This window comes from Modicisalibacter xianhensis, from assembly GCF_900113605.1.
Classification (GTDB): Bacteria; Pseudomonadota; Gammaproteobacteria; order Pseudomonadales; family Halomonadaceae; genus Modicisalibacter; species Modicisalibacter xianhensis.
In genome coordinates, this window is record NZ_FOPY01000008.1 from 1 (window position 1) to 199,712 (window position 199,712).

The 199,712-nt window shown below is 58.7% G+C and carries 197 protein-coding genes and 1 tRNA gene; 108 read left to right on the plus strand and 90 right to left on the minus strand.

Features of this window, described 5'->3' with window-relative positions; all coding sequences use genetic code 11:
* Nucleotides 1-372, plus strand: a 372-nt coding sequence (locus tag BM194_RS10660; protein WP_143097584.1) for an RNA-guided endonuclease TnpB family protein, incomplete at its 5' end; no start/stop codon positions are given.
* Nucleotides 373-615: 243 nt separating this feature from the next.
* Nucleotides 616-1,758 (plus strand): endonuclease/exonuclease/phosphatase family protein, encoded by a 1,143-nt coding sequence (locus BM194_RS10665; protein WP_092846556.1) that lies wholly within the window; start codon nt 616-618, stop codon nt 1,756-1,758.
* 159 nt (nt 1,759-1,917) lie between these two features.
* Here BM194_RS10665 and fabF read toward each other — a convergent pair whose 3' ends face one another.
* A complete protein-coding gene (fabF, locus tag BM194_RS10670) occupies nt 1,918-3,183 on the minus strand; it encodes a beta-ketoacyl-ACP synthase II (protein ID WP_092846558.1) in 1,266 nt (421 codons plus the stop codon).
* 90 nt (nt 3,184-3,273) lie between these two features.
* Here fabF and BM194_RS10675 point away from each other — a divergent pair, with 90 nt between their 5' ends.
* From BM194_RS10675 to BM194_RS10690, 4 genes are all read left to right on the plus strand, one after another.
* Nucleotides 3,274-3,924, plus strand: a complete 651-nt coding sequence (locus BM194_RS10675) for a TetR/AcrR family transcriptional regulator (RefSeq protein ID WP_092846560.1) — start codon at nt 3,274-3,276, stop codon at nt 3,922-3,924.
* 299 nt (nt 3,925-4,223) lie between these two features.
* Nucleotides 4,224-6,422: a catalase/peroxidase HPI gene (katG, locus tag BM194_RS10680; protein ID WP_092846562.1), complete on the plus strand. Its 2,199-nt coding sequence runs from the start codon at nt 4,224-4,226 to the stop codon at nt 6,420-6,422.
* Between the two features lie 264 nt (nt 6,423-6,686).
* Nucleotides 6,687-6,929, plus strand: coding sequence for a type II toxin-antitoxin system Phd/YefM family antitoxin (locus BM194_RS10685; RefSeq protein WP_092846564.1), 243 nt, complete (start codon nt 6,687-6,689; stop codon nt 6,927-6,929).
* Entirely contained in the window at nt 6,926-7,189 is a 264-nt protein-coding gene (locus BM194_RS10690) for a Txe/YoeB family addiction module toxin (RefSeq protein ID WP_092846566.1), read from the plus strand. The genes BM194_RS10685 and BM194_RS10690 overlap by 4 nt, the downstream gene beginning before the upstream one ends.
* 163 nt (nt 7,190-7,352) lie before the next feature.
* On the opposite strand, the gene BM194_RS10695 is transcribed toward BM194_RS10690, so the two are convergent.
* The 5 genes from BM194_RS10695 to BM194_RS10715 all read right to left on the minus strand — a co-directional run bounded on the left by BM194_RS10695 (nt 7,353) and on the right by BM194_RS10715 (nt 14,343).
* Nucleotides 7,353-8,252, minus strand: a complete 900-nt coding sequence (locus tag BM194_RS10695) for a hydroxymethylglutaryl-CoA lyase (protein ID WP_092846568.1) — start codon at nt 8,250-8,252, stop codon at nt 7,353-7,355.
* A gap of 182 nt (nt 8,253-8,434) precedes the next feature.
* On the minus strand, nt 8,435-10,492 hold the full coding sequence (locus BM194_RS10700; protein WP_092846570.1) for an acetyl/propionyl/methylcrotonyl-CoA carboxylase subunit alpha: 2,058 nt from the start codon (nt 10,490-10,492) through the stop codon (nt 8,435-8,437).
* A complete protein-coding gene (locus tag BM194_RS10705) occupies nt 10,489-11,322 on the minus strand; it encodes an enoyl-CoA hydratase-related protein (protein WP_092846572.1) in 834 nt (277 codons plus the stop codon). The genes BM194_RS10700 and BM194_RS10705 overlap by 4 nt, the downstream gene beginning before the upstream one ends.
* Nucleotides 11,323-11,553: 231 nt before the next feature.
* Nucleotides 11,554-13,161 carry a carboxyl transferase domain-containing protein gene (locus BM194_RS10710; protein ID WP_092846574.1) on the minus strand — a complete coding sequence of 536 codons (1,608 nt, stop codon included), beginning with the start codon at nt 13,159-13,161 and terminating at the stop codon, nt 11,554-11,556.
* A 12-nt stretch (nt 13,162-13,173) separates the two neighbouring features.
* Nucleotides 13,174-14,343: an isovaleryl-CoA dehydrogenase gene (locus tag BM194_RS10715; RefSeq protein WP_092846576.1), complete on the minus strand. Its 1,170-nt coding sequence runs from the start codon at nt 14,341-14,343 to the stop codon at nt 13,174-13,176.
* A gap of 304 nt (nt 14,344-14,647) precedes the next feature.
* Here BM194_RS10715 and BM194_RS10720 point away from each other — a divergent pair, with 304 nt between their 5' ends.
* Nucleotides 14,648-15,280 (plus strand): DUF1326 domain-containing protein, encoded by a 633-nt coding sequence (locus BM194_RS10720; RefSeq protein WP_092846578.1) that lies wholly within the window; start codon nt 14,648-14,650, stop codon nt 15,278-15,280.
* Nucleotides 15,281-15,297: 17 nt separating this feature from the next.
* Nucleotides 15,298-16,071, plus strand: coding sequence for a DUF2182 domain-containing protein (locus BM194_RS10725; protein WP_092846580.1), 774 nt, complete (start codon nt 15,298-15,300; stop codon nt 16,069-16,071).
* A gap of 57 nt (nt 16,072-16,128) precedes the next feature.
* Here BM194_RS10725 and BM194_RS10730 read toward each other — a convergent pair whose 3' ends face one another.
* Both BM194_RS10730 and BM194_RS10735 read right to left on the minus strand, forming a co-directional pair.
* Nucleotides 16,129-17,478, minus strand: coding sequence for a uracil-xanthine permease family protein (locus tag BM194_RS10730; protein ID WP_092846581.1), 1,350 nt, complete (start codon nt 17,476-17,478; stop codon nt 16,129-16,131).
* Between the two features lie 74 nt (nt 17,479-17,552).
* Nucleotides 17,553-18,908 carry an 8-oxoguanine deaminase gene (locus BM194_RS10735; RefSeq protein WP_092846583.1) on the minus strand — a complete coding sequence of 452 codons (1,356 nt, stop codon included), beginning with the start codon at nt 18,906-18,908 and terminating at the stop codon, nt 17,553-17,555.
* A 250-nt stretch (nt 18,909-19,158) separates the two neighbouring features.
* Between BM194_RS10735 and BM194_RS10740 the strand changes: the two genes are divergently transcribed.
* The 13 genes from BM194_RS10740 (at nt 19,159) to BM194_RS10800 (ending at nt 29,965) form a co-directional block, all read left to right on the plus strand.
* Nucleotides 19,159-19,350, plus strand: a complete 192-nt coding sequence (locus BM194_RS10740) for a hypothetical protein (RefSeq protein WP_092846585.1) — start codon at nt 19,159-19,161, stop codon at nt 19,348-19,350.
* Between the two features lie 123 nt (nt 19,351-19,473).
* Nucleotides 19,474-20,250 (plus strand): AraC family transcriptional regulator, encoded by a 777-nt coding sequence (locus tag BM194_RS10745; RefSeq protein WP_092847001.1) that lies wholly within the window; start codon nt 19,474-19,476, stop codon nt 20,248-20,250.
* A gap of 160 nt (nt 20,251-20,410) precedes the next feature.
* The gene (locus BM194_RS10750) at nt 20,411-21,490 is read left to right on the plus strand and encodes a TRAP transporter substrate-binding protein (protein ID WP_092846587.1); all 1,080 of its coding nucleotides are present in this window, start codon (nt 20,411-20,413) and stop codon (nt 21,488-21,490) included.
* Between the two features lie 63 nt (nt 21,491-21,553).
* Nucleotides 21,554-22,096 carry a TRAP transporter small permease gene (locus BM194_RS10755; RefSeq protein ID WP_092846589.1) on the plus strand — a complete coding sequence of 181 codons (543 nt, stop codon included), beginning with the start codon at nt 21,554-21,556 and terminating at the stop codon, nt 22,094-22,096.
* Nucleotides 22,093-23,370 (plus strand): TRAP transporter large permease, encoded by a 1,278-nt coding sequence (locus BM194_RS10760; RefSeq protein ID WP_092846591.1) that lies wholly within the window; start codon nt 22,093-22,095, stop codon nt 23,368-23,370. Before BM194_RS10755 ends, BM194_RS10760 begins: the two co-directional genes overlap by 4 nt.
* A gap of 7 nt (nt 23,371-23,377) precedes the next feature.
* Nucleotides 23,378-24,412: a histone deacetylase family protein gene (locus BM194_RS10765; protein WP_092846593.1), complete on the plus strand. Its 1,035-nt coding sequence runs from the start codon at nt 23,378-23,380 to the stop codon at nt 24,410-24,412.
* Between the two features lie 35 nt (nt 24,413-24,447).
* Nucleotides 24,448-24,807 (plus strand): RidA family protein, encoded by a 360-nt coding sequence (locus BM194_RS10770; protein WP_092846595.1) that lies wholly within the window; start codon nt 24,448-24,450, stop codon nt 24,805-24,807.
* Between the two features lies 1 nt (nt 24,808).
* Nucleotides 24,809-25,798: a bifunctional Delta(1)-pyrroline-2-carboxylate/Delta(1)-piperideine-2-carboxylate reductase gene (gene lhpI / locus BM194_RS10775; RefSeq protein WP_092846597.1), complete on the plus strand. Its 990-nt coding sequence runs from the start codon at nt 24,809-24,811 to the stop codon at nt 25,796-25,798.
* The gene (locus tag BM194_RS10780) at nt 25,795-26,967 is read left to right on the plus strand and encodes a class II histone deacetylase (protein ID WP_092846599.1); all 1,173 of its coding nucleotides are present in this window, start codon (nt 25,795-25,797) and stop codon (nt 26,965-26,967) included. The genes lhpI and BM194_RS10780 overlap by 4 nt, the downstream gene beginning before the upstream one ends.
* A gap of 15 nt (nt 26,968-26,982) precedes the next feature.
* Complete coding sequence (locus tag BM194_RS10785; protein WP_092846600.1) at nt 26,983-28,287, plus strand: D-amino acid dehydrogenase; 1,305 nt, start codon at nt 26,983-26,985, stop codon at nt 28,285-28,287.
* A 29-nt stretch (nt 28,288-28,316) separates the two neighbouring features.
* Nucleotides 28,317-29,255, plus strand: a complete 939-nt coding sequence (locus tag BM194_RS10790) for a branched-chain amino acid transaminase (protein WP_092846602.1) — start codon at nt 28,317-28,319, stop codon at nt 29,253-29,255.
* A gap of 87 nt (nt 29,256-29,342) precedes the next feature.
* Nucleotides 29,343-29,603 carry an AbrB/MazE/SpoVT family DNA-binding domain-containing protein gene (locus BM194_RS10795; protein WP_092846604.1) on the plus strand — a complete coding sequence of 87 codons (261 nt, stop codon included), beginning with the start codon at nt 29,343-29,345 and terminating at the stop codon, nt 29,601-29,603.
* Nucleotides 29,603-29,965 (plus strand): type II toxin-antitoxin system PemK/MazF family toxin, encoded by a 363-nt coding sequence (locus BM194_RS10800; RefSeq protein ID WP_092846606.1) that lies wholly within the window; start codon nt 29,603-29,605, stop codon nt 29,963-29,965. Before BM194_RS10795 ends, BM194_RS10800 begins: the two co-directional genes overlap by 1 nt.
* A 329-nt stretch (nt 29,966-30,294) precedes the next feature.
* On the opposite strand, the gene bioA is transcribed toward BM194_RS10800, so the two are convergent.
* The gene (gene bioA, locus BM194_RS10805) at nt 30,295-31,581 is read right to left on the minus strand and encodes an adenosylmethionine--8-amino-7-oxononanoate transaminase (protein ID WP_092846608.1); all 1,287 of its coding nucleotides are present in this window, start codon (nt 31,579-31,581) and stop codon (nt 30,295-30,297) included.
* A gap of 186 nt (nt 31,582-31,767) precedes the next feature.
* Here bioA and BM194_RS10810 point away from each other — a divergent pair, with 186 nt between their 5' ends.
* The 15 genes from BM194_RS10810 to BM194_RS10880 all read left to right on the plus strand — a co-directional run bounded on the left by BM194_RS10810 (nt 31,768) and on the right by BM194_RS10880 (nt 47,200).
* The gene (locus BM194_RS10810) at nt 31,768-32,169 is read left to right on the plus strand and encodes a histone-like nucleoid-structuring protein, MvaT/MvaU family (RefSeq protein WP_092846610.1); all 402 of its coding nucleotides are present in this window, start codon (nt 31,768-31,770) and stop codon (nt 32,167-32,169) included.
* Between the two features lie 391 nt (nt 32,170-32,560).
* Nucleotides 32,561-32,830: a hypothetical protein gene (locus tag BM194_RS10815; protein WP_092846612.1), complete on the plus strand. Its 270-nt coding sequence runs from the start codon at nt 32,561-32,563 to the stop codon at nt 32,828-32,830.
* 181 nt (nt 32,831-33,011) lie between these two features.
* Nucleotides 33,012-33,758 (plus strand): Wzz/FepE/Etk N-terminal domain-containing protein, encoded by a 747-nt coding sequence (locus tag BM194_RS10820; RefSeq protein WP_143097585.1) that lies wholly within the window; start codon nt 33,012-33,014, stop codon nt 33,756-33,758.
* 281 nt (nt 33,759-34,039) lie between these two features.
* Nucleotides 34,040-34,810, plus strand: coding sequence for a Wzz/FepE/Etk N-terminal domain-containing protein (locus tag BM194_RS10825; protein WP_092846616.1), 771 nt, complete (start codon nt 34,040-34,042; stop codon nt 34,808-34,810).
* 20 nt (nt 34,811-34,830) lie between these two features.
* On the plus strand, nt 34,831-36,156 hold the full coding sequence (locus BM194_RS10830; RefSeq protein WP_092846618.1) for a UDP-glucose dehydrogenase family protein: 1,326 nt from the start codon (nt 34,831-34,833) through the stop codon (nt 36,154-36,156).
* A 64-nt stretch (nt 36,157-36,220) separates the two neighbouring features.
* Nucleotides 36,221-37,348, plus strand: coding sequence for a non-hydrolyzing UDP-N-acetylglucosamine 2-epimerase (gene wecB, locus BM194_RS10835; RefSeq protein WP_280522548.1), 1,128 nt, complete (start codon nt 36,221-36,223; stop codon nt 37,346-37,348).
* A 10-nt stretch (nt 37,349-37,358) separates the two neighbouring features.
* Nucleotides 37,359-38,099, plus strand: a complete 741-nt coding sequence (locus BM194_RS10840) for a lipid II flippase family protein (RefSeq protein ID WP_092846622.1) — start codon at nt 37,359-37,361, stop codon at nt 38,097-38,099.
* Between the two features lie 21 nt (nt 38,100-38,120).
* A complete protein-coding gene (locus tag BM194_RS20450; RefSeq protein WP_143097586.1) occupies nt 38,121-39,209 on the plus strand; it encodes a glycosyltransferase family protein in 1,089 nt (362 codons plus the stop codon).
* Nucleotides 39,210-39,301: 92 nt separating this feature from the next.
* Nucleotides 39,302-40,186, plus strand: coding sequence for an EpsG family protein (locus BM194_RS10850; RefSeq protein ID WP_177223391.1), 885 nt, complete (start codon nt 39,302-39,304; stop codon nt 40,184-40,186).
* Between the two features lie 30 nt (nt 40,187-40,216).
* Nucleotides 40,217-40,996, plus strand: coding sequence for a glycosyltransferase family 2 protein (locus tag BM194_RS10855; protein ID WP_092846628.1), 780 nt, complete (start codon nt 40,217-40,219; stop codon nt 40,994-40,996).
* A gap of 33 nt (nt 40,997-41,029) precedes the next feature.
* On the plus strand, nt 41,030-42,307 hold the full coding sequence (locus tag BM194_RS10860) for a sugar transferase (RefSeq protein ID WP_244890937.1): 1,278 nt from the start codon (nt 41,030-41,032) through the stop codon (nt 42,305-42,307).
* 10 nt (nt 42,308-42,317) lie between these two features.
* Nucleotides 42,318-43,337: a UDP-glucose 4-epimerase GalE gene (gene galE / locus BM194_RS10865; protein ID WP_092846632.1), complete on the plus strand. Its 1,020-nt coding sequence runs from the start codon at nt 42,318-42,320 to the stop codon at nt 43,335-43,337.
* A gap of 227 nt (nt 43,338-43,564) precedes the next feature.
* Complete coding sequence (locus BM194_RS10870; protein WP_092846634.1) at nt 43,565-44,785, plus strand: O-antigen ligase family protein; 1,221 nt, start codon at nt 43,565-43,567, stop codon at nt 44,783-44,785.
* On the plus strand, nt 44,745-45,932 hold the full coding sequence (locus BM194_RS10875; protein ID WP_244890949.1) for a glycosyltransferase: 1,188 nt from the start codon (nt 44,745-44,747) through the stop codon (nt 45,930-45,932). The genes BM194_RS10870 and BM194_RS10875 overlap by 41 nt, the downstream gene beginning before the upstream one ends.
* Before the next feature lie 404 nt (nt 45,933-46,336).
* A complete protein-coding gene (locus BM194_RS10880) occupies nt 46,337-47,200 on the plus strand; it encodes a glycosyltransferase family 4 protein (RefSeq protein ID WP_177223392.1) in 864 nt (287 codons plus the stop codon).
* Nucleotides 47,201-47,203: 3 nt separating this feature from the next.
* Here BM194_RS10880 and BM194_RS10885 read toward each other — a convergent pair whose 3' ends face one another.
* Together BM194_RS10885 and BM194_RS10890 are read right to left on the minus strand one after the other, a co-directional pair.
* Nucleotides 47,204-47,794: a YrbL family protein gene (locus tag BM194_RS10885; RefSeq protein WP_177223393.1), complete on the minus strand. Its 591-nt coding sequence runs from the start codon at nt 47,792-47,794 to the stop codon at nt 47,204-47,206.
* A 35-nt stretch (nt 47,795-47,829) separates the two neighbouring features.
* Nucleotides 47,830-48,969, minus strand: coding sequence for a glycosyltransferase family 4 protein (locus BM194_RS10890; protein WP_092846640.1), 1,140 nt, complete (start codon nt 48,967-48,969; stop codon nt 47,830-47,832).
* Nucleotides 48,970-49,259: 290 nt separating this feature from the next.
* On the opposite strand from BM194_RS10890, the gene BM194_RS10895 reads away from it, so the two are divergent.
* Nucleotides 49,260-50,054 (plus strand): hypothetical protein, encoded by a 795-nt coding sequence (locus tag BM194_RS10895; protein ID WP_092846642.1) that lies wholly within the window; start codon nt 49,260-49,262, stop codon nt 50,052-50,054.
* A gap of 13 nt (nt 50,055-50,067) precedes the next feature.
* Here BM194_RS10895 and hepT read toward each other — a convergent pair whose 3' ends face one another.
* From hepT to BM194_RS10915, 4 genes are all read right to left on the minus strand, one after another.
* Nucleotides 50,068-50,478 carry a type VII toxin-antitoxin system HepT family RNase toxin gene (hepT, locus tag BM194_RS10900; protein WP_092846644.1) on the minus strand — a complete coding sequence of 137 codons (411 nt, stop codon included), beginning with the start codon at nt 50,476-50,478 and terminating at the stop codon, nt 50,068-50,070.
* Nucleotides 50,468-50,878 carry a type VII toxin-antitoxin system MntA family adenylyltransferase antitoxin gene (gene mntA / locus BM194_RS10905; RefSeq protein ID WP_092846646.1) on the minus strand — a complete coding sequence of 137 codons (411 nt, stop codon included), beginning with the start codon at nt 50,876-50,878 and terminating at the stop codon, nt 50,468-50,470. Before mntA ends, hepT begins: the two co-directional genes overlap by 11 nt.
* Nucleotides 50,879-51,062: 184 nt before the next feature.
* Complete coding sequence (locus BM194_RS10910; RefSeq protein ID WP_092846648.1) at nt 51,063-52,046, minus strand: Bug family tripartite tricarboxylate transporter substrate binding protein; 984 nt, start codon at nt 52,044-52,046, stop codon at nt 51,063-51,065.
* A gap of 134 nt (nt 52,047-52,180) precedes the next feature.
* Complete coding sequence (locus BM194_RS10915; RefSeq protein WP_092846650.1) at nt 52,181-53,077, minus strand: LysR family transcriptional regulator; 897 nt, start codon at nt 53,075-53,077, stop codon at nt 52,181-52,183.
* A 144-nt stretch (nt 53,078-53,221) separates the two neighbouring features.
* On the opposite strand from BM194_RS10915, the gene BM194_RS10920 reads away from it, so the two are divergent.
* Both BM194_RS10920 and BM194_RS10925 read left to right on the plus strand, forming a co-directional pair.
* Complete coding sequence (locus BM194_RS10920) at nt 53,222-54,427, plus strand: CaiB/BaiF CoA transferase family protein (protein WP_092846652.1); 1,206 nt, start codon at nt 53,222-53,224, stop codon at nt 54,425-54,427.
* A gap of 30 nt (nt 54,428-54,457) precedes the next feature.
* A complete protein-coding gene (locus tag BM194_RS10925) occupies nt 54,458-55,375 on the plus strand; it encodes a hydroxymethylglutaryl-CoA lyase (RefSeq protein ID WP_092846654.1) in 918 nt (305 codons plus the stop codon).
* Between the two features lie 162 nt (nt 55,376-55,537).
* Here the strand turns inward: BM194_RS10925 and BM194_RS10930 are convergent, their stop codons facing one another.
* From BM194_RS10930 to BM194_RS10940, 3 genes are all read right to left on the minus strand, one after another.
* Nucleotides 55,538-57,502 (minus strand): tripartite tricarboxylate transporter permease, encoded by a 1,965-nt coding sequence (locus BM194_RS10930; RefSeq protein WP_092846656.1) that lies wholly within the window; start codon nt 57,500-57,502, stop codon nt 55,538-55,540.
* A 69-nt stretch (nt 57,503-57,571) separates the two neighbouring features.
* The gene (locus BM194_RS10935; protein WP_244890938.1) at nt 57,572-58,702 is read right to left on the minus strand and encodes a type 2 periplasmic-binding domain-containing protein; all 1,131 of its coding nucleotides are present in this window, start codon (nt 58,700-58,702) and stop codon (nt 57,572-57,574) included.
* Nucleotides 58,703-58,757: 55 nt separating this feature from the next.
* Nucleotides 58,758-59,891 (minus strand): 4-oxalomesaconate tautomerase, encoded by a 1,134-nt coding sequence (locus tag BM194_RS10940; protein ID WP_092846658.1) that lies wholly within the window; start codon nt 59,889-59,891, stop codon nt 58,758-58,760.
* Nucleotides 59,892-60,039: 148 nt separating this feature from the next.
* On the opposite strand from BM194_RS10940, the gene BM194_RS10945 reads away from it, so the two are divergent.
* From BM194_RS10945 to BM194_RS10955, 3 genes are all read left to right on the plus strand, one after another.
* Complete coding sequence (locus BM194_RS10945) at nt 60,040-60,957, plus strand: LysR family transcriptional regulator (protein WP_218155388.1); 918 nt, start codon at nt 60,040-60,042, stop codon at nt 60,955-60,957.
* 137 nt (nt 60,958-61,094) lie between these two features.
* Nucleotides 61,095-61,391, plus strand: a complete 297-nt coding sequence (locus BM194_RS10950) for a hypothetical protein (protein WP_092846660.1) — start codon at nt 61,095-61,097, stop codon at nt 61,389-61,391.
* On the plus strand, nt 61,388-61,594 hold the full coding sequence (locus BM194_RS10955) for a hypothetical protein (protein WP_092846662.1): 207 nt from the start codon (nt 61,388-61,390) through the stop codon (nt 61,592-61,594). Before BM194_RS10950 ends, BM194_RS10955 begins: the two co-directional genes overlap by 4 nt.
* Before the next feature lie 91 nt (nt 61,595-61,685).
* Here BM194_RS10955 and BM194_RS10960 read toward each other — a convergent pair whose 3' ends face one another.
* Together BM194_RS10960 and BM194_RS10965 are read right to left on the minus strand one after the other, a co-directional pair.
* Nucleotides 61,686-62,942, minus strand: coding sequence for a type II toxin-antitoxin system HipA family toxin (locus tag BM194_RS10960; protein WP_092846664.1), 1,257 nt, complete (start codon nt 62,940-62,942; stop codon nt 61,686-61,688).
* A complete protein-coding gene (locus tag BM194_RS10965; RefSeq protein WP_340148081.1) occupies nt 62,939-63,313 on the minus strand; it encodes a helix-turn-helix domain-containing protein in 375 nt (124 codons plus the stop codon). Before BM194_RS10965 ends, BM194_RS10960 begins: the two co-directional genes overlap by 4 nt.
* 107 nt (nt 63,314-63,420) lie before the next feature.
* Between BM194_RS10965 and BM194_RS10970 the strand changes: the two genes are divergently transcribed.
* Both BM194_RS10970 and BM194_RS10975 read left to right on the plus strand, forming a co-directional pair.
* Nucleotides 63,421-64,542, plus strand: coding sequence for a PQQ-dependent sugar dehydrogenase (locus BM194_RS10970; RefSeq protein ID WP_244890939.1), 1,122 nt, complete (start codon nt 63,421-63,423; stop codon nt 64,540-64,542).
* Between the two features lie 77 nt (nt 64,543-64,619).
* Nucleotides 64,620-66,596, plus strand: a complete 1,977-nt coding sequence (locus BM194_RS10975) for a polymer-forming cytoskeletal protein (RefSeq protein ID WP_092846668.1) — start codon at nt 64,620-64,622, stop codon at nt 66,594-66,596.
* On the opposite strand, the gene BM194_RS10980 is transcribed toward BM194_RS10975, so the two are convergent.
* Together BM194_RS10980 and BM194_RS10990 are read right to left on the minus strand one after the other, a co-directional pair.
* On the minus strand, nt 66,566-67,258 hold the full coding sequence (locus BM194_RS10980) for a L,D-transpeptidase family protein (protein ID WP_092846670.1): 693 nt from the start codon (nt 67,256-67,258) through the stop codon (nt 66,566-66,568). The two genes, BM194_RS10975 and BM194_RS10980, sit on opposite strands and share 31 nt — an antisense overlap.
* Nucleotides 67,259-67,486: 228 nt before the next feature.
* Nucleotides 67,487-69,001 (minus strand): NAD(P)H-dependent oxidoreductase, encoded by a 1,515-nt coding sequence (locus tag BM194_RS10990; protein ID WP_092846674.1) that lies wholly within the window; start codon nt 68,999-69,001, stop codon nt 67,487-67,489.
* A gap of 235 nt (nt 69,002-69,236) precedes the next feature.
* Here BM194_RS10990 and BM194_RS10995 point away from each other — a divergent pair, with 235 nt between their 5' ends.
* On the plus strand, nt 69,237-69,506 hold the full coding sequence (locus BM194_RS10995; protein WP_244890940.1) for a helix-turn-helix domain-containing protein: 270 nt from the start codon (nt 69,237-69,239) through the stop codon (nt 69,504-69,506).
* Complete coding sequence (locus tag BM194_RS11000) at nt 69,503-70,774, plus strand: type II toxin-antitoxin system HipA family toxin (protein ID WP_092846676.1); 1,272 nt, start codon at nt 69,503-69,505, stop codon at nt 70,772-70,774. The genes BM194_RS10995 and BM194_RS11000 overlap by 4 nt, the downstream gene beginning before the upstream one ends.
* Before the next feature lie 10 nt (nt 70,775-70,784).
* Here the strand turns inward: BM194_RS11000 and BM194_RS11005 are convergent, their stop codons facing one another.
* Complete coding sequence (locus BM194_RS11005) at nt 70,785-71,315, minus strand: chromate transporter (RefSeq protein WP_092846678.1); 531 nt, start codon at nt 71,313-71,315, stop codon at nt 70,785-70,787.
* A 1-nt stretch (nt 71,316) separates the two neighbouring features.
* Entirely contained in the window at nt 71,317-71,880 is a 564-nt protein-coding gene (locus BM194_RS11010; RefSeq protein ID WP_092846680.1) for a chromate transporter, read from the minus strand.
* A 179-nt stretch (nt 71,881-72,059) separates the two neighbouring features.
* On the opposite strand from BM194_RS11010, the gene BM194_RS20645 reads away from it, so the two are divergent.
* The 4 genes from BM194_RS20645 (at nt 72,060) to BM194_RS11025 (ending at nt 75,004) form a co-directional block, all read left to right on the plus strand.
* The gene (locus tag BM194_RS20645) at nt 72,060-72,230 is read left to right on the plus strand and encodes a hypothetical protein (protein WP_166670965.1); all 171 of its coding nucleotides are present in this window, start codon (nt 72,060-72,062) and stop codon (nt 72,228-72,230) included.
* 9 nt (nt 72,231-72,239) lie between these two features.
* A complete protein-coding gene (locus tag BM194_RS11015; RefSeq protein ID WP_092846682.1) occupies nt 72,240-73,748 on the plus strand; it encodes a sodium:solute symporter family protein in 1,509 nt (502 codons plus the stop codon).
* 136 nt (nt 73,749-73,884) lie between these two features.
* A complete protein-coding gene (locus tag BM194_RS11020) occupies nt 73,885-74,265 on the plus strand; it encodes a nucleoside-diphosphate sugar epimerase/dehydratase (protein WP_092846684.1) in 381 nt (126 codons plus the stop codon).
* Nucleotides 74,266-74,401: 136 nt separating this feature from the next.
* On the plus strand, nt 74,402-75,004 hold the full coding sequence (locus BM194_RS11025; protein WP_092846686.1) for a Yip1 family protein: 603 nt from the start codon (nt 74,402-74,404) through the stop codon (nt 75,002-75,004).
* A gap of 97 nt (nt 75,005-75,101) precedes the next feature.
* On the opposite strand, the gene BM194_RS11030 is transcribed toward BM194_RS11025, so the two are convergent.
* From BM194_RS11030 to glsB, 3 genes are all read right to left on the minus strand, one after another.
* Nucleotides 75,102-75,674, minus strand: a complete 573-nt coding sequence (locus BM194_RS11030) for a hypothetical protein (RefSeq protein WP_244890941.1) — start codon at nt 75,672-75,674, stop codon at nt 75,102-75,104.
* 26 nt (nt 75,675-75,700) lie between these two features.
* The gene (locus BM194_RS11035; protein ID WP_092846688.1) at nt 75,701-76,870 is read right to left on the minus strand and encodes a zinc-dependent alcohol dehydrogenase; all 1,170 of its coding nucleotides are present in this window, start codon (nt 76,868-76,870) and stop codon (nt 75,701-75,703) included.
* Between the two features lie 120 nt (nt 76,871-76,990).
* Nucleotides 76,991-77,944, minus strand: a complete 954-nt coding sequence (glsB, locus tag BM194_RS11040; protein ID WP_092846690.1) for a glutaminase B — start codon at nt 77,942-77,944, stop codon at nt 76,991-76,993.
* Between the two features lie 119 nt (nt 77,945-78,063).
* On the opposite strand from glsB, the gene BM194_RS11045 reads away from it, so the two are divergent.
* Both BM194_RS11045 and BM194_RS11050 read left to right on the plus strand, forming a co-directional pair.
* Nucleotides 78,064-79,242, plus strand: a complete 1,179-nt coding sequence (locus BM194_RS11045) for an acyl-CoA dehydrogenase (protein WP_092846692.1) — start codon at nt 78,064-78,066, stop codon at nt 79,240-79,242.
* A gap of 233 nt (nt 79,243-79,475) precedes the next feature.
* On the plus strand, nt 79,476-80,090 hold the full coding sequence (locus BM194_RS11050) for a hypothetical protein (protein ID WP_092846694.1): 615 nt from the start codon (nt 79,476-79,478) through the stop codon (nt 80,088-80,090).
* A gap of 186 nt (nt 80,091-80,276) precedes the next feature.
* Here BM194_RS11050 and BM194_RS11055 read toward each other — a convergent pair whose 3' ends face one another.
* The 4 genes from BM194_RS11055 to BM194_RS11070 all read right to left on the minus strand — a co-directional run bounded on the left by BM194_RS11055 (nt 80,277) and on the right by BM194_RS11070 (nt 82,863).
* On the minus strand, nt 80,277-81,296 hold the full coding sequence (locus BM194_RS11055; protein ID WP_092846696.1) for a DUF3618 domain-containing protein: 1,020 nt from the start codon (nt 81,294-81,296) through the stop codon (nt 80,277-80,279).
* Nucleotides 81,296-81,730 (minus strand): phage holin family protein, encoded by a 435-nt coding sequence (locus BM194_RS11060; protein ID WP_092846698.1) that lies wholly within the window; start codon nt 81,728-81,730, stop codon nt 81,296-81,298. The genes BM194_RS11055 and BM194_RS11060 overlap by 1 nt, the downstream gene beginning before the upstream one ends.
* A 96-nt stretch (nt 81,731-81,826) precedes the next feature.
* A complete protein-coding gene (locus tag BM194_RS11065) occupies nt 81,827-82,360 on the minus strand; it encodes a hypothetical protein (RefSeq protein ID WP_092846700.1) in 534 nt (177 codons plus the stop codon).
* A 254-nt stretch (nt 82,361-82,614) separates the two neighbouring features.
* Nucleotides 82,615-82,863 carry a hypothetical protein gene (locus BM194_RS11070; protein WP_092846702.1) on the minus strand — a complete coding sequence of 83 codons (249 nt, stop codon included), beginning with the start codon at nt 82,861-82,863 and terminating at the stop codon, nt 82,615-82,617.
* 156 nt (nt 82,864-83,019) lie between these two features.
* Here BM194_RS11070 and BM194_RS11075 point away from each other — a divergent pair, with 156 nt between their 5' ends.
* The 7 genes from BM194_RS11075 (at nt 83,020) to BM194_RS11105 (ending at nt 90,063) form a co-directional block, all read left to right on the plus strand.
* Nucleotides 83,020-83,526 carry a CinA family protein gene (locus tag BM194_RS11075; protein ID WP_092846704.1) on the plus strand — a complete coding sequence of 169 codons (507 nt, stop codon included), beginning with the start codon at nt 83,020-83,022 and terminating at the stop codon, nt 83,524-83,526.
* A 48-nt stretch (nt 83,527-83,574) separates the two neighbouring features.
* Nucleotides 83,575-84,411: an ammonia-dependent NAD(+) synthetase gene (gene nadE, locus BM194_RS11080; RefSeq protein WP_092846706.1), complete on the plus strand. Its 837-nt coding sequence runs from the start codon at nt 83,575-83,577 to the stop codon at nt 84,409-84,411.
* Between the two features lie 75 nt (nt 84,412-84,486).
* Nucleotides 84,487-85,725, plus strand: a complete 1,239-nt coding sequence (locus BM194_RS11085; protein WP_092846708.1) for a cation:proton antiporter domain-containing protein — start codon at nt 84,487-84,489, stop codon at nt 85,723-85,725.
* A 204-nt stretch (nt 85,726-85,929) separates the two neighbouring features.
* Complete coding sequence (locus BM194_RS11090) at nt 85,930-86,988, plus strand: hypothetical protein (protein ID WP_092846710.1); 1,059 nt, start codon at nt 85,930-85,932, stop codon at nt 86,986-86,988.
* 201 nt (nt 86,989-87,189) lie between these two features.
* Complete coding sequence (locus BM194_RS11095) at nt 87,190-87,591, plus strand: hypothetical protein (RefSeq protein WP_092846712.1); 402 nt, start codon at nt 87,190-87,192, stop codon at nt 87,589-87,591.
* A gap of 161 nt (nt 87,592-87,752) precedes the next feature.
* Nucleotides 87,753-88,826 (plus strand): ATP-binding protein, encoded by a 1,074-nt coding sequence (locus BM194_RS11100; protein WP_340148082.1) that lies wholly within the window; start codon nt 87,753-87,755, stop codon nt 88,824-88,826.
* A 55-nt stretch (nt 88,827-88,881) separates the two neighbouring features.
* Entirely contained in the window at nt 88,882-90,063 is a 1,182-nt protein-coding gene (locus BM194_RS11105; RefSeq protein WP_092846714.1) for an AGE family epimerase/isomerase, read from the plus strand.
* 49 nt (nt 90,064-90,112) lie between these two features.
* Here BM194_RS11105 and BM194_RS20915 read toward each other — a convergent pair whose 3' ends face one another.
* Nucleotides 90,113-91,174, minus strand: a complete 1,062-nt coding sequence (locus tag BM194_RS20915) for an RNA-guided endonuclease InsQ/TnpB family protein (protein ID WP_092846716.1) — start codon at nt 91,172-91,174, stop codon at nt 90,113-90,115.
* Between the two features lie 21 nt (nt 91,175-91,195).
* Between BM194_RS20915 and tnpA the strand changes: the two genes are divergently transcribed.
* Nucleotides 91,196-91,612 carry an IS200/IS605 family transposase gene (gene tnpA / locus BM194_RS11115; RefSeq protein WP_092846718.1) on the plus strand — a complete coding sequence of 139 codons (417 nt, stop codon included), beginning with the start codon at nt 91,196-91,198 and terminating at the stop codon, nt 91,610-91,612.
* A 211-nt stretch (nt 91,613-91,823) separates the two neighbouring features.
* Nucleotides 91,824-92,114 carry a TOBE domain-containing protein gene (locus BM194_RS11120; protein ID WP_244890942.1) on the plus strand — a complete coding sequence of 97 codons (291 nt, stop codon included), beginning with the start codon at nt 91,824-91,826 and terminating at the stop codon, nt 92,112-92,114.
* On the opposite strand, the gene BM194_RS11125 is transcribed toward BM194_RS11120, so the two are convergent.
* Nucleotides 92,111-93,865 carry a SulP family inorganic anion transporter gene (locus tag BM194_RS11125; protein WP_092846722.1) on the minus strand — a complete coding sequence of 585 codons (1,755 nt, stop codon included), beginning with the start codon at nt 93,863-93,865 and terminating at the stop codon, nt 92,111-92,113. The two genes, BM194_RS11120 and BM194_RS11125, sit on opposite strands and share 4 nt — an antisense overlap.
* Nucleotides 93,866-94,039: 174 nt before the next feature.
* Here BM194_RS11125 and BM194_RS11130 point away from each other — a divergent pair, with 174 nt between their 5' ends.
* Nucleotides 94,040-95,623, plus strand: coding sequence for a methyl-accepting chemotaxis protein (locus BM194_RS11130; protein ID WP_092846724.1), 1,584 nt, complete (start codon nt 94,040-94,042; stop codon nt 95,621-95,623).
* A 222-nt stretch (nt 95,624-95,845) separates the two neighbouring features.
* Nucleotides 95,846-96,874 (plus strand): hypothetical protein, encoded by a 1,029-nt coding sequence (locus BM194_RS11135; protein ID WP_092846726.1) that lies wholly within the window; start codon nt 95,846-95,848, stop codon nt 96,872-96,874.
* A gap of 11 nt (nt 96,875-96,885) precedes the next feature.
* On the opposite strand, the gene rarD is transcribed toward BM194_RS11135, so the two are convergent.
* Nucleotides 96,886-97,806, minus strand: coding sequence for an EamA family transporter RarD (gene rarD, locus BM194_RS11140; RefSeq protein WP_092846728.1), 921 nt, complete (start codon nt 97,804-97,806; stop codon nt 96,886-96,888).
* 130 nt (nt 97,807-97,936) lie between these two features.
* Here rarD and BM194_RS11145 point away from each other — a divergent pair, with 130 nt between their 5' ends.
* The 3 genes from BM194_RS11145 to BM194_RS11155 are packed head-to-tail and all read left to right on the plus strand — an operon-like array spanning nt 97,937 to nt 100,136.
* Entirely contained in the window at nt 97,937-98,740 is an 804-nt protein-coding gene (locus BM194_RS11145) for an amidohydrolase (protein ID WP_092846730.1), read from the plus strand.
* Nucleotides 98,740-99,441, plus strand: a complete 702-nt coding sequence (locus tag BM194_RS11150) for a pseudouridine synthase (protein ID WP_092846732.1) — start codon at nt 98,740-98,742, stop codon at nt 99,439-99,441. The genes BM194_RS11145 and BM194_RS11150 overlap by 1 nt, the downstream gene beginning before the upstream one ends.
* Before the next feature lie 44 nt (nt 99,442-99,485).
* On the plus strand, nt 99,486-100,136 hold the full coding sequence (locus BM194_RS11155) for a hypothetical protein (protein WP_092846734.1): 651 nt from the start codon (nt 99,486-99,488) through the stop codon (nt 100,134-100,136).
* Here the strand turns inward: BM194_RS11155 and BM194_RS11160 are convergent.
* From BM194_RS11160 to gloB, 6 genes are read right to left on the minus strand one after another with little or no spacing between them, the layout of a single operon-like run.
* The gene (locus tag BM194_RS11160; protein WP_092846736.1) at nt 100,133-101,719 is read right to left on the minus strand and encodes an ABC transporter ATP-binding protein; all 1,587 of its coding nucleotides are present in this window, start codon (nt 101,717-101,719) and stop codon (nt 100,133-100,135) included. The two genes, BM194_RS11155 and BM194_RS11160, sit on opposite strands and share 4 nt — an antisense overlap.
* Nucleotides 101,709-102,815, minus strand: a complete 1,107-nt coding sequence (locus tag BM194_RS11165; RefSeq protein ID WP_092846738.1) for an ABC transporter permease — start codon at nt 102,813-102,815, stop codon at nt 101,709-101,711. The genes BM194_RS11160 and BM194_RS11165 overlap by 11 nt, the downstream gene beginning before the upstream one ends.
* Before the next feature lie 2 nt (nt 102,816-102,817).
* Nucleotides 102,818-103,891, minus strand: coding sequence for a microcin C ABC transporter permease YejB (locus BM194_RS11170; protein WP_092846740.1), 1,074 nt, complete (start codon nt 103,889-103,891; stop codon nt 102,818-102,820).
* A gap of 15 nt (nt 103,892-103,906) precedes the next feature.
* Nucleotides 103,907-105,739 (minus strand): extracellular solute-binding protein, encoded by a 1,833-nt coding sequence (locus BM194_RS11175; protein ID WP_092846742.1) that lies wholly within the window; start codon nt 105,737-105,739, stop codon nt 103,907-103,909.
* 39 nt (nt 105,740-105,778) lie between these two features.
* Entirely contained in the window at nt 105,779-107,083 is a 1,305-nt protein-coding gene (locus BM194_RS11180; RefSeq protein WP_092846744.1) for a LysM peptidoglycan-binding domain-containing protein, read from the minus strand.
* A gap of 39 nt (nt 107,084-107,122) precedes the next feature.
* Entirely contained in the window at nt 107,123-107,890 is a 768-nt protein-coding gene (gene gloB, locus BM194_RS11185; protein ID WP_092846746.1) for a hydroxyacylglutathione hydrolase, read from the minus strand.
* 276 nt (nt 107,891-108,166) lie between these two features.
* Between gloB and BM194_RS11190 the strand changes: the two genes are divergently transcribed.
* The 4 genes from BM194_RS11190 to nudC are packed head-to-tail and all read left to right on the plus strand — an operon-like array spanning nt 108,167 to nt 110,806.
* The gene (locus BM194_RS11190; RefSeq protein WP_092847014.1) at nt 108,167-108,784 is read left to right on the plus strand and encodes a methyltransferase domain-containing protein; all 618 of its coding nucleotides are present in this window, start codon (nt 108,167-108,169) and stop codon (nt 108,782-108,784) included.
* Nucleotides 108,777-109,238 carry a ribonuclease HI gene (gene rnhA, locus BM194_RS11195; RefSeq protein WP_092846748.1) on the plus strand — a complete coding sequence of 154 codons (462 nt, stop codon included), beginning with the start codon at nt 108,777-108,779 and terminating at the stop codon, nt 109,236-109,238. The genes BM194_RS11190 and rnhA overlap by 8 nt, the downstream gene beginning before the upstream one ends.
* 24 nt (nt 109,239-109,262) lie before the next feature.
* Nucleotides 109,263-110,030 carry a DNA polymerase III subunit epsilon gene (gene dnaQ / locus BM194_RS11200; RefSeq protein ID WP_092846750.1) on the plus strand — a complete coding sequence of 256 codons (768 nt, stop codon included), beginning with the start codon at nt 109,263-109,265 and terminating at the stop codon, nt 110,028-110,030.
* Nucleotides 110,030-110,806 carry an NAD(+) diphosphatase gene (nudC, locus tag BM194_RS11205; protein ID WP_092846752.1) on the plus strand — a complete coding sequence of 259 codons (777 nt, stop codon included), beginning with the start codon at nt 110,030-110,032 and terminating at the stop codon, nt 110,804-110,806. Before dnaQ ends, nudC begins: the two co-directional genes overlap by 1 nt.
* A 4-nt stretch (nt 110,807-110,810) precedes the next feature.
* On the opposite strand, the gene BM194_RS11210 is transcribed toward nudC, so the two are convergent.
* A complete protein-coding gene (locus BM194_RS11210) occupies nt 110,811-111,128 on the minus strand; it encodes an SCP2 sterol-binding domain-containing protein (protein WP_092846754.1) in 318 nt (105 codons plus the stop codon).
* A gap of 118 nt (nt 111,129-111,246) precedes the next feature.
* Here BM194_RS11210 and sohB point away from each other — a divergent pair, with 118 nt between their 5' ends.
* Nucleotides 111,247-112,278: a protease SohB gene (gene sohB / locus BM194_RS11215; protein WP_092846756.1), complete on the plus strand. Its 1,032-nt coding sequence runs from the start codon at nt 111,247-111,249 to the stop codon at nt 112,276-112,278.
* Between the two features lie 43 nt (nt 112,279-112,321).
* On the opposite strand, the gene BM194_RS11220 is transcribed toward sohB, so the two are convergent.
* Complete coding sequence (locus BM194_RS11220; RefSeq protein WP_092846758.1) at nt 112,322-112,639, minus strand: ArsR/SmtB family transcription factor; 318 nt, start codon at nt 112,637-112,639, stop codon at nt 112,322-112,324.
* 438 nt (nt 112,640-113,077) lie between these two features.
* Between BM194_RS11220 and BM194_RS11225 the strand changes: the two genes are divergently transcribed.
* The 3 genes from BM194_RS11225 (at nt 113,078) to BM194_RS11235 (ending at nt 116,611) form a co-directional block, all read left to right on the plus strand.
* A complete protein-coding gene (locus BM194_RS11225; RefSeq protein ID WP_092846760.1) occupies nt 113,078-114,988 on the plus strand; it encodes a propionyl-CoA synthetase in 1,911 nt (636 codons plus the stop codon).
* Between the two features lie 156 nt (nt 114,989-115,144).
* A complete protein-coding gene (locus BM194_RS11230) occupies nt 115,145-115,810 on the plus strand; it encodes a 7-cyano-7-deazaguanine/7-aminomethyl-7-deazaguanine transporter (protein ID WP_092846762.1) in 666 nt (221 codons plus the stop codon).
* 12 nt (nt 115,811-115,822) lie between these two features.
* Entirely contained in the window at nt 115,823-116,611 is a 789-nt protein-coding gene (locus BM194_RS11235) for an alpha/beta fold hydrolase (protein WP_092846764.1), read from the plus strand.
* Between the two features lie 8 nt (nt 116,612-116,619).
* Here BM194_RS11235 and BM194_RS11240 read toward each other — a convergent pair whose 3' ends face one another.
* Together BM194_RS11240 and BM194_RS11245 are read right to left on the minus strand one after the other, a co-directional pair.
* Nucleotides 116,620-118,005, minus strand: coding sequence for a 3'-5' exonuclease family protein (locus tag BM194_RS11240; RefSeq protein ID WP_092846766.1), 1,386 nt, complete (start codon nt 118,003-118,005; stop codon nt 116,620-116,622).
* 57 nt (nt 118,006-118,062) lie between these two features.
* A complete protein-coding gene (locus BM194_RS11245; RefSeq protein WP_092846768.1) occupies nt 118,063-119,184 on the minus strand; it encodes an ABC transporter substrate-binding protein in 1,122 nt (373 codons plus the stop codon).
* A gap of 192 nt (nt 119,185-119,376) precedes the next feature.
* On the opposite strand from BM194_RS11245, the gene BM194_RS11250 reads away from it, so the two are divergent.
* Nucleotides 119,377-121,086 carry a potassium/proton antiporter gene (locus BM194_RS11250; RefSeq protein ID WP_092846770.1) on the plus strand — a complete coding sequence of 570 codons (1,710 nt, stop codon included), beginning with the start codon at nt 119,377-119,379 and terminating at the stop codon, nt 121,084-121,086.
* A gap of 61 nt (nt 121,087-121,147) precedes the next feature.
* Here BM194_RS11250 and BM194_RS11255 read toward each other — a convergent pair whose 3' ends face one another.
* Nucleotides 121,148-121,657, minus strand: coding sequence for a ferritin-like domain-containing protein (locus BM194_RS11255; protein ID WP_092846772.1), 510 nt, complete (start codon nt 121,655-121,657; stop codon nt 121,148-121,150).
* A 230-nt stretch (nt 121,658-121,887) separates the two neighbouring features.
* Here BM194_RS11255 and BM194_RS11260 point away from each other — a divergent pair, with 230 nt between their 5' ends.
* Both BM194_RS11260 and BM194_RS11265 read left to right on the plus strand, forming a co-directional pair.
* Nucleotides 121,888-122,466 carry a hypothetical protein gene (locus BM194_RS11260; RefSeq protein ID WP_092846774.1) on the plus strand — a complete coding sequence of 193 codons (579 nt, stop codon included), beginning with the start codon at nt 121,888-121,890 and terminating at the stop codon, nt 122,464-122,466.
* 27 nt (nt 122,467-122,493) lie between these two features.
* The gene (locus BM194_RS11265; protein WP_092846776.1) at nt 122,494-122,745 is read left to right on the plus strand and encodes a hypothetical protein; all 252 of its coding nucleotides are present in this window, start codon (nt 122,494-122,496) and stop codon (nt 122,743-122,745) included.
* A gap of 52 nt (nt 122,746-122,797) precedes the next feature.
* On the opposite strand, the gene BM194_RS11270 is transcribed toward BM194_RS11265, so the two are convergent.
* Both BM194_RS11270 and BM194_RS21015 read right to left on the minus strand, forming a co-directional pair.
* Entirely contained in the window at nt 122,798-123,058 is a 261-nt protein-coding gene (locus BM194_RS11270) for a hypothetical protein (protein WP_143097587.1), read from the minus strand.
* Between the two features lie 563 nt (nt 123,059-123,621).
* Nucleotides 123,622-123,744: a hypothetical protein gene (locus BM194_RS21015; RefSeq protein WP_280522547.1), complete on the minus strand. Its 123-nt coding sequence runs from the start codon at nt 123,742-123,744 to the stop codon at nt 123,622-123,624.
* A gap of 285 nt (nt 123,745-124,029) precedes the next feature.
* Here BM194_RS21015 and BM194_RS11280 point away from each other — a divergent pair, with 285 nt between their 5' ends.
* Nucleotides 124,030-126,201, plus strand: coding sequence for a hypothetical protein (locus tag BM194_RS11280; protein WP_143097588.1), 2,172 nt, complete (start codon nt 124,030-124,032; stop codon nt 126,199-126,201).
* Between the two features lie 20 nt (nt 126,202-126,221).
* Here BM194_RS11280 and BM194_RS11285 read toward each other — a convergent pair whose 3' ends face one another.
* The 3 genes from BM194_RS11285 to BM194_RS11290 form a co-directional block, all read right to left on the minus strand.
* Nucleotides 126,222-126,515, minus strand: a complete 294-nt coding sequence (locus BM194_RS11285) for a hypothetical protein (protein WP_092846783.1) — start codon at nt 126,513-126,515, stop codon at nt 126,222-126,224.
* A gap of 643 nt (nt 126,516-127,158) precedes the next feature.
* Complete coding sequence (locus tag BM194_RS20455; RefSeq protein ID WP_143097589.1) at nt 127,159-127,362, minus strand: hypothetical protein; 204 nt, start codon at nt 127,360-127,362, stop codon at nt 127,159-127,161.
* Between the two features lie 271 nt (nt 127,363-127,633).
* Nucleotides 127,634-127,723 (minus strand) — tRNA-Ser (locus BM194_RS11290).
* Between the two features lie 169 nt (nt 127,724-127,892).
* Between BM194_RS11290 and BM194_RS11295 the strand changes: the two genes are divergently transcribed.
* From BM194_RS11295 to BM194_RS11325, 7 genes are all read left to right on the plus strand, one after another.
* Complete coding sequence (locus tag BM194_RS11295; protein WP_092846785.1) at nt 127,893-128,195, plus strand: hypothetical protein; 303 nt, start codon at nt 127,893-127,895, stop codon at nt 128,193-128,195.
* Between the two features lie 150 nt (nt 128,196-128,345).
* Complete coding sequence (locus BM194_RS11300) at nt 128,346-129,011, plus strand: Bax inhibitor-1/YccA family protein (protein ID WP_092846787.1); 666 nt, start codon at nt 128,346-128,348, stop codon at nt 129,009-129,011.
* Nucleotides 129,012-129,096: 85 nt separating this feature from the next.
* Nucleotides 129,097-129,489, plus strand: a complete 393-nt coding sequence (gene tusD, locus BM194_RS11305) for a sulfurtransferase complex subunit TusD (protein WP_092846789.1) — start codon at nt 129,097-129,099, stop codon at nt 129,487-129,489.
* Nucleotides 129,490-129,503: 14 nt separating this feature from the next.
* Complete coding sequence (gene tusC, locus BM194_RS11310; protein ID WP_092846791.1) at nt 129,504-129,875, plus strand: sulfurtransferase complex subunit TusC; 372 nt, start codon at nt 129,504-129,506, stop codon at nt 129,873-129,875.
* 19 nt (nt 129,876-129,894) lie between these two features.
* Entirely contained in the window at nt 129,895-130,185 is a 291-nt protein-coding gene (gene tusB, locus BM194_RS11315; protein ID WP_092846793.1) for a sulfurtransferase complex subunit TusB, read from the plus strand.
* Nucleotides 130,185-130,538: a TusE/DsrC/DsvC family sulfur relay protein gene (locus BM194_RS11320; RefSeq protein WP_092846795.1), complete on the plus strand. Its 354-nt coding sequence runs from the start codon at nt 130,185-130,187 to the stop codon at nt 130,536-130,538. Before tusB ends, BM194_RS11320 begins: the two co-directional genes overlap by 1 nt.
* 6 nt (nt 130,539-130,544) lie before the next feature.
* The gene (locus BM194_RS11325) at nt 130,545-131,093 is read left to right on the plus strand and encodes an acyl carrier protein phosphodiesterase (RefSeq protein ID WP_092846797.1); all 549 of its coding nucleotides are present in this window, start codon (nt 130,545-130,547) and stop codon (nt 131,091-131,093) included.
* Between the two features lies 1 nt (nt 131,094).
* On the opposite strand, the gene BM194_RS11330 is transcribed toward BM194_RS11325, so the two are convergent.
* The 5 genes from BM194_RS11330 to BM194_RS11350 all read right to left on the minus strand — a co-directional run bounded on the left by BM194_RS11330 (nt 131,095) and on the right by BM194_RS11350 (nt 134,878).
* Entirely contained in the window at nt 131,095-132,321 is a 1,227-nt protein-coding gene (locus BM194_RS11330) for a molybdopterin molybdotransferase MoeA (RefSeq protein ID WP_092846799.1), read from the minus strand.
* Nucleotides 132,314-132,844: a molybdenum cofactor biosynthesis protein B gene (moaB, locus tag BM194_RS11335; RefSeq protein ID WP_092846801.1), complete on the minus strand. Its 531-nt coding sequence runs from the start codon at nt 132,842-132,844 to the stop codon at nt 132,314-132,316. The genes BM194_RS11330 and moaB overlap by 8 nt, the downstream gene beginning before the upstream one ends.
* Nucleotides 132,841-133,155: a DUF1244 domain-containing protein gene (locus BM194_RS11340; protein ID WP_092846803.1), complete on the minus strand. Its 315-nt coding sequence runs from the start codon at nt 133,153-133,155 to the stop codon at nt 132,841-132,843. Before BM194_RS11340 ends, moaB begins: the two co-directional genes overlap by 4 nt.
* Before the next feature lie 43 nt (nt 133,156-133,198).
* Nucleotides 133,199-133,831, minus strand: a complete 633-nt coding sequence (locus BM194_RS11345; protein ID WP_092846805.1) for a helix-turn-helix domain-containing protein — start codon at nt 133,829-133,831, stop codon at nt 133,199-133,201.
* Nucleotides 133,832-133,924: 93 nt separating this feature from the next.
* Nucleotides 133,925-134,878 (minus strand): histone deacetylase family protein, encoded by a 954-nt coding sequence (locus tag BM194_RS11350; protein WP_092846807.1) that lies wholly within the window; start codon nt 134,876-134,878, stop codon nt 133,925-133,927.
* A 106-nt stretch (nt 134,879-134,984) separates the two neighbouring features.
* On the opposite strand from BM194_RS11350, the gene BM194_RS11355 reads away from it, so the two are divergent.
* The 4 genes from BM194_RS11355 to BM194_RS11370 all read left to right on the plus strand — a co-directional run bounded on the left by BM194_RS11355 (nt 134,985) and on the right by BM194_RS11370 (nt 141,077).
* Entirely contained in the window at nt 134,985-137,732 is a 2,748-nt protein-coding gene (locus BM194_RS11355) for a bifunctional acetate--CoA ligase family protein/GNAT family N-acetyltransferase (protein WP_092846809.1), read from the plus strand.
* A gap of 321 nt (nt 137,733-138,053) precedes the next feature.
* Nucleotides 138,054-139,259, plus strand: coding sequence for a quaternary amine ABC transporter ATP-binding protein (locus BM194_RS11360; protein WP_092846811.1), 1,206 nt, complete (start codon nt 138,054-138,056; stop codon nt 139,257-139,259).
* Complete coding sequence (locus tag BM194_RS11365; RefSeq protein WP_092846813.1) at nt 139,259-140,101, plus strand: ABC transporter permease; 843 nt, start codon at nt 139,259-139,261, stop codon at nt 140,099-140,101. Before BM194_RS11360 ends, BM194_RS11365 begins: the two co-directional genes overlap by 1 nt.
* Before the next feature lie 100 nt (nt 140,102-140,201).
* Nucleotides 140,202-141,077, plus strand: coding sequence for a glycine betaine ABC transporter substrate-binding protein (locus BM194_RS11370; RefSeq protein WP_092846815.1), 876 nt, complete (start codon nt 140,202-140,204; stop codon nt 141,075-141,077).
* A 60-nt stretch (nt 141,078-141,137) separates the two neighbouring features.
* Here BM194_RS11370 and pdxH read toward each other — a convergent pair whose 3' ends face one another.
* From pdxH to BM194_RS11405, 7 genes are all read right to left on the minus strand, one after another.
* Entirely contained in the window at nt 141,138-141,782 is a 645-nt protein-coding gene (gene pdxH, locus BM194_RS11375; protein WP_092846817.1) for a pyridoxamine 5'-phosphate oxidase, read from the minus strand.
* A gap of 72 nt (nt 141,783-141,854) precedes the next feature.
* Nucleotides 141,855-142,208 (minus strand): branched-chain amino acid transporter permease, encoded by a 354-nt coding sequence (locus BM194_RS11380; RefSeq protein ID WP_092846819.1) that lies wholly within the window; start codon nt 142,206-142,208, stop codon nt 141,855-141,857.
* On the minus strand, nt 142,205-142,945 hold the full coding sequence (locus tag BM194_RS11385; RefSeq protein ID WP_244890943.1) for an AzlC family ABC transporter permease: 741 nt from the start codon (nt 142,943-142,945) through the stop codon (nt 142,205-142,207). Before BM194_RS11385 ends, BM194_RS11380 begins: the two co-directional genes overlap by 4 nt.
* A gap of 59 nt (nt 142,946-143,004) precedes the next feature.
* Nucleotides 143,005-144,234: a hypothetical protein gene (locus BM194_RS11390; protein WP_092846821.1), complete on the minus strand. Its 1,230-nt coding sequence runs from the start codon at nt 144,232-144,234 to the stop codon at nt 143,005-143,007.
* A gap of 26 nt (nt 144,235-144,260) precedes the next feature.
* Nucleotides 144,261-144,656: a DUF2069 domain-containing protein gene (locus tag BM194_RS11395; RefSeq protein WP_092846823.1), complete on the minus strand. Its 396-nt coding sequence runs from the start codon at nt 144,654-144,656 to the stop codon at nt 144,261-144,263.
* Entirely contained in the window at nt 144,656-145,276 is a 621-nt protein-coding gene (wrbA, locus tag BM194_RS11400; RefSeq protein ID WP_092846825.1) for an NAD(P)H:quinone oxidoreductase, read from the minus strand. Before wrbA ends, BM194_RS11395 begins: the two co-directional genes overlap by 1 nt.
* 20 nt (nt 145,277-145,296) lie before the next feature.
* Nucleotides 145,297-145,650, minus strand: coding sequence for an arsenate reductase family protein (locus BM194_RS11405; RefSeq protein ID WP_092846827.1), 354 nt, complete (start codon nt 145,648-145,650; stop codon nt 145,297-145,299).
* 203 nt (nt 145,651-145,853) lie between these two features.
* On the opposite strand from BM194_RS11405, the gene smrA reads away from it, so the two are divergent.
* Nucleotides 145,854-146,450, plus strand: a complete 597-nt coding sequence (gene smrA, locus BM194_RS11410; RefSeq protein WP_092846829.1) for a DNA endonuclease SmrA — start codon at nt 145,854-145,856, stop codon at nt 146,448-146,450.
* Between the two features lie 83 nt (nt 146,451-146,533).
* Here smrA and BM194_RS11415 read toward each other — a convergent pair whose 3' ends face one another.
* The 4 genes from BM194_RS11415 to metH all read right to left on the minus strand — a co-directional run bounded on the left by BM194_RS11415 (nt 146,534) and on the right by metH (nt 154,134).
* Entirely contained in the window at nt 146,534-147,040 is a 507-nt protein-coding gene (locus BM194_RS11415; RefSeq protein WP_092846831.1) for a DUF934 domain-containing protein, read from the minus strand.
* The gene (locus tag BM194_RS11420) at nt 147,033-148,685 is read right to left on the minus strand and encodes a nitrite/sulfite reductase (RefSeq protein WP_092846833.1); all 1,653 of its coding nucleotides are present in this window, start codon (nt 148,683-148,685) and stop codon (nt 147,033-147,035) included. The genes BM194_RS11415 and BM194_RS11420 overlap by 8 nt, the downstream gene beginning before the upstream one ends.
* 291 nt (nt 148,686-148,976) lie before the next feature.
* On the minus strand, nt 148,977-150,302 hold the full coding sequence (locus tag BM194_RS11425) for an MATE family efflux transporter (RefSeq protein ID WP_092846835.1): 1,326 nt from the start codon (nt 150,300-150,302) through the stop codon (nt 148,977-148,979).
* A 103-nt stretch (nt 150,303-150,405) separates the two neighbouring features.
* Nucleotides 150,406-154,134, minus strand: a complete 3,729-nt coding sequence (metH, locus tag BM194_RS11430) for a methionine synthase (RefSeq protein ID WP_092846837.1) — start codon at nt 154,132-154,134, stop codon at nt 150,406-150,408.
* Between the two features lie 225 nt (nt 154,135-154,359).
* On the opposite strand from metH, the gene nfuA reads away from it, so the two are divergent.
* Nucleotides 154,360-154,947 carry a Fe-S biogenesis protein NfuA gene (gene nfuA, locus BM194_RS11435; protein ID WP_092846839.1) on the plus strand — a complete coding sequence of 196 codons (588 nt, stop codon included), beginning with the start codon at nt 154,360-154,362 and terminating at the stop codon, nt 154,945-154,947.
* An 81-nt stretch (nt 154,948-155,028) separates the two neighbouring features.
* Here nfuA and BM194_RS11440 read toward each other — a convergent pair whose 3' ends face one another.
* The gene (locus BM194_RS11440) at nt 155,029-155,994 is read right to left on the minus strand and encodes a DNA-binding protein (RefSeq protein ID WP_177223395.1); all 966 of its coding nucleotides are present in this window, start codon (nt 155,992-155,994) and stop codon (nt 155,029-155,031) included.
* Between the two features lie 329 nt (nt 155,995-156,323).
* Between BM194_RS11440 and BM194_RS11445 the strand changes: the two genes are divergently transcribed.
* Both BM194_RS11445 and BM194_RS11450 read left to right on the plus strand, forming a co-directional pair.
* On the plus strand, nt 156,324-157,430 hold the full coding sequence (locus tag BM194_RS11445) for a tyrosine-type recombinase/integrase (RefSeq protein WP_244890944.1): 1,107 nt from the start codon (nt 156,324-156,326) through the stop codon (nt 157,428-157,430).
* An 82-nt stretch (nt 157,431-157,512) separates the two neighbouring features.
* A complete protein-coding gene (locus BM194_RS11450) occupies nt 157,513-157,929 on the plus strand; it encodes a SufE family protein (protein ID WP_092846845.1) in 417 nt (138 codons plus the stop codon).
* Between the two features lie 12 nt (nt 157,930-157,941).
* Here BM194_RS11450 and yidD read toward each other — a convergent pair whose 3' ends face one another.
* From yidD to gorA, 12 genes are all read right to left on the minus strand, one after another.
* Nucleotides 157,942-158,214, minus strand: a complete 273-nt coding sequence (gene yidD, locus BM194_RS11455) for a membrane protein insertion efficiency factor YidD (protein WP_092846847.1) — start codon at nt 158,212-158,214, stop codon at nt 157,942-157,944.
* Between the two features lie 3 nt (nt 158,215-158,217).
* Nucleotides 158,218-158,661, minus strand: a complete 444-nt coding sequence (hisI, locus tag BM194_RS11460) for a phosphoribosyl-AMP cyclohydrolase (RefSeq protein ID WP_177223396.1) — start codon at nt 158,659-158,661, stop codon at nt 158,218-158,220.
* Nucleotides 158,654-159,130: a transcriptional repressor gene (locus tag BM194_RS11465; protein WP_092846849.1), complete on the minus strand. Its 477-nt coding sequence runs from the start codon at nt 159,128-159,130 to the stop codon at nt 158,654-158,656. The genes hisI and BM194_RS11465 overlap by 8 nt, the downstream gene beginning before the upstream one ends.
* A gap of 78 nt (nt 159,131-159,208) precedes the next feature.
* Complete coding sequence (locus BM194_RS11470; RefSeq protein ID WP_092846851.1) at nt 159,209-160,171, minus strand: alpha-L-glutamate ligase-like protein; 963 nt, start codon at nt 160,169-160,171, stop codon at nt 159,209-159,211.
* 4 nt (nt 160,172-160,175) lie between these two features.
* Nucleotides 160,176-161,684: an inactive transglutaminase family protein gene (locus tag BM194_RS11475; RefSeq protein WP_092846853.1), complete on the minus strand. Its 1,509-nt coding sequence runs from the start codon at nt 161,682-161,684 to the stop codon at nt 160,176-160,178.
* Nucleotides 161,685-161,698: 14 nt separating this feature from the next.
* Nucleotides 161,699-162,556, minus strand: a complete 858-nt coding sequence (locus tag BM194_RS11480; protein WP_092846855.1) for an ATP-dependent zinc protease family protein — start codon at nt 162,554-162,556, stop codon at nt 161,699-161,701.
* A gap of 105 nt (nt 162,557-162,661) precedes the next feature.
* Nucleotides 162,662-165,724: an efflux RND transporter permease subunit gene (locus BM194_RS11485; RefSeq protein WP_092846857.1), complete on the minus strand. Its 3,063-nt coding sequence runs from the start codon at nt 165,722-165,724 to the stop codon at nt 162,662-162,664.
* Entirely contained in the window at nt 165,724-166,881 is a 1,158-nt protein-coding gene (locus BM194_RS11490; RefSeq protein ID WP_092846859.1) for an efflux RND transporter periplasmic adaptor subunit, read from the minus strand. Before BM194_RS11490 ends, BM194_RS11485 begins: the two co-directional genes overlap by 1 nt.
* A 453-nt stretch (nt 166,882-167,334) precedes the next feature.
* Nucleotides 167,335-167,724, minus strand: a complete 390-nt coding sequence (locus BM194_RS11495; protein ID WP_092846861.1) for an ectoine synthase — start codon at nt 167,722-167,724, stop codon at nt 167,335-167,337.
* 88 nt (nt 167,725-167,812) lie between these two features.
* A complete protein-coding gene (gene ectB / locus BM194_RS11500) occupies nt 167,813-169,078 on the minus strand; it encodes a diaminobutyrate--2-oxoglutarate transaminase (RefSeq protein ID WP_092846863.1) in 1,266 nt (421 codons plus the stop codon).
* Nucleotides 169,079-169,153: 75 nt separating this feature from the next.
* A complete protein-coding gene (gene ectA / locus BM194_RS11505; RefSeq protein ID WP_092846865.1) occupies nt 169,154-169,732 on the minus strand; it encodes a diaminobutyrate acetyltransferase in 579 nt (192 codons plus the stop codon).
* Between the two features lie 213 nt (nt 169,733-169,945).
* Nucleotides 169,946-171,307, minus strand: a complete 1,362-nt coding sequence (gorA, locus tag BM194_RS11510) for a glutathione-disulfide reductase (protein ID WP_092846867.1) — start codon at nt 171,305-171,307, stop codon at nt 169,946-169,948.
* A 136-nt stretch (nt 171,308-171,443) separates the two neighbouring features.
* Here gorA and can point away from each other — a divergent pair, with 136 nt between their 5' ends.
* The 9 genes from can (at nt 171,444) to BM194_RS11555 (ending at nt 181,477) form a co-directional block, all read left to right on the plus strand.
* Nucleotides 171,444-172,097 carry a carbonate dehydratase gene (can, locus tag BM194_RS11515; protein ID WP_092847020.1) on the plus strand — a complete coding sequence of 218 codons (654 nt, stop codon included), beginning with the start codon at nt 171,444-171,446 and terminating at the stop codon, nt 172,095-172,097.
* Between the two features lie 213 nt (nt 172,098-172,310).
* A complete protein-coding gene (locus tag BM194_RS11520; RefSeq protein ID WP_092846869.1) occupies nt 172,311-173,885 on the plus strand; it encodes an ABC transporter substrate-binding protein in 1,575 nt (524 codons plus the stop codon).
* 117 nt (nt 173,886-174,002) lie between these two features.
* A complete protein-coding gene (locus BM194_RS11525) occupies nt 174,003-175,052 on the plus strand; it encodes an ABC transporter permease (protein WP_092846871.1) in 1,050 nt (349 codons plus the stop codon).
* A complete protein-coding gene (locus BM194_RS11530) occupies nt 175,049-175,990 on the plus strand; it encodes an ABC transporter permease (RefSeq protein WP_092846873.1) in 942 nt (313 codons plus the stop codon). The genes BM194_RS11525 and BM194_RS11530 overlap by 4 nt, the downstream gene beginning before the upstream one ends.
* A 4-nt stretch (nt 175,991-175,994) precedes the next feature.
* Nucleotides 175,995-177,032, plus strand: a complete 1,038-nt coding sequence (locus tag BM194_RS11535) for an ABC transporter ATP-binding protein (RefSeq protein ID WP_092846875.1) — start codon at nt 175,995-175,997, stop codon at nt 177,030-177,032.
* Nucleotides 177,029-178,093: an ABC transporter ATP-binding protein gene (locus tag BM194_RS11540; protein ID WP_092846877.1), complete on the plus strand. Its 1,065-nt coding sequence runs from the start codon at nt 177,029-177,031 to the stop codon at nt 178,091-178,093. Before BM194_RS11535 ends, BM194_RS11540 begins: the two co-directional genes overlap by 4 nt.
* Before the next feature lie 68 nt (nt 178,094-178,161).
* On the plus strand, nt 178,162-179,073 hold the full coding sequence (locus tag BM194_RS11545) for a LysR family transcriptional regulator (RefSeq protein WP_092846879.1): 912 nt from the start codon (nt 178,162-178,164) through the stop codon (nt 179,071-179,073).
* Nucleotides 179,070-180,383 carry a Xaa-Pro dipeptidase gene (pepQ, locus tag BM194_RS11550; RefSeq protein ID WP_092846881.1) on the plus strand — a complete coding sequence of 438 codons (1,314 nt, stop codon included), beginning with the start codon at nt 179,070-179,072 and terminating at the stop codon, nt 180,381-180,383. Before BM194_RS11545 ends, pepQ begins: the two co-directional genes overlap by 4 nt.
* A gap of 71 nt (nt 180,384-180,454) precedes the next feature.
* Nucleotides 180,455-181,477: a hydrolase gene (locus tag BM194_RS11555; protein WP_092846883.1), complete on the plus strand. Its 1,023-nt coding sequence runs from the start codon at nt 180,455-180,457 to the stop codon at nt 181,475-181,477.
* Here the strand turns inward: BM194_RS11555 and msrA are convergent.
* Nucleotides 181,455-182,105, minus strand: coding sequence for a peptide-methionine (S)-S-oxide reductase MsrA (gene msrA / locus BM194_RS11560; RefSeq protein ID WP_092846885.1), 651 nt, complete (start codon nt 182,103-182,105; stop codon nt 181,455-181,457). The two genes, BM194_RS11555 and msrA, sit on opposite strands and share 23 nt — an antisense overlap.
* Before the next feature lie 113 nt (nt 182,106-182,218).
* Here msrA and BM194_RS20790 point away from each other — a divergent pair, with 113 nt between their 5' ends.
* Both BM194_RS20790 and BM194_RS21135 read left to right on the plus strand, forming a co-directional pair.
* A complete protein-coding gene (locus BM194_RS20790; protein WP_218155390.1) occupies nt 182,219-182,422 on the plus strand; it encodes a YchJ family metal-binding protein in 204 nt (67 codons plus the stop codon).
* A gap of 18 nt (nt 182,423-182,440) precedes the next feature.
* Nucleotides 182,441-182,596, plus strand: coding sequence for an SEC-C metal-binding domain-containing protein (locus BM194_RS21135; protein WP_218155393.1), 156 nt, complete (start codon nt 182,441-182,443; stop codon nt 182,594-182,596).
* Here BM194_RS21135 and tamB read toward each other — a convergent pair.
* The 3 genes from tamB to BM194_RS11580 form a co-directional block, all read right to left on the minus strand.
* Nucleotides 182,565-186,656, minus strand: a complete 4,092-nt coding sequence (gene tamB / locus BM194_RS11570; protein WP_244890945.1) for an autotransporter assembly complex protein TamB — start codon at nt 186,654-186,656, stop codon at nt 182,565-182,567. The two genes, BM194_RS21135 and tamB, sit on opposite strands and share 32 nt — an antisense overlap.
* Nucleotides 186,653-188,506, minus strand: coding sequence for an autotransporter assembly complex protein TamA (gene tamA, locus BM194_RS11575; protein WP_340148083.1), 1,854 nt, complete (start codon nt 188,504-188,506; stop codon nt 186,653-186,655). The genes tamB and tamA overlap by 4 nt, the downstream gene beginning before the upstream one ends.
* A gap of 119 nt (nt 188,507-188,625) precedes the next feature.
* Nucleotides 188,626-189,420, minus strand: coding sequence for a hypothetical protein (locus BM194_RS11580; protein ID WP_143097590.1), 795 nt, complete (start codon nt 189,418-189,420; stop codon nt 188,626-188,628).
* A 307-nt stretch (nt 189,421-189,727) separates the two neighbouring features.
* Here BM194_RS11580 and BM194_RS11585 point away from each other — a divergent pair, with 307 nt between their 5' ends.
* The gene (locus tag BM194_RS11585) at nt 189,728-190,306 is read left to right on the plus strand and encodes a superoxide dismutase (protein ID WP_092846891.1); all 579 of its coding nucleotides are present in this window, start codon (nt 189,728-189,730) and stop codon (nt 190,304-190,306) included.
* A gap of 100 nt (nt 190,307-190,406) precedes the next feature.
* Here BM194_RS11585 and BM194_RS11590 read toward each other — a convergent pair whose 3' ends face one another.
* Nucleotides 190,407-191,708, minus strand: a complete 1,302-nt coding sequence (locus BM194_RS11590; protein WP_092846893.1) for a nucleotide sugar dehydrogenase — start codon at nt 191,706-191,708, stop codon at nt 190,407-190,409.
* A gap of 3 nt (nt 191,709-191,711) precedes the next feature.
* The gene (gene galU, locus BM194_RS11595) at nt 191,712-192,602 is read right to left on the minus strand and encodes a UTP--glucose-1-phosphate uridylyltransferase GalU (protein WP_092846895.1); all 891 of its coding nucleotides are present in this window, start codon (nt 192,600-192,602) and stop codon (nt 191,712-191,714) included.
* Between the two features lie 383 nt (nt 192,603-192,985).
* On the opposite strand from galU, the gene BM194_RS11600 reads away from it, so the two are divergent.
* From BM194_RS11600 to BM194_RS11610, 3 genes are read left to right on the plus strand one after another with little or no spacing between them, the layout of a single operon-like run.
* Nucleotides 192,986-194,338: a TRZ/ATZ family hydrolase gene (locus BM194_RS11600; protein ID WP_092846897.1), complete on the plus strand. Its 1,353-nt coding sequence runs from the start codon at nt 192,986-192,988 to the stop codon at nt 194,336-194,338.
* Nucleotides 194,335-195,075, plus strand: coding sequence for a bifunctional 2-polyprenyl-6-hydroxyphenol methylase/3-demethylubiquinol 3-O-methyltransferase UbiG (gene ubiG, locus BM194_RS11605; RefSeq protein WP_092846899.1), 741 nt, complete (start codon nt 194,335-194,337; stop codon nt 195,073-195,075). Before BM194_RS11600 ends, ubiG begins: the two co-directional genes overlap by 4 nt.
* Entirely contained in the window at nt 195,072-195,752 is a 681-nt protein-coding gene (locus tag BM194_RS11610; protein ID WP_244890946.1) for an HAD-IA family hydrolase, read from the plus strand. Before ubiG ends, BM194_RS11610 begins: the two co-directional genes overlap by 4 nt.
* A 49-nt stretch (nt 195,753-195,801) precedes the next feature.
* On the opposite strand, the gene BM194_RS11615 is transcribed toward BM194_RS11610, so the two are convergent.
* The 5 genes from BM194_RS11615 to tolA all read right to left on the minus strand — a co-directional run.
* A complete protein-coding gene (locus BM194_RS11615; RefSeq protein WP_092846901.1) occupies nt 195,802-196,563 on the minus strand; it encodes a YciK family oxidoreductase in 762 nt (253 codons plus the stop codon).
* A 60-nt stretch (nt 196,564-196,623) separates the two neighbouring features.
* The gene (ybgF, locus tag BM194_RS11620) at nt 196,624-197,379 is read right to left on the minus strand and encodes a tol-pal system protein YbgF (protein ID WP_092846903.1); all 756 of its coding nucleotides are present in this window, start codon (nt 197,377-197,379) and stop codon (nt 196,624-196,626) included.
* A gap of 15 nt (nt 197,380-197,394) precedes the next feature.
* A complete protein-coding gene (pal, locus tag BM194_RS11625) occupies nt 197,395-197,937 on the minus strand; it encodes a peptidoglycan-associated lipoprotein Pal (RefSeq protein WP_092846905.1) in 543 nt (180 codons plus the stop codon).
* Nucleotides 197,938-197,972: 35 nt separating this feature from the next.
* Nucleotides 197,973-199,265: a Tol-Pal system beta propeller repeat protein TolB gene (gene tolB / locus BM194_RS11630; protein ID WP_092846907.1), complete on the minus strand. Its 1,293-nt coding sequence runs from the start codon at nt 199,263-199,265 to the stop codon at nt 197,973-197,975.
* The coding region (gene tolA, locus BM194_RS20920; protein ID WP_244890947.1) for a cell envelope integrity protein TolA at nt 199,262-199,712 on the minus strand (451 nt) is incomplete at its 5' end. The genes tolA and tolB, both read right to left, overlap by 4 nt.

Genomic DNA, 199,712 nt, shown 5'->3' on the forward strand with positions numbered 1-199,712 from the left:
AACCAAGTCGTCGCTGCGGAAAGTCTGCAAGTGAAGAACCTGCTCAAGAACCGCTCACTGGCGAAAGCCATCAGCAACGTGGGTTGGCATCAGATCACGACGATGCTGGCGTACAAGGCGCAGTGGTACGGGCGTTCTTTTGTCCAGATCGACAAGTTCTACCCTTCGAGCAAGCGTTGCCACGCCTGTGGTCACCTTGCCGACGCCATGCCGCTATCAGTCCGTCAATGGGACTGCCCCGCCTGCGGCACCCGTCACGACCGCGACGTGAACGCGGCGAAGAACATTCTCAAGGCAGGCAAGGCGATTCTCGCCGGCGCTGACAAGCTGCGAGAGCACGAGAACACTACCGCGGGGCACGCGGGAGGTTAAGCCTGTGGAGTCTGTGTCAGTCTCTGCGGGTAATCCCAAGGAGCAACGGACAGTGAAGCAGGAACCTGGACGGCGACAACCAGGAATCCTCGTCTTTCAAGGCGAGGAGGATGTCAAGAAGATTATCTACGTCAGACTCGAAGAAAGCGACAATGACAGGCCTGAGCTTAACGGCCTTGGACAAAGCCGGCCACGCGACCGGGACGTACCAAATTACCGCTGCCGCACGGAAAAAGAGATGTCATGGCTTCAAAGTTCCTTCTGTGGACCATTCGTGTACTGACGTTCTGCATAGCCCTGGTGAGCGTGCTGCCAGAGATCCCCAGCGGTCAGTGGTGGGTCAGGTTGTGGGAGTTCCCACGGCTTCAGCTGGCTTGGGCGCTGCTCCTGCCCTTGGTGCTGCTTGCCGTGCACGCCTGGTGGAAACGCCCACGGAAAGAGCATGCAGTGTGGTTGGGCATAATCCTCGCGGCGGGGATATGGCAGCTATCACATATCCTGCCGTTCACTCCGGTCTGGCAGCCCGAAGTCCCCGACGCTGAAATTCACCCCAACAAGGCCGGGGTGACATTCAAGGTCATGACCGCGAATGTTACCTACACCAACGACCGCTACAGCGAGGTTTTGGAGTTGGTGCAGCATGAGGATCCAGACCTTGTGCTGATGCTCGAAATCAACAGCGAGTGGAACGAGGGGCTGGCACCATTGAATGAACGCTATGCTCATCGGATTGGAGAGGTCCGTGGCGAGGGGCTGGGGATGGTGCTCTGGTCGAAATTCCCGCTACTGAAAAAAGAGATCAAATACCTGGTCTCCGAGCGCCGTCCCTCGATCTTTACGACCCTGGATATACCAGGAATCGGGCCGGTCCGTTATGTCGGTATCCATCCTGTCCCGCCAGGGCTGCGTGACCGGATTGACCGTAACGATCAAACCTCCGAACGTCGCGACAGCCGAGTCCGAGACGCGGAGTTGATGCTAGTCGCCCGTGAGGTTGAAAAGGACGCAGACAACCGCTGGATCGTCACCGGGGACTTCAATGACGTGGCGTGGTCGGATACGACGCAACTGTTCTCTGAACTGACTGACCTGAAGGACCCACGCCGTGGCCGACGGTTGCTGACTACCTATCATGCACAGCGCCCCCTATGGAGATATCCCATCGACCACCTGTTTGTCTCCGATGGCTTCCATTTGGCCGACTTCGGCCGGCAACGGGTGTTCGGCTCCGATCACTTCGCCATTACCGCGACCCTGGCCGTCGCGAATAAGGACATGGCAAAGCCGCGAGCCTCTGATGAGGAAGAAGAGAGGGCGCAGGAAATGGTCGAAGAAGGATTCGAAGACGCTGCTGAGCACGAGGTTAGCTCGTCACCGCGAGATTGAAGCGGTTAGACGGCGAAGGCTGCATTGCTTTATATACAGGTTTATCAAGTGCTCGAAGACGAGCGCGTGATTAAAGTTCTCCGACTATGGAGCCAGGAATAATAGCCGACACGCCTACAGGTCTGTCGAGTCGTGCCGACTATCGACGGAAAGCCAGCGCTACACCTTGCTGACGATCAGCGCGGCATTGACCCCGCCAAAGCCAAAACCGTTGCACAGCACATGCTGTGTCGAGTGTTCGCGTGCCGACTCCGAGACGAAGTCCAGGTCCTGAATATCCTCATCGACGTTTTCCAGATTCAGGGTCGGTGGCAGCCGGTCGTGCATGGTCGCCAGGGCGGAGAAGATGCTCTCCACGCCGCCGGCGGCACCGAGCATATGGCCGGTGGCCGACTTGGTTGCGGAAATCGGAATGCCGGCGAGGGCGTCGCCAAAGGCATTGCGCAGGGCGGCGATCTCGGCCCGGTCGCCGACTGGCGTCGAGGTGGCGTGGGCATTGATATGATCGATTGCCTCGGGAGAGAGCCCTGCCATCTTCAGCGCTGCGCGGATGGCCGCCGCGGCTCCTGAGCCGTCTTCCGGGCCGGCGGTGATGTGATAGGCATCGGCGCTGGTGCCATAGCCACTTAGCACCGCCAGGGGCGTTGCCCCGCGTGCCTCGGCATGGGCCAGGGTTTCGATCACCAGCAGCCCTGCGCCTTCGCCCATGACGAAGCCGTTGCGAGCCTGATCGAAAGGGCGCGATGCCTTGGTGGGGTCGTCCTGTTCGGTGGAGAGCGCCTTCATGGCGTGAAAGCCGGCCAGCGACAGCGGGTCGATACAGGCCTCGGCGCCACCCACCAGCGCCACATCGGCTTCGCCACTACGTATCAGGCGCATGCCATCGCCGATAGCCTGAACACCCGCCGCACAGGCGGTTACCGGGCAGCCCAGCGGCCCGCGAAAGCCATAGCGAATCGACACATTGCCTGCCGCCAGGTTGGCCAGGAAAGCCGGCACGGTGAACGGCGAGAGCCTGCGGTGGCCGCGCGTCGACAGGGTGTTCTGCGCCTGGGTGATGGTAGGAAAGCCGCCGATGCCGGAACCGACAATGGTCGCGGTGGCCAGACGTTCCGCATCGCTGGTCGGAAACCAGTCGGCCTGGGTCAGCGCCTCTTCGGCGGCGGCCATGGTGTAGAGACTGAACAGTTCCAGCTTGCGCCGCTCCTTGGCATCGAGCACACGGTCCGGGTCGAGGCCGGCCTCGGGGTCGTCGGCGATGTCGGGCACTGACCCCGCGACCTTGATCGGCAGGTCACCGGTATCGAAACGAGTGATCGGGGAAATGCCCGAGCGGCCGGCAAGAAGGCGCTCCCAGCTCGCCTTGACGCAACAACCGAGGGGACTGATCATGCCCATGCCAGTGATGACGAGCGGTGATTGCATGGTGGTTTCCTGAACGACTTGGGATCGTGCCACGCTAGCACCCGGCTTTATATGATCAAGGTAATATTCAGCGTGGGAGTGTGAATCGCCATGCCCTACTCGACGAACCACAAGGCCAGATCGCGGGAGCGCATTCTCAAGTCCGCTATCGAGCTGTTCAGTCGTAAAGGCTTCGAGAAAGTCTCCATTGGCCAGATCATGAAGCTGGCCAAGATGACCCATGGTGCCTTCTACGCGCACTTCGCCTCGAAGGAAGCGCTCTACCATGCCTCGGTACAGGAAACCCTGGAGAGCAGCCGTGCAGCCAGGCTGGTGAAAGGGCCCTTGTCGGTAAAACACCTGACGGAGCTGGTATCCAATTGCTGGAACCTTCAGGAGCTGGAACGCAAGCACAAGCCGGGACCGGAGACGGTGTTGTTCAACGAGATTGGCAACGAGAATGCCGAGATCCGTACGCTGTTCGAAGCCTCTTATCTTCGCATGAAGAAGATGCTGGAAACCCGCCTCATCGCCCTGAGCCGCCTCAAGAAGCTACCCTTCGAGCCCGACCGCGACGTCATCGCCGATAAATCCCGTGTCATTCTCGCCTCGCTGGTCGGCGCCGTCGCCATCGCCAAGAGCCTGCCCGGTGAACTGGAGCGACAGCACATCCTCAATGCCGCTCAGCGCAATATTCTGCGGATGCTTGGCGTCAATGAAAGCGAACTGGAAAGCATGCTGGGCGACGTGGGCCAGGCCTAGGGCGCAGGGCAACCTCTTCGATTACTGAGCTCAGGGGAAACGGCATCCCCGTGGTCTCCATCAGCGTCTAAATCAGACACTTTTGAGCAAGCTGTTCGCAGCCTAGGTGGTTGCTCTATAGGCTTTTCCTATCACGCCTAAAGCTTCTCTCTTCTTGACGGAGTTGTGCCTGAAACCTTCACTGTTATTTGAGGGTGTACAGGAATTTCCAAGCCGCCAGCATGGGCCTGAGGGTAGTCCGTCACTTCCTTCTTCGGATATTCCTGCGGGCCACAATCTAGTCGAGGAGAATAACTACGATGTCCGATCTGAAGACGAAACGCCCGGAGTGGGCTGCACGCACGACGCCGCGCCTGCAGGGCAACGAGCATTGGTGGCCCGATCAACTTACCCTTCACATTCTGCATCAGAAGCACCCCGACGCGAGCCCGTTCGGCCCCGAGTTCCGCTACGGCGAGGCCTTCTCGAAGCTCGACGTCGATGAACTCACCGCTGATGTCGACGCGCTGATGACCGACTCGCAGGATTGGTGGCCCGCTGATTGGGGCCACTACGGGCCGTTCTTCATACGCATGTCTTGGCACGCGGCGGGCACTTACCGTGCGCTCGACGGCCGTGGTGGCGGCGGCACCGGTGCGCAGCGCTTCGCACCGCTCAATAGCTGGCCCGACAACGGCAACCTGGACAAGGCGCGCCGGCTGCTTTGGCCGATCAAGAAGAAGTACGGCGAGAAGATCTCCTGGGCCGACCTGCTGGTGTTTGCCGGCAACCGCGCCCTCGAAACGATGGGCTTCCGTACCTTCGGCTTCGGGTTCGGTCGCGCCGATATCTGGGCGCCCGAGGACGACATCTACTGGGGCCCCGAGACCGAATGGCTCGCTACCAAGGACGAGCGTTACACTGGTAGCTGGGAAGGCGGTAACCGCGTCCTCGACAACCCGCTTGCCGCAGTCCAGATGGGCCTGATCTACGTCAACCCCGAAGGCCCCAACGGCATTCCGGACGCGATGAAGTCCGCCCAGGACGTACGGGAAACCTTCGCCCGCATGGGCATGAACGACCGTGAGACCGCGGCGCTGACCATTGGCGGCCATACCTTCGGCAAGATGCACGGCAACGGCCCGGCGGAATCCGTCGGCGAGGCCCCCGAAGGCGCGAAGATTCACCAGCAGGGGATCGGCTGGGCCAACACGCACGAGACCGGTCTGGGTGAATACACGGTGACCTCGGGCCTCGAAGGCGCCTGGACGCCGACACCGACCCAGTGGGACAACTCTTACCTAAATACCATCTTTGCCCACCAGTGGGAGGTCAAGAAGTCCCCGGCTGGCGCCAACCAGTGGGAGCCGGTCGAGGTCAAAGAGGGTTATTGGGTGCCCGACGCCCATGTCAAGGGCAAGAAGAACCCGCCGGTGATGAACACTGCCGACATGGCAATGATCACCGATCCGGCCTACCTGGAGATCTGCAAGGAGTTCCACCAGAACCCGGATAAGCTTGCCGATGAGTTCGCCCGTGCCTGGTACAAGCTGCTGCATCGCGACATGGGGCCGCGTGCCCGCTATCTCGGCCCGCAGGTACCCGACGAGGTGCTGGTCTGGCAGGACCCGGTGCCCGAGCAGCAGGGGCCGCTCGTCAATGAGCAGCAAATCGCCACGCTCAAGCAGCAGATCGCCGACTCCGGCCTTAGCGTCAAGCAACTGGTAGGCACTGCCTGGGCTTCGGCCTGCACCTACCGCCAGACCGACCACCGTGGCGGCGCCAACGGCGCACGCATCCGTCTCGAGCCGCAGGCCAACTGGGACGTCAACGTGCGCTCCGGGGTACCTGAGGTGCTCGACCGGCTCGAGCAACTGCGCAGCGACTCCGGCATCAATATCTCGCTGGCCGACATGATCGTGCTGGCCGGCAGCGTCGGGGTCGAAATGGCGGCCAAGGCGGGCGGGCACGACATCACCGTGCCGTTCACCCCGGGCCGCACCGATGCTACCCAGGAAATGACCGAGGTAGATACGCACGCCTACCTGGAGCCGAGGCACGATGCGTTCCGCAACTACATGCAGCCTCAGGCGACCGCTATCCCGGCCGAGCACTTGATGGTCGACCGTGCCTTCATGCTCAACCTCAGCGTACCGCAGATGGCTGCGCTGCTCGGCGGCATGCGCGTCATGGGCATCACCGTCGGTGACAGCGAAGAGGGCATCTTCACCGACCGGCCCGGGCAACTGACTAACGACTTCTTCGCCAATCTCATCGACATGGGCACCGTCTGGGAGCCGGCCGACGAGAGCGAAGAACGCTTCGTCGGCAAGGACCGGGCAACAGGCCAGCAGAAGTGGACCGCCACCCGCGTTGATCTCATCTACGGCTCCAACTCGCAGCTACGTGCTATCGCCGAGGAGTACGCCGCCGACGGTGGCGAGGAGCGAATGCTCGACCGCTTCGTCAAGGGATGGGTCAAGGTCATGGAAAACGACCGTTTCGACCTGCATCGCTGAGGGTTAGACCCGTAGCGCGAGAAGCCTCTCGCTGATGGAACGAACCCCGAAGGCTGGATTCAGCCTTCGGGGTTTTTCATTTTGCAGATCTCAAGAAAGAGGAATTGCTCAGTACCGCCTAATGCTAATGTTTGCGTTGTTCTTAACGTTACGGCTGGTTACCAAAGTCGCCGCTGTACTTCGGAGATATACAAAACGTTCGTCTTGGCGTACGTACCAATGGGCGTACACTTGATTGAAGTTTGAACACGCAAGAGGCTCGTCATGAGGGGAGTCACAGCAACTGAGGCGCGCAGTAACCTTTGTCGGTTGATTGACGAGACCGCCGAGTCCCATCAACTCATCGTCATCATGGGTAAGCGGAACAAAGCTGTTTTGGTATCCGAGGAAGACTGGTCGGCTATTCAGGAGACACTTTACCTGCTCTCCGTACCGGGGATGCGCGAATCTATTCGTGAAGGGATGGACACCTCCGTGGATGAGTGTAATGAGGAGCTGGATTGGTGACATGGAAGTTGGTTTACACCAAGCAAGCCCAGAAAGATGCAAAAAAGCTGGCCTTCAGCGGCCTCAAACCCAAAGCCCAGGAATTGTTGGCGTTGATTTCAGAAGACCCTTACCGCAAGCCGCCTCCGTTTGAGAAGCTTATTGGTGATCTTGCGGGGACCTATTCACGCCGCATCAATATTCAGCGTCGTCTGGTCTACCAAGTGCTCGAAGAGGAGCGGGTGGTGAAAGTCCTCAGGCTTTGGAGCCGCTACGAATAATGCCTGACCAGCCTCTATTGCCGGACAATTTTTCCGCCGTCATGCGGTGCCTGAATTGCCGCAAAGATTTGTGTTAAATCTCTTTCAGCAAAGAGTCATGACCGTGACGCTCAAAGCCCTCGAGCTAGTTCTTGACCCGGGGCTTTTCGTTTCCGCTACGTACTTATTTAGTCGCCAGCGCCACACCCACCTTTGAGCGGTTCGGTCGCCCAATCGCTTGGGTGATCCAGGTGCCGGTTCCCGCCAGCTTGTCCAGATCGATCCCCGTCTCGATTTCCAGCCCATCCAGCAGATACACCACGTCTTCACTGGCCACGTTGCCGGAGGCGCCCTTGGCGTAGGGGCAGCCGCCGAGACCGGCGACGGAGCTGTCCACCACGCTGATGCCTTCTTCCAGCACGGCGTAGAGATTGGCCAGCGCCTGGCCGTAGGTATCGTGGAAATGGGCAGCGAGTTTGTCCATGGGAATGTCTCGGCTCACAGCCTCGATCATGCGCTTGGCCTTGAGCGGGGTGCCGGTGCCGATGGTGTCGCCGAGCGACACCTCATAGCAGCCCATCTGATACAGCGCCTTCGAGACCTCGGCGACCTTGGCCGGGTCAATCTCGCCTTCGTAAGGACAGCCGAGCACGCAGGAGACGTAGCCGCGCACGCGCACGTTGGCCTGCTTGGCGCGTTCCAGTACCGGTTCGAAGCGTTGCAGTGATTCTGCGATCGAGCAGTTGATGTTCTTCTGCGAGAAGGCCTCAGAGGCGGCGCCGAACACGGCGACTTCCTCGACGCCGCATTCCAATGCGGCTTCCAGCCCCTTGAGGTTGGGGGTGAGGGCGGAGTAGACCACGCCGGGGCGACGGGTGAGGCTGGTCATCACTTCGCGGTGATCGGCCATCTGCGGCACCCACTTGGGCGAGACGAAGCTGGCGGCTTCGATATGCCGGATGCCTGACGCGCCGAGGCGGTCGATCAGTTCCAGCTTGGTGGCGGTGCTGATCGGCTCGGGTTCGTTCTGCAGGCCGTCGCGGGGGCCGACCTCGACCAGGCGGACTTGCTTAGGAAATGCCATCCCATTTACTCCGGTTGTCTCCGCTCAACTGATCCTGTCAACGCGGCTTGTCCGTCGACAGGGCTATGCGGAGGCGCTGTAAATCCTTCCTTGGACGCTACATTTGCCATCCCTGGCAAATGACCTCCGCTTCGCCCTGTCCCCGGCGCCGCTAACCTTGGCGCTCTCAGTTTCGCTTCAGCTTATTCAGAAGGAGCGAACTCCACCAACACATCCCCCTGTCCCACCGTATCGCCGGCCTGGAAGTGGAAGCTCTCCACATGGCCGTCGGCGGGGGCGTTGAGGGTGTGCTCCATTTTCATCGCTTCCATGACCATCAGCGGCGTGCCTTTCTCGACGGTCTGGCCGGGCTCGACGAGCAGCGCCACCACGGTGCCGTGCATGGGCGCGGTCAGGGTGGCATCGACTTCATGGTGGCCATGATCGACGGCGTCGAGTCGGCGCCAGAACAGGCGGGTCTCGCCCTGGGCGTCGCCCAGGATGAGGGTGTCGCCGTGGGTGGTACGCTCGGTGCGGGCCAGCAGGCGTCGGCGATGCCCGTCCAGGGTGATCGCCACGGCGTCGCCGTCCAGGCGTTGCAGGCAACCGCTCAGGGTGTCGTCGCCAATGTGCAGATGCCAGTCATTATTGGTCATCGGTTGCTCGGCCCGTACGGTGACGATAGCGACGCTGTCGGCGTCGTCGCTGGCATGGGCCGGGTGAGTGAGGGCGATGCGGATGGCTGCCGGGGCGTTGAGCCGCCAGCCGTCGCGGCGTGCCCAGGGGGAGTCGGCGTTGGCTTCGTCCTGCAGCCGGTCGATGGCGACCAGGGCCGCTGCCGCGTAGGCCTGGGCATCGAGCCGTGGAGCGGCGAACAGGCTGTCGTGGTGATGCTCGATGAAACGGGTGTCGAGTTCGGCCTGCTTGAACGCGGGGTGGCTGGCCAGGCGCTGCAGGAAGGCGCGGTTGGTAATCACGCCGGCCACGTCGAGCGCGCTCAGCGCCCGGTTGAGGGTGGCCAGGGCCTGGTCGCGGTCGTCGCCATGCACGATCAGTTTGGCGAGCATTGGGTCGTAGTGCATCGAGACGGCGTCACCAGCCTCGACGCCACTGTCGAGCCGCACGCGCTCGGCGTCCAGTCCCGCGCCGGCCAGGTCGAGCCCGAAGCGCTCGAGGGTGCCGGTGGCGGGCAGGAAGTCCTGTTCGGGGTCCTCGGCGTAGAGGCGAGCTTCGAAAGCGTGGCCGCTGATCGTCAGGTCATCCTGCGCCTTGGGCAGCGGCAGGCCGGCGGCCACGCGCAGTTGCCATTCGACCAGGTCCTCGCCGGTGATCATTTCGGTGACCGGGTGCTCGACCTGCAGGCGGGTGTTCATTTCCATGAAATAGAAGCGACCATCGGCATCCAGCAGGAACTCGACGGTACCCGCACCTACGTAGCCGATCTCCTTGGCGGCACGCACCGCGGCCTCGCCCATCTCGCGGCGCAGGGCGTCACTCATGCCCGGGGCGGGGGCTTCTTCGAGGACCTTCTGGTGGCGGCGCTGCACCGAGCAGTCGCGCTCGAACAGGTAGACGCCGTTGCCCTGGCTGTCACAGAACACCTGGACCTCGACGTGGCGGGGCTGGGTCAGGTACTTCTCGATCAGCATGCGGTCGTCGCCGAACGCCGCCTTCGACTCGCGGCGGCAGCCATCGAGGGCGGCCTGGAAGTCCTCGCTGCGCTCGACCACGCGCATGCCCTTGCCGCCGCCGCCGGCGCTAGCCTTGAGCAGTGCCGGGTAGCCGATGCGGTCGGCCTCGGCCTTCAGGTGCTCATCGGCCTGCTCATCGCCATGGTAGCCGGGCACCAGTGGCACGCCGGCGGACTCCATGCGCGCCTTGGCGGCGGACTTGTCGCCCATGGCGGCAATTGCGCTGGCCGGTGGGCCGACGAAGACGATGCCGGCCTCTTCGCAGGCGGCGACGAAGGCGGCATTCTCGGAGAGGAAGCCGTAGCCGGGGTGGATGGCGTCGGTGTTGGTGCGCCGGGCCGCTTCGATCACGGCGTCGATGGCTAGGTAACTCTCGCGTGCCGGGGCCGGGCCCAGGCGAACGGCCTCGTCGGCCTCACGCACGTGGCGGGCGTCGGCATCGGCGTCGGAATAGACCGCCACGCTCTTGAGGCCCAGGCGGCGGGCGGTGCGGATCACGCGGCAGGCGATCTCGCCGCGGTTGGCGACGAGGACCGTCGCAAGCGGCTTGGGGGCGTTGGCGAGGCTCATGCACCCGGCTCCTTGTCGTTGTCTTGTTGGGGCTTCCAGGCGGGCGGGCGCTTGTCGAAGAACGCGCCCAGGCCTTCCTGGCCCTCTGCACTGACGCGCAGCTTGCTGATGACCTGGCAGCAGCGTTCTCGGGTCGCGTCGCTGTCGGGGGCGCGGGCCACCTCGGCGAGCAGGGCCTTGGTGGCGCGGCTGGCCTGGGGCGAGGCGTCGAGCAGGGTGTTCACGTATACCGCGACGCGCTCGTCGATTTCCTGCTTGCCGGTGACTTCGTGGACCAGCCCCAGCGTCTGGGCGGTGGTCACGTCCATGACCTCGGCAGTCAGCGCGTAGCGGCGCATCTGGCGGCTGCCGATGGCACGCTGTACGTAGGGGCTGATGACCGCCGGTGACAGGCCGATCCTGACCTCGGAGAGGCAGAAGCGCGCCGCCTCGGAGGCGATGACCAGGTCGCAGCACGCCGCGAGCCCGACGGCACCGCCGTAGGCTGCGCCCTGCACGCGACACACGGTCGGGCAGGGCAGGGTGTCGAGGCAATGCATCAGGCGCGACAGCTCGCGGGAGTCATCGAGGTTGGCATCGACGCTGTACTCGACCATGCGCTTCATCCAGTTCAGGTCGGCCCCGGCGGAGAAGTGTTTGCCTTCCGAGCCCAGCACCACCACACGCACCTCGCCTTGCTCGGCCAATTCGTGCAGGCGTTCGAGATGGCGGTTGAGCTCGGCAATCAGGGCATCGTCGAAGGCGTTGTGCACGTCGGGGCGCGCCAGGGTCAGCCAGGCGACGCCGCGCTCGTCGATGTTCAGCTTGGAATAACTTGATGTATCAGCCATGTTTGTCTCTCTTCCGGCTAGTCCCACTCACAGCGCGCGGCTTACCCGGGAACATGAACCGCGAAGACGCTGTAAATCCTCCCTTGGACGCTCCATTTTTCATCTGACCGCCATGGATGGCGGAAATGCCGGAATAGAAAGGATCATTTTCCGGCCCTGAAAAATGAGCTTCGCTTGTTCCTGTTCCCGGTGCCGCTCACGTAGGCCTTGCTTTCGGGCCTTATGGGCCGGTCACATCCGGAATACGCCGAAGCGCGTCTCTTCCACGTCTGCATTCATTGCCGCTTCCAGCGCCAGCCCCAGCACGTCACGGGTCTGCAGCGGGTCGATCACGCCGTCGTCCCACAACCGGGCGCTGGCATAGTACGGGTGGCCCTGACGCTCGTACTGCTCGCGGATCGGGGCCTTGAAGGCGGCTTCGTCGTCGGCGCTCCACTCGCTGCCGTCGCGTTCGTACTGGTCGCGCTTGACCTGGGCCAGCACGTTGGAGGCCTGGTCGCCGCCCATCACCGAGATTCGCGCGTTGGGCCACATGAACAGCAGATTGGGGTCGTAGGCGCGACCGCACATGCCGTAGTTGCCGGCACCGAAGCTGCCACCGATCAGTACCGTGAACTTGGGCACCTTGGCGCAGGCCACCGCGGTGACCAGCTTGGCGCCGTGCTTGGCAATACCCTCCTGTTCGTACTTCGAGCCGACCATGAAGCCAGTGATGTTCTGCAAAAACACCAGCGGAATCTTGCGCTGGGCGCACAGCTCGATGAAATGCGCGCCCTTGACCGCGGACTCCGAAAACAACACGCCGTTGTTGGCGACGATGCCCACCGGGTGGCCGTGCAGGTGCGCGAAGCCGGTGACCAGCGTGTCGCCGTAGTAGCGCTTGAACTCATCGAAGTCTGAGTCGTCGACCAGCCGGGCGATGATCTCGCGCACGTCATAGGGCTTCTTGAGGTCGGTGCCGACGATGCCGTAGATCTCGCGCGGGTCGAGGCGCGGCGGCTTGGATTCCTTCATCGCTGGCTGGCCGCGCTTCTGCCAGTTGAGGCGCGACACGGCGCGACGCGCCAGTTGTAGGGCATGGGCGTCGTTGTCGGCATAGTGGTCGGCCACGCCGCTGACCTTGGCATGCACGTCGGCGCCGCCCAGGTCCTCGGCGCTGATCGTCTCGCCGGTGGCGGCCTTCACCAACGGCGGGCCACCCAAGAAGATGGTGCCCTGGTTGCGCACGATGATCGATTCGTCGGCCATGGCCGGCACGTAGGCGCCGCCGGCGGTGCACGAGCCCATCACCACGGCGATCTGCGGGATGCCTTCGGCGGAGAGGGTGGCCTGGTTGTAGAAGATACGCCCGAAGTGGTCGCGGTCGGGGAACACCTCGTCCTGGTGGGGCAGGTGGGCGCCGCCCGAGTCGACCAGGTAGATGCACGGCAGGCGATGCTTGCGGGCAATCTCCTGGGCGCGTAGGTGCTTCTTCACCGTGAGCGGAAAGTAGGTGCCGCCCTTGACCGTGGCGTCGTTAGCGACGATCACGCACTCGACGCCGCTCACCCGACCGATACCTGCCACCACGCCGGCGGCGGGCACCTCGGTGCCGTAGACCTCATGGGCGGCCAGCGCGCCGATCTCGAGAAAAGGTGCACCCTCGTCGAGCAGGTGGTCGATGCGGTCGCGCACGAACAGCTTGCCGCGCGATTCGTGGCGTTCGCGGGCCTTGTCGCCGCCGCCCCGGGCAATGCTCGCGGTCAGCGTGTGCAGCCGCTCGACCTCGGCGCGCATCGCCGCCTCGTTGGCCTGGAAGGCCTCGGTGCGCGGATTGATCTGGGTCGTCAGAATAGCCATGTGTCGTCGCCCTTATGCTGATTCCGAAAACAGCTCGCGCCCTATTAGCATGCGGCGAATCTCGCTGGTGCCGGCCCCGATCTCGTACAGCTTGGCGTCGCGCAGCAGGCGACCGGTGGGGTACTCGTTGATGTAGCCATTGCCGCCGAGCAACTGGATGGCGTCGAGCGCGATCTGGGTGGCCTTCTCGGCACAGTAGAGGATCACGCCGGCGGCGTCCTTGCGCGAGGTCCGGCCGCGGTCGCAGGCGCCGGCCACGGCATACAGGTACGCGCGGCAGGCGTTCAGCGTGGTGTACATGTCGGCGACTTTGCCCTGCACCAGCTGGAACTCGCCGATGGCCTGGTTGAACTGCTTGCGTTCGTGAATGTAGGGCACAACCACGTCCATGGCCGCCTGCATGATGCCGATGGGGCCGGCGGCGAGTACGGTGCGCTCGAAATCCAGCCCGCTCATCAGCACCTTGGCGCCGCGATTCTCCTCGCCGAGGATGTTCTCGGCCGGCACTTCGCAATCCTCGAACACCAGCTCGCAGGTGTTGGAGCCGCGCATGCCCAGCTTGTCGAGTTTCTGCGCGGTGGAGAAACCGGCAAAGTTCTTCTCGATGATGAACGCCGTGATGCCCTTGGAGCCCGCCTCGGGGTCGGTCTTGGCGTAGACCACCAGCACGTGGGCGTCCGGGCCGTTGGTGATCCACATCTTGTTGCCGTTGAGCACGTACTTGTCGCCGCGCTTCTCGGCACGCAGCTTCATCGACACCACGTCGGAGCCAGCGCCGGGCTCGGACATCGCCAAGGCGCCGACGTGCTCGCCGCTGATCAGCTTGGGCAGGTACTTGGCTTTCTGCTCGGCATTGCCGTTGAGCTTGATCTGATTGACGCACAGGTTGGAGTGCGCGCCATACGACAGGCCCACCGAGGCGCTGGCCCGCGAGATTTCCTCCATGGCGATGCAGTGAGCGAGATAGCCCATGCCGCTGCCGCCGTCCTCCTCGGGCACGGTGATGCCAAGCAGGCCCATGTCGCCGAGCTTCTGCCACAGGTCGTTGGGAAAGACGTTGTCGTGATCGATCTGTGCAGCGCGTGGGGCAATCTCGTCGCGGGCAAAGGCGTTGACGTGATCGCGAAGCATGTTCAGCTCGTCGGGAAGGCCGAAGTCGAGGGGCGCGTAGGGGGCGTGCATGTTGAAGCTCCTGAGTCTTGTTGATTCGCAAGCCATGGCTGCTGGTGCGGATACGCGGCCTGCGATCCGTCATGTCAGGAGCATAGGAGGGGTTTACGTTAACGTAAAGTAGAGCTTTGGTCGCACGACCAGTCGACCTGTTGCTTGACGAAGGTCAGGTTTGGGAAAGCGGGGTCGATCATCGACCAAGTGTCGAAACTACACTGACGTTGATGGGTGCAAGGCCCATCAATCTACACAACAACATGCTCCGACTTCGCCGGGCCCTGGACGACTCGACTTTCCGTCGGGGGAGGTTTCGATCATGGCACAGGTAGATTGGCGTCTCGAAGGGGAGTGGCTCAAGAACTGCAACTGCGCGTTCGGTTGCCCGTGCGATTTCAATGCCCCGCCGACCCACGGTGAATGCTGGGGGCTCGTGGGCATGCACATCACCAAGGGGCATTACGAAAGCACCCGCCTGGATGACCTGTTCTTCGCCGTCGTGGTGCAGTTCCCTGGGCCTTTGCACGAAGGCAACGGCCAGGCACAGCCGATCATTGATGAACGCGCCAGTCCCGAGCAGCGTGAGGCGTTGTTCGAGATCATGTCGGGAAAGCACTCTGCAGAGGGAACGCTATTCCATATCTTCAGCATTATCGTAAGCACCATGCACGACCCGATATTCGCACCGGTGTCGTTCGAGTTCGATGAGGAGGCTCGGACCGCCCGCCTGTCGATTCCTGAAGTACTCGAGACAGAGGTAGTGCCGATCCGCAATCCGGTGACCGACAAGCCTCACCGTATCCAGGTCGTCATGCCGGAAGGGTTCGAGCACATCAAGGGCGAGGTTGCCAGCGCCACTATCAAGAGCAACGGGGCAATTGCGTTCTCCACCCAGGGGTCACATAGCACGCTGGCGCATGTCGTGCAGACGCCCGAAGGGGTTGAGGCCTAGCCCAGGCGAGATCGGCCATGGCGATATCGGTAGTCGAAAGGGCGCTGCGGCACGATCGTGTCCTCATGGCATCCGCGCTGTTGATCGTCGTCGTCCTGTGCTGGGCCTATCTGCTGTCTGGCGCCGGGGTGATGACGGGGATGGCGGACAGGATGGGCATGGCGCCAGTCGCGTGGACGCCGGCTCACGCACTGATGATATTCGTGATGTGGGCGATCATGATGGTGGCGATGATGCTGCCTGGCGCGGCACCGATGCTCCTGCTTTTCTCGAGCGTAGCTCGAGCGCGGCAGTCCCCGGTGCGGCACATGCTACTGTCGGGGACGTTTGCGCTGGGTTACGTCGCGGTCTGGTCGGCGTTCAGCGTGGCCGCTGTTGGTCTGCAATTCATTCTGGAGCGCGCCGCGCTACTGTCGCCGATGATGCAAACCACGAGCACCTTGATGGCGGGGGTGGTACTGGTCGCGGCGGGCGTTTACCAATGGACGCCGCTCAAGCAGGCCTGCCTCAGGCACTGTCGTTCACCGCTGGAATTCGTGCTCACGCAGTGGCGCGAGGGGCCGCGTGGCGCGTTAATGATGGGCTTGCATCACGGTGGGTACTGTCTCGGCTGTTGCTGGGTGCTCATGCTGTTGCTGTTCGTCGGCGGCGTCATGAACCTGGCCTGGATCGCCGGGCTCGCGCTGCTGGTGCTGGCAGAGAAGCTGCTGCCTGCCGGGACTTGGGTGGGTCGGGCAACCGGGGCTGTACTGGTACTGTGGGGCGGCGGCGTGCTGTTCACGCTCCTTTGAGAAACCAACGAACTGGCCCCGATGCAGTCACCGGGGCCAGCCAGACGAGAGAGTGGATCAGACGTCGTTACGCATCGACTTTTCGCTGTGCGGCAGGATCAGGTTGAGCACGATGGCCACCAGCGCGCCCGGGATCAGGCCGGACTCAATGATTGCCTTGACGTTATCGGAATAGCCGGCGTACAGCCCTTCCTGGGCCGGCAGGCCGAGCGCGGTGGCCAGTGCCAGGGCCAGGATCAGCATATTGCGCTTGTTGAAGTCGATGCCGCTGAGCATCTTGATGCCGGCGCTGGCGATCATGCCGAACATGATCAGCACCGCGCCGCCGAGCACCGCATTGGGAATGCCCGAGATCAGCCCGCCCAGTTTGGGGAACAGGCCGGCAATCACCAAAAAGGCACCGCCGATGGCGACCACGAAGCGGCTGACGACACCGGTCAGTGCCACGATGCCCACGTTCTGGCTGAAGCTGATCTGCGGAAAGGCGTTGAAGATCGCCGCGAAGACACTGGCCAGGCCGTCGGCCATCACGCCGCCGGAGAGTTCCTTCTCGGTGGGTTCGCGGTTGGCACCGCCGACCGTGGTGCCGACGATGTCACCGATCGACTCGGCGCAGGTGACCACGGCGAGCAGCACCACCGGCAGGATGGCGCTCAGGTGAAATTCCACACCGATGGCGAAGGGCACCGGCAACGAGAACCAGTCCGCCTTGCCCACACTGGAGAAGTCCACGTAGCCGAACACCACGGCGACGATGAATCCCACCACCAGACCGACCAGTGGCGCGGTTTCCGACCAGATGCCGCGTCCGAACTGGTGCAGGCCGATGGTGATCGCCATGACCAGACCGGCCAGCAGCAGATGGTGCAGGGCGCCGAAATCCGGAGCGCCAAAGCCGCCGCCGACATACGCAAAGCCCACCGGCATGAGCAGCGCGCCGATCATGATCACGAACGCGCCGGTCACCACCGGCGGGAACAGGAAGCGCACATAGGGCAGGAACAGTCCCACCAGGGCCATTGCCACACCCCCGCACAATGCCGCCCCCAGCGCGGCCGGCACACCCATGCCCACGGCGATGGGAATCAGCACCGGCACGAAGCCGAAGCTGGTGCCCATGACGATCGGCAGGCGGGCGCCGATCGGGCCGAGGCCCAGCGATTGCACCAGCGTGGCGACCCCGGCGACGAACATCGCCGCCTGGATCATCATCGTCGTCTGGGCCTCCGACAGGCCTGCCGCGCCAGCGATGATGATCGGCACGGTAACGTTGCTGACGAACATCGCCAGGACATGCTGGATCCCCAGCGGAATGGCGCGCCCCACGGGCGGCATGGCATTGACGTCATGGGTACTGCGGACCCTCGGGGGATCGGCCTGCAGCTGCTCGGAGGCGGGAGTGGACATCGTGACTCTCCATTGTTGTTTTCAAGGCGTTGTTGAAGTGGGTCGCAATGCAACATTCAGGCCGCATCGCGAAACTACAGGGCGGCGCGCAATCGGCGTGCCGCCTCGTCATGCTTGGCCATCAATGCCTCGAGATCGATATCGCAGGGCAGGGCGTCGATCACTCGCCAGCGCCCGGCGACCATCACCCGGTCGGCACGATGCGCCCCGCACAGCAGCAGGGCAGCCAGGGGGTTTTCCGCGCCAGAAAAGCGCAATTCGTCCAGCCGGAACAGCGCCAGGTCGGCCTGCTGGCCGGGCTCCAGGCCGCCGATGTCGTCACGCCCCAGGCAACGCGCGGAACCTCGCGTGGCCCAGCGAATCACGGCTTCGTGAGTCAGCTCGCCCGGCGAGTAGCGCAGACGGCCGAGTAGCATGGCCTGGCGCATCTCCTCGGCCAGGTTGGAATGGTCGTTGGAGGCCGAGCCATCCACCGCCAGCCCGACCGGGGCGCCGGCCGCCTCGAGTTCCAGCGTGCGGCACATGCCCGAGCCCAGCACCATGTTCGATGACGGGCAATGCGCGATGCCGGTGCCCGCGCGGCCCAGGCGCTGCACCTCGTCGTCATTGAAATGGATGCCATGGGCCAGCCAGGTGCGGTTCGACAGCCAGCCGCAATCTTCCAGGTAATCCAGCGGGCGCATGCCGAACAGGCGCTGGCAGTAGCCGGTCTCGTCCTCGGTTTCCGCCAGGTGGGTATGCAGGCGCACATCATGAGAGTCGGCCAGACTGGCACTTTCCTGCATCAACTCGCGGCTGACCGAGAACGGCGAGCAGGGCGCCAGGGCCAGGGTGACCATCGCCCCCTCGCCACGCTCGTGGTAGCGCTCGATCAGGCGCTGGCTGTCGTCGATGATCGTTTGCTCGTCCTGCACCACCGACTGGGGCGGCAGCCCGCCGTCGTCGCGTCCGACACTCATCGAGCCCCGGGTCAGCGCGGCGCGCACGCCCAGGCGCCGGGCCGTCTCGACCTGCTGGTCGATGGCGTTGAGCAGCGCGCCCGAGAACACATAGTGATGGTCGGCCACCGTGGTGCAGCCGGACATCAGCAATTCGACCATGGCCAGTTCGCTGGCCAGCGCCAGTTGCGACTCGTCCAGGTTGGCCCATACGTCATAGAGCGTGGTCAGCCAGGGGAAGAGTTCCTTGTTGAGCGCAGGGGAGTAGGCGCGGGTCAGCGTCTGGTAGAAGTGATGATGCGTATTGACCAACCCCGGCAGCAGCACGTGCCGCGACGCATCGAACGTCGCATCCACTGGCTGGCTGGGCTGCCCTCCGGCGGGAACGGCCTCGACGATGCGTGATCCGGCCACCACTACGCCGCCAGCGGCGCGTTCGTCGGCGCAGGCCAGCGGGTGGCGGATCCATAGGGTCTGTGCAGTCTCGGTCATGGGGCCTCCTCGGCATGGTAACGGTGACACCTCCTTCATGCTTTCAATGCCGAAGGGTTACCCGCTTGACTGCGGTTCAGGTGCCTTGCTGGATGCCGGAGGTGTATTGTTTTGTGTACTGAAGTTGTATACCAAAATTGTCCATCATGGTATCGATTGTCAATAGATACCCGGCATTTGCCGATGCAACTTACGTAGGGGGCACTTTTTCTTTAAGCTTCATGACTGCCACGAAAAAGAAGGAGGAGCCATGCGCCCGCTTTTACTGATTGCCGCAGTACTTTCCCTGGGTATTGTCGTGAGTGGTTGCAGCTATACCCCAGCGCGTATCGATCCTGAACCGATCATCGAGGTAGGTGACGGGCATCATGACCATCGCGACTATGACCATGACAGGGGCGGTTTCTGTCCGCCGGGCCAGGCCAAGAAAGGACGTTGCTGAACGGTGTCGTTGAGCTGACCCGGGGCGGCCGGGCTGGCCGCCCCGCATGAGGCTTTCGCTCTGCGGTTTCTCGGCGTATGGTTGAGAGAACGCATCTCAACGGCCATCGATAACAACAAGATCATGTCCTTCTTCAATTTGCGTGCCTGCAACCTGATGCAGCAATACATTGCCCACGAGCACCCTTACCACCAGTTGATCCTGGCGACCTCGGGCGTTACCGAGCTGCAGATCGAAGGGCGGGGCGAACGCATCACGCGCGAGCGGGGCTGCCTGATCCCCTCGACCTACCACCACGAATACATTGGCGATGGCGCCAATCGCACCTTGGTGCTGGATATTCCGCTCGTCAACCTGGCGATGACGTCGTGTGCCGATGAGGTGGGTCGGCTCTTCGAGCGGCCACGCTTCTTCGAGGTACCTACCTCGCTCTACCAGTTGGCCAGTGGCCTGCTTCCGCAGGTGGAGCAGCACTCGGCGCTGCACACCGAGATCGCCACGCTGATCCTGCGGGCCATCTACCTCAACCTGCACGACGAGGCGCTCACCCTGGCGCCACCGCAACCGCGCGAGCATGCCCGGCTCGATCTCGAGCGCCTGGATGGCTATATCGATGCCCACCTGGCAACGGTGATCGTGGTCGAGGATCTTGCCGCCCAGTGCGCCTTGAGTCCGGGGCATTTCCATGCCTGCTTTCGCGAACTGACCGGCATGACACCGCTGGCCTACGTGCAGCAGCGCCGGCTGGCCCGTGCGCGTGAGCTGGTCGAGTCCAGCGCCCAGCCCATGGGGCACATCGCCTCGCTGGTCGGCTTTCGCGACCAGGGCAGTTTTTCCCGGGCGTATCGGCGCGCCTTCGGTGTCACGCCCTCCCTGCACCGCCGTGGCCTTCATCTCTGACAGGCTCTGACAACGCGTCGGGTGCATCTGGCATGGCGCATCGTCATTGCCGAGCCTGGGGCAAAAACGCCTGAGCTTGGGGCAAGCGCCTTTCCAGCGGTCGGCTTAGGCTCAAGGGCATGCTGCTTTGATCCGTACAACGATAAGGAAGGAAAGGCACATGCATCCGAAGACGCTCCTCACGGTCACTGCCGTCGCGGCGGTGCTTCCGTTGTCCTTTGGCGCCGCGCAAGCCGAGGCCCAGGAATACGAGATGGCCATCGCCACGCTGATTCCCGAAAACCTCACCAACAACAGCATCTATCCGGCCCTGGTCCACTTCAAGGACCTGGTCGAGTCGCGTACCGATGGCGATGTCGCGGTCACTATCTTCGGCGGTGGCCAGTTGGGCTCCGAGGTGGAAACCGGCTCGCAGGTCCAATCCGGCGGACGCGCCTTGCAGTCGACGATCCTCACCTCTGGTGCCATGTCCTCGTTCTACCAGGACTATCAAGCCGTCACGGCGCCATTCTTGTTCGACAACTGGCGCCAGGCCTGGGCGTTCTTCGATGGCGAGTGGTTCGCGAACTTCATGAAGGGCACCATCGATGCCGCCAACATGCGCTACCTGGGTACCTTCGATGACGGTGGCGGTTTCGTGGCCTTCACCAACAACGAGCACCTGATCGAGACCGTCGACGATCTCGAGGGGCTGAACATCCGCACCGAGGAGAACCCGGCCCACGTCGCCACCATGCGCGCGCTCGGCGCTTCCGCCACGCCGCTGCCCTGGGGCGAGCTGATCACGGCACTGGAGACGGGCCTGGCCGACGGCCAGTTCAACGCGCCGGTGATCAATACCACCTACGGCCTGGACGAGGTCACCGACTACACCACGCTGACCGGGCACGTCTACAACAGCGCCAGCTGGGTGGTCAGCGAGGACTGGTACCAGTCGCTGCCCGAGGAGTACCAGCGTGTGATCACCGAGTCCGCGCGCGAGGCCATTGCGCTGAGTCACGGCGCTTCCGGGGCACTGGCGACGGCCAGTTGGCAGAAGTCCTGCGAGCTGTTCGAGAAGTGCTACATCATGCCCGCCGACGAGCGCGCCAAGATGGCCGAGATTGCCCGCCCGGCCTGGAAGGAGTGGATCGTCAACGAGTTCGGCATGGACGAGCAACTGGTCAACGACCTGCTCGCCGAAGTGCAGACGCTGCGTGAAACACTCCCTGAGCAGGCCTACCAGCGCTACGGCCAGTAAGGCTAGCCGCCGCTGTGCCGACCGGCGCGGCGGCGTTTCCCGGACATTTTCCAGGACCGAGCCATGTCGCTATTGAGTGCCGCCCGTCAAGTGAGCGATGGCGTCAATCGGGTCGCCATCGTGCTGTGTGTCGGCTGCGTGCTGGCCATGCTGGCCATCTCGTTCACCGGCTTCCTGTATACCCTGTTCACCGGCGATGCGCTGAGCTGGACCTACTCGCTGGCGCGCCTGTTCCTGCCCTGGATCGGGCTGATATCGACTACCATCGCGTTGCGCTCCGGCGAACACGTGGCCATGACGCTGCTGGTGCGCCTGCTGCCGGCGCCGCTGGTCAAGCTGGCCGCCATCGCCACGCTGCTGGTCATGGCGGGCTTTGCGCTGCTGCTGATCTGGTATGGCTGGGGCTTCTTCCTGAATGCCTCGCAGGTCTACATGGTCTCCGACAACATCCAGATTTCCCGGCACTGGACGGCCATCACCGTGCCGTTGACCGGGGCGATCTTCCTGCTGCATCTCGTGCATGGCTATGACCTGCTCGAGCACTTTGACAACGAGAACGCCCTGATCGACGAGGCGCTCGGCGAGCCCCGGGAGAGCCACTCATGACGCCTGCCATCGTTGCCTTTGTCGTCGTCCTGCTGATTGGCGCGCCGGTCGCCGTGGTCATGGCGGTCTCCGGGGTTGCCGGCAGTTATGCCCTGGGCGGCGAGCGTCTGGTCGGCATCATTGCCGACCGCATGTTCTCCGGCGTCTCGGGCTACATGCTGATTGCCGTACCATACTTCATCTTCACCGCCGAGCTGATGAACCAGGGCGGCCTGACCCAAAAGCTGATCACCTTCAACAACGCCTTGCTGGGGCGCGTGCGCGGTGCGCTGAGTCATGTCAACGTGACCGTATCGCTGTTCTTCGCCGGCCTGACCGGCGCGGCGATCACCGATACCGTGGCCATCGGCAAGATCATGATTCCTGAGATGAAGAAGCAGGGCTACGACGCCGAGTATGCCGCCGCCGTGACCGCCTGCTCATCGATCATCGGGCCGATCATTCCGCCCAGCGTTGTGATGGTCGTCTACGCCACGCTGCTGCGCGATATCTCGGTCATCGACCTGTTCGCCGGCGGCATCCTGCCGGGGCTGCTGATGGCGTTGACGCTGCTGATGACCAGCGTGGTGTTGGCCTGGCTGCGCGGCTATCCCAAGCAGGGTGCGACACCGATCAAGGTAGCGCTGATGGCGTTCTTCTCGGCGCTGCCTGCGCTGCTGGTGCCGTTGATCATTCTCGGCGGCATTCTCTCCGGCATGACCACCATCACCGAGGCCTCCGGTTTCGCGGCGGTGTATGCCATTGCCATCGGCTTTGTCTTCTACCGCAACCTGACACTGCGCAAGGTATGGGACGCCCTGGTGACCACGGTGCGCTTTTCCGGGGTAGTGTTCTTCCTGCTCGCCACCTCGGCGGTGCTCGGCTGGTTCGTCACCCGTTCGGGCATCGCCCGCGACGCGGCGGAACTGATCACCACCATCAGCGATGTGCCGTTCATCCAGATCATGCTGGTGTGCTTGCTGCTGATCGTCATCGGCACGGTCATGGACGTGCTGCCGGCATTGGTGGTCATCGGCCCGGTGGTCGTGCCGGCCATGGTCAGCCTGGGGTTCGATCCGCTGCACTTCGCCATCGTCATGATCGTCACCCTGAACATCGCCAACGTGACGCCACCGGTGGGCATGACGCTGATGACCGCGGCACGTATCGCCCAGGTGCCGTACGAGCGGGCCATCGTTGCCTCGCTGCCGTTCTACGCGGCCTTCATTGCGGTGATCGTGCTGCTGGCGCTGTTCCCGGCGCTGTCGACCTGGATTCCCGGCCTGCTGGATTGAGGTGCCCATGCAATGCTTCTATTCCCCGGCGCAGGATCGCCATGCGCCAGCCACGTTTCTGCTTCGCGGTGCGCCGGCACCCTCGCCGGAACGGCCGGAGCGCGCCGAGCGCCTGGCCGAGGCCCTAGGCGGCCTGGGGCTGCGGCTTTCATCACCCGCGTCCATCGATAGCCCTGGGCTGCGCCAGCGCCTGGAGACGATCCATACTCCGCGCTACCTGCAGTTCCTCGAGACCATCCACGCCCGCTGGCGCGCCATGCCCGGCGCTGCCGAGCTGGTGGCGCCTAACGTGCATCCCGCCGGCGGGGGGCATCATTACCCCGAGCACCCCATCGGGCAGGCCGGCTGGCACCTGCACGACATGGCCTGCCCGATCGGGGCGGACAGTTTCGCCGGCATCTTGGCCAGTGCCGCCAGCGCCGAGGCCGCGGCGGATGCGGTGAAGGGCGGCGAACGTGCGGCCTATGCGCTGTGCCGGCCGCCGGGCCACCATGCCGGCCCCGAGCGGGCGGGCGGCTTCTGCTTCCTCAACAATGCCGCGCTGGCTGCCTGCATCCTTCGCGAACGCTACGCGCGCGTGGCCATCGTCGATGTCGACCTGCACCACGGCAACGGCACGCAGGACATCTTCTATGCGCGTGGCGACGTGTGGACCGGTTCGCTGCATGCCGACCCCAGCGAGTTCTACCCGTTCTTCTGGGGCGGTGCCGACGAGCGTGGCAGTGGCGACGGTGAAGGCGCCAACCTAAATATACCGTTATCTATCGATAGCAATGGCAGAGGTTTTATCGAGGCCCTCGACCGGCTTCTAGAAGGCATGGCCGCATTCCGGCCCGAGGCGCTGATCGTCGCGCTGGGGCTGGATGCGCACAAGGACGATCCGCTGGCTGGACTGGCGCTGGACACCGAAGACTTCACGCCGATCGGCGCACGACTGAACGCGCTCGACCTGCCCACCGTGCTGGTGCAGGAGGGCGGTTACCCAACGCCAAGCCTGGGCAACAACCTGGCGGCGTTCCTGCGAGGCTTCGGTACCACTTGACCCCGCAAGACACATCATCAAAAGGAGACCACGCCATGGGCGTTATTCACTACACCGACGCCGGCAAGCGCATGAGCCAAGTGACCGTGCACAACGGCACCGTCTACCTGGCAGGCCAGGTGCCCCACGATCCGAGTGCCGACATGCAGGGCCAGACCCAACAGGTGCTCGAGACCATCGAGCGACTGTTGGATAACGCCGGCTCCGGCAAGGACCGCCTGTTGTCGGCGACGATCTGGGTCACCGACATGGCCGAATTCGACGCCATGAACGCCGCCTGGGATGCCTGGGTCGCGCCCGGCCGGCCGCCGGTACGTGCCTGTGTCGAGGCACGCCTGGCCAGGCCCGAGTGGAAGGTCGAGATCATGGTGGTGGCCGCGCTGGCGGAGGGCTGACATGCGCATCGTTTCCGCGGAGGAAGTCGCCGCGTCGCTGCCCTGGCTGGCGCTCGTCGACCGGCTCGGGGACACGTTCCTCGAAGGTGTCGAGGCACCGCCGCGCCATCACCATGCCATGCATCGCGACGATGGCGAGGCCACCATGCTGCTGATGCCCGCCTGGGAGCCGGCGGGCTATATCGGCATGAAGATGGTCAACGTCTTCCCGCAGAATGCCGAACAGGGCCTGCCGGCGATCTCGGGGCTCTACGTACTCTGCGAAGGCCGTCATGGCCGGCCACTAGCCTGCATCGAAGGCAGCGAGCTGACCCGACGGCGCACCGCGGCGGCTTCGGCGCTGGCGTCGCGCGCCCTGGCCAGGGAGGACGCCGAATCGCTGCTGATGGTGGGTACCGGCAAGCTTGCCCCGATGCTGATCGAGGCGCATGCCGCCGTTCGCCCGTTACGCCGCGTCCGGATCTGGGGGCGCAACCCGGACAAGGCCGCCAGGCTGGCCCGCGAGTATGCGGATCGCTTCGACTGCGCGGCGGTCGATGACTTGCAGGCGGCGGTGGGCGAGGCAGATATCGTCAGTTGCGCGACGCTTTCCCGTGAGCCGCTGATCCATGGCGACTGGCTGCGGCCCGGCACGCACCTGGACCTGGTCGGGGCGTTCCGGCCCGACATGCGCGAGAGCGACGCCGAGTGCCTGGCCCGCGGCGAGGTGTTCGTTGATACCTATGCCGGAGCGCGTGGCGAGGCGGGCGACATCCATCAGGCTGTTGACGAAGGCCGGTTCCGCTTCGAGGCGATTCGTGCCGAACTGGCTGAACTGCTGCGTGGCGAGCAGCCGGGACGCGACGCCGCCGAAGCTATCACGGTGTTCAAGTCGGTAGGCGCCTCGCTGGAGGACCTCGCCGCCGCCGTCGAGGTCTGGGAGCGGCTTCAGGACAAGAGCCAGGGCAAGGACCCAGGGAAGGATCAAGGCAAGGACGAGGAGACGGCATGACCTCACGCAGTTGCGGCTTCTACTGGCATGAGCGCTGCTTCTGGCACGATCCCGGCGCGATCGGCGTATTCTCGGCGCCCGGCGAGTACCTGCAGCCGCAGCCGGCCTCGGAGAGCCCGGAGAGCAAGCGGCGCCTGAAGAACCTGCTGGAAGTCTCGGGGCTCATCGATGAGCTGACGGTCAGCAAGCCACCGGCGGCGACCCGCGACGACCTGGCGTGCTTTCATACCCCGCGCTATCTCGACGAGCTCGAGGTGGGAAGCCAGCGCGGCTGGGGCGATGCCGGTGAGGGCGCGCCCTACACGGCGGGGAGCCTGGCGGCAGCGCGCCAGTCGGCGGGGCTGGCGATTGCCGCCATCGACGACGTGGCCCATGGGCGCCACCGCACGGCCTACGCGCTGTGCCGCCCCCCGGGGCACCATGCCGAGGCCGATCGCGGGCGCGGCTTCTGCCTGCTGGGTAACATTCCCATCGCACTCAGGCGCCTTCAGAAACACCGCAGCGAATCGACACCACGACGCATCGCCGTGATCGACTGGGATGTTCACCACGGCAACGGTACCCAGTCGGCCTTCTACGACGATCCCGAGGTCTTCAGCGTGTCGATCCACCAGGCGGGCAACTACCCGCTGGATACCGGCGAGTTCGAGGAACAAGGGCAGGGCGATGCCCTTGGCACCACGCTCAACCTGCCGCTGCCACCCGGTTGCGGCATCGGTGCCTATCGCCATGCCCTGCAGCGCCTGGTGTTGCCGGCCGTGACCGCCTTCCAGCCCGAGATGATCGTCATCGCCTGTGGTTACGATGCCTGCGGCAAGGACCCGCTGGGCAAGATGCTGCTCAATAGCGCTGCCTTCGCCGAGATGACCGCCCAGTTCCAGGCACTAGCGGACCAGTTCTGCCAGGGGCGCCTTGTCATGATCCACGAAGGTGGCTATTCGGAGGGCTATGTGCCGCTGTGCGGCCATGCCGTGATCGCGACCCTGGCTGGCAGCCGTACTAACGTTCACGACCCGCAAAATGCCGAGATCGCGGCGTGGAAGTATCAATCCCTGCAGCCGCATCAGCGTGAGCTGATCGAGTCGTGGCGACAGGGCTGGGCACGTTACGGCAGCTTGAGCGAGGCCGATGCCCAGGTGGCATCATGTTGTGATATACACACGCGTTGACGACAAGGATAGCGTATGCGGATAGCCGTGATCGGGGCAGGCGTGGTGGGCGTGACCACGGCATACGCCCTGGCTCGCCGGGGCCATGACGTCGTCGTCATCGAGCGCCACGCTGCCCCGGCGGAAGAAACCAGCCGGGGCAATGCCGGCCAGCGCTCCTATGGCTACGTATATCCCTGGGCCTCTCCGGCTATGCTCAAGAAGGCGCTGCCCTGGCTGGTCAAGGCCGACGGCCCGCTGAAAATGTCGCTGCCACCGTCGCCCTGTACCCTGCAGTTCCTGCTGGCGACATGGCGCCTGGCCAAGACGCCGGGCCTGTTCGATAAGAACAAGCGGGCCATGCTCAGGCTGGGCGCCTATAGCCGGCAGTGCTTTCTCGAACTGCAGGACACGTTGTCGCTGGCATTCGATGGCGGGCACGGCGGGCTGATCGACCTGGCCAGCGACGCTGCTACCGCGGAAGGGCTCAAGGCCAGCACCGGGCTGCTCGACGAGCTGGGCATCGATGCCCAGTGGCTCACGCCCGCCCAGGTCTACGATTACGAGCCCGGGCTCACGGGCGAGGCCCCGCTGTTCGGCGCGTTGCGCATGGCCCAGGACGGCACTGGGGATTGCCAGGAGTTCACCCGGTCGCTGGCCGAGCAGTGCCGCGCCATGGGCGTCGAGTTCCGCTGGCACACCGAGGTCGATTCGGCCACCACGCAACAGGGCCGCGTGACCGGCCTGACGTTGCGGCCCGCCACCCCTGCCGTGGCTCAGATCAAGGGCGCACCGGCAGGGCAGGCCGAGACGCTCGAGGCCGATGCCGTCGTGCTGTGCGCGGGCTGTGACTCACGTACGCTGGGCAAGCGTTTGGGCCTGCGCCTGCCGATCTACCCGGTCAAGGGCTACTCGCTGACCGCGCCCATCCTGGACGATGCCAAGGCACCATGCTCCACGGTGATCGACGACCGCTACAAGGTCGTGGCGACACGCCTGGGCGACCGCCTGCGTGCGACTGGATTCGTCGAGCTGGCCGAGTTGAATAGAAATATACCGTTATCTCGTTTGGCAACCATTCGCAAGGCCATTATTTCTCGTTTCCCTGGCGTGGCCAACCTCGACCGGGCCGAAACGTGGACCGGTTTTCGGCCCATGCTGCCTGACGGGCCGCCGGCCATCGGCAGGGGGCGCCAGGAAAACCTGTTCATCAACACCGGTCACGGCACCTTCGGTTGGACGCTCTCCGCCGCCAGCGCCGAGCTGACCGGGCAGTTGATCGACGGTGAAACGCCTGCACTCGATCTGGAAGCGTTCCATCCCCTGCGATTCGAGCGATGACTACACACCCACAACAAGAAGGGCAGACCATGGAATCGATCAGCGACCGCGACGGCTGGTTCTGGCTGAACGGGGAGTTCATTCCCTGGCGCGAGGCCAAGACGCACCTGCTCACGCATACCCTGCATTATGGCATGGGCTGCTTCGAGGGCGTGCGGGCGTATGATGGGCCGAACGGTGCGCATCTGTTCCGGGTCGAGGCCCATACGCGGCGCCTGCTAGACAGCGCACACTCGCTCGACATGGGGCTGGAGACCACCGCGCCTGTGCTGATCGAGGCCCAGTGCGAGGCATTGCGGCGCAATGGGCTGACCAATGCCTATCTCAAGCCGACCGTGTACTTCGGGGCTGAAGGGATGGGCCTGCGCGCCCAGGGACTGAGTACGAACGTGATGATTCCCGCCTGGTACCTGGATCATTACATCTCCGCGGACGCCGCCGAGCAAGGCCTGCGCGTGCTGACCTCGTCGTGGAGCCGGCATCACGTCAACATCAGCCTGTGCCGTGCCAAGACCAACGGCCACTACGTCAACTCGATGCTAGCGCTGAATACGGCCGTGAAGGCGGGCTTCGATGAAACCCTCATGCTCGATCCCGAAGGCTATGTCGCCGAGGGCTCGGCGGAAAACATCTTCCTGGTGCGCGACGGCGTGCTGCATACACCCGAGGTGACTTCGTGCCTGCAGGGTATCACCCGCGATACGGTCATCGTGCTGGCACGCGAACGGCTGGGCATGACGGTGCATGAGCGTCGCATTACCCGCGACGAAGTCTACACCGCCGACGAAGCCTTCTTTACCGGGACCGCAGCAGAAATCCTGCCGATCCGCGAACTGGACGGGCGCCAGATCGGCCGGGGCGGGGAGCGCCCCGTGACACGCGAGATCCAGCGGCTCTACCGCAGCCTGGTGCGTGGCGAGCGCGACAACGGCCTGGCGGCCTATAGGGACTGGCTGCATCCTGTATGATAGGCCATCTTTGATTGTCGAACTTGTCACAACCAAGTTGGAGAGTCATAATGTGTATCTACATCTGTAGATACATGGGTGGTGGGGATGAAAACCGAAATCAAGAAATGGGGCAATAGTGCTGCGCTACGGTTGCCCCGGCATCTGCTGACGCAAGCTCATATTGATGTGTCGAGCGCCGTCGAGGTCACGGTGGAGAACGGTAAGATCATCGTTCAGGCATCTGTCGATAAGCGAGGCAAGGCACGTTTTCCCTATTCGGAAGACCAATTGTTGCAAGGGCTGGATGCAAGCACAGCTCATGCCGATGAGATTGCGTCAGTATCGCAGCGCGAGCTGGGTGAGTGATGGCCCGATACGTACCCCAGCGCAATCATATTGTCTGGCTTGATTTTGAACCTACCAAAGGGAAGGAAATCGGAAAGTATCGCCCAGCCTTGATCCTGTCTTCCCAGCGCTACAATCAGCAGACAGGCTTGGTCATTTGCTGCCCGATCAGTACCAGCATCCGAGGTGGCCTGACTGAAGTGCCGGTTCATGGGCTGGATAAGGCCTCGGTCGTGGCTGCCAGCTTGATTCAGACCCTCTCGTGGAAAGAGCGAAAGGCATCGTACGTGTGTGAAGCAGGTGAGGGCGTAATGGAAGAGGTTCTGGCCCGGATCATTCCGCTGATTGGTGTCGATCAGGTCATTGACCGCTTTCTTGATTGACGTCTTGTCTCGACAAGTATACTTGCCACATTGAAGCACTCCCTACGCATAAAGAAATGCCATGGAGGGGCTCCATGGCAAAATCTCTTCGTCATCCCTGGTCAGCGTCCTGCTGCTCGGCCGTGGCCTGTCATCCCTGGGCACCTCCTGTGCCTGCCTTTCCCCTCTTTCTTTCCCTCTTCGTGTCCCTACACGCTGAACGACATTATCCCTTGTCTCGAGGGGGTGTACGGTAGCCCGTCAGCGCTATCCGGCAGATTCAGAGTGACGTTTCCTCATGACAACGACATTAACGTTGGGTGAAGAAATGTCGCCTGACGCTTGGCCGCTCACTGGTCGGGGTCGAGAAACCAGGCTTTCATCACCGAGGTGATCTGGCGCATCTCATCGGGCGTGGTGACATAGGCCGGCATGGTATACAGCCAGCGACCGAACGGGCGTAGCCACACACCGTGCTGCCTGGCAAAGGCCTGAACCCCTTCGAGGCATTCCGCTGCCTTGGCCTCGATGACGGCCGTCGCGCCCAGCACGCGCACGTCATCCACGTCAGAATGCTGGCGCAGGGCCGTATCTTCGAGCAGTTCATGGCGCAGGACGTCGTTCAGCGTGGCGATCTTGCCCAGGTAATCTTCCTCTTCGAAGATCGCCAGGCTCTCCAGCGCCAACCGGCAGGCCAGCGGGTTGCCCATGAACGTGGGGCCGTGCATGAAGGCATGGCCCGGGTCGTCGCTGAGAAAGGCCTCATAGACGCGACTCGTCGCCAACGTGGCAGCGTGACCCAGATACCCGCCAGTCAGTCCCTTGGAGAGCACCATGATGTCCGGTGTCACGTCGGCATGTTCCGCCGCGAAGCACTTGCCGGTGCGCCCGAAGCCGGTCGCGACCTCATCGAAAACCAGCAGTACGCCGAATTCGTCACACAGCTTTCGTGCGGTGCGCACGTAGTGCGGCGAGGTCATGTTGAGCCCGCCGGCGGCCTGCAGCAGCGGCTCCATGAGCAGGGCGGCGATTTCATGATGGTGGCGCTCGAGTGCCTGGCGTAGCGCGGCAATATCCGCCTCGACTGCCTCGCGTGGGGCATCGAACGGGGCCGTCGGGGCCGGGGCGAAATGATGACGGGGCAGGAATCCGGCAAATAGCGAATGCATGCCTTCCTCAGGGTCGCAAACCGCCATGCACCCCGTGGTATCGCCATGATAAGCGCGCATTAGCGACAGCATCCTGTGCTTCTCGGGATGGCCACGTTGTACCTGGTACTGCACGGCCATCTTCATGGCCACTTCCATGCCCACCGAGCCACTGTCCGAAAAGAACACATGGTTGAGCCCCTCGGGCGTGATGCGCACCAGGGCATCGGCCAGTTGCTGGGCCGGGTCGTGGGTCAGTCCGCCGAGCATGACATGGCACAGGGTATCCGCCTGGGCCTTGAGCGCATTGACCAGGCGAGGGTGGCCGTAACCGTGGATCATGCACCACCAGGAACAGGTGGCATCCAGCAGGGCCTCATCGTCTTCGAGGTGCAGCCAGGCGCCCCGGCCACCGACGACTCGCGGTGCCTTCGGCTGGGTCTGCATCTGGGCATACGGGTGCCATAGCGTCGGGTAGGGGTGGGGCATGCTTCATACTCTTTGTTAACCATTAACTTTAGATTAGGTTAACACGTCTTGCCGGGCGGAGGAGAGAGACCGCTATATATGCCAAGGGCACACATCCAAATCACACGTAGGCAGAGATGGCTTGGCAGGCGAAATGACAACAACAATAATGAGGCGCAGCGACCCCTCATCAAAGGCAACGACCGCATGTCCCTGCTAAGCGAATATCTGCTCAAGGAGCAGCAGCTCAAGGAACTCGACGACGAGCTGAGGGCCATGGAGCGCGACACGCAACTCCAGGCCGACCTGGCTTTCAAGACCCGCCTCGACACCCTCATGGCGGATTTCGACAAGCACACGGCCGACGTGGTGGCGCTGCTTGAGTCCCTGCCTGAGCCGATACCCACGCCGACAGTTCCGACCGCCTCACCAGACACGCCTGCAGCCCCCAGCGATGGCCGCCGCAAGCGCAAGACGCGAGTGTATGAAAACCCGCATACCGGCGAACGGATCGAGACCCGTAGCGCCAACCACAAGACGCTCAAGGCCTGGAAGGCAGAACATGGGGCCGAGACCGTCGAAGCATGGGTCTTGCCGGCCGAGAGTTGATCGCTGTGTCGTTAGCGTTGAAAGCAGTCAGGCGAAATGTAATGAAGTGTTACGCAACGTAAGATAAGATAACCCTGATATCTGATTCCAGACTGAATCCGGTATTTCCCTGTTTTTGCAGCCCGACCTATGGTCGGGCTTTTTTTGTGCCTTTCTGCCAAACATTTGCCAAATCGCTGGCATCAGGCTTGACGAATGTGCAGGGGTTGAGTTTCCATCCGTTAACTGCATAAATGCACAGCTACCTTCAGGCTCGTCAGCCCGAACACGCCACCCGACGGCGCGCGTCTGAGAAGAATCGTGGGTTCCCGCAACAGGAACCAACACCCGGCCACACCGAATGGTCAATTTCACACTCGTTTCGTTGAATAACCCGTGGTTACCTTGATACATGAAATCTTCCAGATCCCAGTCTCGTCAGATGGACGAGAGAGAAAAGTTACGCAAGTTTCGTGAACTCGATGATGCCTTCGCCCAGGCCCTGAGAGAACTCGACAAGAGCAGCCCCAAGCCTGAACCTGAGGCCGAAGAAGTTCCGAGCCAGGAAGACCCCCAGGAATTCGAACGCCGCCTGCGCGCGCTGATGGCCGACTTCCAGCAGACCGATACCAGCGTCGATACCTTGCTGCGTACCATGCTCAAGCTCGGCAAGATCGCCTGAACGCCAGCGTCGCTTGCGCTAAGCCTTCAATTTTGCAGAAATTTCTTCGCTAGCGTTAAGTTTCATGAGCTAGTGCCGATAGGTCCCTTGCATTACAATCCCGTGTCAGCACGGCATGGCACCGTGCGTTTGACTGAATACTAGAAAGACGTCGCGATGATGACGTCCTCTGCAGGGACCGATGATGAATAGCTATTCCCCTTCATCCAGCGATGAGATTTCGCTGGTAGATCTCGTCGTGCTTCTGGTCAGGCGCTGGAAGCTGATGCTCGCCGTTTTTGCGATGACCCTCCTGGCCGCCATTGCAGTGGCGCTCATGTGGCCGACCACCTATACCTACACTTCGCTGTATGCCATTGCCGAGACGCAAGACGACGAAGGGAAGGCCAAGCCCCTGGAAGCAGCGAACGCATTACTTGCCCGGCTGCGCCTCCAGATACAGCCCAGTGAGGTGCGCCAGCTATTGGCGGATAAGCGATGGCACCAGTTGCCTTTCGACCTGTCATTCAGCCAGCCGCAGGGAACCGGGCTGATTGCCCTGACGACACAGGCCCAGGAAAGCCAGCAAGAGGCGGTAGAGCAATTGCATCGCGAGCTGCTGGACGCCTTGGCACACACCCAGCAGACACTCGTTGAACGTACCGAGCGGTCGTTGACGTACCGGCTCGAGGCGCTGCGCTCAGCCATCCAGCAGGTCGGGGTCGTCGACGGCAATTTGACAGCAGCCGTGAGCCGGCTCGAGGCGCAACTGACAGCATTGCAGGCAGGTGAGGTATCGCAGCTCGCGGTACGCAGCCTGGAGCCCCAGGGGGTTTCCGCCTGGCTTGTCGTCGTGGCAGGCGTTCTTGCAGGGTTGGTATTGGCTATCGTTGCTGCGTTTGGCAGCCATTTTTCCGGTGCCGTTAGACAACGGCTTACGCACGGTTAACCTGTCGCTTACATGCGACGCAGCACACACAAAATTCATACGCCCGAAACCTAGAGGAGGGCAGAGGCCTCCTCTAAAATACCCGCTTGGCAAAATAACAGCGTGTAACAGAGCGAAAACACTGCACCAACGGCTCGGGAAAGTAAGCAAAGGGACGATCCGTTTATCCCGACCAAGGGCATCACGCTCGCGATATTTCAGGGCCTTGGGAAGCTGCCCGGAACAATCTCCGGGCGGTAGCGTGCCCAAGCATTATTTGCGTTCAAGGATAGCGCCTCTCTATGACCCCTCAAGACAACTCCACCTATCGTCAGTACGACGACGAAATCTCCCTGGTCGATCTCGCTACCATCCTGGTCCGCCGTTGGAAGGCGATGGCAATCATTTTTGTCATCATCGTCGGTCTGGCGCTTGCCTATGCGATACTTGCCCCGCGCTCCTACAGTTACTCCTCCATCTATAACGTCGCTGAAAAGGCGCCTGGAGCACCGCTCGAATCGCCGGAGTCGCTAGTGGCCAAGGCCAAAAACCTCTATCTCGGCCCGGTAACACGAGAACTCCTGGCGAAGACAGGACTCGTCAACCTGCCTTTCGACGTACGTATCGAGAACCCGGAAGAAACGCTGCTGGTGACGTTATCCTCGCAAGCCAGCGAAGCCGACCAGGAGATTGTCGCCCAACTCCACGAAGGGGTGCTGGCTCGTCTGCAGCAGGGGCAGCAAAGCATGGTGGAGCGTCAAACCGAAGCGTTAAAACGTCAGCTCGAGAGTGCCAGGCAGTCACTGGAAACGATACGTGGCTCGGAAAGCCTGGGGGCGGCTGAAGTCACGGCGAGCATCATGGGGCGAATCGCCAATCTCGAAGCCGAGCTTGAAGAGTTAACGGGCGGAGACGTTGGGCAAACAGCGGTACAGAGTCTGGAGCCCGCAGGGACGAGTCGCATCATAATTGTTGCCCTAGCTATTGTACTGGGTGCCATTCTGGCCATTACCGGTGCCTTCCTGTTGCAGTTCAGCTCTCTCGTTCGGTCGAGCTTGAAAGAAAACGGTTAATCAAAAACGAGGAGCACGCTATGAACGTGACGGTATTCGGGACTGGTTATGTCGGCCTGGTACAAGGAGCAGTGCTAGCGAACGCAGGCCACAACGTTGTCTGTGTCGATGTCGATAGCCACAAGATCGAGCGCCTGAAGGAGGGGTTCATCCCGATCTATGAGCCGGGGCTGGAGTCACTGGTCAAGGAAAACTACAGCGAAGGCCGGCTCGACTTCACGACCGATTCTTCCCAGGCCGTGACACATGGCGATATCCAGTTCATTGCCGTCGGTACCCCGCCTGACGAAGATGGCTCTGCCGATCTCAAGTACGTGCTGGCCGTGGCCGAGACCATTGCACAGCATATGGACCGCCATCAGATCATCATCGACAAATCCACCGTGCCGGTCGGCACCGCCGACAAGGTCAAGGCCAGGATTGCCGACACGCTGGCAGCCCGCGGAAGGTCCGATCTCACCTTTGATGTGGTGTCCAACCCGGAATTCCTCAAGGAAGGTTCCGCCGTTGCGGATAGCCAGAAACCTGATCGCATCGTCATCGGCACGGATAGCGAGCATGCCGAGGAAGTGATGCGTGAACTCTACGCACCATTCAACCGTATCCATGAAAAGATCATCGTCATGGATGTGCGTAGTGCAGAGCTGACCAAGTATGCCGCCAACTGCATGCTGGCCACCAAGATCAGCTTCATGAACGAGATGGCCAACCTGGCCGAGCGCTTGGGCGCCGATATCGAAATGGTCCGACAGGGCATCGGCTCCGATCCCCGCATCGGTTATCACTTCATCTATCCTGGCGTCGGGTATGGTGGCTCCTGCTTTCCCAAAGACGTTCAGGCCCTGATTCGCACCGCAGACGGTATCGACTTCGATGCCAAGGTGCTCAAGGCCGTGGAAGCACGAAACTATGAGCAGAAGACGACGCTGTTCCAGAAGATCCAGAGCCACTACGGTGACGAGCTGAAAGGCAAAACCTTCGCCCTCTGGGGTCTGGCCTTCAAGCCTAACACAGATGACATGCGCGAAGCCCCAAGCCGCGTGCTGATGGAAGCGTTGTGGCAGGCCGGCGCCAAGGTTCAAGCTTATGACCCCGAAGCCATGGAAGAAACCCAGCGCATCTATGGCAGCCGGGACGATTTGTCGTTGTGCGGCACCAAGGAGGCCGCGCTCAAAGGGGCTGATGCCTTGATCATCGTGACCGAGTGGAAATCCTTCCGAGCGCCGGACTTTGAGCTGATCAAGCAGCAGCTAAGCCTACCGATCATTTTCGACGGGCGTAACTTGTATGAGCCCAAGCGGATGAGTAAGAAAGGAATTACCTATTACTCGGTTGGCCGGCTATGAAACCATGAGAGTCTTGTTGTATTTCAACAAGATTGGATTTAGTAAATAAATAGTAGAGATTATGATTAAAACTTTGTGTGTATTCGGAACAAGGCCGGAAGCGATAAAAATGGCACCGTTAGCCTTGTCCTTGGCTGCTGACGGGCGTTTCGATGCCAAAGTATGCGTCACTGGACAGCATAGGGAAATGCTCGATCAGGTGCTGAATTTGTTCGAGCTAGTACCGGATTATGATTTAAATATCATGAAGCCTGGACAGGATCTGTCAGACGTCACGACTGCCATTCTTCAGGGCATGAAGCACGTACTCAAGGAAGTCAAGCCAGACATCGTACTTGTCCATGGTGATACGGCGACCACATTTGCCACAACACTAGCGGCTTATTACGAGCGTATACCTGTAGGCCATGTGGAAGCAGGGCTGAGAACGGGCAATATCTATTCACCCTGGCCTGAAGAGGCGAACCGAAAGCTGACTGGCACACTGGCCGAGTTGCACTTCGCTCCGACAGAGCGATCACGGCAGAACCTGCTGGAAGAGGGGACGGCGCCAACCAAGGTGCATGTGACAGGTAATACGGTGATTGACGCGCTTTTGGATGTCGTACGTAAGTTGAAAGATAGCGGTACCTTCCAAGCGCGCTTTTCGTCACAGTTCGATTTTCTGGATGCTGAGCGCAAGCTGATTCTCGTTACCGGACATCGCCGGGAAAGTTTCGGAGGAGGGTTTGAGAGAATCTGTCAGGCGCTTAGGGAGACTGCAATAGCACATCCAGAAACGCAAATCGTCTATCCGGTTCATCTCAATCCCAACGTAAGAGAGCCCGTACAGCGGCTATTGTCGGATATCGACAACGTTCATTTGATAGAACCCCTCGATTATCTTCCCTTCGTTTACTTGATGAATCGAGCCGAGATCATTCTTACCGACTCCGGTGGCATACAGGAAGAAGCGCCTTCGCTCGGGAAGCCTGTGCTAGTAATGCGTGAAACCACCGAACGACCGGAAGCAGTTATAGCAGGTACAGTCAAGCTTGTAGGTACAAGCCAAGAAAAAATAATTACTGAAATTGAGCAATTGCTAACGGACAAGAAAGCATATCAAGAAATGAGCTATGCACATAATCCATATGGTGATGGTAAAGCTTGTTCTCGAATAAAAGAACATATTTACAATATGTTTAATATATAGGTATTTGTGCATGGTCTTTTTTTTATTGCTCGCCGTTGTGATAATTTTTTCGTTCATACATTTAATTGAAGTAGCATCTTTTTTTGCAAGAGTGGCGGGAGTGAAAAAAGGAAATACTGCTTTTGGCTATGCGCTTCAGAATTCAGTCTTTATGTTTACTCGTGTCTTTACAATGTTGTTGCTGCCTTTGTTAGGTTATTTAGTGGACTTAAAGATTAGCGAAGATTTTTATCTGGGTATGGTCGCGCTATCGTTACTTTCTGCTAGTTTTTTTGGTTATGTTGTTATAACTCACAAGGAAAGAGTGATAGCAGCTTTTCAAAAAATTATAACTGCTTACGAAGAAAATGGAAAATTGTTTTTTAAGATGATTTCTTTCCCTGTGCATTTTATGAGAACGTCAGGAGTTATAAAGAATAAGCCATCACTATATACTTTAAAAAATTATGTTAGAAACAGTTTTTTTTGGGGGGGGGCAATAATATTCGGCATTTATTCTATATCAGTGTTAATGTCTTTCTATTTTGGTTTGGTTTTTTATGAGTACAGAACAACAATATCACAGCTTTCTGGGATTAGTAATGCGTTAGCCACAGTTATTTTAACATTTTACATCGAACCAAGAATGTCAGGGATTATTGATAATAATAAAGAGAGCGCTGTTGATAGTATAGAGTGCTTAATGTATGGAAGAGTAATAGGCACATTTGTGTGTTTTGTGTTCTTTTGTTTGTATATTGTTTACAATTGAAGACTTATAGTTGAGGCTTGCGTGAAAATATTGGTGATGTGTCAAGACTACCCTAGCGATAAAAACAAGTACGCGATGTCCTATGTGCATACAAGGAATATTAATTATCAGTTTTATGGACACGAAGTTTACGTGTTAAGTTTTAGCGCTGAAAGAAGCTATAGCTATCAAGGAGTAAAAGTTTTTTCTGAAAAAGATTTACCTAAAAAGGAATTTTCAGAAGCAGAAGTGGTTTTATCTCATGCCCCTAATTTAAAAAATCATGTTAGGCTTCTATTGCAAATTAAAAATCAGCAGGTTGTTTTTTTCATACATGGGCATGAGGTCTTGAAAAAATATAAGGATTATCCTCAAGAGTATCCTTGGAAAAGATCCAACAAGCTTAAGGAATTTTTGCATAGGGCATATGATGAAATAAAAATTAGCTCATTAAAATATTTATTCAAAATAATAGGGTTGAGAAATGATGTAAAATTTGTTTTTGTAAGCAAGTGGATGAAGCAGCAATTTGCTAAAAATGTTGACTTTAAATTTGAAAATAAGTATATCTCCACTATTATCCCCAATGCTTCACATAACTCTTTTTTGACAAAATCCCATAGAAAAATTGAAAATTGTTTAGGCGATTTTATTACGATAAGGCCATTGGATGACTCTAAATACGGTGTTGATTTAGTAGTTAATTTTGCATTGGCTAATCCGTGCTATCAAATCCACTTGTATGGTAAAGGAAATTATTTCAAACATAACGAAAAGCCAAGAAATATTGTTTGGCATGATTGTTTTATAGAGCAATCAGAAATACCAGGCTTGCTGGATAAATATAAAGCAGCATTAATGCCTACACGATATGACTCGCAAGGAGTTATGATGTGCGAGATGGCCTGTTATGGAATACCATTAGTTACCACTGACATGGAAATAACGAAAGAGATGCTGTTGGGTTTCGATAATGTCTATCTTTTAAAAGAAAGTGATTTCAGTAAAAAATTTAATATCAAAGTTGAGGAAATGATAGAAGAAAAAAGATCAACAGCCAAACTTAGGTTCGATGCAAAGACACTTATTGGTCAAGAGATTCAATTTTTTACAGACGGTCAAGTAAATTAAAGATGACCTTAGAGCTATTGTCATATTTGTATTTATGCGCATTATGCTTTGTTCTCATAAAAATAAAAGACAAGGTGAGGTCGGTTACATATGTGTTCATTTCGCTTTTATTTTACTCAATAATTGTTAGAATCTCTGGCTTTGATGTTGATATGAAGGTTTATACAGACGTCTTAAAAAAAGACGATCTGGATGGTTTTTATTACCTGAAAGAGCCAGTATACTGGTATTTTTCACATTACTTATATAAGGTAATAAATTCTGAAACTTGGACGTTTGTTATTATTGATAGCATGGTGTTTTTTTTAACAATTAAAAGCGTAAAAAATCTAAAACTGCCTGTTTATACAGCTCTCGCATTGCTATTGTTTTTTCCTTACTTGCTGGGCCTGCAAAACGTATATAGACAGCTTTTAGCAACTGTTTTATTAGTTTATTTTTATAGCATTTGTTATAAAAATAGTAGCAATGGCCATAAGCTTTTTGTATTTATAATTGCTGGCTTGACGCATAATGTCGCGTTATTATTTTTCCCTATTTATTTTCTTTTCAAAAGTAAAGTGTCGCTAATATTTTTTGTTTTATCTGGCGCACTAATATTAATCTTGCTTCCCTATGTTGTTTCTTATAAATCAGTATCAGAGACTGGTCTCGAATTAAAATGGTTTTATGTTTCAATTATTGGGATAGTTTGTATCATATCAGCGTTTTTTTACTTTACTTATGACCTCTTAAAGATAAATATTTTCTTATGCAACCTTTATTTGTTTGTTATTTCGTTATATGCATCGTTTATTTTGGGAGGTGCGCAGTCTGAGAGGCTTAGTATGATTTGTTTGGTTCTATTATTGTGTAATTTATTCGTTCAAATAGAAAGTAGATTTAAAGAAAAGAAAACAATTGCATTTATTACCTGCGTTGCATTGTTTTTACCTTCTTTTTTATTTTCTAGCACTTTTTACTTTTTAACCACCTGAAGTTTTCCAAAGTTGGAATAGAATTGTCACATGGCTAAAGTTTCAATAATTATGCCTCTGTATAAATCAGGAAATTACTGTTTTGAGGCTATAGAAAGCGTGTTGAACCAAAGCTATCAGGATTGGGAGTTAATTTTAGTTGATGATGCTTCGGGAGATTCAACTTTACATATAATTAAAGAAAAGTATAACGATAAACGCATTTTGACATATGAGCTTGAAAAAAACAGTGGACCAGCGGTGGCTCGAAATCACGCTCTTTCAAAAGCCCATGGGCGTTATATAGCTTTTTTGGATTCGGATGATTTATGGAGGCCTAAAAAGTTAGAAAAGCAGTTAAAGTTTATGATATCAAACGATATCGAGTTTAGCTACACTGCTTATGAGAAAATTAACTATAAGGGGGAGCACATGGGTTTCGTTGGCGTTCCTGATTCAGTCAACTATAATGTTTTGTTAAAAACATGTGTAATAGGTTGCCTAACCGCAATTTATGACTCTGCCAAACTGGGTAAAGTCAACATGCCCGAAATAAGTAAAAGACAAGATTTTGCACTTTGGCTGAAATTGTTAAAGAAGACTAAGTTTGCCTATGGAATTCCAGAGCCGCTAGCAATATATAGAGTTCATTCCGATGGAATATCTTTCAATAAAAGAAAGGCTGCCATATATACGTGGAAAGTATATAGAGAGGTGGAAGGTTTTAGCGTATTAAAAAGCACATATTATTTTTTCCATTATGCGATACGTGGCTTAATCAGGGCGAAGTGGCCAACTTTAGCAAGAAAGCTTGGTGTCATGCATAAGTGAAATTCTTTAATACTAGTAGATACAGGTGGGGCTGTGGATATAAGTTATGAGCGCCGTCATTCGAGATGGTATGAAAAAATTCTTTTAGGTATGTCTTTTCAATTGCTAATAGGGCTTCCAGTAATAATCTGCGCTCCCGCTATTAATCGCTGGGGATGGGATTTCTGGATGTATTTACCTGATGTGCGGGTAAATACTTTGGCTGCTATAGGTGGGGCTTTTTTAATAATAGTTTTTTCATTAAGAAGGCTTCTAAAATTTCCTGGTGTTAAAGTTGTAGCTTATATCGCTCCTACGGTAACAATATGCTTCTTAATTTCTATGGCTATACTTTTTTTTGCTAGAGAAAGGTACTCTAGGCAAGTTTTGTTTACTGGATATTTGCTCAGTATGCTCTGGTTTTTTTCTGGTTATTTTATTGGCTTACGTTACCGTAGATTAAAGCTTGCAGTTATCCCTGTTGGTCAAGCACTAAATTTGTTGCCGACTTCTAATATAGAGTTGCGCTATCTTAAACAACCTACATTAAATAGAGTTCGAGTGGATGGTATAGTTGCTGACTTACATGATGAAGGTCTAACTGCAGAATGGGAAAAGTTTTTAGCAAAGTGCACGCTTTCTCATATTCCCGTCTATCATATTAAGCAAATTAAAGAATCAATTACTGGAAGAGTTGAAATCGAACACCTTTCTGAAAATGCGTTTGGAACTCTATTGCCATCACCTATGTATAGTTTTTTTAAAAGGGTTGCAGATATCGCACTTGTGTTGATTATTCTTCCGCTAACCCTTCCTGTAATGTTAATAACAGCTATAATTATCAAATTAGATAGCCCCGGTCCTGTCTTCTTTACACAGGATAGAGTTGGTCAAGGTAATCGTAGTTTCAAAATATACAAGTTTAGGAGTATGGCCAAAGATTCAGAAAGTAATGGTGCTCGCTTAGCTCAGTCGAACGATATGCGAATTACTCGAATAGGTAGGTTTATCAGGAAAACTAGATTAGATGAGTTTCCTCAGTTTTATAATGTTCTTAGAGGAGATATGAGCCTTATTGGACCTAGGCCTGAGCAGAGAGCTTTTGTAGATTTGTTTGAAGAGCAAATACCATTTTACATATATAGGCATGTAGTTAAACCTGGAATTACTGGTTGGGCACAAGTAGTTCATGGTTATGCGAGTGATGCTGATGATACACGGATAAAAATTCAGCACGACTTTTATTACATAAAAAATTTTTCATTCTGGCTTGATGTGCTTATTGTTTTTAAAACTATAAAGACTTTGCTTACTGGTTTTGGTGCTAAATAAGGTGTCTGTGATGAATGTGCTTGTTACTGGTGGGTGCGGATATATTGGGTCTCATATGACTCTTTCTCTTATTGAAAACGATTACGAGGTGGTTGTTTTAGATAATTTTTCAAATTCCTCACTTGAGTCGCTAAAGCGTGTTGAAGTATTAACTGGCAAAAAAGTGAATTTTATTGAAGGGGACGTATGCGACAAGGTTTTGTTAAAACATATTTTTTCGCAGTATAATATAGACCATGTTTTACACTTTGCTGGTCTCAAGTCAGTAGGTGAAAGTGTCAATAAACCACTTCAATATTACGAAAATAATGTTTTAGGTGCCCTGTCCTTGTGTCATGTCATGGATCAAGTAGGGGTACGAAATCTTATTTTCAGTTCTTCAGCTACCGTCTACGGTGATGCTAAGATAATGCCTATCCATGAAGGAATACCTACGGGTAGCCCTACTAATCCTTATGGTCGGTCGAAACTTATGATAGAAGAAATTCTTAATGATCTAGTTAAAGCCGACCTTGGCTGGTCAGTAGGTATACTGAGGTATTTTAATCCAGTCGGGGCTCACCCAAGTGGAGTGATCGGAGAGGATCCAAATGATATTCCCAATAACCTCGTTCCCTTTATTTCACAAGTTGCTATTGGTTTGAGAAAAGAGTTATCTATATTTGGCAATAATTACGACACTTTCGATGGCACAGGCGTTCGTGATTATATCCATGTTATGGATTTAGTTGATGGGCACTTGAAAGCCATGAAAAAGATTTCTAATAAAACAGGTTTGGAAATATGGAACCTAGGAACAGGAAACGGCTACTCTGTATTGGAAATAGTTAAAGCATTCGAAAATGCTTCGGGAAAAAAAGTCCCCTTTAAGTTTGTGTCTCGTCGTGAAGGTGATGTGGCCTCTTGCTGGGCAGACGCTACAAAGGCTGAAAGAGAGTTAAACTGGAAAGCGAAGTGCTCTTTGGTTGAGATGATGGAAGATACATGGCGTTGGCAAAGCAATAACCCAAATGGTTACAAGACAAGTTGATTCCGGTATTAATGCTAAGAGTATTAGCCTGTAAATAACTGCTTTGTTACAGTGTATAGTGTTACCAAAAGGCCTTAAGGTTGAGTATAAATTATTCATTGCAGTCACCCTATACACCTTTTAGTTGTTGTCCAAGGATTATTTGGTGCTTAGGGAGTATAGGGTTATTTTTTTACGCTTTATTCTTAGTCCTATTCCCCGTCATAGGCGGGCCAGCAGAAACCTTCATGGCAGTGCTTGGCTTGTTTTCTTTGCTCCTCTGGGGAGGGAAGCTTCGAAAAGGCGCAGCGTTGTGGCTCTTACTAACCGTTATTTTTTTACAAGTGCTTTCTTGGTGGCTTGGCTATTTGCATCATCCGCAATGGGTCGAAGAAAACCCTAAAATTGACCGCCTCGCGAAGCTTTTTATATTCATAAGTGTTGCTTGGTGGCTTGGAGGAAGTACTGTTCGTACTTTCTTTATTTGGGGAGTTGCGTTGCTTGGCTTTTTTACTGCGCTATTTTTTCACGGGGACGGATATATTGAATGGTTTAAAGGTGTAAGTGGGTATCGGGTGGATTTCGGTATTCGTAATGCTCAGCATACTTCCATGTATTTCGGTGCAGGACTCTTGGGGTTGCTAGCCTTTGCAAGACGCAGCTTGTTTGGAGGCAGGTGGTTAATATTTCGCCGTTTGGTTTGGGCAATTTTTTCAACAGTTTTCATTACCGGTGTAATAATTACACAAACCCGTGGAGTATGGCTGGCATTGATTTTCGTGCTGCCAATAATGGCTGGCCTTTTCTTTTGGTGGTATTTGCATACATTTCCTCAAAAAAACTCTCGACGGGTACTCTTTGCTGGATTTATAGCTATTTTTGCAGTGGCAACTGTTATCGGTAACATTGGCTATGACACCCTCGCAAAGCGTCTTGAAACGGAGAAGCCAGCGATAGAAAGTATTCTAACTGGAGATTTTTCTAAGATTCCTTACAGCAGTGTTGGGGTTCGTATTCATACATGGCGCGCCGCTGCGGAGTGGATCGCTGAACGTCCGATCGTTGGTTGGGGGGCTGATGGCCGTAGCCTGGCCATTGACGAGACGGAATGGATGCCACAACGGATCAAGGACCAGTACGGCCATCTTCATAATTACTTTCTTGAACTATGGGTCGCCTACGGCTTGCTAGGTGTTGCAGTTTTCGCTGCCTTGGCTTTCTGGGTAGGACGTGGCACGTGGCTGGCCTGGCGTAGTGGGGTAATGCCGAACGACATGGCTTTGTTCGGTGTCTCGTTCTTTATCTACTGGGTCATCGTCAATCAATTCGAGTCGTACAATTCCTTTTGGACGGGCGTGTTCGTGCACAATCTTGTCGTGGGTGGGTTGGTTACCCATTACTGGCGTTGGCAATTGACCCGTGCACGAGATGACGATAGCCAGCCGCAACCTACCAGTCAGCCGGAATAAGGGACTTATTGTGCACACCCTGGTGATCGTACGCAGCCTGAAGATGGGCGGCATGGAGCGGGTGGCTTGTAACCTCGCTGACGCCTTTGCCGAAGCCGGCCATGATAGCCATATGTTGGTGTATCGCAAACGCGACCAAGGGCTGGCGCCGGAGCATCCCGACGTCAGGGTGCATGTCTTTCCGCTGCGCTGGTGGATCCGTGCCACCATCGTTGGCTTCTTTCTGGAACTGTTGGCACGTTTGGTCATGAATCCCTTGATCCCTCGTTCGTATTTTGTATGGACAGGATGGCTAGGCGGTCAACTGCTGCGCCTGTGGCTGTGGCGGTTCGAGAAGCGCCATGGGCGGCTGGATAGAATTGTATTCCGAGGGGTGGGTACCTTCGAGTTGGTCTGGAGCTATCGCGATGTACGGGCCCGCTTTGTTTTGGAGAACAACCTGCCAATCAAGAAGGATGCCTGGCGTTATCGGCTGTGTGCCAAGTGCCTGTATCCCGGTAAGCACTTAGTGGCTGTGTCGCAGGGCGTGGCGGAGACAGTTCGCCAGGCCCAGGCCAAGTGGTCGTTTCAACCGGCGTCGTTGCAGGTGATCGTCAATCCTTGCCCGGTGGGGCGCATTCGCGAGTTGATGCTCGAGGAAACACCCGATTTGCCTGACGAACCTTATATCGTCAACGTGGCGCGCCTGGTGCCACAGAAAGACCATGAACTGTTATTGCGTGCCTATGCCCAGGCACAGCCCGAGCTACCCTTGGTCATTGTCGGCGATGGCCCTTTACGGCAATCGTTGGAGGATTTGGCAACGAACCTGGGGATTGCCGATAGGGTGCATTTTGCCGGTCATCGAAACAACCCTTACCCTTGGATGCATCATGCCCGGTTGTTTGTGCTGAGTTCCCGGGTCGAGGGGATGGGCATCGTGCTCACGGAGGCGTTGGCCTGCGGCACGCCGGTCATATCCGTCGATTGCCCTGGGGGAATTCGTGAAGTGCTGAAGGGGGAGCTGGAATCTGCCATCGCCCCCCATGACATCCCCGGTCTAGCTGACAAACTGAAAACCGCTCTCAACGGGCCTAAGCCTGCTATAAGTGATAAGTGGCTGCATGATTTTTTACCGGGTCGCGTTGTAGATCGCTTCCTTGAGTAACGAGGTCATGTGATTCCTATCTGTGCGGGCGCTGAAGCACTATGGCTAGGATGGCTGTCGACAAACAGGACCTTTCGAATCCGCGCATTGGGCATCTGGTGAGCCTAAAGAACCTTGGCGGGATAGAGCGTTACTTCACGCGATACTATGCCCGTTTCGCTGCCGAATATGACCAGCACATATTGAAGCAGACCGATGGCATTCATCCATTACTCTCGCCTTATTACAAACAGCATGCGGCTGGGCGTATCCACAGCATCAAAGGGCCTGGAATCATCAAGATACCCCGTGCCTTCCCAGGCCTTCGCTTTCGCTATCAAAAGGCGCTGCTCGTACGGCTGAGGATAGAAGCGATTCTGGTCTGGGGAAAGATTGTCAATCACCCGCTGAGCTTTCCGGACAACATGCCAGTCGTTCATTTCGAGCGGGGCAGTGCCTGGCTGGTGAATGATCAGCCCGCCTTGCATACCTATCTGAAGCGTCTCGACGGAGCGCTATGCAATTCCCATGCGGCGCTGCGTATGCTGCATTTGAAGTGGGAGTTGAGCACCGACTTGCCTTCACGTGTTCTTTATAACTCCATTGAGTTACCGGCCAACCATGCGGTACATCCCGAGGGGCGTTTTCGTCTGGGCTTTGCAGGCCGTCTGGTGCCGTTGAAGGCACCCATGGTAGCGCTGGAAGTGTTTGCCGAGTTGAAAACCCAACATCCCCACGCGGAGTTCTGGATAGCCGGGGAAGGGGCGTTGGAGGATACGCTGCGCAAGCAGGCCAAGCAGTGGGGGTTAGAAGACAGCGTGCGCTTCTGTGGGTTGGTCGATGACATGGCGTCGTTCTATTCGTCGTTGGATGCTTTTATTTGCCCCTCCTGGCGTGAGCCATTCGGCAATGTGGCGCAAGAGGCCTTGGCTTACGGCGTGCCTACTCTGGTCGGCGCTGTCGACGGGCTGGCGGAACAGGTGCGGGATGGCGACAACGGTGCCGTGCTATCGCCCAGGCGTGAACGTCGCGAGCTGGGCAAATACGGCCAGGCATGTCTGCAGGGGCCTGACGAAGTCTATTCCCCGGAGCAGGATGCCATCGTCCAGGCGGGCATTCTCGAGCCGGAAGAGGCGGCGCGGGTATTGGGAGAATGGGCCGAAAACCCTGCCCTTCGCCGCGAGATGGGCGCCAAGGCGCGAACGAGGATTCGCGATGAGTTCAATATCGATCAGTACGGCCAGCAACTGGTCGGCTTCATGAGCGAAGTTATTGCCAGACGACGGTGACGTTTAGTTTCCAACCGCCGGTTCCCGCCACTTAGCCATGCGTCTCATGAAGTGCGCCCATTGGCGCTCGACCTTGCTGCGCCCCAGCATGGGCACGATAGCTGCCAGCTTGATGAAGTCATGATCGCCCAGCCCATCGATGAGATATAGGCGTGGGCTGTCGGCGCGAGTCATGTCACAGGCGATGTTGCTGTCCCGCAGGTCGCTGGTGAAGATCCGATTATCCAGCAAGTAGCGGTGAAATCGTTCCAGTGCCGGAGCGATGTCCGCATAGTGTATCTCCCGCCGCGCCAATAGGTGCTTCAGCGTGTCGAGCGGCTTGCCGTCTCGATCCTGCATCAGGTCGAATACCAAACCTTCCCCCCGGTCCGTCATTACCCAGCCGTGCATGCGCGGTAGATATGTCCAGGCAATGTCGCGCTTCTCCAGTTTCCGGTAATACGCATGATCCCTGGCATTCTGGCTGCGGCGGCTCTTGTTTCGATGAGTGATCTTGATGCACAGCCCATCGTCGTTCGGGTGCCTGAAGCAGGCGCGCTCTGAGCCTTGGCCAATCAGCAGGCTGTCGTCGAGGTCGAGTAGGTCGTGTAGCACTGGTTTTCTTCTTGTCACGTGGCAATTCGTTCCGGCTAGTCAGTCGTCAGGCTTCTGAATGATACTTTGAGCTTTTCGTATTGGCGCTCATGGGAATAGTTCTTGGCCAACTCGGCCAACTGTTGACCAAGTGTTTCTCGTTCAGGCGATTCAAGGAGCTGAGCAATACGTTCCGCCCAGCTCTGCATGTCCATGTCGAGCACCAGCTCAGGGTGCAAGTCTCGTATCAGCTCCGAGGCGCCAACCCAGTCCGACACGACGCTGGGTGTGGCGCAGGCCATGGCTTCCAGCGCGACACGGCCGAACTCCTCGATGTGCGCGGGCAGCACGAAGACATCCAGCGCGCCATACAGGCGTTCGACGTTAGGCTCGGTACCGCGCCAGATGATCAGGCTATCGATGCCCAAGGCCTCCGCCTGTTTCCGGTAGGGCGTGGTGTCGTCCTTGCCGACCACCAGAAAGCGGCATCGCTGCGGAAGCAGGTGGTTGAGGTGGGCCGCGATCTCGAGAAAGCCATCGAGGTTACGCTTCTTGAAGTTGCCGGAGGTGATCAAGCCGACCAGAAAGGTCTCATCGTCGGCTCCGAATTCTCTACGTGTGGTTTGCCGGTCGCGCCTTGCCATATCGGGGTTGAACTGTTGCGGATCATAGCCCGGGTAGCTGACCTCGATCTTGTCGGCGCTGATGGCGTAGCGCTGCATGAAGTCGTCCGCCATCATCTGCGAGTTCACCGCCACGCGTTTGAAGCCACCCTGCATCAGGACATGATCGTGAATCGCGGCGACTTCATGATCCTTGGGCAACGCTTTGCCGTGGATTCGCTGGCTGGCCAGATGAACACAGTTATGCATGTAGACGACATCATTGCTGACGGTGTCGCCATGGCTGACGAGCAGATCGGGGCGATGGCGCTTGCACCAGGCCTGGACGCGACGATTGAACCAGAAACGCCGGAACTTCCCCTTGAACGGCCAGCGCGGCAACTTGACGAAGGTGGCGCCGGCCCGTTGCGCCAACTCAGCCTTGCCACGCTCGGCCAGGATGACGACACGGTAGCCAAGCTCTTGAAGGGCAGCGGCCTGTTCGAAGGCATTGCGGCTGGCACCGGTGTTCTTCTCGACCTGGCGAATGGCGATGGCTGCCAAGGGGGCTTGTCGCGAAGTGGGCGAAGTCATGGCGTTTTCGTTGCGACCTGGATCAAAGTTGACAGGGGTGCATAGGCTACGCTGAGAAATACCTTGCGGCAACTTGACACTAGGCATCCGCGGAAAGCTGCTATAGGGTGCAGCGCTGCGCTTATCCTGGCTCGTGGCGTCAGCGTAACCGCGTTATACTAATTAACAGACTAATAAATTTGCAGAGGAACATCGTCAGGCCTGCTATGTCGGCACCGAAAAAAATGCCACGGACCCCGTCCGGCGAAGCCTTGTCAACGGACTTGTACGATCCCAGGCTGCGTTGGTCCATGTGGCGCGCACGCTGGACCTCTACGACTCGCGAAGCGTTCGAACGTCGTGTCATTCGCCCGCTGGAGGATCGTCTGTTCCAACGTTGGCTGACCAACGGCTTTCTGGCCGACCAGGTCGAAGAGATGGGGCTGCCTTACCGTAGTGTCGATGACTATCTTGGCGAAAGCTTGGATTTGCGTATCGATCCTCGCCAATTGATCTGCTCTCTGTCGATGAAGAAGTCCTTCCCGAAATCGAACCAGCGCAACAAGGCGAAGAATCTCTTCATCTGGAAAGGTGACTGGGATCTCGTTCGCTACGATTTTCATAAAGGGCAGCGCTATACGTTCATCAACGATATCTGGCTGAACCGCCATGCGCTGGAGCAAAGCCAGGCCTATCGCGAGCTAGTATCGCTGATTGAAAAGGGCAAGCCGTTCACGTCGCATCAGAAAGGATTGTTGCTTAACACGCCGGACAAGGTGCTTGCTTATCTGGAAACCTATGTCGGCTACATGAACGAGATGGCGCGTACCGGTTTCGATAACAGCCTAGGTAAGGATCGGCTGGGCGTGGCAATCGATCGCCACGGCGGTATCGTGAAGATCAATCGTGGGCTGCATCGCCTGGCCATGGCGCAGGTGCTAGGCCTTGAGGAGATCGTCGTCCGCGTGCGAGCCGTGCACGCCGACTGGTGGCGTGATGTCATGCAGGGCGAAACCGGCGAGAAGGCGTTGCAGAACATGGCCGAGGCACTACGGGAATCTAAACCGGCGGGTCTGGAGCCGGGGAAGACGGCAGACAGAGCGTAAAGATCAAGTAGATTCAGGCCAGCTTTACCACTCGCTTGGCGTAGTCAAGCAGATCATCCGTATGCTTTTGGATGATGGCGATCACGATTGGCAAATGTACCGCTTGATAGTCATGCACTGCGATATTCCTGAAGCCAGTCATCTGCTTCATGACGGTGGCGAGTCGCGTGTCGAGAAGTTGAGCCTTGGCAAGAATGTCGAATACGTCTCGGGCGCTCTGGGGTAAGCCCAACTGTTTCAATCGAATTAGGCGGTTTCCGGCATCGATAGCCGCCTCGCAGGCACGCTGAAGGTTGAGGATGGCGGCATCTTGGCGTGTCTGATCGTTTTCGAACGTTTCGGGGTGCTTGTCATACTCTTCCCGTGCGCGGAATACGCAGCGCTCTATCGTAGCGGCCTTGTTCAGCAGGACATCATCTGCCATGGACGTGCCCACGCTGTTTGATATCCGCGATCAACTCCCGCCGCTGAATGGCAAGATCCCAGTACTGGCTCATGGTAGCCAGTTCGAACTCATCGGCCTCGAGATCCCGGCTCCATAGCCGTTGGCCTTCCGATACGATCTGATGCTGCATGACGGTCGAGGCACTGCGCAAATCGACTAGGTCGACGTCACGATTCAGTAGGTCTGCCAATTGCCCTGTCAGTTCCCAGCGAAGAGTGCCGGCGAGCGGGGAGGGAAGCAGCGCCGCCAAGTCGACATCACTTATTGCATTGGCGTTGCCTTTGGCCTGGCTGCCAAAAAGGTAGACGGCTTGAAGGTCTGGCAAGGCATCTTTCAGATAATCAAGGCAGCGTTTCAGCTCGGGTCGTGCCGTTTTCATGAAGCGCTCCGCTGAATGACAGAATCTGCACTTTACGATTTGCCCTCAATCCTGGCAAACGTCGATTCCTAACCCGCTCGACTTGCCGGTCCTGGATTGGGGGCGAAACGTTCTCCCGCGATCCGAAAAACAATCCCGGCATTGAGCCGGGATTGAGCGTGACCGACAGAACCGGGGATCTGACTCAACCGGCGCCCATGCGCTGCGAGAGGTCCTCGATGTCCTTGACCTGATCGAGGACGAACTGCTCGAACTCCTGGCCTTTCATGGTGAAGGGCATCAGGCCATTGCTTTCCATGGCCTGCTTCCACTCGTCGCTCTGGGACAGTTCCTGGATGGTGGATATCCAGAACTGCTTGGCCTCATCCGACACGTTGGGCGGAATGTAGAAGCCGCGCCAGTTGGGCGCCAGCACATCGATGCCTTGCTCCTTCGCGGTGGGAATGTCCGCCAGGTCGCCTTCCAGGCGCTCATCGGAGAGCAGGGCCAGGATGCGCAGATCCCCCGACTCCCTGAAGCCCTTGGCTTCGGAAATGTCGCCACTGAACACGTCGACGTGCCCACCGACTACCTGGGTCAGTGCCTCACCACCCCCTTCATAAGCCAGATAGCGGATCTGGCTCAGGTCTTCCACGCCTGCCTTGTCGGCAAACATCAATACTTTCAGATGATCCCAGCTCCGCTTGGCGTCGCCGCCGGCAAAGATGACCGAGCGCGGGTCGTCGTTAAGTGTCTTGGTCAGATCGTCCAGCGTCTTGAATTCGGAGTCCTTGGGCACGGCGATCACGCCGTAGTCGGCGCCCAGCGCGGCGACCCAGTTGACCTGATCGGCGGTCATACCCTGGAACAGGCCTTGGGCCAGGCCAGCCGAGGTCACGGTGGAGGCGGCGACCAGCAGCTGTTCGTCGGCGGGGCGCTTGCTGATGACGTGGGCGTAGGCGACCCCGCCCGTCGCGCCAGGCATATTGATGGTCTGCACGGCCTGGGGAACCATGTCGAGCTCCTGCAGGATCCTGCCTACGCTGCGGCAGGTGAAGTCCCAGCCGCCCCCGGGGTCGGAGGGAGCGATGCAGTCGACCTTGCCGTCAAGTTCGAAACTCATCGCACTGGATGCGAACGTCAGCGCGACACCGGCTGCGGCGAGCAGGGCTGTGCATTTGCGTTTCATGGACGACTCCTTGTTTGTTGTATGTGTCGTAATACAGCGGCGTGTCTGCCTTGCACCGTATCCCAAGGCTTACGGGGCTAGAAGTAGCATTTCAGAAAGTGAGGGTTCGTCGGGCGCGAAGGATGCGGAGCAGGTTAATCGCCGGCTCTTCCCGTCAGGTGATCCACCAGATGGCGCGCTGTTACTGGAAGCGCATCGTACTGGCGCATGCCGATGACGGTTTCCCGCGTGGCCCAGGTATCGCTGAGCGGGATGCTGCAGAGCTGCAGGTCGCCCAGTTCGCGGTAGATGGTCTGCTCGGGGAGGACGCCTATGCCCATGCCATGGTGGATCATGCGGCATATGGCATCGAAGCTGCGTACCTGGATGCGCATGTGCAAGGTCCTGCCGGCCCGGCTGGCGTGTTCGTGCAGCAGGTCCTGTAGCGAGGAATCCTGTTGCAGCCCGATGAAGTCTTCATCGGCCGCCTCTTCCAGATAAATAGATTTGCGGCCGGCGAAGGCATGATTTATCGGCGTGACCAGAACCAGGCGGTCGCTGCGGTAGGGCAGAACCTGCAAGCCCTCGTAGGGAACATGGCCGGCGAAGATGCCGATGTCCGTCAAGCCTTCGCGCAGTGCGCTGATGGCTTCCGAGCTGACGCGCTCCTGCAGGTCGAGCTTGATCTGCGGGTAGCGCTGCGAAAAGGTGCTGAGGTCCTCGGGCAGGAAGGCGATGATCGCCGAGGTGTTCGAGTGGATCCGCACGTGCCCCTTGATGCCGGTGCCGTACTCGCTCAGGTCGGCTTGCAGGCGTTCGATGTTTTCCAGGATCTTGCGCGCGTGATGCAGGAAGGCATGGCCTGCGGGGGTCAGCTCGACGCCGCGCGGGCGACGGTAAAGCAGGACGGTGTCCAGTTGCGCTTCCAGGTCGCTGATGCGCTTGCTGGCCGCCGCCAGGGCCAGATGCTCGCGTTCCGCCGCGGCGGTGAGACGGCCTTCGTCGGCCACCGACACGAACAGCTTCAGCGTGACGAAATCGAACCGCCCCATACGGCATTCCCCTCGATACGGTATCGTTGAAACGCCATCTTACTCAAGCCTTCGCCGGAGGCGAAAGCTAACTTGTTCAATGCCTAATTGTTCCTGCCAGGAGCGCGACGCATCCTGAGCCTCATCTAGCTAAGGAGTGAGCCGATGAACCCCACCGATTCCCGACGCCTGCCGCTGGAAGGTCTCAAGGTACTCGAGCTTGGCCAGCTAATCGCCGGCCCCTTCGCCACCAAGATGCTGGGGGAATTCGGCGCCGACGTGATCAAGATTGAACCGCCCGGCACCGGCGATCCCCTTCGCAAGTGGCGAATGGTCGAGGAGGGCACGTCGCTGTGGTGGCACGTGCAGACGCGCAACAAGCGCTCCGTGTCTCTGGATCTGCGTTCCACCGAAGGGCAAGAAATCGTGCGTCGGTTGGTCAAGGAGGCCGACGTGCTGGTCGAGAATTTCCGCCCCGGCACGCTGGAAGGCTGGGGGCTGGGCTGGGACGTGCTATCCGAGCTGAACCCAAGCCTGATCATGGTGCGCATTTCCGGCTATGGGCAAAGCGGCCCCTATCGCGACAAACCCGGCTTCGGGGTGATCGGCGAGGCCATGGGCGGCCTGCGCTACCTGACCGGCCATGCGAGGCAGCCCTCGGTGCGCGTGGGGGTCAGCATCGGCGACTCGCTGTCGGCGTTGTACGCGGTGATCGGTACGCTGCTGGCCTTGCAGGAGCGCCTGCGAAGCGGCCGCGGACAGGTTATCGATGTAGCGCTGTACGAGTCGGTGTTCGCGATGATGGAGAGCCTGATCCCCGAATATGATGCCAGCGGCAAGATTCGTGAGCCCAGCGGCAGCTCGCTGCCCGGCATCACGCCGTCCAACGCCTATCTGTGCCGGGATGACGATTACGTGCTGATTGCCGGTAACGGCGACAGCATCTTCAAGCGCCTGATGGGAGTGATTGGTCGCCAGGACCTGGCGACGGACGAGCGCTTTGCGCACAACGACGGGCGCAGCCGGCATGCCGAGCTGATCGATGGGGCCATTGCCGAGTGGACCCGCAAGCGCTCGCGCCAAGAGATCCTCGAACGACTCGACGAGGCCCGGGTGCCGGCGGGCTATCCCTACACGGCGGCGGATATCGTCAATGACCCGCACTATCTGGCGCGGGAGATGATCCAGACCATTACCACGCCGGCCGGGCGTTCGCTCAAGGTTCCCGGCGTACTGCCGAAGCTCAGCGCCACCCCCGGGCGGCTCGGCCAGGGCGGCCCCGACCTGGGGCAACATACCGAACAGGTGCTCGATGAGCTGGGCATCGACGAGGAAACGCGCCAGAAACTGCGCCAGGGCGGGATCATTTGAGCGAGAATACCTTTATCAAGAGTACCGAGCATGTCACGTATCTACATCAATGAAGTGGCGCCGCGCGATGGCCTGCAGATCGAAGCGGCGTTCGTGCCCACACCGGACAAGATCGCTCTGATCGACAAACTCTCGGCGACCGGCCTGGCCAGGATCGAAGCCACGTCGTTCACCTCGCCCAAGGCGATTCCCAACCTGCGCGATGCCGCCGAGGTCATGCAAGGCATTCGCCGCCAGCCGGGGGTGATCTACACGGCGCTGGTGCCCAATCTCAAGGGTTGTCAGCGCGCGCTGGAATGCGGCGTGGAGGAAATCAACCTGGTGATGTCGGCCAGCGAGTCGCACAGCTTGGCGAACCTGCGCATGACGCCCGAGCAATCCCTGGCGCAGTTCGCGGAGATCGTGGCTCATGCCCGGGGCAGCGGGGTGTTCAACAATGCGTCGCTTTCGACCACGTTCGGTTGTCCGTTCGAGGGCCATGTGGATGAGGGTCGGGTCATGACGTTGATCGAGCGGCTGCTCGAGACAGGCGTGCAGGGCATCACGCTGTGCGATACCACCGGGGTGGCCAATCCGGCCCAGGTCAAGCGGCTCTGTCAGGGCGTGGTGGCACGCTGGCCCGATGTGCCTTTTACGCTGCACTTCCACGATACGCGTGGGATGGGGCTGGCCAATGCGCTGGCCGCCTGGGAAGCGGGCATCGTGCACTTCGATGCCTCGTTGGGTGGGCTGGGTGGCTGTCCTTACGCACCGGGCGCCACGGGCAACGTGTGTAGCGAGGATCTCGTACACATGTTCGAGCAAATGGGCGTGCACACCGGCGTCGATCTGGATGCCCTGATGGCGGTATCGGCAACGCTGCCCGACCTGGTGGGGCACGACACGCCCGGGCATGTGGTCAAGGCGGGCAAAGCCGACCGGCGGTATGCAATGCCGGAACGCGGTTAGAGGCTAGGCAGAGCGAGAATGCCACGAAGTCTGCCGTGATGCTGACGCTAAAGGCACACCTCCGCTGGGAGCTGTGCCTAAAAGGCCTGTTATGGATTGGTATTGCATCAGGTCGGGAAGACCTGCCGGCGCAACTAACATTGGCCGGCAGGTCATCAGGGCTCAGCTGAAAAACCAGGGGTCCAGGAGGCCGCTGGGATAGGTCAGCGTCAGGAAGTGCGCCATGCCGACAAGGAAGGCAACCACGCCAATAGCCATACCCGCTGCTGTCCACAGCTTCAATCGGGCGATGCCCAGCAGGAATACCAGACAGAACAGGGCAGCCGTACTGATGAAACCCAGGCCGAGGATGACCGCGATCAGCGCGCAGAAGCCTGTCAGCCAGACCAGCTCTTCCCGGCAGGCCTGGTGTTGCCACTGTGGCCGGCGCAGCGCATAGCGTGCCGCCTCGGCGAGACAGCCCAATGCCATGATGGCAATGGCCAGCATGGGAAACACACTGCCCAGCATCGAGAGGCCGGCGACATCGCTCCAGGCGAAGGCCGCCAGACCCAGCAATCCAGCCAGTAGCAGAACGTCTACCGCACCGATCATGGGGGATTGCTCGGCTGCCTTCGCCGTCTCGGGACTGGCGGTGACGCCGCTTGTCTTCGATTGGCGGCGCTTCACCCATAGCGCCTTGAATGCAGGAATGAACAGTACCGCCAGGATCAGTGCGCCGATAATCAGCACGCCGGGACGGGCAAACGCCGCGCTGCCCTGGAACTGGACTGCTTGATAAAAGTAGGTCTCGGCGCCTGGCGCTAGAACGAAGCCAATCAGGAAGGCCGGACGAGACCAGTTGGCCTTCTTGAACAGCACGCCTATGGCTCCGACCACGGCCAGGGCGACCAGATCGCCCGTGGCCCGGGTCGCCTGATAGGCGGCAAACAGGATGAGGACGGTGATCAGCGGTGCGAGGATGGTGAAGCGCACTCGGGTGAGGCTGGCTACGGGGCCGGCAAGGCCCAGGCAGAGCCCGGCACCGACGATGTTGGCCAGGGCGAGCGACCAGATGATGGTATAGGTCAGGTCGAGGTGGGTCTCGATCATGCTGATGCCCGGCTGTAGGCCGAGCAGAAGCAGGCCGCCGAGGAAAACCGCTGCACTGCCCGAACCAGGCACGCCGAACAGGAGCGTAGGTACCATCGCGCCGCAGGCGCAGGCGTTATTGGCCGACTCCGGTGCAATCACGCCGCGGATGTCACCCTGGCCGAACTCGCCCTTGTCCTTGGCGCTCTGCACGGCGTGGCCGTAAGTCATCCAATCGACGACGGAACCGGCCAGCCCGGGAATAGTGCCGATCAGGCTACCGAACCCCGCACAACGCGCTACCAGACCGCGTTCCCGGCGTACATCCCGAAAGCCCTGGCGCCATCCTTGACCAAGCCGGCAGGGTTCGTTGGCGATGGTCCCTCGTTGCACCAGGAGTTCGATGATTTCGGGCAGGGCGAAGATACCCAGCCCCACTACGACCAGGGGCAGGCCATCGTAGAGGTAGTCGAGGCCGAAGTTTAGGCGAAACTCGCCGGTAGCCGGCGCCATGCCCATGCCGCCGACCAGCAGGCCCAGCCCGCAGGCGGCCAGTCCCTTGAACAGGTCGCGTCCCGAGAGGACGGCGACCATCGATAGCCCCAGCAGGGTCAGCATGAACAGCTCTGATGAAGAGAACGCCAGGACCAGTGGCTGGGCTATGAGAATGAAGCCAGTGAGTACCGCGGCGCCGATCAGGCCGCCAGCCATGGATGACAGGAAGGCGCTGGAGAGGGCCCGGGCCGCCTGGCCGCGCTTGGCCAGTGAGAAACCGTCGATTACCGTCGCTTGCGAGGCACTGGAGCCCGGGATGCCAAGCAGCACTGAGGCAAAGGTGTCGCCGGTAGGAATCACGGCCACTAGGCCCATCAGCATGCCCAATGCCACCGAGGGGTCCATGCCATAAAGGAAGGGCAGCAGTAGTGACATGCCGGCGATTCCACCGAGGCCGGGAATGATGCCGACCACCAGGCCGACGATGACCCCAAGCATCATGTAGAGGAGATGGGAGAGGGTGAAGACCTGCCCCAGACTGGAGAGAAGGATGTCGAACATGGCGTGGTTCTTCGCGTTGTCGTGTCGGAATCGAGCCGGCTCCGTCGCTAGGCGACGGAGCCGAAGAGATCAGCGCGTGGCCAGGTGGACGTCGAACTTGTCCGCCAGCCAGGTGATTAGCCACTGGCGCGTCTCGTCCTTGATGGACATGGCATCTTCGAGGTGAGCCGAGACCGTATCACCGATGATGGGTGTATAGGGGCCGAGCTGAGCTGCCGATTCCTCCTTGAACTTGTCGGTCTTGATGAAGTCGCGGGCCGCCTGTCGGTAGGCCTCGGTAAGTGCCTCCGGGGTATCGACCGGCACCATCACCAGTTTCTGCAGGGCGTAGCCCGAGGCAAAGAACTTGCGATAGGCCTCGTAGGCATTGCCAGACGGTGCCTCGCCCTTGGTCTGCTTGTAGACCTCGTTGAAGGTCGGCAGGTCCGGGAAAGTCGGGTCGCGGACGATCTGGCCTTCGTCGTTGAGCACGCCCAGGCTGAACAGTGGGATCGCCTTGCCGTCGTCGACCAGCGGTTGGACATTGCTCAGGTAGGCCGAGGTGGTTTGGAAGTCAATGTTCGCCTCGCCACGCTCGAAGGCCAGTCGACCCTCACCGCGGCTACGCATCCCGAACACCGGGTCGACATCGACGTCCAGCATATCGAGAGCGATCAGCACTGGCAGTTCGACCCCGGTAGGCGATTGGGCGGCCAGCTTGACCGGCTGCTTCAAGAGGGCTTGCAGGGCGCTGTCGGCATCCTGACCCATCTCGGGCGAGGCGTAGACAACGCCACCGGTCGGCGTGGCGAGTATCGGTTTCCAGTCGGCATAGTCGTAGCGTACACGGGGGTCGCCGAGCATGGCCGGATACTGGGTCGATGCCGATGTGCCCAGCCACTGGCTGCCATCGGACTTGGCGCGTACCGCGAACAGGTTGGCACCATTGATCGAGCCGCCACCAGGTACGTTGTCGATCATGATGGTCGGCTCGCCAGCGAGAGACTCGCTGAACCAGGGCGCGAAGAAGCGTGCCCAGACGTCGGTCCCTCCACCTACGCCAAAGGGAATGGTCCACTTGATGGTGTCGGGCACGTCGGTATCCGCGGCATTGGCCGTGGCGGGGAGCATCAGTGTGCTCAGTCCGGCACACAGCAAGCCGAGCCTGGCAGCGTGCTTCAGGCGGGTGTTGAGTGTCTGTTGGGAGGTTAAAGGGCGCATGGCGTGACTCCTTGTTGTTGTGTGGCTCTGGTTGTTTTACTGGGGTTAATGCGATTTAGCAGGCCTTCGCCTCAGTGGCACTGGCCGATAGGTTGCCGGTTACTGTGCCGGGGTAATACAGCGTGCCGGCCATGATCTTGCGTGCCGTACGCACTAGCGAGACGCGGGCGACGTCATGCGGGTTCTGTCCACGATGCTCGATGTCGAGATCGATATAGCCTGAAGGATGCTCGAGGCGAGCATGGTCCAGTGAGTCACCGTCAATCAGTCGTCCGCTAGTGACAGCAATACGGTTGGCAATCGTGCCCGGGACGCTGACCGCCGTCGCCAGGGCGATGGCGCCGGTAACGGCGAGTGCCTTGTGGCAGCGATGCGGCACGAAGTAACGGGCGCGTAGCGTCGCATCGGCCTCGCTTGCTGCCGAAAGTAGAATCGGCTTGGGCAGGACGCCTTGGCTGACGTCACCCAGCCCCATACGTTGTCCGGCTTCGCGACGAATGGCTTCGAGCCGAGCGAGCAGGAGGGCATTAGCATCAAGTTCAGCGGGCGTTTCGTTTCCCGTCAGGTCGAATGCCCTGGCATCAATCAGCACGGTGGGTGTCGCGGCATCGAGGCAAGTCACTTCGACACCGTCGATGACTTCCTGCGCCTGGCCGGTAGGCAGCAAGGCGCCGGTCTTGGTGCCCACAACGTCGAGGAAGCTCAATTGGATGCCTGCTGCAGTACCCGGAACGCCACTGATCCGGGTATCCCCTTCATAGAGTATCTGTCGTGCAGGGGTGGGGACGTGACACTCGATGAGTCGCTGCGTATTGAGGTTGCGAACCCGCACCACGGTCATGCCGTCAAGCGCCTCGACCAACCCGGTTTCTATTGCGTAGGGGCCAACGGCAGAAAGCATATTGCCACAGTTGGGATTGAAGTCGACGCGACGACCAGGACCATCGACCTGAGCGAACAGGTAATCGACGTCGGCTTCTGGATGCTGGGAGCGTTCGACGATAGCCACCTTGCTGGTCAACGGATCGCTGCCACCGATGCCGTCGATCTGCAGAGCATGTCCGGCACCCATCAGGTTGAGCAGGGTCTCCGTCCGTGCCTCTGGCGATTCAGGCAGGTCGTTCATGCGCAGGAAGGGGCCTTTGGAGGTGCCACCGCGCATGATGATGCAAGGAATGCTATTGATCATTGCCGTTTCACTCTTTGCCAAAACTCATGAACTGAGCATGTCACCCCCTATTTGATGCCTCAAATGCAAATAAGATCTCTATAAGATGTGGAAAACGCATTAATGTGATATGTTGTTTAATGATCAACTACCAATGCAAGAATCGCCTATGATGCATCGCATTGAATTTCTCGATTTGCAGGCTTTTGTCCAAGTTGCTGAATTGGGCAACTTTCATGAAGCGGCGCAGCGTCTTCATTTGTCGCAACCCGCGCTGTCGAGACGCATCCAAAAGCTCGAGGAGGCGCTTGAGGTGTCGCTTCTCGAGCGCACTACCCGGCGTACCTGGCTGACCACGATCGGAACCGACTTCTTGCCACGGGCCCGTAGGATGCTCGAGGATTACGAATCGTCGATCCTCGGCATCCGTGAGCTGGCAACACACCAGAAGGGAACATTGACCATCGCCTGCCTACCCACGGCGGCATTCTATTTCCTGCCCAGCGTCATTCGGCGTTTCAACGAGGCTTGGCCAGGCATTCGCATTCGCATTCTCGATGTCAGTGCCAACGAAGGGTTGGAGCGGGTAATCAATGGCGAAGCTGACTTCGGTATCAACATGATTAGCCCGCAGCTGCCTGAAGTGTCTTTCACGCCACTGCTGCGCGACCCTTTCGTGCTGGCACTGCGCTCCGACCACCCCTTGGCTGCCAAGGAGACGATCACCTGGGCCGACTTGGAAGCGGTGCGCATGATTACCGTCAGCCGTGATAGCGGCAATCGCACGCTACTGGACAATGTGCTGTCGGCAGAGGGTATCAGCCTCAATGGCTTCTACGAGGTCCAGCACCTTTCCACCTCCCTTGGGCTGGTGGAGTCCGGTCTGGGTGTCGCCATCTTGCCGAGAATGACCATGCCGGGTGCGGACCATGACACGCTTTGTTCTCGGCCACTGCCCGAGCCACGGATACAGCGCACCATCGGACTCATCCAGCGTAATGACCATGCGTTGTCGAGTACCGCCGAGTTGTTCATTGAAACGCTGTTGGCGCTGTGGGGAGAGAAAGCCCGGAAAAAACCTTCCTAGAACCCCCCTGGTTCCCTGCCTTGGCTCGCGATATGGGCCAAGGGGCTGGGTGCGTCCATGATTCAAGATGCCTAGGCTTTCGGTTTCAGCCAGAGCCATCTAAGGTGCAGGGAGTCGATCCGCAAGGAGCACCGATCGTGAAGTACACGTTCAATTACCAGATCATTCGTCGTGGTGAGGAGCGCCCGGTAAAGGGCGATACGGTCCAGTTGCGTGAAGATGAGAAGACCGGCCAGCACCTGATACCCAATGTTGGCGATTATGTTCAGGTACAAAAGCATTTCGGCGACAAGACGCCATTGATGGGCCGCGTCAAGACGCGCCTGTTCAATTATTCCAATGCCATCTACCCGGACAGGAACACCTGCCATATCAATATCGTCCTCGAGGAGCCGGAAGAGGACGTAAGGGAGCGGTTGAGCAGTAACGAATGAGCCCGGGGCGCCGCACGCCGTCTTCTCTGCTGGGAGGGTCGATTCTCGGCTCGCTGCTCAAGCTCTCGATTCCGATTGTCCTGGCCTTTGTGCTGTCGCGCGACGGCGTGCTGGGTCTCGAAGGTCTGTGGAGGGCGTATCCGGTCACCAACGTACTGATTGCCGTAGTGACCGTCATCTGGTTCATGAAAGGCGATTGGTAGCAGTGGCAGCTAGTGGAAAGCGACCCCTTGGCGGAGCGTGTTACGGAAGAAGTGCTGATCGAGGAAAGCTCGGCCTAAGTAGATATGTGCATCACTCGATGCGCCACTCGGGCTGAAGATTTCGCCAATGTTCCTTTAAACGTTGCTTGTGCTCAGGAAGCATGGGACTTTCGCGTAGCAAGGATTTCCATTGTTCTCTGGCTCGTTGCATCGTGTCATCGAGCGCAATGCGAATCGCCGGCCAAGGCACGCCAACGGCCTTTGCCCAAGCTTGGAAATCTTCGTGGCGAATTTGGTACCAGCGCTTTTGACCATTGAGATTCAGGGCAAATTCGTTCTCTTCCGGGATGTAGGCTTGCGTCATGACAATGTCGTAGGCGGGTGCCAGAACTGGTATGCGCCTGTCGGGATAGAGCAGGCTCCAGTTTTTCAGGTGGGCATCGCCATTGGCTAGAAGTATGTTAACAAGCAACCGTCTTGCGAACTGCTGCACGCTTGCAAGGCCATCTTCAGTATAATCGCGAAGCAAGCGACCTATCTGTTCATAGTTTGGGCCTTGGTATTTCTCATGGGGGTAGCGAAAGAAGACCTGAGCCATGTCTTCTGTATGGTGGCGCTCATGCATTCCTCTATCGAAGCGCTTGATGGCGTAAACCCAAGGCTCTGCAGGCAAGTTGATCTCGGGGAGCCCTTCCAGGTCATCTAGTGTTACCAGGCGTGTTTCAGGTGTTTCTATACCCACTACCATGGCAAGCCGCATGGCAGTGTATTCATTGACAGGGACGCCACGGTGTCGGGTCGAGGGTGTCTTGATGATCCAATCGCCCAGTTCATCGCTATGTCCAAAATGAAACCGTCCTTCCTTTTCGCGCATTGAAAACTTCATTTGGATACCCGCCAGTGAAAATCCACGGGTGGGCTGAAGCGTGCGCTTTATAGGAACGATGCTAGTTCGATGCTCAAGTAGCTGTTTTGGGATATCTTCGATGTCGAGAGGAATGGCGGTTATCGCGCCTGGCAAGTCTTGGCCCAGTTGTGCAAGAAGAGGAAATTCATTGTCGGGATGCACTTTCAAGCTTTGGGCTAGCCAATCACGCAATGCGCCTTCTGGAAGAAGATTGGAAAAGTAGGGGTGAAGCCTTTGTCGGCGGATCCAGGGCTTAGCCATGATTTGAGAAGCTTTGGGGAACCCGGGGCGAGTCGTCAGGGTAAATGTGTAGCGTGCTGGATCGCTCCGGTAGCTTTCACTGAAGAGCATGACAGTACGGCCACTTTGGTAGCCCGCAAGGTACCCGACATGCTGGTCGTGCAGCCGGATATCGAGTGCTTGTAGGGCGTCTCCCTTCATTCTCTTTCCTTAGACTCCGTGTTTCCTTGCTCTAGGTCATCTAGTAGGCCATGCCAAGGGTCTTCATCGGGAGCAGGTGGTGTCGGCTCATCCAGTGTCTCGTTATCTTCAAGCACTTGCCTGACGGCGTGTAGCTTCTCGCGCGGAATAAGCATGAGTTCAGCGTTAAGTCCTTGAGCAACGAGCTGCAACGAGTCAAGTCTCGGATTACCTTGGCTTTCAAGCCGCTGGTATTGCTGGCGCGACATGCCGATGCGGCTCTCCATGGCTTGTTGTGTCAAGCCTAGCTCGCAACGGCGACGCTTGATTTGGGCATGCAAGGTCATATTTTGCAACTTATAAGTTTCATTAAAAGCAGTATGGCAACACATGTGTTGCTATTCAATGCTGGATGCAACTTTCAAGTGTCATGTTGCTCGCTTGCCAAACCCGGCAAGGCGCATACCTTGAAGGGAACGACCCAAGCAAGGTGTTGACCATGATGTATGCACTCAAGTCATCGATCGGCATGGTGACGGCAGCCATGCTGGTGTCTCCGCTGGCGCTGGCCCAGCCGGACAGTCCCATGCAGACGCAGGCCGGGGACGCCAAGGTCGATGTGCTGGCCGAAGGACTCGTCCACCCCTGGGGCATGGCGTTTCTGCCCGATGGCCGGCTGCTGGTGACCGAACGCGAGGGGCGTCTGAGAATCCTCGATAGCGACAATTCGCTGTCGGACCCGGTCGAGGGCGTGCCCGAGGTATTCAATCAGGGGCAGGGCGGTCTATTGGACGTGGCGCTCGATCCGGATTTCCCGCGCAATAGCCTTGTCTATCTATCCTTTGCCGAGCCCGGCGATGGTGGCGCTTCCACGGCGCTGGGGCGTGGGCGTTGGGAAGATGACAGGATCCAGGATTTCGAGGTCATCTTCCGCCAGCAACCCAAGGTCTCCGGCGGCAATCATTTTGGCGGGCGTATCGTCTTTACGCCGCAGGGCACGCTGTTCCTGACCATGGGCGAGCGATTCAAGTTCGAGCCCGCCCAGGACCTGTCCAATCATCTTGGCACCATCGCCCATCTGAACCTCGATGGCTCGATACCCGAGGATAATCCCTTCGTCGGTCGTGAAGATGCCGAGGGGGCGATCTGGTCGTATGGCCATCGCAATATCGAAAGCGCGGCCATGCATCCCGAGACCGGCCAGTTGTGGATTGCCGAGATGGGACCACGAGGTGGCGACGAGCTCAACCTGCCCGAAGCGGGCCGCAACTATGGCTGGCCGGTGGTCAGTTGGGGCGAGCATTATAATGGCAACGATATTGCCGACCCGCCGACTCGGCCGGAGTACGCCGATGCCGCCGTGCACTGGACACCCGTCATCTCGCCGTCGGGCATGGCGTTTTATACCGGCGAAGCGTTTCCGGCATGGCAGGGTAGCGTCCTGATCGGCGGTCTGACCGCTCAGGGTATCGTCCGTGTCGATGGTAATGCCGAGGCTGAAGTCGAGCGCATTCCGTTGGGCACGCGTATTCGCGACGTGGAGCAAGGGCCCGAAGGCAACGTCTATGTGCTGACCGATCAGCAGAATGGCAAGGTAATGCGCCTGTCCCCAGTGGAATAATAACTAGTAGTGTTGATTTGTAACCCTGCGGTTAACGTGTTCTTCTTCTGGGCAATATCTTGCCCGGAGATTGGGGAATGGCGCATACGCCTGGGAGTGACGGCTGTACTGGTCAGCGCAGGCATCAACGTGGCGCGGCGCTGCTCGTGGCCTTGGTGTTGCTGTCCGTCATGCTGATGCTGGGCTTGTCCAGCATGAGTAACAGCGCCATTGAAGAACGCATGGCGGCAAACCAGCGCGCCCATGTCCTGGCCTATAACGAAGCCGAAGCCGGTGCAGGTGGTCTGTTTCGCAGACTCCAGAATGGCGAAGCGCTGGGGGGCGGTACGCCACCGCGAGATCTCCTCAGTGCGTTGCAAGCCATCGAGGCAGCGACCATGCCGGTGCTGACCGATTGCGATTCAACGCAGCAGCAAAAACGCAATGCACTGCAAAGCGCACGCGAGACCCTGGCGGAGGAACTCGGAGAGAATCAGTCCGGAAGCTGGCAAACGGGTATCAATGCTCACGGTGAGTCTGCCTGGGAACTCGTTCCCTACCCCGATGTAGTGCTATCGCTGGATGAAGCGGCTTGCGAGGAGACTGGCAACGCTCCGTCGCCTTACCTTCCGCTGGCGGACAATGAGGCGGCAGTCTGGGTGGTCAGCCAGGGGCGCTATGGCCAGGAAGGCGCCTGGGCCCAGCGCAGTGTCAGGACGCTGATCCGGTTGGCGGCTGCCGAGTCAGGCAGTGCAGTCAACGGCCTGATGACCTGTGAAGGGGTGGCGGTGCTGGGCAGTGGAATCATCGATAGCTACGACTCCGCTGAGGGCGCCTATGGCGGGACAAACCAGCGGAAGGCTAACGCCCTTGTCAGTAGCCAGGTGCACCAGGACCCGTCGGATCCCCGCTTCGATCCGCTGGATGGCAGCTACCGGGAAGAGCAGGCGGCCGTATACTTGCAAGGCAGTTCACCCATCTATGGGCGTGTCGAGAGTGCCGGCGGTGTGGCAATGACCGGCTCTGCCGAAATTCATGGCGATACCGTGGCCAACGCCAGCGTCTACATCAAGGGAGGAGGTGCACACCTCTATGGCGACATGAATGCCGTGTCGACAGTGGTATTGGCCAGTAGCGGTAGAGTGCATGGGAATGTCCGTACCAACGACAGGATCGTGACCCAGAACTGGAGCGCATGGATTGGTGGCGATGCCACGACGAGCGAGTTCGTATCCGTACGCACGCCACAAGACCAGGTGGGAGGGGCCCTGTCTCTCAGGCCTGGCGGGGCCGGGGTTGATGCGGTGGCGTCGGTTGCTACGCCTTCGGAGTGTGATTCACTGGGGTTCGGGGACGCGTCGACCGATCCTGTGTTGCTCCTCGATGCAGCCGGAGTCGTCAGTGGTGGACCATTGGACGTGACGAATGGCAACAAGGATTATCGGCTGGATGCGGCCGGCTTCCATCGCCTCGATTCCAAGGGCTTGGCGGAAACGCGCCTGGGACGAGCGCCTGTCGAAGTGGAACTCACGGACGGGCGCGAATCCCTGGCCGTGAAGTTCGATGACTTTTCGCTGGGGGGAAGTAACACGATTACCGTTGGCTCTCCCGGTTCGCCCGTCGACATGGTGTTGTACATCGACGGCTCGACGAACCTGGGCGGCGGGAGCCGTTTCGTCATCAGCGAAGGCAGTACCCTGCAAATGGTGACGACAGGAGCGTTCAACCTGGGGAGTGGGCTCGTGTTGGGCGATGGCAAGCCCAGCAAGACCGTGGACGGCAAGGTCGTGCCGATATTTTCACTCTATTCCAGCCATGATGACGGAGACGCCGCAAACGGTGTGATCATCGGGGGCGCATCGGCTTTCTATGGGCAGATCGTAGCCCCCTTCTCGACGATGGACGTGACGGGAAGCGGTGGGTTTTTCGGCGCCGCGAATGTAGACAATGCCGTCATTCGAGGCGCCGGTGGCTTCCATTTCGATGAGCGCTTTCTGGACATGCGCATCGCCCCGCCGGGAGGCGCCGGCAATGCGGTCACGCCTCATCTGGAAGCCTGGGGGGAAACCCTCTGAAAGGAGCGATTGGCCGGGCCATGAATCACCACACGTGTGCCGATTTTCACCCAGCGGTCGAGGGCGTCGATCTCGGCATTGGTAATGGCAATGCAGCCTTCCGTCCAGTCCATCCGGCTATGCAGGCGTGCGGATCGTGCGCCCAGGCCATGGATGCCGATAGAGCCGCCTAGGGCAGTATCGCCTGGAGGCGTGCCGTGCTGGCGCAGGTAGTTGCGATAGTAGGTGTAGTCGCTGGTGGTCATGAGGCCGTCGCGCCAGGCCTCTCGCGCAATGTCGGGGGTCGGGTAGTCGATGCCGAAGAACAGCTTGAAGTCGCTCTGGCGATTGACGTGACTGACGTGGAACTCACCGATGGGCGTCTGGCTGCTGCCCTCCATGCGGATGCGCTGGGCCCCGGCGTTACCGATGGCCAGATAGGGAATCAACAGCACTCGGGTGTCGCCACGATAGACGGCCATCTCGCGCGACTCCAGGTCGATATTGACCCAGACTTCATTGGGCAGCACAGCGGGTAATGGGGTGGCGTTCAATTCCGACCAGAGGGTGACGGAGCCGCTTGCTGCCGTTGACGGTAATGCTTCCACGGCGGCCTGGGCCGTCGTGACGCCGAAGAGCATGAGGGTGGCGGCTGCCAGGGCGCGCAAGTACTGCTTGGCCATGTATCACTCCGAGTGCGTGTGCGGTATGGCAATTGTTAGCGATGCTGGGATCGGGCGATATTTCGCTCAGCGCGCACTTTTGGCGGCTATTTGGTGGTTTGTGTTCGCGCTGGGGATCGCCGCGCCCAGATGGTACGCATTATGCGCCTGGTGTAACAGCATGAGGCGGGCTGCGGTCGTGTTGTCTGCGACGTTGGCTTCAACGCTGGGCTACGCCAGGTGGCTGGGCTACGCCAGATGATAGAAAGGCACAGCGACGAACCACACCATGTAATTGAGCATGACGAACATCAGTCCATCGATACGCCGAAGCCGATGGGGGCCACGCAGGAACGCAGCCCACAGCAGCGCAAGGCCCAGTGCGGCGTGGGGCAGTGCGAAATAGCTCAGCCCGTCGAACAGGCCTGCTGCCGTGCCGGCACGGTCGAATACCAGGGCCAACGCGGCAGCCATAATGGTAGAAGCTGCCGCCAGCGCCAAAGCCATGCGATTGCCAAAACGCTCGGGGAGGGTGTGCTTGCCGGCGAGGGCATCTGCCTCGCGATCGGGAATACCTGACAGAATGATTGCGGGCAGAATGGCGAAGAACAACGGCAAGGCCAGTGCCCAGGGTAAGACTGCACCAAGGGCGCCGCCCTGAAAGGCGAAGCCGAGCCACAGCACCATGGCGCTGTGGGTGAAGGCGACGTCGAGTTCGCCAAGGCTGCGATAGCTCAGTTTCAGCGGGGGCAGGGTGTAGTCCAGGGTGAGGATGGCGGCGATCAGTAGCCAGGCTGCCGAAGCCAAGGGCGCCGCCGTCGTCTTGAGCACCAGGCCGGCCGCGGCGAGGGCCACGATAAGCGTTATACCGATACCTCGGCGCATCGCGACGAAGCTTATATCGTGATCGACCAGCACACGCGAGCCGCCATTGAATGGTCCATGGTGGCGGTTCCGGCTATCACTCGGGTAATCCTGGTAGTCGTTGATGAAGACTGTGGCTGCCTCGAGAAAGAACAGGCACAGATAACCCCAGAGATAAGGTGCCCAGGCCAGGCCAAGTGGGGCCGCCGCCAGTGCGCCCAGGGTATAGGCCGCCCAGGTCATGGGGTAGAACTGCAGGCGTAATGCCTTCAGCCAGGGCCGGATCCCCTGCCAGCGCCGGCCCACGGGACCGTGCACGCCATGGCGCAAGGCAAATCCCCGCGCTCGGGCCCGTTCCAGCCACTCATGGCGCTGGCGCTGCGTCGAGGTACGAATCGATCCCGCGACCAGGGTGTGGACGGGCTTGACGCCGCAGAACCCCAACGTGGCATTGCGCATGGCATGGGTGCCGGGAGCGCGATACAGCCAGCGATAGATGGGCGGTGGTGTATCCATGGTGGTGATCAGCTGCGCCGACTTGCCTTGCCACAGCCCCTCCCATTGCGTAGCCCCTGGGCCATGAAAGCGAAAGGCGAAGCCCGGCATCACCAGCCGGTCCAGAAAGCCTTTCAAGAGCGCAGGCATCGTGCCCCACCAGGTCGGATAGACGAATACCAAATGCTCCGCCCAGACCAGCCACTCCCTGGCGCGTTCGAGATCGGGCTCGAGTGGTTGGTCCTCGGGCGATTCGACATGCACATGCGGGTCGAACTCGAGCTCCCCCAAGCTAAGCTGGCGCGTCTCGGTCCCGGCCTGCTCCGCGCCCTCTCGGTAGGCCTGGGCCAGCGCAGCGCAGAAGCTGTCATGACGTGGATGACCGAGAATGATCAGGACTCGCATGGCTATCTTCCTTGGGCGTGATTGTTTCGGCGTGGCATGCCGCCAGGCTGCATTCCTAATGTAGGTGCCGCGTTAGTGCCAAGCGAGCTAGCCTAGGTGGCAAGATTTTCCCTACAGGGATAAACAATAGCTGAAGTTCCCGTTGACCCCTTTATTTTCCCTATCGGGAAAATTACGTTGCCCATTGGCTAGTTGGGTGCTAATTTTCCCTATCGGGATAAATGGGTGCCAATCCATGAACATGAACCTGAAGGGCGCAAGGGAACGGGGCTTGGCTTGTTTGAAAGTCGATGACGCGATGAGTCTCGGCAAGTTAGTGCGTCAGGTGCGCAAGTCTCAAGGCTTGACCCTGGAAATGCTGGCAGGCCTATGTGGGCTGAGCATTCGCTTTCTCAGTGAGTTGGAGAACGGGCGTGAGACCTGCAGCTTCGTGCGGATCATGCGTGTTCTCGACACACTTGGCATCGAACTGCATGCCTGTCCACCGGAGGCAATGACAGAGTGAGTAGACACGATGAACTGTTCGTCTGGCGTGATGAGCATCGTGTCGGCACGCTTTGGCGCGGCGACGATGGCCGTTCGATGGGCTTCGAGTACGACGCCGAGTGGCAGGCGACGGGGCAGGCCATATCGTCCAGTCTGCCAGTGACGCAGAGCCTCTGGCCGCCCGAGGATGCTGTGGCTCATCGCTGGTTTGGTAACCTGTTACCTGAGGAGCAGGCACGAGACGCACTGATCAAGCGATTGGGTGTGCCGGACGACGATTTCTCGCTGCTGGAAGCGATTGGAGGAGATTGTGCCGGTGCCCTGGTGATTTTGCCGCCAGGCCGACAGCCGCAGCGAGACGGCGCCTATCAGCCACTTGCCCTGGACAAGCTGAGCCGGTGGGCAGCATTTCGCGAGCGCTATGCGTTGATGGACAGCGACAATGACGAAGCACGACCGCGCCTGTCGCTTGCCGGTGCCCAAGACAAGCTTCCCGTACACTGGCGGGACGGCACATTGTATCTGCCTACGGGCAGCGCGGCCTCGACGCACATTCTCAAGTTTGCCGTCGAGGGACGTGATCAGGTCATCCTGAACGAACTTTATCTGAACACTTTGGCCCGCCACGTGGGGCTGGCGTGCCCAGCCACGACCATGCATTTCGCTGGCCGTCATCCCTATCTGATGGTCGAGCGTTACGATCGTGTTGGACACGGCACAGCTAGCGTGACGCGCGTTCATCAGGAAGATATGTGCCAGGCCTTGGGACTGCCGCGATCCCGAAAATATCAGGCATTCAATGGCCCCAGGTTTGGCCAATGTGTCCAGACCGTCCGTGAGGCATGCCGTCCTGCGGCAACCTCTATCCAGCAGTTGCTGACATGGCAGATATTCAATGTCCTGGTCGGCAACAGCGATGGGCATGCCAAGAACGTGTCATTGCTGCAGGATGAACGTGGCCGCTGGCAGATAGCCCCAGCGTACGATCTGGTCGGGACGATCGTGCTTGGCTACCATGCGGATCTTGCCTTCTCCATAGGTAGCCAGTTCAATTCCAAGCAATTGCTGCCACGAGATTGGCAGCACTTTTCGCAGGAGTGCCGATTCAGCTACCCCTACGTCAGGCGGCAGATTCTGGAGATTGCCTCCAGGCTGGGAGAAACGAGCGACTCCGAGGCGTTGCGAAACGATCTGGCGCAAGCAGGGCTACCCGATAGAGGTTGGGTGCGTCTGCAGCAGCAACGTCAACATATCCAGCGCCAGTGTCGTAGAGCAGAGCGATGGTAAGCATTGCCGATCAGCCAAGGAATATGCCTCCGTAGATGACGGCGGCCAGGACGACGAACGCCGGATGAAGCTTGAAGCGGATCAGGGCGACGGCCGCGACCACGGCGATGATAGTCGTATGCAGCGGGCCTGGCCCTTCCAGTCCGGCCATCAAAAAGCCCAGTGTCAGCGCGGCCATCATCAGGGCAATGACCGGACGAACCCATTGGCTCATGCGCTTGACGCGTGGCGATTCGCGATGATGATATAGAATGCCCAGTGCACCCAGCATGAGAAGCAACGTCGGAACGACCGTGGCCAGGACGGCGATGATGGCGCCGCCGATCCCTGCGACATCATAGCCGACGTAACCGGCCATCTTGGTCGCGATGGGGCTGGGCAGGGCATTGCCCAAGGCCAGGGTTTCTGCAAACTCCTGAGCACTCATCCAGCCATAGCGGCCGACGACCTCGGCCTCGATGAGCGGAATGATGGCCGGGCCGCCGCCATAGCCGACGATATTGGGGATGAAGAAAGCGATGAACAGGTGCCAGTAGACCACCTTAGGCCTCCTTCTTGCGCAAGGCTGACACAGGCAGGGCCAGTGCCGTGGCCAGCAGGACACCGACCACCAGGGCGGGATGCACGCCGAGCCCGTAGATCAGTCCGCCCGTGACGATGATCATGCCTAGACTGATCATCCAGCCCAGGGTACTGCGCGACTTGCTCCAGAAATCCCAGGTCAGTTGCGCCATCATCACCATGACCACCGGTACGACTGCCTGCCCCATGCCGTGGATCCAGCCGATATCGCGGTAGCGACTGAACAGGCCAAGTAGCAGGATCATCGCCAGGATCATCGGCAGGATGACCGCAAGCACGGCGTTGATACTGCCCAGGATACCGCCGACCCGATAACCGATGTAGCCGGGCATCTTGGTGGCGATAGGTCCGGGAAGCGTGTTGGCAATCGCCAGGATATCGGCGAATTCCTCCTCCTCGAGCCAGTGATAGCGCTTGACGACTTCCTGGTGAACCAGTGGAATCATCGCGGGGCCGCCGCCAAAGCCGAGCAGGCCGATGCGCAGGAATGCCATGAAGAGGGAGCGTTGTGCGGTCAATGTCATTGTTGGATCTTGGGTTCGTGATTGCGGGAGCGGTAGGGTACGACACTGTTGGATGCCATCATTCGAAACCTGGGCGGCGTTGTCTACCCTGTTAGTGAATTCATGGGCTTATCGACGTAGGCAGCCGAGCCGCTAAGGGCTCGTGAAGCTTCGCCTGGCAATGCAGGGATGGGGAAACGATGCAGCGAAAACATGCAATCTGGCTGGTCCTGGGGCTCGTGCTGCTCAGCTACGTGGTTCCCTATACGCTGCTTCGGGACGTTCAGGCCTGGTACGGCAGTTTCCTGTTCTGGACGGTGATCGGCTTGCTCGTGATCGTCCTCAATGTCGTCATGACGCGGCGGTTCTGAGGGGGCGAGATGAGTGAAGCTTTGATCTGGACCGCCATTGCCGTTTATCTTCTGACGGCCCTGGTCATCGCGGTGCTGTCGCGCCAGCGCGGTGTAGCCGACATGTCAGGGTACTTTCTCGGTAACCGGCAGATGAACGGCTTCGTCTCGGCGTTGAGTTACAGCGCCACGACCTACAGTGCCTTCATGATGGTCGGCCTGGCCGGGCTGACCTACGCCGGCGGGGTGGGGGCGCTGGGCTTCGAGATCATCTATTTTGCCGGAGTGTCCCTGGTGGCCGTGTTCGGTCCACGTTTCTGGGCAGTGGGCAAGCGTTACGGGTACGTCACCCCCAGCGAGATGCTCGGCCACCGGTATGCCAGTCGGGCAGTCGCGGTGGCGGTCTCGCTGGCCAGTTGCCTGTTCCTGATTCCCTACGCTGCCGTGCAACTGTCGGGTATCGGCTACCTGTTGCAGGGCATGACCGATGGGGCAATCTCGTTCACCACGGGGGTTGTCCTGGCTACGGCGCTGGCCATCGTGTTCTCCCAGGTGGCTGGCATACGTTCGGTGATGTGGACCGACTCGCTGCAGGCAATCATGATGGTGATCGTCTCCACACTCGTGGCGTTATTGGTCATCCATGAGTTGGGTGGTTTCGCCTCGCTGTTTTCGACACTGGCGCAGGATAAACCGCAGTCGCTGACCGTGCCGGGCAGCGGTTTCTTTAGCTTCGTGACTTTTCTGGGCCTGACGATTCCCTGGTTTTTTTTCAGCCTGTCGAACCCGCAGGTCAGTCAGCGCCTGTACATGCCCTCGTCGCTGCGGGCGCTGCGCCAGATGCTGCTGGGATTCCTGGCGTTCGGCTTCATCTATACCCTCGTCTCGGTGCTGTGGGGGTTTTCTGCACTGGTGGCCTTTCCCGATCTGGAAACCGCCGACCTGGCGACCCCAGCGTTGCTGGGCTCGCCCTATGTGCCGCCCGTGCTGGGTGTGCTGGTCATGGTCGGGATCATGGCAGCGGCGGTGTCCACCATCGACTCGATCCTGTTGACGTTGTCATCCATGCTGGCGCGGGATGTCTATGCCAATCTCGGTACGAACGTCACCGAGAAGCGCCAACTGTTGATCGGTAAGCTGGTCATTCCGCTGATTGCGCTGGTGGCCTTCGGCTTTGCGGAACTGGAGCTGGGCCTGATTGCGGTGTTGTCGGTTGCTGCATCGTCGGGCCTGGCCGTCATGGTGCCGGCCATCATTGGCGCGTTTTATTGGCAACGGGGGACAGCGCTTGGTGCCCTGACGAGTATCCTGGGAGCCGGCACCTTCGTGATCGTCATCTATCTCAGCGGCAACTCGGTATTGGGACTGCCCGCCGGTGTGTGGGGCATTCCGGTCGCCACGCTGTTGTTCGTTGCGTTCAGCCTGATGACCAAGGCACCTGCCGAGAGGGCGCAGGAGTTCATGCGAGAGGCCAACAGCTACCGTTCGGCAGCGCAGGAAGCTCGCCGCGCCAAGGCGACGGCAAAGGTACGCTCATGAAACGAAGCGGTGATAACCAGAGCAGGGTATTCCGGGCAGGGTTTTTATACCGTTATCTTTTTTTGACTCTACTCAAAAATCACAAACAAAGTTAAACAGCCGAAGTGAATGCATCTTGGAACGTCTGAAACGATTCATGGCCCCGTGGCTGCATCGGGTTGGCAAGCGCGAATCGCGAAAGCGCCAGCCCGTGATTCTCTGCGGTCTGAATTATGAACACTACCGAATCCAGTCATTGATCAAACGATCGAAACGTTACGAATTGCTGGCTCTGATCGATGATTTTCCTTGGAATCATGGCACCCTGATCGATGGCGTGCGGGTCTACTACCCGAGTGAAGCCCTGTCATTGGCCAAGCGGCATGGCGTGGTGCGCGTTCTGTACCATGCCGACGGCGACTTGGCGGTATTCGATGATGACACGCTGTTGGCACTGGACGCGCAGGGAGTGGTGTGCAGCAAGATAGACCCGCACTACATCGATGATCTCGACAGCTACCTTGCGGGTCAAGCCTAAGCTCGCCGTATCCGACGACGCTCAGTTCAAGTGTGTGTGGCCATTTGTCACGCATGAGTATCCATTGCCTATACTGCCGTTAGGGGCAGCGGTAACAGCCGGTTGCCCGAATACAGGCGACAAGAGGTGGATTGCTATGCTGGCTCACGTCTGGGGATTGATGGCTCATCCGAATCGTGAATGGAAGCAGATCCAGAGCGAGAGGGAAACGATTACGCACCTTTATGCTCACCATGTGCTCTTGATGGCAGCAGTGCCGGTAATCTGCGCTTTCATCGGCACGACGACAGTGGGCTGGCACATCGGCGATACCCGACCGATCCTGCTGACACCCCTGGATGCCCTTGGGGCAGGCATTGCGTTCTATATCATCATCCTGGCAGCCGTCAGCCTGATGGGGTACGTGATACACCGCATGGCCCGGCGTTACTCGAGTCATCCCAGTCTCCGCCGCTGCGTTATCTTCGCCGGCTACGTGGCGACGCCCATGTTCCTGGCGGGACTGGTGGCGGTATATCCGCTGATCTGGCTATGCCTGCTGGCGGGCATCATCGGGCTTTGCTATAGCGCCTACTTGTTGTATCTGGGCATTCCGGCCTTTCTTGGCATCAGTCATGAGGAAGGCTTCATCGTCACCGGAGCGACCCTGGGCATTGGCGTATTGGTACTCGAGGCCATGTTGGCAGTGACTGTGCTGGTGTGGGGCTATGGCGCCCGGTGGCTGCTTGGGTCGGTCTGATCACTGTTTCCTAGGGCACTGGACAGCACTAGACAAGACGGGAGCCGGCAGTTGCCGGCTCCCGTTTGTCCTTCTCCTGATCCTACAGTCAGACACGTTACCCGTTGGGGCTACGCGTCGTGGGTGTGACACGTTCACCCGGCGATTTGGCGGGTGAAGGCAGGGCCGCCCGCATGTCCCGGGGTGTCTCGAAATCGCCGGCTGTTCCACGCATGGCCTCTGCCGGGCGTGGAAAGCCGCTTCTATCGCTGTAGTCCGGTGTGGGCCCGGCCTGGTAGGCGTAGCGCTTCTTGATGCGTGATGCACATACCAGATCCAGCGCAGTGATCGCGCCTACCGCAGCCAGGGCGACACCCACGTTTTCCTTCTTGGGGTTGTGCTTGTCGCGCAGCGCAGCGGCGAGCGCGGCAAGGTCCATGGCATCTCCGCCTACTCGTGACCAGAGCGCCAGAGACGGATTGGTGGACAGCGCGCCCACGCCACAGGCAATCTCGCGAGCGCCGCAGGCGCGTACCATGGGCTCGAAGCCTTCCATGCCCAAAGGCTCGGTCAGCTTGCGGGGCGCCAGCATCTTGTAAAGGCCCAGCCCGATGCTGAACCAGCCCAGGCCGCGCGCGAGACGATCCGAACCATGCAGTGAATGTGACATGTACGAATGCGATCTGTTCATGCTCTTCCTCCCTGAGCCATTGACGTTCACGGTTTGAGTACGACTTTGACGCAACCGTCCTGCTTGTTTCTGAAGATGTTGTACATCTCCGGGCCTTCATCGAGCCCCACGCTATGCGTGATCACGAATGAGGGGTCGATCTGGCCTTCATCGATGCGGCGTACCAGATCGTCGGTCCAGCGTCTGACATGGGTCTGTCCGGAGCGGACGCTAAGCGCCTTGTTCATCAACTGACCCATCGGGATCTTGTCGACCAGACCGCTGTAGACACCGGGAATCGACAGTACGCCACCCGGGCGGCAGACGTAGATCATCTCGCGCAGGACGTGGGCCCGGTCGTTTTCCATCCACAACGATTGCTTGACGCGGTCGTACATGGAATCAGGGGAGCGGGGCACGTGCGACTCGAGGCCCACGGCGTCGATGCACTTTTCTGGCCCTTTACCGTGGGTAAGGTCGTTCAATCGGCCAAGGACACTTTCCTCGTCGAAATTGAGGGGGATGGCGCCGCCGGCCTGGGCCATCGACAAGCGTTCGGGGACGTTATCGATGACGATCACTTGCTTGGCGCCCAATAGCACGGCACTGCGCACACAGAACTGGCCAACCGGGCCGGCGCCCCAGATGACCACGGTGTCCGTCGGCTCGATGTCGCACTGCACCGCCGCCTGCCATCCGGTCGGGAAGATGTCACCAAGGAACAGGACCTGTTCGTCAGTCAGCGTATCGGGCACTTGGATATGCGTCTCGTCGGCGAAAGGCACACGTACATATTCGGCCTGGCCACCGGCATAGCCGCCAGTCAGGTGGGAGTAGCCGAACAGGCCGGCACCTGCATGGCCGAAAACCTTGTCCGCCATGGCCTTGTTGCGGTTGGAACGTTCGCAGAGCGAGAAGTTGCCACGCCGGCACTGGTCGCATTCGCCGCAGGTGATCGTGAACGGGACGACGACCCGATCCCCGACCTTGAGATGCTTCACTTCGCTGCCGACTTCCATGACCTCGCCCATGAATTCATGGCCGACGATGTCACCGGACTTCATGCTTGGCATGAAATGGTGGAAGAGGTGCAGGTCGGAGCCGCAAATGGCGCAGCTACTGACGTTGATAATTGCGTCGCGCGGATCCTCGATTTCGGGATCCGGGACGGTCTCGTAGCGAATGTCGTTCTTTCCATGCCAACAAAGCGCTTTCATCGCTTCACCTCCGTGTAAACTCTCCAGACAACCCTACTCACCATAGTTCAGGGTGCGTCTACGTCAGGTAAGCGATGTTGGTGCTTCGGTTAAGCGGGCTTACACTCCGGCAAGCGAGGCTCAGCCCATGGGCGTGAATCGCAGCCCTGATACCAGGCCCTCGAGGGCATGCCGGCCGGCGATGGAATTGCCGTAGCTATCGAGCCGCGGCGACCAGACGCAAATGCTCATGCGACGCGGCAGAATCGCGACGATACCTCCGCCCACGCCACTCTTGCCGGGCAGGCCGACACGCCAGGCAAAGTCACCGGCGGCATCATACAGGCCGCATGTCAGCAGAAGGGCGTTCATCTGGCGTGTATGGATTTCGCTGAAGACCCTTGTGCCGTCGTTGGGGTTGACCCCACGATTGGCCAGGAAGGCAAAACTCTTGGCCAGTTCGACGCAGTTCATGGCCAAGGCGCAATAATGGAAATACGTATCGAGCACGAGCTCGACGTCGCTGTGAATGTTGCCATAGGCCTGCATGAGATAAGCCAGCGCTGCGTTGCGTGCCTTGTGGTCCATTTCCGAGCGAGCCACACGCTCATCGAAGTCGATCGTCGGCGTCGCGGCCAGCCGCCGTACCTGCTCGCGCAGCGTATGCTGAGGCATGACCAGGCGTGACGTCAGCATATCGCTTACCATCAGGGCGCCGGCGTTGATGAATGGGTTGCGGGGAATGCCGTTCTCGACTTCCAGCTGCACGATCGAATTGAACGCCTGGCCAGAGGGCTCGCGCCCGACGCGCGACCAGATCTCCTCCGGTGTCAGCCGCTGCATCGCCAGCACCAGGGCATGCACCTTGGAAATGGACTGGATCGAAAACGGGGTGCTGGCGGCGCCGGCGCATTGAACGCGCCCGTCGGCATGGCACACGGCAATCCCGAACTGGTCTGGCTCGACTTCAGCCAATGCCGGGATGTAGCTGGCAACTCTGCCTTCACCGAAGCAGCGAGGGGCCTCCTTGGCCAGTTGTTCGAGAAGTGCCTGTAGTTCTTCCTGATTGAGTGGCGTAGCGGGGGTATCAATCACATTGCCTCACGATGACAAGCCGGGGTGTTTCGTTCAGTCTAGGTAAATGGCCCGAGGGCGTCAGGCCAAGCCCAATGCCTGGGGACCACACGACGATAGCAGCAAGGAGCCCATAGACGATGAGCGCATTCCAGTGGCAGGACCCGCTACGCCTGGACTACAGCCTGACCGACGAGGAGCGGCAGATCCAGGACGTCGCCCATGCCTACTGCCAGGACAAGCTGCAGCCGCGTGTACTCGAGGCATTCAGGGACGAGCGTTTCGACCGCGACATTCTTCACGAGATGGGCGAACTCGGGCTATTGGGCCCCACTGTCGACGAGAAGTATGGCGGCGCCGGTATCGGGCACGTCGGCTACGGTCTGATCGCGCGGGAAGTCGAACGTGTCGATTCCGGCTATCGGTCGGCGATGAGCGTGCAGTCCTCTCTGGTCATGTACCCGATCGAGACTTATGGCAGCGAGGCGCAGAAACAGCGCTACCTCCCTGGCCTGGCGCGTGGCGAACTGGTGGGGTGCTTTGGCCTGACCGAGCCGGACGCCGGGTCCGATCCTGGCAGCATGCGTAGCCGGGCGCGCAAGGTCGAAGGAGGCTACAGCCTGTCGGGGCAGAAGATGTGGATCACCAATAGCCCCATCGCCGACCTGGCCATCGTCTGGGCCAAGTCGGAGGTGCATGACGGCAAGATCAAGGGGTTCATCGTCGAACGTGACACGCCGGGGTTCAGCACGCCGCTCATCCAGGGGAAACACTCCTTGCGCGCGTCGGTCACCGGTGAAATCGTGCTCGATGATGCGTTCGTCCCGGAGGACGCGTTATTGCCGGATGCCAGCGGCCTGGCTGGTCCGTTTGGTTGTCTCAACAAGGCCCGTTACGGCATTGCCTGGGGGGCGATGGGCGCGGCAGAGTTCTGCTGGCATGCAGCGCGCCAATATACGCTGGATCGCCATCAGTTCGGTCGTCCGCTGGCCGCCAATCAGCTCATCCAGCTCAAGCTGGCCGACATGCAGACGGATATTGCTCTTGGCCTGCAGGCCTGCCTGCAGGTTGGCAGGCTGCTCGATGCCGGTGAGGCTGCATCGGAGATGATCTCGCTAATCAAGCGCAACAATGCGGGAAAAGCGCTGAATGTCGCCAGGCTTGCCAGAGACATGCATGGAGGAAACGGGATTTCCGAAGCCTATGGTGTCATGCGCCATATGCTGAATCTGGAAACGGTGAACACCTACGAAGGGACACACGATGTGCATGCGCTGATACTCGGCCGGGCACAGACAGGGCTGCAAGCCTTCTGTTAGCGGGCATATTGAATCACCTGGAGCGCGTCGTGACCGATGGGTATGTTCTTGATCTTTGGTTTAACGCTTTTTTATTAGTGTGTTTGGTCAAGGTAATTCGTGTTTTCTTTTTGATAAATCAAATAACATGAAAGGTAAGTTTGTTTTCTTTTATTTGTTTTATGACCTTCTAGCTTGAGTAGGGAGTAAATGCCTTGAAGGCATTTGCTGGATACGCTGATCAAGGAGGAAACATGTTCAAGCGCCTACTCATCACAGCAGCCATTTCATCCGTTTTCGCGACGGGAGCCGCAACTGCCCAGCAATGGGATGAAGGGCAAAACTATAATCAGTATCGCCAAGGTAACGGCCAGCCATCCTACAACCAAGGCTGGGATAGCCAGAACTATGGCAATCAAGGCCAAGGCAATCAGAACTGGGGCCAAGGCAATCAAGGCGGCAATCAGGGCTGGAGCCAAGGCAATCCCAATTGGAGCCAGAACAACCAGGGCAATCAAGGTAACCAGCGCTGGAATCAGGGAAATAACCAGGGCGGCCAGATGGGGGGCCAGGGTACCCAGATCACTAGCCCTGACCAGTTGATGCAATACATCTATGTCCGTGGCTACATGGAAGGTAAAGAAGAAGGCATCCAGCAAGGGCTGATCCGCGGCTATCAGCAAGGCTATATTCAGGGGCTTCAGCAGGCCGCCCAGCAGAGCCGGCAAGGCGATGGCAATTTCCACAAGTATCGCCAGGGCAGCAACCAGCGCCAAGGTGGCCAGAGCGGCTCGGGGATGCAGGATCAAAGCGGTTCCGCGTCGGGCTCATCTTCGCAGCCAGGCTCAAACTCCGAGGAAAGCCAATAACACAATGGCTACCTGCTTTTCTGGAAGTGTACGAAAAGGTGCGGCGTGACCGCACCTTTTTTCATGGCTGGGCTGGCAACAATATGACTGATGCAGTGAGCCATTGTAGAAAACAAAAAGAAAGGCCAGCAGAGCCGGCCTTTCCTGTGTTCCTTCCACCTAGATCTTCAGATCAAAAGTACGAGCTTAGCCGCCCCGTGTCGGCGAATGGTCGCTGCCAGAGCTGCCAGAGTTAGCAGTGCCGGAATCGGACGAAGACGTGTCGCGTTCCGAGGCCTCACTACTGCGATCCGATGGTGAACCGGCCTTGGCCTGTTCCGCCTTCTCATGCACCTTATGCTGCGCCATGTCGGCCTGATGTCGACCTGCTTCAGCAGCCTTGTGCACGGCGCGGTCGCGATAGCGTCCTATCCGCTCGTTTTCGACGCGAGTCGAAGGGAACATGCTACCCAAGGCTGCGCCAATCGCGACACCAATGGCGCCCGCTACGATAGGGTGCTCCTGAATGAAGTTCAGGGATTGTTCTCCGGCACCTTGAGCGCGGTAACCGGCATTACGCATGGCGGCCTGTGAACTGCCACGGGCATGCGAGGCGCGTTCGCGAAACGTACTACTCATATGCTGTGCTCTCCCTTTCACATTCTCGGTCATATGTCGTGCTTTCTCCTTGCCGACATTCCAGCGTCCCTTTTGCTCCGCCTGGGGAGGGTCCTCGCCCACGGGCGGCGTGGCCGACGAATAAGTGGCCGATGCCCCCACCGACGCAGGATCCTTGCCGGTCGATGTCGTGCCGGCGCCTGTCGTTTCCGGTCCGGTGGCACTGGCCCCGACACTGCGACGCGGTGGTTCCATCGGCTCGGCGGGTAGTGTCGATGGCTGGGCCACGGGCAGGGGGGCGTCGGCCTGCGGTACGGGCAAATTGGTATGCTCCGCCTTGCGTTTGGCACTGTATTGGGACACGGCCAACCATCCCAGGCCAATGCCGGTGAGCATGACAGGCAGGGGATTACGCTTTACTGTCTGCCCGACGCGGCTCACCACGTCGTTGGCCCCGCCTTGACGAACGTAATCGAAGGCAGAATCCACCCAGTGCTGAGGGGACAGCCGGGCTTCCAGTTCATGCAGGGTGTCATCGAGACGCGCCCGGGTTTCGTAGATGTCGTTCTCGATCTCTTCAGGGCTGCGACGTGCGTTGTGCTCGCTCATTACACTTGCTCCTTGGCCCGGTGCTCATGCTGTCTGGCAAGCTCTCTATCGTTACGGAAGCTGGCCATAGTCCTGTTGGGCATCAGGTTCTGCGTTTTCAGCTTCTTGCGCCCGCTTTGCAGCATGATGAGCCCGATAATGACCACCACGCCACCCACGATCAGCGCAGAAAGCCAGGGGGTGGTTTGTGGCGGAAGGACGGTATTCAAGCCGAAGACAGCAGCCGCGAGCAGGACCAGAAAACCGCTGAGCAGGATGGCACCGGCTGCCGCTATCGAGCCGACGCCACTGGCGGCTTGAGATCCTTTCTCGCCGATCTCTGCCTTGGCCAGTTCGATTTCCTTGCGGACGAGGGAAGTCACCTCCTGAGTCAGGCTCGACAGCAGTGACCCGATCGAGGTGGTTCCCGTTCTGCTTCTGTTTTCTTCGTCCATGGTGGCAGTCTCCCTAATTGATGCAGTTAAAGGGCCTGAGCCGCGTCAGGTCAGGATAGGCGATTGCCTTGCGTTATCGTGGGGATAGCGCATCGGTCAATAGGGAGTCGTGTCGTAGCCACCGGGTTGCGACGTGGATTGTTGATAGCGCTGCTGTGTCTGACGTTCGTTGGAGCTACGCAGGAAACGCGCCAGCAGGAAACCGGCAGCGACCGCACCACCGAAATACAGAGCCGGTTGGCGACGGCTATAGTCCTGAGCCTGCTCGATCAGTCCGCCCAAATCCTTTTCGCGCAGGCGCTGGGAAAGGTTGTCGGTGCAGCTTGCGACGTCATTGGCATAGCCCGAGAACAGGGGCTGCTCCTGGTCGTCAAACTCGTCTGCCATCTTGCGAAACGCGGAAGAAATCTTTTCCGCCTGATCAGCGGCCGCATCGCGTTGCTGGCTGAAAAGACCTTCAGCCTGCTGGCGTGCTGCGCCCTTGATCTCGTGTGCGGTTTCGCGTCCCCGCTGCTTGAGTTCATCCCGCTGCGAAGACTCACCTCCCGAGGCGGTTGGTCCACTGCCGCCATCGGCACCATTGTCATAGGCAGGTAAGTTTGGGTTAACGCGCTTTTCCGGATCGACCATATGACACCTCCATGTTTCGTGACGTTAAATAACGTTGCGGAATCGGCTTCCTGGTTGCCTTGCCAGAGCGAAATTTCGTCCGCTTCATTTCGAAAAATAGTTCCCGTAACAGTGCTGTCAATGTTCTTTTTTATCGCTGCGCAATGAGCCAAAGCAAACCCTATCTATAAGAATCAAGAGAAAAATGTCCTTGGTCAAATGCTCCGGCAAGCAACACGCAACGAACCGATGGAAGTAAGCGAACGATGCCTTGATCAGGACACGATCCTGAGCACGTTGCGCCAACTGAAATGCTGGTCCTTCATCCTACTATCCTCGTTGAGCGGACGATGATCGAGCGGATCCGGTGCAACCTGATCGCCCTTGTAGTGGCCTTCGCTCACGACCTCGGTTATCTCCAGTACGATGACGCGGTGGCCGATCGCCGCCCCGACTTCGACTCTCTGGCCTACCTGAAGGTCTCGGGCGTCGCCTAGCGGTGGTTTCCTTTCCTGGTACAACATGTTGGCTGCCTCCTTGCTGCCTTCTGGTTGCAGCGTAGGTCATCCATCGGCACGCTGGTAACGGCTTGTGCTCGAAATCACCTATCGGATGGCTATGCTGTTCAGGAGCAATTGTCGATAGCGGGTTCAAGGAAAAAAGCATCAAGGAGATAAGCAATGGAATTGCTAGAAACGGTTACCCAATATCTCAATGACAATGAGTTGGTACTGGCCACTGCTGAATCGTGCACGGCTGGGCTCATTGTTTCCGAACTGGCCAGGGTGCCGGGAAGCGGCCAAACCATCGATTGCGGCTTGGCGGTCTACTCGCCCGAAGCGAAGAATCGCTATCTATCGGTCAGCTTCGACACCATCGAACGCTACGGTCTGACCAGCGAGGAGACCTCGCGGGCCATGGCACTGGGAGCCATCGACAACAACAATGCCGATGTTGCCATCGCTAATACCGGCGTCGCCGGGCCAGGTGCGCCGGATGATATTCCCGTCGGTACGGTGTGTTTTGCCTGGGCCTTCAGGCATCAGGCACAGCTGTACGTCTATACCCGTACTCATCGCTTCTCCGGCGAGCGCAATGAGGTACGCCTCGCTGCGGCACATCATGCGCTGGAATTGGTACCGAAGCTGCACCGTGAAGTGCTGGAAGGCAAGGCACCACCGGTGTGATCCCCAACGTTTGTCGAGACTTATTCAAACATGGAAGGAGAGATTGAGATGGCAACGGAAGTCGATACCGAGCAGCAGGAAATCATCGAGGCGCTGGCCGTGCAGGCCGTTATCGACCCACAGCAGGAAATCGATCGGCGTGTCGGCTTTCTATGTGATCAGCTTATCGAAACCGGCCAGCACGCGCTGGTGCTCGGCATCAGCGGGGGAGTCGATTCCACGGTCGCCGGTCGCCTGTGCCAGTTGGCTGTCGAGAGGGCACGTGAGCGTGGTGTCGAGGCGCGTTTCTATGCCATGCGCTTGCCTTACGGTGAGCAGAAGGACGAAGACGAGGCACAGCAGGCGATACGTTTCATCGCACCCGATGAGGTTCTGGCCACCAACGTGAAGCCAGCCAGCGACAGCATGCTGGACTCCCTTGAGAAAGGTGGGCTCACCTTTGATAGTGACGGCCAACGCGACTTCGTGATGGGCAATGTCAAGGCGCGCCAGCGCATGATCGCCCAGTACGCCGTGGCGGGTGCTCAGGGTGGCTTGGTCGTGGGCACCGATCAGGCCGCCGAGGCGCTGATGGGATTCTTCACCAAGTATGGGGACGGTGCCTGCGACCTGGTGCCGTTGACCGGACTGACCAAGGGGCAGGTCCGGGAGCTTGGGCGAGAATTGGGCGCGCCTTCGCAACTGATCGAGAAAGTGCCGACCGCCGACCTGGAGTCGCTGCGTCCCCAACTGACGGATGAGGATGCGCTGGGCGTCACCTACGCACAGATCGATCGCTTCCTGACGGGACAGGCCATTGATGACGAGGCCTACCGGATCATCGTCAGCACCTATCGCCGCACCGAGCACAAGCGCCAGTTGCCGAAGATGCCCCCCGTGGCTTGATCTTCGCCTGTAGCCAGCCAGCCGGGGCAGGCCAAGGGGATTGATGATGAAACGTGCCAAGGAGGGCTGCGCTTCATGCAAGAGATGAATATCGTGCTGGCAGGGCTGGGCGGGCTGATCTTCGTGCTTAGCCTGTTGTCCAGCCCCGTCGACAGATCATGGCTTTCACCGCCGTTGCTGGCGTTCCTGTTCGGTGTCCTGCTGGGGCCCGAGGGGACTGGATTGCTTGCTCCGGCGACCTGGGGCAATCCTGAACATCTACTCGAAGTTATTGCCCGCCTGACGCTGGGCATCAGCCTGATGGGGATTGCTCTCCGGTTGCCACCCAGCTACCCCCTCGAGCAGTGGAAAGCGCTGGCTATCCTGCTGGGAATAGGCATGCCCGCCATGTGGTTGATCAGCGGGTTGCTGAGCACCTGGCTGCTGTCCTTGCCGCTGATGGTGGCCTTGCTGATCGGTGCCTGTGTCTGCGCAACCGATCCGGTCATTGCCTCTTCGATCGTCACGGGCGGTGTCGCCAAGAAGAACTTGCCGGGAAACTTCCGCCATCTGCTTTCCGGCGAATCCGGGGCCAACGATGGGCTGGCCTATCCGCTGGTCTTTCTGCCGATACTCCTGCTGTCAGCCAATACGCAAGGTGTTTGGACAGATTGGATTTTCCGGGTCTGGTTATGGGAAGTCGGGGGAAGCATTATCATTGGGGCGTTGCTTGGCTGGTTCAGTGGACGCGCGTTGCAGTGGGCCGAAGCCCGGCAATATATTGACCAGCCATCCTTTCTCACGGTGACGTTGGCCTTGACCCTGCTCGTGTTGGGCGTAGGCAAGTTGTTCGGGACCGACAGCATTCTGGCTGTCTTCGCTGCCGGGCTGTTCTTCGACCAGATCGTCGGTGGCAAGGAGCGTGCCGAGGAGAACAATATTCAGGAGGCCGTCAACATGTTCTTCACCATGCCGGTCTTCGTGCTGTTCGGGTTGATCGCTCCCTGGGCCGACTGGCTGGCGTTGGGCTGGCCGGGCGCCGTACTGGTGGCACTCATCCTGTTGTGGCGGCGCCTGCCGGTGATTCTCTTGCTCCGGCCATTTCTCGCGCCTGTCAGAGAGTGGCGTATCGCCCTGATGATGGGGTGGTTCGGCCCGATTGGTGTCTCGGCGTTGTTCTATGCGGCGCTTGCCGCCCGGCACACTGGCAATCACGAAATCTGGGTCGTTTCGAGCCTCGTCGTGTGCAGTTCGATCGTGGTACACGGCATCACGGCTGCGCCTCTCGCCAAGGCATATGGGCGTGCCGAGGCAAGCCAGGCCAGGAATTCGTGATGCTGTCCATCATGTCGTCCCTTTGTCTCGCCAAGGAGGGCCTGGCATTTTGCCGGGTCCTTCTACGGCCTGGCCGGCATCCACCGGCGCATGGCCGTAAGCCCAGGCCGCTAGGCTAAAGGGGCGATTTCCTACATCTGTGCCAGTCAGGCTTCGCTAGAATGCTTGACCCTACCCATCAACGTGCATTTTCAGGGAACGAATATGCTGTCCAATGCTGCCGTCCTCCCCTTGGAGTCGCAACCGCTACCCAACGACACGCTGAGTACTGAGGGCCTGCTGGGCGCTGACGTGAACGAGGCGTGGATAAAACTGCCGCTGCTTGGTCAATCAGCGCATCGTGCCTTGGATGAGGTGCGACTTGCCGAGGAGACGCAGCGGGCTAGCGAGGCCATGCTGACAACGCTGGACCTGATTGCCCCCCAGGCGCCGCACGACCGGGTGCGGCAGGTGCATAACATTGATCGATCCATGGAAACGGTTGCCATCAAGCTCAGGCAGTATGCGTTGGGGCAATCGCCTGCCGATAGCAGGTTCGGTCATGAAGGAAGAAAACGCAGTGAGGACGTAAAAGGGGGCATTCGCGACTTCATGCACTTCACGGCCATGGCGCAGACGGCCTGCCGGCTCCAGGGGCAGCCTTCCCTGGTATTGCTCCCGCACCTGGTGGGACTGGCGATGGTACGTCACAAGATTGAAGCGCTCTGGCAGGAAGAGGGCGACGTGAGCAGTGCCGACACGCAATACCTCACCCATGAAGAGATCGCTGCCGCCTGCGAACTCAAGCTGAGCAGCCTGCGCAATGCCGTGTCGAGAGGAGAGCTGCCGCAGTCCGATGGTACCTGCGTGCCGATCCGGCAGGCCCTGGACTGGATGCTGGTACGTCAGCGTTTTCTTTTCCTGCGTCTGGCGCGCAGCCTGCCTTCGCAGCATATCAATGGAAAGATGGCCTCCTTATGGCTGGACCGTCAGCCGACTGCCGAAGCTGTCAAGACAGTGTCGCGGCTTCGCCTGACGCTTTGGCGACTTGGCGAGCCGGGAATCCTGATCGCGGTCAATACCGGCGTCAGGCAATGCATACTCACGCTGCCCTTCGCACCGCCGAGCCTGGAAAGCCATGAGATTTTCGTTACCGACCGCAGCCATGACAAGGCAGCGGACCTGTTGAGAAAAGGGTTGGGAGTCTCACCATCATCGCCAATCTGGCAGGTACGCACGAAGAGCAGAGAGGCCTTCGAAAAGCTCGTCGCTCACTGGCTGTAGCCATGCACGGCACAGCTACATAACGTAACCGGGGCGGAGTTGTTTTTCGGTCGTGGCGAACTTGGTGTCGCTACGGTAAACAGACGTTTCTGTACTGCATCTCACCTGATAATTGCTCCCTTAAACGATGGTTGTTCGGCTGTTGAGGGGGCGACGCAGTAAGCCAGACTGGCCTTCTTAGAGCCGTCTGTCGGACCGATCATGCTTGCCAAACCTCCAGTGGTCTATTCACAGCGCTATTACGAGAGAACGCTGATTAGCGCCAATCGCTTTCTCGGCATGCCCAACCCGGTATGGAGCGGCATCGTCACGTTGGTACTGGGCATGACGGGCTGGGTAGCGAGTAGCCTCACGCTGGGCACATTCCTGGTTTGCTATGGCCTGTGGCTGGCAGGACTGGCCTGCCTGCTGTGGTTATTACTGAAATGTCTCACTCCAAGCCGCGCCAGGCTGCGCCGAATCGCTGTGCAGGAACATCGTACCGAGGTACTGCGTGTGGCCAAGGCCTATGGCATCGACCCTACCAGCATCCGCTTCGTCGACAGTGAAGAAGAATGCCGTGAGTTGGAGGTAGAGCCGGTGATGACGCGTCTGTCAGTCTGAACACGCCCAACGTAACACCTTGGTCGCCTTCGCGGCCTGGCTGGCTCGCTGCGCGGGCGCTTCGTGCTGATCATGATCATCGGCGGGCTCAGCGCCCAGTTGGCCAGTTATGCGCTGTGGCGGCGCAGGCACCTTCCGCCCAGTCTGAGCAGCTCGACGAGATGGCAAGCAACCTGGCCTACAGCATTTCTTCCACGGTCAGGTTCTTTCGTTCCCTGCCTTACGAATATCGCCATATCGTGCTTGAACAACTGACGGGGCCGGCCTCGTCCCCGATCCTGGTCATCCAGTTGTCCTTCGAGGACGATGCTTGGCTCTACGTGGCGACGACGTTGCCCATGGCCATCGATGAGCGCAACTGGCTGTCTGCGGACCGCCTTTTCGTACTGTTCGTGGCGCTGGTTACCGTGCTTGGCGTGTCGTTCTGGGTGATACGCGGCGTGACTCGTCCCTTGGCACGGCTGGCGCGTGCAGCCAGGCAACTGGGGGATGATCTTGAGGCGGTGCCATTGTCCGAGCGCGGGCCTCGCGAGGTCGCGGCGTCGGCACGTGCCTTCAACCGCATGCAGGAACGGATTCGCAGCCAGATCAAGGAGCGCGAACGGCTGTTCTCGGCGATTTCGCATGACCTCAAGACGCCCATCACCCGCCTGCGTCTGCGCGCCGAGATGCTCGATGATGCCGAGCAGCGTGAGCGCTTCTGCGCCTCGCTCGACGAACTGGATACCCTGGTCAAGGGGGCGCTGGCCTCCGTGAGAGAACTGGACCTGGATGAATCGTGGAAAATCATTGATGTACGGGAATTGCTGGTATCGCTGGCTCAGGATCTCAAGGTGCAGGGTGGCAAGGTGAGTGTAGCCGGCGAGGCCGCAACGCTGCGCGTCAAACCGTTGTCATTTAAGCGCTGCCTGGCCAACCTGCTGGAGAACGCCATCTTCCATGGTGATCGGGCAGCGGTAACGATACGGCATGGCGCGGAATCCCTGGATATCGTCATTCGCGATCACGGGCCAGGCATTCCCGATGACCAGTTCCAGCGAGTCTTTGCCCCCTTCGTCAGGCTGGAGCCCTCACGGAGTCGCAATACCGGCGGCAGCGGACTGGGGCTGAGCATTGCCCGCCATATCGCTCACGCCCACGGGGCAGCATTGAACCTGGCCAATCACCCGTCAGGTGGCTTGGTTGTGACACTGCATTTCCCGTGTCGGACCGTGCCTTGCACATCGTTGCGCTGATCTTACAGTTCGTGTTCGGCTAGGCTCGTGACAACAACAACAGGAGCCAGCCGCCATGGATATCTACGATCCGACCCATCTTGAAGCGCACATTCGCAAGACGATGGCCTTTTATCATCCACGCTGTATCGATCCGCAGGGCGGCTTCTTTCACTACCTGCGTGACGATGGCCAGATCGATGACAGGAGTCACCGTCATCTGGTGTCGAGTACCCGCTATGTCGTTACCTATGCCCTCTACGCCAGTTACTTCGGCGAGCCCGAGTATCTGCACTGGGCACGCCATGGCCTGAAGTACCTCGAGAACCACCATTTCCAGACGGCCTATCAGGGGTACGCCTGGTCGCTGCAGGATAACCTGGTCGATGACGATACCCACCATTGCTATGGTCTGGCCTTCGTCATGCTGGCCTATGCCACGGCGCTCAAGGCCGGTATTGATGAGGCGCGAGACGCACTGTATCGGGTTCACCGAATTCAGACCCAACACTTATGGGAACCGCAGTGGCAGCTCTACGCCGATGAGGCCGACAGGCATTGGCATGTGAGCGCCTATCGCGGCCAGAACGCCAACATGCATAGTTGTGAAGCGCTGATTGCCGCGTATGAAGCGACTGACGACACGCAGTTTCTCGAGCGCGCGCTGCAGATCGCCGATGCTATCTGCCGGCGCCAGGCCAGGCAGGGCGGCGGGTGGATATGGGAGCACTACGACAGCCAGTGGCGCATCGATCTGGAGTACCATCGCGACGACCCCAAGCACCTGTTTCGCCCCTGGGGCTATCAAGTCGGCCACCAGACGGAATGGGCCAAGCTGCTCGTCCTGCTGGAGCGCTACCGGCCGGAAGCGACCTGGTTGTTGCCGCGCGCCTGCGAGCTGTTCCTGTCCAGCGTCGGGAAGGGCTGGGACGATACCCATGGTGGGCTGGTGTACGGTCTCGATCTCGATGGACGTATCTGTGATGGCGACAAGTATTTCTGGGTACAGGCCGAGACCCTGGCAGCCGCTGCCATGCTGGGTCGGCGCACCGGTGATCGCCGCTTCTGGCGCTGGTACGAGCGGATATGGGACTTCAGCCTACGCCACATGATCGACCATCGATACGGTGCCTGGTATCGGATATTGACGCCTGACAATCGCCGTTATACCGATCTCAAGAGCCCGGCAGGCAAGGTCGACTATCACACCATGGGCGCCTGCTACGACATGATCGCAGCCTTGCGTGCGCAGGGGTAATGACGGTAAACGGCATTTATTACAAGCGTGTATTGACATCCTCCCCGGCCTAAAACCCGGGGATTCCCACTGCTGGACGGCGATGCCCCGCCGCGAGATTGAGAATATTCCGGGCCGCGTTTACGTCCCGGTCGTGGGTGACACCACACGCCACGCATTCCCAACCTCTCATTCGCAGCCCATTGACGCCCTGTGGCCCGCTGAGCGAGCCGCAGGTCGAACAGGTGCGGGTGGTGTAGCTTTCTCGCACTTCCTTGAACACGATGCCTGCGTGAGCGCATTTATAGGCCAGCATCGTCTTCAACTGGCCCCATCCGGCATCGAGCACGGACTTGGCCATCTTGGTCTTGGTGAGTTTTTGTGAGCTGACATCTCCCACGATGACTTCACCGTACTGGCTAACCAGACGGCGTGAAAACTTGTGCAAGGCATCCTTGCGACGGTTCTTGATCTTGGCGTGAATCGCACGAGTGCGCTTTCGGTTACGGCTACGCTGAGCCATGGCTAGCTTGTCTTCCATGCCGCGATAGAAACGCCCGTTTTCCAGCGTTTCGCCGTCGCTGCATGTGGCAACATTTTTCAGGCCGAGATCGACGCCGACTGCGCCTTGTCCGAGGCTGGGTTGAACATCGGCATCGACTACCACATTGAAGTACCAGCGCCCACGCGCATCCTCGTTGAAGGAGGCAGAGCGGAACGTGTACTGGCTCAGCCCGAAACTGTCCCAGACTTTAAAGTAACTGCCGTTGTGGAATACTTGCCCGTCCTTCCACCTGGCTGCGCCGGTATTGACCGGGATCCATCCGAGTGAACGACGCAGGCCATGCGACTTGCGCCAACCCAGGCGGGTCTTGCGAAACTGCTTGCGGCGAGTCGCATACTCCGCTGCGATACATTGCAACGTCTGACTATGCAGACCGAGTTCCTTCCCCGCCCCTTTGGTATACGGGTGCAGATCATAGGCCGACAAGAACAGTCTGCGTTCACGAATGGCGCGAGACGACAGTTCGTTCACATAGTTCCAGACATAATTCACGCTGCGTGCCATGCGGTTAAGCTGGGCAACGTGCTTGTCTTTTACGCGAACTTTTAATGTCTTGGTCTGCTTCATGGCATTGAGTATACTTGGTCTATGGACGGAATCAACTCGATTAGAACCGGCAGACACTGTGTTTTTGAGATGCACGTTCATTTGGTCTTCGTGACTAAATGTCGTGGCAACGTATTCAACGACGCGCATCTATACTCCCTTGAAACCCTGTTCAGGCAGGTGTGTCTGGATTTCGAGGCTGAGCTGAAGGAGTTCACTGGTGACACCGATCATGTGCACTTACTGATCAATTTCCCGCCCAAGATGGCGATTTCAAAGCTGGTAAATAGCCTGAAGGGTGTGTCGAGCAGGCGGATGAAGCTGCTGCACCCCGAATTGGTACAGCCCGCCTATCGAAAAAATGCGCTATGGAGCCCGAGCTATTTTGCGGGAAGTGTCGGCGGAGCGCCGCTGAGCGTCGTCAAACACTACATTGAGCAACAGACGAGAGCGGAATAGGGAACGCTTTGCGTCCCGCGCTATCCATCCTCGCACTAGAAGTACGAGGTTTTTCGCGATGATTGATAAACCGCGAATACTTCTTAGTAAACTGGAAGTAACAACCGGTACGGGAATCGGATAGCGTGTCTTTATCCACTCGATGGATGACTGTTCACAGAATAACAAGTCAAAAGACGCCCCTTGGCCTACGGAGCGGGAAGCACCGGGCATGACAAATGTCGTTGGGCGTCGGGGGGTGCTGGGCTTGCGCCCCGAGCACTTCAGCGCAGAAGACATTCGCCTCGGCGACCGGGCGGAAGGGACGCTTTTGACGGCACAAGTATCGGTCGCTGAGCCTACGGGGGCCGACATTTTGTTGCGGCTGCCCCTGGGTGACGGCGAGATCACGGCCCGAGTCGGCCCCAAGATGCGCATCGCCGCAGGGGATTGCATCGATCTCCGCGTGGACATGAGCCGAGCCGTACTGTTCGATGCCGACAGCGAGCGTCGGCTGGCCTAGGCGTTGTCTAGCGGTGTCTCTCCCAGCTCTGTTGCCATGGCCGGCTTATGGCCATGGCGCAGCTCGCTCCAGGCTGCATAGGTGCTGAGAAAAACCTGCCCTGTAAGATGCTCAAGAAAGTCAGAATGCTTGAGCCGGTCCATGACCGGCCCTTTGACTTCGGCCAGGTGCAGGGTGACCTGGGAGTCCTTGAGACGCAGGTTGATGGCTTCGAGACTCTCCAGTGCCGATGCGTCGATAAGATTGACTGCCGAGCAGATCAGTACCACGTGATTGATCTCGGGATGTTCCGCTACCAGCCCATAGACGGTGTCTTCGAGATAGCGTGCATTGGCGAAGTAGAGGCTTTCGTCGATGCGCAGCAGGGCGACTCGCTCACTGCTTTCGACTTGATGACGGTGTATGTTTCGGAAGTGCTCGGTGCCGGGAATACGCCCGACCAGGGCGCTGTGCGGTCGACTGGTGCGGTAGAGATACAGTCCGATGGACAGGCCGACACCCGCAATGATGCCCGCCTCCACGCCCTGGGCGAGAGTCAACGCGATCGTTGCGAGCATGGCGGCAGCATCGCCGTAGGAATAGCGCCAGGTGCGTCGTAGTGTGCGTGTGTCGATCAGAGTCAGTGCCGAGACGATGATGATCGCCGCCAGGGTGGCAATCGGCAGGAAATGAATCAGCGGCGTCAGGTAAAGGGTCACAAAGGCGACGCCGAGCGCGGCGAAGGCGCCGGCAGCGGGCGTCTGTGCGCCGGCGTCGAAGTTGACTACCGTGCGCGACAGGCTCCCCACGACCGGTAGACCTGACGACAAGGCCGAGGCAATGTTCGATGTACCCAGGCCGATCAGCTCCTGATCGGGAGAAATGCGCTGGCGGCGTCTGGCGGCAAGCATCTGGGCGAGGGCGACCGACTCGATGAAGCCGACGATACCGATCAGCAGGGCCGGTACAAGCAGGTCTCGCCAGACGCCCGGGTCCGAGGAGGGGATGCCAAGCGGCGGCAGGTGGCCAGGGACGTCGCCGACCACGTCCACGCCGTGGCTCGGCAAGCCGGCTGCCCAGCAGATCGACGTCATCAGGACGACGACGAACAGCGGACCCAGCTTGACCAGAAAGTCGGCATGGCGTGGTCTCACGCCCCAGTCTTTCAGACGTGGCCGCGCGCGCCGAAACAATTGCAGCAGTCCTACCGAGGCCAAGCCTATGGCCAGGGTGGGCCAATGAATTCCATCGAGATGGCTCAGCAGATTGCTGAGTTGCGTGACCAATGTGAATCCCGAGGCATCGATTCCGGCCAGGCCTGCCAACTGGCTTGCGGCAATCAGGACTCCCGAGGCGCTGAGCAGCCCTGATACTACCGGGTGGCTGAGAAAATTGGCAAAGAAACCCAGGCGGAACAGGCCCATCAGAGTCAGGATGATTCCCGTGAGAAAGGCGAGAGTGATAGCCGCTTCGAGGTAAGCGTTGCTTCCCGGCGTGGCGATCTGGGAAAGCGCGGCACCGGTCATCAATGACACCAGGGCCATGGGGCCAATGGCCAGGGTCCGGCTGGTGCCGAACACGGCATAGGCGAACAGGGGCAGAATGCTGGCATACAGGCCGACGATCGCTGGCAGGCCGGCGAGGAGGGCATAGGCAAGGGCCTGGGGAATGACCATCAGGGTAACGATCACCGCAGCAATGGCATCGCTGCTCAGCGTCTGGCGATCATAGCCAGGTAACCATTCGAGAATGGGGAAATAGCGCTTCAGCATCCTGCTCTCGCATGACGGAATGAATTAGCGGAGCATAAAATTATAACAATTCAACCATTCTCCGTCGTTGCAACAAGCAATGCCGGCCCTGCCAAAGTCTAGTTACATAAAGTTGCAGGCTATCGCATCCTCTTCGACTTCAAACGCTAATAATAATGAAGAGTGAGACTCGCCATGCGCCGGGGAACCCTGTTCGTCACGATCCTGCTACTCGCTGCCGCCATTGCCGTGGTGCATTTTCTGAATACCGCCTGGGCTCCCTATGTGGCCATCGCACTGGGCTTGCTTGCCGGACTGGTCCACGATCGCTTTGCCCGTATTTACCGAAGCGATCAACGGACGCTTTCAGCGCTAAGGCAACGGGGGCTGCCGGCGTCCGCTCGTGATTATCTTTCGCTGCGCCAGATGGCACAACGCTTGATCAGTCGTGCCGGTCGTACGGCTATCGCTTCCGCGGAGGTATCTCATCACGCTGACCGGCTGGACCACCGCTTGCAGGAGCAGGAGAGAATCGTCCACGAAGCGGTCTCGAGCATGGGGGCCATCACCACTGCCATCGAGCAGGTGTCGGTCAGTGCCTCTCAGGTTGCCGAGCTTGCGAGCCGCTCGCGAGGGGCCAACCAGGACAGCCGCGAGGCGCTCGGACGGGTCATCGGTGAAATGTCGGCGCTTGCGGAGCGCTCCGGAGAGGCCTTGTCGTTGCTCGAAGCATTGAGTCACAAGAGCCATAGCGTGAGGGATGTGACAAGCTTGATCGAGGATATCGCCGAACAGACTAACCTGCTTTCTCTCAATGCCTCCATCGAGGCGGCGCGTGCGGGAGAGCACGGTCGTGGTTTTGCCGTGGTTGCAGGGGAGGTCCGCGAACTGGCCCGGCGTACGGCAGACGCCACGCATCAGGTCGAGTCGCTGGTCGATGAAATCGGCAACAGCAGCGAGAGAGTCGTCGAAACCATCGGGCACTTGATGCGGCGTGTCGGGGATAGAGCGCGTGAAGTGGAATCCGTGGGAGGCCATCTGACATCGATGACAAGCGACTTCGACAGGGTCGAAACTGAGATCACCGCCATTGCTGCATCGATGCACGATACACGCAGCCATTCCCGTCAGGTCGCGCACACGCTGGAAATGCTCGAGCGTCATGTGGACGAAGGCAATCGCGACATGCATGACCTTGCCGATCAGGCACGTGCGCTGATGGACGCCGCCGAAGCGGTTGACGGCGAACTGGCCCAGCAGCGTCTCGATGGCCGCCATCAGGCAGTATTCCTTCAGGCAAGACGAGCGGCCGACCAGATCGGCGCATTGCTCGAGAAGGCCTTGAAGCAGGGAGAACTCAGTGAGCAAGACCTGTTCGCCAACGAGTACCAGCCGGTCGAGAATACGCAGCCACCCAAGTACCGCACGCCATATGACGAGTTCACCGATCGGCACCTGCCGGCGATACAGGAACCGCTTCTGTCATCGCTGGGCGCCGCTTACGCCATTACTTGTGATCGTCGTGGCTATGTCCCTACCCACAATCTGCATGTCAGCCAGCCGCCCTCCGGTGACTATCAGACCGATCTGAAGTTCAGCCGCAGCAAACGCATTTTCGATGATCCGACGGGACGCCGCTGTGGCGCGCATACTCAACCGTTGCTGGTGCAGACCTACAAGCGCGACACGGGGGAGGTCATGCATGATCTGTCAGTGCCGATTCACGTCGCCGGTCGGCACTGGGGCGGATTCCGTATTGGTTATCTCCCGCAATCCTGAATCCTGACTCTTGGTAGCCCTGCGTCTTTAGCTTGGGGGATAACGGTTTTACCGAGCCAGCCTCAAGATTTCCTGCTTCCTGCCGTTAACTTCGGTAACATACAGGGTCATGATTATAAGCCCGGTGCCCGTTGACACGGTGATATAAGAACAGGGGCCGCATCGTATGGCTTGCCGGTCCGAGTGACTGCCATCGGTGCATACGCAGGGGAGAACACAAGCATGCACAAGGGGACATCCAAGCCCTTGGTCTTGCTGCAGGAACCATTTCTGGGTCTGGCAGTAAGTGATGTGCTGGCGATCAACGCGCTGATGACCGAGATCGAGCAGGCCAGCGTGTCGATGGCGGCACCGCTGTTGCGTTTGTGCAACGGCATCGATAACGAGCAGGAAATATCGTTGAGCGCCACCAGCCTGGCCTGGCGTATGCGCGGCCCGCTCAATGTGCTGCACAATTGGGCCATGGCCGATGATCTCAGCATTCCGCACCGTCTGGAGTCGGCATCGCTGGAAGACTTCATCAACTTCGTGGCGATGGCGCGTAGTCTGGCTGAAGCTCAGGGAGCCCCCATTCCGGGCCGTTTGCTGCATCTGCTTGGTTTAGCCATGGTACGTGCCCGGCTGGAGCGACATGTCGGGCTGAACCCGGGCATCGGGCTTCCAGTATTGCATGCCACGGTGGGCTTGAGTGTCGTTGAAATCGCCGCAGTCTGCGGTCTCAAACTGACGACAGTCAGAAATGCCGTTTCCCGGCGGGAAATGGCGCACACCCGAGAGGAAGGTGTACCACTGGACGAAGCGCTGGACTGGATGGTTCAGCGCAGCGGCTTTTTGTATTCGCATGCCAACGCAGCTTGTCGGGATCGGCGTATCAACGGCCGGCTGGCATCCGACTGGCTCGAGAAATCGCCGCAGGTAATTGCCGAACGCTATGTCAGCCGTCTGAGGCTATCGTTGTGGCGCCTGTCGGGCAATGGCCGACGAATTGCCTTGAATGCAGAAGGGGTACGCAATTGCGTCATGTTGTTACCGGGGATCGCTGTTGAGGACCTGCATGGCCTGGGCCTGGAGCGACTCGAGGATCGTAGCGACGACCCAGCGGCCGAAATGCACCGTGAAGCACTGATGCTTGCCCCCGGTGAATCGCTCTGGCAATGCCAGGCACCGACGTTGCGCGTTCTCGAAGCGCTAATCGACCGGCTAGTCTGCAGCGATGCGGCCGAGGCCATGATCGATGCTTGCGGTAGTTGACGTAAGCCGCGTCAGGCCGATTCTGGCGCTGATTTCTCGCGTGGCCGGCTTTGCCAGGCCGAGTAGGAATATAGCGCCAGCCCGACCCAGATCAGCAGAAACGATGCCAGTTGTGTGGGTGCCAAGGGTTCACGGAACACCAACAGCGCAATGAAGAATTGCAGGGTCGGGTTGATGTACATCAGAAATCCGACCGTCGCGAGTCGCAAGCGTCGGGTCGCACCGGCAAATGCCATCAGCGGCAGGGCAGTTATGACGCCACTGGCGATCAGTAGTAGCGTTGCCCGGTTATCTCCAGCCAGGAAATGCGATCCTCCTACTGCACTCAGCCAGGTGATAGCCAGCAAGCCCAAGGGCAGCAGCAGCAGCGTCTCGACGAAAAGCCCCGACAGGCCATCCAGTGGTACCTGCTTGCGCAAAAGCCCGTAGGTGCCAAAGGAGACTGCCAGGGTCAATGTGATCCAAGGCAGTTCTCCCAGCAATATCATTTGAATGGCTATGGCCACCGTGGCCAGGCCAATAGCCACGCCCTGAAGTTTTTCCATCCGCTCCTTGAGCACGAGCATGCCCAGCATCACATTGACCAGCGGGGTCATGAAGTAGCCAAGGCTGGCCTGGAATACGTGGCGTGTCTCGACCGCGTAGATATAGATTCCCCAATTGAGGCCGATCAGCAGGGCGCAGGCAAGCACACGCCACAACCGTGATGGTTGAGCCAAAGCTGCACTCACCACTGCCCAGCGGCGCATGATGCTGATCAATCCTGCCAGAAAGACGCAGGACCACAGTATGCGGTGTATCAAGACTTCCCAGGCGGGAATGCCTTCGAAGAGAGCGAAGAACAAGGGGAAGCAGCCCCACATGACATAAGCGGTAAGCCCAAAGACAACGCCTTGCGTGGCTTGCTTATCCGTTGATGCAGATAGGCTCATGGCAGCTTCCGTATTGAATAGGCCGCTAATGTAACATCATTTCCTGCCTCGGGCTGCAGCTCAGGGTCACCATCGGTTAGGCTTGGGGTAATGTCATATGCGTCGTGTCTGTCCACGGCAAGGAGAGAATATGAGCAAGTTGCGTGTCACCCTGGTGCAGCCTGACCTGCAATGGGAAGACCCGACGGCCAACTGCCGTCATCTGGATGCCCTGCTGGGCGACATGAGTGGTAACGACACCGACCTGATCGTACTGCCGGAGATGTTCGCCACTGGCTTTACCATGAATTCTCGTGAAATGGCCGAACCCATGGAACGCAGCCAGAGTGTGGCATGGCTGCGCGATCAGGCTATGAATCGCCAGTGTGTCGTCACGGGCAGTGTGGCAGTGCTGGATAATGGCGAATACTACAACCGCCTGATTTGGGCGACCCCGGACGGAAGCCTGACTCATTATGACAAGCGGCACCTGTTCCGTATGGCCGGCGAGCACGAGCGTTACGGGATGGGCAGCCAGCGCGCCATCGTCGAACTCAAGGGGTTCCGGCTATTGCTTTCGGTCTGTTACGACCTGCGCTTTCCGGTCTGGCTGCGTCAACAACCCGATAGTGAAGAGCACTTCGAATACGACGCCCTGCTGTGCGTTGCCAACTGGCCGGCTCCGCGTCGCCAACCTTGGCGCACGCTGCTTCAGGCGCGGGCAATCGAGAACCTCTGTTATGTCATTGGCGTCAACCGCGTCGGCGAGGATGCCAAGAAACTGTCCTATGCTGGCGATTCGATGTTGATCGATTTCAAGGGCGAGGCGCTGATCGACGAGCCTAGTGATACACCTTTCGTGCGGACAGGCGTGCTCGATCTCGAGGCGTTAGCCAAGTTCCGAGAGAAATTTCCGGCCTGGATGGATGCCGATCGCTTTAGGGTGGACTATTGATGCGTCTGGACAAGTTTCTTTGCGAAACCACAGAGCTGACTCGCAGCCTGGCCAAGAAAGCGCTGCATCGGGAGGAGGTGACTGTCGAGGGGGAGGTCATCAAGAATCCGGCCACACAGGTTGATGATTCTCATGATGTTCGCTGGTTGGGGGAGCGTCTCGAGCGAGTTGGCTTTCGCTACCTGATGATGAACAAGCCATTGGGCGTGGAATGCACGACGCGTCCGGGGCTTTATCCTACCGTACTGGAACTGATCGACTTGCCGAAAGTTGAGCGCCTGCATCCGGTAGGGCGGCTGGATGTCGACACGACTGGACTCGTGCTGTTGACCGACGATGGCAAGTGGTCGCATCGGGTCACGTCGCCACGCGCAAAATGCGAAAAGGTGTACCTGGCAACGTTAGCCGAACCACTGGAGGGCGAGGCGGCCAGTATTGCGGTCGAGAATTTCGCCAAAGGTCTTTGGTTGGATGGCGAAGAGGAACCGACAAGGCCGGCCAGGCTCGATATTCTCGCGCCCCGTGAAGCCCGCGTAGCCATTACCGAAGGCAAATATCATCAGGTCCGACGCATGTTCGCAGCCATTGGCAACCATGTGGAAAAGCTAACCCGGGAATCGATCGGCCCGCTTGTTCTGGATCCGGAATTGGAACCGGGGGAGTGTCGCATGTTGCGCAGCGATGAAATTGCTGCTTTTTGATTTATACCGTTATCTATTTCATATTATAAAAAAAGAATAATTGAATGAAACCTAGTCAAGCAGAACGTGTGGTTGCATTACTCCTCGACAGACATGGTAAAACCTTTGCCGTTGAATTGGGTATTGACCTGAAAAAGGGCACGCCTTCTCCCTTGTTCCAACTCTTGTGTCTGGCACTGCTCAGCAGCGCCAGGCTAAGTGCCGGTAATGCCATGCAGGCATGCAAGGCCCTGGGCAAGGCAGGCTGGAGAACATCTCGGAAAATGGCTGCAACTCGTTGGGAGCAGCGGGTCGAAATCTTGAACAAGAACGGCTATGCCCGTTATGACGAAAAGACCGCTAGCCAGCTCAGAGACATGGTTCAGATTCTCGAGACACGCTACGCAGGCGATCTTCGCAAACTGCGCACCGAGGCAGAGGGGGATATCGACAAGGCTCGTCGCCTACTCAAGGAGTTCAAGGGTATCGGTGATGTGGGTGCAGAGATTTTCCTGCGCGAGGTTCAGGTGAGTTGGGAGGAATATCAGCCCTTCGCTGATAATGTGGCCCTCAAGGCGAGTCGTAAGCTGGGGCTAGGTCAAGATGCCACCAGCCTGGCGAAACATGTTACTGCCGAACAGTTCCCCGTGCTGGTCGCCGCTCTGGTAAGAAGTCACTTGGCCAAGGATCACGAGCAGATTCTGGCGCAGGTCTAACCGCTCAAGCCGGCTGCATCGACCAGTGCCTGCGTATATCCACTGCGTGGAGAATGCAGGACCTGCTCGCAATCGCCCTGTTCGACGACGGCGCCATCCTTGAGAACCATCACTCGGTGCGCCATGGCCCGTACTACAGCCAGGTCATGACTGATGAACAGGTAGCTCAAGCCACGTCGTGCCTGTACATCACGCAACAACTCGACCAGTTGCTTCTGCACAGTACGGTCGAGGGCAGAGGTGGGTTCGTCGAGTACCAGCAGTTGCGGTTCGAGGATCAAGGCGCGGGCGATGGCAATGCGCTGACGTTGGCCCCCGGAGAATTCGTGCGGATAACGCGCACTGCAATCCGCAGGCAGGCCGACTTCCTGAAGTGCCCTGGTAACCCGTCGAAGGATATCGTCACTCCCAAGCTCAGGTTGATGGAAACGCAGCCCCTCGCTGACGATATCGGCTACCGGCATACGTGGGGATAGCGAGCCAAAAGGATCCTGGAAGACGATCTGAAAGTCGCCTCTTCGCTTGCGCAGGTGATCGCCCTTTAGGTGATCGATTCGATCCCCGGCGAACGTGATTTCTCCTGTCGAGCCGGTCAATCGTAGTATTGCCATGGCCAACGTGGTCTTTCCAGACCCCGATTCACCGACAATGCCCAGGGTTTCGCCGCGCTGCAGATGCAGGTCAAGCGGGTGTACGGCCACAAACGGTGGGCGACGTCGGGAGAAAAGGCGTTTGGGGCGGGCAAAAGCGACTTCCAACTGGCGAGTTTCAAGCAGTGCGGGCGCGCTGGGCACAAGGTGTGCCGGGCGGCCTTCGGGCTCGGCAGCCAACAGGGTGCGCGTATAGTCGCTTTGGGGATGATTGAAGACCTCGCTGACCGGTCCCGTTTCCTGCACCTGGCCACGATACAGCACACAGACCCTATCGGCGTGTCGGCGTACGAGATTCAGGTCATGAGTGATGAAGAGCATGGCCATGCCATGCGTTTCACGAAGTTCAGCCAGCAAGGCCAGAATGTCCTGCTGAACGGTAACATCGAGTGCTGTGGTCGGCTCGTCGGCGATTAGAAGGCGGGGCCGGTTGGCGATAGCCATGGCTATCATCACGCGTTGACGCTGCCCACCGGAAAGTTGGTGCGGCCAGGTATCGAGGAGTTCATCGGGGCGAGGCAGCTTGACCTGAACCAGTAACTCGCGAACGCGCTCGCGTGCCGCACGTCCGGTCAAGCCCTGATGCAGGCGCAGGGTTTCACCGATCTGCTTGGCAATGGTGTGCAGCGGGTTCAAGGATGTCATTGGCTCTTGGAAGATGAAACCGACCTGGTTGCCGCGGATTCCTTGCCATTTTGTTGCAGTCAAGGTGGACAGGTCGGTGCCTGATAGGCGCCGTTCACCGGAAACACGGGCACTGGCAGGTAACAGCCCCATGGCACCCAGGGCGCTGACCGATTTTCCAGACCCCGATTCGCCCACCAGCGCCAAGGTTTCGCCGCGCCGAATGTCCAAGGAGAGATTGTCCACTACCTTCATGTTGCCGAAGGCAATGCTGAAACGATGCAGGGAAAAGACGATGTCAGCGCTCATCGGCTGGCTCCTTGGTGAGCGGTGCCATGGAGGTCTCGGTATCCGGTTGCATGGGAGCCAGAATATGCCGCGGATCGAAGGCATCCCGCAGGCCTTCGCCAATGAACACCAGCAACGACAACATCAAGCTTAGCGTGATGAAAGCAGTAATCCCGAGCCAGGGGGCTTGAAGGTTGTTCTTGCCCTGAGCCACCAGTTCACCCAGCGAAGGCGAACCGGGCGGCAGGCCGAAGCCCAGGAAATCCAAGGCGGTCAAGGTAGTGATCGCCCCCGTAAACAGGAAAGGAATGAAGGTCAGGGTTGCGACCATCGCGTTGGGTAAAACATGCCGCCACATGATCAAGTGTGACGGCAGTCCCAAGGCGCGAGCGGCACGCACGTACTCCAGGTTGCGCGCACGCAGGAATTCCGCACGCACGATGTCCACGAGACCCAGCCATGAAAAGAGCAGCATGATGCCCAGTAGCCACCAGAGATTGGGCTCGACCAGGCTGGCTAGGATGATCAGCAGGAACAAGACTGGCAACCCAGACCAGATTTCCGTGAAGCGCTGACCGATCAGGTCGACCTTTCCTCCAAAGTAGCCTTGGATACCGCCAACAACCACGCCAAGGACCAGCGAGCCGGCGGTCAGTACCAGCGCGAAGACCACCGAGAGACGAAACCCGTAGATCACCCTGGCCAGAACGTCACGCCCCTGATCATCGGTTCCCAGCCAGTGTCGGCCAGTCGGCGGGGATGGGGCCGGGTGGGAGAGGTTACGGTCCAGTGTGTCGTAGCTGAAAGGGATGGGAGGCCAGAGCATCCAGCCGTTGCTGGCGATTTCGTCATGCACGAAGTCGTCCCGGTAATCCGCTGTGGTAGGCAGGAATCCGCCGAACTCGGTTTCGGGGTAATCGACTAACATCGGAGCATACCAGCGATCCTGGTATTGCATGACGATGGGCTTATCGTTGGCGATGAACTCCGCGCCAAGGCTGATTGCGAAAAGCAGGGCAAACAGCCAGAGCGACCAGCGAGCCCGGCGGTTACCGCGGAAAACGGCAATGCGCCGACGGGTGATAGGGGACAGGCCCGACCGAAAACGCCACAGCATGATCAGGCTCCTCTTGTCTCGAAATCGATACGCGGATCGACCCAGACATAGGTCAGATCGGAGACCAGCTTGAGTATCAAGCCGATTAGCGTATAGAGATACAGCGTACCGAAGATGACGGGGTAGTCGCGCTGCATGACGGCTTCAAAACCGAGCAGGCCAAGCCCATCGAGCGAGAAAATGACCTCGATCAGCAGCGAGCCGGTAAAGAAAATGCCTACCAATGCCGAGGGCAGGCCGGCGATGATGATCAGCATGGCGTTTCGAAATACATGCCCGTAGAGCACACGGCGGTCGCTGGCTCCCTTGGCACGGGCAGTCAGCACGTATTGCTTGTGAATCTCGTCGAGAAAGCTGTTCTTGGTCAGCATGGTCAGCGTCGCGAAGCTGCCGATGGCCGCAGCGACGACTGGCAGAGTAATATGCCAGAAGTAGTCACCGATCTTGCCCATCAGACTGAGATCGTCGAAGTAAGGGGAGGTCAGGCCACGCAGAGGGAAGACATCCCAATAGCTGCCACCGGCGAACAGCACGATGAGAAGAATGGCGAACAGAAACCCCGGTATGGCGTAGCCGACAATGACCAGCCCCGATGTCCAGACATCGAACCTCGAACCATGACGCAGCGCCTTGCGGATGCCCAGCGGGATCGAGATCAGATAGACCAGCAAGGTCGTCCATAGGCCGAGTGAGATCGAGACGGGAAGTCGCTCGATCATCAGGTCAATGACGGGGCGATCGCGGAAGAAACTGCTGCCGAAGTCGAACGTCGCATAGTCGGCGATCATGTTCATGAAGCGGACATGTGCAGGCTCATCGAAGCCGAATTGCTCCTCGAGCGCCGCGATGAAGCGAGGATCTACACCTCGCGAGCCACGCGATTCGCCGCTGCTCGTGGTGTCCCCGCCACCACCGCTCATGCGTGTACTGGCTGCACTGTCCAAGCCTTGATAGCGTGCCAGTATCTGGTCGATAGGCCCGCCAGGGGCTGCCTGCACGATGACGAAGTTCAACAGCATGATTCCCAGCAGCGTGGGAATCATCAGCAGCAAGCGCCGTAGTACATAAGCAGCCATGACGAGTCTCCGGGCTTAGCGACCGCCATGCTGGCGTTGGTTGATGACCTTGGCCCTCTCGGGGTCGACCCACCAGGCTGACAGGTCAAGGTTGTACTCGGGGAAAGGCTCGGGATAACCGTACTTGTCCCAGACGGCGATGCGCGTCGCCGCCAGGTGAAACTGAGGTATGACATAGAAACCCCAGCGCAACACGCGATCGAGTGCCTGTGCCGCAGTGTTCAGTTCCTCCCGACTGTGAGCCCGGATGAGCTGCTCCACGAGCGCATCGACGACAGGGTTCTTCAAGCCAATCAGGTTGCGGCTCTGGGGCTGGTCAGCGTAAGGCGTAGTCCAGTACTCGCGTTGTTCGTTACCGGGGTTGGCCGACTGGGGGAAGCTGCCCACGATCATGTCGTAATCGAAATTACGCAGGCGATTCAAGTACTGGTTGACGTCGACGATGCGAATCTTGCCCTGGATGCCGATTCGCTCGAGATTGGCCAACAAAGGCTGCACGATGCGTTCGAACTGGGCATCGTACAACAGGACTTCGAGGGTGAAGGGCTCGCCGGTCTTGCGATTGACCAGCTTGCCATTCTTGACTTCATAGCCAGCGTCTCGAAGCAAGCCCAGCGCTTCGCGCAGGCGTGGACGGAGCTCCTGAGGATGATCGATGGGTAACGACTGTTCGAAGGCTGAGGTGGGCAATTGGTCGCGATAGGGCTCGAGAAGTGCCAGTTCGCCTTCGCTGGGCATTCCCTCGGCCGCCATCGGTGAATTCTCGAAGTAGCTGTGTGTTCGCTCGTAGGCCCCGTAGAACAGGTTGTCGTTGAGCCAGGGAAAGTCGAAAGCAAGATTCAGGGCTTCGCGAACGCGCTCGTCCTTGAACTTGTCGCGACGCAGGTTCATTACGTAGGCTTGCATTCCAGCTGGTTGGCCATCGGGAATCAACAGTTTCTCGACGTAACCCTGCTCGACAGCCGGAAAGTCGTAAGCCGTGGCCCAGTTACGTGCACTGGATTCGATCCGCATGTCCAGGTTGCCTGCCTTGAACGCCTCGAGAGCAACGGTCTGGTCACGATAGTAATCGAAGATCAGGCGCGCGATGTTGTGCCTGCCGCGATTCACCGCAAGATCCTCGCCCCAATAGTCGTCGACACGCTCATAGACGATACGCCGGCCAGGGTCGATTTCGGCGATACGGTAGGGACCCGAACCCAGCAAGGGATCGAGAGTCGGTGTCGTGAAATCGCGGCCTTTCCAATACTGCTCGGGCAGGATGGGCAATTGCCCCAGTATCAAGGGCAGTTCCCGGGAGTTCTGCGCCGCAAAGTCAAAGCGAACGGTATCTTCATCGATGGCCTGGGCTGATGTCACGTCAGCATAATATGCGGCATAGAAGGGCGCCCCTTCATCACGCAGCAGGCGGAAGCTGAAGACGACATCGGACGCGCGCACGGGTGTTCCGTCGTGAAAACGCGCTTCGGGATGCAGATCGAACTCCATCCAGCGGCGATCCGGGTCGAGGCGCACCCCCTTGGCAAGCAGGCCATACATGGTGAATGGCTCGTCCGGGTTCTGCACCATCAGGGTATCGTAGATTTCGCTCAGCCCGCTGGCAGGCGTGCCCTTGACGATAAAAGGGTTGGCCGAGTCGAAGCTGCCAATGGCAGCCCGCACCAGTTCTCCTCCGACAGGCGCATCGGGGTTGACGTAGGAGAAGTGATCGAAACCGGCGGGCATCTCGGGCTCGTCGTACATGGCCAGTGCATGCACGGTAGGTACATCCCGACTCTCAGCGGCCTGCGCGAGGCCCGACATGGAAAAGACAATGGCCGCCAGGGCGGACGCAACGAAATGCGACATCGACACGCTTCCTTTGCAGTTCGACTCGAACAAGCTGATTTATTGGGAATAAAGTGTCAGTCGCTGGCCGGGTTGTAAATACTGATCGGTATCCAGACGATTCCAGCGGATGAGATCGTTCGTGGATACATCGTGTCTTGCTGCAATGCGAGAAAGACTATCACCGGCACGTACCTGCACGACTTGCTGGTTACCCTGGTTAGCCGAGGCCAGTACATCGCTACCGCCTTCGATGGGGATACGTAGTATCTGTCCGATGCGGATCACGTCGCTGCGCAGGTTGTTCTGGCGGCGAAGCGTACTTACCGGTACCGAGTAGCGCGAGGCGAGTGCTGAAAGGGAGTCGCCACTGCGAACCCGATAGCGCGTCCAGCGTGCCGTAACACGGCTCTGTTCGCGCAGTGCCTCGGTAATCGACTCCTTGGCGGCACGCGGGATCAGCAGGTCTGGCGACTCGTCGGGAAGGGTGGAACCCCGTAGCAAGCCAGGATTGAGTGCCTTGAGGCGGGATAGACTGACATTTGCCAGATCGGCCACTCGGGCCAGGTCGAACTGGCCATCGACAGAAACGCGGGCAAACACCGCCTGGTCAGGGATGCTGGGCAGGGCAATGCCATAGCGACTCGGCTTGGCAATCAGACGAGACAGTGCCAGCAACTTGGGCACGTAATCCATGGTCTGGTTCGGTAGGCTCAAATGCCAATAGTCTCCAGGCTCGCCGCGCGCAACCGCTTCACGACGTGCCTGGTTCACTGTGCCTGGCCCGGCATTGTAGGCGGCAAGGGCAAGTTCGATATCGCCGTCATACCAGCGATCCGCCTGTTGCTGCAGGTAATCGAGCGCTGCCTTGGTCGAGGCAATGACATCGAGGCGTCCGTCGTACCACCAATCCCGACGCAGCCCCAATGCGTCACCGGTCCCCGGCATCAACTGCCACATGCCGGTCGCTCCCCCCGGGTGCCTGGCCGCGGGGTCGTAAGCGCTTTCGATGAAAGGCAACAGGGCAAGTTCGGCCGGCATGTCGCGACGTTCGAGCTCGCTGATTACCCAATAAAGCCACGGGCGCGCTTGTTCGGCTATCGCCGTGATGTTTCCTGGACGACGGCGGTAGTAGTCGATCCACTCCTGTACGCGAGGCTCCTGCGTATCGACCTGCCACTGGAAATTGTCGCGTAAACGCTGCCAGATATCGCCTTGCGTGGCAGTTTCCAGTAGCAGGGCATCCCAGAAGGGTGCAGAAGGAGTGATGGGTTGTGCTTGAGCCGTTTCGGCCCAGGCCGTCAGGGTCAATATGAAACCGCCCGCCAGGCTCATGGCCTGGCGGCGGGTCGGTCGGTCACTCATAGGGCGATTCCTCGTGAGCGAAAACTGGATTGTCCAAGGCTAGAAATTGTCTTTCCACGCGCGCAGCGTGGTAAACGTGGCAAGCGGTGTGTCGCTTTGGCCTTGGGCCGATGCCGTTTCCTGGACTCGCTTGTCGGTCACGCGCAGAAAAGGATTGATCTGCCGCTCCCGGCCAATAGTGCTGGGCAGGGTGGCCCGGTTTAATTCACGTGCACGCTGACATTCCTGAAAGTGCCTGTCGCGGGCCGGGTTGTCCGGATCGGCCGCTTGGGCAAAACGCAGATTGGCCAGGGTGTATTCGTGCGCCGCAAAGACCATGGTGTCTTCAGGCAGCGTGGCCAGACGCGTCAGAGACTGATACATCTGCTCGGGCGTACCCTCGAAAAGTCGCCCGCACCCACCACAGAAAAGGGTGTCGCCGCAGAACAGCAGCGATGGGGTGCCGGCAGCGAAGAAGGCGATATGATCAAGCGTGTGCCCCGGAACGGCCATCACCTCGAAGCGGCGGCCGAGAACGCGGCAGGCGTCGCCTTCACCCACACGTTCGACGATATCCTTGATCTGAGGGTTTTCCGGGCCGATGATACGAGGAGAGTAGCGCTGGGCCAGTTCCGCCAGGCCGCCTGTATGGTCATGATGATGGTGTGTCACCAACACGGTCGTGAGGTGAAGTTCCTCTCGCTCAAGGTAATCGATGACCGGACGTACATCGCCAGGATCAACCACGGCCACCTCGGCGGAATTGTCCTGTTGCAATAGCCAGATATAGTTATCACTGAAAGCGGGAATGGGTATCACGCTCATCATGGATCGATAATTCCTCAGCGCGGTTATCGCCAGCCAGGGCGCCACATGCCGTAGTATAGTGAACCGGCTGGGACCCTGGCTGCGCAAATGGCACAACCTTGGGGGGATCGAAGCGCTGTGTCAAATTCGAATATTATCCATTCGCTGGCCCAATTGGTGGAGGAAGGGCGTCACTACTGGTCCTCTCCCACCGGACGTGCCCACTGGCAAGCGGAGCGGGCATGCGTTGGCCCTGTCTGCGAAAGGTTGTTCGGCGCACATAGCCTGCATATGGGCATGGCACCACGCCTGACCGACATGTGCCCCATTCGACACTCCCTGTCATGGGCACCGACTCGGGAACTGGCAGAAGACGCCTCTTGCCTGATCTGTCCACCCGATCGCCTGGCCCTGCCTGACGACAGCGTGTCGCTGGTGGTCATACACCACTTGCTGGAAGTCGTTCCGGAGCCTCATCGCCTGCTTCAGGAAGCAACGCGGGTCGTTGCCGATGACGGCTATGTGATCATCTTCGGCTGGTCGCCCTTGGGCGTGGAGGGATTGAATCGCCCTTGGCTAAAGCCGCGCGACTCCTTGCCCTGGCGTGGACGCTGGCGTACGCCCGGACGTCTAAGAGATTGGCTGGCATTTGTCGACTTCGAGATCGAGCGGGTAGACTACTGCGGTTTCAGGCTGCCCGGCAGTTTGCCTCGCAATGCTTCCCTGGAGTCTTTCGGGCGGCGCCACAACTTGCCACTGGGCGATACTTACATGATACGCGCCCGACGCCGGGTCCAATGGGCCAGGGTAGTCAGGCCGCGACTGCCGGCCACGACCATGGGGCGCCCGTTGCTAGGCAACTCGCCGCGTGTCGTCACCGAGCATGAACGCGAGAGGTTGACGGAAGTTGAATGACAAGACGCTCCCCGACGTGACGATCTATACCGACGGTGCCTGTCGGGGAAACCCCGGCCCCGGAGGTTGGGGAGCGCTGTTGAAGTCGGGGCGACACGAAAAGACGCTGAATGGCTTCGAGTCCACAACCACCAACAATCGCATGGAATTGATGGCCGCCATCATGGCACTGCGTGAACTAAAGCGGCCATGCCGTGTGGAGCTGTATACCGACTCCCAATATGTTCGCAAGGGCATTACGGAATGGATCTACGGCTGGCAGAAGCGTGGCTGGAAGACAGCTGCGAAACAGCCGGTCAAGAATGCCGAGCTGTGGCGCGAACTCCTCGCAGAGGCCAGCAAGCACGAGCTCGAGTGGCATTGGGTCAAGGGCCATAGCGGCCATCCCGGCAACGAGCGTGCCGATGCCCTGGCCAATGAGGCCATCGACGCCGCCCAGGTGGCTCAGGATTAACCAGAATTTTCTACGGAACACAGCATGCGACAAATCGTTCTGGATACCGAGACCACGGGTATCGATCCCAAGGAAGGTCACCGCCTCATCGAGATCGGGGCCGTCGAGGTCATCAATCGACGCCTGACGGGGCGCACCTATCATCAGTACATCAATCCCGACCGCGAGATCGAGGCCGAGGCCATCGAGATTCACGGTATTACCAATGAGCGTGTCGCCGGCGAGCCGCGTTTTGCCGAGGTTGCCGATGCGTTCTGGGAATTCATCCGTGGTGCGGAACTGGTTATTCACAACGCGGCATTCGATGTTGGCTTCATCGACCACGAGTTCACCATGTTGCACGCCCAACGAGGTGATCCCCGCCTAGGGCCGGTTGCCGATCATTGTGGTGTGCTGGATACGCTCAAGCTGGCTCGCGACAAGCACCCCGGGCAGCGCAACAACCTGGACGCCTTGTGCAAGCGTTACGACATCGACAATGGGCACCGTGTCCTGCACGGCGCCTTGCTCGATGCGGAGATTCTTGCTGACGTCTATCTGGCGATGACAGGGGGGCAGACAGCCCTGATTCTCGATGCCGAAGCCCAAGGTGGGAGCGCCGAGAGCGGCTCTGCCAGTGGCATACGACGTTTGTCCAGTGATCGGCCTCGCCTGGCGGTGACTCAACTCAGCGGGCCGGAACTGGCGGCTCACCATGCCAAGCTGGCCAGCATCCGCGAGAAAAGCGGTCAATGCCACTGGGACAGCCTGCCTGGCTGGCAACAGGACGGCACCGAGCAGGCTGCGCTCTGATGTTCCGTCGTGAACTCCCTTCACTGGAGCATCACTCGGGTGGGCTGCTGTTGCGCATGGGCGAGGAAGGCGTCATCGCACCGGGGGATCATGCCGGAGTGCTCGTTGAGGTGGCACAATGGCCCGATAATGTGGAACCGCTCGGCTTCTGGCACGATCAGCCTGTCGCTCTCAGCCTGGAAGCAGGAGACGAGCGCTGGCTGCCAGCCAGGGAATGGCTGGCCCACTTGCCAGGCAGTCAGTCAGTAATCGTCTCGACTGCATTGCAGATAGCCACCTGGCAACGCGACCACCGGTTCTGTGGGCGTTGTGGCACCGCCATGCAGCGCATCGAGAGCGAATTCGCCATGCAGTGCATGGCCTGTGGGCATCGTAACTATCCTCGCATCTCCCCCTGCATCATTACGCTGGTGACCTTTGGCGAGGATCTGCTCCTGGCGCGTAGTCCTCGCTTTCCACCGGGCCGGTATTCGACCCTGGCGGGATTCATCGAGCCCGGGGAGAGCGCAGAAGATGCCGTTCGGCGGGAAGTTTTCGAAGAAGTGGGGGTAAATGTCGGCCGGATTGCCTACTATCGCAGTCAATCCTGGCCATTCCCGCATTCATTGATGCTGGGTTTCTTTGCGGAAGCGGCGAGCCGGCGCATTGCCATCGATGGAGTCGAGATCGCCGATGCAGCTTGGTACTCACCTCGTCATCTGCCCCAACTGCCGCCACCTTATTCGATATCACGCGAACTGATCGAGACGCATCTCAAGGCAGTCGGCAATCGCTAGCCCGTCAGCGGCCAGGAAAGAGGCTGGTCAGCTTGGTAGCGAGCATGAGATTGCCACTGGCCTTGAGCTTGCCTGACATGAAGGCCTGCATGCCGTTGATGTCGCCATTCATGACCCCTTTCAATGTGTCAGTGTCGGTGCTCAAGGTCACCGAGGGGTCGTCATGTTCGCCCTGGTGAACGTCCATGGTGCCATCCTGAACGATCAGGTAGTAATTCTCGGCATCGCTGATATTGAACTGAAAAACATCATCCATGCCTTGTGCGGCAGCAGGATCGAACCGAGACTTGAGACTTTCGATGACAGTAGAGCTATCGGCCATTGGAGCGCCCTTTGGTTCCAGTGAATTGATTTGGTGAGAGTATTTCAAACATTCGTTTGAATCAAGTCTCTATCTGAGCCGGGAGAGTTCCCGGCCCCGGCAGGAAGCGGAGGAAAATGTGAGCGACTGGTTAGCCGACTACGGCATGTTCCTGGCCCAAGTATCGACGTTTGCCATTATAGGCTTGGTATTCATTGCCTTGCTTGCCCGGTCGAAGGGCAGTGTGGAACGCAGCAAGCTTCGTGTCGAAGAACTCAATGGCCGTTACCGCTCCAGGCAGCGACGCTTGAGCCTGGCACGCATGGGAAAGAAACAGCGCAAGGCGGCGTTGAAGGGATTCAGGAAGCAGGACAAGCATGAAAGCCAGGCCAAGGACACTGAAGGCACGGCAACAACAGTATGGGTCATTGATTTCCATGGCGATATAAAGGCATCCGCAACGTCACGTTTTTCGCAGGAAATCTCTGCCTTGCTGGGCGTCGTGGAGCAGGGCGATGAAGTTGTCATTCGGCTCGAGTCACCCGGCGGGCTGGTTCATGCCTATGGCCTGGCTGCGGCAGAACTCGATCGCCTGCGCGAAGCGGGCATCACAACCACGATATGCATCGACAAGGTTGCCGCCAGTGGTGGCTACCTGATGGCTTGCTGTGGAGACAAGCTACGGGCCGCACCGTTTGCGGTCATTGGCTCGATCGGTGTCGTGGCGCAACTGCCCAATGTTCATCGATTGCTCAAGAAGCACGATATCGACGTTGAACTGCTTACGGCGGGACGCTACAAGCGCACGCTGACAGTACTGGGTGAAAATACCGATGAGGGCCGAGAGAAGTTTCTGGAAGATCTCGAGAACACGCATGAACTCTTCAAGCGCTACGTCAATCAGCGCCGGCCACAGCTCGATATCGAAGCCGTGTCCACCGGTGAGATCTGGTACGGCAGTGAAGCGGCAGACAATGGCCTTGTCGATGAGGTAGGCACTAGCGAGGCCTATCTGCTCGAGCGCATGAAACAGGCCAGGGTTATCCTGTTGTCACTGGAAAAACGTCGCGGCCTGTCGGAGCGCTTGGGCAAGGCGGTCTCCCTTGGTATCGAGCGTGGCGTTCAGCGACTACTCGAAGTGGCAGATGCCAGCCGCTGGCAGCGTCGATAGAGGTTTCCCAGAGTGGGTTGACTTCGAGTCGTGGCGTGTTAGATCACAGGGCGTAGAGGCTTGCCAAGGTTTCCACGACGGCGCGAGCTTCCTTGCCCTGTAAGGAATAGTAGATCGTTTGGGATGATCGCCGTGTCGCCACCAGTCCTTCCCGGCGCAGGATGGCCAAGTGCTGGGAAAGGGCCGACTGGCTCAGGGCCAGCCTGGCATTCAGTTCTGAGACCGATAGCTCCGAGTTGTCTAGCAGGCACAAGATACGCAGGCGGTTTTCGTTGGCCATGGCCTTGAGGAGGTTGGTGGCCTCCATGATGGCGCCGTCGCCTTTATCGAGAAGTTGTGTGGCGGACTGCGGGGTATTCATGGATACGTCTCCCAAGGGTAACGCTGCTTCATGTGATAGGGATTGCTTGGAACCGCTATCACATGACTCGACGGCGAGAGGGAAAACATTGCCTTAAGCCGGTTGGCAGCTATCGACAGCGCCCTTTGTCTTGTCATTGGCGAAACTTACTCTCTCTTCCTGATTTAGCGAACCTTCAACCACTTCGCCAATCCCGGCATGCCTTCTGTTAAACGCTAGATCACCATGCTCGGTAATCCATGTCATCCTTAATTTTCCTTATTTGTCGACAATTATTGATGCGCGTCTAACTTTTTGAAGGTCGCAACTACGACTTTTAGGCAATTTTAGCCTTTGGTATAGCGGAAAATGTCGTGACTTGCTCTAAAGTGTCAACAATCAATGCAAACTCGTTTATCACGCTCACTCCGTCGACAACCATAATTACGTAGGAAAACCATGCGCGCGTACCATGCCGAGCACCAACGCTCCATCGATCAGCCCAATGATTTCTGGAAAGAGCAGGCCAGGCGAATCCCTTGGTTCAAGCCACCAGAAACCATACTTAGCTATGACGATCAGAATCATGCCCGCTGGTACGAGGACGGCGAGCTGAATACATGTCATGCAGCGCTGGACCATCACGTGGAAACCGGGCGCGGCGAACAGCCCGCCATCCACTGGGACTCCCCCGTCACCGGGCAACGCCGAACCCTGACATATCGCGAATTGCGTGACGATGTCGCCAAGTTTGCAGGAGCCTTGGCGAGCCTGGGCGTGGCAAAGGGCGATCGCGTGGTCATCTATATGCCCATGGTGCCTGAAGCGCTTGTCGCCATGTATGCCTGTGCCCGCCTGGGAGCGGTTCATTCCGTGGTATTTGGCGGTTTTGCGGCACATGAACTGGCGGTGCGCATTGATGATGCCGAGCCGCGCATCGTGATTGCGGCCTCATGCGGTATCGAGATCGACCGTGTGCTTCCCTACAAGCCGATACTGGATCAGGCACTAGCCCAGAGTCAGCATCGGCCGGCGGCCTGTATCGTTCTGCAACGGGAGCAGGCGCGTGCCGACCTCGGGCCCGGCGATCATGACTGGCAGACTCTGGTCAGCGCCGCGTCCCCCGTCGATTGTGTTCCTGTCCGCGGCACCGATCCGCTGTACATCCTTTATACCTCGGGCACCACTGGCAAACCGAAAGGCGTCGTGAGGGACAACGGGGGCCATGCCGTCGCGTTGCATTATTCCATGGAGCGGATCTATGGCATGAGCCCGGGAGAGGTTTTCTTCTCCGCATCTGATGTGGGGTGGGTTGTCGGCCACTCCTATATCGTTTATGCCCCGCTAATCTATGGCTGCACTACCGTGGTCTACGAAGGCAAACCCGTCAGGACTCCTGATGCCGGCAGCTTCTGGCGGCTGATTTCAGAGTACCAGGTCAAGGCATTCTTCACGGCGCCGACAGCGTTTCGCGCTATCAAGAAGGAAGATCCCGACGGCCGGCTGCTGGAGAAGTACGACATTTCATGCCTGCGTGCCCTGTTCCTCGCCGGAGAACGCCTCGATCCGCCGACCTTCCACTGGCTCGAGGATCTATTGAAAATTCCTGTCATCGACCACTGGTGGCAGACCGAGACGGGATGGCCGATTGCCGCCAACCTGCAGGGGCTCGATCCGATGCCCGTCAAGGCCGGGTCGGCCACGGTCCCGGTGCCTGGCTTCAACGTGCAGATCCTTGACAGAAGTGCCGAAACCACTGCGCCCTGTGAACAGGGTAGCGTTGTTATTCAGGAGCCTATGCCCCCGGGTTGCCTGGCCGGCATCTGGCACGATCCGAAACGGTTCCATAGTGCGTACATGGCTGCCTTTCCCGGCTATTACCTGACCGGCGATGCGGGCTACATCGATCAGGATGGCTATCTCTTCGTCATGGGTCGCACCGACGATGTCATTAACGTGGCTGGACACCGGCTTTCCACGGGAGAAATGGAAGAGGTCGTCGGTTCGCATCCTGCCGTCGCAGAATGTGCCGTCATCGGCATTCAGGACGACCTGAAAGGGCAGGTACCCCTGGGCCTGGTGATTCCCAAGGATGGATTCGATGGGGACACCGACAAGCTCGAGCGTGAACTCGTGGCCTTGGTTAGGGAGCAGATCGGCGCCATTGCCTGCCTGAAACAGATGCTGGTGGTATCTCGCCTGCCCAAGACCCGCTCGGGCAAGATCCTTCGCAAGCTGCTGAGAACCATTGCCGATGGCGAGGAGTTTGGGCTGCCTTCCACGATCGACGATCCAGCAAGTCTTCAGGATGTTCACGATACCATGATCGATCGTCGTGTCGGCGAGGCCCACAAGGCTCGCCTACGTTGAATCGCCGGTATGCATGCCCCCAGGCCAGCGCCAGGCATGGCCCGGGGGTGTCCACCTGATGGGCAGGGCATCAACCATTCCTGTATACTACGCGGCCGCTTCTCTTTCACGCCGCACGAGGGTTCCCTCACCCCTCGCAAGCCAAAAAGGAAATATATGCTCTCACTTACCGACGCCCAGTACCGCCGCTGCCTGATAGCGCTTGTCGCGTTTCACATCCTTGTCATTGCGGCCAGCAACTATCTCGTGCAGTTGCCATTCACCCTGTTCGGGGTGCATACCACTTGGGGAGCATTCAGCTTCCCGTTCATCTTCTTGGCCACCGATCTGACCGTGCGTCTCTTCGGCAAGGGGCCGGCACGAGCCATCATTGCGCGTGTCATGTTGCCGGCGCTTGTGATTTCCTACGTACTTTCCGTGCTATTCGAGAAAGGCGAGTTTCGTAGCCTGGCGGCTTTGGGTGAGTTCAACCTGTTCGTGGCGCGTATCGCTCTGGCCAGTTTCATGGCTTATGTGATCGGCCAACTGCTGGATATTCAGGTATTCGATCGTTTGAGGCGTAATGGCCGTTGGTGGGTCGCACCTGCGGTGTCCACGGTATTCGGCAACCTGGCGGATACTTTCGCCTTTTTCGCGATCGCCTTCCATCAGGGGCCGGATGCTTTCATGGCCACTCACTGGGTCGAGATCGCCTGGGTGGACTACGCCATCAAACTGACGGTATCGCTGCTGCTTTTCTTGCCCATGTATGGACTCCTGCTAGGGTGGCTGATACGTCGACTATTGGGCTGGGGCGCCAAGCCCTCACCCGAAGGAATTTGACAAGGAGATGACATGAGCGATCACCTCGAACTGCATTACCAGATTGATGGGTCCGACGATGCGTTGCCACTAGTCGTATTGCATGGCCTGTTTGGAAGTGCCGATAACTGGCGTTCGCATGTCAAGCAGTGGCAGGAGCAGCGGCGGGTGATTGCTGTCGATTTACGCAACCATGGCAGGTCGCCCCATGCCCAGGCCATGGACTATAGCTCGATGGCCGAGGATGTTATCGCCTTGCTGGATGCGTTGAAAATCGACCGCTGCGATCTTCTGGGCCACTCGATGGGAGGCAAGGTAGCCATCTCCGTAGCACGCCTCGCCCCTCAACGCTTGGCGTCATTGATTGTCGCCGATATCGCTCCCGTCACCTATCAGCACGGTCATGAAAGTATCTTCGCCGCCATGCGGCGCGTGGAGGAGGGGCGCCCAGGATCACGCAAGGAAGCCGATGCCCTGATGGCCGAACATGTCGACACCCCGGCGATCCGCATGTTCCTGGCGACCAACCTGATACGAGGCGAGGATGGTACGATGCATTGGCGTGTCGGGCTCGACGAAATCGAGAAAGCGTATGCCGATATTGTTGCCGAGCCTGCAGGTGAGGGAACATTCGAAGGCCCGACCCTAGTACTTAGGGGGGCGCGTTCGAACTATGTGACCGATGACATGCTGCCTCAGGTGCGAAAAATCCTGCCGCAAGCCGATATCGTGACGCTGGACGCTGGCCATTGGCTGCATGCCGAAACACCGGAGGCATTCCAGGCAGCCGTCAACGAGTTCCTGAGCCAGCGCCCTCTCTGACCTGACTGTCAGGACAAAGGATGAATTTCCAGGGTATCGTCCTGCCTGGCAAGAAAACGATTGAGGATCTTGTAAGTATCCACGTCAAACCTGGGGCATTGCTTCCCAAGTGCTGCCAAGCGATCACGGTCTAGCGACTCGACCGACCCCAGGTAGCACCAATGATCCACGATATGCCAGGCGCGCTCGCCGTCCTGGCTGATCTCACCAAAGGCGACACGTCCTGGCCAAGGCCATTGCTGGACACGCAAGCGCTCGAGCGCCTCGCGGGCGCGTCCGGCATGCGATTCCATGGATTCCTCGCCACAGCAGACACCAAGGCAACGCCGCAACTGGTGATCGAAACAGCGCCCCTTGCCACGAACCAGCCCCAAGGTCTGCGTACACAACCGATAATCCACGGCAATCTGCTTCAGGGCATTGACGGCATCGCGTCGTGAGCGAAACAGGCCATACAGCGCTTGCTCGGAGAATGCCAGGCGTTGCTGGTCTACCAGGGCAGGCGCGTCGTCCCCTTGCGGCCAACTCCAGCTGACCAACCGGCTTTGGCGCCGCAGCATGCGGTTATGTACCGGCATCAATTGCTTGATCAGATGCGCTTCCTGCAGTTGCGCTCCGAGATCGCCGGCGGTTTCCTGCCACTCGATATCATGAGTTTGCTGCGCCAGGCGCATTTTCTTGTCACTGCTCAGGTTATTGCTGAAGTGGCTGAGCACTCGGGAACGCAGATTGATGCTCTTGCCGATATACAGCACGGCACGATTCTCACCGTAGAACAGATAGACTCCGGGGCGCTCGGGCAAGTCAGCTAGCCGCGCCGGGTCCAGATGCGCTGGCAGGCTGGCTTGTCGCATCTGCGCCTGGGCCAACGTCTCGATCTGCTCCGCCTCATAGTATTCGTGCCAGCATTTCCACAGTGCCACCAGCGATCTCGCATCTCCTTCGGCGCGATGCCGACTTTGCGAAGCCAGGCCATGCCTCGATAGCAGCGCATCGAGATTGTGATGAGCATGCTCGGGGGCCAGTCGCCGAGAGAGCTTGAGCGTGCAGAGGGGGCGGGCCGCATAGTCCAGGCCTGCTCGTGCGAACTCGTTTCGCAGAAAGCTATAATCGAAGCGTGCATTATGCGCCACGATTGTGTCCCTGCCCAACCAGGCAAAGAAATCGTTCGCCAAGGTCTCGAAAGTCGGTGCATTGCTGACCATGGCATCGTTTATCCCCGTCAGTTGCTGAATGTGCGGGGGAATACTGACCTGGGGGTTGACCAGGGTGACGTAACAATCGATGACCTCACCATCAAAAACGCGCAATGCCGCGATTTCTGTGATGCGGTCACGGGTCGTGCGCGTGCCGGTGGTTTCCAGATCGAGAAATACAAGCGCTCTGTCGTTCATACAGCCTTACGGGTACCCAGGGCGGGCCGGATACCGCTTTGCCCGGGCATTCCTGGATCAAGGGTGAGTGATATCAGTTGCCAGGCGATTAGCCGGCGTCAGACTTTCTATCAGACCCTGCTGAAGAAGATAGGTTTCGAATCGATGGTATCGTTCTGCCTGGACCGCTGCTGGGCGCAAGGCGAGGTAACGTAGGGTGTCGGGCCAGGCGTCGGCGTTGGCTTGCGTATCCAGGCCCGGCTCGGCCTTGCGTATCAGTTCCCAAGCGTCGTCGGGATGATTGATCAGCCATAGCGTGGCCTGCTGGAGTGCGTCGAGAAAACGGCGGATGTCACTTCCGTGCTGTTGGAGACTATCGCGATTGGCTATCAGGATGAGCTCGTCATAGAGGGGAAGGTCAGTTTCTCCCAAGGGGAACTCGACGACCCGGATGCCAGACTGCTCGAGTTGCCGTCGTGTGACATGCCTTTGAGCGCCGACTACGGCATCGACCTCGGCCTCGGCGAGGCTCGAATTGAGGCCGAAGTCGATGCGCTTTAGTTCCACGTCATCCGAGCTCAGCGCATGCTTTTCGAGTATCCCATCCAACAATAGACGCGCCGGTTCCTCGAACACATAGCCGACGGTCTTGCCCCGAATATCCGACAAGGACTGGAGATTGGCCTCCTGGCGCACGATCAAGGTTGCCAGAGGCAACGGTACCAGCGTGCCAACACGTATCAAGGGCAACCCCTGGTCGACCAGCAAGTGCAGGCGGGGCTGTGATGTCAAAGCCAGTTCGACATGCTGGGCCGCGACCAGCTTGGGAGGCACGGTGGGATCGGCAGGCTGGGTCAGGGTAACCTCAAGCCCTTCGCGCTCGAACAGGCCACGCTCGCGGGCGACGATCAGCGCCGCATGATAAGGAGTGAGGTACCAGTCCAGAGCGACACGCAACGGATGTGCCGGCGGAGGCACAATAGGCTCGGGATCGCCGGTAATGATGACGGGGCTCGTGACCGGCATGATGTTCGCCTTGCTGCCCTGAATCTCTTCAGTTGCATTACCCGCCGGGCTGACCACGACCCGAGCTGCCTGAACGGCTGTCTCGGCCAGCATATGATCGTCGGCATGCCCGGCATCGGCAAAGAAGCCAAGAAGCATTGCCAGCGCCAAAACTCGATATAACCTCTGTTTCATCGATACCTCATCAATGGCGCTGCAATCAGGCGGCCGCTCAGTCTAGCGTTTGTCGAATGGACGTGGCCAGCATTGTATCCAAATGTCTCCCGGCGGTGGTTCAACGAGCACTTTCTGACTTCTCTTCGCCACTGCTTCGTGAGTGCTTGAGCGATATGTCATACTACCGACCGATACGCTGACGGCCCTGCCATGGATAGCATCAATACTCTGTTCTTGCTTACCGGTTCCCTGATTGCGCTAAGCGTGGTTGCCAGCCGGCTGTCGTCGCTGTTTGGACTCCCCTTGCTCGTGATCTTCCTCGCTCTGGGCATGCTGGCAGGCGAGGATGGCATCCTGGGCATCGAATTCGACAGCTACGGCCTGGCCTTCATCATCGGCCATCTGGCCCTGGCCATGATTCTGCTCGATGGGGGCTTGCGCACACGGCTCAAGACATTCCGGGTAGGGCTCAAGCCGGCCCTTTCCCTGGCCACGCTGGGGGTATTCATTACTAGCGGCATCGTTGGTGTGTTCGCGACGTGGCTATTCGACCTCACGCTCGTGCAGGGCTTGCTCGTCGGTGCCATTGTGGGGTCGACAGATGCTGCCGCAGTGTTTTCCATGTTGCGAGGGCAGGGGGTCAACCTCAATGAGCGTGTCGGCGCCACGCTCGAGATTGAGTCCGGCACCAACGACCCGATGGCCATCTTCCTTACCATTACGCTCGTCGAGATATTGACCGGCGATGTCGGCAGCCCAGCCGATACATTGTGGCTGTTCTTCCAGCAGTTTGCACTTGGCCTGGCCATTGGCATCGGGGGTGGCTGGCTTTCAGGCAAGTTATTACGCTGGCTGGATCTTGCCCCCGGCCTGTACTCTCTACTCGCCTTGGCTCTGGGATTTTGCGTATTCGGTTTGACCAGCGCCCTGGGTGGCAGCGGTTTCCTGGCCATCTATCTAGCAGGCCTCATGATAGGCAACCAGCCAGGACGCCATCTCAGCTTTATCCTGCCCGTGCACGACGGTCTAGCCTGGCTAAGCCAGATAGGGCTTTTCCTAGTCCTAGGCATGCTGGTCACGCCCACCGAGATGATCGACTATGCCCTCCCGGGTGCGCTGCTTGCCATCGTTCTGATCTTCGTGGCACGCCCCCTGGCTGTGGTTCTGGCCATCAAGCCCATGTTCAGCTTTCGCTGGAAGGAGGTGTGGTTCATCTCTTGGGTGGGATTGCGCGGTGCCGTGCCCATTGTACTTGCCATCTTCCCCGTTGTCGGGGGAGTCGAAAACGCTGCTTTGTACTTCAATGTGGCCTTCTTCGTGGTGCTGATGTCGCTGATGACTCAAGGCACCACGCTGTCATTGGTCGCGAGCTGGTTGCGTGTCACAGTACCCTGGCGGGTAGAGCCCGATAGACGAGGGCCGCTTGGCGTACTGCCCGAAAACGATTACGAGATGTTCATCTACCGAGTCGATAACGAGGCCTTGGAGGATGCGCCTATCAGACTGTTGCGCTTCCCCTCCGGCGCCTTGATCTCGGCGCTGTTCCGAAACCATGCCATGCTGCATCCCAAGGGAAGCACACGGCTGAGACTGGGCGACTTGCTATGTGTCATTGGCCGTCCGGGGGACCTGCCTGCACTCAACCGACTATTCAATGGCGATGCGAGACTCAAGCGCGAGCGAGCGTTCTTCGGAACGTTTACGTTGGATGGCGAAGCCATGATGGCAGACGTGGCAAGCGCCTATGGCTTGACCCTCAGTCCCGGGGAACGAGACATCACTCTGGGAGAGTTCGTGTCTCTACGAGTCGGTGGGCATCCCGTTATCGGAGACGATATCGACTGGCACGGGATACAATGGGTCGTCAGTGATATGGAAGGCCATCGAGTGACAAAGGTAGGTCTAAGGCTTTACCACTGAGTCAGTGCTTGGCCGCTGCCGCCACCCTCCTGGATGGCGGCAGAAAAAGATGGGTGCGACATCAACGCTTGGCATCTGCGCCTGGCACTTCATCACGTTGCAGGTACTGATGAACGGCTTGGGGGGTATGTTGCTCCAACCAAGTTGCCATGGCTTCTTCTTCCTTCAGAATGGCCTCGCAGACACGCTTGGTTTCAGCATCGCCCGCTTCTTCCGCGGTAGCCACGAGAATGCGGTAGGAGGCGATTTCCATATGTTCGAAGGCATAACTGGCGATACAGCCTTTGACGATCTCGTCGCCAGCGAACATGCCACCAAGGGCCTGACCCATGGCTGTCATCTTGCCGGTTGTATCCTTGACGGTTGATGGGCTTTCGTCGTAACGCGAGAGACAGCTTTCCAACTGCTTCGCCTGGTTTGCAGTTTCATCGATATGCTGCTCGATGCGACGCTTGATCTCCGGATAGTTTTCTATTCTGCTAGCTTGAGCCTTCAGCATCTGCTCGGCTTGCTCTTCCATGGCATGCGCGTCGCGTAGCCATTCTACCAGTCGCTTCTCTGCCGCTTTCATGTCACTCTCCCTAGCTTGATAATTTCCACTTATGGAAACGCAATCCGACTATCTACGAGTTGCGGCAAATCGAGTCCATCATTGGTTCGGTTGACCAGTCTCAAGGGATAACCCTGGCTTGACTCAACAATCAGTGCAGGCAAAGAACCTTGGACTGGCAAGTAATGTTGTGTGCTGCTATGTCACCGAACATCACCCGGCCGAAGACATTCACAAAGCCAGGAGCTGGCATGCCAAGAAAAGTATGCATCAGGTTGACTCTGGATGATGAAACGCTACAGATACCTTATGAGGCAGAGACGTATGCCGGGGGAGTCATTCATCCTTACCTGCCACTGGTGCAGGCGCCGGAGCAGATAGCGCAGATTCCCGAACTTCGGGGACAGCCTGCCTTGAAGAAACTCCTTCACACCATCAATTCACCGGAGGGTGTTTTCGAGTCAGTCAGAATCGACACCTTTTACAATGACCATGCAGGACAAGTGGCTCATGTGGCCGCCATCGGTCTGATTTTTCGCGAACGGGCGTGGTTCCAGGACATCGACAAATGCCTGGCTTTTGCCGGGAGGCTCCTCGAAACGCTGCACGCGAGCACCTTGTTCCGAGAAAATGAGGACTCGGCCCAGCTAGAATTGCAGCGAGCCATGCTTCGCGAGGAGAGGCTGCAGGGTTGGATCATGGATTTATTTCTGATGGGGCAGGGCAAGACCCAGCAAGCAAGCGATGCAGACTTGGCTGCACGCTGCCAGGCCTTGCAGGATGTGCTGCATAAGCCACGCTTAACTGAAGCGCTTTTTACCAAGCGATAGCAATCAACCACTGCCAAGGAGGTGCCAATGACTCATACCGCACGAGTCGAACCAATCAAGGAAGATGGTGGAGACCACTACCTGATTTCAGGATGGCGAGTCGTCGATGTCACCGTTGCCGATAGCCCGAGGGAAATTTCACGTCACGAGAGCGAGCCTGAAGCCATTGAGGCAGCAAGACGTTTCGAAGGACAAACATCGTCGGAGCCTGGCTCGGATCCGGACGATAATCAGGATTATGACAGCTCGGATCTGACCGATCGCGACTCAACTCCCTGAGAGGCTTTACCCAGTAGCGCCGAATGCATGGAGGCATTCGGCGCTTATGCTGTTACTCAAGGCGATACCGAGGATTGCCGGGATTCGACTCTTCCAGCTCGATCTCGGCTGTGTCCAGGTCAAGGGCCGCACCGATTTGACTGACGATTTCTGCCTCTCCAGTGTCGATAGGGTACAGCGTGCCAGGATCGATGCCGATTTCGTCCATGACATCATTGCCGTTTTCATCCTCGAGCGTAACGACCTGAAAGGTCCCGTCAGGTGTATTGGCGTCTCCGGTCTCGTAATCCTTCTCAATCAGAAACGTGGGCATGTTGATCTCCTTGCGGTTACTGATGGCCAGAGCCTTCTGCACCGTAACCAAGCTGTTGCCTGGGTACAGATTCCTGATGATGGCGCCATGGGATAATCGCCTTCAAGATAGCCAATACATTCAAGATCTTATCTAAAGAAATGTAATTTCTTTATAACAGGACTAGACCATCGGAAGAACATCAGGGAAAGGCAGGGACCCGGACGCTCAAGCGACCGAGTCGGCTGGGATAGGCAAAAATGCCTATTATGCTCAAGAAACGTTAGCGGGATGCATCTTCCTGCGAACTAGCCGTTCCAGTACGTGTTTTACCGACCCTGTCCATACTGCTTTCCTCTCCGTAGCTGCTTTCCGAAAGCGTCTGACTGGGTTCTGCGCCAGCCGAGAGAGGGACAAGCGCTGAAAGGACAATGGCGGCCAGCATCGTAAACACCCGGTTCAACACTTTCATAGATACCTCCGGCTATATTGTTAGCGTGCTATCAATATAGCCGAGGCAAGCCAGAATGTGAAATGGCATACGCTATCGAAAAAGTAAGAAAATATTATCTTGCCTAACCTTCTCAGGCTTCCACAAGCGCTGGATGTCTTCTGATTTCCTCAAGTTGACGTTGCGCTTCGCGTAACTGGCGTTCGGCAGCCTCGGCGCGACGCCGCCAGTCATCGCGCTCATGCGTTAAACTCATCAGCTTCTCGTATCGTTCATCGAACATGCCGTTCATGGGGCTACCCTACGTATGAGCGTTCAAAAGTGGCCGGCACCTAGTCATCTGCACCAAGCCTTTGATTGAGTTGCTTAATGTTCATCGACTAAAACGGCATCACCTTGAGTCAGACCTTGGTATGGAAAGCGGTCTGCGCTGAAAAATTAACCCTCACTGCCTAGCCAAGCCGCTATAGTCAACTGAAGTTACTCTACCGATAAGCATCGTTACGAAGCGTTTGTCGTTAAGATCAGTGTGAGGCGCGAAGTGAATCACGCGAGGCGGCACTTTCTTTATCGCATATTCAAGGCTGGAGCAGTCCTTACTGCAGCCCAGCAGGCTTGGGCAGGCAATGTCCTGTCGGGTCAGACAAAGAGTGCCTCTGCCCAAGAGGTACAAACCAACTATCCTGACGATCACCCAAATCACGCGGGGGATATTTCTGGCGCGCACGTGCACACCATGACAGGTCGGCAACCACTGCATAAGGCACTCGATGGTCGAGTGGTCAGCGTAGCTACACTCGAAGATCTGCGTGTGCTTCCAACCGATCAAATCGCAGAGGGAACCTTGGTCCGGGTGGCCGGATATCATGCCCCCGGAGATGATGGAGGTGGTCTTTTCACCCTCGTTACCAAGCTTGATGTTCCTCCAGACGATATCATCCATGTCATAGCCGCTGGGAAAAAACTCTGGCGACGCTGTCATCAAGGCTTCTTTACGAGTGCCCAGGCAGGTATCAAGCGCGATGGCACACGAGAAGACGAAGCCTTGCAAAAAGCGATCAATACCGCCTTCGATCACAAGTTACGCTTTCATCTCTCCCATGGAGCCCACACGCATGGAGGGATGATTTTAATTCCACATGATGTAGTCATCACAGGCTGTGGCAAGCACGAATCCTACTTTTACAATGACTTTCGAAATGCTGGACAGCGGGGTGTGATAGTGGGTACTTATGGGCCCGCCAACAGTTATATCCCTGCTTATCATCCTGAACATGTATATGGCCTTTCGCATACGGTCAGTAACCGGCTTTATGTAAAAAATTCCCAAGACTTCCAGGTAGGAGACATCATAGGCATAGAGGGCACCCGGCGGGTACGTAATACCAATTTATACTCACCCAATCAGATCAATGAAGTAGCCTCAGTCCATGAAAAATACATCGTGGCCAGATATTTCATCGACGACGATTACGATGGCGGCAGAGTGATTCGCCTGAACCAGCCAGAGCTTACGGAGGGAGATACGTTTACCGATGCCACTGGGAGACAGTGGAACCTTCATGTTTCGGTAAATACCCGTATTACCAATGTAGGGTTCCGCCAGAAGGCTGGCTTTAGATGGCCTGCTGTCAACTTGAGCACCTACAAGACCGTGTTTGACAATTGCTCTTTTGGATCCAAGGAAGGCTACACTGCTGTATCAGGCAATCCTGTTGCGAGAACAGTCTTCAAAGACTGCGAGTTCTTATACTCTAGAAATGCTTGGGAGTTCGCCTATTACTCCCATGATACAGAAGTCATCAACCCAACCATCCTAAGGGTAAAGAGCTCGCCATCCAACGCAGGAGATTACATTTGCCACGCCAACACCTCGGAGGGAGCCAAGCGTATTCATGTCAATGGCGGACAACTGAATGATGGTGGACCCAGCGACAAGGACATCACCATGCTACAAACCGGGCCTGAATCCTCAATCCGCAACTTTACGATCACAACGTTTGGAAGGGGCGTCTGGGGAGATGCCTACGCCACCATGTCCGGCTGCACGATTATGTGGAAGAACGAATTTGGTATCGCCGGATTCAGTCACGGCTATGCCAATGATAATATCGTAGTTTCGCAGAAAGGTTCGTCTGGTCACGCCATCCTTGTCGACAGGGGAACGTTCAAGAATAATGTACTGCGTAGTGTTGACGGGTCAAGACGCCACTGCGACGTGTTGCAACCAGTTAATCGCCACACATTACGCACAGATGAAGATGGCAATAATACGTTCAAGTCAACGCCTGTATACTATAGCAGTTACTCGAATAGCCTGCCGGCCGTGAACGGGCGCGCAACGATCGGCTTGCTCGAGCTTGCAGAGGGAACTATTGAGCAAGATAGTATCATTTCCTATGAAATGATGATTGAAATACCTAACTCTGCCCACATAGATTTTCTTTTGAATGGTCAATCGCTACATACCATTCATGAAAATAACAGGGTCATTGGCATACACGGTAAAATTGTCTTTGCATCGGGGAAGGGAATGGATAACAAGCATTGCCGCCTTTTCCTGACATCCTCGACAGGGCAATACCATGCCTTGCCCCTCAACGCTGGCGTAGCATGGCCAGATGTAAAGAATTTCGAGATCCAGGTGTTCGGACTTCGGGAATCGCAATCGATTCGTCGCCATTACATAAGGATGGAGCGTAATTTTTCTTAGTAGCTATATTGATACTTTAATTAGAAAACCTTGAACACATGATAAGGCACAAGGTGCACCGAATAAAAGAAAGATCCCACCCATACTTCATTGAGTATATCGGCACTGTTGTCATTCTCGCCACGAACAACAAATTCAAGCGGCTCGGGCACCTGCTCATCGGGCTTTTGGACGACAATTAGAATACGCCCATTGGCAGGATTAAATAGCATGCCGCAGACTTTTGCGCCCATGACAGAGTCTATGATGATCGACTTGCCAAGCATATCGGTATCGAAGTCAATGCTGTATGTAACTACCGACCCTGTATCCATGATTTTTTCCCAGGCAGCACGGCAAGTTAATAATAATCCAAAATTGAGCAAGCACAAGGGCAACGTCGAGAGGGCGATAGGTTCCCAAGCTTTCCACACTGCTTACTGGGGCCTGCCACCTGCATGTATACAAGAGACGTTTTGTAATTCAAAAAGTATCCATAAGGTTAATCTTGGTATCTTTATAATAATTAATCTTGCTAATATTGAATTTTAGCAACACATGGCTCATCAGACTGAAATGTACAGTGCATATTTTGCTTGACAGTGGTCAATGTTCCTTATGGCCTGATAGCTATATTCGATGGTAACTTTGCAAGAGATGTTGCTTATGCTGAACATATCCAGATCGGTTCAGTGCCCCCATTGCCATTACCAAAACCGATGGAAAGGCAACCCTGGCGGTCATGAAGTGCTGTATTGTCGTCATTGTGAAGCCACCCTTTGCACATATGATGAATATATACGCCAGATGGTGCGCCACGAAGTGGCAAGGATAATGGTCCAGTACACCGATCCCGACTCCGACAGTCAACTGGAACTACTTAAGCGTGTGCTATGCGATGAAGCTGAAAAGTACAAATAGCTGCACTGGCTTGGCTCGCATGTTCTTTGACAATAGATAGCCTCTACTGAAGAACCTTCAGATGAAGGCACGCAATGCCATGACGCGCTCTTGCCTGTTCAACTCATCTGCGCGGGCTTCTGCTCGCGAATAAGACTCAAACGTCTCAGGTAGCAAGCTTCGGGTGATGCCCTTGATCTCGACGAGAACCGACCAGCGGTGCGTTGCTACCCTCGAATCGGCACGGTTCGCGATGAGCGCAGGATGGTATTTCTTGTTCAAGCTTGGGGCCCTTTTGGTTGGCCAAGCTAGGTTAGCAGCAATTCCAAAGGGTTAGAGTCAGATTAGCGAGCAGAAAAAGCATTAGTTTTCAAACTCACACCTAGACCAGCGGTAGCCACGAGGTTTTCCCGGGCGCATACTTAGGAACATGAGCGTAAGGAGGACGGGATATATTCCAGTCATGAAAAAACCCGTCCAAGCCACTAGCGGCGTTCGAACGGGTTCTGGGACAGATGCCCACAGGGACATCAATCGATGATGTTTGGGTGAGTGGCGGAGGGACAGGGATTCGAACCCTGGAAGGGCGTTAACCCTTGCCGGTTTTCAAGACCGGTGCATTCAACCGCTCTGCCATCCCTCCGGCTCACGGCGTTGTATACTACCAACATTTGAGTATTCGTCAAGAGGGCGTTGGCAATCAGTGGCTTAATACCTTGTCCAAGCATCGTGTCACGGAGCAGAAAAGGGTGGCGAAGACCGGCTAATCCGGCCAGCCTGTAAAGGCACCTAAGGAACCAAAGGAGATCACCATGTCAGGAAACACCGTACGGGTGCCCATAGAGCAAGCCAAGGAACTCCAGTTGGCAGATATCCATATCATCGGTGCGGTAGGGCGTCATGATGACGATCATCGCTATGTGGAACTGATGAGCGATCTGCAGCACCTGCCGATAACGGCCTCTAGTGACGCGCACAACAAGGAAGGATCACCCAATCTGCTGCTGGTTGAAGTCGATGACCCCAATGATTCGGAGTGTCTACGTTCGGCAGTGGAAGCGTTATCGAAACTCGAGACCTTCGAGCAGCACCGTCATCATTTCAAGCAGTTCTAGGCCCGGTTTCTATCGGTTGGAAAGGGGAGCCCCTACCAAGACGGGGCTTCCTTTTGGCATGCATGTTTGTGCGCTTTGGCCGCTTGCACAGGGAACCCGAAGCCGGCATTCTTGATCTAACGCTAGCAACCATACAAGGGAGCCTGATCAATGGCCTACCAGTCACATGTGACCGAGCGTCAGACGCAAGCGGTCAGTACCAACAAGGTATTGCGCAACACTTATATGCTGCTGGCGATGACCTTGCTGTTCTCGGCAGTCACCGCAGGCGCAGCCATGGCCATGGGTATCGGCCAGATGAACATCTTCGTGTTCTTCATTGGTGCCTACGGTCTGATGTTCCTGGTGCATAAGACAGCAAACTCAGCGGCTGGCTTGCTGGCAGCGTTTGCCTTTACTGGCTTTATGGGCTTCACCTTGGGGCCAATACTGAGCCTGTACCTTTCTATACCTAATGGCGCGCAGTTGGTCATGACGGCACTGGCCATGACCGGAGCCACCTTTGTGGGTCTTTCCGCCGTGGCGCTGCTGACTCGCAAGGACTTCAGCTTCCTTGGCAACTTCCTGCTCGCCGGGGCCATCGTTCTGATACTCGCCATGGTCGTGGCAATGCTCTTTGACATTGCAGCGTTGGCCTTGGCGGTTTCCGCCGGTTTCGTGCTGTTCTCCTCGGCGGTGATTCTCTACCAGACCAGTGAGATCGTGCACCGGGCCGGTGAAACCAACTATATCCTGGCGACCATCACGCTTTACGTGTCGATCTACAACCTCTTCGTCAGCCTGCTTTCCCTGCTCGGCGTGATGAGTGACGACTGAGCGACCCTATCCGGTCAGCTTTGAACGAGACCCCGTCCTCACGGACGGGGTTCTGTGTTTTTACACAGCAAAGGATGGCATCGACATGAAATACGCATTACTGGTGCAGGGTGCCCCCTATAGTCAGCAAGCCTCGCATTCTGCGTTGCGTTTTGCGAGCGCCCTAATTGCCCGGGGACATACTCTCGGCACGGTCTTTTTCTATCATGACGGTGTTTATAATGCGTCTCGCTTGGCAACTCCGCCCCAGGACGAACCCAACCTGGTAGAGGCCTGGCGTCGGTTGCACCAGGAGCAGGGCACATCGCTGCTGGTATGCATTGCAGCCGCGTTGCGGCGCGGCATCATCGATGAGCGCGAAGCGCGACGTCACGGCAAGGAGGGCCACGCTGTCGAATCGCCTTTCGAGCTGACCGGGCTAGGGCAACTGATCGACGTCCATACCACTCATGATCGGCTGGTAACATTCTCTCCTTAGTGTGAAATATAGACATGAGCGATACGACGGACTCCGCCATGCTGGTCATGCTACGCCACTCACCACATGGCAGCAGTTGGCTGCGCGAAGGACTGGACGTAGCCCTGGTAGGTGCTGCCTTGGGCAGGAAGGTCCACGTGCTCTTTCTCGGTGACGGCGTGCAGGCCTTGATCGCGGGCCAGACCAGTGGTCCGCTCGGCCAGAAGGGCACACATCCGACCCTTGATATGCTTGAGATGTACGATATCGACACCTTGCTCGTCGATGGCGAATCCTTGGCACAGCGAGGGCTGACGATCGACGACTTGCAGCTTCCAGTTAGCCTGGTCGATGCTGCGTCGCTGCCTCGTGTCCTGGCTGAACATTCGCCGATATACAGCTTTTAACCTCGATAAGGATGCGTGTGTGTTGCTGCATATACTGAACCGCTCGCCGGCTTCCAGTCGTGTCCCGTTCGATGCACTGCGTGCCATGGGCGACAATGACCGGCTGTTACTCTTGGAGGATGGCGTCTATGGCGCGGTGGCTCCTCTTGCCGAGACATTCGCATCCATTCGTGGACGGATCTTCGTGCTGAAAGAAGATCTGGTTTCACGCGGACTGGAACACAGACAAGCCGAGACCATGGAGCTTGTCGACATGCAAGGCTTCGTCGCCCTGACGGAGCAGGCAACACAAACGGTGAGCTGGTATTGATGAGTGCACGGACATCTGACAAGTGCGTGACTGTCGAAGGCCGGGATATTGCCCTTGACCCCGAAGGCTATCTGATTGACATGGACGAGTGGACTCCCGGTGTTGCAATAGCGCTCGCTGCTCAGGAGGGACGCCTTCTCACCGAGGAGCATTGGGAGGTCATCGAGGTACTGCGTGACTTCTATCGTCGTTACGAAATGGCACCGGCCATGCGTCCGCTGGTCAAGGCCGTAGGGCAGACGCTGGGAGCGGAAAAAGGCAAGTCTCTCCATCTCATGAAGCTCTTTCCCGAGAGCCCGGCCAAGGTAGCTGCCCGCCTCGCAGGCCTACCGAAACCCACCAATTGCCTCTGAGGTAAAGTGAATTTTCTTGCACATGCCTTGCTGGCCAGGAAGGGAAGCGATGATTTCCTGTACGGCAATCTGATTGCCGATGGAGTGAAGGGCAGTGATTTGAGTGGCTGGCCCGATGAGGTCGGGTATGGCATTCGTCATCACCGGCGAGTCGATGCCGTGGTCGATGCCCACCCCGATGTCGTAGCTGCTCGTGCCAGGGCGCCACGTGATGGCAGGCGGTTCGCCGGGGTCGCTCTGGACATGGTCTGGGATCATTTCATTGCCCGTGACCTTGATGACGACAGCATCATCGAGCGTGCCTATCATGTGCTACGAAACCGCCAGGCACCGGCTCGCCTGGGCAGCATGATCCCGGCGATGGTCTCTCAGGACTGGCTCAGAGGCTATGCCGACTTCGACTTTACCTGCAGGGCCGTGGCCGGGCTAGGCCGCCGCCTTAGCGGCCCCAACCGTCTCGCAGCACTGGTTCCGTGGCTGGAAGGTGATTATGAGTTGCTGGAAAACGACTTCCAGCGCTTGTGGCCCGACATTCGCGCCCGGCTGGGCCGGTAAATCACTTCTCCACAAGCCACAGGCACTCCAGGCTATCGCCTTCGCAGACCTCGGTAAACGGCGGCACGATGGCCAGGGCATCAGCATCGATGCAGGATGACAGCACCGCAGAATTTTGATCGGCAAAAGCATGAGCAGTAATCTTGTCCGGCGTGAAATCCAGTCTGACGCGCATGTAATGGCGTCGTCCCTGGGTGCGTGTCGCGAAACCGGCTCGGGCATACATGCGTGGCAATGCCTGTAACGATGGGCAATCGAGCAGTTGACCCATCAAGGGACGAACAAACAGCCAGGCGCCAACGTAGCTTGATACCGGATTACCAGGTAGCCCAACGAACCGGACCTGGCCATGGCCGTCCTCGCGAGGCAGGCGACCCAGGGCCAAAGGCTTCCCCGGACGCATTGCCAAACGCCAGAGATCCAGTGTGCCGAGCGCTTCGAGTGCCTGCTTGACGTGATCCTCCTCACCGACGCTGACACCACCGGTAGTAATTACAATGTCGGCCTTGCCGGCCGCTTGACGAAGCTTGTCACAGGTCGCTTCGTAACGGTCGGGGACAGATTCGGCCATGATGACCTCGGCACCGAAACGCTCCAGCAGGCGGCGCAGCATGGGACGATTGGAGTTGTAGATCTGTCCCGGTGCCAGCGGCTTGCCCGGGTCGACGATTTCGTCGCCAGTGAAGAGCAGGGCGACCCGGGGACGACAGCGCACGTTGACCTCGGTGATCCCTTGGCCAGCAAGGTGGCCGAGGGATGCCGCCTCGAGACGTGTCCCCGCCTTCAGCAAGACCGTCCCTGAGGCAACGTCACGCCCCCGAGATCGAATGTTACTGCCCAGAGAAAGAGTCTTGGGAAAATGGATCCCTTCGGCAGTTTCCTGAACATCCTCCTGCATGACAACACAGTCGGCACCAGGAGGGATCTCGCTGCCGGTAAAAATCCGGGCGCAGCTATTGGAAGCCAGAGGCGAGGGTGGCACGCCAGCGACGACTCGCTGAGTGATGGGCAGTGTTCTACCTGCATCACTGCAGCGCAGGGCATAGCCATCCATTGCACTGTTATCCGCAGGAGGAACGTCCTGCCGGGCAATTACCGCCTGGGAAAGTACCCGGCCACCGGCTCGCTCGATGGCGACTGGCTCGTCGGGAAGCGCCTCGACGCCATCGAGCAAGGCAGCCAGCGCTGACTCAACGCTTTGCAACCCGTTGGCTACAGGTTCAGCCATGGGTACCTCGACCGGGAATGACCAGGTTGGCATAGTTGCATGGCGTGTGGCGGCTATCCAATTGTTCGCGGAGGATGCCATTCCAGGCCGTGCGGCACGCCCCGGTGGAGCCCGGCAGGCAAAAGACCACCGTGGCATTGGCCAATCCGCCCAGGCAGCGGCTCTGTATTGTCGAACTGCCGATTTCTTGCCAGGAAAGATGGCGAAACAGCTCGCCGAAGCCTTCGATCGTCTTGTCCAAGAGCACACTGACGGCTTCTGGCGTGGAATCGCGTCCAGTGAAGCCCGTACCTCCAGTGGTCAACACCACCTGAACCGAGGGATCGGCGATCCACCCCGCCACCACGGCGCGAATGCGATACACATCGTCGACGACGATCCGTTTGTCTGCGAGCCGGTGGCCAGCGGCCGCGAGGCTCTCGACCAGCGCCTGGCCTGAACGATCGGTGTCTTCCGTCCGGGTATCGGAAACGGTCAGTACCGCAACGTTCAACGGAACGAATGCGCTACGTTCCTCGCTCATGACTGCTCCTTGGCCTTCTGGCGTGCTTCCAGGGCCTCGAGTTGATCCGGCGTCGCCGGCTGCTGGTACTTGTCCTTCCACTCGCTGTAGGGCATGCCGTATACATATTCCCGGGCGGTTTCGTAGTCGAGTTCGGCTCCACGCTCATGAGCAGCGGAAACCAGCCACTTGGACAGGCAATTGCGGCAGAAATCCGCCAGGATCATGAGGTCGATATTCTGGACGTCCTTGTTGGCATCCAGGTGTTGAAGCAGTCGGCGAAAGGCGGCGGCTTCCAATTCGGTGCGAGTCGCATCGTCCATTTGCTGCATGACAGGGTCTCCTGGGTCAAGTTGGGCAGAGTTTGCGATCCACTCAGTTTGCTTCACCACGCGTGCATACGGAAAGCACGATGGCGTCGGCAATGCTCGTGGATACCAAGGCATGCCCCATATCGCTATCGAAGTAGATACTGTCACCTTGCTCGAGTTCAAGCGGCTCATAAAATTCGGTATAGAGTCGGATGGTGCCGTCAAGCACGATAAGAAACTCTTCCCCATCGTGGCGCACCCACTCGGAAAACTCATCGAAGCTGCGAGCCCGGACAATGGTCTTGAAGGGGATCATGCGCTTTTGCGCCAGTTGCCAGGACAGTAGCTCATGCTCGTAGGTTGGCGTCGGGTGCTGCTGGCCCTCGCCGGATCGAGTCAGGTCGCGGCGTCCCGACGTCCGGGATTGCAGCTTGGGTGGGCTGAGCAGTTGCGGAAGATCGATACCCAGCCCGCTGATCAGCTTCTGTACCGCAGCGAAGGTCGGGGAAATCTGGTCATTCTCGATCTTGGATAGCGTGGAACGCGCCAGTCCGGTACGCCGGCTGACGTCCTCCAGCGTCCACTGATTGGCCAGGCGAATCTGCTTTAGCCTCTCACCCAGCCGCAGCGGCTCCACGAATGGCTTGCGGCCCGAGGCGATACGGAGCGCCGCAGCTTGATCGGTGTTGGCTGACATGTTGGTTCACTATAGGAAATAAAGTTTCCTCGATCCTACCACAGCCGCTACTGGCCGGGGGCGGCTATCCGACATGCACTTTATACGTGAGCGTCAAATGACTTTCTTTTCTTCCTGAACGAAAGGCTGGCCGAGCAGGGCCTGAACATGCGCAGTTGCACATCTACCCAGGGCGTCCAGGTCATAGCCGCCTTCAAGTACCGACACCAGGCGGTTACCGGCGTAGATTCGCGCCACATCCATGGCCAGCGTGGTAATCCAATGAAAATCCTCGTCCTCAAGACATAGGTCGGCCATCGGGTCGGATCGGTGGGCATCAAAGCCGGCCGACACGAGGATCAGTTCGGGCTGGTGAGCCTGAAGAGCGGGTAGCCAGTCCCGCTCGATCGCCTGTCGAAATCCACGGCTATCCGTGCCTGCATCCAGCGGAGTACAGACCACATTCTCGGCCTCGGGGCGCAAGTAGCGCCAAGGGTAAAAGGGATATTGATAACTGGTGCAAATCAGCACGTCCGGGTCATTGGCAAAGATATCGATCGTGCCGTTGCACTGGTGTACGTCGAAGTCGAGGATGGCCAGGCGCTTCACCCCATGCCTGGCTCGCGCATGAGCGGCGCCCACGGCCACGTTATTGTAGAAGCAGAATCCCATGGCCTCGGCGGCCTCGGCATGATGCCCCGGCGGGCGCACGGCACAGAACACATTGTCGGCCTGATGCCGGTAGACCTGGTCGACACCGCGCACCACGGCCCCCGCTGCAAGACGGGCCACCTCGAGACTGTGCGGATTCATAAACGTGTCGTTATCGAGATTGATCAGGCCATGCTCGGGAACGCACTTGACGAGTGAAATCAGATGTCGCTGCGGGTGTACGCGAGCCAGTTGCTCATCGCTGGCCGGTCGTGCTTCCGACTGCATCGTCTGCTGGAGGATACCGGCCAGTGCCATGCGCTTGCGAATGGCTTCCAGGCGTAGGGGGCTTTCCGGATGCTCCGGCCCCATGTGGTGCAGGTCACAATGGGGGTGCGTAAGAAAGGATGTGATCATGGCGGCTCTCCGGAACGACAAGCTGCGACATTAATTGCGCCCATTGCTTGCATGACAGTGGCAATAAGTCGTACACAGGGGATGACGATGAGCAAGGAGTCAGGTTGTGGGCACGCGTTTTCTACGCCATTTCTTCGAACCGAGAACACTCGCTGTCATCGGAGCTTCCGAAAAACCTCACTCCATGGGCGGTTTAGTCATCCGTAACCTGGAGGATAGCGGGTTTCCCGGCACCATCTGGGCAATCAATCCGAAAGGCTATGGCAAGGTATACGGCAGGCCTTGCGTCAAGCGCGTAGCCGATCTGCCCGAAGTGCCTGACCTGGCCATTGTCTGTTCGCCGGTAGCAACGGTACCCAAGCTGATCCAGCAACTGGGCCGCTTTGGTGTTCGGGCCGCGATGGTACTTTCCGGGGGGTCCTACCTGAATGACCATACGGATGACGGCAGCTCGATCCGGGAACAGATGCTGGCGGCAGCCCGTCGCTCGGGTATTCGTGTGCTGGGACCGGAGTGCCTGGGGCTGGTGGTGCCGGGGCGCAGGCTCAATGCAACCTATGCCAGCCAGCCGGTCAAGCAGGGACGGGTCGCTTATCTCGGCCAGTCAGGGATGCTCGGCAATGCCATGATCGACTGGGCGGCAGGCCGGGGCATAGGTTTTTCGCACCTGGTGACGCTGGGCGACAGTATCGATGTGATGCTTCCCGATCTGATCGACTACATCAATCAGTTCTCGCCGACCCAGGCAATCCTGCTGCATCTGGAAAGAATCTACGACTCCCAGCACTTCATGACGGCACTGCGCGACGCGTCGCGTAACCGACTCGTCCTGGCCATCAAGAGCGGTCGTACTCCCCAATCCGAACTCTCCCATGCGCCACCGACACCGGGCGTTGCCAATCGTGATGTCATTGTCGATGCCGCCTTGGCCCGTGCCGGGGTAGTGCGGGTGGACAACTCCGACGAGCTGTTCGACGCGCTGGAAACCCTATCGCGCATGAAGCCGCTTCGCGGCGACCGGCTGGCCATCGTCTCCAATGGCCTGGGCCCGGCTTTGCTGGCCATCGACAAGCTGATCACGGCAGGAGGCAAGCTGGCGGAATTTACCGACCAGACCCGGCAGGCACTGGTGGATGGCGATTTTGACGTGAGCCTGCCCGGGCGCAACCCGGTCGATCTGGGCGGCAATGCGACCCCGGAGCGCTTCGTCGAGGCGCTGGAAATCGTCGCCGGCGACCCTGGCGTCGACAGTGTGCTGGTCGTGCATGCGCCGACGCGCATGGCACCCTCGAAGACCACCGCGGAAGCGGTCATTGCCAACCGCAAGCGCTTCAAACGCAACCTATTGACCAGTTGGATGGGGCTCGAGGAAGCCTTGTCGGCACGCCACGAATGCAATCTGGCCGGTATTCCTACCTATATCTCACCGGAAAAAGCCGTCAAGGCCTTCATGCACATGGTGGATTACCAGCGAGTTCAGGCCCTGCTTCAGGAAACGCCGCCCAGTTTGCCATTTGCCACGACGCCAGAAATCCGGGCCCGCTGCCACCGTTTGATCGAGGCCGCCAAGCAGCGCGGCCGAGACCAGATGACTCACGAAGAAACCGGGCAGGTACTTGAGGCCTACGGCATCCCCACGGCACCAAGCTGCTACGTCTTTTCAGCCGAAGAAGGCGCAGCGCGCGCCGTGGAATTTGAAGGTCGCATGGCGCTGAAGGTAGTGCATGAACATAACTGTGTGCCATACCGGTACCGCAAGCATCCGCACAAGCTTTCTTCAGGCCTGCTGCAAGATCTCGATACGCCTGAGCAGGTCGCGGATGGGGTGCGCCAGTTGGGCGACAAGGTGCGCGAGAAGTTCCCTGACAGCCGCATCTACAGCTATTGCCTGCAGGCCATGCAACGCGGCAAGCATTCCATGCAGCTATGCGCCGGCATTACGCGAGACCCGATTTTCGGACCCGTCATCGTCTTCGGTATCGGTGGCTACAAGGTCAACGTACTTGCCGACCGGCATGTGGCTCTCCCCCCGTTGAACATGACGCTTGCCAACGACCTGATATCGCATACCCACGCAGCCAAGCTGATTCTCGAGCATTCGCGCCATCCCGAACGGGACATTGACCGCCTGTGCCAGTTGCTGGTCAAGCTGTCACAGATCGCCTCCGACCTGCCCGAGCTCAAGGGATTGGAGATCAACCCGCTGCTGCTCAATCGTGACGGGCTGGTGGCCGTCGATTTCGCCATGGACCTGGGCACGCCGGCTCGGCATGCCATCATGCCGTACCCAGAAGAGTTGCGTGAATGGCTGGTGTTGAAAAACGGCATGCAAGTCGAGATCCGCCCCATTCGAGGCGAGGATGCCCCTCTCATTACCGGTTTTCATTCCCAGCTCTCCGAGGAGAGCATTCGCTTCCGCTACTTCCATAACAAGGCCGACCTGACCAAGCGCGACCTGTCGATACTGTCCCAGATCAACTACGACCGGCAGATGGCGTTCATCGCCGAGCATGTGCGTACCGATGGCAGCAAGGAAATGCTGGGCGTCGTCAGGGTCTGGAATGATCCGGACAACATTCGTACCGAGTTTTCCATCATCATTCGTGACGATCTGCAGGGGCAGGGGTTGGGCAGCGTACTGATGAACAAGATGATCCGGTACTGCAAGGGGGTCGGTACGCTGGAAATGGTCGGCAAGATCATGGTCGATAACCATCCGATGCGTGCATTGATGAAGCATCTCGGCTTTACCGTGCACTACAACATGGAAGAGCAGGTCGTCGACGCCGTGCTTCGTCTCAATGAACCTACCAGCGAATGGCAGCGACACCGCCTGGAAAACCAGCCCTATTGATTACCGCGAATCAATCGGCACAGGACGTAAGCCAGTAGGCGCGAGCGGACGCCTCACGGTGTCCGAGATGCCACTCCCATCCCCTTGCTGAAAAAAGGGCAATCGGGCTGTAACGCTCATGGTTGCTGGCTCCGGTTTTTGAACCGTTGATCAATCATCAGGTTTTCTGATTTGCCCACTTTTCAATAACTACGTATGATATAAACCCATAACGATTTCTTATCGTCGCGGCAATTCAGCATCTCACTGCGCTATGAATTGCTCCAGACACGAGCCAGACGCGCCGCGACAGGAACCGATGGGTAACATACGGACAAGCCGATGAGCGACAATACACAACAGACCAAGATTCAGGTGCGCGGCCTGAGCAAGGTCTTCGGCAACCAGCCGAAGAAGGCGCTCGAGCTGCGTGACCAGGGGCTCAAGCGCCCCGAGATTCTCGAAAAGACCGGCCAGACACTCGGCCTCTCGAACATCACCTTCGATGTCAAGGAAGGTGAGCTTCTCGTTATCATGGGCCTGTCAGGCTCCGGCAAGTCGACGTTGATCCGCTGCCTCAATCGGCTAATCGAGCCGACCGAGGGCGATATCATCATTGATGGCGAAAACATCCCCAAGCTCAGCGACAAGGAATTGCTGGAATGCCGTCGCCGGCATTTCTCCATGGTGTTTCAGCATTTCGCCCTGTTTCCCCACCGCAGCGTACAGCTCAATGCCGAATACGGCTTGGAAATTCGCGGCATCGACAAGGCCGAGCGCGCCCAGAAAGCCCGCGCGGCCCTCAAGCAGGTCGGCCTGGAAGGATGGGAGGATGCCTTCCCTAGCCAGCTCTCGGGAGGCATGCAACAGCGCGTTGGCCTGGCACGGGCGCTTGCCAACGACTCGACCGTCCTGTTGATGGACGAGGCGTTCTCGGCCCTCGATCCGCTGATCCGCAAGGACATGCAGCAGGAGCTTCTCGAACTCCAGCATCGCATGAAAAAGACCACCATCTTCATTACGCATGACCTGGATGAAGCCCTCAATATCGGTGATCGCATCATTCTGCTCAAGGATGGCGAGGTCGTTCAGATCGGCACGCCGGAAGAGATATTGACCCAGCCCGCCGATGAGTACGTTGCTCGATTCATCGAGGGTGTGGACATGTCTCGCGTACTGACCGCTCGTCACGCCATGCGTCCGGTAAGGGCAACGGCAAGGATCGATGACGGTCCGCGCACCGTCCTTCACAAGCTCAGCGAGAACGGCCTTGACTCCATTTACGTGACCAGTCGCGAGCGCAAGCTGGTCGGGTTGATCGAAGCCGATGTCGCCAACCGCGCGGCTCGCGACGGCAAGGGCAGCCTCGAAGGGCTGCTCAGTGACGACTTCCCGCGTGTCGGTCCCGATGAGCCATTGCACAACCTGTTTGCAATGTTCAACGAGAAAAGTTTCCCCATTGCCGTCGTCGACGATGAGCAGCGCTTGCTCGGCGTCGTGGTCAAAGGGGCCGTACTGGCGGAACTGGCTGAAGCAGGAGAACAATGATGGCGATCGACATCCCTCGCATTCCGCTTGGCGACTGGATCGAAGGCGGGCTCGACTTTCTGACCTCGGAATACTCGATGGTTACGCGCGGCATTTCGCGCTTCACGCAGACCGGTATCAATGCCCTCAACGACGGGTTGATGTGGATGCCGGCTTGGGCACTCATGGCCTTGATCGGCCTGCTGTGCTGGCGACTGTCGGGTATTCGCCTGGCCATCGGTGCAGTACTCGGTCTCGTACTGATCTGGAATCTGGGGCTTTGGGATCCGATGATCGAGTCGTTGACCCTGGTTGTCATCGCCACGTTCGTCGCGGTCCTCATCGCCTTGCCACTCGGTATATTCGCGGCACTGTCAGACCGGTTCTATAGCATGATCATGCCGATACTGGATTTCATGCAGACCATGCCGGCCTTCGTTTATCTGATTCCGGCCATCCCGTTCTTCGGCATCGGTTCGGTATCTGCCATTTTCGCTACCGTGATCTTTTCCATGCCTCCGGCGATCCGCTTCACGACGCTGGGTATTCGCCAGGTGCCCAAGGACCTGGTCGAAGCTGCGGATGCCTTCGGCTCGACGCGTGGCCAGAAACTGATCAAGGTGCAGTTGCCGCTCTCGTTGCCCACCATCATGGCAGGGATCAACCAAACCATCATGCTGGCTCTGTCGATGGTCGTCATTGCCGCAATGATCGGGGCGGACGGGCTGGGCAACGAAGTCTGGAAAGCCATTCAGCGCTTGCGTCCCGGCGACGGGTTCGAAGCCGGTATTGCCGTGGTTATCCTGGCAATGATCCTGGACCGCCTGACCCAGGCGCTTCGCAACACCAAGAAAGCTAAATAACAACGCCTGTCAGACCCGGCCCGTCAGCGGGCCGGTATATGCAAGTGACCACTGGTCCGTGGGCCGGTAAGTCGTCCAAATCATCCAGAAGGGGAAAGTGATGAAAACGATAAACACACTGTCTCGCGCCGTTCGCTATGGCTCCGTGCTGATGATAGCCGGTATCGGTTTTGCCGCTGGCACGGTCCAGGCGCAGGACAAGGGAACGGTCGAACTGGCGTATGTCGAATGGGCCTCTGAAGTGGCCTCGACTAATGTGGTACGCGCCGTCCTCGAGCAGATGGGATATGAAGTCGACATGTCCTCGCTGTCCGCGGCTGCCATGTGGCAGGCGGTGGCTTATGGTGATGCTGATGCCATGGTAGCCGCGTGGCTGCCGACAACCCACGAAAATTATTATGAGCAAACCAAGGAGCAGGTCGTCGATCTGGGCGCCAACCTGGAAGGAACCAAGCTTGGCCTTGTGGTACCCGCTTACACCGACATCACTTCCATCGACCAGTTGGACGATAAGGCCGATGCGATCAATGGTGAGATTGTCGGTATCGATCCCGGCGCCGGCCTGATGGGCCTGACCGAGGATGTCATCGAAGAATACGGTCTTGGCGATATCCAACTGCAATCAGGTAGCGGCGCGACCATGACAGCGGCGCTACAAGCAGCGATCAACAATCAAGAAGACATCGTTGTGACCGGCTGGACACCACATTGGATGTTTGCCCGCTGGGATCTGAAATATCTCGAAGACCCCAAGAACGTCTATGGTGGTGCGGAAGAGATCCATACCATCGTGCGGCAAGGATTAAAAGAAGACATGCCGGAAGTGCATGCCTTGTTGGACAATTTTTCCTGGACGCCCGAGCAGATGGGTGAAGTCATGCTGATGAACCAGGAAGAGGGCAGCGATCCTTACGAAAATGCCAAGCAGTGGGTAGAAGAAAATCCGGATATCGTATCCGAGTGGATGGGAAAGTAATCTAGCCTGCTGGACCAGAGAGCGCCCGACCGCATGGTCGGGCGTTTGCATGCATGACCCTCAGGGAGCCAGTCGCACCTTCATCCAGCCATGGCCCTCATGGCGACTGTAACGCAGTCGATCGTGCAAGCGATCCTCCTGGCCCTGCCAGAATTCGACGACCGATGGCTCGATGCGATATCCCCCCCAATGGTTGGGGCGCTTGACCGGTTGACCATCATAGACCTGCTCGAAACGATGCTTGCGCTCTTCCAGCCAGGTGCGATCGGGAATCTCCACACTCTGCTGCGAAATCCAGGCACTTAGCTGGCTATTGCGCGGGCGGCTGAAGAAGTAGGCATCCGATGCCTCACGACCAACCTGCGTCACCTTGCCTTCGATACGCACTTGGCGCTGCACGGTGGGCCACCAGAAGACCAGGGCGGCATGAGGCACATTGGCCAGTTCACTACCTTTATGGCTCTGGTAGTTGGTATAGAACACGAACCCCTCATCATCGATGCCCTTGAGCAGCACGATACGGGCATGCGGCAAGCCTTGGCTATCGACCGTAGCCAGCGTCATCGCATTGGCGTCGTAGGGCTCGTTTTCCAGGGCGAGTGCCAGCCAGTCCTGAAACAGCGGAAGCGGGGTGTCGGGCGACGTCGTCGTATCCAGATGGTTTCCCGTATAGTTGCGTCGGACATCGGCAATATCGCGAATCATGGCGCTCTCCTGATATTTTCCTTTCATCTTCGCCGCTGACGGCCCTGGGCTCAAGATGATTGTATGCTTGGCTCACCCTGGCATGAACCAACCCAACTGGATCATGGCCATGTAGAGCCCGGTGCCGCCGATGATCGACAACAAGGCGTTGCGACGCCACAGGTGCAACATGGCTACAGTGACGGAGGCAAGGAGCAGCGGCAAGCCGTTTTCGCCTCCGTTCAGGCTTCCCTCCGCCAACGGTCGGAAGTGGCGCAACGCATAAAGCACCAGTATCAGCATGACCGCCGGAGGCAGGTAGCGCCCGAGATGAAGAATCAATGGGTGCTCGGCATGCCGTGACAGTGCCACAAAAGGCAATACACGTGTCGCAAATGTCGCCAGGGCACAAACGGCAATGATCAATATCAGCATAGCGTGACTCATGCCTTGCCCTCCTGACCTCGATCAATCCACAGGTAATGCGCGAATAGCACCAGGCTGGTAGCGGCGATAGCCCCTAATAGCAAGTGTCGGTCAGGTAGCAGGACAATGGCACCGACTCCGACGATCAGTGCCACGAGAAAAGGCAGGGCCTCGCGCAACCGCCGTGCCTGCTCCAGGGTCAGTACGATGAACAGGGCCGTGAGTGCGAACTCGATGCCACGGCTGTCGAACTCCAGCGTAGCGCCTGCCAGTGCACCGGCGAGAGTGCCAAGCACCCACCACAGATGGTTCAATACACTGATACGCCACGCTGCTGCATGGTCATGACGCTCAAGATTCATGCGTTGCTGGCTGGTGAGCAGGGAATACGTCTCGTCGGTCAGGGCGAAGATCAAGTAAGGCTTGCGCCAGCCTGCACCCTGAAAGCGCTTGAGCAGTGACAGCCCATAGAACAGATGACGAGAGTTGAGCATGAACGTGGCAACGGCAATCTCGACCAGGCCCGCATGATTGGCCAGCAACGTGACAGCAAGAAACTGTCCTGCCCCCGCATAGATGAACAACGACATAAGCAGGGATCCCCACCAGGGATGGCCCAACTGCATGAAAAGAATGCCAAACGCTGCCCCCAGAGGAAGGTACCCGAACATGACAGGGACAGTTTGTAGCATGGCGTTGCGCCAATCGCTCACACGTAAAGACACAAGCGGATTCCTGTTAGCCTGGTAATCGCTCATGATATACGAACATGAGTGATTACTGGCATTTGACAGGAACTTCATCGGTCCCAGGCAGCTCAGGTCAGCCAATTGTGCGCAGCAAAGACCACTCCACAGAGCAACCAACCAATCAACGCATACGGAAGGTTCCAGCGCATGATGTCCTTGGCTTTCACACCATAACGTACGCTCAGTGCCAGGTTGCTGCCTGATAATGGGCTGCTACCGGTGCCCAGCGCCCAGCCCATCAGAAACATCATGCCCAACAATGTCGGGTCGGGTGACAATGGCGACAGCAGTGGTGCGAGCGTCGTGACACCAACCAGCGGATGAATGCCGACGAACGCCAGCGCCACGATAAGGCCCAGCAAGAGCCAGGCATGCCATTCACCAAACCGGGAAAAGGGCAGGTCAGGACCGCCCGGCCAGCTTGCCAGCATGGCGGCCAATCCACTGGATAGCACACCGGCAGCCAGAAACAGGGCAAATTGCGGAGCCAACCGGGGCAAACCCTCGTTGCATTGATCGCGTAGACGACTCAGCCGGTCGTTGCCCGGCATCAGGAGAATGGCAAAAAGGGGCGAGATGATGCTGATAATCAGGGGAATCGATAACCCTGGCCACCAGTGATGAATCAGGACCACTGACACGGCGAGCGTGCAGGGCAGAACCAAGGCATTCACCTGGAGGGGGAAGCCGATAAAGTCGCCCCCGACACGATAGGCATCCATGGCGACCAGGCCCAGAAGCAGGAAGGCGGCAGCCAGCCCCCATGGCAGCAACGTCAGGAAATCGAGTCCGGGCGCGTAGGTCAGCGCCACCCCCATAGCAACGAAGAAAGGCGACCATGCTGCCGCAGCGGGGAAGGCGCGTCCCAGCACGATCATCTGCTGCCTGTCGAGTTGGCCACGACGCTGCATCCGATCGCCGAACAGAAAAAGCGCCGACATATTGATGACGGCCCCGAAGAGATGAACGCCGAACAGCGTTCCCAGCAGGCTACCTTGTTGCCGTCGGGAGGAGGAGACAGAGGTATCGGAAGGGGTGGCTAGCGAGAGGAAACTGATTCCGGCAAACATCATCAGCAAGGTTTGATTGATCACCAGGGCGGAGAGCAGTGAATGGGGCGTATCATGAAAAAGCGCCACTACCCAGAACCCTACGCCTGCGCCCCCCAGCAGCAGGGCCTGTCGCCTTGAGGTACGTGGCAACTGCCGCCCGAGACGCAAAGTGGCAAACCAGCTCAAGGCGGCGGCGGGCCATATCGGCCAGTTCAGCAGGCTGCTGGCAACACTCAGCACCAGCATGGAAAGGATCAGTGCGCTCGAATACCTCACGAGGCGGTGAGCTGTCGGCTACGCCAACGTGCGAAGAACATGCTGCTGATAAACAGGGCGAGGCTGGCCGCTACCTCGAGCATGCCAAGCCAAGCCTTGTCAGGCAGCGTGGCAATCATCACTCCCTGCATGAAATAGAGCAGGCTGACGAAAGCCAGCCAGGCATGGCCCCGCGGGCGCTGAGTCACGATGGAGGGCAAAAACAGAATCAGCGGGAGAATGCGCACCAGCATGGGCATCAGCCCATTATCACTTTGCGCCTGCAGTTGCAGGCCTCCCACGAAAAGCAGGGCAATCAGCACGACGTAACTGGCAATGACGCCTTGACGAGCACGCTGGGTCAGACGGTTCAGGCCATGTCGCTTCTCGAGACGTTCCAGTGCGGCTCGCATCACTTCTCCTCACGCAAGGGACGCAATGCCATGGCTAGTCGTGCGAGTCGACGACCTTGGGCACGTGCCAGTGTGCGTTCAATGTCGTCGACACTGCGATCGCTGCGCTCCCCCGCCACATGGCTGGTACCGTAGGGGGTCCCCCCGCTGCTGGTATTGACCAGACCACTTTCGCTGTAAGGTACGCCGGCATAGACCATGCCCTGGTGGAGCATCGGGATGAGCATGGTCAGCAAGGTTGCCTCCTGTCCCCCGTGCAGGCTGGCCGTGGAAGTAAAGGCCGTCGCGGGCTTGTCGATCAGCGCGCCGTTCAACCACAGCTCGCTGGTTCCATCGAGAAAGTACTTGAGCGGTGCCGCCATGTTGCCGAACCGGGTCGGGCTGCCCAATGCCAGTCCATCGCATTGCCTGAGATCTTCCAGCGTGGCATAGACGGCGCCCTCGCTCGGTATGTCAGGCGCTACCGCCTCACAAGTCGTGGACACCGGCGGCACGGTTCTCAATCTGGCATCAACGCCGGCGATCTCCTCGACACCTGCGGCGACCTGCTCAGCCAGAGTACGAGTCGCACCGGAGCGCGAATAGTAGAGGACGAGGACATAAGGACGGGTTGGGCTCATCGTGGCTCCAGGCTGGGAATTCACTCGCTGTCGAGAAGGGTGAGGATAGCTTCGGGCGGACGACCGATCACGGCACGGTCCCCACGATCCAGAATCGGTCGCTGCAGCAGGCGCGGATATTCGGCAATGGCGGCGAGACAGGCGGCTTCGTCAGGCTCGGTAACCTGAAATGCCTTCCACTCCGCCTCATTGGTGCGGACCAGGCTATCGCAAGGGGTATCCAGCCGTGAGGCCAGTGCCTTCAGCTCTTCCCGGTCCAGCGGCTCGTCCAGGTAACGACGTACCTGAAAATCGACGCCTCGCGCCTCCAGCAAGGCCAGCGCCTCACGCGACTTGGAGCAACGAGGATTGTGATAGAGCATCAGTGCAGCCATCCACCTATGTCCTTAATTGGAATGACATCAGGGAAACTATCGTTGTATCAGACGATTGCGATCATTCTAAGCCGATACGACGGCACTCCACAACGCAACGGTTGTCTTACCGACTGGCGTGGCGACACGGCCGCTCGGCCTTGAGGGGTTCAGGATTGCCTCTGATAGTATGTAGTACTTGTCCATCTGCGGGAGGGCGTTGCATGAACCGCTGCCTTGAACAGGATCTCGATTTTCGCAGCCTGATGGGAGACGAGGTCAGACCACTATCCAAGGGCCACGACAAAGCCGATGTCGAAACGACGCCCCGTTCGCCCAGTGAAGCGCAACTGGCCCGTAGAGCCAGTGCAGAAGAGGACGCGTCAACAAGCAATTTTCTCAGTGACGAATTCGTCGACCTGTTGCCTGAGCATGACCCCATCGAGTTTCGGCGCAACGGCATACAGACTGGGGTCCTCGAGCGACTGCGGCAGGGTGGTTATGCTCCCGAAGCACGTTTACACCTGCTTAAACAGCCTGTCCGCACCTGCCGAAGCGAACTGTTTACCTTCATTCAGGATGCTATTGCCCACGACCTGCGTTGCCTGCTCATCGTGCATGGCCGTGGCAAGGCCGTGGACAGCCATGCCAATGTTGTCCGCTCCTACGTGGCCAAATGGCTGTCCCAGTTCGAGGAAGTCCAGGCCTACTCCTCGGCCCAGCCCGCACATGGCGGAATCGGCGCGACTTATGTCATGCTGCGTAAGTCGGAGCGGGCCAGGGCGCGTAACCGTGAGCGCCAGCAAAAGCGGCGCGGTTGACCCATAACGCGACAGCGCCGCCCAATGGGCGGCGCTGTCGTTTGTGGGACTAGAGATCAAGGGCCAGTCTGATCAAATGCCAGTCAGCTCGTTTCACGCAGCCGACGCTCGAACATCGCCTCCCTGACGTCCACCCCGGGCTGGTAGCTGACGCTGAACGCCCCAAGCGCACGCAAGGCATCGTCAAGATGCTGGTCTTCGCGCAGCGCCAAGGCATCGAAGCCACAGCGCGTCATGTAGAACAGCTGGTCGACCAGCACATCGCCGATTGCCCGGATCTCACCCTTGAAGCCATAACGCTCGCGCAACAACCGAGCCAGGGTGTAACCACGCCCATCGGTGAAGGCGGGAAAGTCGACGGCAACCAAGGGTGCCTTGGCAAGCTCCTCGGCAAGTGCCGGGGTCAGCTCCGTATCGCTAGGCAGCCACGGAGCCAGACCGTCATCATTGTCGTGCTCTTGCCATAACCTCAAGGGAACGATGGCCGGACGCTCGTCGGGAAGACTTTCCTCGTCGCGACACAGGCTCCAGGTATCACGTTCGGGCTGGCCCAACTTGATCAGCGTGGTTTCCGGTTGGCCGTTATGCATACACCCGCTCCTTGAAAGGCTTGATGCCGATACGACGGTAAGTGTCGAGGAAGCGTTCATCTTCGTGACGCTGCTCGACGTATACCTGAAGCACCTTGTCGATGACGGCCGGCACATCCTCGCGGTAGAAGGAGGGGCCGAGGATCTTGCCGAGCGAAGCATCGTCACGCGAGTTGCCACCCAGCGAGACCTGATAATATTCTTCGCCTTTCTTGTCGACACCAAGAATGCCGATATTGCCGACGTGGTGATGGCCGCAGGCGTTCATGCAACCGGAGATATTGAGGTCCAGCGGGCCGAGATCGTAGAGGTAATCCAAGTCGTCAAAGCGCTCCTGGATAGCCTGGGCGATGGGAATCGACACGGCGTTGGCCAGGGCGCAGTAATCGCCGCCGGGGCAGCAGATGATGTCGCTGAGCGTGCCCACCGTGGGATTGGCCATACCCAGGTCCTGAAGCTTTTGCCACAACGCTTCGATCTCGTCCACGGGCACGTCGGAGAGCACCAGGTTCTGTTCATGCGTCACGCGCATTTCGCCGAAGCTGAATACGTCCGCCAGATCGGCAATGGCATCCATCTGATCGGCCGTGACGTCGCCGGGGGCATGTTCTCTGCGTTTGAGCGAGAGCGTCACTGCCTTGTAGCCAGGCACGACGTGATCGGTCACGTTATTGGTGACGAAGCGGGCGAATCCACGATCGTTCTGGCGCAGCTGCTCATAGGCTGCGATCGCAGCGTCGCTGACCTGGCGACGCTCAGGTTCGGGGAAGTGCGCGCGCGCTGCGTCGACAGCCGCCTGGGTCAGGGTCTGCGGTCCATCCTTGAGGTGGGCCCACTCTTCCTCGACACGACGGCGATACTCCTCGATACCCAGTGCCTTGACGAGTATCTTGATACGCGCCTTGAACTTGTTATCGCGGCGACCGAACTGGTTGTAAACGCGGACGCAGGCCTCGAGGTAGGTCAGCAGATGCTGCCATGGCAGGTCCTCGCGAACTACATCGCCGACCATCGGTGTACGGCCCAGACCACCGCCGGCCAGCACGCGAGCGCGCAGCTCACCCTTGTCGTTGTGCCATAGGCGCACCCCGATGTCGTGCACCTGAATCGCGGCGCGGTCGTGCTCCGCCCCGGTGACGGCAATCTTGAACTTGCGCGGCAGGTAGGCAAACTCGGGGTGCAGGGTCGACCACTGGCGAATCAGTTCGCACCAAGGGCGTGGATCTTCTACCTCATCCTTGGCGATACCGGCAAACTGGTCGCTCGTGGTATTGCGGATACAGTTGCCACTGGTCTGGATGGCATGCATCTGCACCTTAGCCAACTCCGCCAGGATATCGGGCACATCCTCGAGCTTCGGCCAGTTCAATTGCAGGTTCTGGCGGGTCGTGAAATGGCCATAACCCCGATCGTAACGTCGCGTGATGTCTGCCAATGTCCGCAATTGCCCACTGGACAGCATGCCATAGGGGATGGCAATGCGCAGCATGGGGGCATGCCGCTGGATATACAGGCCGTTTTGCAAACGCAGGGGGCGGAACTCATCCTCACCCAACCGTCCCGCCAGATAGCGATCCATCTGGTCACGAAATTGGGCGACGCGTTCGTCTACGAGCGTCTGGTCGTAGGTGTCGTACCGATACATACAGGCGTGTCCTGCTAGTCAGGGCGAAATGGGATCTGTGCCGTGGCACAGACCATACTCCGTTTCTTTTATTCTATGAAAGAATAAATAGGCATAGTTTTTAACATTACCGTTATTACAGCACGAGCAGCCCAGAACTGGCTTGGCACGTTCATCTGAATAGCCGGTAGGGCACGGTCTCGGGGAGTCGAGCCGGAGCAATCTTCAATGATAACGAATGACAGGAATGACAGGTAGTTCATTGATAAGCACGCGACTGCCAGGCAGAAGCGGTCGAGCGAGAGCATCACGCTAGATGCTCACCATCTGCCAGCGGCGACGTTGCCAGATGAGCACGAACCATAGCGAATTCAGGCAACGGTAACCGAGCTGGACCCACCAGACTCCGACCAGGCCATGCTCCTGTACCACCCCCACCCACCAGGCCAAGGGCAGGAAAATCAGCCACTGCGAACACAGGGTAACCGCCATGACCGTACGATTGGCGCCTGCTCCCAGCAACGCCTGGCCCAAAACGATTGCGGCGGCATCCAGCACGATCATGATGGCGGTCAGGCGCAGCGGTAACCGTCCCATGGCAATGAGATCGGCATTGTGAAGAAAGAACGCAAGTATGGCATCGGGAAACAGCACCATCGGCATGGCCAGCAGGGCCAGGCAAGCCCACGCGACATGAACCACGTCCCACCCCCAGCGATGTGCATCGTCCGGTGTCTCCCTGCCCAGGGCCTGGCCTACCAGGCTCATTGCCGCGAGTCCCAGTCCGACACCGGGAAGGATCATCAGCAACGATAGATTGACCAGCACATGGCCAACCGCCACGCTCGCGGTACCAATCATTCCAAGAATCCAGAACAGTACGGCGTAGCCTCCCGCAAACCATACCTGTTGCGTCGAATGCGGAATTGCCAGGCGCAGCGTGGCAAGCAACTCCTTGCGCGGTGGCCACGGCCGGGTAGCGCTGTCGGACTTCAGGTGAAGGCGGCTATAGCAGCCCCACAGCGCCAACCCACAGAACAGGGCGACGGCAGTGCCTGCTCCCGCCCCGGCAGCGCCCATCCGGGGCAGGCCGATGCCATAGATCAACGCGACACTGGCAACCACATTGATGACGTGCATGGCCAGAATAATGCGCAGGTATATACCGGTCTGCTGAATGCCATTCCAGAAGCCCCGGAAGCAGAAGATCATCGCGACCGGCAACAGCGCCGTCACTCGCCAGCGAAAATACTCGACGGCAACCGCCTGCACCTCGGCCTGCTGAGTGATCAGCCCCAGCAGGCGAGGCGCCTGCCACAAGCAAAGCGCTGTAAGGGGCAACGCCACGAGTAGTGCAATCAGCAAGCCTGCGTGCAGGGCAATTGCACGTTCCGCCAGGTTGTCCTCACCGTGACGGCGGGCGGTCTGGGCCTGTACGCTGGAAGACAAGCCGAACAGCAGGGCGGTCACCAGGAATATGGCATAACCGCCAATACCCACCCCCGCCAGAGCGACTTCGCCCAGCGTGCCGACCAATGCCGCATCGATCAGGTTGATCAGGCTTTGCGAGAGCATGGCGCCGATGATCGGTAGCGCCAGCTTGAGGATGATCTGACTGCGAGAGCTTTCCGGCAGCATGAATGTTCTCGAATGGTTGGCCCGCTCAAGCGGGCCAACTGACAGGAACGGCTAACGAGGGCAGGTGCCGTAACTTGCTGGACGAGCACGCATCGTGCCGAGCCTAGGCGTCCGGATCGTAGGACAGCACCGGTGACAGCCAGCGCTCAAGTTCCGTGACGCTCATTCGCTTGCGACCGGCCAGCACATCGACCTGATCACGTGTGATCTTGCCGGTCGAGAAGTACTTCGACTGCGGATGCGAGAAATACCAGCCCGAAACTGCGGCAGCAGGCCACATGGCAAAGCTGTCGGTCAGCGTCATTCCCGCGTTGTCTTCGGCCTGCAGCATCCTGAACAGGGCGGCTTTCTCGGTATGGTCGGGGCAGGCCGGATACCCCGGGGCCGGGCGGATCCCTTGATATTTCTCGGCAATCAGTTCGGTATTGTCGAGGGCTTCGTCGGGCACATAGCCCCAGTATTCCTTGCGCACCCGCTCGTGCATCCGCTCGGCGAAGGCTTCCGCCAGCCGGTCGGCCAGCGCCTTGACCATGATGGCGTTGTAGTCGTCGCCGGCTTCCTCGTAGCGCTTGGCGAGTTCATCTGCACCATGGCCGGTGGTCACCGCGAAAGCGCCGACCCAATCCGCTTTCCCACTTGCCTTGGGTGCAACGAAGTCGGCCAGGCTGTAACAGATGCCGTCACGGTTCTTGGTGGTCTGCTGTCGGATGTGGTTCAGACGCTCCATGACCGTTTCGCGGCTGTTGTCGGCATATACCTCGATGACATCGTCATCGACGCTGTTGGCCGGCCACATACCGATGACCCCACGTGCGGTAATGTGCTTCTCGTCGATCAGCTTGCGCAGCATGACCTGCGCATCGTCGAACAGGTTGCGCGCTGCCTCGCCGACCACCTCGTCCTCGAGGATCTTGGGGTACTTGCCGGCCAGTTGCCAGCTCATGAAGAAAGGCGTCCAGTCGATGCGCTCGAGGAGCTCCTCGAGATCGTAATCGTCGAATACCTTGAGGCCGGTGAAGGCGGGGGCCGGGGGCGTATAGTCGTCCCAGCCCGGGTCGAAGCGCCTCTCACGCGCCTCGGCATAGCTCAGGTCGGCGGCCTTGGGCCGGCGCCTGGCGTTGCGCTCGCGCACTTTCACGTACTCGTCGCGAATCTCGGCGGTATATGCCTCCTTGAGACCGGGTGACAGCAAGCGACCTGCCACACCGACGGCACGCGAGGCATCGGTGACATAAATCACGGGATGTTCGTACTGCGGCTCGATCTTGACGGCCGTGTGCGCCTTGGACGTGGTGGCACCGCCAATCAACAGGGGAACATCGAACCCTTGACGCTGCATCTCCTTGGCGACGTGGACCATCTCGTCCAGTGACGGCGTGATCAGCCCTGACAGGCCGATAATGTCGGCCTGCTGCTCACGGGCTGTCTGGAGAATCTTTTCCGCCGGCACCATGACGCCAAGATCGATGACCTCATAGTTGTTGCACTGCAGGACCACACCGACGATGTTCTTCCCGATATCATGAACATCACCCTTGACGGTCGCCATGACGATCTTTCCCTTGGCCTGGGAGTCTTCACTCTTCTCGGCCTCGATATAGGGAATCAGGTACGCCACGGCCTGTTTCATGACACGTGCCGATTTGACGACCTGGGGCAGGAACATCTTGCCGGCTCCGAACAGATCGCCGACCACGTTCATGCCATCCATCAGTGGCCCTTCGATGACCTCGATGGGGCGCACGGCACGTTGGCGGGCCTCTTCGGTATCTTCCTCGATATAACTGGTCACGCCTTTGACCAGGGCATGCTCGATACGCTTTTCGACCGGCCAACTGCGCCACTCGAGGTCTTCCTTCCTGGCGCCGCCACTACCGTCGCCCTTGTACCGCTCGGCCAGATCGAGCAGGCGCTCGGTGGCGTCGTCTCGCCGGTTGAGCACCACGTCCTCGACCGCGTCGCGCAATTCAGCAGGCAGGTCGTCATAGACGGCCAACTGGCCGGCGTTGACGATTCCCATGGTCAGGCCGGCCTTGATAGCGTGGTAGAGAAATACCGAGTGGATTGCCTCGCGCACCGTGTTGTTGCCACGAAAAGAGAACGACACGTTGGATACGCCACCGGAGACCATGGCATGCGGAAGATGTTCGCGGATCCAGCGGGTCGCCTCGATGAAGTCGACGGCGTAGTTGTTGTGCTCATCGATACCAGTGGCGATGGCAAAGATGTTCGGGTCGAAGATGATATCTTCGGCGGGAAAGCCGATCTCGTCGACCAGCAGACGGTAGGCGCGTTCGCAGATTTCGGTCTTGCGGGCAAAAGTGTCGGCCTGACCGGCTTCGTCGAAGGCCATCACCACCACGGCAGCACCGAAGCGACGGCAGGCCAGGGCCTGCTCGCGGAATGCCTCCTCGCCCTCCTTGAGAGAAATCGAGTTGACGACCGCCTTGCCCTGGATGCATTTCAGGCCAGCCTCGAGAATCTCCCACTTCGACGAGTCGACCATGATAGGCACGCGGGAAATGTCCGGCTCCGACGCCACGAGGTTGAGGAAGTGGACCATCGCCTCCTGGGAGTCGAGCATCCCCTCGTCCATGTTGATGTCGATCACCTGGGCGCCGTTCTCGACCTGCTCGAGAGCCACCTCCAGCGCCGTGGTGAAATCCTCTTCCTTGATCAGACGCTTGAAGCGCGCGGAACCCGTCACGTTGGTACGTTCGCCGACGTTGACGAATAACGAATCGGCCTCGATGTTGAACGGTTCCAGGCCGGACAAACGACACGCGCGCGGTCGCTCGGGCACCTGACGAGGAGCGACGCCATCGACGGCATCGCGAATCGCGGCAATGTGTTCAGGTGTGGTACCGCAGCAACCGCCAATGATGTTGAACAGCCCGCTTTGGGCAAATTCGCCAACGATCGCCGCCATTTCGTCGGGGCTTTGATCGTACTCCCCGAACTCGTTGGGCAGTCCCGCGTTGGGGTGGGCCGAAACGAAAGTGTCAGCCTTGGCCGACAACTCCTCGAGATAAGGACGCAACTCTTCGGCGCCAAGGGCGCAGTTCAGGCCGATTGACATCGGCTGGGCGTGGCGAACGGAGTTCCAGAAGGCTTCGGTGGTCTGACCGGACAGCGTTCGTCCCGAGGCATCGGTAATCGTGCCGGAGATCATCACCGGCAGACGCTGGCCACGGTCGGCAAAAAGCTCTTCCAGCGCATAGATGGCCGCCTTGGCATTCAGCGTATCGAAGATAGTTTCGATCAGAATGACGTCGGCGCCACCCTCGATCAGTGCATCGGCCGCTTCATAGTAATTTTCGCGCAGTGCATCGAAGGTAACGTTGCGCTTGGCCGGGTCGTTGACATCGGGTGAGAGGGAGGCCGTGCGGCTGGTCGGGCCTAGCACGCCGGCAACGTAGCGGGGCACGCCGGTCTCTTCGGCGACGTTGTCGCATACTTGCCGTGCCAGACGCGCCGATTCCCGGTTGAGTTCGACGACCAGGCTTTCCATGCCGTAATCGGCCTGTGACAGGCGCGTACTGTTGAAGGTGTTGGTCTCGATGATGTCCGCACCGGCAAGCAGATAATCGCGATGAATCCGGCGCACCAGGTCCGGCTGGGTCAGTGCCAGCAGGTCATTGTTGCCCTGAAGCTGCGAGGGCCAGTCGCTGAAACGCTCGCCACGGAATTCCTCTTCGCTCAGCCTGGCATTCTGAAGCATGGTTCCCATGCCGCCATCGAGAATTATGATCCGGCGGGCGAGCGACTCCTTGAGAGTGGCGGGCAGGGGAATGCGCTTCAGCGAAGCGGGAAGTTGCGTGTCAACAGCCATGGTCAGCGATCATCTCCAGCGACTAGTCGGTTTGGCTCAGGCACATTTCCGAGGCATCGGAACGGCTTCCGGGGCCCTGCGGGGGCCAGCCTGTTTGCGGGTAATGCTACCAGAAAAGCGCCTGGAACGGGGCAGCCCCAAGAAAGACCGAGTATTTAGGTCAGGATTGAGTTGTCGAGGGTTTTTTCTTACCATATCTCCAAACGTTCCTGACGAGCCGAGTTCATGAGCCAGACTATCCAGATCACCGACAGTGCCCAGGATTACCTCGCGGAGCTGCTGGCCAAGCAGAATGTCGAGGGTATCGCCGTACGCATCTTCATCACCCAGCCAGGCACGCCATATGCGGAAACCTGCCTGGCCTACTGCCGCCCGGGTGAGGAAGAACCCAGCGACGAGAAGCTGCAGCTGGAAAAGATCAACGTCTTTCTCGACAAGCACAGCCTGCCGTTTCTCGACGAGGCGGTCGTCGATTTCAATGCCGACCGCATGGGCGGGCAGCTCACCATCAAGGCACCCAATGCCAAGATGCCCAAGGTCAATGCCGACAGCCCGCTGGAAGATCGCGTCAATTACGTGCTGTACAGCGAGATCAACCCCGGCCTGGCAGCGCATGGTGGCGAGATCAAGCTTATCCAGGTTGCAGAAGAGAATATTGCTGTGCTGGCATTCGGCGGGGGCTGCCAAGGCTGTGCCGCCGTCGACCTGACGCTCAAGGAAGGTGTCGAGAAAACCTTGCTCGAGCGAATTCCCGAGCTCAAGGGTATTCGCGACGTGACCGACCACACCGATACAACTAACGCCTACTACTAAGTACCGCCTCATTTTGCCGAGAACGACGTGGGCCGCCCTTGGGCGGCCCACGTCGTAGAGACAACAGCTCGCGGCAAGAGCTCAACAGACGAATGGAGGCAACGGGGCCTTGGCCAGCCGAGCCTCGGTATCGCGCAATCGCTCGCGAACCTGAGCTAACGTATCGTCCTTTTCCGTGACGACTTCTTCCAAGCGCTCGCGCCTGAGCGTTTCCTCGCGCAACGTGTCCTTGGCCTGCTGCAGTTTCCACTCCGTCTCGCGATGCGAAGCCTGGGCCTCACTGAGCTCACGCCGTGCCTGCTGAAGGCGATGATCGACTTCGCCGACGCGCTTCTCCATGATCTCGAGGCGCTGGTTAAGCTGCTTTTCCGCTGCCTGGCGCTCTTGCCGCGCGTTATCGAGCAATGTCATGAGCCTGGCCTCGGCCGCTTCGTGGCGTTGCTCCTCCTGGCTCAACTGGGCACGAAACTCCTCATTCTTGCGCGATAGGGCAGCCTGATATTCAACCCCTTGGCGTTCATTCTCCGCCTGCAGGCGCTGCAACTGCTCCTCGCTCTGCTTGATCTGACGTTCATGCTGGGACTCACGCTGCGATGCACTTTCGCACTGGGCTTCCAGTCGGGCGATCCTCGCACTGTAATCCTCTAGGCGCTCCTGGGCCTGACGCAGCTGTTCACCAAGCACCGTTTCACGCTGTCGTGCGTCCTCGGCATCCCTGCGCGCCTGCTCGGATCGCGATTCGGCATCCTCAACGCGTTTGTCGGCTTCCTGCCGGTAATGCGCCAACCCTTCGGCAGCACTTTCCTGGGCTTGTTGCCAGAGCGCTTGAACCAGGGTTTCTACCGACTCGGGAATCGCCTGCAGGGGCGGCTGGTCACGATTCTCCTCACGCTGCAGACGCCATTCTCGAAAGTGCTCGTTGATCGTCGTGAAGCTACCCGTCCCAAGCACTTCCCGGATTTTCTGTACGCTGGGTGCCTCGCCTTGCTGGAGCAACCTGTCGATTGCTCGTCTTACGTCGTCGTATTGCACGCCGCTGCGCGCCATGTGGTTCTCCTCGGGACGGTTCCCGCCGCTATCAGCCTTAAATGCCGCCATTTTCGGCGATTACTGGAGCTTAGCCTAGCTTTGGCATAAATAGAATAATGCTTTTTACGTATTACAGTTTTACGTTACGATAACTAGGTAAATATTCATGATTACGCGGCTTATCTTGAATATAAGCCTGTTACGCTCGACAATGAGCCCAGCCATTTAACGAGTCGGAAAGAAGCGGGATGAATCACCCACCAGACGCCAGCCCCCCGAACTTGGCGCTCTTTGAGCGAGAAGCGGCAGAAGAAGGGAAGGGCAGGCTGGCGTCGGCACGGCCACCCATGGCTCGGATACCGGCAACCAGCGATATCGAGGCTATTGGACAGTGGCTGACCGAATACGCCGCCAGCCCACAAACGGTACGTGCCTATCGCAAGGAGGCAGAGCGCCTGATGCTGTGGCTGGGCGACAACGGGCTCGCTTTGCATGAGGTCGATCGCCGTAGACTGGAAGCGTATGAAGCCTTTCTCGCCGACCCGTGCCCTGCAGAGCGCTGGATTGGTCCGCCCAAGCCGCGCTCTCATCCCCAATGGCGTCCTTTCCGGGGCCCGCTGTCCGCTGCCAGCCGGCGGCAGAGCCTGGTCATCCTTCAAGGCCTCTTTGCCTGGCTGAGCGAAGCAGGCTGGGTGAGTCACAATCCCTTTCGCCTGATGCGCGACAAGCGGCGGCGCATGGACAACCGCCAGACACATATCGAGCGCTACCTGGAACGGCCGATGTGGGACTGGCTCTGGCAGTGGCTCAATCGCCCTCTAGATGAAACGTGCAGCGAGCGGCAGCGACTAGCCTGGCACCGGCGACGCTTCGTGTTCGGCTTCGGTTATCTGCTGGCACCCCGTATCGCCGAAATGTCCCAAGCACGCATGAACGACTTTACGTATCGGGAAGGTCGATGGTGGTGGAATGTCATTGGCAAGGGCAGCAAGCAAGCCAGAATCCCCGTCCCGCCGGACATGCTTACGCTGCTCGAGGAGTGGCGGCAGGCACGGCAACTGAGCGCATTACCGGACCTGGATGATGAGCGCCCCTTGCTCTGCCGATTGAACGGCAGGACGGGCGTGACGGACAACCAATTGTATCGCCTGATCAAGGAAGCCTTTCGAGAGGCTTCGAGCGCTCTGGCCCATCAAGAAACCGGGCAAGGGGGCCCTGGGACCTCTGCCATGGCACGCCAACTGGCCAAGGCGTCCCCGCATTGGCTACGCCATACCGCCATCACCCACCAGGCTCAGGCTGGGGTCGAGTTACGCTACCTGGCCATGACTGCCCGTCACGAACGGCTGGATACCACAGCGCGCTATCTACATGCCGAAGCCGAAGAGTGGCAGCGCCAGGTGGCCGCGCACCGCCTCGAGATTCCAGCAGGGGGCGGACGCCGGCAAGAGTGAACCGTTATACTGAGGGAAACCCAAAGCTCGTCCGAGTTGCAGATGCTTGAAAGTGGCACTCGGCCAACCGCAAGGAGATTTCATGAGCGCACAAGACGCCCAGGCCGAGCTGATCGAGGAGTTCAGCCTTTTCGATAACTGGATGGACCGTTATCAGTACATCATCGACATGGGCAAGCAACTGCCGGCATTCCCCGAGGAACTGAAAACGCCGGAGACCAAGATTCAGGGCTGCCAGTCGAATGTATGGATGCACCATGAACGCCAGGGCGATAACGTGCATTTCCAGGCCACTTCCGACGCTGCCATCGTGTCGGGCCTGATTGCCGTACTGATGCGGATCTACAACGATCGAAGCCCCGAAGAAATCGTCGATACGCCACCAAGCTTTCTGGAAGAGCTGGGCCTGGACAAGCACCTATCACCGACACGCTCCAATGGCCTGCATGCCATGTTGCAGCGGATCTATAGCGTCGCCGAACAGGAAACCGCGGAGTAGCGATGGGGCAGGTCAGTGCGGACGATGCCGATCGCCCGCACTGTCGGCATGACAGCAGTATGGCGGCACAGGGTCGACACCGCCCGGATGCCAGGGATGGCACTTGAGGATACGTTTCAATGCCAGCCAGCCACCACGAGCCGGGCCATGCTCACGTACTGCCTCGACGGCATAATGGGAACAGCTAGGCCAGAAGCGGCAACGGGGTCCCAGCAGGGGGCTGAGACCATACTGGTACAAGCGGACCAGGCCGATGAAAAGGGCGCTGACGATACGCTTAAACATCACTCACCGCTTGCCGGAGTACAGTTCCGACGGAGAAATCATGGGTTCGCTGTCAACCGTGGCCTGCTCGGCATCCAGCGCGACATAAAAACAACTGCGCCGCCCCGTGTGACATGCCGGACCGGTCTGATCGACGCTCAATAACAGCGTGTCGCCATCACAGTCCAGGCGCGCCTGTTTCAAGTGCTGCTCCTGGCCGGAGGATTCGCCCTTGCGCCACAGCTTACCTCGTGATCGCGACCAGTAGCATACACGCCCGGTATCCAGTGTCTCCTGCAACGATGCACGGTTCATCCATGCCATCATCAGGACTTCACCGGTGTCATGCTGTTGAGCGATGGCAGGAATCAGGCCGCCTTCGTTCCAGCGTATGGAATCGAAAATTTCCATCAGCGGACGGCGCGTGCCGGACGAGGCATTTTCCAGGGACTTGAACAGTTCACTCATGCTGGCTCTCGGTGAGGGAGGGTTCTCGGACGCGACCGCGGCAGGTATCGCAGCTACCCAACAACTCGATGGTCTGGCGGTCGACCCGGAAGCCCAGGGCCTGGGCTCGCTGGCTGAGTTGCGTGTTGACGTCGTCAAGGTGGAGTTCCTCGACCCGGCCACAATGACGACAGATGAGCAACTGGAAACCGTGCGTATGCTCAGGGCAGGGACAGGCCACATAGGCATTGAGAGACTCGATGCGATGCACCAGGCCCTGCTCGATCAGGAAGTCGAGCGCGCGATAGACCGTTGGTGGTCTGGCCGAGGCATGTTCACTGGTCAAGTGATCGAGCAACTCGTAGGCCTTGAGCCCTCCGGGTGAGGATGCGATCAGCTCCAGGACCCGGCGGCGTATCGGGGTAAACCGCACACCACGTTGCTGGCATTGGCGCTCGGCCTGCTGTATCAGAAGTCGGATATCCGGCATTCGGTTCGATCGCTTGGCGAAAAGGGCATTTTACGCGCCTAGCCGCCTGACGGCCAGGAAGGCACTTCGAGGCAGGACCTAGGACACCGCCTGCAGCTCGCCGCGCCGGGCGAAATGATGCCTGGCGAATGCAACACGCGCCTCCACATTGGCGCCATCGGGCTGTTTCTCGATGAGGTCGAGGCGTGGCCGAAGCCCTTCGCCGTTGGTCATCTGGATCGCCAGCCCCGGTCGCGCATTCAACTCCAGCAGCATGGGTCCATGGTTCCGGTCAAGCACCATGTCAGTGCCCAGATAGCCCAGTCCGGTCATTTCGTAGCAACTGGCAGCCAACTTGAGCAGCACTTCCCAGTCTGGGATACGCAGACTGGCAAGCTCGTGCCCGGTGTCCGGATGATCCATGCGCGGTCGGTCGAACTGAACCCCACGCAACGCCGTACCGGTAGCGATGTCGAGCCCCACGCCAACCGCTCCCTGATGGAGGTTGGCCTTGCCATCCGAGGCGGCTGTGGACAGGCGCATCATGGCCATTACCGGGTATCCCTTGAACACGATGACCCGAATATCCGGCACGCCTTCATAGGTATACTCGGCAAGGAATTCGTCAAAGGAAATCAATGTCTCCACCAGAGCGATATCCGTGGCCCCGCCCAGCGAATAAAGCCCCGACAGGATATTCGATACGTGACGCTCAAGGTCCTCACGCTGCAGCCGGTGGCCGCTGGGCTTGACGTACCCCTCGGCATCCTGGTGCTCGATGACCAGAATGCCCTTGCCGCCACTGCCCTTGGCCGGCTTGATGGCGAACCCGCCATGGCCAGTAACCATGTCCGCTATATGCTTGACGTCGAACTGGGTCGTCACGGTGCCGATAAGGTCCGGCGTCGTGATGCCGAAGCGCTTGGCCAACAGCTTGGTTTTCAGCTTGTCATCGACCAGCGGAAACAGGTGACGACTGTTGTAGCGGCTGATGTAGCGGATGTTCCGCCGGTTCATGCCGATAATGCCCTTGGCTTTGAGTCGACCGGGACTGGCCCACATGATCTCAATCCTCCGTAATCGGCTTGAAACGACGCAACTCGAGCAGACGATAGCCCGTGTAGTTGCCCAGCAGCAGGATGAAGGCCATCAGGATCAACTGAATGCCCAGGAAGTTGAACGTGACATGGCGTATCCAGGGGTTGTTCATCGCCAGATAGGCCAGGACCGCCGTCAACAGGCTGCCGCCGCCCTGGATCAGCACTTCCTTGGGACCTTCCTCTTCCCACAGGATCGACATGCGCTCAATGGTCCAGCTGAGAATGATCATCGGGAAGAAGGTAATGGTCAGGCCGGCATTGAGGCCCATCCGATAAGCCACGACGGAAAACAGCGAAATGATCGCGATAACCGTGATTATCACTGCCGACACGCGCGCCACCAGCAGCAGATTGAGGTGCGACAGGTAGCTGCGTATCACCAGGCCAACCGCGACCACCAGCAGGAATCCGACCAGACCGGTAAACAGCGAGGTCTGAATGAAGGCCAGGGCGATCAAGACTGGCATGAACGTGCCTGATGTCTTGATCCCGACCAGCACACGCAGCAGCACGACGACCAGGGCGCCGATGGGAATCAGCAAGATGGTCTTGAACAGGGACTGCTCTTCGAGAGGCAGGCTGTGGATCGAGAAGTTGAGCAGCGTATTGTTCATCAACTGATTGCGCACGGCCACGGCCGCCGGCTCATTGTGCTTGAGCATCGAGAAGCTGACCCGCGAGTTGGTGCCGCCCTGAACCTCGAGCACGGGCTGTCCGCTGGCCTCCCACAGCAACAGGTTATCGGGCCGACCCTGCTCGCCGGTGGCCGGATTAAGGATTACCCAGTCGCCTTCGTCGTCGAAGACCTGTAGCCAGGAAGACAATGCCTGGCGGCGGCGACCGTCCTCGAGCATCAGCCCATCGACCTCACGCGCGGCGATACCGGCCTGATTGAGCAGGCGCACGAGCAGGGAAGAGCGGTCGAAGCGATTCAACAGCAGGCGAGCATTTTCATCCTGGCGATCACCACTGAGATCCTGGATCAGCTCACGGGCGAAGGTGAAAGCGTCCGCCGACTGCTGATGCGCCCGGCCGATGAGGCCCTCGGCGGCAGTGTCGAAAGGGCGTTCCCAAGTGATGTCCTGCGGTATGGAGGGCGGCTGGACGGTCGGTGATTCGGCATCGGGAGCAACCAGCAACTGTACGGAATAGTAGAGCTGCTGGTTTCCGGTCGCTTCGCGAATGGCCCACTGTGCTCGTCGACCGCTGTCATCATCCAGGAAGGACAAGCCATAACCGGAAGAGGCGGTATTTTCGGTCAGAACACGAAAATTCTCCTGATGCGAGGGAAGGGCCAGGTTGACCTTGACCGGCTCGCCATTGGCAAAGAAATTCACCTGCGCTTCGACTTCCCAGACTTCGCGCTGCTCACCCGGTGTCCAGGGCACGTCGAACTCGACGTGGCGATATACGGTCATGACGATACCGGTCAGCATCAGAACGCCGACCAGCAGGTAGAAGGGGATACGTGACATGAATCGAAAGGTCCTTACTCGTCTTCGTCGTCGTCGATACGGTCGCCAGCTTCATCCTCGGCCGCCATCTCGGCGGGCTCACCCCCGGGATATTCCGGACGCTCGTGGAGATAGGACTGGGCCACGTCGATCAGTGCGATATCCATCATGAATCGCCGACCGAGAAGGACGGGATAATCCAGGTGGGTACGGTCATTGAGCGTGAATTCGACGTTCTGCTTGATCGGTCCCAGTTCCATCAGCAAGCTGATGACCGGCCGGCTCTCCTCACCGGAGGCCTGGATGATTCGGACGCGCCGCACGACCTCGGCTTCAACCCACTTGTCGCGTGCGCCATCGATAGCCACGGCATCTTCATCGAGTGCCAGCTTGAAGCGCACCCAGTCTTCGCCTTCACGTTCGAACTCGGTAATCTCGCGGGCCGACAGGGATGCCGTGTTGGCGCCGGAGTCGATGCGTGCCTTGAGGTAGGTACCGATATTGGGAAACCCGACCCACTCGGTTCGCCCCAGCAACGTCTTGTTCTCCAGAGCATCGATATCGCTGCTGGGGCATTCAGGCATCACGACGTTGGAATCGCTTTGGAGCGTCTCGACATCGGCACGCAACGCCCTGACCAGACTGCCAATCTCACGGACATCGGCACCGACCCGCTCGAGCCGATCCTGCTGTCCCTGCCGGCTGGCCTCCTGGACCTGGCAAGCGTTGGCCAAGGTCGATTCGAGGTCTCCGATTCGATCATCGAAACTTGCTCTGGTCAGTAAATGATCCAGCCGGTCTTTTTCGTCGGATTGAGGCTGTAGGGCACAGCCACCCAAGAGCAACAGACCGGCAGAGGCAGCCAGCAGCTCGCGTCGAATCGGCATGATCATTAATCCTTTGTAACAGCCATAGGTCCCACAACAGCGCGATAGTAAAGGAATCGGTAGTGCACGGTCCATGCGGACGCGACGAATCGCGCCCGCACTTAGACAGGATCAGGCGGAAGAGTTCACCGCAGCGGCATCCCGGACGGCATTGTGATCGCGCGCCAGCAGGATGTAGAACGCGGGCAGGACGAACAAGGTCAGCAGCGTGCCGATACCCAGGCCGGCGGCGATCGTCAGCCCGATATCAAAGCGGCTGACTGCCCCTGCACCAGTGGCAAACAGCAGCGGGACCATGGCCACGATCAGCGCCACCGAGGTCATGATGATCGGACGCAGGCGGATAGCGGCCGCCTCGATCACGGCATCGCGCTTGTTGAGGCCACGATCGTGCTGCAGCAGGTTGGCAAACTCGACGATCAGGATACCGTTCTTGGCAACCACACCGATCAGGGTGATCAACCCGACCTGGGTATAGATGTTCACCGTAGAGATGCCAAGCGTGATGAACACCATGGCCCCCGCTACCGACATGGGCACCGATACCAGGATGATGATTGGGTCGCGCCAGCTTTCGAACTGGGCAGCCAATACCAGATAGATGACGATCAGCGACAGGAAGAATGTCAGTACCAAGGCACTGCCTTGCTCCATGAGCTGACGGGACGATCCCTGGTAGTCGACGGAGTAGCTGGCCGGCAGGGTGTCGGCAGCCGCCTGGTTGAGCCAGGTAAGTGCATCGCCGAGCGCCACCCCCGGGCGCGGCACCCCTTCGAGAATCAGTGCATTGAGCTGCTGGAACTGGGTCCGCTTGGAAGGCTCGACGCTGCGCTCGAAGCTGACCAGGCTGCTTAGTGGTACCTGTTCGCCGGAATCGGCCTCGATGTAATAGTTGTCGATCATCGAGGCATCGAGGCGGTACTGCTGGTCGACCTGAGGTATCACCTTGTAACTGCGCCCATCCATGCTGAAGCGGTTGACGAAGCCTTCACCGAGCATGGTCGACAGCGCCTGACCCACATCGGCCATGGTCAACCCCAGATCGGCGACGCGATCACGATCGACTCGAATGTCGGTGACTGGCCGATCCAGGTCGATGGACTTGCGCAGAAACGCGAAGTTGCCACTGGCCATGGCCTTGCCTAACAATTCGTCTGCAGCGGCATTCAGTTCCTCGAAACTGTTGCCGGTGGTCAACACGAACTGGACGGGCAGGCCGCCACTGGAACCGGGCAGGGAAGGGCGCGGGAAGGCGGCGGTCTGCAGCCCCGTCACCTGGGAAAGCGCTGCCTGTACATTGGGCAGGACGGTCATCTGGGAAATGTCCCGCTCGCTCCAGGGCAGCATCTTGAACCCACCGAATACGGTATCGGCGCTCATGCCGCCCAAGATCATGAAGGTCTCATTGTAGCCTTCGACCTGCTCGACATTACTCTGGATAGCGTTGGAGTAGCGCTTGAGATAATCGAGCGTGGCGGTCTGCGGAGCCGTGCCCTGGAAGAAGATGATGCCTTGGTCTTCCGTCGGCGCCAGTTCGTTCTGGCTGGTCACGAACATGAAGTAGATCGACGCCAGCACGACAACCGCAAACACCACCGGTACGGAGACCGTCTGCACGACACCCGACAGGGCCGAGCGGTAGCCATTGGCAAGACGGTTGAAGCTGTTCTCCACCAGGCGCTCGAAGCGTGAAGCATTGCCATGGGGTTTCAACACCTTGCCCGACAGCATGGGCGAGAGTGTCAGGGCAATGATGCCCGACACGACCACGGCCCCGGCCAGGGTAAAGGCGAATTCGGTGAACAAGGAGCCGACCAGGCCACCCATGAAGCCAATCGGCGCATAGACGGCGACCAGCGTCGTGGTCATGGCGATGATTGGCGTTGCCATCTCACGGGCACCGTTGAGCGCTGCCTCGAAGCGGCTTTCGCCTTCCTCGATGTGCCGGTGAACGTTTTCGACAATGATGATGGCATCGTCGACCACAAGACCGATGGCGAGCACCATGGACAAGAGCGTCAACAGGTTCAGCGAGAACCCCAGCATGAGCATGACGAAGGCACCGCCGATCAGTGACAGCGGCACGGCAACGGCCGGCACCAGGGCAGCGCGAAACGACCCAAGGGTCAGGAAGATGACGACCAGCACGATGATCAGGGCTTCGAGCAGCGTCTTAATGACCTCGTTGATGGAATCCTCGATGAATTCGGAGGCATCGTAAGGCAAGACGACGTTCAGGCCGGCCGGCAACTGGTTGCGGATTTCCGGCAATGTCTCACGCACGGCGCGAGCCACGTCCAGGGGATTGGCCCCGGGAGCCTGCTCGATCGCCATGAAGCTGGCCGGGGTACCCTTGTACCAGGCAGTGCTGTCGTAGCTTTCCGCGCCCAGGTCGGTTCGGGCGATGTCACGCAGCCGAACCAAGTTGCCATCGTCATTACGGACCACCATGTCGGCGAACTGCTCGGGATCGCTGACGTCGGTATTGGTGGTCAGGTTGATGGCCACGTATTCACTACGCGTCTTGCCGACACCGGCCTGGTAATTGTTGTTCTGCAGGACAGCGACGACGTCCTGCGGCGTGACGTTGAGTGCTGCCATGCGCTGAGGGTCTAGCCAGACCCGCATGGCGAAACTCTGGCCATAGATACGCGCCTTGGCCACCCCCGGCAGGGCCTGCAGCTTGGGCTGGACGACACGTGTCAGGTAATCGGTGATCTGGGGGACCGGCATCTGCTCGGAATAGAAGGCCAGATACATCAAGGCGGTCGAATCGCCAGTACTCGACTCGATCACAGGGCTTTCTGCGGCTTCGGGCAGCACGCTACGCTGGCTCGCCACCTTGGCCTGGATTTCGGCGAGCGCAGCATTGGCATCGTAGTTGAGCTCCATGTGGACTTCGATGGTCGACGAGCCCTGAATGCTTTCCGAAGTAATGAAATCGATGCCGTTGGCCTCGGCAATCGCCTGCTGCAGCGGAGTCGTGACAAACCCTTGGACCAGCTCCGAGCTGGCCCCGGGGTAGGCAGTGCTTACGGTAATGACGGTACTTTCGAGCTGAGGATACTGGCGGATCTCCATATCCATGGCCGAGCGCAGGCCCATGAGCAAAATCAATAGGCTGACGACCGTCGCCAGTACCGGGCGGCGCACGAAAATATCGGTGAATTTCATCAGCCTGCTGCCTCCTCGCCAGGAGTCGTCGCGCTGTCATCGTCAGCCCGCTCTTGAGAATCGTCACTGGTCGTCTCGCCATCACCGTTCGCAAGTGACACCGGCTGGCCGTCGCGCAGGCGCAACTGACCAACGGCCACGACACGATCGCCAGCCTGCAACCCCTCGACGATTTCGACCTGATCGCCGCGAGTCCGGCCGGTCGTCACCTGGGTTCGCTTGGCAGTCAGCTGATCCTGATCATTCGGGGTGACCAGAAACACATAATCGCCATACGTGTTGAAGGCCAGGGCAGTGCGGGGCAGGGTAAGCACGCGCTCAGCCTCGGACGCCAGCGTGCGGACGTCGGCAAACATGCCGGGGCGCAGTTTCTGGTCAGGATTGACCAACTTGGCCCGGACATCCAGCGTTCGACTGCTCTCGTCGACGGCCGGTGCAACGGCCTCGATCTCGCCGGCAAACACTTCCTCAGGAAACGCGGCAACCCGGACTTCGACGTTGCGGCCCGCCTGGACGCTGCCTAGCTGCTTCTCGGGAACGCTGTAATCGACGTAGATTGGATCGAGCATATTGAGGTCGACGATAGGTGTCCCGACGGCGATATATTCCCCGAAATCGACCTGCCGCAGCCCAACGACACCATCGAACGGAGCACGAATCGTTTTCTTGTCGAGCTGGGCACGCTGCTGAGCGACATCGGCGCGTGCTGCCTGGTAGTTGGCACGGGCCTCGTCATACTGGGATTGGGAAATGGCGTTGCGCGGCAACAGATCCGAGTAGCGACGGAACGTCTCGTTGGTCAGCCTGGCTTGTGCCTCGAGAGCCGCGAGCGCGGCCTGATCGACGCTATCGTCAAGCCTGACGAGAATGTCCCCCTTGCTGACACGCTGACCGGATTCGAAGTCGATCTCGCTGACGACACCGGCCACTTCGTTGGAAACCGCCACGCCGTTGATGGCACGCATTGAGCCAACCGATTTCAGCTCAGCCCGCCAGCTGTCCGTCGTGAGTTGCACCGTCTCGACCGGCACAGGGGGCTGCGGCTGTGACTGTTGCGCCGCCATTTCCTGCATCTTGAGGTATTTCCAGCCAAAGATGCCGCCCAGCACCAGAGCTAGCAGGATCAGTATCACGATCAAGCGGACAACAATTTTCATGCCTGAAGACCCCAGCAGAGTGTTCGTTATGGTCCCGACGGAAGAAAATCCTGGGGAGAAGATTAGATAAGCTGCTTATGATGCGGGTAACGCTCGCGAATGACCAGAGCCGGACACAACAAAGCGAAACATGGACTTCATTTAACATAATATATATTATGCGAAGCCATGGATAAGGCATCACAGTGGGCCTGGAACCCAGATGATTTCAGCATGCATTAATGCAGATCGGGACTAGCGGGAACGGTTTCTGGCTCAAGAAATGGATTACACGTGCATCGACCACTCGTACGTGCTCAAGGCCCGTTACTCTATAGCGAATGCTGCTGCATCAGTGCCTGCGCCCCGACAACGTACTGGTCAATGCCCACAGCACCGACGAAAACACCCGCCAGAATTACCGACGGGTGCAAGCACGATAATGTAGCTATGAAACGGGCGTCTGGCTCGCTATCACTCGGCCGGCGCGTAGGACCCATCCGGACGATGGTCTTCCTTGCCCGTCAAGGCCGGAGTGAAGACACAGGCAAGTACCATGGTCTTGGAGGCACGGAGCAAATGCTCGTCGTGCTGGTCGAGAATATAGATATCGCCCGGCTTGATTGGCCAGATCTTGCCATCGGCCAGTGTCTCGACCTCACCCTCGCCCTCGATGCAGTACACCGACTCGAAGTGATGCTTGTAGTGGATATGCGTCTCGGTACCTTCGAAGATACGCGTGATGTGGAAGGAGTAACCGCCGCCATCGTCGGCCAGCAACAGGCGTGTGCTATCCCAGGTGCCCTTGGTCGCCGTGACCATGCGATCTGTCTTGCGTGCTTCCTCGAGATTACGAACGATCATGTTGATTTCCTTGACTAGCGTGACACGTGTCTGCACCAAATAGCCGGCCCCTCGTGGACCGGCTTGTCTACTTAAGCGTAGCTGATGTTCAGCTCATGGCATCCTTGGCACTGGCCTCGAGGATATCCAACCCTTCGATCAGGTCTTCATCGCTGATCGTCAGCGGGCACAGGCATTTGATCACATGATCGTCATGGCCGCAGGTTTCCACGATGAGGCCATTCTTGAATGCCTTGGAAGTAATCTTGTCGGCGATATCACCCGAACCGACATCCAGGCCGCGCATCAGCCCCCGGCCACGCTCACTGGCAGGATGGCCCTTTTCGCTCAGCAAGGCAGCGATCTTCTGGAAACGGTCGGCGACGATACGCCCCTTGCGCTGCACGTCACGCTCCAGCGTGTCGTTGGTCCAATATTCACGCAATGCTGTGGCGGCCGTGGTCAATGCCAGGTTGAAGCCTCGGAACGTGCCGTTGTACTGGCCCGGTTTCCACTTGTCGAGTTCGGGTCGCATCATCACGTGGGCAAAAGGCAGGCCAAAGCCGGAAAGTGACTTGGAGTTGGTCACGATGTCAGGCTTGATATCAGCGTGTTCGAAGCTGAAGAACTTGCCGGTGCGACCACAGCCGGCCTGGATATCATCGACGATCAACAGGATATCGTTATCCTTGCAGATCTTGTCCAGGCGCTGGAGCCACTCGATGCCGGCAACATTGATGCCGCCCTCACCCTGCACGGTCTCGATGATGACCGCTGCCGGACGATCCATGCCGCCGGACTTGTCGTTGAGCAGCTTCTCGAAATAATCGAGAGTGTCGATATTCTCGCCCAGGTAGCCGTCATAAGGCATGAAATTGGCACCCTGTAGCGGGATACCGCCGGTCGCCTCGCGGAACTTGCTATTACCCGTTACCGCCAGCGCCCCCATGGTGACGCCATGGAAACCGTTGGTGAACGAGACGACGTTGTGGCGGCCCGTCACGACGCGTGCCAGGCGAATCGCCGCTTCTACGGCGTTAGTGCCCGTCGGGCCGGTCAGGTGCACCTTATAGTCCAGGCCACGCGGCTTGAGGATGACCTCTTCAAGTGTCTCCAGATAGTCGCGCTTGGCCTTGGTCCACATGTCCAGACCATGGACGATACCATCCGAGGCAATGTAATCCAGTAATGCCTGCTTGATGACAGGGTTATTGTGACCGTAATTCAGCGTACCGGCGCCGGCGAGGAAATCGATGTATTCCTTGCCATCCTCGGTGTGCAGGCGTGCACCCTTGGCTTCAGTGAAGACAACGGGAAATGACCGTGAATAAGTACGGACTTCCGATTCCATACGTTCAAGAATCTGGGTCAACATGCAACGACCTCCTGGTCGGTAATCAATAAATAGAAGAGACGAACCTGAAACGAACGTTACGCCACGCGAACCTTGTCAGATACGCGCGGGGTCGAAGGGACCGATACGCACCAGGTTTTCGGGATCGTGTTCGCCACCGAGTTGGTCGGTAGAGAAATATTCCCGGCTGTTGAGAGGAGCTTGCCAACGGTCGGCAAGCCGCTTGAAGAGTCCCCATGACGCCTGGTTATCGGGCGTAATGGTAGTTTCGAGGTGGCGAACGTTGGCCATTTCCGGACGCCGCATCACGGCTTCGACGAGGCGGCGCGCCAAACCGGTGCCGCGGGCTTTCTCGCCAACGGCTACCTGCCACAGGAAGTAAGTGTCCGGTGCATTGCGCTTGGGATAGCCCGACACGAAACCAACGATCTCGCCTTCTTCGTTGGTGGCCACGGCACAACTGTCACGGAACTGGGTCGCCAGCAGTAAATAAGCGTAGGCGGAATTGACGTCGAGCGGAGGACAGGATTTGACCAGCTCAAATATGCCCCACCCATCATCCGTCGTCGGTTTGCGGATGAACAATGGTGTATGAGCATGCCCCACTACGGCATCTGCGACACTAGGCTTAGCCAGATCGGCCGAGGGAGTGAAGGCTTGGGTCGTTGTGTTCATGGTTACCGTTCGCTGTTGCGAATTTGCGATCAACTATAACAGGCACTTAGGCATAAATCAAAAGCCAGGTTATTGTTGAGCCACATCATTATAAGTAACCGTTATGTTAGTCAGGTTTCCCCAAGTATCAGTTTAGGCCACATCTCATATTTCGCCGCACAAACGACGAGGCCGCCTTTCGGCGGCCTCGTAGGGAACCCGGGAGCGGACGAATCAGGTCCGGCTCGGGGTACGCATGGTCACGAACTCTTCCGCCCCCGTGGGGTGGATACCGACTGTGGCATCGAAATCGGCCTTGGTCAGCCCGGCGCGAACGGCAATGGCAATGCCTTGGATCACTTCGCCGGCCTCTTCGCCCACCATGTGCGCACCCAATACCCGATCACTGGCATCGTCGACGACCAGCTTCATCAGGCAGCGCTCGTCACTCCCTGACAGGGTATGCTTCATCGGCCGGAAATCGGCAGTATAGATACGTACCGCCTCGTACTGGGCGCGCGCTTCCTCTTCGCTCAACCCCACCGTGCCAATATTGGGGTGACAGAAAACTGCCGTCGCGATGTTCTGGTAGTTCAGCGGGCACGCAGGCGCATCACTGAAGTGCTGCTGAACCATGTGCATGGCCTCGGCCAGTGCCACCGGCGTCAGTTCGGGCCCGCCAGTGACATCACCCAGTGCCAGGATCGAAGGCACGGACGTTTCGTAGCGATCGTTGACCTTCAACGTGCCGTTGGGATTGAGTGCGATATCGAACTGGTCGAGCCCTAGGCCCTGAAGGTGCGGGCGACGACCGGTTGCGGCGAGAACGGCATCGACCTCGAGGGTCTCGCCATTGGTAAGCATGACCTTGAGACCGCCCTCGACCTTTTCGATGCTCTCGATCGTCGTCTCGAAGTGCAGGTTGACGCCCTTCTTGGCCATTTCGTCGCGGGTGAACTCGCGCACTTCATGATCGAAGCCACGCAGGAACAGTTCGCCGCGATAGATCAGGTGGGACTCGCTACCCAGGCCATTGAAGATGCTGGCGAACTCGACGGCGATATAGCCACCGCCCAGCACCAGGAAGCGCTTCGGAAACGTCTCGAGGTCGAAGACCTGATTGGAGTTGAGGGCATATTCATTGCCCGGAAAGTCTGGAATCCAGGGCCAGCCGCCCACGGCAACCAGGATCTTCTCGGCCCGGATCGTTTCGCCGTTTACCTCGACGGCATGTTCGTCGACGATGCGTGCACGGCCATTGATCAAATTGACGTTGGCATTCTCCAGCAAGCGGCCGTAAATGCCATTAAGGCGCTTGATTTCCTCGATCTTGTTGTCGCGTAGCGTGGCCCAGTCAAAACGTGGCGCCTCGGATAGCGTCCAGCCAAAGCCGGCGCTGTCTTCGAAGGCCTCGTGAAAGTGAGCCGCATAGGAATAGAGTTTCTTCGGGACACAGCCGACATTGACACAGGTACCGCCAAGATAACGGTCTTCGGCGACGGCAACACGTGCCCCGGTAGCCGCCGCAGTGCGTGCGGCGCGCACGCCCCCGGAACCGGCACCGATGACGAAAAGATCGTAATCGTACTCAGCCACTAGATTGCTCTCCTGTCTTTGGTTGCGGCGATGATACCAGTCATACCGCTGACTCGGGAGGGTCAGGCAGTTGACCCTGGCTTTACCGAAAGGTAAAAGTCCATGAACGACAATGCTCTATCGTGAGGCTTGCCCTGTGAATGACATCGAGAAGCTACTCGAGCAGAACCGCGCCTGGTCCGAGGCCGTCAATCAGCGTGACCCGGATTTCTTTGCCCGCCTGTCCCGGCAACAGAATCCCGACTATCTCTGGATCGGCTGTTCGGATAGCCGTGTTCCCGCGAACCAGATAATCGATCTGCCGCCCGGGGAAGTGTTCGTCCACCGCAACGTGGCCAACATTCTTCACCACAATGACATGAATGCCCTGTCTGTGGTCCAGTTCGCCGTCGACGTTCTCAAGGTCAAGCACATCATGATCGTCGGGCATTATGGCTGTGGGGGTGTGCGTGCCGCGATCACCGGCACCGAGTGCGGTATCGTCGACTACTGGCTGCACTCGATCCGTGAGCTTTACAGCCGTCATCGCCAGGAATTAGGCGACCTGCCGCTCGATGATCAGGTCGACCGCATGTGCGAGCTCAACGTCAAGAGCCAGGTAGCCACCCTGGCACAAACCAAGATCATCCAGCGCGCCTGGCTTCGCGACCAGCCCGTGTCTATCCATGGCTGGGTCTACGGGTTGAGCGATGGACGTGTCAATGATCTCGAATGTACGATCGAGGGTTTGGATCAGGTACCCCAGCTTTATCGTGTCGATCGCCTGGACCCCGTTCCGCCCAAGGATTGAGCCACTCTCCCCGTCCTTTCCTCATCGCCCTGGCTATGCCGGGGCGATTGATGTTAGGGCACTCCGCTCTACCCTCCTGCTCTAGCGTCATGCCTACTCATACGCCATACGAATGACATCACTCGGTTTTTCGATTGTTCCGCGTATCGACACTCTCTATGGTGAAGTGGGACCTTAAGGGTCATAAAACCAACAATCACTTCGGGCTAACACATGACGTTCAAGAAAACCCTGCTCGCCTCCTTGGTTGGCGCCACCCTGAGCTTGCCTCTGGCTGCCATTGCCCAGACCGATGACGTCACCCTCCGCGTCGCCTACGATGCCGATCCGGTATCACTGGATATTCACGAACAGCTCTCAGGCGGCATGCTGCAACTGTCCCACCTGACTTTCGACCCGCTGGTGCGCTGGACCCAGGACTTCGAATTCGAGCCGCGCCTGGCCACCGATTGGGAACAGGTCGATGACACAACCATGCGCATGACACTGCGTGACGGGGTCACGTTTCACAGCGGCAACCCCTTCACCGCCAAGGACGTAGTCTGGACGGTGGAGCGCCTCAAGCGCAGTCCCGACTTCAAGGCCATCTTCGACCCGGTGGCCAGCGTTACCGCCGTCGACGACCAGACAGTCGAGTTCAAGACCAAGAAGCCCTATCCGCTGCTGCTGAACCTCGCAACGTACATCTTCCCGATGGATAGCGAGTTCTATTCCGGAACGACCGGCGCCGGCAAGGACAAGAGCGAGATCGTCAAGAACGGCAACTCCTGGGCTTCCACCAATGTCTCCGGCACCGGTCCTTTCAAGGTCACCCAACGCCAGCAGGGCGTGAAGGTCGAGTTCGAGCGCTTCGAGGATTATTGGGACGAGAACTCACCCGGCAATGTCGACCATATCGTGTTGACCCCGATCAGCGAGAACGCCACACGCGTTGCCGCCCTGCTTTCAGGCGACGTCGACTTCATCGCCCCGGTGCCCCCTAACGACCTCGAGCGCGTCCGTGCCGACGAGGACGTCAAGCTGGTTACCATGTCCGGCACACGCATCATCCTGCTGCACATGAACCAGGACCGCGTCGAGGCGTTCAAGGATCCACGGGTGCGCCAGGCTTTCGCCTATGCCGTCAATCAGGAAGCGATTGCCGACCGGCTGATGAAAGGCTTCGCCACGCCGGCCGCCCAACTTTCACCGGAAGGTTACCAGGGACACAACCCGAATCTCGAACCTCGCTACGACCTCGAGAAGGCCAAGCAGTTGATGAAGGAAGCCGGCTATGAAGATGGCTTCAGCATCTCCATGATGGCGCCCAACAACCGTTACGTGAACGATGCCCAGATTGCCCAGGCCGTGGCAGCCATGCTGGCGCGCATTAACGTGAAGGTTGACCTCAAGACATTGCCAAAGGCCCAGTACTGGCCCGAGTACGATGCCCGTGCCGCCGACTTGATGCTGATCGGCTGGCATTCGGACACCGAGGATTCGGCCAACTTCTATCAGTACCTGACCGAGTGCCCCGATCCGGATACCGGCGCTGGCCAATACAATGCCGGCATGTACTGCAATCCCGAGATCGACAAGATCGTCGCCGAAGCCAACCTGGAAACGGACCGTGAAAAGCGCAGCCAGATGCTTCAGTCAGTGGAAAAGGCGCTCTACGATGATGCCGCCTTTGTCCCGCTGCACTGGCAGGACCTGGCCTGGGCAGCCCAGGATGAAGTTCAGATCGAGCCTGTGCTCAACGTCATGAATTTCCCGTATCTGGGTGATGTCGTCGTGACGCAGGAATAACTGGCCCCTAGCCGTTCACCCTGACAAGGTGAACGGCCCTCCTCCATCATCAGGAAACCCCTCGGCGACCAGCATCCTGCCGAGGGGCCTTTCGTGCCAAGACAGGACCCGCAATCCATGATTGCCTTTCTGATCAAGCGCCTGTTTCACGCCTTGTTGGTGATGTTCGTCATCAGCGTGATCAGTTTCGCCATCCAGGACAACCTGGGCGACCCGATCCAGCAGATGGTCGGCCAGTCGGTTCCCGAGAGCGAGCGTGCCGCCCTGCGCGAGGAACTCGGCCTGAACGATCCGTTCCTGGTGCAATACCTGCGCTTTGCCAAGAATGCGGTGCAGTTCGACTTCGGCTATTCGTATTTTTTCAACGAGCCGACCACCGATGTCATCCTGCGGCACTTGCCCGCCACCCTCGAGCTCGTGGCAGCCGCGACATTCCTTATCGTTACGCTATCCGTGCCCATCGGGGTCTATAGCGCCATCAAGCCGCGCTCTCCGCTGTCCCGGCTGTTCATGGGTGTGTCGATCGTCGGCATCTCGATCCCGGTTTTTCTGACCGCCATCGTGCTTATCCAGATATTCTCGATCGGCATCAGCGTCACGCCGTTTCCGGAAACCACGGGTTGGGGCAGTTGGCTCAATGGGCTGCTCTCTACCGAAGGGGGGATGCCGGCCTATGGCCGCGGCAACGACCTGACCCATGTGGTCGGCACCTGGTATACCAATTTCGCGTCCTGGGACAGCCTGACCTACCTGGTACTGCCGGCAATCTCGCTGGCCTCGATCATGCTACCGCTGTTCATCCGCCTGATCCGTGCCGAAATGCTCGAGGTGCTGCAATCGGACTACGTTAAGTTCGCCAAGGCCAAGGGCATCAGCATGCGCCGCATTTACTTCCTGCATGCACTCAAGAACACCATGCTGCCGGTCATTACCGTCGGGGGCGTGCAAATCGGTACGCTGGTCGCCTTTACCATCCTTACCGAGACGGTGTTCCAATGGCCCGGCATGGGCCTGATGTTCCTCGATGCGATCGAGCGCTCCGATATACCGCTGATCATCACCTACCTGATGGTGGTCGGCCTGATCTTCGTGATTACCAATACTCTGGTGGATCTGATCTACGGACTAGTCAACCCCACGGTCAAACTGACAGGCAAGCCCGCATGACGACGATAACAATACCCGTGCCCTCGCGCTGGGCGCGCTTCCGTGACTCGTATCTGCTGTACAGTTTCAAGCGAGACCTGATCGCCCAGGTCTGCCTGCTGGTGTTTGTGGCCATGGTTGCAGCCGCCATTCTGGCACCATGGCTCGCCCCCATGAACCCGTATGACCTGGCACAGATCGATATTCTCAGCTCTGAGCTGCCACCTTTCTGGATCGAAGGCAGCGACCCGCTGTATCTGCTCGGCACCGATGCCCAAGGGCGCGACTTGCTGTCGACCATCCTTTATGGGGCACGCGTCTCGCTGATCATCGGTTTCGGGGCGGTCATCCTGCAGGCACTGATCGGCGTCTCGTTCGGCCTGCTGGCCGGTTATCTCGGCGGGCGTGTCGATGCCTTCCTGATGCGTCTGGCAGACATCCAGTTATCATTTTCCACCCTGATGGTCGCGATCATCGTCGGGGCAGTATTCAAGGCCACCTTCGGTGGAGAGACTTTCAGCGAATACGCAGTGATTCTGCTGGTACTGATCATCGGCCTGGCCGAGTGGCCCCAGTATGCGCGCACGGTTCGCGCCTCGGTGCTCGCCGAGCGCAGCAAGGAATATGTCGACGCAGCCCGAGTGATGGGCTTTCGCGCCAAGCGCATCATGTTCCGCCATATCCTGCCCAACACGCTGTCGCCGATCTTCGTCATTTCCACCGTGCAGGTCGCCAATGCCATCATCTCGGAAGCGGCCCTGTCGTTCCTCGGACTGGGCATGCCGGAAACGCAGCCTTCCCTGGGCTCGCTGATCAAGTCCGGCTTCGATTACATCCAGTCCGGCTCATGGTGGATCACATTGATTCCCGGCACGGTGCTGGTCGTTCTGGTACTGGTGATCAACCTGCTGGGCGACTGGTTGCGCGACGTCATGAACCCGCGTCTCTACAAGGGCTGAATGCATGGCACTTCTCGAAGTCAACAATCTCGACGTGCGTTTCGCACTGCGCCAGGGCGAAGTCCGTGCCCTGCGTGACGTCAGCTTTACGCTCGACCGGGGCGAGCGCCTGGGTATCGTGGGGGAATCGGGGGCCGGCAAGTCGGTGGCTGCCTTCACCATCCTCAACCTGATCACCAAGCCGGGCTATATTGCCGGCGGCAGCATCCGCTTCGATGGCCAGGAACTGACGACCCTGAAGCCCAAGGCACTGCAGAAGATTCGTGGCAACAAGATCTCGATGATCTTCCAGGACCCGATGATGACGCTCAACCCCGTGCTGACCATCGGCGATCAGATGGTCGAGTGCCTCAAGGCACACCGCCGCATCGGCAGCCGGGAAGCACGCAACGTTGCCCTGAATAAGCTTCGCCAGGTCTACATCCCGTCCCCCGAGAAGCGGCTCGACCAGTATCCGCACGAGTTGTCGGGCGGCATGCGTCAGCGCATCATCATAGCCATCGCGTTGCTGCTCGATCCGGATATCATCGTCGCCGACGAGCCGACCACGGCGCTCGACGTGACCATCCAGGCCGAGATCATGACGTTGCTGCTCGAACTCTGCGAAAAGCACAATGTGGCATTGATCCTGATCACCCATGACCTGGGCGTGGTCAGCCAGGTCACTCAACGCACCTTGGTCATGTATGCCGGACGTGTCATCGAGCAAGGTCCGACCCGGGAAATCATCAACGATGCCCAGCATCCCTACACCCAGGGGCTGATCAACGCTCTGCCACAGATGGCGACGCCCGGCCATCGTCTCAACCAGATTCCTGGGGCCATGCCATCATTGGCCAACATACCTCCCGGCTGTGCCTTTCATCCTCGCTGCAGCTTTTCGAAGGATGACGCAGGCAACCTGCGCCGCGATTGCCGCGAACAGGTGCCTGGTTTCGTCACATCGGGCAATTGTCGCGTTGCCTGCCATATGGTGCGCGACCTGGTCGATAGCGAACCGCGCGATAATGGACGGTCCAAGACATCCCAGGAGGTTTCATGAGCCAGGCCGTTTCACAAGCCTCCGAGGCAGTTGTGCGACCCACGTCACAAACCAAGCTGGTCGAGATTCGCGGTCTCGAGAAACGCTTTTCCCTATCGGGAGACTTTCTCGATCAACTGCGCTTCGAGCGCGGCAAGCTGGTACGACGCCAGAACTATGTGCATGCCATCAATGGTGTCGACATTGACGTTCAGCGCGGCGAGGCGCTCTGCGTGGTCGGCGAGTCCGGCTGCGGCAAGTCCACCGTGGCACGCATGGTCATGGGACTGCTGTCGCCATCGGGCGGCGAGATCCATTACGACGGCCAACGCATCGATCACCTTAGCCCGCGCCAATTGCTGCCGTATCGGCGACGCATGCAAATGATCTTCCAGAATCCCTATGCCTCGCTGAACCCGCGCATGACCATTCAGCAGACGCTGGAAGAGCCGCTGCGTTTCCATCACCCCGACTGGAGCCGCGAGCGCGTCCGCCAGCAGGTCACCGAGGTGATGGAGTCGGTGGGGATCGATCCCGACTGGGGCAAGCGCTTCGGGCACGAGTTTTCCGGTGGCCAACGTCAGCGTATCGCCATTGCCCGCGCCCTGGTGGTCGATCCGGAATTCATCGTGGCTGACGAACCGATTTCGGCACTGGACGTATCGATCCAGGCGCAGGTCCTGAATCTGTTGATGGATGCCCAGCGCGATCGCCAACTGACCTATCTGTTCATCACTCATGACCTGGCCGTCGTCGAACATTTTGGCTCGCGTGTCGTGGTCATGTACCTGGGTCGGGTATGTGAAATCGCAGCAACGTCACAACTGTTCGCCAAGCCACAGCACCCCTATACCCAGGCGCTACTTTCGGCCATTCCGCGTCTGGAGGATGACCGACCCGACCATATCCGCCTGTCGGGTGAAGTGCCCACGCCGGTCAACCTGCCCTCGGGCTGCGTGTTCCATGGCCGTTGCCCACATGCCAACGAGCGTTGCCGCCAGGAAGTGCCCGAACTGATCGTGGCCGATGGCGGAACCCGTGTCGCCTGTCATGCCGTCGAGGAAGGTCGGATCACGGCATGAATCACGGTGCAAACACGATAGCGTTACCTTGTGCGACCACCGTCACACAGGGAGGCTTGGAGTAGGCGATGGAGATTCGCTGGCTGGAAGACTTCATTGCCTTGGCCAAGACGCGTCATTTCTCGCGCGCCGCCGATGCGCAGAACGTGACTCAGCCAACCTTCTCACGGCGCATCAAGCTGCTCGAGGAAGAGATGGGGCTGACGCTGGTCAACCGGCAGACCTTGCCATTGTCGCTGACCCCGGCAGGTGAGGAATTCCTGCTCCTGTGCGAGCACGTGACCGAACGAGTGCGCCTGACACGCGAACGCCTGCACCAGATTGCGGATAACCAGGCCCGGCGTATCGTCATAGCCGCACCGCAGAGCGTATTGTCCTATGTACTTCCAGACTGGCTTGCCCGACACGACTTGCAGGAGCGTGTCGAACCCTACCTGCGAGCCACCAGCTGGCTTCTGCTCGACTACTTTCACGCCCTGGAGCGTGACGAGTGCGATCTCGCCTTCTGCTACTGGCCGCAAGGGCGTTGTCCGCTGGCGCTGGATCTGTCTGCCTACGAACACCTGTGCATCGACACCGAAACACTGATCCCCGTCAGTGCCCCGGACGAAAATGGCAGGCCCCGGTATGCCCTGCCAGGCCAGCGACGCCAACCGTTACCCTACATTGCCTATCATCCGCGCGGCCTGTTGCACGCCGTGCTCGAGGCAAGACTCGCGCAGGCCTCGCAGGAAGTGCATTTGATGAAACTCAACGAGAACGTGCAGACGGCCAACATCAAGGAGCTCGTCACGCAGGGTTACGGTATCGGCTGGCTGCCGTTACGCACAGCGCAGCGCTCGCTGGCCTCTGGTGAACTCGTGCATGCTGGCGATGAACGCTGGAACGTACCTCTTGAGTTGCGTCTTTATCGTTACCGCGAACATCGGCATCCAGGCCTCGATGACCTCTGGCAGCAACTTCAGGAGACCGTGACATGAGCGATAATTGCCCGACGGCGCAGTTGAATCACCTGGACTGGTTAACAAGCGCTTACCAGAGAGTGGCCGAAGCGCAGGGCTATGAAGGGTTCCTGCTCTATAGTGGCGAGCCTCGCTGCCATCATGCCGATGACCAGGCAGCAACCTTCCGGACCTATGCACATTTCCTGCATTGGGTGCCAATGCCCGGTTTAAGCCACAGTTGGCTTTATATTCGTCCCGGCACCAAGCCGACACTGTACCTGCATGCGCCGGCCGACTTCTGGCATTTGCCCCCCGAGTTGCCAGACGCGCCATGGACCACTCGATTCGATATCCGTCCCACAGCCGAAACGGCGCCTCCCCGCCCCCCTCGTGGCCGGCTGGCAGTCCTTGGCGACGTGCCTGCCGGTATTGCCGAGCGACTGGGCGGCGAACTGAATCCCCCCCACCTGCTACGCGCACTCGATGAATTGCGGGTGAAGAAGACCCCCTATGAAGTCGACTGCATTCGTGAAGCCAATCGCCTTGCCCTGGCCGGGCACCAAGCGGCTCGCGACGCTTTCAACGCCGGCACAACGGAGCTCGACATCCAACTGGCTTTTCTGGGCGCCAGTCGGCAACGGGAGTCCGACGTTCCCTATCAGAATATCATTGGCCTCAACCGGCATGCCGGCGTTCTGCATTATCAGCACTACAACGTGCACCCACCAGCCAGTTACTCAAGCCTGCTGGTCGATGCCGGACGCAGTGTCGCCGGATATGCCGCCGACATTACCCGCACCTGGGCGGGCAACGATGCCGACCCGCAATTCAGTGCGCTGATCCACTCCATGAACGTCATGCAACAACGCCTGATCGAGGCCATTCGTCCCGGTGTATCGTTCATCGCCCTGCATCAGCACATGCATCAGGCGCTCGGCACGCTGCTGATTGAGCACGGCCTGATTCACTGTAGCGAAGAGGCTGCCGTCGAATCCGGCATTACACGTGCATTCTGTCCGCATGGACTTGGCCATCTGCTTGGCCTGCAGGTACACGATGTGGGGGGACGTATGACACCTGACGGTCAACCGCTTCCTGCACCGCAGGGCGACCCTGCGCTGCGGCTGACGCGTGAACTCGAAGCCGACATGGTCGTCACGGTGGAACCTGGCCTGTATTTCATTCCCATGCTGCTCGAGCCTCTGAGAGACAGTACTGCCGGGGCTCACATCGACTGGATGAAAGTGGATACCCTTGCCAGCCATGGGGGGATACGCATCGAAGATAACGTTCTGGTGACTAAAGAGGACCAGGAAAATTTGACGCGCGTCCAGATGACATCCTAAGTCGCCTTTTGGCTACTTGTCAGTCGGACCGGGAGCGATATGCTGATAAGGAGATTCGCAGCGAGGTCCGCATGACACGCATCGTTCCCGCAGACTTCCGGCCCGCCAAGGGGCTGAGCAACCGTCATGTCCAGACCCTGTTGCCACGTCTGCGCCCCCTGACGGCGCTCGAGCGCGATACCGAAATACTCAATCTTCCCGATGGCGATTTCGTCGAGCTAGCTTGGGCACGCCCGGCTCCCCTCCAGAATGACGCTCCAGTGTTCGTGCTGTTTCACGGACTGGAGGGAGGGTTCGACTCGCCTTACGCGAGAGATATCATGGCCTCTGCCAGCGCCTTGGGATGGCGCACGGTAATGATGCACTTTCGGGGCTGCGGTCGAGCCCCCAATCGTTTGCCCCGAGCGTATCACTCGGGGGATACCGCGGATGCCTACTGGTTCATCGCCCATCTCGCGCGGCGTTATCCCAGGGCAATCAAGGTGGCGGCAGGCGTTTCCCTGGGTGGCAACATGCTGCTCAAGCTGGTTGCCGAACAAGGCGGCGATGGCCTGGATCTGGCCGGCGCCATCGCCATCAGTGCCCCCCTCGATCTCGCTGCCTGTGCCGACGCGCTGAATCATGGTTTCTCCCGCCACTATCAGCGCTACCTGCTGAAGTCACTCAAGCTGAAGGTCATCGCCAAGATGGCTACCGAGCCTCTACCCATCGGCCTCTCCTCGTACCAACTCGGCCGGCTGGACAGTTTCTGGGCCTACGACAATGAAGTGACGGCCCCGCTGCATGGCTTCAGTTCAGCCAGTGATTACTACCGGCGCGCCTCTGCCGGTCGCCTGCTGGGGGATATCGAATTGCCAACCCTGATCCTGCACGCTGCCGACGACCCCTTCATGCCGGGCGACCTGTTCGAACGCCTGCCGAGACCCAGCGATGCCGTCCGTGTCGAGATTGCCAGCCACGGCGGCCATGTCGGCTTCATCGAGTCGCACCGCGGCCGCCTCCGATCTTGGCTGGCGCAGCGGGTATGTCATCAGTTGCAGGACTGGAGCAGTGTGCCACGCCATTTGCAGGTCATGACGAACCGACCGAGCTGAGCTGGCAAGTCACGCCGGTACCCCGCAGGCCACAGTAACCGCCGGGATTCTTGGCCAGGTATTGCTGGTGATATTCTTCAGCGTAAAAGAACGTGTCGAGCGGAGCGATCTCGGTGGTGACCTTGCCCTTGCCTGCCTCGCTCAATGCCTGCTGATAGCGATCGCGACTGGCTTCAACCTCCCGAAGCTGTTCTTCGTTGGTAGTGTAGATCGCCGAACGATACTGGCTACCGATATCGTTGCCCTGGCGCATGCCCTGGGTCGGATCGTGAGACTCCCAGAAAACTTGCAGAATACGCTCGAGAGCGATTTCAGCAGGATCATAAATCACACGTACCACTTCGGTGTGGCCGGTTCGCCCCGTGCAAGTCTCTTCGTATGACGGATTGGGGGTGAAGCCTCCGGCATACCCCACTGCCGTCACGTATACGCCTGGTAATTGCCAGAACAGGCGTTCGGCGCCCCAGAAACACCCCAGCCCCAGAACGATCTCCTCACAGCCGGGCGGGAAAGGCGGTATCATCGAGTTGCCGTTGACGAGGTGCTGGCCGGAGATTCGCATCGACTCTGCACGTCCCGGCAAGGCTTCTTCAGCCGACGGCATACGCTGTTTGTCACGTGACCACATGGAGTCGTCTCCTCTTGGTTCAGAATGATAATTCCCGATCTTGCCCCTGTGGCAGCCATGAAGCCTACGCCCAGTGCTGTCAGCCGGTACATCTTGCACCTTCTCGCGCTGTCGTGCCTGAAGCACTGATGCGCGCCCGCTTCACCGCCTTCGCGCTGGGCATGACCGAGGTGCTGCTAGCCACCTGGGCGCCCGAGACCCGGCCACCTCGACATGCCCTTGAAGGCGCACAACCTCGCTGGCTTCGGTTGGATATCGAGGCCAGCGAGGCCCAACCGCCAGAAGGATGGGTCCGTTTCCAAGCCCTGGGCCGGTAGGATGGCCGCTTCTTCACGCTGCAGGAAACCAGCCGCTTTCGCTTCGACGAAGCGGCACACCAATGGTTCTATGTCGATGGCGACGCCCAGTGGCGTTCACTACCGACCGGTCGCAATACTTCCTGCCCATGCGACAGCGGCCTCAAGGCGAAGCGTTGCTGCGCCCGAGACTGAAGGTATAGATCAGATCCACGGCCTGGGCCGCACCGGAAACCGCCTCGACATAGAGGTTCTGAAACAGCTTGTAGCGCAGCGTCAGTTGAGCGATCGGTGAGAATATTCCCACGCCATAGCTGACTTTCAGGTCGTCGAAGAGGTAGCCGCTGACGACGACCTGGCTCTCTTCCCCGCTGCCCGCAGTATCCAGACTCAAGTCCTCGACCCCGAAGACCTGTCCCAACTGGCCCACAGCGCCGCCAGTACGCGACAGCGACAGCCCGATCAAGGCCGAGGTCAGTGCGCCATCGTTGCCGGCGTCCTCCGGTGCCCGACCACGCAGCAGATAGGACAGCGCCCGGCTCTCGTCCATGGCAGGCTCGGAGAAGATGGACAGGTTGGGCTGTGAGGCTGGCCCTGTCACACGCAAGCCGGCAATCACATCATCTTCGGTGGTCTCGGGGTTGCGAATCGCCTCGAACTGCAGGCGCGGCTGCGATGCCGGTCCGCTGAACAGCACCTGGCCACGGCGAATGATCAGGTCCTGACCGAAGGCCTGGTAGCGACCGTCGATCAGGTTGACTTCGCCAAACAGTTGAACCGGGCCGTTACTCTGGCGCACCTGCAAATCGCCCTGCAATTCTGCAGCCAGACCATAAGCCTCAAGCTGCACGTCGGGCCCCAGCGACACATCGACCGCCACATCGAGACTCATGCCGGCCTCCTGCAAGGCCTGCGCCGTCGCTTCATCGGCGCCTTCCGTCGCCTCTTGAAGTGCTTGACGTGCCGCTTCACGAGCTCGCTGTTCGTCTTCGCGGGTGATAATCACCTCATCCGAGCTCGGCGCCACAGCGGAAGGAGGTGACTCTGATTTGGCCACGGTCAGCCGGGCCCAGGGTACCTGGACATCGCCGCGAATACGCAGCAACTCAGGCGTCGCCTGGATGTCCAGGTCTGGTGCGACACGCAAGCGCCCGAACTCTGGCATTTCGACCAGCAGCGGCGACTCGGTACCTTCGATCCCAAGGTCGGCCACCCATTCGCCGGGCGCTGGCCAGCGGGCCTGGCCTTGCAGTTCCAGGCGCCCCTCATCAGCAGCCACGAAGCCGTCGAGCGTGGCGTTGTCACCCAGAAGCTGGATATCCAGGCGACCGTCACGAATGGCCACAGGGATATCCTCGCCACTCACTCGCAAGTCACCCAACTGCAGATTGCCATTGAGGCGGGGATCGGTGAGCGTGCCGCCCAGACCGACTTGCCCCTCCAACGTCCCTTCCAACTGTTCCAGGCCGGTGGTCAACCGCCGATAGGGAGCCAGCCGAATATCATCCAATGTGACGCTGCCTCCCAGTCGAGCATTGCCGGTAGGATCATTGATCGTGGCATCCACCGCCAGTTCGCCGGCCCCGGCTAGCGTCAGGGTCGATTCGATATTGGCACTTGCAGGCGTAGCGTTCAGTTGTAAGGAGAGGCGCGAATCAGGGAGCGACCAGGGCTGCCCGTAGGCGTCTTCACCGCTCAATGCCAACCGGCTTTGCAGATCCGCCTGAGCCGACCAGCGCCCACCGCTGGACCAGGCCAGATTGATGCGACCATTGCTTTCCCCCTCGGCTCGCCAGGCGTCGGGAAGCGCAGCATTCACTATATCCATGGGAAAGTCGCGCAGCGCCAGGTCGACACTACCACGCTCAGCAGACGCCTGAAGCGGCTCCACGGCGCAGAGACGGCCTCCTTGCTGGCGCACCAAACAGAAAGGCTCAGCCGTGACTCGCCCTTCCGGGAGATAAACGGTAAACCCTGTCGCTTCGGCAAGTCGCAGGTCCGCCTGTTCGGTATCGACTGCCAGCGACGTCAGGCGCCCCTGATAGCGGGTGCGCTCCGCATTCAGCCCGCCTGTCATGGCCAAAGACGCCCTGGACAGCGGCATCGTCTCGGCGGCATCGACAACCAGCTCGAGCTGATGCCGGGATAGGCGGCCATCCAGATCGAGGTCGACGTGCTCGATACGTTGCCCACCCGCCTCGATGCCATAGGCATCCATCGCTACGTCGAGACGCGGATCTTCCAGGCCGGCCGTCTCGGCATCCAGGCGCAGGCGATCGAGCCGGTTCTCGGCATAGCGAAGATTGTTGCCCGACAGCGTGAGGTCCAGTTGAGGTGCCTCGAGCGTTCCCGCCACGGCAAAACGTCCTTGGGCACTTCCTCCCAGTTGGGGAAGGATCGTTCCCAGTGCCGGCGCATTCAACTCGCCATTGAAGTCCATCGTTTCGGCGAGACTGCCCTGTGCCGTCAGACGATTTTCGCCCTGACGCAGCCGCAACCGCTCCACTTGCCAGCGCATCTCGCTGTTGCCGCTGAGCTGTGCCTCCAGCGATAACGGTCGCTCCTGCAGCGTCCCCTCGATGTCGAGCTGGGGCACCGTCAATTGCCAGCCTTCCTGCGCTTCGCGCATGGCGAAATGAAGTTCGGCATCGCCGCTCAAGCGGCCCTGGACGGCGTCGGTCAGGGCATCGAGTGAAAAACGGTCCAGGTTCACGCTGGCATCGACTTCAAGCTGAGGCGACCAGCGCACGGCTCCGCGACTGATCAAGGCTACGCTGTCGGCTGAGACAGCCAGTGGGGCCCAGGCAAACCGCTGCATGTCGCCTTCGCCGGTCATCGCCAGGCTGATCTCCTCCGGTAGCTCCCCTCCGGAGACCGCGGCTGACAATGCTGTGCGGTAGCTAGCCAGATCGCCGTCGGCACGCAACGTGAGATTTTCCACGACATACGGTGCTTGAGCCTGGCTGTGGAGCTGAGTACTGTCTTCTGCTGGACTGGCGCCTGTCGCTACTTCGATAGCGGCATTGAGTCCAGCTGGCTCGACACGTGTCTTTTCGAGAGGCCATTGCACCCGATCCGCTTCGAGCAGGACATTGAACGGTAACGTTGGAGCCAGCACATCGGCCTGTGCCTGTAAAGAAGCGGCGACAGGCCCGCTTGCCTCGATACCCACCGACAGATCGCCCAGGCTGCCATCGAGCGTCAGGGATAGCGTTTCACCTGCCAGCGGCTCGCGATGCACGACGGCATTCAGTTCGGAGCTTAGAGGATAAGCGTCCTGCAGGCTTACGCGCGCACTTAGTTCGGCATCAGCATCGGAAGACGTCACAGCCAGACTGTGCAAACGAATGTCGTGACCTTCGCCTTCCAGGCTGAGCGCGAGCCTGTCGATGACATGACGCTCAGGACCATCGACAATGAAGTTATCGACGACGAGGCTGGGTACCCTGACGGTCATTGGCAGAGAGATATCAGGCAGATCGATCGGTTCGCGCTCGACAAATGACGTCGCGTCAGAGGCTTGCTGTGTCTCGCCACTGTCGTCTTGAACGCCTTGTTCTATCGGCGCGGTGACAGCGATTGCTCCGTCGATGGCATCCGCAGTCAAAAATGTTGCCTGCGCTCCGCTGTCACTATCGGATTCCCCGTTATCGGCTGCTGGCGACTCAGGCATGGCCAGGCGCTGGCCGGGCGATTCAGGCAGAACGAGCCTGCCGTCGCTCAGCCGTGTCGGTAACAAGGTGAAGGTATCGCCTGAAACTCGTGCACCCGATGTGAAGTGCTGCAAAGCAAGATAAGTGCCATCGGCCAAGCGAACGTCGACATCACGCAACTCCAGAGCGCGCAATTCGACAGGAAAGGGCACGGCGATGGAAGGCATGCCACTTCCGGTCTCTTCCTGGGGCGACGCTTCCTGCGTTGGCGAATCGGCTTCGCGAAGCTTCACGTCGACATCCGCTAGTTGCAAGGCGTCGAGACACAGCTTTCCATCAAGCAGGCAATCCTCTGCCCACGCCAAGTGCAGCCGACCGATCCGGATAGTTGCTGGTCCAGCTGTAATATCCAGCCCCTGTAGGGTCAGATCGTCAAGAGGTGCACCACTGACATCCTCGACTGAAAAGAAGCCTTGCTTCTCGCCTTGGCTCACGAGCCACGACGTACCCCACGGGGACAAGGCAAGGCCCAACAGGAACAGGACCAGCCCAACCAACCATAAGGGAAACCAGATCAGCAACCGCAGTAGAATGGTAATCAAAACTCGGGACCTATGGCGAAATGCAGACGCCACGAATCCTCCTCATTGTCGAAGGGATGAGCGATGTCAAACCGAACCGGCCCGACAGGAGACACCCAGCGGACACCCAGACCAGCCCCGGTAGCCAACTCGTCCGGCCACCACGAGTTGAACGCATTGCCCGTATCGACAAATGCAGCACCCCACCAATCGCCAGTAATCCGGCGCTGGGCTTCGAGGCTGGCAGTCAACAGGTGTTGACCACCCAGCAGCTCGCCATCCTCGTTTTCGGGCGCCAGGCTCTCGTAGCTGTAGCCCCTTACGCTCTGATCGCCGCCCGCAAAGAAGCGCAGCGACGGAGGAATCTTGTCGAAGTCATCGGTGTGCATCGCACCGATACTGGTGCGACCAACGAAGCGAGTATCCTCGCCCAGCATGCGGATCCATTGGGAATCCAGCGTGGCGCGCAAGAACGAGGCATCTGATCCCCAGATATCACTCGATGCCGCCAGGGAGAGACGCTGCCTGTCACCCCAGGATGGAAAACGCGGATTGCGTGTACGCACCCGAGCCCAACTGATCCCGGGATACATCAGCAACACCTGGTCTTCCTGATCCGCCTGGGTAAAATCCTCATATGTCGTTCGGAAATACAGCCGCTGCGTCCAGCCATTCTCGAACAGCCACCGACGTGCGACCTCGACAGAGGCCTCCAGGCTCTGGGTATCCTCGTTGTCCTCGTTCTTCAGTCCGTAGGTCAACTCGTAGCTGTCCGTCAATGGATTGGCCAGCGGAATGGTGTAAGTTCCACTGAAATACTGCTCGGGGGCAGAAAGGTAAAGTTCATGACTTAAACTGTCGCCATCTTCATTCAGCCAAGGTTGCTCCCAGGAAAACTGGGTGCGGGGGCCGACATCGGTGGCATAGCCGATCCCGACCTCGAACTGATGCCGATCGGCAGGGATCAGGTTCACGTCGACCGGCACTCGTGGTGGCCGCTCGCGTCCCAGGCGATTTGCGGCATTGACGGCACTGGCCGATAATAGGGGCGAGTCATCCAGCACGCCCCCCCCACTAGCGGTTCCGGTATCGACGGCCTCCCACCAGCCTCGATGCGCCTGGATAAGAGCGTCCGCCGGCCCTTGAAGGCGCGGGCGTACGCTGACACTTCGAAACCAGCCGGTTTCACCAAGACGCTGACTATAGACGGCCAACGAGCCAGCCAGGTAAGGATCGCCTGAATCGAAAGGCATCATGTTACGCAGCCGGCTCTCTTCTATCTGGCTGCCATCGAAACGGACATTGCCAAAGACATAACGCTCGCCGCTATCGAGTGTCAGGTAAATGCGCGCACTCTCTTCCCATGGGCGAACCTCAATGCGCCGATCAGTGAAATTGGCATCGAAATAGCCTCTTTCCACGGCCAAGGTCGAGAAACGGCCACGTAAACTCTCATAGGGCTCATGGCGTAGCGGTTCGCCTTCTTCCAGCGGCAAGTCGTCGAGCACTTGCCGAAAAGCCTCATCGTCACTGGCGTCTCCCTCGACGGAGACATCCAGTTCGGTAATGGTGACTCTTGGCCCGAGCTGAATCTGAAGTCGCGCTCGCTCGACGGGATTGTCACCGACCAAGGTGATATCTAGTTCAGGCTCGTAGTATCCATAAGCCTTGAGCGCATCGCGGGTGCGCCTGGCAACCTCGGACCTTACCCGGCCCTTCCCGTACTCCGTGGCATCGAAGGCAGCAAGATAATTGGCCACGTTCTCTGCCGCCTCCCCTTCGATACCCTGGATATCCGCCTGCAGGGCCAGGGCGGGTGAGACTGATACCCCAGCGGATAGCGACACGATCAGGAGAACTTGCCGGGACATAGGCATACGTCAGCACCGCCGTAACGTAGAGCCAATGCGCAACAGTAGATTGGGTCTGATAATTTCTTTCGGTTGCATGGTTCCTCTGATCCTTGAGTGACGTCCTGTGGCTAGAACGACTATCGCCTTGCCTGGCTATTAAGACTTTCTACGCTGGCACTCAGGACCAGCAGGCTTTGTCTGAGTTCAGTGAGCCCCGCCTGGTTGCTGCCAATGCTCGATGCCAACTGATCCAAGCGAGCCTGCTGCTGCTCATCGTTGGACTGAAGGGACGCAACGTTCGATGCCACTTCTTCCAGGCGATCTTCGAAAGTGGCAAGCTCCTGTACTTGATTTTCAAGTTCAGTATAAGCATTGTCCAGCTCTGTGACACGTGACTCAAGCCGTTGGTTCGATTCACGCATGGCTATGATGCCGGTGCGGATTTCGCTGAGCGTGTTACGCACGGACTCGAGGCCTTCCTCGGTCGTATTTTGAGCGCTTTCCACGCCTTGCATACGCTCCTGCAATGCCGTCCGGGCATCTTCCCCGCTTGTTTCAATGACGTCCAGCGACCGCTGCATTGCATCCAATGTCGCCGCCAGGGTATCTCGTTCCTCCTCGCTCGTCTCGATGCGCTGAACCAGTTCCTTGATATTAGACGCATCGGCACTGCTATTTTCCAATTTTTGCACGGCAGATTGCAGCCCGACCTGTCGCTCCTGCAAGTTGCGCTGGGCCGATCCCAGTGCCTCGAGCTTTTCCCCCACTCCGGTGATCTCGTACCGGTCATCCAGGCTATCGAAGCGTGCATGAAGATTGGACAGCTGACCTTGCAATTCGCGCTGCTTGGCCTGCCAGCCCTGCCGATCCTGCCAGTAGACACCGGCAATGGCCGCAAGGCCGGCCAGTAGCAGCAGGACCAGGATCCACAAGGGCCATGTACGTGCCGATGACCCCGTTACGCCACGATGATGACGCTCTGCCAGTTCATCACTGGGGTCCGGTACGATTGGTGTGTTCAAGCGCGGCTCATCCGAGCGTTCCACCATGTCGACTTCCTCTCTTTTCCCTGGCACAGCGAAGCGGGCGGTGCCGCAATCTCTCCGAAAATTGCTTTTCAGAACGGGTGAGCATACCCCAAGCTGATGAGCCCTCACGACACCGCGTGCAGATGCTTGGTATTGTAAGGTTTTTTATCGTGCGCTGTATTCCACGTTGCCCCTGCAAGAGGAGAAAATCATGGCTTTCGAATTGCCTGCCTTGCCCTATGAAAAGAATGCACTGGAACCCTATATTTCTGCGGAAACGCTGGAATACCACTACGGCAAGCACCATCAGGCCTATGTCGCCAAGCTGAACGAGCTGACCAAGGACACTGCCGAAGCGAACAAATCGCTCGAAGAAATCATCAAAACCTCGTCCGGAGGGCTGTTCAATCAGGCAGCTCAGGCCTGGAACCACACTTTCTTCTGGCACTGCCTGTCTCCTCACGGCGGCGGAGAGCCCAGCGCTCCCCTGGCCGATGCCATTAACGCCAAGTTCGGCTCGCTCGAACAGTTCAAGGAAGCGTTCAATTCCAAGGCGGCAGGCAACTTCGGAGCGGGTTGGACATGGCTGGTCAAGACAGCCGATGGCGATCTGGAGATCGTCAATACCGATGACGCCGATACCCCTATCGCTCATGACCAGACCCCACTGCTGACCATCGACGTATGGGAGCACGCCTATTACATCGATTATCGCAATGCGCGCCCCAAGTATCTCGAGGCAATCTGGAATATCGTCAACTGGGAGTTCGTTGCACAGAATTTCCGTTAAGCGCGCCGCGAAGTGGCCTCCCGGTATCTGAACATCGGCCACTGACGTAAACGCCCCGCATAGCGGGGCGTATCATTTGCCAACTGCAGCGTGATCCCGATCAGGCGGGATCGGCACGTCGGCCTATGCCGCGATAGGTCAAGCCGCGAGCAGCGACATAAGCAGGGTCATAGATATTGCGACCGTCGAGAATCAACCGCTCCTGGAGCATGTCCCCCAACCGTCGCCAATCAGGATTCCAGTAACATTTCCATTCGGTCACCAGAATCAGTGCGTCGGCACCTTCACACGCTTCATAAGGCGCGCCTTCGCACAGGGTAAGCAGCGGATGGTTACCTACTTCTTTCCTGACGGCCGGCAGCGCGGCAGGGTCGTGAAGACGAACATGCACACCCTGAGCCCATAGTGCACGCAACAAGGTCAGCACCGGGGCATGGTCGATACGCGTCGTACCGGGCTTGAAGGCAGCGCCCCAGATAGCCACGGTTCGATTTTCGAGCTGGCCGTGGAAGTGGCTCCACAGCTTGCGGAACAGCGTCTCCTTCTTGTTCTCGTTGATGTCGAGAACCTGCTCGAGGAGTTGCGACTCTCGCCCCGTAGCAAGCTGCACATCGGCCAGCCGCATCAGGTCGCGGGAAAAGTTCGGCCCCCCGAAGCCGCAGCCGGGATAGAGGTACTCGTACCCGATGCGGGTATCGGCGCCCATCCCCTGACGGACATATTCCACGTCGACACCCAGGGAGTCCGACAGCCCCGCGACTTCGTTCATGTAACTGATGCGGGTTGCCAGCATGCCGTTGATGGCCAGTTTGGTCAGCTCGGCGGCGCGACGAGGTATGCGCTGGAAGAGCTCGGCACGCCGGTTGAAGGCACGCAACAGCTCTCTCACTTGATCCTCGGCCCAGTCATCCTCGCACCCCAACAGCCAGCGCGTGGGCCGGGTAAATGCCTGCCATGCCCGTCCTTCTTCCAGCATGTCGGGCAACACCACCGCCACCTGCGACGCGTGGCGCAACAAGGATTCCAGGCTTTCCGTATGCCCTACCGGGAAGGTGGAATTATTGACCAGCACCAACGGCGAGCTCTGCTGCCCGGCGACCAGTTCGATGAAATGCTCTGCGGCGTCACGCTGGTCCGGTGCCAGTGCCAACCAGGCGATATCGTATTCGCCAGAGAGTTCGGCAGCGCCCGCCCCGTTCTCGAATAATCGAAGTGCACCGGAACGATGCCCGGCATCGATCTGCTCGACGACACCAGGCTCACCAGTCAACCATTCGGCGCGGGACAACTGCGACCAGGGAGCATCCGGGTGTGGCCACCAGTCAACTTGATGGCCTACCGATGAGAGAGCAGCTGCCGCAGTCGCTGCAGCTAGCTCGCTACCATGTACGACAATGCGCATCGCTTACTCCTCGCTAGCATAACGCTGGAGTAGCTCGTTGAAGCCTTGGCCGAATTTGGGGTGCCGCTTGGCGTAGGCCAGGGTCGCTTCCAGATAACCCAGCTGATGACCACAATCGTAGGTCGTGCCCTGCATGCGGAAGGCAGCAACCCCTTGCTGCTTGCGCAGGGCATCAATGGCATCGGTCAACTGAATTTCATTGCCGGCCCCCGGCGGGGTATCCGCCAGCAGGGGGAATATCTTGCCCGGCAGTAGATAACGGCCAATGACCGATAATGTCGAGGGTGCTTCCTCGACCTTGGGCTTCTCTACCATGCCGGTAATCGGTGCGCTCTTGCCAGGCTCCGGCGCATTTCCTTCGAGCGCCACGATGCCATATTTGTAGACCAGTTCCTGGGGCACGTTCTCGACCATGATCTGAGCATCGCCGGTCGCCTCATAGGCATCGATCATGCCCGCAAGATCGTTCTTCTGCAGCCCGGCATCGTCGACGAGGACATCGGGAAGCAGCACGGCGAACGGCTCATCGTCACCGATAACGGCACGTGCACAGAGCACGGCATGACCAAGCCCCAGCGCCTCGGGCTGGCGAACACTGATGATGCTGACATCGTCAGGCACGATATTGCGCACCTCTTCAAGCATGTCATCCTTGCCCTTGGCCTCGAGCATAGTCTCAAGTTCGAAATGCTTGTCGAAATGGTTTTCGATGGCGCCCTTACTGGAGTGCGTAACCAGTACGATCTCCTTGATCCCTGCTTTCACCGCTTCTTCGACGACATATTGGATGACCGGCTTGTCGACGATGGTGATCATTTCCTTGGGGATGGCTTTAGAGGCGGGAAGACAACGGGTACCGAGCCCTGCAACGGGGAGAACGGCCTTACGAATCATGGGGTCCCTCCAACATGATGATAATGTTTTTCAGTATGACACAAATGGTTACGTTGGTATCCAAGCAACCTGACAAATGCCTCTTACGAGGTGTCCGATTTGATGCCACTCACATGCGCAAGCAGCGATCAAAGCGAACTTTGGCAAACTTCACTCCATGGCCACTGGTAGCCGAAGTGCCAATGTAACAATGAGTCATCACCGTACATGGCTCGCCGCCATCGATCAACTCAGTATGTAATCGATGACATTCTATCCTTGGCTACCTCACTTGAGGTTTTCGGTAACGATTCCGGCAACTCTTTCCGGGAAAGAGTGCAACGGGCCACAAAAAAAGTCGAGAGATAGTAGAATGCAGGGCAACTGGTCGAAGGAGGGAAGTGATGTCATTCATCACACCACCCGAAGTCGAATTACTGATCGAAGCCCGCTGGATCCTGCCAATGAGCGAGGAACTCCCGGTTCTCGAGAAACATGCCATCGCCATCGACGCCGGTCGCCTGTTCGGGCCATGGCCTGTCGAGGAAGCCCATCGACACGTTTCACCGAAACAGACGCTGCGAATGGAGCATCATGCCTTGCTGCCGGGGCTTATCAATGCGCACAACCATGCCGGCATGAGCCTGATGCGCGGTTATGCCGACGACCTGCCTCTGATGACTTGGCTCAACGAGCATATCTGGCCGGCCGAAGCGAGGCATGTCACCCCTGACTTCGTTGCGGACGGCACTCGCCTTGCCATGGCTGAAATGCTGCGCTCTGGAACAACGACCTTTGCCGACATGTACCTCGCTCCTGAACCCGTTGCCGAGGCAGTGGAACGATTCGGCATGCGCACGCAACTATGCACTCCCTTGATCGATTTTCCGACACCTTGGTCAGCAGATTTTCATACCGGGCTGAGACAAACCGAATCGCTGATCGAACGCTACCATGACCACCCGACGATCAGCCTTGCGTTTGGCCCGCACGCTCCGTATACCGTGGGGGATGACAGCCTGGCAGGCTTGGTCGAAGCGCGTAATCGCCTGGGCCTGCCAATCCAGATGCACGTTCACGAAACTGCCGACGAAGTCGAGCAGGGACTGGCCAGGCATGGCAAACGGCCCCTGCGGCGGCTTTACGAAGCCGGACTGCTGGGGCCTGACTTCCAGGCGGTGCACGTGACACAAGTCGATGACGAGGACGTGGCGATCCTGCGCGACAGCGGTACTCATGTCATTCATTGCCCCCAGTCCAACCTGAAACTGGCCAGTGGCTTTTGCCCTGTCGCTCGCCTGCAGGCTGCCGGCATCAATGTCGCTTTGGGCACCGACGGCGCTGCCAGCAACAATGATCTGGACATGTTCGACGAACTGAAAAGCGCCGCTCTCCTTGCCAAAGCCGTGCACGGCGATGCCGCTGCCCTACCGGCCATGGCGGCCTTGGCCATGGCCACCCGGGACGGGGCGAAAGCCTTGGGGATGGCCCATCGCCGCGGCCAGCTCATCGAGGGATACGATGCCGACCTGATCGCTGTCGACCTCGATGCCATCAATACTCTGCCCGTGCATCATCCCGCTTCGGCAATTGTCTACGCCATGCACAGCCGGCAAGTCAGCCATGTCTGGATCAATGGCAAGCTACGTGTCGATGAAGGCCGGCTGATCGATATCGATATTACCCAACTCAAGCACATGGCTCATGCCTATCAGCAGTCCATGGCATCTACAGCCCAATCCCGAGAGACCAGATGATGCAAGCGCAACGTGAGACCAATGATCATCGCGGCAATGTCGACCACCACGAGATTGCCAAGTTCGAAGCCCTGGCTAGCCGCTGGTGGGATCGAGACAGTGAGTTCAAGCCCTTGCATGACATCAATCCACTTCGCCTTGACTTCATCGACGGGCGCGCCGGTCTCGCCGGCAAGCACGTCATCGATGTGGGCTGCGGTGGCGGAATCCTGAGCGAGGCCATGGCACACCGTGGCGCCCAGGTCACTGGCATCGACATGGGTGAAGCACCTCTTGCAGTGGCACGGCTACATCAACAGGAGAGCGGTGTCGAGGTAACATACCGGCAAGCCAGCGCCGAGGAAATGGCGCATGCGCATCCTGGCGAGTTCGATATCGTGACCTGCCTGGAAATGCTCGAGCACGTACCCGACCCGGCAGCAGTGGTAAGAGCTTGTGCGACCCTGGCCAAGCCGGGAGGCCACATTTTCTTTTCCACCATCAATCGCAATCCAAAGGCGTATGCCTTTGCGATACTTGGCGCCGAATACGTCCTCAGGCTTCTTCCTCGTGGCACCCACGATTACCGCAAGTTCATTCGCCCATCTGAACTCTCTGCCTGGTGCCGTGCCACCGGCCTGCGAGTCCGCGAGCAATGCGGGCTGACCTACAATCCGGTGACCAAGCACTATCGCCTGGCGCCACGCGATGTCTCGGTCAACTACATGATGCACTGCTCGATGGAGGAGACGCTTTGACTGCATCGCTGTCTTCGCCCCGGTGTCTGCTCTTTGATCTGGACGGTACCCTGATCGATACCGCCCCCGATCTGGCGCGCGCAACCAATGCGCTACGCCAGCACCACGAATTGCCTCCCTTGCCGTATGAAACCATACGCGCCCAGGTCTCCAATGGAGGCAGCGCCCTAGTGACACTGGCACTGGGCTTCACGCAAGACCACCCCGACCATGCCGAGGCACGCCACTTCCTGCTTTCAGCCTACGGCAAGGATGTCGCCGTCGAGAGCAAGGTATTTTCCGGCCTGGAGCGGCTCCTTGAGCGCTGGGCCCGACCGCCCCGTCGCTGGGGGATCGTTACCAACAAGCCGCGCATCTACACGGAACCTTTGCTTGAAGCCTTGTCGTTATCCCCTCACGTGCTTCTTTGTGCAGATGATCTTCCTGTCAAGAAACCCTCTCCCGAACCTCTTTGGGAGGCAGCACGAAGGCTGGAAGTGGCTCCGCACCAATGCTGGTATATCGGGGATCACGCTCGCGACATGCAAGCGGCGCATGCTGCCGGCATGACTGCCATCGCCGTCGGTTACGGCTATATCGCCGAAAGCGAAAAACGCGAGGACTGGAAAGCCGATTGCTGGTTCGACAGCCCGTCAGAATTGGTCGATGCCCTGGTTACCAGCGACGAAGCGCAATAATGCAAATGCCTCCCTGCGGAGGCATTGAAAATCAAACGAGACGAGAAACTCACTGACGAGGCGGTTGGGCATCAAAGCGTTCGCCGGTGGTCCCCTGGCTCTCCGGGCCCATTAGCCATAGATAGGTAGGCATGATCTCGGCAGGTGTACGCAGTGTGTTGGGATCCTCACCCGGGAAGGCCGTCTTGCGCATCTGGGTGCGAGTCGCCCCGGGATTGATACTGTTCACACGGATGCTCGTCAGGTTTTCCAGCTCGTCGGCCAGTACCTCGACGAAGCCTTCTGTCGCAAACTTGGAAACGGCATAGGCGCCCCAGAATGCCCTGCCCTTGCGACCGACACTGGAAGACGTAAAAATCACCGATGCATCTTGCGACGCCTTGAGCAGCGGGAGCAAAGCCTGGGTCATCCAGACAGGACCAGTGATATTCACTTGCATGACCTGATCCCAGAGCTGCGGATTGTACTGTTCGAACGGAGTTATCCGCCCAAGCAGACCTGCATTATGCAGTATGCCATCCAGTCGACCGAACTCCTTGTGAAGTGTGTCGGCCATGTCCTGATAATCCTTCAGGGTGGCACCCTCGAAATTGAGGGGAAAGATGGCAGGCTGCGGCCAACCGGCTTCCTCGATTTCGTCGTAAACCGATTCGAGTTTTGCGATGGTCCTGCCGAGCAGAATGATCGTCGCTCCATGCTGAGCATAAGCCAACGCAGCGGCTCGGCCGATACCATCGCCAGCTCCGGTTACCAGAATCACCCGATCCTTGAGCAAATCTGTCGGCGCCTGGTAATCGATCTTGCAAGTCATTGCGACTCCCACGGTCTTGCACAAGACAAGGCACATCGATATTCGATGTGCCAGCCTTCGCTACAGACCGGATTGATTGAGAAAATCGCCAGCCATGCTGGCCGCGTTGCTCTCGGGATACTCTTGTCGAACGCGCGTGAGCAACTGCTTGCTGGCTTCGGGCTGGCCTTGGCGCGCCTTCAGCAGGCCCAGCTTATACAGGGCATCCGGCACCTTGTTGCTTTGCGGATATTGATCGATCACGGTCGTGAATGCCTGCGCGGCGGGCTCCAGCTCAGAACGGCTGGAATATAGTTCGCCTAGCCAATAATAAGCATTGGCGCGCAGAGGGGAGTTCGGATACTGCTGAACGAAATCATTGAACGCCGCGATTGCGGCATCGAAATCCCGGCCTTGTACTTTCTGGAACGCTGCCTGGTAGGCTTGCTGCCCATCCTGGCTGCTGCCCTGCATGGCATTGGCGGCATCGGGATCGCCTCCCGACTGAGTTGCGCCGGCTGCACCTGCCTGACTAACCCCAGCGGCAATACGCTCCTCGAGTTCCAGGTAGCGCTCCTGGGCGAGCTTGCGTTGCTGCTCGAGCTGATAGCGCAACTCCTCGACCTGGCCACGCAACTCCTGAATCTGACGCTGGTTTTCCTGAAGCTGATTGAGTATCTGCAGACTGGCACCAGGCGTGGGCTCTCTAGCCTGGGTATTTTCGTAGAATGTGCGCGACCCGGAAGAAGACAGATCTTCGACCACGGGTGCTGCCCATACGGACAGCGGGAGCATCAATGCTCCCGCGCCGCACAGTCTTTTCAGACCGTGTTTCATTGGTAACTCCGAAGCTTAGTAATCGAAGACTACGCGCCGATTTTGAGCATAGGACTGTTCGGAGTGACCATCAACAGCAGGACGCTCCTCGCCATAGCTGACAATCTCCAGTTGGGAAGGAGACACGCCCTGAACGGTAAGATAACGCTCGACGGACTGCGCACGACGCTCACCCAAGCCCAAGTTGTACTCGCGGGTGCCACGTTCGTCAGCATGCCCTTGCAGGATGACGGATACATTGGGATTGGAACGCAGGTACTGAGCATGAGAGTTCAGTACGGATTCAAACTCGGGACGAATGGTGTCGCGGTCGTAGTCGAAGTAAATGGTGCGCTGATCGGGGATACGTGAATCCTGGCCCTGGCCCTGACCATAACCCTGGCCTTGGCCGAGTTGAGTGCCGCTGGCCTGGCCGCTGGTCACTCCCTGCCCCGCAGCCCCTGCAGACCCAGTGCCATCCATGCTCCCGTCCTGGGAGCCGCCAGTGCTGGTACAGCCAGCCATGACAGCGAAGGACACGGCGACAACCAAGGACTTGGCGTAAGAATTGAATTGCATGATAACTCCTTGCTCGGAATTAGAATGACACATTTTTAGTTCATGAACGGCGACCAGGCGGGTTCCCGCACATCGCCTTGTGCCGAGGGTAGACGGTAGGAGGCATTGCCATCGGCCGACACGACACCCAGCACACCACGATTACCCTGCTGGGTAGCGAAGATCACCATGCTACCGTTCGGGGCCACGCTAGGTGACTCATCCCACCGTGAGTCGGTAAGAATGGTCATGCGATCGGTCTCCAGGTCCTTCTTTGCGACATGGAAGCCCTGATCGTCCCGATGGATAAGAAACAGCGTTTCCCCATCAGGTGAGAAGCGACCGCGCGAATTGTAGCTTCCCGTGAATGTTATTCTTTCCGCCTGCCCATTGGCAAGATTGTAGCGATACAATTGTGGTCCACCACTACGATCCGAAGTAAAGACCAGGCTCTGTCCATCGGGCGCCCAATCGGGCTCGGTGTCGATGGCAGAATTGTTGGTCAATCGCCGGAAGCTGCGCGAAGCAATATCCATGATATAGATTTCGGGCTGCCCATCCTTCGAAAGCGACATGGCCAACTGCCGACCATCCGGGGACCAGGCAGGTGCACCATTGATGCCTTCGAACGACGTCGCCTGGATACGCTGGCTACTGGCCAGATCCTGAATGTAGATGGCGGGACGGCCCGATTCGAAGGAGACGTAGGCGAGCTTGTTGCCATCCGGCGACCAGGCCGGGGACAGAATAGGCTGCTGCGAGGAAAGGATCTGCTGGCTGTTATGGCCATCCGCATCGGCCACATGCAATGCGTAGCGGCGGTTATCTGCTGCTCCCTGAGCCGTGACATAGGCGATACGCGTCGAGAAAGCGCCTCGAATGCCGGTAATCGCCTCGAAGACCTTGTCGCTGACGTAGTGAGCGGCGCTACGCAACTGGTCACGGCCAACATTGACGACCTCGCCGATCATGCGCCGCTCACCATAGATATCCATGAGTTCGAACTGAACGCTGTAGCCATCGCCCTGGGGCGTGACCTGGCCGACAACGAGGTAATTGCTATCGACAGCTCGCCAATCCCTGTAATGCACATCCTCGCTGCGATTGGGCTGGGCAATCAGCGAGCCGCGAGACAACGGTGAAAACTGGCCGCTACGCGCCAGATCGTCACTGACGATCTGGGCAATGTCTTCGGGAAGCGCGCCCTGCCCTTGGGTTGCAAAAGGCACGACGGCGATAGGAATGGCCTGATCACTGCCCTTGGTAATTTCAATGGTCAGGTCTGCGTTGGCCAAACTGACATACAATGCCAACCACAGGCCGACCATGATGGAAACAACACGTTTCATCGGCGTACATCCTTGGGGTTGAAGTCCAGGTTGAATTCACGGAACTGGCTCTGTGCAGCCAGAGGAAGCTCTCTTATTTCGCGGAACGGTGCAGCTCGCTCGACGGCCTGAAGTACGGAGCGGTCAAAAACACTGTCACCACTGCTTTCGATGATTCTCGCGCTGACCAGTTCACCCGTGGGCAGCAACTGGATACGGACTACAGCACGCAACTGATTGGTGGCGCTGGCGGGCAGTATCCAGGCTTGCTCGATCGCATGCCTGACCAGATTGATGAATCCGTTGGACGCCTGGGCAGCCTGCTTCGCATTGGCGATCGCTTCAGCCTCGCCGGCAATCAAGTTATCCAGCGACGAGGCAGCGGCTTTCTGAGCGGCCTCGGCTGCACGGCGCGCCTCCTCTTGAGCCTTGCGCTTGGCTTCTTCCTCGGCCTTGCGCTTGGCTTCT

Excerpts from the sequence above, each read along its gene's own strand:
- BM194_RS11130 (WP_092846724.1), top strand. The coding sequence starts at position 94,040 with ATGCGCCGGGGAACCCTGTTCGTCACGATCCTGCTACTCGCTGCCGCC.
- ybgF (WP_092846903.1), bottom strand. The coding sequence starts at position 197,379 with ATGAAACACGGTCTGAAAAGACTGTGCGGCGCGGGAGCATTGATGCTC.
- BM194_RS11380 (WP_092846819.1), bottom strand. The coding sequence starts at position 142,208 with ATGAGTCACGCTATGCTGATATTGATCATTGCCGTTTGTGCCCTGGCG.
- hisI (WP_177223396.1), bottom strand. The coding sequence starts at position 158,661 with ATGAGTGAACTGTTCAAGTCCCTGGAAAATGCCTCGTCCGGCACGCGC.
- BM194_RS11165 (WP_092846738.1), bottom strand. The coding sequence starts at position 102,815 with ATGCTGTGGCGTTTTCGGTCGGGCCTGTCCCCTATCACCCGTCGGCGC.
- BM194_RS11180 (WP_092846744.1), bottom strand. The coding sequence starts at position 107,083 with ATGAGTGACCGACCGACCCGCCGCCAGGCCATGAGCCTGGCGGGCGGT.
- BM194_RS11030 (WP_244890941.1), bottom strand. The coding sequence starts at position 75,674 with ATGAACAGATCGCATTCGTACATGTCACATTCACTGCATGGTTCGGAT.
- BM194_RS11365 (WP_092846813.1), top strand. The coding sequence starts at position 139,259 with ATGGCGATCGACATCCCTCGCATTCCGCTTGGCGACTGGATCGAAGGC.
- BM194_RS11235 (WP_092846764.1), top strand. The coding sequence starts at position 115,823 with ATGAGCGATCACCTCGAACTGCATTACCAGATTGATGGGTCCGACGAT.
- hepT (WP_092846644.1), bottom strand. The coding sequence starts at position 50,478 with ATGGCAGATGATGTCCTGCTGAACAAGGCCGCTACGATAGAGCGCTGC.
- BM194_RS11465 (WP_092846849.1), bottom strand. The coding sequence starts at position 159,130 with ATGCCGGATATCCGACTTCTGATACAGCAGGCCGAGCGCCAATGCCAG.
- BM194_RS10730 (WP_092846581.1), bottom strand. The coding sequence starts at position 17,478 with ATGTCCACTCCCGCCTCCGAGCAGCTGCAGGCCGATCCCCCGAGGGTC.
- tnpA (WP_092846718.1), top strand. The coding sequence starts at position 91,196 with ATGGACGGAATCAACTCGATTAGAACCGGCAGACACTGTGTTTTTGAG.
- BM194_RS10770 (WP_092846595.1), top strand. The coding sequence starts at position 24,448 with ATGGGCGTTATTCACTACACCGACGCCGGCAAGCGCATGAGCCAAGTG.
- BM194_RS10960 (WP_092846664.1), bottom strand. The coding sequence starts at position 62,942 with ATGAAGGGAGACGCCCTACAAGCACTCGATATCCGGCTGCACGACCAG.
- BM194_RS10955 (WP_092846662.1), top strand. The coding sequence starts at position 61,388 with ATGAGCCCGGGGCGCCGCACGCCGTCTTCTCTGCTGGGAGGGTCGATT.
- pdxH (WP_092846817.1), bottom strand. The coding sequence starts at position 141,782 with ATGATTCGCGATATTGCCGATGTCCGACGCAACTATACGGGAAACCAT.
- BM194_RS11540 (WP_092846877.1), top strand. The coding sequence starts at position 177,029 with ATGAGCCAGGCCGTTTCACAAGCCTCCGAGGCAGTTGTGCGACCCACG.
- BM194_RS10875 (WP_244890949.1), top strand. The coding sequence starts at position 44,745 with ATGACGATAGCCAGCCGCAACCTACCAGTCAGCCGGAATAAGGGACTT.
- galE (WP_092846632.1), top strand. The coding sequence starts at position 42,318 with ATGAATGTGCTTGTTACTGGTGGGTGCGGATATATTGGGTCTCATATG.
- mntA (WP_092846646.1), bottom strand. The coding sequence starts at position 50,878 with ATGAAAACGGCACGACCCGAGCTGAAACGCTGCCTTGATTATCTGAAA.
- BM194_RS10925 (WP_092846654.1), top strand. The coding sequence starts at position 54,458 with ATGTCACGTATCTACATCAATGAAGTGGCGCCGCGCGATGGCCTGCAG.
- BM194_RS11490 (WP_092846859.1), bottom strand. The coding sequence starts at position 166,881 with ATGAAAATTGTTGTCCGCTTGATCGTGATACTGATCCTGCTAGCTCTG.
- BM194_RS10815 (WP_092846612.1), top strand. The coding sequence starts at position 32,561 with ATGAAATCTTCCAGATCCCAGTCTCGTCAGATGGACGAGAGAGAAAAG.
- BM194_RS11135 (WP_092846726.1), top strand. The coding sequence starts at position 95,846 with ATGCACAAGGGGACATCCAAGCCCTTGGTCTTGCTGCAGGAACCATTT.
- BM194_RS11555 (WP_092846883.1), top strand. The coding sequence starts at position 180,455 with ATGACACGCATCGTTCCCGCAGACTTCCGGCCCGCCAAGGGGCTGAGC.
- BM194_RS11255 (WP_092846772.1), bottom strand. The coding sequence starts at position 121,657 with ATGAAAGCGGCAGAGAAGCGACTGGTAGAATGGCTACGCGACGCGCAT.
- BM194_RS11295 (WP_092846785.1), top strand. The coding sequence starts at position 127,893 with ATGTCAGGAAACACCGTACGGGTGCCCATAGAGCAAGCCAAGGAACTC.
- BM194_RS10740 (WP_092846585.1), top strand. The coding sequence starts at position 19,159 with ATGCGCCCGCTTTTACTGATTGCCGCAGTACTTTCCCTGGGTATTGTC.
- BM194_RS10710 (WP_092846574.1), bottom strand. The coding sequence starts at position 13,161 with ATGGCTATTCTGACGACCCAGATCAATCCGCGCACCGAGGCCTTCCAG.
- BM194_RS11050 (WP_092846694.1), top strand. The coding sequence starts at position 79,476 with ATGTTCAAGCGCCTACTCATCACAGCAGCCATTTCATCCGTTTTCGCG.
- BM194_RS11045 (WP_092846692.1), top strand. The coding sequence starts at position 78,064 with ATGAGCGCATTCCAGTGGCAGGACCCGCTACGCCTGGACTACAGCCTG.
- BM194_RS11210 (WP_092846754.1), bottom strand. The coding sequence starts at position 111,128 with ATGGCCGATAGCTCTACTGTCATCGAAAGTCTCAAGTCTCGGTTCGAT.
- BM194_RS11100 (WP_340148082.1), top strand. The coding sequence starts at position 87,753 with ATGGCAAGCAACCTGGCCTACAGCATTTCTTCCACGGTCAGGTTCTTT.
- tusD (WP_092846789.1), top strand. The coding sequence starts at position 129,097 with ATGAAATACGCATTACTGGTGCAGGGTGCCCCCTATAGTCAGCAAGCC.
- BM194_RS11600 (WP_092846897.1), top strand. The coding sequence starts at position 192,986 with ATGTCATTCATCACACCACCCGAAGTCGAATTACTGATCGAAGCCCGC.
- BM194_RS11585 (WP_092846891.1), top strand. The coding sequence starts at position 189,728 with ATGGCTTTCGAATTGCCTGCCTTGCCCTATGAAAAGAATGCACTGGAA.
- BM194_RS11495 (WP_092846861.1), bottom strand. The coding sequence starts at position 167,724 with ATGATCGTTCGTAATCTCGAGGAAGCACGCAAGACAGATCGCATGGTC.
- ectB (WP_092846863.1), bottom strand. The coding sequence starts at position 169,078 with ATGTTGACCCAGATTCTTGAACGTATGGAATCGGAAGTCCGTACTTAT.
- BM194_RS11590 (WP_092846893.1), bottom strand. The coding sequence starts at position 191,708 with ATGCGCATTGTCGTACATGGTAGCGAGCTAGCTGCAGCGACTGCGGCA.
- BM194_RS11485 (WP_092846857.1), bottom strand. The coding sequence starts at position 165,724 with ATGAAATTCACCGATATTTTCGTGCGCCGCCCGGTACTGGCGACGGTC.
- BM194_RS11230 (WP_092846762.1), top strand. The coding sequence starts at position 115,145 with ATGCTCTCACTTACCGACGCCCAGTACCGCCGCTGCCTGATAGCGCTT.
- BM194_RS11060 (WP_092846698.1), bottom strand. The coding sequence starts at position 81,730 with ATGGACGAAGAAAACAGAAGCAGAACGGGAACCACCTCGATCGGGTCA.
- BM194_RS10980 (WP_092846670.1), bottom strand. The coding sequence starts at position 67,258 with ATGGCCAAGCAGTACTTGCGCGCCCTGGCAGCCGCCACCCTCATGCTC.
- BM194_RS10700 (WP_092846570.1), bottom strand. The coding sequence starts at position 10,492 with ATGAGCCTCGCCAACGCCCCCAAGCCGCTTGCGACGGTCCTCGTCGCC.
- msrA (WP_092846885.1), bottom strand. The coding sequence starts at position 182,105 with ATGTGGTCACGTGACAAACAGCGTATGCCGTCGGCTGAAGAAGCCTTG.
- BM194_RS10760 (WP_092846591.1), top strand. The coding sequence starts at position 22,093 with ATGACGCCTGCCATCGTTGCCTTTGTCGTCGTCCTGCTGATTGGCGCG.
- BM194_RS10935 (WP_244890938.1), bottom strand. The coding sequence starts at position 58,702 with ATGCGCCCTTTAACCTCCCAACAGACACTCAACACCCGCCTGAAGCAC.
- BM194_RS11530 (WP_092846873.1), top strand. The coding sequence starts at position 175,049 with ATGACGACGATAACAATACCCGTGCCCTCGCGCTGGGCGCGCTTCCGT.
- fabF (WP_092846558.1), bottom strand. The coding sequence starts at position 3,183 with ATGCAATCACCGCTCGTCATCACTGGCATGGGCATGATCAGTCCCCTC.
- BM194_RS11125 (WP_092846722.1), bottom strand. The coding sequence starts at position 93,865 with ATGCTGAAGCGCTATTTCCCCATTCTCGAATGGTTACCTGGCTATGAT.
- BM194_RS11420 (WP_092846833.1), bottom strand. The coding sequence starts at position 148,685 with ATGTATCGGTACGACACCTACGACCAGACGCTCGTAGACGAACGCGTC.
- BM194_RS10685 (WP_092846564.1), top strand. The coding sequence starts at position 6,687 with ATGAGGGGAGTCACAGCAACTGAGGCGCGCAGTAACCTTTGTCGGTTG.
- rarD (WP_092846728.1), bottom strand. The coding sequence starts at position 97,806 with ATGAGCCTATCTGCATCAACGGATAAGCAAGCCACGCAAGGCGTTGTC.
- BM194_RS11095 (WP_092846712.1), top strand. The coding sequence starts at position 87,190 with ATGCTTGCCAAACCTCCAGTGGTCTATTCACAGCGCTATTACGAGAGA.
- metH (WP_092846837.1), bottom strand. The coding sequence starts at position 154,134 with ATGGCTGTTGACACGCAACTTCCCGCTTCGCTGAAGCGCATTCCCCTG.
- gloB (WP_092846746.1), bottom strand. The coding sequence starts at position 107,890 with ATGATGAGCGTGATACCCATTCCCGCTTTCAGTGATAACTATATCTGG.
- BM194_RS11155 (WP_092846734.1), top strand. The coding sequence starts at position 99,486 with ATGAAACCTAGTCAAGCAGAACGTGTGGTTGCATTACTCCTCGACAGA.
- wrbA (WP_092846825.1), bottom strand. The coding sequence starts at position 145,276 with ATGAGCCCAACCCGTCCTTATGTCCTCGTCCTCTACTATTCGCGCTCC.
- BM194_RS11105 (WP_092846714.1), top strand. The coding sequence starts at position 88,882 with ATGGATATCTACGATCCGACCCATCTTGAAGCGCACATTCGCAAGACG.
- BM194_RS11020 (WP_092846684.1), top strand. The coding sequence starts at position 73,885 with ATGGCCCCGTGGCTGCATCGGGTTGGCAAGCGCGAATCGCGAAAGCGC.
- BM194_RS10675 (WP_092846560.1), top strand. The coding sequence starts at position 3,274 with ATGCCCTACTCGACGAACCACAAGGCCAGATCGCGGGAGCGCATTCTC.
- BM194_RS11250 (WP_092846770.1), top strand. The coding sequence starts at position 119,377 with ATGGATAGCATCAATACTCTGTTCTTGCTTACCGGTTCCCTGATTGCG.
- nfuA (WP_092846839.1), top strand. The coding sequence starts at position 154,360 with ATGAGCCAGACTATCCAGATCACCGACAGTGCCCAGGATTACCTCGCG.
- BM194_RS11345 (WP_092846805.1), bottom strand. The coding sequence starts at position 133,831 with ATGTCAGCCAACACCGATCAAGCTGCGGCGCTCCGTATCGCCTCGGGC.
- pal (WP_092846905.1), bottom strand. The coding sequence starts at position 197,937 with ATGCAATTCAATTCTTACGCCAAGTCCTTGGTTGTCGCCGTGTCCTTC.
- tusC (WP_092846791.1), top strand. The coding sequence starts at position 129,504 with ATGAGCGATACGACGGACTCCGCCATGCTGGTCATGCTACGCCACTCA.
- BM194_RS10825 (WP_092846616.1), top strand. The coding sequence starts at position 34,040 with ATGACCCCTCAAGACAACTCCACCTATCGTCAGTACGACGACGAAATC.
- BM194_RS10665 (WP_092846556.1), top strand. The coding sequence starts at position 616 with ATGGCTTCAAAGTTCCTTCTGTGGACCATTCGTGTACTGACGTTCTGC.
- BM194_RS10990 (WP_092846674.1), bottom strand. The coding sequence starts at position 69,001 with ATGCGAGTCCTGATCATTCTCGGTCATCCACGTCATGACAGCTTCTGC.
- BM194_RS10755 (WP_092846589.1), top strand. The coding sequence starts at position 21,554 with ATGTCGCTATTGAGTGCCGCCCGTCAAGTGAGCGATGGCGTCAATCGG.
- BM194_RS11260 (WP_092846774.1), top strand. The coding sequence starts at position 121,888 with ATGCCAAGAAAAGTATGCATCAGGTTGACTCTGGATGATGAAACGCTA.
- BM194_RS11175 (WP_092846742.1), bottom strand. The coding sequence starts at position 105,739 with ATGTCGCATTTCGTTGCGTCCGCCCTGGCGGCCATTGTCTTTTCCATG.
- BM194_RS10745 (WP_092847001.1), top strand. The coding sequence starts at position 19,474 with ATGTCCTTCTTCAATTTGCGTGCCTGCAACCTGATGCAGCAATACATT.
- BM194_RS11300 (WP_092846787.1), top strand. The coding sequence starts at position 128,346 with ATGGCCTACCAGTCACATGTGACCGAGCGTCAGACGCAAGCGGTCAGT.
- BM194_RS10870 (WP_092846634.1), top strand. The coding sequence starts at position 43,565 with ATGGCAGTGCTTGGCTTGTTTTCTTTGCTCCTCTGGGGAGGGAAGCTT.
- BM194_RS10920 (WP_092846652.1), top strand. The coding sequence starts at position 53,222 with ATGAACCCCACCGATTCCCGACGCCTGCCGCTGGAAGGTCTCAAGGTA.
- BM194_RS10695 (WP_092846568.1), bottom strand. The coding sequence starts at position 8,252 with ATGGCATTTCCTAAGCAAGTCCGCCTGGTCGAGGTCGGCCCCCGCGAC.
- ectA (WP_092846865.1), bottom strand. The coding sequence starts at position 169,732 with ATGAACACAACGACCCAAGCCTTCACTCCCTCGGCCGATCTGGCTAAG.
- BM194_RS11270 (WP_143097587.1), bottom strand. The coding sequence starts at position 123,058 with ATGCCCACGTTTCTGATTGAGAAGGATTACGAGACCGGAGACGCCAAT.
- BM194_RS10840 (WP_092846622.1), top strand. The coding sequence starts at position 37,359 with ATGGTCTTTTTTTTATTGCTCGCCGTTGTGATAATTTTTTCGTTCATA.
- BM194_RS10720 (WP_092846578.1), top strand. The coding sequence starts at position 14,648 with ATGGCACAGGTAGATTGGCGTCTCGAAGGGGAGTGGCTCAAGAACTGC.
- BM194_RS10735 (WP_092846583.1), bottom strand. The coding sequence starts at position 18,908 with ATGACCGAGACTGCACAGACCCTATGGATCCGCCACCCGCTGGCCTGC.
- BM194_RS11240 (WP_092846766.1), bottom strand. The coding sequence starts at position 118,005 with ATGAACGACAGAGCGCTTGTATTTCTCGATCTGGAAACCACCGGCACG.
- nudC (WP_092846752.1), top strand. The coding sequence starts at position 110,030 with ATGTTCCGTCGTGAACTCCCTTCACTGGAGCATCACTCGGGTGGGCTG.
- tolB (WP_092846907.1), bottom strand. The coding sequence starts at position 199,265 with ATGAAACGTGTTGTTTCCATCATGGTCGGCCTGTGGTTGGCATTGTAT.
- BM194_RS10890 (WP_092846640.1), bottom strand. The coding sequence starts at position 48,969 with ATGACTTCGCCCACTTCGCGACAAGCCCCCTTGGCAGCCATCGCCATT.
- BM194_RS11085 (WP_092846708.1), top strand. The coding sequence starts at position 84,487 with ATGCAAGAGATGAATATCGTGCTGGCAGGGCTGGGCGGGCTGATCTTC.
- BM194_RS11470 (WP_092846851.1), bottom strand. The coding sequence starts at position 160,171 with ATGTGGGCCAGTCCCGGTCGACTCAAAGCCAAGGGCATTATCGGCATG.
- BM194_RS10915 (WP_092846650.1), bottom strand. The coding sequence starts at position 53,077 with ATGGGGCGGTTCGATTTCGTCACGCTGAAGCTGTTCGTGTCGGTGGCC.
- BM194_RS11015 (WP_092846682.1), top strand. The coding sequence starts at position 72,240 with ATGAGTGAAGCTTTGATCTGGACCGCCATTGCCGTTTATCTTCTGACG.
- BM194_RS20645 (WP_166670965.1), top strand. The coding sequence starts at position 72,060 with ATGCAGCGAAAACATGCAATCTGGCTGGTCCTGGGGCTCGTGCTGCTC.
- BM194_RS10795 (WP_092846604.1), top strand. The coding sequence starts at position 29,343 with ATGAAAACCGAAATCAAGAAATGGGGCAATAGTGCTGCGCTACGGTTG.
- BM194_RS11415 (WP_092846831.1), bottom strand. The coding sequence starts at position 147,040 with ATGCATAACGGCCAACCGGAAACCACGCTGATCAAGTTGGGCCAGCCC.
- BM194_RS10725 (WP_092846580.1), top strand. The coding sequence starts at position 15,298 with ATGGCGATATCGGTAGTCGAAAGGGCGCTGCGGCACGATCGTGTCCTC.
- katG (WP_092846562.1), top strand. The coding sequence starts at position 4,224 with ATGTCCGATCTGAAGACGAAACGCCCGGAGTGGGCTGCACGCACGACG.
- BM194_RS10975 (WP_092846668.1), top strand. The coding sequence starts at position 64,620 with ATGGCGCATACGCCTGGGAGTGACGGCTGTACTGGTCAGCGCAGGCAT.
- BM194_RS10895 (WP_092846642.1), top strand. The coding sequence starts at position 49,260 with ATGTGGCGCGCACGCTGGACCTCTACGACTCGCGAAGCGTTCGAACGT.
- BM194_RS11445 (WP_244890944.1), top strand. The coding sequence starts at position 156,324 with ATGGCTCGGATACCGGCAACCAGCGATATCGAGGCTATTGGACAGTGG.
- BM194_RS11480 (WP_092846855.1), bottom strand. The coding sequence starts at position 162,556 with ATGATCATGCCGATTCGACGCGAGCTGCTGGCTGCCTCTGCCGGTCTG.
- BM194_RS11160 (WP_092846736.1), bottom strand. The coding sequence starts at position 101,719 with ATGAGCGCTGACATCGTCTTTTCCCTGCATCGTTTCAGCATTGCCTTC.
- BM194_RS11035 (WP_092846688.1), bottom strand. The coding sequence starts at position 76,870 with ATGAAAGCGCTTTGTTGGCATGGAAAGAACGACATTCGCTACGAGACC.
- BM194_RS11405 (WP_092846827.1), bottom strand. The coding sequence starts at position 145,650 with ATGGCTGCACTGATGCTCTATCACAATCCTCGTTGCTCCAAGTCGCGT.
- tamA (WP_340148083.1), bottom strand. The coding sequence starts at position 188,506 with ATGTCCCGGCAAGTTCTCCTGATCGTGTCGCTATCCGCTGGGGTATCA.
- BM194_RS11340 (WP_092846803.1), bottom strand. The coding sequence starts at position 133,155 with ATGCAGCAAATGGACGATGCGACTCGCACCGAATTGGAAGCCGCCGCC.
- BM194_RS11170 (WP_092846740.1), bottom strand. The coding sequence starts at position 103,891 with ATGGCTGCTTATGTACTACGGCGCTTGCTGCTGATGATTCCCACGCTG.
- yidD (WP_092846847.1), bottom strand. The coding sequence starts at position 158,214 with ATGTTTAAGCGTATCGTCAGCGCCCTTTTCATCGGCCTGGTCCGCTTG.
- BM194_RS11025 (WP_092846686.1), top strand. The coding sequence starts at position 74,402 with ATGCTGGCTCACGTCTGGGGATTGATGGCTCATCCGAATCGTGAATGG.
- BM194_RS10715 (WP_092846576.1), bottom strand. The coding sequence starts at position 14,343 with ATGCACGCCCCCTACGCGCCCCTCGACTTCGGCCTTCCCGACGAGCTG.
- lhpI (WP_092846597.1), top strand. The coding sequence starts at position 24,809 with ATGCGCATCGTTTCCGCGGAGGAAGTCGCCGCGTCGCTGCCCTGGCTG.
- bioA (WP_092846608.1), bottom strand. The coding sequence starts at position 31,581 with ATGCCCCACCCCTACCCGACGCTATGGCACCCGTATGCCCAGATGCAG.
- BM194_RS10820 (WP_143097585.1), top strand. The coding sequence starts at position 33,012 with ATGATGAATAGCTATTCCCCTTCATCCAGCGATGAGATTTCGCTGGTA.
- BM194_RS11090 (WP_092846710.1), top strand. The coding sequence starts at position 85,930 with ATGCTGTCCAATGCTGCCGTCCTCCCCTTGGAGTCGCAACCGCTACCC.
- BM194_RS10810 (WP_092846610.1), top strand. The coding sequence starts at position 31,768 with ATGTCCCTGCTAAGCGAATATCTGCTCAAGGAGCAGCAGCTCAAGGAA.
- BM194_RS10855 (WP_092846628.1), top strand. The coding sequence starts at position 40,217 with ATGGCTAAAGTTTCAATAATTATGCCTCTGTATAAATCAGGAAATTAC.
- BM194_RS10910 (WP_092846648.1), bottom strand. The coding sequence starts at position 52,046 with ATGAAACGCAAATGCACAGCCCTGCTCGCCGCAGCCGGTGTCGCGCTG.
- BM194_RS11065 (WP_092846700.1), bottom strand. The coding sequence starts at position 82,360 with ATGGTCGATCCGGAAAAGCGCGTTAACCCAAACTTACCTGCCTATGAC.
- BM194_RS10945 (WP_218155388.1), top strand. The coding sequence starts at position 60,040 with ATGATGCATCGCATTGAATTTCTCGATTTGCAGGCTTTTGTCCAAGTT.
- dnaQ (WP_092846750.1), top strand. The coding sequence starts at position 109,263 with ATGCGACAAATCGTTCTGGATACCGAGACCACGGGTATCGATCCCAAG.
- BM194_RS10880 (WP_177223392.1), top strand. The coding sequence starts at position 46,337 with ATGCCAGTCGTTCATTTCGAGCGGGGCAGTGCCTGGCTGGTGAATGAT.
- BM194_RS11150 (WP_092846732.1), top strand. The coding sequence starts at position 98,740 with ATGCGTCTGGACAAGTTTCTTTGCGAAACCACAGAGCTGACTCGCAGC.
- BM194_RS11425 (WP_092846835.1), bottom strand. The coding sequence starts at position 150,302 with ATGCTGCCGGAAAGCTCTCGCAGTCAGATCATCCTCAAGCTGGCGCTA.
- BM194_RS11320 (WP_092846795.1), top strand. The coding sequence starts at position 130,185 with ATGAGTGCACGGACATCTGACAAGTGCGTGACTGTCGAAGGCCGGGAT.
- BM194_RS10965 (WP_340148081.1), bottom strand. The coding sequence starts at position 63,313 with ATGTGTTGCCATACTGCTTTTAATGAAACTTATAAGTTGCAAAATATG.
- BM194_RS11075 (WP_092846704.1), top strand. The coding sequence starts at position 83,020 with ATGGAATTGCTAGAAACGGTTACCCAATATCTCAATGACAATGAGTTG.
- BM194_RS11520 (WP_092846869.1), top strand. The coding sequence starts at position 172,311 with ATGACGTTCAAGAAAACCCTGCTCGCCTCCTTGGTTGGCGCCACCCTG.
- BM194_RS10930 (WP_092846656.1), bottom strand. The coding sequence starts at position 57,502 with ATGTTCGACATCCTTCTCTCCAGTCTGGGGCAGGTCTTCACCCTCTCC.
- BM194_RS10705 (WP_092846572.1), bottom strand. The coding sequence starts at position 11,322 with ATGGCTGATACATCAAGTTATTCCAAGCTGAACATCGACGAGCGCGGC.
- BM194_RS10750 (WP_092846587.1), top strand. The coding sequence starts at position 20,411 with ATGCATCCGAAGACGCTCCTCACGGTCACTGCCGTCGCGGCGGTGCTT.
- BM194_RS11385 (WP_244890943.1), bottom strand. The coding sequence starts at position 142,945 with ATGAGCGATTACCAGGCTAACAGGAATCCGCTTGTGTCTTTACGTGTG.
- BM194_RS11245 (WP_092846768.1), bottom strand. The coding sequence starts at position 119,184 with ATGAAACAGAGGTTATATCGAGTTTTGGCGCTGGCAATGCTTCTTGGC.
- BM194_RS11545 (WP_092846879.1), top strand. The coding sequence starts at position 178,162 with ATGGAGATTCGCTGGCTGGAAGACTTCATTGCCTTGGCCAAGACGCGT.
- BM194_RS11220 (WP_092846758.1), bottom strand. The coding sequence starts at position 112,639 with ATGAATACCCCGCAGTCCGCCACACAACTTCTCGATAAAGGCGACGGC.
- moaB (WP_092846801.1), bottom strand. The coding sequence starts at position 132,844 with ATGAGCGAGGAACGTAGCGCATTCGTTCCGTTGAACGTTGCGGTACTG.
- BM194_RS11440 (WP_177223395.1), bottom strand. The coding sequence starts at position 155,994 with ATGGCGCGCAGCGGCGTGCAATACGACGACGTAAGACGAGCAATCGAC.
- BM194_RS10830 (WP_092846618.1), top strand. The coding sequence starts at position 34,831 with ATGAACGTGACGGTATTCGGGACTGGTTATGTCGGCCTGGTACAAGGA.
- BM194_RS10995 (WP_244890940.1), top strand. The coding sequence starts at position 69,237 with ATGAACATGAACCTGAAGGGCGCAAGGGAACGGGGCTTGGCTTGTTTG.
- ubiG (WP_092846899.1), top strand. The coding sequence starts at position 194,335 with ATGATGCAAGCGCAACGTGAGACCAATGATCATCGCGGCAATGTCGAC.
- BM194_RS11145 (WP_092846730.1), top strand. The coding sequence starts at position 97,937 with ATGAGCAAGTTGCGTGTCACCCTGGTGCAGCCTGACCTGCAATGGGAA.
- BM194_RS11330 (WP_092846799.1), bottom strand. The coding sequence starts at position 132,321 with ATGGCTGAACCTGTAGCCAACGGGTTGCAAAGCGTTGAGTCAGCGCTG.
- pepQ (WP_092846881.1), top strand. The coding sequence starts at position 179,070 with ATGAGCGATAATTGCCCGACGGCGCAGTTGAATCACCTGGACTGGTTA.
- BM194_RS11190 (WP_092847014.1), top strand. The coding sequence starts at position 108,167 with ATGGCACCACGCCTGACCGACATGTGCCCCATTCGACACTCCCTGTCA.
- smrA (WP_092846829.1), top strand. The coding sequence starts at position 145,854 with ATGAACCGCTGCCTTGAACAGGATCTCGATTTTCGCAGCCTGATGGGA.
- BM194_RS10940 (WP_092846658.1), bottom strand. The coding sequence starts at position 59,891 with ATGATCAATAGCATTCCTTGCATCATCATGCGCGGTGGCACCTCCAAA.
- BM194_RS11370 (WP_092846815.1), top strand. The coding sequence starts at position 140,202 with ATGAAAACGATAAACACACTGTCTCGCGCCGTTCGCTATGGCTCCGTG.
- BM194_RS11225 (WP_092846760.1), top strand. The coding sequence starts at position 113,078 with ATGCGCGCGTACCATGCCGAGCACCAACGCTCCATCGATCAGCCCAAT.
- BM194_RS20915 (WP_092846716.1), bottom strand. The coding sequence starts at position 91,174 with ATGAAGCAGACCAAGACATTAAAAGTTCGCGTAAAAGACAAGCACGTT.
- BM194_RS11265 (WP_092846776.1), top strand. The coding sequence starts at position 122,494 with ATGACTCATACCGCACGAGTCGAACCAATCAAGGAAGATGGTGGAGAC.
- galU (WP_092846895.1), bottom strand. The coding sequence starts at position 192,602 with ATGATTCGTAAGGCCGTTCTCCCCGTTGCAGGGCTCGGTACCCGTTGT.
- BM194_RS10790 (WP_092846602.1), top strand. The coding sequence starts at position 28,317 with ATGGAATCGATCAGCGACCGCGACGGCTGGTTCTGGCTGAACGGGGAG.
- BM194_RS11395 (WP_092846823.1), bottom strand. The coding sequence starts at position 144,656 with ATGCGAGCCGCACTGGAACGTCTCGAGAAGCGACATGGCCTGAACCGT.
- nadE (WP_092846706.1), top strand. The coding sequence starts at position 83,575 with ATGGCAACGGAAGTCGATACCGAGCAGCAGGAAATCATCGAGGCGCTG.
- BM194_RS11350 (WP_092846807.1), bottom strand. The coding sequence starts at position 134,878 with ATGATCACATCCTTTCTTACGCACCCCCATTGTGACCTGCACCACATG.
- BM194_RS11285 (WP_092846783.1), bottom strand. The coding sequence starts at position 126,515 with ATGGATACAGGGTCGGTAGTTACATACAGCATTGACTTCGATACCGAT.
- BM194_RS10785 (WP_092846600.1), top strand. The coding sequence starts at position 26,983 with ATGCGGATAGCCGTGATCGGGGCAGGCGTGGTGGGCGTGACCACGGCA.
- BM194_RS10765 (WP_092846593.1), top strand. The coding sequence starts at position 23,378 with ATGCAATGCTTCTATTCCCCGGCGCAGGATCGCCATGCGCCAGCCACG.
- BM194_RS11525 (WP_092846871.1), top strand. The coding sequence starts at position 174,003 with ATGATTGCCTTTCTGATCAAGCGCCTGTTTCACGCCTTGTTGGTGATG.
- BM194_RS11360 (WP_092846811.1), top strand. The coding sequence starts at position 138,054 with ATGAGCGACAATACACAACAGACCAAGATTCAGGTGCGCGGCCTGAGC.
- BM194_RS10970 (WP_244890939.1), top strand. The coding sequence starts at position 63,421 with ATGATGTATGCACTCAAGTCATCGATCGGCATGGTGACGGCAGCCATG.
- BM194_RS10780 (WP_092846599.1), top strand. The coding sequence starts at position 25,795 with ATGACCTCACGCAGTTGCGGCTTCTACTGGCATGAGCGCTGCTTCTGG.
- BM194_RS11535 (WP_092846875.1), top strand. The coding sequence starts at position 175,995 with ATGGCACTTCTCGAAGTCAACAATCTCGACGTGCGTTTCGCACTGCGC.
- BM194_RS11615 (WP_092846901.1), bottom strand. The coding sequence starts at position 196,563 with ATGACTTGCAAGATCGATTACCAGGCGCCGACAGATTTGCTCAAGGAT.
- BM194_RS10800 (WP_092846606.1), top strand. The coding sequence starts at position 29,603 with ATGGCCCGATACGTACCCCAGCGCAATCATATTGTCTGGCTTGATTTT.
- BM194_RS11010 (WP_092846680.1), bottom strand. The coding sequence starts at position 71,880 with ATGACATTGACCGCACAACGCTCCCTCTTCATGGCATTCCTGCGCATC.
- BM194_RS11450 (WP_092846845.1), top strand. The coding sequence starts at position 157,513 with ATGAGCGCACAAGACGCCCAGGCCGAGCTGATCGAGGAGTTCAGCCTT.
- BM194_RS11055 (WP_092846696.1), bottom strand. The coding sequence starts at position 81,296 with ATGAGCGAGCACAACGCACGTCGCAGCCCTGAAGAGATCGAGAACGAC.
- BM194_RS11475 (WP_092846853.1), bottom strand. The coding sequence starts at position 161,684 with ATGTCACGTATCCCCTTCTACCTGCTGGTCGGCGTTCTGATGCTGACC.
- BM194_RS11120 (WP_244890942.1), top strand. The coding sequence starts at position 91,824 with ATGACAAATGTCGTTGGGCGTCGGGGGGTGCTGGGCTTGCGCCCCGAG.
- BM194_RS11390 (WP_092846821.1), bottom strand. The coding sequence starts at position 144,234 with ATGCTGGTGCTGAGTGTTGCCAGCAGCCTGCTGAACTGGCCGATATGG.
- BM194_RS11070 (WP_092846702.1), bottom strand. The coding sequence starts at position 82,863 with ATGTTGTACCAGGAAAGGAAACCACCGCTAGGCGACGCCCGAGACCTT.
- BM194_RS21015 (WP_280522547.1), bottom strand. The coding sequence starts at position 123,744 with ATGAGTTTAACGCATGAGCGCGATGACTGGCGGCGTCGCGCCGAGGCT.